Annotated in this window: 202 protein-coding genes, 1 tRNA gene and 2 riboswitches (1 of these 205 only partly in view); of the genes, 85 read left to right on the forward strand and 118 right to left on the reverse strand. The window is 71.9% G+C overall.

Annotated elements, in window-relative coordinates; all coding sequences use genetic code 11:
* Window positions 1–21 precede the first annotated feature (21 nt).
* The 10 genes from BLW14_RS08750 to BLW14_RS08795 form a co-directional block, all read right to left on the reverse strand.
* Window positions 22–2130 (reverse strand): phosphocholine-specific phospholipase C, encoded by a 2109-nt coding sequence (locus BLW14_RS08750; protein ID WP_093705963.1) that lies wholly within the window; start codon window positions 2128–2130, stop codon window positions 22–24.
* A gap of 186 nt (window positions 2131–2316) precedes the next feature.
* Window positions 2317–3825 (reverse strand): Asp-tRNA(Asn)/Glu-tRNA(Gln) amidotransferase subunit GatB, encoded by a 1509-nt coding sequence (gene gatB, locus BLW14_RS08755; RefSeq protein WP_093705965.1) that lies wholly within the window; start codon window positions 3823–3825, stop codon window positions 2317–2319.
* A gap of 15 nt (window positions 3826–3840) precedes the next feature.
* The gene (locus BLW14_RS08760) at window positions 3841–4083 is read right to left on the reverse strand and encodes a hypothetical protein (protein ID WP_073963825.1); all 243 of its coding nucleotides are present in this window, start codon (window positions 4081–4083) and stop codon (window positions 3841–3843) included.
* Entirely contained in the window at window positions 4080–5582 is a 1503-nt protein-coding gene (gatA, locus tag BLW14_RS08765; RefSeq protein ID WP_093705967.1) for an Asp-tRNA(Asn)/Glu-tRNA(Gln) amidotransferase subunit GatA, read from the reverse strand. Before gatA ends, BLW14_RS08760 begins: the two co-directional genes overlap by 4 nt.
* Before the next feature lie 5 nt (window positions 5583–5587).
* The gene (gatC, locus tag BLW14_RS08770; RefSeq protein ID WP_018102521.1) at window positions 5588–5884 is read right to left on the reverse strand and encodes an Asp-tRNA(Asn)/Glu-tRNA(Gln) amidotransferase subunit GatC; all 297 of its coding nucleotides are present in this window, start codon (window positions 5882–5884) and stop codon (window positions 5588–5590) included.
* Window positions 5885–6133: 249 nt separating this feature from the next.
* A complete protein-coding gene (locus BLW14_RS08775) occupies window positions 6134–8311 on the reverse strand; it encodes a putative bifunctional diguanylate cyclase/phosphodiesterase (protein WP_093705969.1) in 2178 nt (725 codons plus the stop codon).
* Window positions 8312–8542: 231 nt separating this feature from the next.
* Entirely contained in the window at window positions 8543–10771 is a 2229-nt protein-coding gene (gene ligA / locus BLW14_RS08780) for an NAD-dependent DNA ligase LigA (protein WP_093705971.1), read from the reverse strand.
* 30 nt (window positions 10772–10801) lie between these two features.
* Complete coding sequence (locus tag BLW14_RS08785) at window positions 10802–11827, reverse strand: methionine synthase (protein WP_093705973.1); 1026 nt, start codon at window positions 11825–11827, stop codon at window positions 10802–10804.
* A gap of 29 nt (window positions 11828–11856) precedes the next feature.
* Window positions 11857–12546 carry an SDR family oxidoreductase gene (locus BLW14_RS08790; protein ID WP_093705975.1) on the reverse strand — a complete coding sequence of 230 codons (690 nt, stop codon included), beginning with the start codon at window positions 12544–12546 and terminating at the stop codon, window positions 11857–11859.
* Between the two features lie 78 nt (window positions 12547–12624).
* Window positions 12625–13164, reverse strand: coding sequence for an LOG family protein (locus BLW14_RS08795; RefSeq protein WP_093705977.1), 540 nt, complete (start codon window positions 13162–13164; stop codon window positions 12625–12627).
* Between the two features lie 77 nt (window positions 13165–13241).
* On the opposite strand from BLW14_RS08795, the gene BLW14_RS08800 reads away from it, so the two are divergent.
* On the forward strand, window positions 13242–13577 hold the full coding sequence (locus BLW14_RS08800) for a DUF427 domain-containing protein (RefSeq protein WP_018521263.1): 336 nt from the start codon (window positions 13242–13244) through the stop codon (window positions 13575–13577).
* Window positions 13578–13643: 66 nt separating this feature from the next.
* Window positions 13644–14444 carry an alpha/beta fold hydrolase gene (locus BLW14_RS08805; protein ID WP_093705979.1) on the forward strand — a complete coding sequence of 267 codons (801 nt, stop codon included), beginning with the start codon at window positions 13644–13646 and terminating at the stop codon, window positions 14442–14444.
* A gap of 103 nt (window positions 14445–14547) precedes the next feature.
* Here BLW14_RS08805 and mnmA read toward each other — a convergent pair whose 3' ends face one another.
* Window positions 14548–15678, reverse strand: a complete 1131-nt coding sequence (gene mnmA / locus BLW14_RS08810) for a tRNA 2-thiouridine(34) synthase MnmA (RefSeq protein WP_093705981.1) — start codon at window positions 15676–15678, stop codon at window positions 14548–14550.
* Window positions 15679–15739: 61 nt separating this feature from the next.
* Here mnmA and BLW14_RS08815 point away from each other — a divergent pair, with 61 nt between their 5' ends.
* The gene (locus BLW14_RS08815) at window positions 15740–16417 is read left to right on the forward strand and encodes an N-acetylmuramoyl-L-alanine amidase (RefSeq protein ID WP_093705983.1); all 678 of its coding nucleotides are present in this window, start codon (window positions 15740–15742) and stop codon (window positions 16415–16417) included.
* On the opposite strand, the gene BLW14_RS08820 is transcribed toward BLW14_RS08815, so the two are convergent.
* The 3 genes from BLW14_RS08820 to BLW14_RS34440 form a co-directional block, all read right to left on the reverse strand.
* Window positions 16410–17579: a cysteine desulfurase family protein gene (locus tag BLW14_RS08820; protein WP_093705985.1), complete on the reverse strand. Its 1170-nt coding sequence runs from the start codon at window positions 17577–17579 to the stop codon at window positions 16410–16412. The two genes, BLW14_RS08815 and BLW14_RS08820, sit on opposite strands and share 8 nt — an antisense overlap.
* A gap of 290 nt (window positions 17580–17869) precedes the next feature.
* Window positions 17870–18232 (reverse strand): DUF4190 domain-containing protein, encoded by a 363-nt coding sequence (locus BLW14_RS08825; protein ID WP_093705987.1) that lies wholly within the window; start codon window positions 18230–18232, stop codon window positions 17870–17872.
* 46 nt (window positions 18233–18278) lie between these two features.
* Window positions 18279–18431 carry a hypothetical protein gene (locus BLW14_RS34440; RefSeq protein WP_018521257.1) on the reverse strand — a complete coding sequence of 51 codons (153 nt, stop codon included), beginning with the start codon at window positions 18429–18431 and terminating at the stop codon, window positions 18279–18281.
* Between the two features lie 119 nt (window positions 18432–18550).
* Between BLW14_RS34440 and BLW14_RS08835 the strand changes: the two genes are divergently transcribed.
* A complete protein-coding gene (locus BLW14_RS08835; protein ID WP_093705989.1) occupies window positions 18551–19186 on the forward strand; it encodes a TetR family transcriptional regulator in 636 nt (211 codons plus the stop codon).
* Window positions 19187–19248: 62 nt separating this feature from the next.
* Here BLW14_RS08835 and BLW14_RS08840 read toward each other — a convergent pair whose 3' ends face one another.
* From BLW14_RS08840 to BLW14_RS08885, 10 genes are all read right to left on the reverse strand, one after another.
* A complete protein-coding gene (locus tag BLW14_RS08840) occupies window positions 19249–20085 on the reverse strand; it encodes a thioesterase family protein (protein WP_093705991.1) in 837 nt (278 codons plus the stop codon).
* 58 nt (window positions 20086–20143) lie between these two features.
* Complete coding sequence (locus tag BLW14_RS08845; RefSeq protein WP_093705993.1) at window positions 20144–20803, reverse strand: trimeric intracellular cation channel family protein; 660 nt, start codon at window positions 20801–20803, stop codon at window positions 20144–20146.
* 18 nt (window positions 20804–20821) lie between these two features.
* Complete coding sequence (locus BLW14_RS08850) at window positions 20822–22036, reverse strand: ABC transporter ATP-binding protein (protein ID WP_093705995.1); 1215 nt, start codon at window positions 22034–22036, stop codon at window positions 20822–20824.
* Window positions 22033–23121 (reverse strand): ABC transporter ATP-binding protein, encoded by a 1089-nt coding sequence (locus tag BLW14_RS08855; protein WP_093705997.1) that lies wholly within the window; start codon window positions 23119–23121, stop codon window positions 22033–22035. Before BLW14_RS08855 ends, BLW14_RS08850 begins: the two co-directional genes overlap by 4 nt.
* The gene (locus BLW14_RS08860; protein WP_093705999.1) at window positions 23118–24107 is read right to left on the reverse strand and encodes an ABC transporter permease; all 990 of its coding nucleotides are present in this window, start codon (window positions 24105–24107) and stop codon (window positions 23118–23120) included. Before BLW14_RS08860 ends, BLW14_RS08855 begins: the two co-directional genes overlap by 4 nt.
* A 90-nt stretch (window positions 24108–24197) precedes the next feature.
* Complete coding sequence (locus BLW14_RS08865; protein ID WP_093706001.1) at window positions 24198–25955, reverse strand: ABC transporter substrate-binding protein; 1758 nt, start codon at window positions 25953–25955, stop codon at window positions 24198–24200.
* 44 nt (window positions 25956–25999) lie between these two features.
* Window positions 26000–26992, reverse strand: a complete 993-nt coding sequence (locus BLW14_RS08870; RefSeq protein ID WP_026242499.1) for an ABC transporter permease — start codon at window positions 26990–26992, stop codon at window positions 26000–26002.
* A gap of 356 nt (window positions 26993–27348) precedes the next feature.
* Window positions 27349–28128, reverse strand: a complete 780-nt coding sequence (locus BLW14_RS08875) for an enhanced serine sensitivity protein SseB C-terminal domain-containing protein (protein WP_093706003.1) — start codon at window positions 28126–28128, stop codon at window positions 27349–27351.
* A gap of 114 nt (window positions 28129–28242) precedes the next feature.
* Window positions 28243–29022: an enhanced serine sensitivity protein SseB gene (locus tag BLW14_RS08880; protein WP_093706004.1), complete on the reverse strand. Its 780-nt coding sequence runs from the start codon at window positions 29020–29022 to the stop codon at window positions 28243–28245.
* 126 nt (window positions 29023–29148) lie between these two features.
* Window positions 29149–29832, reverse strand: a complete 684-nt coding sequence (locus BLW14_RS08885; RefSeq protein ID WP_093706006.1) for an AAA family ATPase — start codon at window positions 29830–29832, stop codon at window positions 29149–29151.
* A gap of 183 nt (window positions 29833–30015) precedes the next feature.
* Window positions 30016–30109, forward strand: a riboswitch (glycine riboswitch).
* Between the two features lie 140 nt (window positions 30110–30249).
* On the opposite strand from BLW14_RS08885, the gene gcvT reads away from it, so the two are divergent.
* The 4 genes from gcvT (at window position 30250) to BLW14_RS08905 (ending at window position 34675) form a co-directional block, all read left to right on the forward strand.
* Window positions 30250–31365 (forward strand): glycine cleavage system aminomethyltransferase GcvT, encoded by a 1116-nt coding sequence (gene gcvT / locus BLW14_RS08890; protein ID WP_093706008.1) that lies wholly within the window; start codon window positions 30250–30252, stop codon window positions 31363–31365.
* A gap of 101 nt (window positions 31366–31466) precedes the next feature.
* The gene (gene gcvH / locus BLW14_RS08895; RefSeq protein WP_093706010.1) at window positions 31467–31844 is read left to right on the forward strand and encodes a glycine cleavage system protein GcvH; all 378 of its coding nucleotides are present in this window, start codon (window positions 31467–31469) and stop codon (window positions 31842–31844) included.
* A gap of 20 nt (window positions 31845–31864) precedes the next feature.
* Window positions 31865–33124, forward strand: a complete 1260-nt coding sequence (gene glyA, locus BLW14_RS08900) for a serine hydroxymethyltransferase (RefSeq protein WP_093706012.1) — start codon at window positions 31865–31867, stop codon at window positions 33122–33124.
* Between the two features lie 168 nt (window positions 33125–33292).
* The gene (locus BLW14_RS08905; RefSeq protein ID WP_093706014.1) at window positions 33293–34675 is read left to right on the forward strand and encodes an L-serine ammonia-lyase; all 1383 of its coding nucleotides are present in this window, start codon (window positions 33293–33295) and stop codon (window positions 34673–34675) included.
* A 57-nt stretch (window positions 34676–34732) separates the two neighbouring features.
* Here the strand turns inward: BLW14_RS08905 and BLW14_RS34445 are convergent, their stop codons facing one another.
* The 5 genes from BLW14_RS34445 to BLW14_RS08925 are packed head-to-tail and all read right to left on the reverse strand — an operon-like array spanning window position 34733 to window position 41072.
* Window positions 34733–34873: a hypothetical protein gene (locus BLW14_RS34445; RefSeq protein ID WP_177153844.1), complete on the reverse strand. Its 141-nt coding sequence runs from the start codon at window positions 34871–34873 to the stop codon at window positions 34733–34735.
* A gap of 8 nt (window positions 34874–34881) precedes the next feature.
* Complete coding sequence (locus BLW14_RS08910; RefSeq protein ID WP_256332718.1) at window positions 34882–35217, reverse strand: hypothetical protein; 336 nt, start codon at window positions 35215–35217, stop codon at window positions 34882–34884.
* A 22-nt stretch (window positions 35218–35239) separates the two neighbouring features.
* Window positions 35240–40003, reverse strand: coding sequence for a putative T7SS-secreted protein (locus tag BLW14_RS35615; RefSeq protein WP_093706018.1), 4764 nt, complete (start codon window positions 40001–40003; stop codon window positions 35240–35242).
* A gap of 2 nt (window positions 40004–40005) precedes the next feature.
* On the reverse strand, window positions 40006–40662 hold the full coding sequence (locus BLW14_RS08920) for a hypothetical protein (RefSeq protein WP_093706020.1): 657 nt from the start codon (window positions 40660–40662) through the stop codon (window positions 40006–40008).
* Window positions 40659–41072 carry an SseB family protein gene (locus tag BLW14_RS08925; RefSeq protein ID WP_177153927.1) on the reverse strand — a complete coding sequence of 138 codons (414 nt, stop codon included), beginning with the start codon at window positions 41070–41072 and terminating at the stop codon, window positions 40659–40661. The genes BLW14_RS08920 and BLW14_RS08925 overlap by 4 nt, the downstream gene beginning before the upstream one ends.
* 262 nt (window positions 41073–41334) lie before the next feature.
* Here BLW14_RS08925 and metG point away from each other — a divergent pair, with 262 nt between their 5' ends.
* The 3 genes from metG to BLW14_RS08940 all read left to right on the forward strand — a co-directional run bounded on the left by metG (window position 41335) and on the right by BLW14_RS08940 (window position 46373).
* Window positions 41335–43041 (forward strand): methionine--tRNA ligase, encoded by a 1707-nt coding sequence (gene metG / locus BLW14_RS08930; RefSeq protein WP_093706024.1) that lies wholly within the window; start codon window positions 41335–41337, stop codon window positions 43039–43041.
* 661 nt (window positions 43042–43702) lie between these two features.
* Window positions 43703–44683: a terpene synthase family protein gene (locus tag BLW14_RS08935; protein ID WP_093710682.1), complete on the forward strand. Its 981-nt coding sequence runs from the start codon at window positions 43703–43705 to the stop codon at window positions 44681–44683.
* Between the two features lie 232 nt (window positions 44684–44915).
* The gene (locus tag BLW14_RS08940) at window positions 44916–46373 is read left to right on the forward strand and encodes a carboxylesterase/lipase family protein (protein ID WP_093706025.1); all 1458 of its coding nucleotides are present in this window, start codon (window positions 44916–44918) and stop codon (window positions 46371–46373) included.
* Between the two features lie 39 nt (window positions 46374–46412).
* Here the strand turns inward: BLW14_RS08940 and BLW14_RS08945 are convergent, their stop codons facing one another.
* The 7 genes from BLW14_RS08945 to BLW14_RS08975 all read right to left on the reverse strand — a co-directional run bounded on the left by BLW14_RS08945 (window position 46413) and on the right by BLW14_RS08975 (window position 53444).
* Entirely contained in the window at window positions 46413–46628 is a 216-nt protein-coding gene (locus tag BLW14_RS08945; protein WP_018521234.1) for an EF-hand domain-containing protein, read from the reverse strand.
* Window positions 46629–46721: 93 nt separating this feature from the next.
* The gene (locus BLW14_RS08950; RefSeq protein ID WP_093706027.1) at window positions 46722–47909 is read right to left on the reverse strand and encodes a YncE family protein; all 1188 of its coding nucleotides are present in this window, start codon (window positions 47907–47909) and stop codon (window positions 46722–46724) included.
* Window positions 47909–48709: a polysaccharide deacetylase family protein gene (locus tag BLW14_RS08955; protein WP_093706029.1), complete on the reverse strand. Its 801-nt coding sequence runs from the start codon at window positions 48707–48709 to the stop codon at window positions 47909–47911. Before BLW14_RS08955 ends, BLW14_RS08950 begins: the two co-directional genes overlap by 1 nt.
* A 400-nt stretch (window positions 48710–49109) precedes the next feature.
* Window positions 49110–49625 carry an ATP-binding protein gene (locus BLW14_RS08960; RefSeq protein ID WP_093706031.1) on the reverse strand — a complete coding sequence of 172 codons (516 nt, stop codon included), beginning with the start codon at window positions 49623–49625 and terminating at the stop codon, window positions 49110–49112.
* A 251-nt stretch (window positions 49626–49876) separates the two neighbouring features.
* Window positions 49877–50644: an enoyl-CoA hydratase/isomerase family protein gene (locus tag BLW14_RS08965; RefSeq protein ID WP_018521230.1), complete on the reverse strand. Its 768-nt coding sequence runs from the start codon at window positions 50642–50644 to the stop codon at window positions 49877–49879.
* A 131-nt stretch (window positions 50645–50775) separates the two neighbouring features.
* Window positions 50776–52023 carry a L,D-transpeptidase gene (locus BLW14_RS08970; protein ID WP_177153928.1) on the reverse strand — a complete coding sequence of 416 codons (1248 nt, stop codon included), beginning with the start codon at window positions 52021–52023 and terminating at the stop codon, window positions 50776–50778.
* A 191-nt stretch (window positions 52024–52214) separates the two neighbouring features.
* Complete coding sequence (locus tag BLW14_RS08975) at window positions 52215–53444, reverse strand: L,D-transpeptidase (protein WP_093706035.1); 1230 nt, start codon at window positions 53442–53444, stop codon at window positions 52215–52217.
* Between the two features lie 153 nt (window positions 53445–53597).
* On the opposite strand from BLW14_RS08975, the gene glgX reads away from it, so the two are divergent.
* The gene (glgX, locus tag BLW14_RS08980; protein ID WP_177153929.1) at window positions 53598–55844 is read left to right on the forward strand and encodes a glycogen debranching protein GlgX; all 2247 of its coding nucleotides are present in this window, start codon (window positions 53598–53600) and stop codon (window positions 55842–55844) included.
* A gap of 9 nt (window positions 55845–55853) precedes the next feature.
* Here glgX and BLW14_RS08985 read toward each other — a convergent pair whose 3' ends face one another.
* The 4 genes from BLW14_RS08985 to BLW14_RS09000 are packed head-to-tail and all read right to left on the reverse strand — an operon-like array spanning window position 55854 to window position 59548.
* Window positions 55854–56504 (reverse strand): response regulator, encoded by a 651-nt coding sequence (locus BLW14_RS08985; protein ID WP_093706039.1) that lies wholly within the window; start codon window positions 56502–56504, stop codon window positions 55854–55856.
* A gap of 31 nt (window positions 56505–56535) precedes the next feature.
* On the reverse strand, window positions 56536–57789 hold the full coding sequence (locus tag BLW14_RS08990) for a sensor histidine kinase (RefSeq protein WP_093706041.1): 1254 nt from the start codon (window positions 57787–57789) through the stop codon (window positions 56536–56538).
* Between the two features lie 33 nt (window positions 57790–57822).
* On the reverse strand, window positions 57823–58617 hold the full coding sequence (locus tag BLW14_RS08995; protein WP_093706042.1) for an ABC transporter permease: 795 nt from the start codon (window positions 58615–58617) through the stop codon (window positions 57823–57825).
* A gap of 1 nt (window position 58618) precedes the next feature.
* Entirely contained in the window at window positions 58619–59548 is a 930-nt protein-coding gene (locus tag BLW14_RS09000) for an ABC transporter ATP-binding protein (RefSeq protein ID WP_093706044.1), read from the reverse strand.
* 177 nt (window positions 59549–59725) lie between these two features.
* Between BLW14_RS09000 and BLW14_RS09005 the strand changes: the two genes are divergently transcribed.
* From BLW14_RS09005 to BLW14_RS09015, 3 genes are all read left to right on the forward strand, one after another.
* Window positions 59726–61600 (forward strand): ABC transporter ATP-binding protein, encoded by a 1875-nt coding sequence (locus BLW14_RS09005; protein ID WP_093706046.1) that lies wholly within the window; start codon window positions 59726–59728, stop codon window positions 61598–61600.
* Window positions 61597–63465 (forward strand): ABC transporter ATP-binding protein, encoded by a 1869-nt coding sequence (locus BLW14_RS09010; protein ID WP_093706048.1) that lies wholly within the window; start codon window positions 61597–61599, stop codon window positions 63463–63465. The genes BLW14_RS09005 and BLW14_RS09010 overlap by 4 nt, the downstream gene beginning before the upstream one ends.
* Before the next feature lie 404 nt (window positions 63466–63869).
* Window positions 63870–65912, forward strand: a complete 2043-nt coding sequence (locus tag BLW14_RS09015; RefSeq protein WP_093706051.1) for a M4 family metallopeptidase — start codon at window positions 63870–63872, stop codon at window positions 65910–65912.
* A gap of 302 nt (window positions 65913–66214) precedes the next feature.
* Here the strand turns inward: BLW14_RS09015 and glgP are convergent, their stop codons facing one another.
* The gene (glgP, locus tag BLW14_RS09020; protein WP_177153930.1) at window positions 66215–68818 is read right to left on the reverse strand and encodes an alpha-glucan family phosphorylase; all 2604 of its coding nucleotides are present in this window, start codon (window positions 68816–68818) and stop codon (window positions 66215–66217) included.
* A 709-nt stretch (window positions 68819–69527) separates the two neighbouring features.
* Here glgP and BLW14_RS09025 point away from each other — a divergent pair.
* The 4 genes from BLW14_RS09025 to glgB all read left to right on the forward strand — a co-directional run bounded on the left by BLW14_RS09025 (window position 69528) and on the right by glgB (window position 77433).
* The gene (locus BLW14_RS09025; RefSeq protein ID WP_093706056.1) at window positions 69528–71561 is read left to right on the forward strand and encodes an alpha-1,4-glucan--maltose-1-phosphate maltosyltransferase; all 2034 of its coding nucleotides are present in this window, start codon (window positions 69528–69530) and stop codon (window positions 71559–71561) included.
* Window positions 71558–73264 carry a maltose alpha-D-glucosyltransferase gene (gene treS, locus BLW14_RS09030; RefSeq protein ID WP_093706058.1) on the forward strand — a complete coding sequence of 569 codons (1707 nt, stop codon included), beginning with the start codon at window positions 71558–71560 and terminating at the stop codon, window positions 73262–73264. Before BLW14_RS09025 ends, treS begins: the two co-directional genes overlap by 4 nt.
* A gap of 228 nt (window positions 73265–73492) precedes the next feature.
* Window positions 73493–74887, forward strand: a complete 1395-nt coding sequence (locus tag BLW14_RS09035; protein WP_093706060.1) for a maltokinase N-terminal cap-like domain-containing protein — start codon at window positions 73493–73495, stop codon at window positions 74885–74887.
* A 68-nt stretch (window positions 74888–74955) separates the two neighbouring features.
* On the forward strand, window positions 74956–77433 hold the full coding sequence (gene glgB, locus BLW14_RS09040; protein ID WP_093706062.1) for a 1,4-alpha-glucan branching enzyme: 2478 nt from the start codon (window positions 74956–74958) through the stop codon (window positions 77431–77433).
* Between the two features lie 84 nt (window positions 77434–77517).
* Here glgB and trxA read toward each other — a convergent pair whose 3' ends face one another.
* Genes trxA through BLW14_RS09055 form a run of 3 tightly spaced genes read right to left on the reverse strand, consistent with a single transcriptional unit; the run spans window position 77518 to window position 79679 of the window.
* Entirely contained in the window at window positions 77518–77850 is a 333-nt protein-coding gene (gene trxA, locus BLW14_RS09045; protein WP_018521213.1) for a thioredoxin, read from the reverse strand.
* Between the two features lie 3 nt (window positions 77851–77853).
* Entirely contained in the window at window positions 77854–78258 is a 405-nt protein-coding gene (locus BLW14_RS09050; protein WP_093706064.1) for a MerR family transcriptional regulator, read from the reverse strand.
* 44 nt (window positions 78259–78302) lie between these two features.
* Window positions 78303–79679 carry a cation:dicarboxylate symporter family transporter gene (locus BLW14_RS09055; RefSeq protein WP_093706066.1) on the reverse strand — a complete coding sequence of 459 codons (1377 nt, stop codon included), beginning with the start codon at window positions 79677–79679 and terminating at the stop codon, window positions 78303–78305.
* A gap of 298 nt (window positions 79680–79977) precedes the next feature.
* Here BLW14_RS09055 and BLW14_RS09060 point away from each other — a divergent pair, with 298 nt between their 5' ends.
* From BLW14_RS09060 to BLW14_RS09070, 3 genes are all read left to right on the forward strand, one after another.
* The gene (locus BLW14_RS09060; protein ID WP_093706068.1) at window positions 79978–81624 is read left to right on the forward strand and encodes a sensor histidine kinase; all 1647 of its coding nucleotides are present in this window, start codon (window positions 79978–79980) and stop codon (window positions 81622–81624) included.
* Window positions 81621–82295 (forward strand): response regulator, encoded by a 675-nt coding sequence (locus BLW14_RS09065; protein WP_093706070.1) that lies wholly within the window; start codon window positions 81621–81623, stop codon window positions 82293–82295. The genes BLW14_RS09060 and BLW14_RS09065 overlap by 4 nt, the downstream gene beginning before the upstream one ends.
* Window positions 82296–82469: 174 nt before the next feature.
* Window positions 82470–83099, forward strand: coding sequence for a helix-turn-helix domain-containing protein (locus BLW14_RS09070; RefSeq protein ID WP_093706072.1), 630 nt, complete (start codon window positions 82470–82472; stop codon window positions 83097–83099).
* Between the two features lie 43 nt (window positions 83100–83142).
* Here BLW14_RS09070 and BLW14_RS09075 read toward each other — a convergent pair whose 3' ends face one another.
* The gene (locus BLW14_RS09075; RefSeq protein ID WP_018521207.1) at window positions 83143–84168 is read right to left on the reverse strand and encodes an ATP-dependent 6-phosphofructokinase; all 1026 of its coding nucleotides are present in this window, start codon (window positions 84166–84168) and stop codon (window positions 83143–83145) included.
* A gap of 262 nt (window positions 84169–84430) precedes the next feature.
* Between BLW14_RS09075 and pta the strand changes: the two genes are divergently transcribed.
* The 3 genes from pta to pyk all read left to right on the forward strand — a co-directional run bounded on the left by pta (window position 84431) and on the right by pyk (window position 89258).
* Window positions 84431–86503 (forward strand): phosphate acetyltransferase, encoded by a 2073-nt coding sequence (gene pta, locus BLW14_RS09080; RefSeq protein WP_093706074.1) that lies wholly within the window; start codon window positions 84431–84433, stop codon window positions 86501–86503.
* Window positions 86504–86508: 5 nt separating this feature from the next.
* Window positions 86509–87753, forward strand: a complete 1245-nt coding sequence (locus tag BLW14_RS09085; RefSeq protein WP_093706076.1) for an acetate kinase — start codon at window positions 86509–86511, stop codon at window positions 87751–87753.
* Window positions 87754–87827: 74 nt separating this feature from the next.
* Window positions 87828–89258: a pyruvate kinase gene (pyk, locus tag BLW14_RS09090; protein WP_093706078.1), complete on the forward strand. Its 1431-nt coding sequence runs from the start codon at window positions 87828–87830 to the stop codon at window positions 89256–89258.
* Between the two features lie 65 nt (window positions 89259–89323).
* Here pyk and BLW14_RS09095 read toward each other — a convergent pair whose 3' ends face one another.
* The 4 genes from BLW14_RS09095 to BLW14_RS09110 form a co-directional block, all read right to left on the reverse strand.
* A complete protein-coding gene (locus tag BLW14_RS09095) occupies window positions 89324–90652 on the reverse strand; it encodes a hypothetical protein (protein ID WP_093706080.1) in 1329 nt (442 codons plus the stop codon).
* Window positions 90642–91220, reverse strand: coding sequence for a DUF6114 domain-containing protein (locus tag BLW14_RS09100; protein ID WP_093706082.1), 579 nt, complete (start codon window positions 91218–91220; stop codon window positions 90642–90644). The genes BLW14_RS09095 and BLW14_RS09100 overlap by 11 nt, the downstream gene beginning before the upstream one ends.
* A 96-nt stretch (window positions 91221–91316) precedes the next feature.
* The gene (locus BLW14_RS09105; protein ID WP_256332719.1) at window positions 91317–91970 is read right to left on the reverse strand and encodes a DUF6230 family protein; all 654 of its coding nucleotides are present in this window, start codon (window positions 91968–91970) and stop codon (window positions 91317–91319) included.
* 628 nt (window positions 91971–92598) lie between these two features.
* Window positions 92599–93567 carry a tetratricopeptide repeat protein gene (locus tag BLW14_RS09110; protein WP_093706086.1) on the reverse strand — a complete coding sequence of 323 codons (969 nt, stop codon included), beginning with the start codon at window positions 93565–93567 and terminating at the stop codon, window positions 92599–92601.
* 318 nt (window positions 93568–93885) lie between these two features.
* On the opposite strand from BLW14_RS09110, the gene BLW14_RS09115 reads away from it, so the two are divergent.
* Window positions 93886–94515: a TetR/AcrR family transcriptional regulator gene (locus BLW14_RS09115; protein WP_093706088.1), complete on the forward strand. Its 630-nt coding sequence runs from the start codon at window positions 93886–93888 to the stop codon at window positions 94513–94515.
* A gap of 25 nt (window positions 94516–94540) precedes the next feature.
* Here BLW14_RS09115 and BLW14_RS09120 read toward each other — a convergent pair whose 3' ends face one another.
* The 4 genes from BLW14_RS09120 to BLW14_RS09135 form a co-directional block, all read right to left on the reverse strand.
* Complete coding sequence (locus tag BLW14_RS09120; protein WP_093706090.1) at window positions 94541–96241, reverse strand: coenzyme B12-dependent isobutyryl-CoA mutase large subunit; 1701 nt, start codon at window positions 96239–96241, stop codon at window positions 94541–94543.
* Between the two features lie 78 nt (window positions 96242–96319).
* Window positions 96320–96655, reverse strand: a complete 336-nt coding sequence (locus BLW14_RS09125; RefSeq protein ID WP_093706092.1) for a DUF3817 domain-containing protein — start codon at window positions 96653–96655, stop codon at window positions 96320–96322.
* 65 nt (window positions 96656–96720) lie between these two features.
* Complete coding sequence (locus tag BLW14_RS09130; protein ID WP_026171455.1) at window positions 96721–97230, reverse strand: MarR family winged helix-turn-helix transcriptional regulator; 510 nt, start codon at window positions 97228–97230, stop codon at window positions 96721–96723.
* Window positions 97231–97240: 10 nt separating this feature from the next.
* Window positions 97241–98641, reverse strand: a complete 1401-nt coding sequence (locus BLW14_RS09135) for an MFS transporter (RefSeq protein ID WP_093706094.1) — start codon at window positions 98639–98641, stop codon at window positions 97241–97243.
* Between the two features lie 72 nt (window positions 98642–98713).
* Here BLW14_RS09135 and BLW14_RS09140 point away from each other — a divergent pair, with 72 nt between their 5' ends.
* Window positions 98714–99697, forward strand: a complete 984-nt coding sequence (locus BLW14_RS09140) for an ArsR/SmtB family transcription factor (RefSeq protein ID WP_093706096.1) — start codon at window positions 98714–98716, stop codon at window positions 99695–99697.
* A 62-nt stretch (window positions 99698–99759) separates the two neighbouring features.
* On the opposite strand, the gene BLW14_RS09145 is transcribed toward BLW14_RS09140, so the two are convergent.
* Together BLW14_RS09145 and BLW14_RS09150 are read right to left on the reverse strand one after the other, a co-directional pair.
* Window positions 99760–100053: an MTH1187 family thiamine-binding protein gene (locus BLW14_RS09145; RefSeq protein ID WP_014048385.1), complete on the reverse strand. Its 294-nt coding sequence runs from the start codon at window positions 100051–100053 to the stop codon at window positions 99760–99762.
* Window positions 100050–100400, reverse strand: coding sequence for a DUF3817 domain-containing protein (locus BLW14_RS09150; protein ID WP_018102592.1), 351 nt, complete (start codon window positions 100398–100400; stop codon window positions 100050–100052). Before BLW14_RS09150 ends, BLW14_RS09145 begins: the two co-directional genes overlap by 4 nt.
* 257 nt (window positions 100401–100657) lie before the next feature.
* Between BLW14_RS09150 and BLW14_RS09155 the strand changes: the two genes are divergently transcribed.
* The 4 genes from BLW14_RS09155 to BLW14_RS09170 all read left to right on the forward strand — a co-directional run bounded on the left by BLW14_RS09155 (window position 100658) and on the right by BLW14_RS09170 (window position 103263).
* The gene (locus BLW14_RS09155) at window positions 100658–101290 is read left to right on the forward strand and encodes an AIM24 family protein (RefSeq protein ID WP_093706098.1); all 633 of its coding nucleotides are present in this window, start codon (window positions 100658–100660) and stop codon (window positions 101288–101290) included.
* Window positions 101290–101940 (forward strand): AIM24 family protein, encoded by a 651-nt coding sequence (locus tag BLW14_RS09160; RefSeq protein ID WP_093706100.1) that lies wholly within the window; start codon window positions 101290–101292, stop codon window positions 101938–101940. The genes BLW14_RS09155 and BLW14_RS09160 overlap by 1 nt, the downstream gene beginning before the upstream one ends.
* On the forward strand, window positions 101937–102686 hold the full coding sequence (locus tag BLW14_RS09165; RefSeq protein WP_093706102.1) for an AIM24 family protein: 750 nt from the start codon (window positions 101937–101939) through the stop codon (window positions 102684–102686). The genes BLW14_RS09160 and BLW14_RS09165 overlap by 4 nt, the downstream gene beginning before the upstream one ends.
* A 106-nt stretch (window positions 102687–102792) precedes the next feature.
* Window positions 102793–103263 (forward strand): MarR family winged helix-turn-helix transcriptional regulator, encoded by a 471-nt coding sequence (locus tag BLW14_RS09170; RefSeq protein WP_018521177.1) that lies wholly within the window; start codon window positions 102793–102795, stop codon window positions 103261–103263.
* 176 nt (window positions 103264–103439) lie between these two features.
* On the opposite strand, the gene meaB is transcribed toward BLW14_RS09170, so the two are convergent.
* Together meaB and BLW14_RS09180 are read right to left on the reverse strand one after the other, a co-directional pair.
* Window positions 103440–104399, reverse strand: a complete 960-nt coding sequence (gene meaB / locus BLW14_RS09175) for a methylmalonyl Co-A mutase-associated GTPase MeaB (RefSeq protein WP_093706104.1) — start codon at window positions 104397–104399, stop codon at window positions 103440–103442.
* Between the two features lie 54 nt (window positions 104400–104453).
* Window positions 104454–105656: an acetyl-CoA C-acetyltransferase gene (locus BLW14_RS09180; protein ID WP_093706106.1), complete on the reverse strand. Its 1203-nt coding sequence runs from the start codon at window positions 105654–105656 to the stop codon at window positions 104454–104456.
* A gap of 134 nt (window positions 105657–105790) precedes the next feature.
* On the opposite strand from BLW14_RS09180, the gene mce reads away from it, so the two are divergent.
* From mce to BLW14_RS09215, 7 genes are all read left to right on the forward strand, one after another.
* Entirely contained in the window at window positions 105791–106219 is a 429-nt protein-coding gene (gene mce, locus BLW14_RS09185; RefSeq protein ID WP_093706107.1) for a methylmalonyl-CoA epimerase, read from the forward strand.
* A gap of 132 nt (window positions 106220–106351) precedes the next feature.
* Window positions 106352–110146, forward strand: coding sequence for a polarized growth protein Scy (gene scy / locus BLW14_RS09190; protein ID WP_093706109.1), 3795 nt, complete (start codon window positions 106352–106354; stop codon window positions 110144–110146).
* A gap of 185 nt (window positions 110147–110331) precedes the next feature.
* Complete coding sequence (locus BLW14_RS09195; protein ID WP_093706111.1) at window positions 110332–111270, forward strand: coiled-coil domain-containing protein; 939 nt, start codon at window positions 110332–110334, stop codon at window positions 111268–111270.
* Window positions 111271–111346: 76 nt separating this feature from the next.
* Window positions 111347–112342, forward strand: coding sequence for an ATP-binding cassette domain-containing protein (locus BLW14_RS09200; RefSeq protein ID WP_093706113.1), 996 nt, complete (start codon window positions 111347–111349; stop codon window positions 112340–112342).
* Between the two features lie 2 nt (window positions 112343–112344).
* Window positions 112345–113124, forward strand: a complete 780-nt coding sequence (locus BLW14_RS09205) for an ABC transporter permease (protein WP_093706115.1) — start codon at window positions 112345–112347, stop codon at window positions 113122–113124.
* A 147-nt stretch (window positions 113125–113271) separates the two neighbouring features.
* Complete coding sequence (locus BLW14_RS09210; protein WP_093706117.1) at window positions 113272–114474, forward strand: ABC transporter ATP-binding protein; 1203 nt, start codon at window positions 113272–113274, stop codon at window positions 114472–114474.
* Window positions 114471–115346, forward strand: coding sequence for an ABC transporter permease (locus BLW14_RS09215; protein ID WP_093706119.1), 876 nt, complete (start codon window positions 114471–114473; stop codon window positions 115344–115346). The genes BLW14_RS09210 and BLW14_RS09215 overlap by 4 nt, the downstream gene beginning before the upstream one ends.
* Window positions 115347–115358: 12 nt before the next feature.
* On the opposite strand, the gene BLW14_RS09220 is transcribed toward BLW14_RS09215, so the two are convergent.
* A complete protein-coding gene (locus BLW14_RS09220; protein WP_093706121.1) occupies window positions 115359–115688 on the reverse strand; it encodes an ATP/GTP-binding protein in 330 nt (109 codons plus the stop codon).
* A gap of 200 nt (window positions 115689–115888) precedes the next feature.
* Between BLW14_RS09220 and BLW14_RS09225 the strand changes: the two genes are divergently transcribed.
* Entirely contained in the window at window positions 115889–116932 is a 1044-nt protein-coding gene (locus BLW14_RS09225; protein ID WP_093706123.1) for an LLM class flavin-dependent oxidoreductase, read from the forward strand.
* Window positions 116933–117034: 102 nt separating this feature from the next.
* On the opposite strand, the gene BLW14_RS09230 is transcribed toward BLW14_RS09225, so the two are convergent.
* Window positions 117035–117427 carry an SCO5389 family protein gene (locus BLW14_RS09230; RefSeq protein ID WP_018102614.1) on the reverse strand — a complete coding sequence of 131 codons (393 nt, stop codon included), beginning with the start codon at window positions 117425–117427 and terminating at the stop codon, window positions 117035–117037.
* A 263-nt stretch (window positions 117428–117690) separates the two neighbouring features.
* Between BLW14_RS09230 and nucS the strand changes: the two genes are divergently transcribed.
* On the forward strand, window positions 117691–118362 hold the full coding sequence (nucS, locus tag BLW14_RS09235; protein WP_093706125.1) for an endonuclease NucS: 672 nt from the start codon (window positions 117691–117693) through the stop codon (window positions 118360–118362).
* Window positions 118363–118532: 170 nt separating this feature from the next.
* Here nucS and BLW14_RS09240 read toward each other — a convergent pair whose 3' ends face one another.
* The 4 genes from BLW14_RS09240 to BLW14_RS09255 form a co-directional block, all read right to left on the reverse strand.
* Window positions 118533–121001, reverse strand: a complete 2469-nt coding sequence (locus BLW14_RS09240) for an ATP-binding protein (RefSeq protein ID WP_093706127.1) — start codon at window positions 120999–121001, stop codon at window positions 118533–118535.
* Between the two features lie 242 nt (window positions 121002–121243).
* Complete coding sequence (locus BLW14_RS09245; protein WP_018102617.1) at window positions 121244–121567, reverse strand: STAS domain-containing protein; 324 nt, start codon at window positions 121565–121567, stop codon at window positions 121244–121246.
* 237 nt (window positions 121568–121804) lie between these two features.
* A complete protein-coding gene (locus BLW14_RS09250; protein ID WP_093710683.1) occupies window positions 121805–122653 on the reverse strand; it encodes a 3-hydroxyacyl-CoA dehydrogenase family protein in 849 nt (282 codons plus the stop codon).
* Window positions 122654–122790: 137 nt separating this feature from the next.
* Window positions 122791–123432 carry a TetR/AcrR family transcriptional regulator gene (locus tag BLW14_RS09255; RefSeq protein ID WP_093706129.1) on the reverse strand — a complete coding sequence of 214 codons (642 nt, stop codon included), beginning with the start codon at window positions 123430–123432 and terminating at the stop codon, window positions 122791–122793.
* 79 nt (window positions 123433–123511) lie between these two features.
* On the opposite strand from BLW14_RS09255, the gene BLW14_RS09260 reads away from it, so the two are divergent.
* The 3 genes from BLW14_RS09260 to BLW14_RS09270 are packed head-to-tail and all read left to right on the forward strand — an operon-like array spanning window position 123512 to window position 125644.
* Window positions 123512–124291 carry an ABC transporter ATP-binding protein gene (locus tag BLW14_RS09260; protein ID WP_093706131.1) on the forward strand — a complete coding sequence of 260 codons (780 nt, stop codon included), beginning with the start codon at window positions 123512–123514 and terminating at the stop codon, window positions 124289–124291.
* 17 nt (window positions 124292–124308) lie between these two features.
* Window positions 124309–125058, forward strand: a complete 750-nt coding sequence (locus BLW14_RS09265) for an ABC transporter permease (RefSeq protein ID WP_093706133.1) — start codon at window positions 124309–124311, stop codon at window positions 125056–125058.
* Window positions 125059–125071: 13 nt separating this feature from the next.
* Window positions 125072–125644, forward strand: coding sequence for a cob(I)yrinic acid a,c-diamide adenosyltransferase (locus tag BLW14_RS09270; protein WP_093706135.1), 573 nt, complete (start codon window positions 125072–125074; stop codon window positions 125642–125644).
* On the opposite strand, the gene BLW14_RS09275 is transcribed toward BLW14_RS09270, so the two are convergent.
* Complete coding sequence (locus BLW14_RS09275) at window positions 125641–126186, reverse strand: hypothetical protein (RefSeq protein ID WP_093706137.1); 546 nt, start codon at window positions 126184–126186, stop codon at window positions 125641–125643. The genes BLW14_RS09270 and BLW14_RS09275 overlap by 4 nt on opposite strands.
* 94 nt (window positions 126187–126280) lie before the next feature.
* Between BLW14_RS09275 and BLW14_RS09280 the strand changes: the two genes are divergently transcribed.
* The 3 genes from BLW14_RS09280 to BLW14_RS09290 all read left to right on the forward strand — a co-directional run bounded on the left by BLW14_RS09280 (window position 126281) and on the right by BLW14_RS09290 (window position 130180).
* On the forward strand, window positions 126281–127468 hold the full coding sequence (locus BLW14_RS09280) for a sensor histidine kinase (protein WP_093706139.1): 1188 nt from the start codon (window positions 126281–126283) through the stop codon (window positions 127466–127468).
* Window positions 127465–128115 carry a response regulator gene (locus BLW14_RS09285; protein ID WP_093706141.1) on the forward strand — a complete coding sequence of 217 codons (651 nt, stop codon included), beginning with the start codon at window positions 127465–127467 and terminating at the stop codon, window positions 128113–128115. Before BLW14_RS09280 ends, BLW14_RS09285 begins: the two co-directional genes overlap by 4 nt.
* Before the next feature lie 295 nt (window positions 128116–128410).
* Window positions 128411–130180, forward strand: a complete 1770-nt coding sequence (locus BLW14_RS09290; protein ID WP_371128058.1) for a glycosyl hydrolase family 18 protein — start codon at window positions 128411–128413, stop codon at window positions 130178–130180.
* Between the two features lie 85 nt (window positions 130181–130265).
* On the opposite strand, the gene BLW14_RS09295 is transcribed toward BLW14_RS09290, so the two are convergent.
* The 24 genes from BLW14_RS09295 to BLW14_RS09410 all read right to left on the reverse strand — a co-directional run bounded on the left by BLW14_RS09295 (window position 130266) and on the right by BLW14_RS09410 (window position 155034).
* Window positions 130266–130712 (reverse strand): DUF2550 domain-containing protein, encoded by a 447-nt coding sequence (locus BLW14_RS09295; RefSeq protein WP_018521151.1) that lies wholly within the window; start codon window positions 130710–130712, stop codon window positions 130266–130268.
* Between the two features lie 141 nt (window positions 130713–130853).
* Window positions 130854–131228, reverse strand: a complete 375-nt coding sequence (locus BLW14_RS09300) for a F0F1 ATP synthase subunit epsilon (protein WP_018521150.1) — start codon at window positions 131226–131228, stop codon at window positions 130854–130856.
* Between the two features lie 109 nt (window positions 131229–131337).
* Window positions 131338–132780, reverse strand: coding sequence for a F0F1 ATP synthase subunit beta (atpD, locus tag BLW14_RS09305; RefSeq protein ID WP_093706145.1), 1443 nt, complete (start codon window positions 132778–132780; stop codon window positions 131338–131340).
* Complete coding sequence (locus BLW14_RS09310; RefSeq protein WP_093706147.1) at window positions 132780–133694, reverse strand: F0F1 ATP synthase subunit gamma; 915 nt, start codon at window positions 133692–133694, stop codon at window positions 132780–132782. The genes atpD and BLW14_RS09310 overlap by 1 nt, the downstream gene beginning before the upstream one ends.
* Window positions 133695–133697: 3 nt before the next feature.
* Window positions 133698–135269, reverse strand: coding sequence for a F0F1 ATP synthase subunit alpha (gene atpA / locus BLW14_RS09315; protein WP_093706149.1), 1572 nt, complete (start codon window positions 135267–135269; stop codon window positions 133698–133700).
* Window positions 135270–135406: 137 nt separating this feature from the next.
* Window positions 135407–136222, reverse strand: coding sequence for a F0F1 ATP synthase subunit delta (locus BLW14_RS09320; protein ID WP_093706151.1), 816 nt, complete (start codon window positions 136220–136222; stop codon window positions 135407–135409).
* The gene (locus BLW14_RS09325; protein WP_018521145.1) at window positions 136219–136764 is read right to left on the reverse strand and encodes a F0F1 ATP synthase subunit B; all 546 of its coding nucleotides are present in this window, start codon (window positions 136762–136764) and stop codon (window positions 136219–136221) included. The genes BLW14_RS09320 and BLW14_RS09325 overlap by 4 nt, the downstream gene beginning before the upstream one ends.
* A gap of 42 nt (window positions 136765–136806) precedes the next feature.
* Window positions 136807–137046 (reverse strand): ATP synthase subunit c family protein, encoded by a 240-nt coding sequence (locus tag BLW14_RS09330; RefSeq protein WP_005311859.1) that lies wholly within the window; start codon window positions 137044–137046, stop codon window positions 136807–136809.
* A gap of 73 nt (window positions 137047–137119) precedes the next feature.
* Window positions 137120–137941: a F0F1 ATP synthase subunit A gene (gene atpB, locus BLW14_RS09335; RefSeq protein ID WP_093706153.1), complete on the reverse strand. Its 822-nt coding sequence runs from the start codon at window positions 137939–137941 to the stop codon at window positions 137120–137122.
* 226 nt (window positions 137942–138167) lie between these two features.
* Window positions 138168–138611, reverse strand: coding sequence for a Cg1360 family ATP-synthase-associated protein (locus tag BLW14_RS09340; RefSeq protein ID WP_093706155.1), 444 nt, complete (start codon window positions 138609–138611; stop codon window positions 138168–138170).
* A 402-nt stretch (window positions 138612–139013) separates the two neighbouring features.
* Window positions 139014–140438: an MraY family glycosyltransferase gene (locus tag BLW14_RS09345; protein WP_093706157.1), complete on the reverse strand. Its 1425-nt coding sequence runs from the start codon at window positions 140436–140438 to the stop codon at window positions 139014–139016.
* A gap of 148 nt (window positions 140439–140586) precedes the next feature.
* The gene (locus tag BLW14_RS09350; RefSeq protein ID WP_093706159.1) at window positions 140587–141228 is read right to left on the reverse strand and encodes an arsenate reductase/protein-tyrosine-phosphatase family protein; all 642 of its coding nucleotides are present in this window, start codon (window positions 141226–141228) and stop codon (window positions 140587–140589) included.
* Window positions 141224–141871 carry an L-threonylcarbamoyladenylate synthase gene (locus tag BLW14_RS09355; RefSeq protein ID WP_018521139.1) on the reverse strand — a complete coding sequence of 216 codons (648 nt, stop codon included), beginning with the start codon at window positions 141869–141871 and terminating at the stop codon, window positions 141224–141226. The genes BLW14_RS09350 and BLW14_RS09355 overlap by 5 nt, the downstream gene beginning before the upstream one ends.
* A 55-nt stretch (window positions 141872–141926) precedes the next feature.
* Window positions 141927–142772: a peptide chain release factor N(5)-glutamine methyltransferase gene (prmC, locus tag BLW14_RS09360; RefSeq protein WP_093706161.1), complete on the reverse strand. Its 846-nt coding sequence runs from the start codon at window positions 142770–142772 to the stop codon at window positions 141927–141929.
* Window positions 142773–142819: 47 nt separating this feature from the next.
* Window positions 142820–143896 carry a peptide chain release factor 1 gene (gene prfA, locus BLW14_RS09365; protein ID WP_093706163.1) on the reverse strand — a complete coding sequence of 359 codons (1077 nt, stop codon included), beginning with the start codon at window positions 143894–143896 and terminating at the stop codon, window positions 142820–142822.
* 153 nt (window positions 143897–144049) lie between these two features.
* Window positions 144050–144274, reverse strand: coding sequence for a 50S ribosomal protein L31 (rpmE, locus tag BLW14_RS09370; protein WP_018102644.1), 225 nt, complete (start codon window positions 144272–144274; stop codon window positions 144050–144052).
* Window positions 144275–144417: 143 nt separating this feature from the next.
* Entirely contained in the window at window positions 144418–145518 is a 1101-nt protein-coding gene (locus BLW14_RS09375) for an LCP family protein (protein WP_093706165.1), read from the reverse strand.
* 352 nt (window positions 145519–145870) lie between these two features.
* A complete protein-coding gene (rho, locus tag BLW14_RS09380) occupies window positions 145871–147916 on the reverse strand; it encodes a transcription termination factor Rho (RefSeq protein WP_093706167.1) in 2046 nt (681 codons plus the stop codon).
* A gap of 404 nt (window positions 147917–148320) precedes the next feature.
* On the reverse strand, window positions 148321–149238 hold the full coding sequence (gene thrB, locus BLW14_RS09385) for a homoserine kinase (protein WP_018521134.1): 918 nt from the start codon (window positions 149236–149238) through the stop codon (window positions 148321–148323).
* A 310-nt stretch (window positions 149239–149548) separates the two neighbouring features.
* On the reverse strand, window positions 149549–150619 hold the full coding sequence (gene thrC, locus BLW14_RS09390) for a threonine synthase (RefSeq protein WP_093706169.1): 1071 nt from the start codon (window positions 150617–150619) through the stop codon (window positions 149549–149551).
* A gap of 6 nt (window positions 150620–150625) precedes the next feature.
* Entirely contained in the window at window positions 150626–151936 is a 1311-nt protein-coding gene (locus BLW14_RS09395; protein WP_177153931.1) for a homoserine dehydrogenase, read from the reverse strand.
* A 125-nt stretch (window positions 151937–152061) separates the two neighbouring features.
* Window positions 152062–153453, reverse strand: coding sequence for a diaminopimelate decarboxylase (gene lysA, locus BLW14_RS09400; RefSeq protein ID WP_093706171.1), 1392 nt, complete (start codon window positions 153451–153453; stop codon window positions 152062–152064).
* 26 nt (window positions 153454–153479) lie between these two features.
* Window positions 153480–154565, reverse strand: a complete 1086-nt coding sequence (gene nrtL / locus BLW14_RS09405; RefSeq protein ID WP_093706173.1) for an ArgS-related anticodon-binding protein NrtL — start codon at window positions 154563–154565, stop codon at window positions 153480–153482.
* A 55-nt stretch (window positions 154566–154620) separates the two neighbouring features.
* A complete protein-coding gene (locus BLW14_RS09410; RefSeq protein WP_093706175.1) occupies window positions 154621–155034 on the reverse strand; it encodes a response regulator in 414 nt (137 codons plus the stop codon).
* 216 nt (window positions 155035–155250) lie between these two features.
* On the opposite strand from BLW14_RS09410, the gene BLW14_RS09415 reads away from it, so the two are divergent.
* Window positions 155251–155322: transfer RNA gene (locus BLW14_RS09415), tRNA-Arg, on the forward strand.
* A 147-nt stretch (window positions 155323–155469) separates the two neighbouring features.
* Here BLW14_RS09415 and BLW14_RS09420 read toward each other — a convergent pair.
* Complete coding sequence (locus tag BLW14_RS09420) at window positions 155470–155787, reverse strand: hypothetical protein (protein ID WP_177153932.1); 318 nt, start codon at window positions 155785–155787, stop codon at window positions 155470–155472.
* A gap of 21 nt (window positions 155788–155808) precedes the next feature.
* Entirely contained in the window at window positions 155809–156102 is a 294-nt protein-coding gene (locus tag BLW14_RS09425; RefSeq protein ID WP_177153933.1) for an AbrB/MazE/SpoVT family DNA-binding domain-containing protein, read from the reverse strand.
* A 73-nt stretch (window positions 156103–156175) separates the two neighbouring features.
* Between BLW14_RS09425 and BLW14_RS09430 the strand changes: the two genes are divergently transcribed.
* Together BLW14_RS09430 and BLW14_RS09435 are read left to right on the forward strand one after the other, a co-directional pair.
* Window positions 156176–156871 (forward strand): Scr1 family TA system antitoxin-like transcriptional regulator, encoded by a 696-nt coding sequence (locus tag BLW14_RS09430; RefSeq protein ID WP_371128117.1) that lies wholly within the window; start codon window positions 156176–156178, stop codon window positions 156869–156871.
* Entirely contained in the window at window positions 156868–157053 is a 186-nt protein-coding gene (locus BLW14_RS09435; protein ID WP_093706177.1) for a DUF397 domain-containing protein, read from the forward strand. Before BLW14_RS09430 ends, BLW14_RS09435 begins: the two co-directional genes overlap by 4 nt.
* A 51-nt stretch (window positions 157054–157104) precedes the next feature.
* Here the strand turns inward: BLW14_RS09435 and glyA (BLW14_RS09440) are convergent, their stop codons facing one another.
* The gene (glyA, locus tag BLW14_RS09440; RefSeq protein WP_093706179.1) at window positions 157105–158388 is read right to left on the reverse strand and encodes a serine hydroxymethyltransferase; all 1284 of its coding nucleotides are present in this window, start codon (window positions 158386–158388) and stop codon (window positions 157105–157107) included.
* Between the two features lie 39 nt (window positions 158389–158427).
* A riboswitch (ZMP/ZTP riboswitch) is annotated at window positions 158428–158554 on the reverse strand.
* 77 nt (window positions 158555–158631) lie between these two features.
* The gene (locus BLW14_RS09445) at window positions 158632–159684 is read right to left on the reverse strand and encodes a non-homologous end joining protein Ku (RefSeq protein ID WP_093706181.1); all 1053 of its coding nucleotides are present in this window, start codon (window positions 159682–159684) and stop codon (window positions 158632–158634) included.
* A gap of 62 nt (window positions 159685–159746) precedes the next feature.
* Here BLW14_RS09445 and ligD point away from each other — a divergent pair, with 62 nt between their 5' ends.
* The 9 genes from ligD (at window position 159747) to BLW14_RS09490 (ending at window position 169816) form a co-directional block, all read left to right on the forward strand.
* Window positions 159747–160640: a non-homologous end-joining DNA ligase gene (ligD, locus tag BLW14_RS09450; RefSeq protein WP_093706183.1), complete on the forward strand. Its 894-nt coding sequence runs from the start codon at window positions 159747–159749 to the stop codon at window positions 160638–160640.
* A gap of 153 nt (window positions 160641–160793) precedes the next feature.
* Window positions 160794–162905, forward strand: a complete 2112-nt coding sequence (locus BLW14_RS09455) for a HEAT repeat domain-containing protein (protein WP_093706185.1) — start codon at window positions 160794–160796, stop codon at window positions 162903–162905.
* Entirely contained in the window at window positions 162902–163228 is a 327-nt protein-coding gene (locus tag BLW14_RS09460) for a zinc ribbon domain-containing protein (RefSeq protein ID WP_093706187.1), read from the forward strand. The genes BLW14_RS09455 and BLW14_RS09460 overlap by 4 nt, the downstream gene beginning before the upstream one ends.
* Window positions 163229–163387: 159 nt before the next feature.
* Entirely contained in the window at window positions 163388–164116 is a 729-nt protein-coding gene (locus BLW14_RS09465) for a hypothetical protein (RefSeq protein ID WP_093706189.1), read from the forward strand.
* On the forward strand, window positions 164113–165408 hold the full coding sequence (locus BLW14_RS09470; protein ID WP_093706191.1) for a sensor histidine kinase: 1296 nt from the start codon (window positions 164113–164115) through the stop codon (window positions 165406–165408). Before BLW14_RS09465 ends, BLW14_RS09470 begins: the two co-directional genes overlap by 4 nt.
* Window positions 165409–165479: 71 nt before the next feature.
* Window positions 165480–166877 carry an FtsW/RodA/SpoVE family cell cycle protein gene (locus BLW14_RS09475; RefSeq protein ID WP_093706193.1) on the forward strand — a complete coding sequence of 466 codons (1398 nt, stop codon included), beginning with the start codon at window positions 165480–165482 and terminating at the stop codon, window positions 166875–166877.
* On the forward strand, window positions 166874–168331 hold the full coding sequence (locus BLW14_RS09480) for a penicillin-binding transpeptidase domain-containing protein (protein WP_093706195.1): 1458 nt from the start codon (window positions 166874–166876) through the stop codon (window positions 168329–168331). The genes BLW14_RS09475 and BLW14_RS09480 overlap by 4 nt, the downstream gene beginning before the upstream one ends.
* A gap of 4 nt (window positions 168332–168335) precedes the next feature.
* A complete protein-coding gene (locus tag BLW14_RS09485) occupies window positions 168336–169433 on the forward strand; it encodes an amidase family protein (RefSeq protein WP_093706197.1) in 1098 nt (365 codons plus the stop codon).
* A gap of 77 nt (window positions 169434–169510) precedes the next feature.
* A complete protein-coding gene (locus BLW14_RS09490) occupies window positions 169511–169816 on the forward strand; it encodes an SCO0607 family lipoprotein (protein WP_093706199.1) in 306 nt (101 codons plus the stop codon).
* A gap of 16 nt (window positions 169817–169832) precedes the next feature.
* Here BLW14_RS09490 and BLW14_RS09495 read toward each other — a convergent pair whose 3' ends face one another.
* Window positions 169833–170687 (reverse strand): hypothetical protein, encoded by an 855-nt coding sequence (locus BLW14_RS09495; RefSeq protein WP_093706201.1) that lies wholly within the window; start codon window positions 170685–170687, stop codon window positions 169833–169835.
* Window positions 170688–170743: 56 nt separating this feature from the next.
* Window positions 170744–171853 carry a ferritin-like domain-containing protein gene (locus tag BLW14_RS09500; protein ID WP_093706203.1) on the reverse strand — a complete coding sequence of 370 codons (1110 nt, stop codon included), beginning with the start codon at window positions 171851–171853 and terminating at the stop codon, window positions 170744–170746.
* A gap of 178 nt (window positions 171854–172031) precedes the next feature.
* Here BLW14_RS09500 and BLW14_RS09505 point away from each other — a divergent pair, with 178 nt between their 5' ends.
* From BLW14_RS09505 to BLW14_RS09525, 5 genes are all read left to right on the forward strand, one after another.
* Entirely contained in the window at window positions 172032–172967 is a 936-nt protein-coding gene (locus BLW14_RS09505) for an AurF N-oxygenase family protein (protein WP_093706205.1), read from the forward strand.
* A 26-nt stretch (window positions 172968–172993) separates the two neighbouring features.
* Window positions 172994–173746, forward strand: a complete 753-nt coding sequence (locus BLW14_RS09510) for a TetR/AcrR family transcriptional regulator (RefSeq protein WP_093706207.1) — start codon at window positions 172994–172996, stop codon at window positions 173744–173746.
* A 43-nt stretch (window positions 173747–173789) separates the two neighbouring features.
* Complete coding sequence (locus BLW14_RS09515) at window positions 173790–174092, forward strand: hypothetical protein (protein WP_093706209.1); 303 nt, start codon at window positions 173790–173792, stop codon at window positions 174090–174092.
* 53 nt (window positions 174093–174145) lie between these two features.
* Entirely contained in the window at window positions 174146–176725 is a 2580-nt protein-coding gene (locus BLW14_RS09520; protein ID WP_093706211.1) for an outer membrane protein assembly factor BamB family protein, read from the forward strand.
* A 249-nt stretch (window positions 176726–176974) separates the two neighbouring features.
* Complete coding sequence (locus BLW14_RS09525; RefSeq protein WP_093706213.1) at window positions 176975–178129, forward strand: C40 family peptidase; 1155 nt, start codon at window positions 176975–176977, stop codon at window positions 178127–178129.
* Between the two features lie 25 nt (window positions 178130–178154).
* On the opposite strand, the gene BLW14_RS09530 is transcribed toward BLW14_RS09525, so the two are convergent.
* From BLW14_RS09530 to BLW14_RS09550, 5 genes are read right to left on the reverse strand one after another with little or no spacing between them, the layout of a single operon-like run.
* Window positions 178155–179396, reverse strand: a complete 1242-nt coding sequence (locus tag BLW14_RS09530; RefSeq protein WP_093706215.1) for a styrene monooxygenase/indole monooxygenase family protein — start codon at window positions 179394–179396, stop codon at window positions 178155–178157.
* A 31-nt stretch (window positions 179397–179427) separates the two neighbouring features.
* Window positions 179428–180075 (reverse strand): GTP-binding protein, encoded by a 648-nt coding sequence (locus tag BLW14_RS09535; protein WP_093706217.1) that lies wholly within the window; start codon window positions 180073–180075, stop codon window positions 179428–179430.
* Window positions 180056–180472 carry a DUF742 domain-containing protein gene (locus BLW14_RS09540; protein ID WP_018521102.1) on the reverse strand — a complete coding sequence of 139 codons (417 nt, stop codon included), beginning with the start codon at window positions 180470–180472 and terminating at the stop codon, window positions 180056–180058. The genes BLW14_RS09535 and BLW14_RS09540 overlap by 20 nt, the downstream gene beginning before the upstream one ends.
* Window positions 180469–180951, reverse strand: a complete 483-nt coding sequence (locus BLW14_RS09545) for a roadblock/LC7 domain-containing protein (RefSeq protein WP_093706219.1) — start codon at window positions 180949–180951, stop codon at window positions 180469–180471. Before BLW14_RS09545 ends, BLW14_RS09540 begins: the two co-directional genes overlap by 4 nt.
* Window positions 180948–183977: a sensor histidine kinase gene (locus BLW14_RS09550; RefSeq protein ID WP_093706221.1), complete on the reverse strand. Its 3030-nt coding sequence runs from the start codon at window positions 183975–183977 to the stop codon at window positions 180948–180950. The genes BLW14_RS09545 and BLW14_RS09550 overlap by 4 nt, the downstream gene beginning before the upstream one ends.
* Window positions 183978–184340: 363 nt before the next feature.
* Between BLW14_RS09550 and BLW14_RS09555 the strand changes: the two genes are divergently transcribed.
* The gene (locus BLW14_RS09555; protein WP_093706223.1) at window positions 184341–185123 is read left to right on the forward strand and encodes a protein phosphatase 2C domain-containing protein; all 783 of its coding nucleotides are present in this window, start codon (window positions 184341–184343) and stop codon (window positions 185121–185123) included.
* A gap of 16 nt (window positions 185124–185139) precedes the next feature.
* On the opposite strand, the gene BLW14_RS09560 is transcribed toward BLW14_RS09555, so the two are convergent.
* On the reverse strand, window positions 185140–185637 hold the full coding sequence (locus BLW14_RS09560; RefSeq protein ID WP_371128059.1) for a MarR family winged helix-turn-helix transcriptional regulator: 498 nt from the start codon (window positions 185635–185637) through the stop codon (window positions 185140–185142).
* 225 nt (window positions 185638–185862) lie between these two features.
* On the opposite strand from BLW14_RS09560, the gene BLW14_RS09565 reads away from it, so the two are divergent.
* Window positions 185863–186705, forward strand: coding sequence for a lysozyme (locus BLW14_RS09565; protein ID WP_093706227.1), 843 nt, complete (start codon window positions 185863–185865; stop codon window positions 186703–186705).
* 275 nt (window positions 186706–186980) lie between these two features.
* On the forward strand, window positions 186981–187661 hold the full coding sequence (locus BLW14_RS09570) for a polysaccharide deacetylase family protein (RefSeq protein ID WP_256332992.1): 681 nt from the start codon (window positions 186981–186983) through the stop codon (window positions 187659–187661).
* Window positions 187662–187913: 252 nt separating this feature from the next.
* On the opposite strand, the gene lon is transcribed toward BLW14_RS09570, so the two are convergent.
* Window positions 187914–190334: an endopeptidase La gene (gene lon / locus BLW14_RS09575; protein ID WP_093706231.1), complete on the reverse strand. Its 2421-nt coding sequence runs from the start codon at window positions 190332–190334 to the stop codon at window positions 187914–187916.
* A 180-nt stretch (window positions 190335–190514) separates the two neighbouring features.
* On the opposite strand from lon, the gene BLW14_RS09580 reads away from it, so the two are divergent.
* The 11 genes from BLW14_RS09580 to BLW14_RS09630 all read left to right on the forward strand — a co-directional run bounded on the left by BLW14_RS09580 (window position 190515) and on the right by BLW14_RS09630 (window position 202789).
* A complete protein-coding gene (locus BLW14_RS09580) occupies window positions 190515–190916 on the forward strand; it encodes a DUF4259 domain-containing protein (protein WP_093706233.1) in 402 nt (133 codons plus the stop codon).
* A 65-nt stretch (window positions 190917–190981) separates the two neighbouring features.
* Window positions 190982–191560 (forward strand): isochorismatase family protein, encoded by a 579-nt coding sequence (locus BLW14_RS09585; protein ID WP_093706235.1) that lies wholly within the window; start codon window positions 190982–190984, stop codon window positions 191558–191560.
* Window positions 191561–191593: 33 nt separating this feature from the next.
* Entirely contained in the window at window positions 191594–192196 is a 603-nt protein-coding gene (locus tag BLW14_RS09590) for an RNA polymerase sigma factor (RefSeq protein WP_093706237.1), read from the forward strand.
* Window positions 192193–193116 (forward strand): hypothetical protein, encoded by a 924-nt coding sequence (locus BLW14_RS09595; RefSeq protein WP_093706239.1) that lies wholly within the window; start codon window positions 192193–192195, stop codon window positions 193114–193116. Before BLW14_RS09590 ends, BLW14_RS09595 begins: the two co-directional genes overlap by 4 nt.
* A gap of 10 nt (window positions 193117–193126) precedes the next feature.
* Complete coding sequence (locus BLW14_RS09600; RefSeq protein WP_093706241.1) at window positions 193127–193909, forward strand: ATP-binding cassette domain-containing protein; 783 nt, start codon at window positions 193127–193129, stop codon at window positions 193907–193909.
* Entirely contained in the window at window positions 193906–195204 is a 1299-nt protein-coding gene (locus tag BLW14_RS09605; protein ID WP_093706242.1) for a hypothetical protein, read from the forward strand. Before BLW14_RS09600 ends, BLW14_RS09605 begins: the two co-directional genes overlap by 4 nt.
* The gene (locus tag BLW14_RS09610; RefSeq protein ID WP_093706244.1) at window positions 195201–195803 is read left to right on the forward strand and encodes a hypothetical protein; all 603 of its coding nucleotides are present in this window, start codon (window positions 195201–195203) and stop codon (window positions 195801–195803) included. The genes BLW14_RS09605 and BLW14_RS09610 overlap by 4 nt, the downstream gene beginning before the upstream one ends.
* Window positions 195804–195959: 156 nt before the next feature.
* A complete protein-coding gene (locus tag BLW14_RS09615) occupies window positions 195960–196652 on the forward strand; it encodes a spermidine synthase family protein (protein ID WP_093706246.1) in 693 nt (230 codons plus the stop codon).
* Between the two features lie 235 nt (window positions 196653–196887).
* Entirely contained in the window at window positions 196888–197625 is a 738-nt protein-coding gene (locus BLW14_RS09620) for a response regulator transcription factor (protein ID WP_018521091.1), read from the forward strand.
* A complete protein-coding gene (locus BLW14_RS09625) occupies window positions 197622–198698 on the forward strand; it encodes a HAMP domain-containing sensor histidine kinase (protein WP_018521090.1) in 1077 nt (358 codons plus the stop codon). The genes BLW14_RS09620 and BLW14_RS09625 overlap by 4 nt, the downstream gene beginning before the upstream one ends.
* Before the next feature lie 257 nt (window positions 198699–198955).
* Window positions 198956–202789, forward strand: a complete 3834-nt coding sequence (locus BLW14_RS09630) for a multifunctional oxoglutarate decarboxylase/oxoglutarate dehydrogenase thiamine pyrophosphate-binding subunit/dihydrolipoyllysine-residue succinyltransferase subunit (protein ID WP_093706248.1) — start codon at window positions 198956–198958, stop codon at window positions 202787–202789.
* A 78-nt stretch (window positions 202790–202867) separates the two neighbouring features.
* On the opposite strand, the gene fxsT is transcribed toward BLW14_RS09630, so the two are convergent.
* The 8 genes from fxsT to BLW14_RS09670 all read right to left on the reverse strand — a co-directional run bounded on the left by fxsT (window position 202868) and on the right by BLW14_RS09670 (window position 216329).
* Window positions 202868–205858, reverse strand: a complete 2991-nt coding sequence (gene fxsT, locus BLW14_RS09635) for an FxSxx-COOH system tetratricopeptide repeat protein (protein ID WP_177153934.1) — start codon at window positions 205856–205858, stop codon at window positions 202868–202870.
* Window positions 205859–205938: 80 nt separating this feature from the next.
* The gene (locus tag BLW14_RS09640; RefSeq protein WP_093706251.1) at window positions 205939–207327 is read right to left on the reverse strand and encodes an aKG-HExxH-type peptide beta-hydroxylase; all 1389 of its coding nucleotides are present in this window, start codon (window positions 207325–207327) and stop codon (window positions 205939–205941) included.
* Window positions 207324–208472: an FxsB family cyclophane-forming radical SAM/SPASM peptide maturase gene (locus BLW14_RS09645; RefSeq protein WP_093710687.1), complete on the reverse strand. Its 1149-nt coding sequence runs from the start codon at window positions 208470–208472 to the stop codon at window positions 207324–207326. Before BLW14_RS09645 ends, BLW14_RS09640 begins: the two co-directional genes overlap by 4 nt.
* A gap of 282 nt (window positions 208473–208754) precedes the next feature.
* Window positions 208755–208943, reverse strand: a complete 189-nt coding sequence (gene fxsA / locus BLW14_RS35620) for an FxSxx-COOH cyclophane-containing RiPP peptide (protein WP_018521085.1) — start codon at window positions 208941–208943, stop codon at window positions 208755–208757.
* Window positions 208944–209095: 152 nt separating this feature from the next.
* Window positions 209096–212563: an SAV_2336 N-terminal domain-related protein gene (locus tag BLW14_RS09655; RefSeq protein ID WP_093706253.1), complete on the reverse strand. Its 3468-nt coding sequence runs from the start codon at window positions 212561–212563 to the stop codon at window positions 209096–209098.
* Window positions 212564–212570: 7 nt separating this feature from the next.
* Window positions 212571–213587: an AAA family ATPase gene (locus tag BLW14_RS09660; RefSeq protein WP_093706255.1), complete on the reverse strand. Its 1017-nt coding sequence runs from the start codon at window positions 213585–213587 to the stop codon at window positions 212571–212573.
* A gap of 130 nt (window positions 213588–213717) precedes the next feature.
* Window positions 213718–215724 (reverse strand): VMAP-C domain-containing protein, encoded by a 2007-nt coding sequence (locus BLW14_RS09665; protein WP_177153935.1) that lies wholly within the window; start codon window positions 215722–215724, stop codon window positions 213718–213720.
* Window positions 215725–215780: 56 nt separating this feature from the next.
* Complete coding sequence (locus BLW14_RS09670; RefSeq protein WP_093706259.1) at window positions 215781–216329, reverse strand: CU044_2847 family protein; 549 nt, start codon at window positions 216327–216329, stop codon at window positions 215781–215783.
* A gap of 124 nt (window positions 216330–216453) precedes the next feature.
* Between BLW14_RS09670 and BLW14_RS09675 the strand changes: the two genes are divergently transcribed.
* Complete coding sequence (locus tag BLW14_RS09675; protein ID WP_003961784.1) at window positions 216454–216636, forward strand: DUF6104 family protein; 183 nt, start codon at window positions 216454–216456, stop codon at window positions 216634–216636.
* A gap of 12 nt (window positions 216637–216648) precedes the next feature.
* Here the strand turns inward: BLW14_RS09675 and BLW14_RS09680 are convergent, their stop codons facing one another.
* The gene (locus BLW14_RS09680; RefSeq protein ID WP_093706261.1) at window positions 216649–217488 is read right to left on the reverse strand and encodes a hypothetical protein; all 840 of its coding nucleotides are present in this window, start codon (window positions 217486–217488) and stop codon (window positions 216649–216651) included.
* Between the two features lie 164 nt (window positions 217489–217652).
* On the opposite strand from BLW14_RS09680, the gene BLW14_RS09685 reads away from it, so the two are divergent.
* Together BLW14_RS09685 and BLW14_RS09690 are read left to right on the forward strand one after the other, a co-directional pair.
* Complete coding sequence (locus BLW14_RS09685; protein ID WP_093706263.1) at window positions 217653–218510, forward strand: DUF4097 family beta strand repeat-containing protein; 858 nt, start codon at window positions 217653–217655, stop codon at window positions 218508–218510.
* Between the two features lies 1 nt (window position 218511).
* Window positions 218512–219513, forward strand: a complete 1002-nt coding sequence (locus tag BLW14_RS09690; RefSeq protein ID WP_093706265.1) for a PadR family transcriptional regulator — start codon at window positions 218512–218514, stop codon at window positions 219511–219513.
* Between the two features lie 81 nt (window positions 219514–219594).
* On the opposite strand, the gene BLW14_RS09695 is transcribed toward BLW14_RS09690, so the two are convergent.
* From BLW14_RS09695 to BLW14_RS09710, 4 genes are all read right to left on the reverse strand, one after another.
* On the reverse strand, window positions 219595–220173 hold the full coding sequence (locus BLW14_RS09695) for a Clp protease N-terminal domain-containing protein (RefSeq protein ID WP_093706267.1): 579 nt from the start codon (window positions 220171–220173) through the stop codon (window positions 219595–219597).
* Window positions 220173–220382, reverse strand: coding sequence for a helix-turn-helix domain-containing protein (locus BLW14_RS09700; protein ID WP_018102716.1), 210 nt, complete (start codon window positions 220380–220382; stop codon window positions 220173–220175). Before BLW14_RS09700 ends, BLW14_RS09695 begins: the two co-directional genes overlap by 1 nt.
* Before the next feature lie 55 nt (window positions 220383–220437).
* A complete protein-coding gene (locus BLW14_RS09705) occupies window positions 220438–221400 on the reverse strand; it encodes a zinc-binding dehydrogenase (protein WP_093706269.1) in 963 nt (320 codons plus the stop codon).
* A 189-nt stretch (window positions 221401–221589) separates the two neighbouring features.
* The gene (locus BLW14_RS09710) at window positions 221590–222801 is read right to left on the reverse strand and encodes an NAD(P)-dependent malic enzyme (protein WP_093706270.1); all 1212 of its coding nucleotides are present in this window, start codon (window positions 222799–222801) and stop codon (window positions 221590–221592) included.
* 525 nt (window positions 222802–223326) lie between these two features.
* Between BLW14_RS09710 and BLW14_RS09715 the strand changes: the two genes are divergently transcribed.
* The 3 genes from BLW14_RS09715 to BLW14_RS09725 are packed head-to-tail and all read left to right on the forward strand — an operon-like array spanning window position 223327 to window position 226035.
* Window positions 223327–224292, forward strand: coding sequence for an ABC transporter substrate-binding protein (locus BLW14_RS09715; RefSeq protein WP_093706272.1), 966 nt, complete (start codon window positions 223327–223329; stop codon window positions 224290–224292).
* A 28-nt stretch (window positions 224293–224320) separates the two neighbouring features.
* Window positions 224321–225277, forward strand: a complete 957-nt coding sequence (locus BLW14_RS09720; RefSeq protein WP_093706274.1) for an amino acid ABC transporter permease — start codon at window positions 224321–224323, stop codon at window positions 225275–225277.
* Window positions 225274–226035: an amino acid ABC transporter ATP-binding protein gene (locus tag BLW14_RS09725; protein WP_093706275.1), complete on the forward strand. Its 762-nt coding sequence runs from the start codon at window positions 225274–225276 to the stop codon at window positions 226033–226035. The genes BLW14_RS09720 and BLW14_RS09725 overlap by 4 nt, the downstream gene beginning before the upstream one ends.
* A gap of 61 nt (window positions 226036–226096) precedes the next feature.
* Here BLW14_RS09725 and BLW14_RS09730 read toward each other — a convergent pair whose 3' ends face one another.
* Together BLW14_RS09730 and BLW14_RS09735 are read right to left on the reverse strand one after the other, a co-directional pair.
* Window positions 226097–226870, reverse strand: a complete 774-nt coding sequence (locus tag BLW14_RS09730) for a hypothetical protein (protein WP_093706277.1) — start codon at window positions 226868–226870, stop codon at window positions 226097–226099.
* A complete protein-coding gene (locus BLW14_RS09735; protein WP_018521072.1) occupies window positions 226867–227355 on the reverse strand; it encodes a SigE family RNA polymerase sigma factor in 489 nt (162 codons plus the stop codon). Before BLW14_RS09735 ends, BLW14_RS09730 begins: the two co-directional genes overlap by 4 nt.
* A 233-nt stretch (window positions 227356–227588) precedes the next feature.
* Between BLW14_RS09735 and BLW14_RS09740 the strand changes: the two genes are divergently transcribed.
* The gene (locus BLW14_RS09740) at window positions 227589–228218 is read left to right on the forward strand and encodes a CGNR zinc finger domain-containing protein (RefSeq protein ID WP_093706278.1); all 630 of its coding nucleotides are present in this window, start codon (window positions 227589–227591) and stop codon (window positions 228216–228218) included.
* On the opposite strand, the gene sodX is transcribed toward BLW14_RS09740, so the two are convergent.
* Window positions 228122–228580: a nickel-type superoxide dismutase maturation protease gene (gene sodX / locus BLW14_RS09745; RefSeq protein ID WP_177153936.1), complete on the reverse strand. Its 459-nt coding sequence runs from the start codon at window positions 228578–228580 to the stop codon at window positions 228122–228124. The two genes, BLW14_RS09740 and sodX, sit on opposite strands and share 97 nt — an antisense overlap.
* Before the next feature lie 181 nt (window positions 228581–228761).
* On the opposite strand from sodX, the gene sodN reads away from it, so the two are divergent.
* Window positions 228762–229157, forward strand: a complete 396-nt coding sequence (gene sodN, locus BLW14_RS09750) for a superoxide dismutase, Ni (RefSeq protein ID WP_073963998.1) — start codon at window positions 228762–228764, stop codon at window positions 229155–229157.
* Window positions 229158–229164: 7 nt separating this feature from the next.
* Here sodN and BLW14_RS09755 read toward each other — a convergent pair whose 3' ends face one another.
* On the reverse strand, window positions 229165–229602 hold the 3' portion of the coding sequence (locus BLW14_RS09755; RefSeq protein ID WP_093706282.1) for a tyrosine-type recombinase/integrase. It continues 717 nt past the right edge of the window; 438 of the gene's 1155 nt are visible here — the last part of the coding sequence; its start codon lies off the right edge, out of view — the gene reads right to left on this strand; it ends in the stop codon at window positions 229165–229167.

Consider the following 229602-nt stretch of genomic DNA (forward strand, 5'->3'; position numbering starts at 1 on the left):
GCCCTGTGACCGGCGGCCCCGTCAGCCGGAGACGCTCGCCCGGCCGTTCTCGATGTGCCCCATCAGCCGCCGCCGGAAGCCGTTCTCGCCCTCGGCCGTGACCGCCAGGTCGTACCAGCCGTGCGCGTCGGCCGCCGAGTGCACGACCGTACGGCTGCGGCCCGGCTTGACGGTGACGTGACGGGTCCAGTTCCGCAGGTCGGCCTCGTCGACGTAGCCGAGCGGCCGCACCAGGAAGGTCAGGGTGCGGCGGCCGTTGTTGCGCAGCGTGAGGTGCAGATCGCGGTCGCGGGCGTCGACGCGGGTGGTGACCTCGGCGCCGCCTTCGGCCGGTCCCTCGAACTCGCGCCGGAAGCCGTTCGGCCCGGTCACCGTGAAGCGGTACGACCCGCCCGTCAGCGGGACGGTCCAGTGCCCGTCGCCCCGGACGTCCTGGTGCTGCGGGGCCGGGAACTCGCCCGCGTACGGGTACAGCGCGAAGTGTGCCGACGCCTTGCCGCTGTTGCCGAGCTCCACCCGCAGACCGCCGCGCGCCCGCCGGACCTGGGCGTCGGGCTGGTAGGGAAGCGGGCGCGCCGGGCGTACACCGGGCTCCTGCTCCGGCAGGTGCTGGACGGCGGGGGGCTTCGGCTGCCAGCGGCCGCTGAGCGGCGGGATCGCCCCGGGCCGCTCCACGGCGGGCTGCCGGCGCTGCCGGGTGAAGTCGAACGCGGAGGTGAGGTCACCGGTGACCCGCCGCCGCCAGTCGCTGATGTTGGGCTCCTCCACGCCCGTCCAGCGCTCCAGGAAGCGGATGACGGAGGTGTGGTCGAAGACCTCGGAGCAGACGTAACCGCCCACGGTCCACGGCGAGACGACGAGCATCGGCACCCGGATGCCGAGGCCGGTCGGGCGGCCCTCCCACTCCTCGTCGGTCACGCCGGGGGGCGCGACGGGCGGCGGGACGTGGTCGAAGAAGCCGTCGTTCTCGTCGTAGTTGATCAGCACGGCGGTGTGCCGCCAGACTTCCGGGTGCTTGCCGAGCGCGTCGAGGATCTTGTAGACGACGGTGGCGCTGTGCACCGGCGAGGAGACGCTCGGGTGCTCGGAGTCGACGGCCGACGGGACCAGGTAGGAGACCTCCGGCAGCTTGCCGGCCGCCACGTCCTTGGCGAACTCCTCGGCCAGCGTCCCGGTCGGCACCCGGCGCAGCGCCCGTTCGAACAGACTGCGCTCCTGCCGGGTTAGGGTGGCCACGCCCTGCTCCAGGAGCCCGAGCAGCCGCGCCCGTTCGGCCTCGGAGGCGTCCCGGACCTGCGCGTAGAAGGACTCCATGTACGTGTGGCCGCCGGTCTTGGCCAGGGCCTTGCGGGCGACGGCCTTGAAGGTGGCGTAGAACTCGATCTGGTTGTCGGTGAAGTTCTCCCACTCGGTATACGTGCGCCAGCTGCGCCCGGCCTTCTCCAGCCGCTCGGCGTAGGTGGACCAGTCGTAGCCGGGATGCGTGCCCTCGTCGTACGCGTCGTTGCCGACGGCCCGCTTCCCGTTCGGCTCGAAGCCGGTCTTCCCGCTCCACAGGTGGTTGCGGTTGGGGCTGGTGGAGCTGTGGATCGAGGAGTGGTACGCGTCGCAGACGGTGAAGGTGTCGGCCAGCTCGTAGTGCAGCGGGATGTCGCGGCGGTCGTAGTACGCCATCGTGGCCGCGGTCTTGGCGCTGATCCAGCCGTTCATCCAGCCGCCGCCCCAGGCCTTCGCGCCGCCGTTCCAGGAGTGGTCGAGGGCGCCGATGTACTGGAGGTCCCTCTTCTGCTCCTCGGCCGCGCCGCGCACCGGGAAGGGCAGCACGGTGGAGCCGGCCGCGCCGGGCTGCTCGAACACCGTCGTACCGGTGGGCAGTTCGACGGCGTTGCGGTCGCCGAAGCCGCGTACGCCGCGCAGGGTGCCGAAGTAGTGATCGAAGGAACGGTTCTCCTGCATCAGGATCACCACGTGCCTGATGTCCCGCAGCCCCCCGCCACCGGGCCCCGCGTGGGCGGGCTGCGCGGCGATGGCGGCCTGGAGCGACGGCGGCAGGAACGATCCCGCCGCGGCGGCGCCGAGCGCGCCGCCGCCCAGCGCGAAGAGCCGTCGCCGTGACATGTCCGTGGTCAAAAGAGCCTCCCCATTCCGGTGGTTACAGCGGGGAAGCTATGCAGGCCGGGTGGCGCGGGGAAGGACTGCGCGCGGACCGGTGGTTAACGTCCAACAGGTCCGCCCAAAAGTCCAAGCATGCCCGAGGGGCGGTGTTCCAGGTCCGGAGACCGGGAACACCGCCCCTCGGGGCCGTACGGGAAGGGCTCAGCCCTCGACGCCGAGCTTCTCCAGGATCAGCTCGCGCACCCGCGCCGCGTCCGCCTGGCCGCGGGTCGCCTTCATGACCGCGCCGACCAGCGCGCCGGCCGCCGCGACCTTGCCGCCGCGGATCTTGTCCGCGATCGCCGCGTTGCCCGCGATGGCCTCGTCCACGGCGGTGGACAGGGCGCCCTCGTCGGAGACGACCTTCAGGCCGCGCTTCTCGACGACGGTGTCCGGGTCGCCCTCGCCGGCGAGCACGCCGTCCAGGACCTGTCGGGCCAGCTTGTCGTTGAGGTCGCCCGCGGCGACGAGCTCGGCGACCCGGGCGACCTGCGCCGGGGTCACGGGCAGCTCGTCGAGGCCGCGGCCGGTCTCGTTGGCGTTGCGGGCCAGCTCGCCCATCCACCACTTGCGGGCCTGGTCCGACGGGGCGCCCGCCTCGGTCGTGGCGACGATCAGGTCGACCGCGCCCGCGTTGAGGATGGACTGCATGTCGTGCTCGGAGACGCCCCACTCCTCCTTGAGCCGGGCGCGGCGCAGCCTCGGCAGCTCCGGGAGGCCGCCCCGCAGCTCCTCGACCCACTCACGGGCCGGGGCGACCGGCACCAGGTCGGGCTCGGGGAAGTAGCGGTAGTCCTCGGCGTTGTCCTTGATGCGGCCGGCCGTGGTGGAGCCGTCCTCCTCGTGGAAGTGCCGGGTCTCCTGGATGATCGTGCCGCCGGAGTTCAGCACCGCGGCGTGGCGCTGGATCTCGAAGCGGGCGGCCCGCTCGACGGAACGCAGCGAGTTCACGTTCTTCGTCTCGGAGCGCGTACCGAACTGCTCGGTGCCGTTCGGGCGCAGCGACAGGTTGACGTCGCAGCGCATCTGGCCCATCTCCATGCGGGCCTCGGAGACGCCGAGCGCCTTGATGAGCTCGCGCAGCTCGGCCACGTACGCCTTGGCGACCTCGGGGGCCCGTGCGCCCGCTCCCTCGATCGGCTTGGTGACGATCTCGATGAGCGGGATGCCCGCGCGATTGTAGTCGAGCAGGGAGTGGGACGCGCCGTGGATACGGCCGGTGGCGCCGCCGACGTGCGTCGACTTGCCGGTGTCCTCCTCCATGTGGGCGCGCTCGATCTGCACCCGGAAGATCTCGCCGTCCTCCAGCTGGACGTCCAGATAGCCGTCGTAGGCGATCGGCTCGTCGTACTGGGAGGTCTGGAAGTTCTTCGGCATGTCCGGATAGAAGTAGTTCTTCCGGGCGAAGCGGCACCACTCGGCGATCTCGCAGTTCAGCGCGAGACCGATCTTGATCGCGGACTCGACGCCGATCGCGTTGACGACCGGCAGCGCGCCGGGCAGACCGAGGCAGACCGGGCAGGTCTGCGAGTTGGCGTCCTGCTTCAGCTCGGTCGAGCACCCGCAGAACATCTTCGTCTTGGTGCCGAGCTCCACGTGGACCTCGAGGCCCATGACGGGGTCGTACGTCGCGAGGGCGTCCTCGTACGACTCCAGGTCGATGACAGTCACGGAAAACTTTCCCTCTCAGCCCAGCAGTACGTCGTCGTCGCCGAGACGCTTCAGTTCGCGATAGAGGATCGCGAGACCGGTGGCGATGGCGGCTGCGGACACGGCGGCGTCGATGAGGCGCAGCGTGTCGTTGTCCGAGCGGGCCAGCTTCGCCTGCTTGGCGACGCTGAGCGCCCCGAAGGCGGTGGTCGCCATCGACACGTAGAGCCCGGTCTTCGACTTCTTGAAGTTCTTGGCCTTCTTGGTCATGGCGCTCATAGCGAAGGTGCCTCCTCGATCAGCGGGTGTCCCCACTTTTCCACGAAAGCGGCCTCGACGGCGGCTCCGACCCTGTAGAGCCGGTCGTCCTTCATGGCGGGGGCGATGATCTGCAGCCCGACCGGAAGGCCGTCCTCGGGCGCCAGGCCGCAGGGCAGCGACATGGCGGCGTTGCCGGCCAGGTTGGTCGGGATGGTGCACAGGTCGGCCAGGTACATCGCCATCGGGTCGTCGGCGCGCTCGCCGATCGGGAAGGCGGTGGTGGGCGTGGTCGGCGAGACGATCACGTCGACCTGCTCGAATGCCCGCTCGAACTCGCGGGTGATCAGCGTGCGGACCTTCTGCGCCGAGCCGTAGTACGCGTCGTAGTAGCCGGAGCTGAGCGCGTACGTGCCGAGGATGATGCGGCGCTTGACCTCGTCGCCGAAGCCGGCCTCGCGGGTGAGCGCGGTGACGTCCTCGGCGGACTTGGTGCCGTCGTCCCCGACGCGCAGGCCGTAGCGCATGGCGTCGAACCGGGCGAGGTTCGAGGAGCACTCGGACGGCGCGATCAGGTAGTACGCCGACAGCGCGAGGTCGAAGGTCGGGCAGTCCAGCTCGACGACCGTGGCGCCGAGCGACTTCAGCAGCTCGACGGACTCGTTGAAGCGCTGGACGACCCCGGCCTGGTAGCCCTCGCCGGAGAACTGCTTGACGACGCCGACGCGCATGCCCTGGACGGAGCCGTTGCGCGCGGCCTCCACGACCGGCGGGACCGGCGCGTCGATCGACGTCGAGTCCATCGGGTCGTGTCCGGCGATCGCCTCGTGCAGCAGCGCCGCGTCCAGGACCGTGCGGGCGCAGGGGCCGCCCTGGTCGAGGGAGGACGAGAAGGCGACCATGCCGTAGCGGGAGACCCCGCCGTAGGTGGGCTTGACGCCGACCGTGCCGGTGACGGCCGCGGGCTGGCGGATGGAGCCGCCGGTGTCCGTGCCGATGGCGAGCGGGGCCTCGAAGGAGGCGAGGGCGGCGGCGGAGCCGCCGCCGGAGCCGCCCGGGATGCGGGTGAGGTCCCAGGGGTTGCCGGTGGGGCCGTAGGCGCTGTTCTCGGTGGAGGACCCCATGGCGAACTCGTCCATGTTGGTCTTGCCGAGGATGACGACGTCGGCGGCCTTCAGCTTCTGCGTGAGGGTCGCGTCGTACGGCGGGATCCAGCCCTCGAGGATCTTCGAGCCGACGGTGGTCGGCATGTCCTTCGTGGTGAAGATGTCCTTGAGCGCGAGCGGGACGCCGGCCAGCGGGCCGAGCTTCTCGCCGGCCGCCCTCTTGGCGTCCACGGCGCGGGCCTGGGCGAGCGCGCCCTCGCGGTCGACGTGCAGGAAGGCGTGCACCTTCTCGTCGACGGCGTCGATCCGGGCCAGGTGGGCCTCGGTGACCTCGACGGCGGTGAGCTCGCCGGAGGCGATCTTCGCGGCGATCTCGGCCGCGGTGAGCTTGATGATGCTGCTGATGTCCGTCATGGCAGTCAGTCCTCCCCCAGGATCTGCGGCACCTTGAAACGCTGCTGCTCCTGGGCCGGGGCGCCGGAGAGCGCCTGCTCGGGGGTGAGAGACGGACGGACGACGTCCGCCCGCATGACGTTCGTCAGCGGCAGCGGGTGGGAGGTCGGCGGTACGTCTTGGTCGGCGACCTCGGAGACGCGGGCGACCGCGCCGATGATGTCGTCGAGCTGACCGGCGAAGTGATCGAGCTCTTCGCCCTTCAGCTCCAGACGCGCCAGCCGGGCGAGGTGGGCGACCTCCTCGCGCGTGATGCCAGGCATGCAGCGATCCTCAGGGGTTGGTGTGTGGTTGGCCGGGGGCCGGCGGCACATTTCCACCGTCCGTCCGGAGGACGGGCCGCGCGGCGTCCGGCGCGTGCGCTCGCAAGGCGCCGGAGCGCCCTCGTGGCGGAGCCACTCGGGCGTTTCGGCAACGCGGCGAGCGTGCGTGCCAGGCGTCGCGCGGCAGGTGGGAATGTGCCGCCGGCCCCCAATCCTATGGGGTCGGCCACGTGCCCGAGGACAGGGTTTCTACGTGGTCGCCGGGCGCGGGCCCGTCGTGCGGCCGGAGGGGCGCTGCTCCAGCTCCGGCACCGGGGCCGCGGTCGTCGTGCCGGAGGCCGCGGCGGCGGCCGCAGCGGCCGCGGCCGCCAGCTCGGCCGGGCGGCGCCAGCCGTGCTCGCCCCGGGCCCGCAGCCAGGCGGTCGTCTCCTGGGGCGGCATCGCGGCGGCCACCAGCCAGCCCTGGACCGCGTCGCACCGCAGGTCCCGCAGCCGCTCCCAGGTCTCGTCGTCCTCGACGCCCTCGGCCACGACCAGCAGCCCGAGCGAGTGGGCCAGGTCGATGGTGCAGCGGACGATCTCCGCGTCCTCGTGGTCGATGGCGAGCCGGGCCACGAAGGACCGGTCGATCTTCAGCTCGCTGACCGGCAGACGGCGCAGATGGACCAGCGAGGAGTACCCGGTGCCGAAGTCGTCGAGGGACATCTTGACGCCGTGCCCGGTCAGCCCGGCGAGCGTGTCCGCCGCCCGCTGCGGGTCCTCCAGGAGCACGTGTTCCGTTATCTCCAGCTGGAGCGCTCCCGCCGGGACGCCGTGCCGGGCGAGCCGGGCCGCGACGCCGCCGGCGAACCCGGGGGTGTGGACGTCGCGCGGCGAGACGTTGACCGCGACGGGGACGAAGAGGCCCTGGGCCCGCCACCGGGCGACCTGGGCGAGCGCCGTCTCAAGGACGTACTCCGTGAGGTGCGGCATCAGGCCGGAGGACTCCGCGATGGCGATGAACTCGTCCGGGGGCACTCTTCCCCGCTCCGGGTGCACCCAGCGCACCAGGGCTTCGAGCCCGGCGACCTGGCCGTCGAAGCGGACCTTGGGCTGGTAGTGCAGCTCCACCTCGCCGGCGTCCAGCGCGCGGCGCAGGTCGCCGAGGAGACCGAGCCGGTCCGGGGTGTTGCTGTCGCGCTTGGACTCGTACACCTCGACGCCGGTGCGGTCGCGCTTGGCCTGGTACATCGCCACGTCGGCCCGGCGCAGCAGTCCCTCCGCGTCCAGCGCGTGGTCCGGGAAGACGGCGACGCCGGCGCTGGCCTCCAGGACCAGGGTCAGCCCGTCGAGGTCCAGCGGGGACGACAGCTCGGCGACCAGGTGGCGGGCGACGCGCTGGGCGCTGGTGGTGGAGTCGGCGGTGGGCAGCAGGACCGCGAACTCGTCGCCGCCGAGCCGGGCCGCCTCCGCGCCGCGGGGCAGGGCGAGCCGCAGCCGCTCGGCGATCTGGAGCAGCAGCCGGTCGCCGGCCAGGTGGCCGAGGGTGTCGTTGACGGCCCGGAAGCGGTCGAGGTCGATGAGGACGAGGCCGACCCGGCTGCCGAGGCTCTCGGCCTCCTCCAGCGCCGTCCAGGTCCGCTCCAGCAGCCACTGGCGGTTGGGCAGTCCGGTCAGCGGGTCCTTGAGCTGTTCCTCGGCGCGGGCGCGGGCGATCCAGAGCGTGGAGTCGAGTGCGATCAGCGGCACCGCGAAGAGCGGCAGCAGGATCGGTCGGGCCATGGCGACGACGCAGATCAGGGGGGCGATACCGAGCAGGGCGACCGCGACGAGGCCCTGGCGCAGCATCGCGGTGCGGGCGACGGTGGGCAGGCCGCCGCCCGGCTGGGCCCGCGAATACCACAGCAGGACCCGGGTGACGAGCAGATAGGTGGCGGCGGCGAGCAGGACCTCCGGGACGGCGTCGATCCCCCAGTCGAGTGGCCGCCACGGTCTCTCGACGGACTGCACCTCGCCGAACGCGGCGAGCACCAGCGCCGCCGCGCCGACCCCGAGGATGTCGACCGCGCCGTGCAGCAGCCCCTGCCACCAGCGGTGCCGGCGGGCGACGCCGACGAGGACGACCACGACGAGGCTGACCAGTCCCGCGGGCACCCAGCCGTAGAGCAGCAGCACGGCGAGGGTGAGGGCGGCGCCGGAGCCGGTGCCGCCCCACCAGCGGTCGCGGCCGAGCGCGACGAGGTGGCCGACGACGATGCCGGTGAGGACCGCGAGCGACCAGCCGGCCCTGCCGTCGGGGAAGAGGGCGTGCCCCTGGCTCAGGGCGCGGTAGAAGCCGGTCGCGAGCTGGACGGTGGCGAGGGCCACGACGACGGCGCCCACTTTGGGCGCGGGTCCTACGAAACCTTGCAGCCGCGCCACCGGTGCGGCGCTCTCGGTCGGTTTCATTCCGTCCCTCTCACAGCCGGCGATGCCGATGTCACCCGATGAATGCGTTCCGTGCCAGGACGCACCCCGGTCCCCGCCCGGTGGCCGGTCCGAGGGCGCATCTGTCCACAGTAGGCCGCGGAGGGCTGCTACGGGCAGCGGTCTACCGGTCTTGCCCGAATGCGAACCGACTATCCGTCAGCATCTGCTATGCGCCGATCGGGTGACGTTCGACGGAGTGTCGGGAACCGTTCACTCTCCGGCGGCGTCCGCCTCCTCGGTCGCCGGCCCGCCGGCCGGGACCGCCGCCTCGCGGGCGGCGTCCGGGCCCTCGTCGAGCAGTACGGCGAAGCCGCTCTCGTCGAGCACGGGGACCTTCAGCTGCACCGCCTTGTCGTACTTGGTGCCGGGGTTGTCGCCGACGACGACGAAGGAGGTCTTCTTGGAAACGGAACCGGTGACCTTCGCGCCCCGGCTCTGCAGGGCCTCTTTCGCGCCATCCCTGGTGTGCCCGGTCAGCGTGCCCGTGACGACTACGGTGAGTCCTTCGAGGGGCCGGGGACCCTCGTCCTCACCGGCTCCCCCGTCGTCCATCCGGACGCCGGCCTCGCGCCACTTGCGCACGATCTCGCGGTGCCAGTCCTCGGCGAACCACTGCTTGACCGAGGCCGCGATGATGGGCCCGACCCCGTCGGCGTCGGCCAGCTCCTGTTCGGTGGCCTCCTCGATGCGGTCGATGGACCGGAACTGGCGGGCCAGCTCGCGGGCCGCGACCGGGCCGACGTGGCGGATGGAGAGCCCGGTGAGGATGCGGGCCAGCGGGGCCTGCTTGGCGGCCTCGATGGCGTCGAGCATCGCCACGGCGTTCTTCTTGGGCTCGCCCTTCTGGTTGGCAAAGACCAGGGCCTTCTTCTCCTCGCCGGTCTTCGGGTCGCGCTTGGGCAGCCCGCTGTCCGGGTCGAGGACGTACGCCCGGATCGGCAGCAGCTCCTCCACGGTCAGCCCGAAGAGGTCGCCCTCGTCGCGCAGCGGCGGCTCGGTGGGCTCCAGCGGTGCGGTCAGCGCGGCGGCGACCACGTAACCGAAGTGGTCGATGTCGAGGCACTTGCGGCCGGCGAGGTAGGAGACGCGCTCGCGCAGCTGGGCGGGGCAGGAGCGGGCGTTGGGGCAGCGGACGTCGACGTCCGCCTCCTTCATGGGCTTCAGCTCCGTGCCGCACTCGGGGCAGTGCGTGGGCATGACGAACGCACGTTCCGTGCCGTCTCGGAGGTCGACGACGGGGCCGAGGATCTCCGGGATCACGTCACCCGCCTTGCGGAGCACCACCGTGTCGCCGATGAGGACGCCCTTGGCCTTGACCACGTTCTGGTTGTGCAGGGTGGCGAACTCGACCTCGGAGCCCGCCACCACGACCGGTTCGACCTGGGCGTACGGGGTGACACGGCCGGTGCGGCCGACGCCGACGCGGATGTTGACCAGCTTGGTGTTGACCTCCTCCGGCGCGTACTTCCAGGCGATGGCCCAGCGCGGGGCGCGGGAGGTGGAGCCCAGCCGGCCCTGGAGCGGGATCTCGTCGAGCTTGACGACGACGCCGTCGATCTCGTGCTCCACGGAGTGCCGGTGCTCGCCGAAGTACGCGATGAACTCCCGTACGCCGGCGAGGGAGTCGACGACCTTGTTGTACTTGGCGGTGGGCAGGCCCCACTCGTGCAGCAGCTCGTAGGCGTGCGACAGGCAGTCGATGTCGAAGCCCTCGCGGGCACCGATGCCGTGGACCACCATGTGCAGCGGCCGGGAGGCGGTGACCTTGGGGTCCTTCTGGCGGAGCGAACCGGCCGCCGCGTTGCGGGGGTTGGCGAAGGGCTTGTCCTCGGCCTCGACCAGCCGGGCGTTCAGCTCCTCGAAGCCCTCCATCGGGAAGAAGACCTCGCCGCGGACCTCGACGAGCGGCGGGACGCGGTCGCCCTTCAGCCGGTGCGGGATGTCGGAGATGGTGCGGACGTTGGGCGTGATGTCCTCGCCGGTACGGCCGTCGCCGCGGGTCGCGGCCCGGGTCAGCACGCCGTTCTCGTATGTGAGGTTGACGGCGAGGCCGTCGATCTTCAGCTCGCACAGGAAGTGGTACCCGGGCGAGCCCACGTCCCGGGCGATGCGCTCGCCCCAGGCGGCCAGCTCCTCGTCGTCGAAGGCGTTGTCCAGGGACAGCATGGGCTCGCGGTGCTCGACCGACGTGAACTCCGTGCGGTACGGCCCGGCGACCTTCTGGGTCGGCGAGTCCGGGGTGCGCAGCGGGGGGTGCGCGTCCTCCAGGGCCTCCAGCTCGCGCATCAGCCGGTCGAACTCGGCGTCGCTGACGACCGGCTGGTCGTTCACGTAATACCGGAAGCGGTGCTCCTCGATCTGCTCCGCGAGGAGCTTGTGCCTCTCCTGCGCGTCCGCCGGCACTGCGGTCTGCCCTGCGGTCTGCTCTTCGCCGGCCATCGTCCCGTCCTCCCGTTACCCAGCGCCCCGTTACTCAGGGTTGTCTGCGAGCGATTTTGCGGCCCGGGCGCAATGGGCCAGCGCGGCCCGTGCGTACGCGGGCGACGCGCCCGCGAGACCGCACGAGGGGGTGACCGTCACGGACTCGGTCAGAGTCCCCGGATTCAGCCCCAGCCTGCGCCACAGCGTCCTGACACCCATGACGCTACCGCCCGGGTCGGACAATCGGCCCGAGGCCGGGTCGGTGCCCGGCACCACTCCGAAGAACATCCTGGTGCCGCCCTCGACGGCTTCCCCGACGGCCTCCTCCTCACGCTCGGTGAGGAGCGACAGATCGAAGGAGATTCCCCCGGCCCCGGCCCTGCGGAGCAGGGCGAAGGGCACCTCGGGGGCGCAGGTGTGCACGAGCGTGGCGGTCTCCCCGGCCGCCCCGAGCACCTCGCGCAGCGTGGCCTCCACGATCTGGCGGTCCACCGCCCGGTGGGTGCGGTAGCCGCTCGCGGTCCTGACCCGGCCGCGCAGCACGGCGGTGAGGGAGGGTTCGTCGAGCTGGAGGACGAGGCGCGCGCCGGGCACCCGGCGCCGGACCTCGGCGAGGTGGCCGCGCAGCCCCTCGGCGAGCGAGTCCGCGAGGTAGCGGCAGGCGCCCGGGTCACCGAGGAAGGCCTCGCCGCCCCGGCGTTCCAGGGCGGCGGCCAGAGTCCAGGGGCCGACGGCCTGGACCTTGAGCGGGCCCTCGTAGCCCTGGGTGAACTCCTCCAGGGCGTCGAGGTCCTCACCGAGCCAGGACCGGGCCCGGCGGGTGTCGCGGCCGGGCCGGTCGCTGATCCGCCAGCCGCTCGGCTCGACGTGCCCGTACAGCTCGGCGAGCAGCCCGATGGTCCGTCCGATCATGTCGGCCCCGGGACCGCGGGCCGGAAGTTCCGCCAGGTACGGCATGCCCCCGCCGTCCCCGAAGGAGCCGGTGACGGTCTTCGCCGCCTCCCGGGCGTCTCCCCCGGGCATCGAGCCGATCCCGGTGGCCGGGCAGTCCCTGAACTCGCTGTTCTCGCTCACGCGGGAAGCCTACGGGCGCACGGGGGTCCTCAGCGGCCGGGGCGGACGGTGAGGTCGTTGACCTCGGCGTCGCGGGGCAGGTCGAGCGCCATCAGGATCGTGGTGGCGACGGACTCGGGGTCGATCCAGCGGGCGGGGTCGTACTCCTTGCCCTCCTGCCGGTGGACCTTCTCCTGCATGGGGCTGGCGGTGCGGCCCGGGTAGACGGAGGTGACACGGACTCCGTTGCCGTGCTCCTCGTGGCGCAGCGAGTCCGCGAGCGCCTTCAGGCCGTGCTTGCTCGCGGCGTACGCGCTCCACTCGGGGCTCGCGGAGAGCCCGGCGCCGGAGTTGACGAAGAGGACGTGGCCCTGGGCGACGCGCAGCTGGGGCAGCGTGAGGCGGGTCAGCTCGGCGGGGGCGACGAGGTTGGCGTTGAGCTGGGTGTGCCATGCCTTCGGCGTCAGTTCGCCGACCGGGCCGAGCTCGACGACGCCCGCGATGTGCAGCAGCGAGTCGAGGCGCTCCGGCACGGTCTGCTGGGCGAGGGCCCAGGAGAGCCGGTCCGGGTTGGACAGGTCGCCGACGAGGGTGCGGGCGCCGGGGTGGAGCGCGGCCAGTTCCCTGGCGCGGCCCGCGTCGCGGGCCAGCAGGACGAGGTCGTCGCCGCGCTCGGCCAGGCGCCGGGCGACCGCTGCGCCGATGCCGGAGCCGGCACCGGTGATGAGGTGAGTGGACATGGCCCCATCGTCGCACCCGCCCCGCGGCCCCCGTACGGCCGTATCGTCGCACCCGCCCCGCGGCCCCCGTACGTCACGTCACTGCAGGCCGGCCCACTCCTCCAGGTAGGCCAGGGCACCGACGCCGTCCTCGGCGAAGAAGACCAGCTCGGTCAGCGGGAGCGGCAGGAACCCCTCGTCCTCCATGCGCCGGAACTGCTCGCGCAGGCCGTCGTAGAAGCCGGCGGTGTTGAGCAGGACGACCGGCTTGGTGTGCTTGCCGTGCTTCTTCAGCTCCAGGATCTCGGTGGCCTCGTCGAGCGTCCCGGTGCCGCCGACCATGATGACGATCGCGTCGGACTTCGCGAGGAGGAGCGCCTTGCGCTCGGCGAGGTCGCGGGCGATCACCATCTCGTCGGCATCGGCCCGCGCCTTGGCGGCGAGGAAGTCCACCGAGACGCCGACCAGCTTTCCGCCCGCCTCCTGGACGCCGTCCGCGACGACCTTCATCAGGCCGCTCTCGGAGCCGCCCCAGACCAGGGTGTGCCCGCCGCGCCCGAGCAGCTCGGCGAATTCGCGGGCGGGCACGGTGTAGCGGTCGTCGAGGTCGGCGGCGGAGAGGAAGACGCAGATGTTCATGGCTGCCACGGTACGACCCGCCCCCGGCGGCCCCTCGGCCGGGGAAGAATCCCGGGCCCGGCGCGGCTGAGAGAGGTATGACTGCCACCCGAGGACACCGCATCACCGTCGAGCCTGGCACGGAGCACGTCCGCGTCGTCCGCGACGGGCTGCTGCTCGCCGAGAGCCGGCGCCCGCTCGTCCTGCGCGAGACCGGCTGCCCGGTCCGCTACTACCTGCCGCCCGAGGACGTCCGAACGGAGCTGCTGACGCCGTCGGACACCCGCACCCACTGCCCGTTCAAGGGGGACGCGTCCTACTGGTCGCTGCCCGGGGCTGCGGATCTGGTCTGGGTGTACGAGGAGCCGAAGGCCGGGGTCGAGGCGATCAAGGACCACTTCTGCTTCTACGACACGGAACTGATCGCGCGCTGATTGATCGTCAGAAACATTTACCGCGGGCGGCGATGAGTTCCTGACGGCCCGGCGGTCCACCCTCGCATGGACACGATTCTCTCCGGCGACGGCACCTCGATCGCATACCGGCGCCGGGGCGAGGGTCCGCCGGTCGTTCTGGTCGGCGGGGCCCTGAGCACGTCGGAGAGCGAGGAGCCGCTCGCCCGCCTGCTCGCCTCCCGCTTCGAGGTCGTCACGTACGACCGGCGCGGCCGGGGCGCCAGCGGGGACGCGGCGCGGTACGCGGTGGCGCGCGAGATCGACGACCTGGCGGCGCTGGCCGCCGTGACGGGCGGCCGGCCCGCCGTCTTCGGCGTCGGGGCGGGCGGCGCGCTGGCCCTGGAGGCACAGGCGGCCGGGCTGCCCGCGGACCGGCTCGCGGTGTACGAGCCGACGTACACCCCGGGGCCGGCCGGACTGCTGTTCAAGGCCGACTGCACGGCCCGGCTGCACCGGCTGCTGTCCGCCGGGGACCGGGGCGGCGCGGTGGAGCTGTTCCTGACCGTCACCGGGGTCCCGGCCTCCACGGTCGCCAGGATGCGGCGGGCGCCGCTGTGGCGGACCCTGGAGTCCGTGGCACACACGCTGGCCTACGACGACGCGCTGCTGGGCGACGGCTCGGTGCCGTCCGAGCGGTTCGCCTCGGTCACGGCCCGGACCCTGGTGGTCTGCGGCGGCTTCAGCTCGGCCACCGCGCGCTCGGCGACCCGGCTGCTCGCCCAGGCGCTGCCCCGGGGCCGCCACCGCACGCTGACGGGCCAGACCCGTGAGCTGGCCCCGCAGGCCATCGCCCCGGTGCTGGCGGAGTTCTTCGGCCGCGACGCGTACGCCCGCCAGGCGTCCTGAGACCGGCGCCGGGCGGACCGGGGGGGGCCGAAAACGCCCCGCGCGGCCACGCCCGTACTGGGGTCGGGCGTGGCCGCGCGGGGCCTCTCCCTGCTTACGGGGCTCAGCCCGCCGCGGCGCGCTCCCGGCGTACCGTCGTCGCGATCGTCGCGGAGCCGACCACGCGGGTGCCGTCGTACAGCACGACCGCCTGGCCGGGGGCGACGCCCCGGACCGGCTCGGTGAACGTGACGTGCAGGGTGTCCCCGGTCAGCTCGGCGGTCACCTCGGTCTCGCCGCCGTGGGCGCGCAGCTGCGCGGTGTACGTGCCCGGGCCGGACGGGGGCGTACCGCACCAGCGGGGCTTGATCGCGGTGAGCGCGGTGACGTCCAGCGCCTCGGCGGGGCCGACGGTGACCGTGTTGTTGACCGGCGAGATGTCGAGCACGTAGCGCGGCTTGCCGTCGGGCGCGGGGTGGCCGATGCGCAGGCCCTTGCGCTGGCCGATGGTGAAGCCGAAGGCGCCCTCGTGGGTGCCGAGCTTCGCACCGGACTCGTCCAGGATGTCGCCCTCCGCCGTGCCGCCGAGGCGGTTCGCGAGGAAGCCCTGGGTGTCGCCGTCGGCGATGAAGCAGATGTCGTGGCTGTCGGGCTTCTTGGCGACTGCGAGGCCCCGGCGCTCCGCCTCGGCGCGGATCTCGTCCTTGGTGGTGAGGGTGTCGCCGAGCGGGAACATCGCGTGGGCGAGCTGGCGCTCGTCCAGCACGCCGAGCACATAGCTCTGGTCCTTGGCCATGTCCGAGGCCCGGTGCAGCTCGCGGTTGCCGTCCGCGCCGGTGACCACGGTGGCGTAGTGGCCGGTGCACACGGCGTCGAAGCCGAGCGCGAGGGCCTTGTCGAGCAGCGCGGCGAACTTGATCTTCTCGTTGCAGCGCAGGCACGGGTTGGGCGTGCGCCCGGCCTCGTACTCGGCGACGAAGTCCTCCACGACGTCCTCGCGGAAGCGTTCCGCCAGGTCCCAGACGTAGAAGGGGATGCCGATGACGTCCGCGGCGCGGCGGGCGTCGCGGGAGTCCTCGATGGTGCAACACCCCCTGGCGCCGGTCCGGAAGGACTGCGGGTTCGCGGAGAGGGCGAGGTGCACACCGGTCACGTCGTGGCCCGCCTCGGCGGCGCGGGCCGCGGCGACGGCGGAGTCGACACCGCCCGACATGGCGGCGAGCACGCGGAGGGGGCGCTGGGAGGTCTCAGTCATAGCTCCACCAGGGTACGTGGGGCCGGGAACCGAAAGCTCGCGGATAAGCGTTGTCCGTCACATGGGGAGCAAGGGGACGGCCGGGGCGGGCACCGGGACCGGGATCAGCCGGCGCTCGGTGCTGATCGGCGGTGCCGTCACGGCCGTGGGCACGGCGGCGCTGGCGCGGAACCGGCTGAAGCGCGCCTGGTGGCGGATGCCGGGCGTGGAGAAGCCGCGCACGCCGGGCGCGGTGGACTACGCGCGTGCGCGGTGGGTGGCGGCCTCCGACGCGAACTGGCGGCGGGCGGACCGCCCCGACGACTACGACATCGACCGGGTGGTCATCCATGTCACCCAGGGCAGCTTCGACAGCGCGGTCCGTGCCTTCCAGGACCCCGGGCACCGGGCGGCGGCCCACTACGTGGTGCGCAAGGACGGACACGTGACGCAGATGATCCGTGAGCTGGACGTCGCGTTCCACGCGGGCAACCGCTCCTACAACGAGCGCAGCGTGGGCATCGAGCACGAGGGCTTCGTGGAGCGCCCGCAGGACTTCACCGCCGCGATGTACGGGGCCTCGGCGAAGCTCACCGCGGCGATATGCGGGCGGTACGGCATCCCGGTGGACCGGGAGCACATCATCGGGCACGTGGAGGTGCCGGGCGCCGACCACACGGACCCGGGCCGCGGCTGGGACTGGGAGCGCTACATGGAGCTGGTCCGGCGCGCGGTCACTTCCGGGAAACGCGCTAGCTGAGCCCCGCCGACCTCGCCCGCTCCACCGCCGGGCCGATCGCGCGGGCCACGTCCTCGACGTCCTGCTTGGTGGAGGTGTGGCCGAGCGAGAAGCGCAGGGTGCCCCGGGCCAGGTCCGGGTCGGTGCCGGTGGCGAGCAGGACGTGGCTGGGCTGGGCGATCCCGGCGGTGCAGGCGGAGCCGGTGGAGCACTCGATGCCCTGGGCGTCCAGCAGCAGCAGGAGCGAGTCGCCCTCGCAGCCGGGGAAGGTGAAGTGCGCGTTGGCAGGCAGCCGTCCGCCGGGGGCCGGGTCGCCGCCGAGCAGGGCGTCGGGGACCTGGGCCAGGACGGCGTCGGCAAGCTGGTCGCGCAGGGCGCCGGTCTCCCGGGCGAAGTCCTCGCGCCGGTCCGCGGCGAACCGCCCGGCGACGGCGAACGAGGCGATGCCCGGCACGTCCAGGGTGCCGGAGCGGACGTGGCGCTCCTGCCCGCCGCCGTGCAGCACGGGCACCGGGGTGTACTCGCGGCCGAGCAGCAGCGCGCCGACACCGGTCGGGCCGCCGATCTTGTGCGCGCTGACGGTCATCGCGGCCAGCCCGGACGCGCCGAAGTCCACGTCGAGCTGCCCGAACGCCTGGACCGCGTCGGCGTGCATCGGGATCTCGAACTCGCGGGCGACCCCGGCCAGTTCGCGTACCGGGAAGACGGTGCCGATCTCGTTGTTGGCCCACATCACGGTGATCAGCGCGACGTCGCCGGGATCGCGCAGGACCGCCTCGCGCAGCGCCTCGGGGTGGACGCGCCCGTAGCGGTCGACGGGGAGGTATTCGACGTTCGCGCCCTCGTGGGCGGCGAGCCAGTCGACGGCGTCGAGGACCGCGTGGTGCTCGACGGGGCTGGCCAGGACCCGGGTGCGGCGGGGGTCGGCGTCGCGGCGGGCCCAGTACAGGCCCTTCACCGCGAGGTTGTCCGCCTCGGTGCCGCCGGAGGTGAAGACCACCTCGCTGGGGCGGGCGCCGAGGGCGTCGGCGAGGGTCTCCCGGGACTCCTCGACGGTTCGGCGGGCCCGGCGCCCGGCGGCGTGGAGTGAGGACGCGTTGCCCGTGACGGCGAGCTGCGCGGTCATCGCCGCGATCGCCTCGGGAAGCATCGGCGTGGTCGCGGCGTGGTCGAGGTAAGCCATGGTGGGCTCGATTCTACGAGCCTTCGGCTCGGGCCTGTCGTCTGGATCAGGCCGGATCAGGGAGCGGGCTCCGGTGCCGTGCATCGCGAGGCGGAGGATCGAGGCAGATGGGGTCTCCCCTGTTCGAGCGCAGCCGAGAACTTGGGGGGAAGGAGCGTTGGTGATTGACGACAACGCCGCGAGGTGCGGTGCCGGAGCCCGCGAGCCCGGCATGATCCAGACGACAGGCCCCTGGGCGTACGCCGGGCGCATGGGGTCCCGGGGTCGGCGCACTGCGCACGGCGGGCCGGTCAGCCGCCGAAGTCCCAGGCGACGACGCCGCTTCCGGTGACGAGGAAGGCGAGGACCACCAGGTCCGCGACGCCCAGCGCGAGGCCGAGCCAGGCGCGGCCGCGCCGGGTGGTGGAGCGGGCCAGGGCGACGAGCGCCATGACGATGGCCGCCGGGCCGAGCAGGATGTTCATCACCAGCAGGCCGACGAGCCCCAGCACGAAGGACGCGACGGCGAGCCCGTCGGCGTCCCGGCGGGTGCGGCGTCCGGCGGGAGCGGACCGCTCGGCCTCGGGCTCGTGCGCCGCCTCGGGCTCATGGGTGGTTTCCGGCTCGTGCGTCGTCCCGGGTTCGGTGCGGTGGGCGTACGCGGTGCGCGTCATGATGCTGACTCCTTCGGGTACGAGGCGGTCGCGGTGGGCTGCGGGTTCAGTGCGAGCGGCGCGTGCGCTCGCGTACGGCGAAGACCAGCAGCCAGCAGCCGATGAGGCCACCGAGGACGAGTGACAGCGGAAGAGGGATCTGGGCCACCGCTCCCAGCACGATCCCCAGCAGGAGCAGGGCGGCGACGAGGACGATCATGTTTCGTTCAGCCTTTCCGTGTGCGGATGGACCCTTGAGAGTACGAGTGTTCACTGACTTACGAGTCTAAACCCGCACGGCCCTTCCCCACCCCAGAGAACAGTTGTTTACTGAATGGCATGAGTCACACCGTCGGCATCCGCCAGAACCAGAAGCTGAGAACGCGCCAGGCTCTGCTGGATGCCGCCCTCGGGCTGCTGGAGGAGCAGAGCCTGAGCAGCCTGGGGCTGCGCGAGGTGACCCGGGCGACCGGCATCACGCCCACTGCCTTCTACCGGCACTTCGAGAGCGTCCCGGCGCTCGGGGTCGCCCTGGTCGAACAGACCCTGGGCAGCCTGCACGGCATGATCGGCGCGATACTCGCCGAGACGGGCGACAGCGAGGTCCGGCTGGACCGCAGCGTGGAACTGATACGGCGTCATGTACGGGAGCAGCCCGCCCACTTCCGCTTCATCGCGCGGGAGCAGCACGGCGGGGTCGGACCCGTCCGCGACGCCATCGCGGCGCAGCTGCGACTGTTCGCCGAGGAGGTGGCGGCGGCTCTCGCGACGGAGCCGGAGTCGGAGGGCTGGGCCGGGGAGGACCTGCTGATGCTGGGCGGGCTCTATGTGGACCACATGGTGATCACCGCGTCGGCCCTGCTGGACGCGGGCCCGGCGGGCGACGGGCAGGTGGCCCGGGTCGCCCGTCGCAGGCTGCGGCTGATCGCACTCGGCGCCCTGCACTGGCTCGACGAGCCGGCACAGGGCACCTGAGGGAGGAAAAAGGGGCGCCCGAGGAAGGGGAAAAAGCGCCCGGGGAAGAGGAAAGGGCTGCGTCAGCCGCGCGGGGCGCGGGCCAGCTGGCGGGACTGGGCGACCAGGCGGTCGGCGCTGTCCCAGACGTCCGCGTCCTCCTCCAGGAAGCCGCCCGCCAGGTTGCGGGTGGTGATGGAGACGCGGAGCGGGCCCGGGGCCGGGCGGCAGCGGATGTGGGTGGTCAGCTCGATGGTCGGCGTCCAGCCCTTGAGCCCCAGCTCGAACGACGTGGGCGGCAACGCGTCCACGGTGAGCAGCAGGGAGAACGGGTCGGGGTCGCGGCCGTCGGCGAGCCCGAACCAGCCGCGCATCTCGCCCTTGCCGGACGGCTGCCCGATGGCCCAGCCGATGGTCGCCGGGTCCAGCTTGATGTCCAGCCGCCCGGTGATGGCGGAGCTGCCGGGGATCGGCGCCGGTCCGTCGCTCGGGCCCAGGCAGTGCTCGCGGGGCGGGATGGCCGGCGGCTTGGCGGAGGTGCGGACGTCGTCGCTCAGCGCGTCCAGTTCGCCGTAGGTGGCGAGGACGCGGATGCGCTCGACCTCGGTGCCGTCCTCGGCGTACTGGAAGAGGGACGCCTGACCGGTGGAGAGGGTGCGGCCGGTGCGGACGGTCTCGGTGCGGATCACCGCGGGGCCGGGCACGGACGCGGTCAGGTAGTGCGCGGAGACGGTGAACGGGTCGCCGTGCGGAAGGGCCTCGCCCAGCGCGCGGCCGAGCATCGCCAGCAGGTAGCCGCCGTTGACCGCGTGGATGATCGTCCAGCCGGCCGAGAGCTCCGCGTCGTAGACGCCCTCTTCGCGCGGGGTGACGGCGGTGTCCCGGTCGAACTCGCTGTCCCCGATGGTTGCCTGTGCCATGGACGCACCGTACACCGATTGTATTACTGAGCGGTAGCTTTTTGCCGTACGGAGTCGGTCACCCCTCGTCCGCCCGCGCCGAGCGCCGGTTGTAGGCGCGCGGGGCACGCCAGTGGAAGCGGAGCGCGAGGATGCGCAGGACGAACGCGGCGATCACGGCCGCGCCGCTGGTCAGGGCGTTCAGCGCGTCGAAGCGGATGCAGAGCACGATCATGGTGGCCCCGACGATGGCGGGCACCGCGTACAGGTCCCGGTCCCAGCGCAGCAGCGAGGGCACCTCGTTGGCCAGGACGTCCCGCAGCACACCGCCGCCGACCGCCGTGGCCAGGCCGAGCGCCGCCGACGAGGTGAGGCCGAGGCCGTAGTCGTACGCCTTGACCGTGCCGGTGACGCAGAAGAGCCCGAGCCCGGCGGCGTCGAAGACGTTGACCCCGACCTGGATGCGCTCCACGTGCGGGTGCAGGAAGAAGACCAGGACGGCGGCGAGCAGCGGGGTCGTGAAGTACCCCAGGTCCGTGAAGGCGGCCGGCGGCACCGCGCCGATGACCAGGTCACGGAAGAGCCCTCCGCCCAGCGCGGTCACCTCGGCGAGCACCGCGATGCCGAAGACATCGAAGTTCTTGCGTACGGCGAGCAGGGCGCCCGAGATCGCGAAGACGAAGATCCCGACGATGTCGAGCGCATGCTGGACGGAGGGCGTGAACAGTTCGTTGAGCACCGGGCAATTGTGCCCGTACTACTCCTTCGTGCTGTCCGGGGCCGCATCCGGGGCGTCGGTGGCCTCTTCGGGCTCCGGGGCCTTGGCGGACTCCGGAACCTCGGCGGGATCGGACGGCTCCGCCTTCGTCACCGTCACCAGCTCGACCGCCTCCCGCGCCCCCGCCAGGACCTGCTCCCCCGGCGCCTGGTCCGGCGCGTTCTCCGGGTGGTGGCAGGCCACCTGGTGACCGGTCTTCAGCTGGAGCAGCGGCGGCTCGGTCGTCCCGCAGATCTCCGTCGCCTTCCAGCACCGGGTGTGGAACCGGCAGCCGGCGGGCGGCGAGATCGGCGACGGGACGTCGCCCTTGAGCAGGATGCGGTCGCTCTTGGCACCGCGCCGACGCGGGTCCGGCACCGGCACCGCGGACATCAGCGCCTTGGTGTACGGGTGCATCGGCGCCTCGTACAGCGACTTGCGGTCTGCGAGCTCGACGATCTTTCCGAGGTACATGACCGCGATCCGGTCCGAGACGTGGCGGATCACCGACAGGTCGTGCGCGATGATCATGTACGTGAGGCCGAGCTCGTCCTGGAGGTCGTCCAGCAGGTTCACCACCTGCGCCTGGATCGACACGTCCAGCGCCGAGACCGGCTCGTCCGCGACAACCAGCTTCGGTTTCAGAGCGAGCGCGCGGGCGATGCCGATGCGCTGGCGCTGGCCGCCGGAGAACTCGTGCGGGTAGCGGTTGTAGTGCTCGGGGTTGAGGCCGACCAGCTCCAGCAGCCGCTGGACCTCCGCCTTCACGCCGCCCTCGGGCTTGACGCCTTGGAGCCGGAAGGGGGTGGAGACGATCCCGCCGACCGTGTGGCGCGGGTTCAGCGAGCCGTACGGGTCCTGGAAGATCATCTGGATGTCGCGGCGCATCGGCCGCAGCCGCCCGGCGGACAGGTGCGTAATGTCGCGGCCCTGGAACTCGACCTTGCCGCCGGTCGGTTCCAGCAGCCGGGTCACCAGCCGGCCCATGGTCGACTTGCCGCAGCCCGACTCGCCCACGACGCCCAGGGTCTCCCCGGGGCGCACGTCGAAGGTGAGCCCGTCCACGGCCTGGACCGCGCCGACCTTGCGCTTGAGCACGCCCTTGGTGATCGGGAAGTGCTTGACCAGGCCGTCGACCTTGAGGAGCGGCTCGGGGCCGGACCCGTCCGACCCGGCCGCGGCGGGCGCGGGAGTCTTCTTGTTCAGCTCAGTCACAGCTTCGGCGCAATCTCTTCGGTCCAGATCCGGTCGCGCTGCTCGGGCGACATGTGGCACGCGGAGAAGTGCCCGTCGCCGACCTGTCGCAGCTCCGGACGCTCGGTGCGGGTGATGTTGTCGGGCGGCACGTCGGCGTACGGGCAGCGCGGGTGGAAGGCGCAGCCCGAGGGGACGTTGATGAGGCTGGGCGGCGAGCCCTTGACCGGGACGAGCCGGTCGGTCTGCTCCCGGTCGATGCGGGGCATCGAGCCGAGCAGGCCCCAGGTGTAGGGGTGCTGGGGCTCGTAGAAGACCTGCTCGGCGCTGCCGCGCTCGACGCAGCGTCCCGCGTACATCACCAGCAGGCTGTCCGCGATCTCGGCGACGACGCCGAGGTCATGGGTGATCATGACGACCGCGGAGCCGAACTCCTTCTGCAGATCGCGGATCAGGTCGAGGATCTGCGCCTGGACGGTGACGTCGAGGGCGGTCGTCGGCTCGTCGGCGATGAGCAGCTGCGGGTTGTTGACCAGGGCCATCGCTATCATCGCACGCTGGCGCATGCCGCCGGAGAACTGGTGCGGGTAGTCCTCGTAGCGGCGGTGCGGCTCGGGGATGCCGACCCGGTCGAGCATCTCGATGGCGCGCTTCTTGGCGGTCTTCTTGTCGACCTTGTTGTGGACCCGGTGGGCCTCCACGATCTGCGCGCCGATCGTGTAGTACGGGTGCAGCGCGGAGAGCGGGTCCTGGAAGATCATGGCCATCTTCTGGCCGCGCAGCCTGCGTACGCGCTCGGCTCCCGAGCCGATGAGCTCCTCGCCGTCAAGCCAGATCTCGCCACCGATCCGGGCCCGCTCCGAGGTGTGCAGGCCCATGATGCCCAGCGAGGTCACGGACTTGCCGGAGCCGGACTCGCCGACGATGCCGAGGGTCTTGCCCGCCTCCAGGTCGAAGCTGACGCCGTCCACGGACTTGACGAGGCCGTCGTCGGTGTCGAAGTGGACGGTGAGGTCGCGTACGGAGAGGAAGGGGCGGTCGTCGCCGGACCGGGGCGCCGGGACGCTGTCCGCCGCCGGGGAAGCCTTGCTGATTGCGTCGCTCATGAGAGCCTCACCCGGGGGTCGATCGCGGCGTACACGAGGTCCACCAGCAGGTTGCAGATGACGATGAAGAAGGCGGCGACCAGGGTCACGCCCATCACCTTGGGCAGGTCGGCGGTGGTCACGCCCTGGATGGCGAAGGCGCCCAGGCCCTGGAAGGAGAAGACGCGTTCGGTGATGACCGCGCCGCCGAGCAGCAGCGCAAAGTCCATGCCGAAGATGGTGACCAGCGGGGTGAGCGCGGAGCGCAGCCCGTGCTTGACGACCACCTTGCGTTCCTGGAGGCCCTTGGCCCGCGCGGTCCTGATGTAGTCCTCGCCCATGGTCTCCAGCATTCCGGCCCTGGTGAGCCGGGCGTAGAGCGCGGAGTACAGCAGCGCGAGGGTGCACCAGGGCAGGACCAGGCTGCCGGCCCAGGCCACCGGGTCCTCGGTGAAGGGGACGTACTCACCGTTCCCGAAGAGCGCCAGAACCACGAGACCGGTGAAGAACATCGGCAGCGAGACACCGGCGAGGGCGACGCCCATGGAGATGCGGTCGAAGAAGGAGCCCCGCTTCAGGGCGGAGATGACGCCGATCGCGACACCGGAGACGACCCAGATGACGGCGGCACCGACGGCCAGCGACAGCGTGACCGGGATGCGGTCGACGAGCTGGGGCCAGATCTCGGTGTGGGTCTTGAACGAGTAGCCGAAGCAGGGGGCGTTGCAGGTGACCGGGTCGGGGCCGAACTGGTACTCGGCGCCGACGACGATGCCCTTGATGAAGTGCCAGTACTGAAGGTAGAGGGGCTGGTCGAGCCCCAGGTTCTTCTTGACCGCGGCGATGACGTCGGGGTCGGGGCTCTTCCCCACGTACTGGGCGGCCATGGAGTCGAGGGTCTGCCCGCCGAGGCGGGGCACCAGGAAGAAGATCGCGAACGTGACTGCGCTGACCACCAGCAGCAGCAACACCGCGGCGAATACGCGTCGGATGATGTACGCAGCCACAGCCGTGCGGCGCCGGGCGAGCGGGCGGGGTTCGCCCGCCGGCCCGGCGCCTTCACCTGCCTTTCAGGGGATGCTTTTGATGAACAGGTGTTACTTGGTGGACGTCATGAGCACGTAGTCGTACATGCCGAGGTACGCGTCGGTGACGGTGACGTTCGCCGCAGAGTCCGGGCGGTAGAGCAGGTTCTTGCGGTAGAAGAGGGGAACGACCGAGGCGTTCTCCATGACCTTCTGGTCGACCTCGCCCCACGTGGCGTTGCGCTCAGCGGTGTCGACGGTGCCGATGCCCTTGACGAGGAGGTTGTTGATCCCCTTGTCGTTCAGCTCCATCAGGTTCGTGCCGCCGGAGGGCTTGATGGCCGAGCCGTTGACGATCTGGTCGAGGAAGCCGAAGCCCGTCGGCCAGTCGGCGCCCCAGGCCATCATCATCATGCCCGCGCCGTTCTTGTGGACCCAGTTCGGGACACCGGCGAAGTCGGTGAAGTACTTGTCCGCGGGGAACTGCTTGATCTCGGCGGTGACGCCGATTGCCTTCAGGCTGTTCTGGAGCTGCGTGGCGGCGGTGACCTCGTCGGGACGGTCGGAACGCGCGGTCAGCGTGGTCTTGAAGCCGTCCGGGTGACCGCACTTGGCCAGGTGCTCCTTGGCCTTGGCCGTGTCGCCCTTGCTGCCCTCGCTCGGGTACAGGTCGAACTTCTTGTAGCCGGCGACGGTCGGCGGGATGACCGTGCTGGCCGGGTCGCCCTTGACCGAGCCGCCGATCGAGTCGACCATGCTCTGCTTGTCGACGGCGTACTGGACGGCCTTGCGGCACTCGACGTTGTCGAACGGCTTCACGTTGACGTTCAGCGCGAGGTACTGCAGGGCGCCGGCGTACGGGTTGTCCGTCTTCGCCTTCTCCGCCGCCTTGCGCAGGACCTTGGGCTGGGTCTTGGACTGAAGGCCCGTGCCCGCGATGTCCGCGGTGGTCTCGTCGTTGAGGAGGTGCTCGTCGACCGTGGTGGGGTTGACGTTGAACTTCAGCTGGATCTTGTCCGGCAGCGCCTTGCGGATCGGGTCCGTTTTGGGGTCCCACTGCGGGTTGCGGACCAGGGTCGCGCCCTTGCTCTCGTCGTACGCCGAGAACTTGTACGGACCGGAGGAGACCATCTTCTGGACGTAGCTGGCGCCCGTGTCGGCCTTCTGCTGGATCGGCGCGGTCTGCGAGAACGCGGCCAGGTAGTCCATGTCCGCGAACGGCTTGTTCAGGTGGAAGACGATCGTGTACTTGTCCGGGGTCTCGATGGACTTGAGGCCCTCGGCGGACTTGTCCTTGTACGGACCCTTGTACTTGTCTCCGCCGTCCAGGTACGCCTTGAAGTACGTCGGGCCGTTGGACAGGGCCTCCGGCGCGAAGTTGGAGCGCTCGATGGCGTACTTCACGTCCTGCGAGGTGATCTCGGAGCCGTCCTCGAACTTCACGCCCTTGCGGAGCGTGTACGTCCAGGTCTTGGCGTCCGCGCTGGCCTTGCCGAGGCCGGTAGCGAGGTCGGGGACGACCTCCAGGCTCTCCTTGCCGGCGGCCGGCTTGAAGGTCACCAGCGAACGGGCGTACAGGCGGGCGAAGTTCTGCACCCAGCCGTAGTACGTGTTGCCGGGGTCGAGGGAGTCCGGGCCACTGGTGTGCTCGTAGGTGACCGTCCCGCCCTTCTTGTCGGAGGCGTTGACGATGCTCGTCAGGCCCGCGTCGGCCTTGGCGTTGCCGGCGCCCTTGCCGCTGCCGCCGTCCGAGTCCTTGCTGCACGCCGTGGCGCTGAGCGACACCGCGATCGCGACGGCGACGAGCGCCGTTGTCTTTCTGTTCTGCATGCTGAGGAAAGCCCCCTCGCTAGTGCTGTGCGGCACTGCCGCGTTTACTTGCCACGAGGGTCGAGTGCGTCACGCAGCCCGTCCCCCAGCAGGTTGAAGGCCAGCACGGTGATGAAGATCGCCATGCCGGGGATGACCATGAACATCGGGTCCACCTCGTAGAGGTCGACCGCCTGCGTGAGCATGCCGCCCCAGGACGCCTGCGGCGGGGCGATGCCGACGCCCAGGAAGGACAGGGCCGCCTCGAAGAGGATGTTCGTGGGGATCAGCAGCGTCGCGTACACGAGGATCGGCGCGACGAGGTTGGGCAGCAGCTCTCGGAAGAGGATGAACGGGCCGCGGGCGCCCAGCGACCGGGCGGCCTCGACGAACTCGCGCTCACGGAGCGACAGGGTCTGCGCCCGGACGATGCGGCCGATGTAGGGCCAGCTGAAGAAGCCGATCACGAAGATCAGGACCGCGATGCGCAGCGTGAGCCCTTCCATCCCGAAGGCGTTGCCCTGGAGGGAGGCGGAGATGGAGATCGCGAAGAGCAGCAGCGGGAAGGCGAGGAAGGTGTCCATCAGCCGGCTGATGAAGCTGTCCACCCAGCCGCCGTAGAACCCAGCGACGACGCCCATGACGACGCCGATGGCGACGGACAGCAGGGTGGAGCCGACGGCGACGACGAGCGAGACCCAGGAGCCTTCGAGGATGCGGGCGAGGATGTCGCGGCCGGTCTGCGGTTCGACACCGAGCGGGTGGTCCCAGCTCATCCCGCCGAAATCGCCCTTGGGCGCCAGCATGATGGGGTCGACCAGGCTCTGGTTGAACGCGTTGGGGTCGAGCCCCAGGAGCGACTGAAGCGGCTTGGACAGCACCGCGGTGAGGATCAGCAGTACGACAACGATGCCACCGGCCATGGCGGCCTTGTCCCGCTTGAAGCGGGTCCAGGCGATGCGGCCGAGCGAACGGCCCTCGATCTCCTTACGACCCGCGCCTTCCAGCACCGCTTCGGGCCGTGTATCCGCCCCGGTGGTCTCGATAGGTGCCGTCATTGCGCTGGAGACCCCTCTCGGCCGGCGGTGGCCGGCCCGTGACCGCCGCGGTAGCGGCTTCTTCGTTACCTGAATCGTGCGATGGTGCGCGGCCCCGAGCGTGCCCCGGTCGGGAGTGGGCAACAAAGGGCATGGGCGCACCTGCTGCGTGGAGTCTTCAGTCAGTTCGCGACCCCCCGCCAGACCTGGCGGGGAATGTTTGCTCAAACGTGATGACGTCAGAATGCTTCCGATATCCGGACAGTCGTGCTCAACAAGCGGACCTCTCGGTCACTTATCAGCAATAACGGATGTTCCGCGCAACAGCATGGAGCGGGTGACGAATAGGTCCAGACCGTACGGCCGCTGACGCGTCCTCAGTACGCGTGCGGGGCGGGGCCGGCCTGGGGGTAGCCGTAACCGGGGGCGGCGTGCGCCTCGCGGTCGTAGAAGGGCCGGGAGTTGGCGCGCAGCCACATCGCGACCGGGTCGTACTCGTCGGACATCGCGACCGTGGAGACCGGCAGCCCCTCGGGGACGGCACCCACGGACTGGCGCATCATGGCCCGCACCGCGTCGACGGACGGCCCGCTCGTGTCGTACAGGTCGAGGCCGACGGCGAGGTACGGGGCGCCGAGCGCGGGCTGGACCCAGGCGCGGCGCAGCGAGCGGATCGCGGGGGTGTGGTGGGCGTTCTGCGCGAGCTGGGCGTAGAACTGCGGGATCTCGACGGCGGGTTCGCTGATGCGCAGCGGCCCGGCGGGCATCCGGTCGAGACCGGTCGCGATGCGGCGCAGGTCCAGCCAGGGGATGCCGACGCCGCCGCCCTGGGCGTGCGGGTTCAGCCAGAGACCCCAGCGGTCGGGGTAGAGGGCTCGGGCGATGTCGATGCCGGCGACCACCTCGTGGTCCCGGCTCCAGCCGCTGGCGGCCAGCTCCTGGGGGGAGGTGACGCACGGGGCGTAGCCGAGGCCGTCGACCTCCATGTTGCCGTACTGGGCGTCGGGGGCGCCGGGGCGGCCGTGCCACAGGAGCATCCGGACCCGGCCGGAGGCCAGGGCCTGGAGCAGCGCCTCGTACGCGTCGTAGCGCCCGGGCGTGACCTGGCGCAGCATGTGCTCGACCTGACCGGCCGCCGCGGTGCCTGACGCACTCACCCTGGGTCCCGCCCCTCGTAGATCCTCTGTTCCGGCCACCGGGCAACGGCCTTCAGCCATCAAACCAGCTTATGCGGCCGTACTGTCACCGGCTTGACGGCACGGCCGGGCCCGTCATGCCGGGAAGGCCCCGGCGCGCGTGTAGAAGGGCCGCACCCGCTCGCGCATCCAGTCGGCGACCGGGTCCTGCGCCACGTCGAGCAGCACGAGGTTGACCGGCCAGGGCACCTGGACGCGGCCCAGCGCCCGCCCCAGGGCGTCCATGGGGGCGCTCTGTCCGGCGCCGTCCCAGGTGGAGAACTCGACGCCGACGAAGAGGACGGGGTCGCCGCCCTCGATGCTGGCGAGGGCCCTGCGGGCGGTGAGGACGACGCCGCTCTCCTCGAACTCGCCGGCGGCGGCGGCCAGGAAGTCGACGGGCTCCTCCTTCCAGTCCGGCTCGTACAGCCGGACGCGGCCCCCGGTGGCCGGGCCGTCGAGCGGGGTGCGCCCGGCCCGGCACAGCTCGGCGACGGCGGGCGGGGGCAGCGGCATGCCGACGGCGCCGCCCGGGTTCACGGCGATGCCGAGCTGCGGGGGCAGGCCGCGGGCGAACTCCCGGGCGGGGGCGACCGTGAAGGACATGTGGGCGCCGACGCAGGTGAGGAACTGGTGCTCGGAGCTGAAGACGGGGACGTACGCGGCGCCCTCGATCTCCAGCGTGGGCAGGTCGAGGTCCGGGGAGTCCGGCGCGCCTCCGCCGGGCAGGGGCACCCAGACGTGACTGCGGCCGAGCACCTCCAGCAGGCGGCCGCCCGCCTCCGGGACGCCCAGCGAGGCGCCCAGCACCTCTTCGAGTTCGTTGGCCGGCCATCCGCCCTGCGGCTGGCTCCCGGCCTGTGCCGGAATGTCCACTGCTTCCCTCTCGCCCCGTTGCCGTGCAGCAAGAGGGTACGGCCTGTTCGCCCGTACGCCACTCCCCGGGGCTGTCCTGAAAGCGCCCCTCCCCGGCTACTGTCCGGTCCTTGGACGGTCCGTCTTTCAGCCCCGGGTCTGTGCGTCCGCGAACGTGATCCGCGCGAGCGAAGCGGCCGCCTCGCGGTCCAGCAGCACCGCCGAGTCGCAGCCGCGCGGCAGCAGACCGGCCTCGGTGTCCTTCAGCAGCCGGCTCACGGCTCTGCGGTGCCGGGCGAAGGCGTACGCGGAGACGCCCCGGCCCCGGTCGCGCTGGCCCGCGCGCGCGGTCTGCGCGGACACGTCGAGCAGGACGAGGTGCAGGCGCCTGCCTCGGCGGCGGGCGTGGCGGGCGAGCCGGGCGCGGACCCAGCTCTGCGTTCCGCAGTCGTGCACCACCACGGGGGCGCCGGAGCGCAGCACCCGGCGCAGCCCCCAGTAGTGGGCGAGGCGGACGAGCGGCCGGTAGAGGAGGTAGGGGAGTAAGCGGGGCAGCCTGCGGGCCCAGCGGTCCCGGGTGTCCTGGGAGTCGACGGCGTACGCCGGGGCGGCGCGGGCGATCAGGGTGGACTTGCCGCTGCCGGGCAGTCCGGAGACCACCACGACGTCCCCGGCGGCGAACCGCAGCGTGCGCGGTCCGCGCCCGGCCCGGCCGCGCAGGTCCCGGACGACGGGCGCGCAGGTGCCCGCCGCCCGGCGGGCCGGTGAACCCGGCTGCGCGGGCAGCGCGCCCTGCGCGGGCCCCGCGGTCGTCGCGTAACGCAACGTCATCGCCTCCCCCTGGCCGTACGGCCGACGCGTGCCGACCGGTACCTACCCCCGAAGTGTAAAGAAAAGGTAATGCGACACAAGCGTCCGACCCGCCGGAATCCAGCGCGGACCGGTGGAGGTCCCGGCGCCCCACTCCCCCGGAATGCGTGCGATGATGACCCCGCCAACTGCATACAGGCCGCTTGAATCCGCGCGGGAGAGTCCCGGTCACCGTGCCGGGCGCCGAAGGAGCAAGATCCTCCCTTGAATCTCTCAGGCCCCGTACCGCGTGGATGAGGCAGATCTGAAAAGCGAGTCGCCCGGCGACTCCACCCAAGGTGCAAGCCGAACCCCCGCGGGGTCTCTCGGCGAACCTCTCAGGTTCCGATGACAGATGGGGAGGATCGTCCTCGTCGTCATGCCCTGGGAGCCCCGCTCATGAGCACCACCCCCCGTCTCACCGCCCTCGATGCCCTGCACCGATCGCTCGGCGCGACCATGACCGACTTCGCGGGCTGGGACATGCCGCTGCGCTACGCCAGCGAGCGCGACGAGCACAACGCCGTACGCACGAAGGCCGGCCTCTTCGACCTCTCGCACATGGGTGAGATCACGGTCACCGGCCCCCAGGCCGTGGACGTGCTGAACCACGCGCTGGTCGGCAACATCGGCACCGTCTCGACGGGCCGGGCCCGCTACACGATGATCTGCGCCGAGGACGGCGGCATCCTGGACGACCTGATCGTGTACCGCCTCCAGGACACGGAGTACATGGTCGTCGCCAACGCCGGCAACGCCCAGCTGGTCCTGGACACGATCACCGAGCGCGCCGCCGGCTTCGACGCCGAGGTCCGCGACGACCGCGACGCGTACGCGCTGCTCGCCGTGCAGGGCCCCGAGTCCCCGGCGATCCTCGCGGCCGTGACCGACGCCGACCTGGACGGCCTGAAGTACTACGCCGGGCTGCCCGGGGTCGTCGCCGGGGTGCCCGCGCTGATCGCCCGTACCGGCTACACCGGCGAGGACGGCTTCGAGCTGTTCGTCGCACCCGGCCACGCCGAGCAGTTGTGGAAGGCGCTCACCGAAGCGGGCGCCGCGCACGGCCTGATCCCGTGCGGCCTCTCCTGCCGCGACACGCTGCGCCTGGAGGCGGGCATGCCGCTGTACGGGCACGAGCTGACCACCTCGCTGACCCCGTTCGACGCCGGGCTCGGCCGGGTCGTGAAGTTCGAGAAGGACGGCGACTTCGTGGGCCGCAAGGCGCTGGAGGCCGCCGCCGAGCGCGCCGAGACCGCCCCGCCCCGCAAGCTCGTCGGCCTGGTCGCCGAGGGCCGCCGGGTGCCGCGCGCCGGATTCCCGGTCGTCGCCGACGGCCAGGTCATCGGCGAGGTCACCTCCGGGGCCCCCTCCCCGACGCTGGGGAAGCCGATCGCCATGGCGTACGTCGACGCGGCGCACGCCGAGCCGGGCACCGCGGGTGTCGGGGTCGACATCCGGGGCACCCACGAGCCGTACGAGGTCGTGGCGCTCCCCTTCTACAAGCGCCGGAAGTAGCACCGTGGGGCGCAGGGCCCCGCGCGACGTGACGCAGTCCCGTCTCACACCGTAAGACCACCGTTCATCAGCACTCCCCCGCGTACAGGAGAATTCAGGTCATGAGCAACCCCCAGCAGCTGCGGTACAGCAAGGAGCACGAGTGGCTGTCGGCCGCCGAGGACGGCGTGTCCACGGTCGGCATCACGGAGCACGCGGCCAACGCGCTCGGTGACGTCGTCTACGCCCAGCTCCCCGCGGTCGGTGACACGGTGACCGCGGGCGAGACCTGCGGCGAGCTGGAGTCGACCAAGTCGGTCAGCGACCTGTACTCGCCGGTCACCGGCGAGGTCACGGCCTCCAACCAGGACGTCGTCGACGATCCGTCGCTGGTGAACTCCGCCCCGTTCGAGGGCGGCTGGCTGTTCAAGGTGCGCGTCGCGGAGGAGCCGAAGGACCTGCTCTCCGCCGACGAGTACTCCGAGTTCTCCGGCAACTAAAGACCCCAAGGGACCACCTGATGTCGCTTCTCAACTCCTCCCTCCACGAGCTGGACCCGGATGTCGCCGCCGCCGTCGACGCCGAGCTCCTGCGTCAGCAGTCCACGCTCGAAATGATCGCCTCGGAGAACTTCGCTCCCGTCGCCGTCATGGAGGCGCAGGGCTCCGTCCTGACCAACAAGTACGCCGAGGGCTACCCCGGCCGCCGCTACTACGGCGGCTGCGAGCACGTCGACGTGGTCGAGCAGATCGCGATCGACCGGATCAAGGCGCTCTTCGGCGCCGAGGCCGCGAACGTCCAGCCGCACTCCGGTGCGCAGGCCAACGCCGCCGCGATGTTCGCGCTGCTGAAGCCCGGCGACACGATCATGGGCCTGAACCTGGCGCACGGCGGTCACCTGACCCACGGCATGAAGATCAACTTCTCCGGCAAGCTCTACAACGTGGTCCCGTACCACGTGGACGACACCGGTGTCGTGGACATGGCCGAGGTTGAGCGCCTGGCCAAGGAGTCCAAGCCGCAGCTGATCGTCGCCGGCTGGTCCGCGTACCCGCGCCAGCTGGACTTCGCCGCCTTCCGCCGCATCGCGGACGAGGTCGGCGCGTACCTGATGGTCGACATGGCGCACTTCGCCGGTCTGGTCGCCGCGGGCCTGCACCCCAACCCGGTGCCGCACGCCCACGTCGTCACCACCACCACGCACAAGACCCTCGGCGGTCCGCGCGGCGGTGTGATCCTCTCCACCCAGGAGCTCGCCAAGAAGATCAACTCGGCGGTCTTCCCGGGTCAGCAGGGCGGCCCGCTGGAGCACGTGATCGCGGCCAAGGCGGTCTCGTTCAAGGTCGCGGCGGGCGAGGAGTTCAAGGAGCGCCAGCAGCGCACCCTGGAAGGCGCCCGTATCCTGGCCGAGCGCCTGGTGCAGCCGGACGTCACCGAGGTCGGCGTCTCCGTCCTCTCCGGCGGCACGGACGTGCACCTGGTCCTGGTGGACCTGCGCAACTCCGAGCTGGACGGCCAGCAGGCCGAGGACCGGCTCCACGAGGTCGGCATCACGGTCAACCGGAACGCCATCCCCAACGACCCGCGCCCGCCGATGGTCACCTCCGGCCTCCGGATCGGCACCCCGGCCCTGGCCACCCGCGGCTTCGGCGCCGAGGACTTCACCGAGGTCGCCGAGATCATCGCCTCGGCCCTCAAGCCGGCCTACGACGCGGACGACCTGAAGGCCCGGGTCGCGAAGCTGGCCGAGAAGTTCCCGCTGTACCCCGGCCTGAAGTAGCCGGACCGGCGCATTTGCGTCTCCGGGAGGGGCACCGCGCACACTGAACAGTGAGCGCGGTGCCCCGCCTCTTGTCCCTTCCGCTTTGTCTCTTGCATTCCGGGCCGTCCCGCCCGTACCGCACCACCCGGCAGACAACGGCGTCTACCAACCCCTTAGGAGTCCCCCGTGGCCATCTCGGTCTTCGACCTGTTCTCGATCGGCATCGGCCCGTCCAGCTCCCATACGGTCGGCCCCATGCGCGCGGCCCGCATGTTCGCGCGCCGCCTGAAGAACGAGGGCCTGCTCGCCCACACCGCCTCCGTCAGGGCCGAGCTGTACGGTTCCCTCGGCGCCACCGGCCACGGCCACGGCACCCCCAAGGCGGTCCTGCTGGGCCTGGAGGGCGAGTCCCCCCGCACGGTAGACGTCGAGAGGGCCGACGAGCGGGTCGAGGAGATCCGCTCCACCGGCCGGATCAACCTCCTCGGGATGCACGAGATCCCCTTCGACGCGGACGAGCAGCTGGTCCTGCACCGCCGCAAGGCGCTCCCGTACCACGCCAACGGCATGACCGTCTTCGCGTACGACGCCGAGGGCGCCCCGCTCCTGGAGAAGACGTACTACTCGGTCGGCGGCGGCTTCGTCGTGGACGAGGACGCCGTGGGCCAGGACCGGATCGTGCTCGACGACACGGTCCTGAAGTACCCCTTCCGCACCGGCGACGAGCTGCTGCGCCTCGCCCGCGAGACCGGTCTGTCGATCTCCTCGCTGATGCTGGAGAACGAGCGCGCCTGGCGCACCGAGGACGAGATCCGCTCCGGTCTCCTCGACATCTGGCGCGCCATGCAGGCGTGCGTCTCGCGCGGCATGTCCCGCGAGGGCATCCTGCCCGGCGGCCTCAAGGTCCACCGCCGCGCCGCCAAGACCGCCCGCCAGCTGCGCGCGGAGGGCGATCCGCAGGCGCACGCCATGGAGTGGATCACCCTCTACGCGATGGCGGTCAACGAGGAGAACGCGGCGGGCGGCCGCGTGGTCACCGCCCCCACCAACGGCGCGGCCGGCATCATCCCGGCCGTCCTGCACTACTGGATGAACTTCGCCGCGGGCGGCTGCACGGAGGCCGAGAAGGAGGACGGCATCGTCCGCTTCCTGCTGGCCGCCGGCGCGATCGGCATGCTGTTCAAGGAGAACGCCTCCATCTCCGGCGCCGAGGTCGGCTGCCAGGGCGAGGTCGGCTCCGCCTGCTCCATGGCCGCCGGCGCCCTCGCCGAGGTCCTGGGCGGCAGCGCCGAGCAGGTGGAGAACGCCGCCGAGATCGGCATGGAGCACAACCTGGGCCTGACCTGCGACCCGGTCGGCGGCCTCGTCCAGATCCCGTGCATCGAGCGCAACGGCATGGCCGCGGTCAAGGCCGTCACCGCGGCGAAGATGGCGCTGCGCGGCGACGGCAGCCACAAGGTCTCCCTCGACAAGGTCATCAAGACCATGAAGGAGACCGGCGCGGACATGTCCGTCAAGTACAAGGAGACGGCGCGCGGCGGGCTCGCGGTGAACATCATCGAGTGCTGACCGGTTGGGCCCTGACCAGCGCGTCCGCTTCTCGCAGCGCTGTCGGGGCCTTTCCGCTCACCCGACGGTTTCCTTGAGCTCGTCGGCGGACGCGTCCCGGCCGGGTCCGAAGCGCAGCAGGCCAACAGCCGCTTCCCGGAGCAGTCGCGGGTCATCAGGACGCTGCCGACCGGGGACCGCACCTTCGCGTCCTGCCATGCGGCTCCTTATTGGAACAACAGACGGTCGCTCACCGAAATTCGAGGCGTCACCTGAATCTCCAGGGTGCCCGCGCACTCGCCCGTGTGGAAGTCGACGGAAATGCCCTTGGCCGAATTCCCCGAGGTGAAGGAGAGACGCGTCGCGCCTTCACGGAAGACGTCCAGCATCGCGACACCCTGATCGTTCACCCAGCGGATCCTCACCGATCTCCCCGCCGCGTCGTAGGAGAAGACGACCGACTGCCCCGCGTCATCGTGCAGGGTGAGAACCCGCGCGCCGCTCTCGTCCACGTCCGGCCATTCGCCGGTGGCCTCGTAGACCTCTTCGTCGTCTGGAGTCAAGAACTCTCGGTACATGTCTTCTTCACTTTCCAACGTACTTCGGCCAGTGACTCAGCTCGCCGTGAATGCTCACATTCGGTCCGCTGCCACGGAAGATGACGGTGGACAGCCTCTGTCCGCCGTCCGGCAGGATCTCCCAGGTGCTCTCGACACCAAGGGCTCCGTGGGGACCGTATAGGACGGATTCGGTCACACCGAACTCTCCGCTGCCGCCGGGCCACTCCTTGCTGAACGTGCGCCCGAACGGCTGCTGGGCGGCATCGCTCAGGTGACCTGTGACGTACTCCCGCATCGCCGGAGTGTCCGGTATTCCGATCCGGTTCAGTTGCAGTTCGTTCTGGAGCGCCCTCGGCGAGTTGTGCGTGTTCGGCTTGATGTCCTTGTTGAACAGGTAATCGAGCTTTCGGGGGTCGACCTCCGCCTTTCCCGGGCTCCCCTCCCCCTTATACGGAGAAAGGCCGAGCGGGTCCGTCCAGGTGTGCGGATTATGGACGTAGACGGACGGGTTGGGCGCGGGATCGAGACCGAGCGGATCCGGAGTGAGGTAGCGGCCGGTTTCGGGGTCGTAGTGGCGGAAGACGTTGTAGTGGAGGCCGGATTCCGGGTCGTAGTACTGGCCGGGGAAGCGGAGGGGGGTGTACGTGGTGCTGGTGCGTGACCAGGCGGTGGTGCCCCAGAGGGTGGCGCGGGCGCGCCAGGCGGTGCGGCCGGTCTCGTCGATGAGTTCGGTGGGGGTGCCGACGAGGTCGGTGGCGATGGCGAAGAAGCGGCGGTCGATCTCCGTCTGGCGGTCGTCGGCCGTGAGGATGCGTTCGGTCTGGGACAGCGGGGCCGGGCCGCGATGGTCCCAGCTGAGGGCGACCGTGTTCGGGGCGTCGGGCTGGTGGGTGGTCTGCTCGCAGAGGGTGAGCCCGTCCCAGGTGAACCGGGTCTCCTCGGCCACGTCCCCGCCGGCGGTCAGGCGTTGCTTGGCGATGCGGCGGCCGAGCGGGTCGTAGCGGTAGCGCCAGCGGGTGCCGTCGGGGGTGGTGACGGAGGTGAGGCGGTTCTCCGTGTCCCAGGTGTAGTGCCAGGCGTCCGGCTTGCGGGAGAGCCGGGTCTTGCGGCGCACAGTGACCCGGCCCAGCGCGTCGTACTCGAAACGGACGTCTCCGGCGCGGGTGAGGGTGGTGCCGGTGTAGGCGCGGGAGCCGGTGGCCTCGGTGCCGGGGTGGGCGGAGGGCCAGGTGGCGGAGGTCTGGTTGCCGGCGTCGTCGTAGGCGTAGCGCTCGGTCCAGTTCTGGGCGTGGACGGCGGTGACGCGGCCCGCCGCGTCGAGGTCGAAGGTGCGGGTGCCGGACTTCCGGTCGGCGACGGATATGAGGTGGCCGTCGGCGCGGTAGGTGTAGGCGCGGCTGTTGACGGCCCGGGTCCCGGCGTCGATGTGCTGGGCGGTGAGGCGTCCGGCCTCGTCCCAGGCGGAGGTCATGGTCAGCGCGTCGTCGTAGGCGCGGGTGAGTTCGCGCCCGGCGTCGTCGTGGGTGAAGCCGATGCGGTGGCCGCCGCTGGTGAGGCTGTGGGCGCGGCCGTCGGGACCGTACGTATAGGAGGTCACGTGGCCAGTGGGCGTGACGCGCCTGGTACGGCGGCCCAGCGCGTCGTACGCGTAGGAGACTGGACGGCCGTCCACCAGTTCCGTCTTGGTCCTGCCCGAGCGGTCGTACTGGTAGCGGATCTCGCTCTCCGGGCCCACGGCTTCGAGCAGGCGCCCCGCCCGGTCGTAGGCGTACGCCGTCACCCGGCCGTCGACGTCCTTGCGGAGGATCTGGCCGAGCGCGTCGCGTTCGAAAGTGATCGTTCCGCCGAGGGCGTCGGTGCGGGCGGTGAGCCTGCCCGCCGCGTCCGTCTCGTATGTGAGGGTGCGGCCGTCGAAGTCGGTCTCGGACGTGATGGTGCCTGCCGCGTCGTACGCGTAACTCCAGCCCATCCCCTGCGGGTTGGTGACGCGGGTGAGGCGGAGCGCGCGGTCGTGCTCGAACTCGTAGCGGGCTCCGTCCGGTCCGGTGCGGGCGGCGAGGAGGTCGAAGTGGGTGTACTCGAAGCGGGAGACGCCGCCCGACGCGTCGGTGTGCGTGAGCGCGTTGCCCTCGCCGTCGTACGTCCACGACTCGGTGGCCCCGTCGGGGGCGGTGCGCCGGGCGAGGTTGCCGTCGGGGTGCCACTCCAGGCGGGTGACACCGCCGGCCGGGTCGGTGATGCGGACGGGGCGGCCGAGGGCGTCCCGCTCGGTGCGGGTGACGGCGCCACCGGGGCCGGTGACCCGCACGGTCAGGCCGGCGGCGTCGCACTCGACGTGGGTGGTGGCGCCGAGGGCGTCGGTGACCGAGGTGAGGCGGCCGGCGGTGTCGTAGGTGCAGCGGGTGGTGGCCCCGGCGGGGTCGGTGACCGCGGTGCGGTTGCCGCGTTCGTCGAACTCCTGGAGCACGCGGTTGCCGTCCGGGCCGATGACCTCCACGGGCAGGCCGGACGGGTCGCGCACGGTGCGCAGTTCGCCGCCGTCGGGGGCGGTGGTGGCGACGAGCCGGTCGTCCTCGTCGTACGCGAAGGCGGTGCGGAGGCCCAGCGGGTCGGTGCGGGAGTGCAGGTTGCCGTGCGGGTCGTGGGTGAACCGGGTGGTGTGTCCGAGCGGGTCGGTGACGGCGAGGCAGAGGCAGCCGGGGCCGAAGAGGTGACGGGTGGTGTGGCCGTCGGCGGTGGTGAGCGTGGTGGTGTGGTGGCCGGTCTCGGGGTCCGGGTCGGTGTAGGCGAGGGTGATCTGTACGTGCCCGGCCTCGCCGCCCTCCGCGACGACCCGGTCCTGGTCGTCGTAGACGTAGTCGTAGCGGCTGTCGTTGGAGTCGATCCAGGCGATGACGCGGCGGCGGTCGTCGTAGACGAAGGTGGTCGTGGCGCCGGACGGCTTGGTGACGGTGGTGAGGTCGCCGTCCTCGTAGCCGTAGCTCATCAGGAGCAGGTCCGCGCCGTCCTCGCCCGCGCCGGTCAGGGACAGTGCGGTGATCCGGCCGTCGGCGGTGGTCAGGCCGAGCCGCCGGCCCGCGGAGTGGACCAGGGCCAGCGGCAGGCCGTCCTCGTCGCGTTCGACGGTGATCCGGTGGCCGTTGCGGTCGGTGAGGTCGGCGAGCCAGGCCACGCCGTCGCCGCCGGCCTCCGCGCCGCGCGGGCCGTCGAAGTCGAGGACCAGGCCGCTGTCGGGGTCGGTGACCGTGTAGTCGCCGTTCGCGTCGCGGGCGAGCAGCGTGCGGGCCCGCCCCGACTCGGGCCGGACGGGCGCGCCGGGCACCGGGTGCGGGTAGCGGATCAGGAGGCCCTCGGCGGTGACGTGGACGACGCCGATGGAGTCGACCTGCAGGCGCTCGTCGACGGTGGAGGTCCAGGAGAGCCCCATGAAGCGGCCGGAGGTCAGGCCGGACTCGGTGCGGCGGGTGAACAGCAACGGCAGGATGCCGGGTATCGCGACGTCGGTCTGCGGCAGGAACATCCGGCCCGAGGCGAGGTCCACCGGGTCGGTGCCATCGGTGACGCGTCGGCCGTCGGGACGGGTGTGGGTGCCCTCCGGGGCGTCGTCCGCCAGCCGCCGCAGCCGGGCGATGTCGGAGACCTCCTCCGCGACACGGGCGCCCTTCACCGCGGCGCCGCCGCCTCCCGTGGCGACGGTCAGCACGAGGTCGGGGATCAGCCGGCCGACGCCCTCGGCCGGGTCCTTCATGAAGTCCTTGACCATCTGGGTGCCGGTGCCGACCGGGTCGTTCGCGGCGACCACCAGCCCGGCGGCCAGGCTGTTGAGCGAGGTCAGGTACTCGGCCGGGTGCGTCAGGTTGTACGGGTCCATCGGGTTGATGCCGCGCACGAAGTTGACGATGCCCGCCGATGCCTTGATGATCCCGCCGTCCAGGTGCATGCCCATGACCTGGGACTCCTCGAACCCGTCCCGTACCTGCTCGGCGTACGAGGGCTTCTTCGGCGCCATGTCGCGGGCGGCCTGCACCGCCGTGCGGGCGGTCTCCGCCGCGGTGTTGCGCTGTTTGCGGGCCTCGGCGAGGAGGTCCTGCGCTTCCTGCATCAGCTTCTTGCCGGGGTCGGTGAACGTGGACGCGGGCTTCGGCGGCAGCGAGGACGGGTCGCGCTTGTCGGACGGCTGGGCGTTGTAGCGGTCGACGGCGCTGTTGTAATCGTCCACCTTCTTGCGGTGGGCGTCCGCGGCGTCCTCGGAGGCCTTCACGCCCTCCTTCCACTTGTCGATCGCGGTCTGCGCCTGGCCCTGCGCCCAGGTGACGGTGTCCGCGAACGAGTCGAGCGCCCCCAGCGCCTTGGTGGCGGCGTCGGCTGCCGCGTACCACTTCGGCGGCTGCGTGCTCACGGCGGTGCGCAGGGCGTCGGCGGTCTTGCCCTTCAGTTCACCGGAGTTCAGCCCCTTGAGCCCGTCCCCGGTGCCGTCGAAGGCCGACTGGAACGCGCGGAGCTTCGCCACCGTGGCGTCGATCTTGCTGGGGCTGCCGTAGATCAGCTTGGTCTTGTCCTCGGTCTGCCCGAGGTCCATCTCGTCGACCTCGGCGCCCAGCCGGTTGGCGACCGAACGGGACTGCTCACGCACCCAGTCCGCGCCGGACTCCCAGCCGACGTCGTCCAGCCGGTCGGCGGTCCAGTTCCCCACGTCCTCGACGCGGTCACCGGCCCACTCGAGACCGTCCTCGACCGCGTCCTCGACCGAGTCCGGCGTGAGGTCGCTGATGATGTCGCCGATACCCACGGTCAGTTGCCCCCCGGCTCACTCTGCTGCTGTGCCTGCCGCGCGCGTTCCTCCGGCGACGGGCCGAGCGTCTCGTCCAGCATGCCGTCGAACTGCTCGTCGGAGATCCCGAGCGCGCTGTTGAACATGTCGGACTGGCGGCCCCCGTACCCCTCGGTGAGGACCGTGCGGCCGGTGTCCTTCCAGGTCTGCTCCATGTCCTGGCCGGCCTTTTCGAACGACTCGGGGCTGTAGTCCGGATTCAGGTAGTCCGGCGTGAAGATGTCGCCCCAGTCCTGTTGCGCGATCTCCTCCTCGGTCGCGTGCGGGTTCCCGCCGAACACGGCGTTGGCGCCCACCTTGAGCGTGCCCGCGAGGTACTGGTCGTTCTGCCACTGCGTACCCGCCGCCAGACCCAGCTGGTTCGCGATCCCGCTGGCGTCCCGCACCAGGGCGCGCACACCCCACTCCCAGCGCTCGCAGAAGTCCTCGAAGTCGACCGAGAGGCCGTGGTGCCCGGTCTCCATCCCGGTCATCGCCAGCTCCGAGAACCCCTTGCCCATGACCGATCCGGTGGCACCGCCGAGGTCCCCCAGCTCGTCGATCGTCGTGTTCAGGCCCTTGGTGAACTTGGCGACCGACGTCTTGTCCAGATGCAGATCCGCGCCGTCGCCGCTCATGCCCGCGCCTCCCGCGCCTCACCGGCGTCGACGGCGGCCGATTCCGGGACGATCCCGGTGACCGGGGGGAAGAACATCGCCCCGTCCTCCGTCGCGACGTCCACCGCGAGACCGGCGGGCTCACCCAGGGCGGGCACGATCTCGTCCACGATCCGCGCGCCCAGCAGCGTCGCGTACTCCAACGGCTGGTCACCCGGGACGTGGTGCCGGACGAACCGGGCCAGTGCCACCTCGTCCGTGAAGCCGTGGATCCACCGCACCCCGCCCATCCGCGCGGACCACAGCCGGCCCCCGGCCATCGGGACCAGGAGGACCGCACGCCGCATCTCGCCGACCAGCGCCCGCGGGTCCCCGCCCCCGCTCCTCCGCTCGGCTATGCGCTCGGCCAGCGCTGCCCCTGATCGCTCCACGGTCCCTCCCCCGTCGGCGGCAACTCACGACACCGTAGACGAGGACGCTCGTCGGGACGTCCGCGGTTCTCGCCGGGCCCTGGCCACCTCCGCGGAAATCCGGTAAGGGCCGCCTCCCCCCATTCGATAGGATGCAGGCGGCCTGCAACAACGGCACCGGCGCGCTCAGCGTCCGACCGGTGCGCGTCGGCAGGAATCCGACCTCGACTCCATTGCCGGGCCGCGTCCGGCCCATCGCAGTAGAAATTGGGAGCATCCGACGATGACTCGACACCTGATCACCAGCGCGCTTCCCTACATCAACGGGATCAAGCACCTGGGGAACCTGGTCGGGTCGATGCTCCCGGCGGACGTGTACACGCGGTACCTGCGGCAGCGCGGCGAGGAGGCGCTGTACATCTGCGCCACCGACGAGCACGGCACCCCGGCGGAGCTGGCCGCGAAGGCGGCCGGGCTCCCGGTGGACGAGTTCTGCGCGCAGCAGCACGACGCGCAGAAGGCGGTGTACGACGGCTTCGGGCTCTCCTTCGACTACTTCGGCCGCAGCTCCTCCGCCGAGAACCGCGAGATCACGCAGCACTTCGCCCGCAAGCTGCACGAGAACGGGTTCATCGAGGAGCGGGCGATCCGCCAGGTGTTCTCGATCGCCGACGACCGCTTCCTGCCGGACCGCTACATCGTCGGTACGTGCCCGCACTGCGGGTACGACAAGGCGCGCGGCGACCAGTGCGAGAACTGCACCCGGGTGCTGGACCCCACCGACCTGATCGAGCCGCGCTCCGCGATCAGCGGCAGCAGCGAGCTGGAGGTCCGGGAGACCAAGCACCTCTTCCTGCTCCAGTCGAAGCTGTCCGGCGAGGTCGAGGCGTGGATCGACGAGACCGGCGGCGAGTGGCCGCACCTGGCCTCCTCGATCGCCCGCAAGTGGCTCACCGAGGGCCTGCACGACCGGTCGATCACCCGTGACCTGGAGTGGGGCGTGCCGGTCCCGGCCGACACCTGGCCGGAGCTGGCGGCCGAGGGCAAGGTCTTCTACGTCTGGTTCGACGCCCCCATCGAGTACCTCGGGGCGACGAAGGAGTGGGCGGACCTGGAGCCGGAGACCCGGGACTGGAAGTCCTGGTGGTACGAGGCGTCCGACGTCCGGTACACGCAGTTCATGGCCAAGGACAACGTCCCGTTCCACACGGTGATGTTCCCCGCGATGGAGATCGGCACCCGCGAGCCGGTCAAGCGTGTGGACCTGGTCAAGGCGTTCAACTGGCTGAACTACTACGGCGGCAAGTTCTCGACGTCGCAGCAGCGCGGCATCTTCTCCGACACGGCCCTGGAGCTGCTGCCGGCGGACTACTGGCGCTACTTCCTGATGGCGCAGGCCCCGGAGTCGGACGACACGTCGTTCACCTGGGAGCTGTTCGCCACCTCGGTGAACAAGGACCTCGCCGACACCCTCGGCAACTTCGTGAACCGGGTGCTCTCCTTCTCCCGCAAGCGGTTCGGCGACGCCGTGCCGGCGGGCAAGGAGGCGGGGGACGCCGAGCGGAAGCTGGGCGAGGAGATCGCGCGGCTGCTCGCGGAGTACGAGGGCCACATGGAGGCGCTCCAGTTCCGCAAGGCGGCCCAGGCGCTGCGCGCGCTGTGGAGCGCGGGCAACTCCTACCTTGAGGAGAAGGCCCCCTGGCTGGAGATCAAGACCGACCAGGAGGGCGCCGCGCTCACGCTGCGCACCGCGATGAACCTGATCCACCTGTACGCGGTCGTCTCGGAGCCGTTCATCCCGTCCTCCGCTCGGGCCATGCGCGAGGCGTTCGCCCTGGCGGACGACACGGCGACGTGGGTGAGCGCCGACGAGGCCCGCGCGCTGGCGTCCGTGCCGGCCGGGACAGCGTTTTCGGTGCCGCCGGTGCTCTTCGCCAAGATCACCGACGAGGACCTGGAGTCCTGGCGCGAGCGCTTCGGCGCCCAGTAGGCCTGTCCAGCAGTACGCCGATCGCCCGGCCGGGAGCTTCCCGGCCGGGCGATCGGCGTTTCCGGGCCCGGCGCCGCGCCGCACCGAATCGGCCATGCGTTCGCATGGGGTACGACATCGCGATGAACCCAGGAGTATGCCAACTGCTCATAAGCGCGCAGGAGTTCTTGCCGATCACACATTTTCGGTCACCTGCTCCTTCCCTCCCCCGCGTACGGGGAGTTCACTGGACGTGACGAGTGGTGACGCGACCGCCGCGCACGTCAGGCGGTCCGATGCCCCGGGCCGTGCTCCGGCTGCCCGGTCCGTGCGGAGGAAAGAGGACAGCGATGACAGCCGCCCCTGCCCCGGCGCGCCTGCGACGGGTTCCGGCCGTGCGGGCCGCGTACGGCCGTCCGGCGCGGGCGGGCGGGTGTCCGGCGGTGACCGCACACCGCACGCGTCCCGGGCCGCCGGCGCGGCGGTCCTCGGCACGGCCGGTCCGCGCCCCCACCGCGCTCCCGCCGTACCGGGGCGGGCGGCCGTCCGCCGACCGGCCGCGCGTCCGCCGCTCGCCACCGCGATTCCCGCCTGCGCGTATCCGTCTCGCGCATCCCCCTGCCCTGTTCTTATCGTCTCGACGAGGTGCACCATGAGCAAGATCGCGCTTCCAGAATTCCACATGCCGTTCGAAAGCACGGGATGCAATCCGGGAGTTGAGCAGACCAAGAAAGCCGCCTGGGAATGGGCCGAGGCCAGTGAACTCGTCCTGTCGCCCGTGGCCGTCAAGAAAATGATCAGGACCCGTCCGGAACTCTGGATCTCGCTGATATTCCCGGAGGCTTCGCAGAAGCATCTGGACCTGTTCTGCCAGTGGCTGTTCTGGGCCTTCCTCGTCGACGACGAGTTCGACGACGGCCCGGCCGGGCGCGACCCGAGACTGTGCGAGAGCGCGATCGGCCGCCTGGTGGACGTGCTCGACGGCGCCCGCGCGCCCGTCGGCCGCATGGAGCACGCGCTCGACGAACTGCTCGCCCGGACCTGCGTGGACCGCCCCGCGCACTGGGTGCGGCAGTTCCGGCGGGACACGGCGGCCTGGCTGTGGACCTACTACGCGGAGGCCGTGGACCGGGCCGCGGGCCATGTCCCGACCACCGCCGACTTCGTGAAGCACCGCCGCGACTCCGTGGCGATGCAGCCCTTCCTGGACCTCCACGAGATCACCGCCGGAATCGACCTGCCGGAATCCGCCCGCAGCCTTCCCGCGTACATCGCCTTACGGAATGCGGTCACCGACCATTCCGGGCTCTGCAACGACATCTGCTCGTTCGAGAAGGAGGCCGTGCTCGGTTATGAGCACAACACCGTGCGGCTGATCCAGCGCGACCGGGGCGGCACACTCCAGGAGGCGGTCGACGAGGCCGGAATTCTGCTCGGCCGTATCGCCGACCGTGTGCAGCGGGCGGAGAAGGAACTCGTCGAGGAGATCGAGGCGGCGGGCATCGAGGGCCCGGCGCGCACCGCGCTGGAGCGCTGCGTCCGGGACTACCGGGGGCTCGTCCGGGGCGACTTCGACTACCACGCGAGGGCCGAGCGCTACACCAGGCCCGAGCTGACGGAGATCGACGAGGACGGCTCGATGTCCGGCAACTTCGCCGCCTGACGGGAGCCGGCGGGGGCGGCGCGGCCGGCGGCCGGGACCGGGCGCGGCCCCACTCCAGCGATTTCCGGACGTTTCTCGCGTCGGCCGCCCCGCCGGTCCCACGGGGCGGCCGACGGCCGGAACCGGCGGTTGCCGGAAGCGGTCCACGGCCGCGTGCCTCCGTCTGGCCGCCCCTCCCGGTCCGTGGTCTGCTGGAGGACACGCCCGACGCACGCGGAAGGGCCGGAACGTCATGACAGCGCCACCCCCGCCCGCCCCACACGCCGAGACGGTGCAAGGCATCGTCCGGGGCACCCACGAGCGGGGGATCGCCGTGTTCCGGGGCATCCCGTACGCGGCCGCCCCGGTGGGCGCCCGGCGGTTCGGGGCGCCCGGGCCGCCGGAGCCCTGGACGGGGGTGCGGGCGGCCACGGCGTTCGGGCCGACCGCGCCCAAGCGGCCGTACGCCCCGCCGTTCGACCGGCTGCTGGCCGACCCCTCGGTGCCCGGCGAGGACTGCCTCAACCTGAACGTGTGGACACCGGCGCCCGACCGCGGCGCACGGCCCGTCCTGGTCTGGATCCACGGCGGCTCGCTGCTGCACGGCTCGTCCACTCTGCCGCTGTACGACGGGACGGCGTTCGCCCGCGACGGGGTGGTGCTCGTGTCGGTCAACTACCGGCTGGGCGTGGAGGGGTTCGGCGTCCTGCCCGACGCACCGGCCAACCGGGGACTGCTCGACCAGCTGGCCGCCCTCACCTGGGTGCGGGACAACATCGCGGCGTTCGGCGGCGATCCGGACCGGGTCACGGTGTGCGGGGAGTCGGCGGGTGCCATCGGCGTCGGGGCGCTGCTGGCCGCGCCACGGGCCCGCGGGCTGTTCCGGCGGGCGGTGCTGCAGAGCGGGGTGCCGGCCGCGCTGCCGGTGGCCGAGGGCCGGCGGACCACCGCGCTCGTCGCCAAGCGGCTCGGGGTGGCGGCGACCGCCCGGGGCCTGGCCGGGGTGGACCCGGCCGCGCTGCTGGCCGCGCAGAGCGAGGTGACGGCCGGCGGCTCCCCGCTGACCGGCGGCCACTCCTTCCAGCTCGTGGTGGACGGCGACCTGCTGCCCCGCGATCCGATGGAGGCCCTGCTCGACGGGGCCTCGTCCGGGGTCGGGCTGCTGATGGGCTCCACCACCGAGGAGTACCGGCTGTGGTTCGTCCCGGCCGGGCTGACCGAACGGTTCTCCCGGGCGAAGCTGCGCCTCGCGCTCCTGAAGTTCCGGGTGCCGCGCGCCACCGCCCGTACATACCGCGCCAACCGGCCCGGGGCCACGCCCGGCGAACTGCTCGGCGCGCTCGCCACCGATCTGCTGCTGCGGGTGCCGCTGAACCGGCTGGCCGACGCCCGCGCCCCGGGCACGACGCATCTGTACGAGTTCGGCTGGCCCTCCCCCGTCGAGGGGCTCGGCGCCTGCCACGGGCTGGAGATCGGCTTCGTCTTCGACACCCTGCGCGGCCCGGACGCCGTCGCGCTCGCGGGGTACGACGCCCCGCAGGAGCTGGCCGACTCGATGCACGCCGCGTGGGTGCGGTTCGCCACGCACGGCGACCCGGGGTGGCCGGGCTGGGACGCCTCGCGGCCGGTGATGAGCTTCGGCCCGGGCGCCGCCGCGCTGGTACGGGCCCCGCGCGACGACGAACTGCGCGGCTGGCCCCCGTACCGGTGAGGGAGGCGCCGGAGGCTTCCGTCCGGCGCCTGCCCCGTGTCAGGCCTTGTTCTGCGCGGCCCAGAACTCGTCGAACGTGAGGAGCCCGTCGCCGTTCGCGTCGTGGGAGTTGATCACGGCCTGCGCGACCGGCTCGGTGACGTAGGGGTCACCCAGCTGAGCCATGACGCTCTTGTACTCGGCGGCCGAGATCAGCCCGTCGCCGTTCAGGTCGTACCGCTCGAACGCCTTGCGCGCCGACTCGATGTCCGCCACTGTCTGCCCCTTCGTATGACTGTCTGACGGGGCTCAGATTAACCGGCGCCCCGAGGGGCTTCGGCGGCGGCCGGTCGGTGTGCGGACCGGTGGTCAGCGGAAGACTCCGGTGTGGCCGAGGGAGTAGCGGCCGGGCTGGGGGTAGACGGCGAGGCCGTGCGGTCCGCTGCCCACGGGGATGCGGGCGAGCTGCTTGCCGGTGGCGGTGTCGATGGCGTACACCTCGGAGTCGTAACGCCCGGCCAGCCAGAGGACCTTGCCGTCGGCGGAGACCCCGCCCATGTCGGGGCTGCCGCCGTTCGGCAGATGCCACTTCTTCGCGAGCTTCCTGTGCGCGAAGTCGAAGACGGAGACCGAGCCCTCGCCCCGGTTGGAGATGTACATCTCCTTCGCGTCGCGGCTGACGTAGAGCCCGTGGCATCCCTTGCCGGTCTTCAGCAGCTTCGGGGTGGTGAACTTCTCGCCGTCCAGCACCCACATCCCGTCGGCCTTCATGTCGGCGATGTAGAACGTGCCGCCGTCCGGGGACAGCTTCACGTCCTGCGGCATGGCGCCCTCGAAGGGCAGCTTCTGCTGGGCGACGACCTTCATCTTCTCGGTGTCGACCTTGAGGAGGTCGCCGGAGAACTCGCAGGAGACGATGAAGTACCGGCCGTCGGCGGAGAAGTCGGCGTGGTTGACGCCCGCGCAGCCGACCGGGACGGCCTTGGCCGTCTTCATGGTGTGCGCGTCCCGGAAGACCAGCTCGCGGTCCATGGAGGCCATCACGACGGCGTACTTGCCGTTGGGCGTGAAGTAGAGGTTGTACGGGTCGGAGACCGCGACCGTCTTCCCGGGTTTCCCGGTCGCCGGGTCGATCGGAGTGAGGCTGTCGCCGAGGTCGTTGTTGACCCAGAGCGTCTTCAGGTCCCAGGACGGCACGACGTGCTGCGGCTGCCGGCCGACCGGGATGGTCTCGATCACCTTGTACGTGGCGGGGTCGATGACCGAGACGGTGTCGGAGTTGGTGTTGGGCACGTAGACGCGGGACGGGAAGTCCTTGACGACCGGCGAGAGCTTGCCGGGCGCGTCGGCCGCGTACACGTTCCGCGGGTCCAGCACCGGCGGCATCCCGGCCAGCCCAGGGGGTTCGGGCGGGGTGACCTGCCGGGCCCGGACGCTCGGGGACGGGGAGGCGGTGGTGGCGGCCGTCTTCTGCGCCGGGGTGCCGCAGCCGCAGAGCACGGCGAGCAGGACCCCGCCGAGGAGGGCGGCGGTGCGTGGGGTCGTGGTGGGAGGCATCAGGTCAGCAGCTCCGTGGTCGTCACCGCGCGCAGTCCGCGGCGGTCGATTTCGGTGAGGAGGAGGGGCAGTGCGGCGACCGTGTCCGCGTAGCCGAAGTGCAGGCTCACCACCGATCCGTTGCGGATCTCCCCGGCCACCTTGCGGGTGACGGCCGCGGCGCCGGGCGAGGTGAAGTCGAGGGAGTCCACGTCGTACGAGAGGACGTGCGGGTAGCCCGCCCGGGCGGCGAGCCGCTGGACGAGCGGGGTGGCGTACTGGGTGCGCGAGGGGCGGAACCAGGTGCCGATGGAGCCCGTGAGCCGGCGCAGCCGCTGGGCGCAGCCGGTGATCTCCGCGTACGCCCGTGTCTCGTCGAGCGCGGAGATGTCGATGTGGTGCTGGGTGTGGTTGCCGAGGTCGTGGCCGCCGTCGAGGATGCGGCGGGCCATCCCGGGGTGTTCGTCGAGCCAGCTGCCGACGGCGAGGACGGTGGCCCGGGCCCCGGCGCGTTCGGCCTCGCCGAGCACGGTCCTGGCGACGGCCGGGTCGCCCTGGCCGTGGAAGGTGAGGGCCACGCGGGCACGGTCGCGGGGGCCGTTGGTGACCTGGACCGGCTGCCCGGGGAAGCGGTGCGGGGCGGGGGCGGGGGCGTGTGCTCCGGCGGCGGTGGCGGCGGGTTTCGCGGCGACCGTGCGGGTGGCGGTGGCGGCGGGCGTACCGGGGTCGCGCTCCTGGCAGCCGGCGGTGAGGGCGACGGCCGCGGCGGCGCCCGCCCGCAGGGCGTGGCGGCGGTGCACCGGGGCGTGGGAGGCGTCCATGGCTGCACAGTAGGGCGATATGACCGGAAAATCCCGGCCGACTCCGCCGACTCCCCCGGCGGGACGCCCGCGCACAGGCCGTCCACATCCTGGACATTCAATGGATCATGCGCGGATACTCATGAATATTCATGGATTTCCAGGCAAGTGACCCAGCACACCTACGTTTCTTCGTTGAAATGTCCGGAGATGGTAAAGAGTGAGGCATTTGAGGCTTTGGCTATGGAGTCGTCCGTCTGCCATAGTCGGTGGCACGACCCCCATTGACCCGGGCCAGGTCGTCATGAGCGGCCGTGAACACACCCCCCATTTCACGGTCCCCCCACAGAAGCCCCCGAAGCGCCGCACCACGGCCGATACGGGGGCTTCTGTCTTGCCCGGCGGGCCCCGCACGAGGGTGTCAGCGGTCGGAGATGCGCATCTCGAACCAGGTGGTCTTGCCGCGGGGTAAGAGGTCCACGCCCCACCGGTCGGAGAGCTTGTCCACGAGGAAGAGGCCCCGGCCGCTGATGTCCATCTCCCGGACCGGCATGAGGCACGGAAGGCCGCGCGAGGGGTCGCGCACCTCGATCCTGATCCAGCCGCGACGGCGGAGCATGCGCAGCCCGAAGACCCGGGCGCCGGTGTGCCGCACGGCGTTCCCCACGAGCTCGGAGACGAGCAGGACGGCGTGTTCGGCGGCCTGCGCGGAGAGCGCCCACTGATGGAGGACGACGCACGAGGTGAGCCGGCGGGCGGTGGCCGCGGACTCGGGGCGGGAGGGCAGCCGGACTTCCTCCTCCGTCGGGTTTCCGAACAACTCCAGCGCTTTGAACGCCTGTTCGTCCTCGACGGCCGGCATTCTCCGTGCCGCTGCCGCGCTGCTGCGCGGTCGCGGCTGCTCCACACCCTCCAGGCCCGCCATGCACACCATCATGGCCGCACGGCGGGCCTTCCGGGGCCGTTCCGGGGGAATCCCCGACCCGTAATCAGCCGTTCCCCCAGGTCGGGTTGGCATATGCCAGAGGCAGAATGCGACTGTGAACACCCCGCCTGACCTGCGACAACGGCGCTCCTGGCCGGGCTCGCCGGCCGGTCGGGGGCGACGCTCCTCAAGGTTGCCTTAAGGTTCCTCTAATCCGCCCGCACGGATGAACGCCCCCGTTGCCGTTCTCAACCGGCGTTCGGTCAGAGGAACTTCGCCTTGCCCGGGCCCTCCTCCACGAAGCTGCGCATTCCGCGCTCCCGGTCCTCCGTGGCGAACAGACCTGCGAACCAGGTGCGCTCGATCGTGAGGCCCGTGTCGATGTCCGTCTCCAGTCCGGCGTCCACCGCCTCCTTGGCGGCGCGCAGGGCCAGCGCCGGCCCCTTCGCCAGCTTGGCCGCCCAGGCGTGCGCCTGCTCGTAGACCTCGGCGGCGGGCACCACGCGGTCCACCAGGCCCATGGTCAGGGCCTCCTCGGCCCGGACGTGGCGGCCGGTGAAGATGAGGTCCTTGGCCTTGGCGGGGCCGACCAGCCGGGCGAGCCGCTGGGTGCCGCCGGCGCCGGGGATGAGGCCGAGCAGGATCTCCGGCTGGCCGAGCTTCGCGTTGTCCCCGGCGATGCGGAAGTCCGCGCAGAGGGCCAGTTCGCAGCCGCCGCCGAGCGCGTAGCCGGTGACGGCCGCGACGACGGGCTTGGGGATGCGGGCGACGGCGGTGAAGGAGTCCTGGAGCGCCTTGGACCGCAGCACCATCGCCGCGTGGTCCATGGCCTGCATCTCCTTGATGTCCGCGCCCGCCGCGAACACCTTCTCGCCGCCGTAGAGCACCACGGCCCTGACGTCGTCGCGCCGGGTCGCCTCCTCCGCGAGTTCTCGCAGCCGGTCCTGGGTCGCGACGTCCAGGGCGTTCATCGGCGGGCGGTCCAGGCGGATGGTGCCGACGCCGTCGCTTACTTCGAGGGAAACGGTCATGGGGTGCAGGTTAACCGGCGCTAACGGGCGGCCGCAGGGGCCGGGGGCGGTGCCGTTGGTCACGGCGGACGCGGGCGGGCCCGGCACCGTGGATCTCGGTGCCGGGCCCGCCGGGGTGTGGGGAGGAGGACTTACTTGGTCCACTCCGACCAGCTCATGTTCCAGCCGTTGAGGCCGTTGTCCGGGCTGATCGTCTTGTCGTGGGAGTTCTTGACGACCACGACGTCGCCGATGAGCGAGTGGTCGAAGAACCAGGCGGCCGGCATGGACGAGTCGCCGCCGCCGCGCTGGTCCTGGAGGCCGACGCAGCCGTGGCTGGTGTTCGTGTTGCCGAAGACCCCGGAGCCGCCCCAGTAGTTGCCGTGGATGAACGTGCCCGAGGTGGACAGGCGCATCGCGTGCGGCACGTCCTTGATGTCGTACTCGCCGCCGAAGCCGACGGTGTCGCCGTTCATACGGGTCACCCGCAGCTTCTCGCTGATGACCATCTGACCGTTGTACGTGGTGGTGGCCGGGGCGCCCGCCGAGATCGGGATGTCCTTGATCTGCTTGCCGTCGCGGACGACCTTCATCCGGTGCGTGTCCGCGTCGACGGTGGAGACCTGGCTGCGGCCGATGGTGAACGAGACGGTCTTGGCCTGCTTGCCGTAGACGCCGGGCCGCCCCTCCACGCCGTCGAGGTCGAGCTTGACGGTCACCTTGGTGCCGGCGGCCCAGTACTCCTCCGGGCGGAAGTCCAGGCGGTCGTTGCCGAACCAGTGGCCCTCGACGGGGACGGCGGGCTCGGCGGTCACCTTGATGGCCTTCTCGACGGCCTCCGGGTCGGTGATGCCCCGGGTGAAGTGGATCGAGACCGGCATGCCGACGCCGACCGTCGAGCCGTCCTCCGGCGTGTACTGGCCGATGAAGGTGTTCTTCGGGACGAGCGTGGTGAAGGTGGTGTCCTTCGCGGACTCACGGCCCTTCGCGTCCTTTGCCACCGCGTGGACCTTGTACTGGGTCGCCGAGGCCAGGTGCTGCTCGGGCACCCAGCTCGCGCCGTCCGACGCGATCTTCCCCTCGACGTCGCCGCCCTTGGGGTCCGAGACCTTGACGACGGTCAGCTTGCCCTGCGCGGCGGTGATCTTCAGCGCCCCACTGGTGGCGACGTCGTCGCTCCCGTCCTTGGGTGCCACGGTCACCACCGCCTGCGAGGCACTGGTGTCCTCCTTGACCCCGCCGGCCTTGCCGTCACCGGCACCGCCCTCGGCGTCTCCCCCGCCGCACGCCGTCACCAGCAGCAACAGCGCACCGGCCGCCAGGGCCGGCAGACCGGTCGCCCTCCGCACGCGCCGCCTGTCGCCCCCGGCCGATGTCCCCGATATCGGCTGCCCGTTCAATGTGGTCTTCTCCCCTCACACGGCCCGGCCCCGCCGAGGCCACGGGAACCCATGGGTTCCCACCCCCGCGCGCTGCACAATGCGCGCTCAGCAAAGAGATAATCACACCGACAGTGGGCAGTTCTTCCCGGGAATGTCACCGTTCCGTCCCAAGTGGCCGCGAGGTGTCCCCCGCGCCACCCGGGCATGACCTATCGGAGCGCCGAACCCGCCCGCCACCGGGCCCAGTCGAGGTTCCAGCCGCCGAGTCCGTTGTCCGGTGCGACCGTCTTGTCCGGGGAGTTGACGACCTCGACGACGTCCCCGACGAGGGTGCGGTCGAAGAACCAGCCGGCCGGGGTCGAACCGCTGCCGCCCTGGACGTCGCGCAGCCCGATGCAGCCGTGGCTGACGTTGGTGGAACCGAAGACCTCCTCGTCGGACCAGTAGTTGCCGTGGAGGAAGGTGCCGGACTTCGTCAGCCGGATGGCGTGCGGCACGTCCTTGATGTCGTACTCGCCGCCGAACCCGACGGTCCGCCCGTCCATCCGCGTCACCTCGTGCATCTCGCTGACCACCATCCTGCCGTTGTACGTGGTGGTCGTCGGGGAGCCCGCCGTGATCGGGAGCGTGGAGAAGAGCCGCCCGTCCCGGCGCACTTCCATCGTGTGCGCCTCCGCGTCCACCCGGGAGATCTGCTCCCGGCCCACCGTGAACCGCACGGTCTTGCGCTGGCTGCCGTACACCCCCGGCGCCCCCTCCACGTCGGCCAGGCCGATGTCCACGGTGACCTCGGTGCCGGGCTCCCAGTAGGCGGCCGGGCGGAAGTCGAGCCGGGTCCTACCGAACCAGTGCCCGGCCACCGCCGCCGGCGGATCGGCGGTAACCCGGATCGCCCGCTCCACCGCCGCGCGCCGGGTGACCGGGCGGTTGAACTCGAAGGACACGATCATGCCGGTGCCCACGGTCGAGCGGTTCTCCGGCTTGAAGTACCCGATGAAGCGGTCCTTGGGGACCGCGGTGGTGAAGGTGGTGTGGCGCGCCGCCCGGTGGCCGCCGCCGTCCACCGCGACCGCGTCCACGCTGTACTTGGCGGCCAGTCCCAGCCGCGCGCCCTTCCTCGGCGCCCACGACCGGCCGTCCTCGGCAATCTCGCCCGGTACCTCCTGTTCCTGCGCGTCCTCGATCCGCCGCACCCGGACGCTCTCAAGCCTTCCGTCGGGGACCTCCACCTCCAGCCGGTCGTCCGCCCGGACGTCCTCGGACCGGTCGGCCGGGGTGATCCGGATCGCCTCCTGCGGCGATCTCGCCTTCCCGCCCATGAACGAACCGGTGCCCGAACAGCCCGTCAGCACGGCCAGCAGCACCAGTACGGCGAGCACTCCCGGCCCGACCGGCACGGTGAACCGGCTCGCCCCTGCCTTCTTCGCTACGTGAGTCACGTCCCCCCCAACGACGGGGGCCGGTCGGGGGAAACGTGAGTGCGGGCCGCCCGGTGGGCAGAACACAGGGGACGACCACACTCGGGGAGCCGCGGCCGGGACGCCGCGCGCCCCTTTCCGGTGCCGGTCCCACGAGCCGCGGGAGGCGAGCAGGTGTCGAGCGCAGCCGAGCAGGAGGCAGTGCCGAGGACGGACGCGGCGACGGCCGGGGCCGTGGTGGAGCGGGTCGCCGCCCCCGCCCCCGGACCACGTCGGCCCGCGGTGTGGCCGGGGGCGCCGATGCCCCTCGGAGCCCGCTTCAGGACCGGCCCCGACGGGGTCGCGGGCACCAATTTCGCCCTGTGGGCGGGCGGGGCGGAGGCCGTCGAACTGTGCCTCTTCGACGAGGACGGCACGGAGACCCGGCTCGCCCTGACCGAGCTCACCCACGAGGTCTGGCACGGCTTCGTGCCCGGGGTCCGGCCGGGCCGGCGGTACGGCTACCGGGTGCACGGCCGGTGGGACCCGTGGACGGGCGCCCGGTGGAACGCGGCGAAGCTCCTCCTCGATCCGTACGCCCGGGCCGTGGACGGCGAATTCACCCTTCCGGCCGAGGTGTACGGCCATGTGAGGGACTGGCCCGACCAGCAGGTGGCCGACACCGTCCGCGACGAACGCGACTCAGCGCCGTACGTCCCGAAGGGGGTCGTCGTCCATGACGACGACGACTGGGCCGACGACCGCAGGCCGAAGACGCCCTGGGCGGACTCCGTCATCTACGAGCTGCACGTGAAGGGCTTCACCAAGCGGCATCCCGGCATCCCCGAGGAACTGCGCGGCACCTACGCCGGGCTCGCGCACCCGGCGGCGATCGGCCATCTGAAGCGTCTCGGGGTGACGGCCGTGGAGCTGCTGCCGGTGCACCAGTTCGCCCACGAGGACCATCTGCTGCGGCGCGGGCTGCGCAACCACTGGGGCTACAACTCGATCGGCTACTTCGCCCCGCACGCCGGCTACTCGGCGAGCGGCACGGCGGGCGAGCAGGTCGGCGAGTTCAAGCGGATGGTCCGGGCCCTGCACGACGCGGGCATCGAGGTCATCCTCGACGTCGTCTACAACCACACCGCGGAGGCGGGCGAGCTGGGCCCGATGCTCTCCCTGCGCGGCATCGACAACCGCGGCTACTACCGCCTCCAGGGCGACGCCCGCCGGTACGCCGACTACACGGGCTGCGGCAACACCCTGCACGTCGTCCAGCCCAACGTGCTGCGCCTCATCACCGACTCGCTGCGGTACTGGGTGACCGAGATGGGCGTCGACGGCTTCCGCTTCGACCTGGCGGCGGCGCTCGCCCGCTCCATGCACGACGTCGACATGCTCTCCCCGTTCCTCGCGGTGATCGCCCAGGACCCTGTGCTGCGCCGGGTCAAGCTCATCGCCGAGCCCTGGGACGTGGGCAACGGCGGCTACCAGGTGGGGGCGTTCCCGCCGCTGTGGACGGAGTGGAACGACCACTACCGGGACGCCGTACGGGACTTCTGGCGCGGCGCGCTGCCCGACGTCCGGGATCTCGGCTACCGGCTGACCGGCTCCAGCGACCTGTACGCCTGGGGCGGGCGCCGCCCGTACGCCTCGGTCAACTTCGTCACCGCGCACGACGGGTTCACCCTGCGCGACCTGGTGAGCTACCAGGACAAGCACAACGAGGCCAACGGCGAGGACAACCGGGACGGCACCTCGGACAACCGGGCGTGGAACTGCGGGGCCGAGGGCGAGACGGACGACGCGGACGTCAACGCGCTGCGCCGCCGGCAGCTGCGCAACCTGCTCACCACGCTGCTCCTGTCGACCGGGGTGCCGATGCTGGTGGCCGGCGACGAGATGGGGCGCACCCAGGGCGGCAACAACAACGCCTACTGCCAGGACAACGAGACCGGCTGGGTGGACTGGTCGCTGCTGGAGCGGCCCGAGTGGCGGGAGCTGACCGCGCTGACCGCCCGGGTGCTCGCGCTGCGCCACCGCCATCCGGTGCTGCGCCGCCGGGCGTTCTTCTCCGGACGGCCGCAGGCCCCGGACGGGCTGCGGGACCTGGCGTGGTTCACCGGTGAGGGCGCGGAGATGACCGAGTCCGACTGGTACGCGCCGGCCGCGACGGTCGGCCTCTACCTCTCCGGCCGGGACATCCCGGGCCGGGACGCGCGCGGCGAGCAGGTGACCGACGACAGCTTCCTGGCCGTCCTGCACGCGGGCCATCTCCCGGCGGAGTTCGTGCTGCCGGGGCCGCCGTGGGCGCAGGCGTACGAACTGGTCCTGGACACCTCGCGCGACGACCAGGCCGAGGCGCCGGGCACGGTCCACCGGGGCGGCGAGCGGCTGACGGTGCCGGAGCGGTCGGTGCTGCTGCTGCGCGTACGGGAGTGAGGGGCCGGTCTAGCCGAGGATGCCGCGGTCGTAGCCCACGGCCACCGCGGCGGCCCGGTCCTTGACGCCCAGCTTGGCGAACAGGTGGGTGAGGTGGGTCTTCACGGTGGCCTCGCTGATGAACAGTTCGGCGGCGATCTCCCGGTTGGAGGTCCCCCGGGCGACCAGCCTCAGCACCTCGCGCTCGCGGGCGGACAGCGTCTCGTTGCCGGCGGCGGCCGGGGCGCGTACCGCCGAGACGAGCCGGGAGGCGACGGCCGGTGAGAGCACGGTCCGGCCCTCGGCGGCGGCCCGGACGGCGGTGAACAGCTCCTCGCGGGGCGCGTCCTTGAGGAGGTAGCCGGTCGCGCCCGCCTCGATCGCGGGCAGGGTGTCGGTGTCGGTGTCGTACGTGGTGAGCACGAGGACCTTGGAGCGGGCGCCGCGCCGGGTCAGCTCGGTGATCGCGGCGACCCCGCCGCCGCCCGGCATCCGGAGGTCCATCAGGACCACGTCGGGGTCGAGCCGGGCGGCCATCTCGACGCCCTCGACCCCGTCGGCCGCCTCGCCGAGCACCCGGAACTCCGGTGCGGCGGCGAACATCCCGCGCAGTCCGTCCCGTACGACGGGGTGGTCGTCGACGACGATCAGCGTGATGACGCGCGCGGGTTCCCGGTCCATGCCGCACACCGTACGGGACGGGTCCGGGGCGTCAGGCGGCGTCCCGGGCGTGCGGCACCATGGGGACGCGGGCGCTGACCGCCGTGCCGAGGCCGGGTCCGGTCTCCACCTCGACGGTGCCCGCGATGCGTTCGGCGCGGGAGCGCATCCCGCCGAGTCCGAAGCCGCCGGCGCCCCGGTACGGGGGCAGCGCGGCCGGGTCGAAGCCGCGGCCGTCGTCGCGGACGTCGAGGGTGATCTCGTCGCCCATGTAGGAGAGCGTGACCCCGGCCCGGGACGCCTCCGCGTGGCGGCCTGCGTTGGCCAGGGCCTCCTCGGCTATCCGGAGCAGGGTGGCGCCGACCTCGTCGTGGAGGGGTTCGACGGTGCCGGTGACGGTGAACTCGGCGCGCACACCGGTGCGGCGGGACCACGTGGTGACCGTCTTCTCGAGCGCGCCGGGGAGGTCGTCGTGTTCCAGTGCGGCGGGCAGCAGGTTGTGCACGGAGCGGCGGGCCTCGCCGAGGCTGTGCCGGGCGAGGCCGGCGGCCCGGACGAGGTGTTCGCGGGCGAGTGCGGGGTCGGTGTCCGCGGTGGAGCCGGCGGCCTGGAGCTGGGCGATGATGCCGGTGAGGCCCTGGGCGATGGTGTCGTGGATCTCGGCGGCGAGCCGGCGCCGCTCGTCGGCCACTCCGGCCTCGCGGGCCTGGACGAGGAGCTGGGCGTGGAGTCCGGCGTTCTCCGCGAGGGCCTGCTCCAGGCGGGCGTTGGCGGACTCCAGGGCGGTGATGGTGGCGGACTTGGCCCGCTCCTGATCGGCCTCCCGGTCGCCGATCTGGGCGAACACCATGGTGAGCGTCGCGTGCACGGCGAGCACGACGCCGAAGACGATCCAGTTCATCAGGGTGGCGGGCGGCAGGGGGCTGCCGCTCTGGGCGCCCGCCATGATGACGGCGACGGCCAGCAGCCCGGGCCGGACGGCGCGCCGCGGGAGCACCCGGCCGGCGTCGAAGTAGCCGAGCACCGCGTAGATCGAGAAGAAGGGGTTGCACCAGGTGAGCCCGAGGGCGAGCAGGGTGCGGGCGGTGAAGTAGAAGGCGCCGGCCCCCGACGCGGTGCGCGACCACCACAGTTCGAGGACGAGCGCCGCCGGGAGGAGCACCGCGGCGGCGCGCTCGTCGGCCGGGGACATGAGGAGGTCCCGGGAGACGGCCGCGACGACGGTGGACAGACCGAGCAGCCCGTACGGCCCGTACCGGAAGAAGCGGCCCCACCACTGCTCGGCCGTCGTCACCTGTGCGCTCATACGGGCAGTCTCCCCCGCACCCCGGCCCCCCTTCTACTGCCACCGGAACGTGCGGTTCGCGGCCCAGCCCGCCACCGCCGCCCACGCGGCGACCGCGCCGAGGTGGCTCCAGCCCGGCCAGTCGCCCCGGGCCGCCTGGTCCAGTGCCTGGGAGGCGGCACCGAACGGGGTGGCCTGGACGACGCGGCGGAGCCCGTCGGGCATGGCCTGCACGGGGACCCAGACGCCCGCGGTGAACATCATCGCGAAGTACACGACCGAGCCGACGGCGGCGGAGATCTTCGTCGTACGGGAGACGGAGCAGATCAGCGCGCCGAGGGCGAGGACGCAGGCGACCGCGAGCAGCAGCGCCAGCAGATAGCCGAACGGCTGCTCGGGCAGCCGCACCCCGTAGGCGGTCCGGCCGACGGTGACGACCAGCAGGGCGGAGACGAGCGCGGCCGCGCCGTGCAGCGCGATCTGCGCGCCGAGCAGGGCGGCGGGCCGGACCGGCGTGGTGGACATGCGGCGCAGGATGCCGCGTTCGCGGTACCCGGTCAGGACGGGCGGCATCGCCTGGAGCCCGGACATGATCAGGGCGAGCAGTACCGCGACGGGCACGTACAGGTCGATGACGCGCCGGCCGCCGAGCCCGTCGTCGTGCTCCCGGAAGGACGGGACGAGGCCGAGGACCACCAGGAGCACGGTCGGGAAGACGACGATCCAGAAGAGACTGCCGGGTTCGCGGAGGAAGAGCCGGGTCTCCGCCTTGAGGACGGCGCGCGTCGCGCCGGGCACGGCGGTGCGGGGCGTGGTCGTGGTGGCGGGGGTCGTGTGCGCTGTGGCCATCTCAGGCTGCCCTTTCGGTGGTTCCGCGCCCGTCGGCGGGGCCGGTGAGGTCGAGGAAGGCGTCGTCGAGGGTGGCCTCGGCGACGCGGAGCCGGTGGGCGGTGACACCGCGTCGGGCGAGCAGCGAGATGACGGCGTTGACGGTCTCGTCGGTGCCGTTGATGACGACCCGGCCGCCCTCGGTCTCGTACGACACCGCGCCGGGCAGGCCCGCGAGTTCGGCGTCGGGCAGCGGCTCGGAGGGCGTGAAGGAGATGACCGTGGAGCCGTCGGCGCCGGCGACGAGGCCGGCCGGGGTGTCGAGCGCGACGACGCGCCCCCGGTCGATGACGGCGATGCGGTCGCAGAGGCGCTGGGCCTCCTCCATGAAGTGGGTGACGAGCACGACGGTGACACCGCCGTCCCGCACGTCCTCGATCAGCTGCCAGGTGTCGCGCCGGGCGCGGGGGTCCAGGCCGGTGGTCAGCTCGTCGAGGATGACGACGCGGGGCCGGCCGACGAGGGCGAGCGCGATGGACAGGCGCTGCTTCTGGCCGCCGGAGAGCCGGTGGAAGCGGGTGTCCAGCTTGGTGTGCAGGCCGAGCCGTTCGGCGAGCGGGCGCCAGTCGGCGGGCTCGGGGTAGAACGCGCTGTACAGGTCGAGCGCCTCCCGTACGGTGATCTTGGGCTGGAGTTCGCTCTCCTGGAGCTGGGTGCCGAGCAGTCGGGTCACCCGCTCGCGGCCGGCGACCGGGTCCAGGCCGGCGACCCGGACGGTGCCGGCGTCGGGGATCCGCAGTCCCGCGACGCACTCGACGGTGGTGGTCTTGCCCGCGCCGTTGGGGCCGAGAATCCCGAAGATCTCCCCCTCTTCGACGGCGAAGGAGACCCCGTCGACCACGGGGCGGCCGGCGTAGGCCTTGCGCACCCCGTTCGCTTCGATGATTGCCATGGCACGAGCATCCGCGCGCCGGGCCGGCGGCGGTATCGGCCATCGCGCTCGGAACGGCATCGGCCGATCGGTTGATGCGGGCCTACGACCCGTGCCGCCGCCCGCCTTCGCCGGAGCGTGCGGGCCGGCGGATAAAACCGTGGGACCGATATCCGGACGCATCGTAGGCTCACCCTGATGCGCCAGGAACATGTAGAGCCCAAGGACCGGTCCGCCGTACGCTCCCTGCTACGGCTGTGGCCGTATGTGAAGCCGGTACGCAACCGGCTCTTCGGCGCGGCACTGGTGGCGATCGTCGCCTCCTGCCTGGGCCTCGTGATCCCGCTGGTCCTGAAGTGGATCGTCGACGGACCGGTCGCGCACCGGGAGCCGGGCGGGGTCTGGCTCGGCGCGCTGTACCTGCTGCTCCTCGGCCTCCTGGAGGCGGTGCTGTTCGGGGTGCGGCGGTGGATGGTGGCGCGCCCGCTGGCCGGGGTCGAGGCGTCGATGCGCGCCGACCTCTACGGGCATCTGCAGCGGCTGCCGGTGGCCTTCCACGACCGGTGGTCGTCGGGGCAGTTGCTGTCGCGCGGGACGACGGACCTGATGCTGGTGCGCATGTTCCTGGTCTTTCCGCTGACCTTCCTGCTGGTCAACGCCACCACGATCCTCGTCGGGTTCGTGGTGCTGCTGGTCCAGGAGTGGACGCTGGGCCTGGTGCTGCTCGCCCCGGTCGTGCCGCTCATGATCATCTGCTCGGCCTTCGAGGCGAAGTACGCGAAGGTCGCGCGCCTGGCGCAGGACCAGGTCGGCGACCTGACCACGGTGGTCGAGGAGAGCGTCCTCGGCATCCGCATCATCAAGGGCTTCGGCCGCCACCGCAGCCAGGCCGACGCCTTCCGGGTCCTGGCCGCGCGGCTGCGCGACACGGAGCTGGGCAAGGCCCGGCTGCTCGCCCGGATCTGGGCGCTCATCACCACGCTGCCCGAACTCGCCATCGGGGCGGCGCTGGTGTGCGGCACCGTCGAGGTCGCGAACGGGGACCTGTCCGCGGGCACCCTGGTCGCGTTCCTCTCGACGGCGCTCGCGCTGCGCTGGCCCGTCGAGTCGATCGGCTTCCTGCTGGCGATGAGCCAGGAGGCGGCGACGGCGACCGAGCGGTTCTTCGAGGTGATGGACGTCGCCGAGGAGGAGGACACCGGGCAGCCGGCCGCGGACGCCGCCCCCGAGGCGGGCGGCATGGTCTTCGAGGGCGTCGAGTTCCGCTACCCCGACGCGGAAGAGGGCTCGGCGCCCGTGCTGGCCGGCATCGACCTGCGCATCCGGCCCGGGGAGACGATGGCCCTGGTCGGCGCGACCGGCTCCGGCAAGACCACGCTGACCTCGCTGGTGCCCCGGCTGTACGAGGCGACCGCCGGGCGGATCACCCTGGACGGCGAGGACATCACCACGATGCCCCGCGCCCGGCTGCGGGAGCTGGTGTCGGTGGCGTTCGAGGAGCCGACGCTCTTCTCTGCGAGCGTCGGCGACAACGTGCGGATGGGCGCCGACGCGGCGGACGAGGAGGAGCTGCTGCGGGCGCTCTCGGTGGCCCAGGCCGACTTCGTCCACGACCTGCCGGACGGCGTCGGCACCGAGGTCGGCGAGCAGGGCCTGAGCCTGTCCGGCGGCCAGCGCCAGCGCCTCGCCCTGGCCCGGGCCGTGGTGGGCCGGCCACGCTTCCTGGTCCTCGACGACCCGCTCTCGGCGCTCGACGTGCACACGGAGGCCCTGGTGGAGGCGGCGCTGCGCCAGGTCCTTGCCCAGACCACGGCGGTGGTGGTCGCGCACCGGCCGTCCACCGTGATGCTCGCGGACAGGGTGGCGCTGCTGTCCGAGGGCCGGATCACGGCGGTCGGCACCCACCAGGAACTCCTGCGCTCCAGCGCGGAGTACGCCTGGCTGATGTCGGGCGCGGGCCGGCCGGACGCCGAGAACGCGGTGGCCGCCCCGCGCGACACCGCACCCGCTCCGCGAACCGACGACGATTCCCTGGGCGCGAAGGCCCCTGCCGAGGAGGGCAGTCCCCGATGACCAGCACCACGACCGGACGGCCGGCGGAACCGGGCGGCGACGAGGACGAGCGGGACGCCCCCGCCGCGAAGGCCGGCGACCCCTTCGACCGCGACGACCTGCCCACCCCGAGCGGCGCGACCGGGCGGCTGCTCGCGTCGCTGCTGCGGCCGATGCGGGGGCGGGTGGCCGTGGCCGCCCTGATCATCCTGTTGCAGCAGGCCGCGGTGCAGGCCGGGCCGCTGCTGGTCGCGTACGCCATCGACAGCGGGGTGCCCGCCTTCCGCGACCACGACTACGGGCCGCTGATCGCCGTGGCGCTGGGCTACGCGCTCTGCTCGGCCGGCGCGGGCGCCCTTCAGTACGCCTTCGTCCGGATGTCCGCGCGGGTCAGCCAGGACGTCCTGATCGACCTGCGCGGCCGGATCTTCCGCCACGCGCAGGCGCTGAGCGTGGACTTCCACGAGCGGTACACCTCGGGGCGGCTGATCTCTCGGTCCACCACGGACCTGGAGTCGCTGCGGGAGCTGCTGGAGGAGGGCCTCCAGGAGCTGATCTACGTCATCCTGTCGTTCGCCTCCATCGCCGTGATCCTGCTCTGGCTCGACCTGGCGACGGGCGCGGCCGCGGTGGCGTCCTTCCTGCCGCTGTATCTGCTGGTACGGCTCTACCGGAAGCGCTCCGCGGTGATCTTCGCCGCCCGTTCGACGGCGATCGCCTCGGTCATCGTGAAGTTCGCGGAGACCATGAACGGCATCCGGCCGGTCCAGGCGTTCCGCCGCGAGCCGGTCAACGACGCCGCGTTCCGGGAGCTGAACGCACGCCACCGCGGCACCAACGGCGACGCGATGCTGGAGAACGCGCGTTACGTCGTCGGCTCACGGCTGGTCGCCAACACGGCGGTGGCCGGAATCGTGCTGTGGGGCGCGTACCGGGTGGCCTCGGGCGACCTCGCGCTCGGGGTGCTGGCCGCGGTGGTGCTCTATCTGCGGCGGCTGTACGACCCGATCGACCGGCTCAGCATGTTCCTCAACTCCTTCGCGTCCGCCGCCGCATCGGTGGGGAAGATCGCCGGCCTGCTGGCGCAGACGCCCACCGTGCCGGAGGCCCTGGAGCCCCGGGAGCTGCCGGCCAGGGCGGGCGGTGAGCCGGGCCGCGAGGTGGTCTTCGAAGGGGTGTCCTTCGCGTACCGGACGGGCGGTGAGGTGCTGCCCCGGTTCGACCTGACCCTTCCTGCGGGGCAGACGGTGGCGGTGGTCGGCTCCACGGGCGCCGGCAAGTCGACACTGGCCAAGCTGCTGGCCCGGTTCTACGACCCGACCGAGGGCCGGGTGCTGCTGGACGGCGTCGACCTGCGGAACCTCGCCACGCCGGAACTGCGGCGTGGGGTGGTGATGGTGACCCAGGAGGCGTTCCTGTTCTCCGGGACGGTCGCGGAGAACATCGCGATCGGCCGCCCGGAGGCGAGCCGCGAGGAGATCGAGCAGGCGGCGAAGGCGATCGGCGCGCACGACTTCATCGCCGGTCTGCCCGACGGCTACGACACCGATGTGCGCAAGCGGGGTGGCCGGATCTCGGCCGGTCAGCGCCAGTTGGTGGCGTTCGCCCGGGCGCTGCTGGCCGACCCGGCGGTGCTGATCCTCGACGAGGCGACCAGTTCGCTGGACATCCCGGGTGAGCGTGCGGTCCAGCAGGCGATGGACACCGTGCTGCACGGCCGCACCGCGGTGGTGATCGCACACCGCCTGTCGACCGTGGAGGTGGCGGACCGGGTGCTCGTGATGGAGCGGGGGCGGATCGTGGAGGACGGCGCCCCGGCCGAACTCATCGGCGGCACGGGCCGGTTCGCCGGACTGCACCGCGCCTGGCGCGAGAGCCTCGCCTGACACCTCTCCCGGCCCTCGGCGCGATCCCGGCGGTCCGTCCCCTTTGTCCGGGGGCGGACCGCCGGGATCGCGCCACACTCATCTGCTGTCTCGACAGGTGGGAACTTTCCGCTTGTTCACATTCGCGTCGCACCCCGCCCATCCGCGCGCAACCCCGACGCGCCCTGCGCTTTCTAGTCGCCCGGGCTCTCCGGGCGCCCCTCGGCACGCCCGCGTGAAGATCCGCGAAACGTCCGCTTAACGAACACGCATCTTCCGGCAACGAACGAATTCCGGCCAAGTTGTTGACGCGGTCCTGACATAGATGGCCGACTCCTGACACTCTTCACCCCGTTCTGCGCACTGCTTGCTCTGCCCGGACGGCTCACCCAGCCGCCGGTACCCCCCTCGCAGAAGGAGTCCGCGTGAGATCCACGCACAGCCGTCGTGCCACCGCGACCGGCGCTCTCATAGCCGCAGCTGCCCTCCTCGCCGTAGGAGTCCAGACCGGGTCGGCCTCGGCCGCACCGGACGCCGGCAACGCAACGACCGCCTCCGCCTCCAAGGCGAACCCCGGCGCCCTCGCCAAGCAGCTCTCGCCCTCGCAGCGGGCCGAGCTGATCCGCGAGGCCACCGCGAGCACGGCGGCCACCGCGAAGGAGCTCGGCCTCGGGTCCCAGGAGAAGCTCGTCGTCAAGGACGTCGTCCAGGACAACGACGGCACCACGCACACCCGTTACGAGCGCACCTTCGACGGCCTCCCGGTCCTCGGCGGCGACCTGGTCGTCCAGGAGTCGAAGGCCGGCGCGACCGAGAGCGTCGTCAAGGCGTCCCGCGCCACCACGTCCCAGCTGAAGGCCGTGGACACCGTCGCGGACATCACCCCGGCGGCGGCCTCCAAGCAGGCGCTCGGCGCGGCGAAGGCGGCCGGCTCGGACAAGGCCGAGGCGGACAAGGCGCCCCGCAAGGTCGTCTGGATGGCCTCGGGCACCCCGCAGCTCGCCTACGAGACCGTGGTCGGCGGCCTCCAGGAGGACGGCACCCCGAACGCGCTGCACGTCATCACCGACGCCTCCACCGGAGCCAAGCTCTACGAGTGGCAGGCCATCGAGAACGGCGTCGGCAACACCGAGTACAGCGGCCAGGTCACCCTGGGAACCTCCGGGTCCTCCGGCTCGTACAACCTCACCGACACCGCGCGCGGCAGCCACAAGACGTACAACCTGAACCACGGCACGTCCGGCAAGGGCACCCTCTTCTCCGGCGCCGACGACGTCTGGGGAGACGGCAACGGCACCAGCCCGGAGACCGCGGCTGCGGACGCCCACTACGGCGCGGCCGAGACCTGGGACTACTACAAGAACGTCCACGGCCGCAACGGCATCAAGGGCGACGGCGTCGGCGCGTACTCCCGCGTCCACTACGGCAACAACTACGTCAACGCCTTCTGGGACGACAGCTGCTTCTGCATGACGTACGGCGACGGCAGCGGCAACGCCCACCCGCTGACCGCGCTGGACGTGGCCGCCCACGAGATGAGCCACGGCGTCACCTCGAACACCGCCGGCCTGGTCTACAGCGGTGAGTCCGGCGGCCTCAACGAGGCGACCAGCGACATCTTCGCCACCGCCGTCGAGTTCTACGCGAACAACGCCACCGACAAGGGTGACTACCTGATCGGTGAGAAGATCGACATCAACGGCGACGGCACTCCGCTGCGCTACCAGGACAAGCCGAGCAAGGACGGGGCTTCCAAGGACGCCTGGTACTCGGGCATCGGCAACATCGACGTGCACTACTCGTCGGGTCCGGCCAACCACTTCTTCTACCTGCTCTCCGAGGGCAGCGGCGCCAAGACGATCAACGGCGTCAGCTACAACTCCCCCACCTCCGACGGCCTGCCGGTGACCGGCATCGGCCGCGCGAAGGCCGAGCAGATCTGGTTCAAGGCGCTCTCCACCAAGTTCACCTCCACCACCAACTACGCGGGCGCCCGGACCGGCACGCTCGCGGCGGCCGGTGAGCTGTACGGCACGACCAGCGCCGAGTACAAGGCCGTCCAGGACGCCTGGGCCGGGATCAACGTCGGTGCGCGCTCCGGCGGCGGCACCGACCCCGGCGGCACGGTCTACGAGAACAACACCGCCGTGTCCATCCCGGACCGCGGCTCGGCCGTGACCAGCTCGATCACCGTCACCGGCCGCTCCGGCAACGCCCCGAGCACCCTCAAGGTGGGCGTGGACATCACCCACACCTACCGCGGTGACCTGGTCATCGACCTCGTCGCGCCGGACGGCAGCACGTACCGCCTGAAGAACTCGTCCTCCAGCGACTCGGCGGACAACGTCCAGACGACCTACACCGTCAACGCCTCGTCCGAGACGGCCAACGGCACCTGGAAGCTGAAGGTCCAGGACGTCTACAGCGGGGACACCGGGAAGATCAACAGCTTCAAGCTGACCTTCTGAACCCCCTGAGCGCCACCCCCCACCGCGCGGGTCGCCGCATGACCCGCTGACACGAAGCAGCCGCCCGGGAGAGACCCTCTCCCGGGCGGCTGCCGTTGTGCGCTCAGTTCGGGTTGTTCGCGCGGGTCAGGGTCTCCCGGGCGACGGACAGGTTGTTGGACCCCGCGGGCCGCTGCCGCTCGGTGGGTTGCCCACCCGGTACTTGGCGTGCAGGGCGGCGGCGAGGCTTCTGTGTTCAGAGGACGAAGGGCCCGGCACCCGGGACGACCGCTCCCGAGTGCCGGGCCCCAGGGGCCGCGCGCTCAGCGCATCAGCACGCCCCCGCCGTCACCCGCGGCGCCCGTCGGCTGGGCGACCAGGCCGAGTTCGGCGCCGCTCCCCAGCAGCCGGTGGGCGGGCAGCACCCGCACGGTGTAGCCGTACGGGCCCGTGCGGTCCAGGGCGAGCGGGCCCTCGTACAGCCAGTGGCCCTCCAGGTCCTGGCCGCCCGCCGGCTTCAGCGGGAAGACCTGCGCCTCGGAGATCGCGTCGGACGAGTCCACCCGCCCGGCCACCGCCTGCACCTCGACGTCGTCCGGCGCCAGCGCGCCCAGCGAGATCCGGACCCGCAGCGCCAGCGTGGAGCCCAGCTCCGCCGACGTACCGGAGGCGGTCGGCGTCACCGCCTCCACATGGTCCACGGCCACCCGCGGCCAGGCGGCCCGGACCTTCGCCTTCCAGCCCGCCAGCTCCCGCGCCTGGGCCGCGTCCATGGAGCGCTGGGCCTGCGCGGCGGGGGCGTACAGCCGCTCCACGTACTCCGTGACCATGCGGTCGGCGAGCACCTTGGGGCCCAGGGTGCCCATGGTGCGCCGGACCATCTCGATCCAGCGGCCGGGCAGCCCCTCGTCGCCGCGCTCGTAGAAGTGCGGGGCGACCCGGTCCTCGATCAGCTCGTACAGCGCGTTGGCCTCGAGGTCGTCGCGCCGGTCCTCGTCCAGCGCGACGCCCTCGGCCGTCGGGATCGCCCAGCCGAAGTCCGGCTCGAACCACTCGTCCCACCAGCCGTCCAGCACGGACAGGTTGAGACAGCCGTTCAGCGCGGCCTTCATCCCGCTCGTCCCGCAGGCCTCCAGCGGGCGCAGCGGGTTGTTCAGCCAGACGTCGCAGCCCGGGTAGAGCTTCTGGGCCATCGCCATGCCGTAGTCGGGCAGGAAGACGATGCGGTGGCGGACCCGGGCGTCGTCGGCGAACCTCACCAGCTCCTGGACCAGCCGCTTCCCGCCGTCGTCGGCCGGGTGCGCCTTGCCCGCGACGACGATCTGGACCGGCCGCTCCGGGTGCAGCAGCAGCCCCCGCAGCCGGTCGCGGTCGCGCAGCATCAGCGTCAGCCGCTTGTACGAGGGCACGCGGCGGGCGAAGCCGATGGTCAGCACGTCGGGGTCGAGCACGCCCTCGATCCAGCCGAGTTCGGCGGGCTGGGCGCCCCGGTGGCGCCAGGAGGCGTGCAACCGCTCGCGCACCTCGCCGACGAGCTGTTCGCGCAGGGTGCGGCGCAGCTCCCAGAGACGGCGGGCGGGGATGTCGGCGACCGCGTCCCAGCGGCCCGGGGCCGAGCCGGACTCGGCGCGCAGCCGGTAGACCTCGGGGGCGACCCAGGTCGGTGCGTGGACGCCGTTGGTGACGGAGGTGATCGGCACCTCCGGGGCGTCGAACCCCGGCCAGAGCCCGGCGAACATCTCGCGACTGACCGCGCCGTGCAGCGTGGAGACGCCGTTGGCGCGCTGGGCGAGCCGCAGCCCCATGACCGCCATGTTGAAGACGCCCGGGTCGCCGCCCTGGTAGGTCTCGGTGCCCAGTTCCAGGACGCGTTCGGCGGGGACGCCGGTCAGTTCGCCGTCCTCGCCGAAGTGGCGGGCGACGAGTTCGCGGTCGAACCGGTCGATTCCGGCCGGGACCGGGGTGTGGGTGGTGAAGACGGTGCCGGCGCGCACGGACTCCACCGCGGAGTCGAAGTCGAGGCCGGTGGTGGCCAGCTCGCGGATGCGCTCCAGGCCGAGGAAGCCGGCGTGGCCCTCGTTGGTGTGGAAGACCTCGGGCGCGGGGTGGCCGGTGAGCCGGCAGTAGGCCCGCACGGCGCGGACCCCGCCGATGCCGAGCAGCATCTCTTGGAGCAGCCGGTGCTCGCTGCCGCCGCCGTACAGCCGGTCGGTGACCTCGCGTTCGCCGGGGAGGTTCTCCTCGACGTCGGAGTCGAGCATGAGCAGCGGGACCCGGCCGACGTGGGCCTGCCAGATCTGGGCGTGCAGGGAGCGGCCGCCGGGCAGGGCCAGGACGACCTGGCTGGGGGTGCCGTCGGCCTCCCTCATCAGGGTCAGCGGCAGCTCGTTGGGGTCGAGGACGGGGTAGTGCTCCTGCTGCCAGCCGTCCCGGGACAGGCTCTGGCGGAAGTAGCCGTGGCGGTAGAGCAGGCCGACGCCGACGAGGGGCACGCCCAGGTCGCTGGCGGCCTTGAGGTGGTCCCCGGCGAGGATGCCGAGCCCGCCGGAGTACTGGGGCAGGGCGGCGGTCACCCCGAATTCGGGCGAGAAGTAGGCGATGGCCGCGGGGAGCGCGCCGCCCCGTTCGCGCTGCTCCTGGTACCAGCGGGGGCCGCGGAGGTACTCCCGGAGGTCGGCGGACGCCTCGGCGAGCCGTTGCAGAAACGCTTCGTCACGGGCGAGTTCCGCGAGCCGCCCGGCGGAGACGGAGCCGAGCAGGCGGACGGGGTCGCACTCCGCCGCGGAGCCGGCCGCCGGGTCGACGGCCCGGAAGAGCTCGCGGGTCTCGGTGTGCCAGGACCAGCGCAGGTTCCGCGCCAGGTCGCTGAGGGGTTGGAGGGAGTCCGGAAGGACGGGACGCACGGTGAATCGACGAATGGCCTTCACGTATTCCACCTTTACAGGGGACGTACGAATCCGAGCGGGACGCACCACCATGTGCGCCGCTCCGTCACCCTCGACGGTAGCGGCGCGACCGGCGCGCGGGACACGGCGCGAACAGGCCGCGCGGAGTGCGACCGGGGCGTTCCGGGCGCCCGTGCGCCGGCGTCCCGTACGCCCCCGCATCCCCCTAGGCGTCACCACACCCAACCGTCACAGGCGTTATGGCCGATTCCTTCCCCTCGTGCGGCCTTGTGGGCGTTCGCGCCACAAGGAAAGCTGCCGGGTGGCGCCGTTTCCCACCCGCGTGCGCCGGCTCCGCGCAATCCCGCGTGCGCGCGGCGGAGCCCGGCGCATTCGGTACGTCCCCCATACGACCGAGCAGATGACATATCACCGGATTGGCCCACCGCGATGTGGGGGAAGGCTTCCCGGGTACCCGGAACGAATGCATTCGGATGAGAGCGATGACCGTTCATCTCCGGCACGCGCGTGATTCATTCCCTGGCCGCCGGTGATCGGTCCCCGATTCGTATACGACCTGTTTGGACTGCCATTCGAGTGAACGCGGACAGGAGCGGCCATGCCCAGACCCCACCAGTCATCCACCGAGCGGCTACAAAGGACGCATCCCCACCCTCGCGGCGCGCGCGTTCAGCCTTCGGCGCCCGCTGCCCACTTTGCCGAGTCCGAGCTCCAGTCCCCAGGTGATTCCATGATCGGTCGCATTCCCGTTCTCGACGTCCATCCGCTCGTCGATTGCGGCAGAAGGCCAGCCAAGGCCGTTGCCGGTGAGACCTTCCAGGTCACCGCGACCGTCTTCCGGGAAGGCCATGACGCGGTGGCGGCCAATGTCGTGCTGCACAGTCCGAGCGGGCACCCGGGCCCCTGGACCCCGATGCGCGAGCTGGCGCCCGGCACCGACCGCTGGGGTGCCGAGGTGACGCCGGACGCCGAGGGCCGCTGGACGTACACCGTCGAGGCGTGGAGCGACCCGGTCGCCACCTGGCGCCACGCGGCGCGGATCAAGGTGCCGGCGGGCATCGACACCGAGCTGATGCTGGCCGAGGGCGCCGAGCTGTACGAGCGGGCCGCCGAGGGTGTGCCCAAGCGCGACGGCCGCGAGGCGGTGCTGGCCGCGGTGGACGCGCTGCGCGACGGGTCCCGGCCGGCCGAGGCGCGGCTGGCCGCGGCCCTCGGGCCCGAGGCCCGGCAGGCGCTCGACCGCCACCCCCTGCGCGAACTGGTCACCGCGTCCCGGCCGCACCCGCTGGTCGTCGAGCGCCGGCGCGCGCTGTACGGCTCCTGGTACGAGCTGTTCCCGCGCTCCGAGGGGGCCAGGTACGAGACGCCGAAGCCGCGCAGGGGCCGGGGCGCCAAGGCCGCCGAGCCGCAGCCGGCCCGGCTGGTGAGCGGCACCTTCCGTACGGCGGCCGAGCGGCTGCCCGCGGTCGCCGCCATGGGCTTCGACGTGGTCTACCTGCCGCCCGTCCACCCCATCGGCACGACCCACCGCAAGGGCCCGAACAACTCGCTGACCCCGGGCCCCGAGGACGTGGGCGTGCCCTGGGCGATCGGTTCGGCCGAGGGCGGGCACGACGCGGTCCACCCGGATCTGGGCACGCTGGAGGACTTCGAGCATTTCGTGGCGACGGCCCGCAATCTGCGGATGGAAGTGGCCCTGGATTTCGCCCTCCAGTGCTCGCCGGACCATCCGTGGGTGCAGAAGCATCCGGAGTGGTTCCACCACCGGTCCGACGGCTCGATCGCCTACGCGGAGAATCCGCCGAAGAAATACCAGGACATCTACCCGATCGCCTTCGACAAGGATCTTGAAGGCATCGTCGCGGAGAGCGTGCGCATCCTGCGGTTCTGGATGGACCGGGGCGTACGGATCTTCCGCGTCGACAATCCGCACACCAAGCCGGTGATCTTCTGGGAGAAGGTGATCGCGGAGATCAACGGCAGCGATCCCGATGTGATCTTCCTGGCCGAGGCATTCACCCGGCCCGCGATGATGCGCACCCTCGCCGCCATCGGGTTCCAGCAGTCGTACACGTATTTCACCTGGCGCAACAGCCGGCAGGAAATCACGGATTACGTGAACGAACTGTCCCGGGACACCGCCGCGTTCATGCGGCCGAATTTCTTCGTGAACACCCCCGACATCCTTCCCGGATACCTTCAGGAGGGCGGCCGGCCCGCCTTCGAGGCACGGGCGGTGCTCGCGGCGACCCTCTCCCCTTCCTGGGGGGTGTACGCGGGGTTCGAGCTGTGCGAGAACACCCCGATCCACCACGGCAGTGAGGAGTACCTCGACTCGGAGAAGTACGAGATCCGGCCCAGGGACTGGGAAGCCGCAGAGCGCGAGGGCCGTTCGCTGGCTCCGCTCATCACCTCGCTCAACCGGATCAGGCGCCGCCACCCGGCCCTGCAGCAGCTGCGTGACGTGCACTTCCACGCCTCGGACAACGACGCGGTGATCGCGTACAGCAAGCGTTCCGGTTCGAACATCCTTCTGGTGGTCGTCAACCTCGACCCGCACCACACCCAGGAGGCGACCGTCTCGTTGGACATGCCGCAACTCGGCCTCGACCGGCACGAGAGCGTGCCGGTGCGCGACGAGCTCACCGGCACTTCCTATCACTGGGGCAGGACGTTCTATGTGCGCCTTGAGCCGGGCGTGACGCCCGCGCACATCGCCGTCCTGCGACCGTCCCCGCCGACCGGAGGGTCACCCACACCATGATCGTCAATGAGCCCGTCCACGACACGTTCGAGGACACCCCGGCCAAGGACCGCGATCCCGACTGGTTCAAGCGTGCCGTGTTCTACGAGGTCCTCGTCCGGTCCTTCCAGGACTCCAACGGCGACGGCATCGGAGACCTGAAGGGGATCACCGCCAAGCTGGACTACCTCCAGTGGCTGGGGGTCGACTGCCTCTGGCTGCCGCCCTTCTTCAAGTCACCGCTGCGCGACGGCGGTTACGACGTGTCGGACTACACGGCCGTGCTGCCGGAGTTCGGCGACCTGGCCGACTTCGTGGAGTTCGTCGACGCCGCCCACCAGCGCGGCATGCGCGTGATCATCGACTTCGTCATGAATCACACGAGCGACCAGCACGAGTGGTTCCAGCAGTCCCGGACCGACCCCGACGGGCCGTACGGCGACTACTACGTCTGGGCCGACGACGACAAGCAGTTCCCGGACGCGCGGATCATCTTCGTCGACACGGAGACGTCCAACTGGACCTTCGACCCGGTGCGCAAGCAGTACTACTGGCACCGGTTCTTCTCGCACCAGCCCGACCTCAACTACGAGAACCCTGCGGTGCAGGAGGAGATCATCTCCGCCCTCCGCTTCTGGCTGGACCTCGGCATCGACGGCTTCCGGGTCGACGCCGTGCCGTACCTCTACCAGCGCGAGGGCACCAACTGCGAGAACCTCCCCGAGACCCACAACTTCCTGAAGCGGGTCCGCAAGGAGATCGACGCCAACTACCCGGACACGGTGCTGCTGGCGGAGGCCAACCAGTGGCCCGAGGACGTCGTCGACTACTTCGGCGACTACCAGTCCGGCGGCGACGAGTGCCACATGGCGTTCCACTTCCCCGTGATGCCGCGCATCTTCATGGCCGTACGGCGCGAGAGCCGCTACCCGGTCTCGGAAATCCTGGCCAAGACGCCGGCGATCCCGCAGAACTGCCAGTGGGGCATCTTCCTGCGCAACCACGACGAGCTGACGCTCGAAATGGTCACGGACGAAGAGCGCGACTACATGTACGCGGAGTACGCCAAGGATCCGCGGATGCGGGCCAACATCGGCATCCGCCGCCGGCTGGCGCCGCTGCTGGACAACGACCGCAACCAGATCGAGCTGTTCACCGCGCTGCTACTGTCGCTGCCGGGCTCCCCGATCCTCTACTACGGGGACGAGATCGGGATGGGCGACAACATCTGGCTGGGCGACCGGGACGCCGTACGCACCCCGATGCAGTGGACGCCCGACCGCAACGCGGGCTTCTCCTCCAGCGATCCGGGGCGGCTCTACCTGCCCACGATCATGGACCCGGTCTACGGCTACCAGGTCACCAACGTCGAGGCGTCGATGGCCTCCCCGTCCTCGCTGCTGCACTGGACGCGGCGCATGATCGAGATCCGCAAGCAGAACCCGGCGTTCGGCCTCGGCACGTACAACGAACTGCCGTCCTCGAACCCGGCCGTGCTCGCCTTCACCCGTGAGCACGGGGACGACCTCGTGCTGTGCGTCCACAACTTCTCGCGGTTCGCGCAGCCGACGGAGCTCGACCTCAGGTCCTTCAACGGACGTCATCCGGTGGAGCTGATCGGCGGGGTGCGCTTCCCCGCCATCGGTCAGTGGCCCTACCTGCTGACTCTCGCGGGACACGGCTTCTACTGGTTCCGGCTGCGCAAGGACGCGCCGCCGAGCTGACACCTCCGGGCCACCGGCGGGGCGGTTACCACCGCCCCGCACGGGGCACCCGCACCCATACCGGGTGGTTCAGGAAGCTTCCTGGATCCTCCTGGCGTTTCTATCCCCTCATGTCGAGTCCGTACGGATCATCCTGACCCGACACGTCCCGCACAGCCGGACAGCCAATGCCGCAATCCGGGACACTCTTCGCATCCTGTGGTGTGCCCGGGGAAAGGACGCGATGCCATGTCGGAGGCTGCATCCGCTCAGGTCACCCTGGCGAACAGCACAGCCCTGATTCCGTCTCTCGGGCCGCTGCTCCACGAATGGCTGCCCCGTCAGCGGTGGTTCGCGGGCAAGGGGCGGCCCATCACCGCCTTCTCGCTCGTCTCGGCCACCGAGATACTGCCGGTGGAAGGCAGCGACGACGCGGCCCCGGGGCTCCTGCACCTGCTGGTGCGGGTCCATCAGCCCACCATGCCCGCCCAGCCGCCCGTCGACTGCTACCAGTTGCTGCTCGGGGTCCGCCCCGTGCTGCCCCAGCACCTCGTCCCCGCCGCCATCGGCCGCGTCCCCGACGGACCGCTGGCGGGGCTCGCGGTCTACGACGGGCTGCACGACGCGCGCCTGGCCGCACTGCTGCTGGAACGGTTGCGCACACCCGGCCGGCTCGGCGCGGTGCGCTTCGACCGGGGCGCGGGGCCGATCCCGGAGGACCTGCCGCCCCGGGTGCTGGACGCCGAGCAGTCCAACTCCTCGCTGGTGTACGGGAACGCGTACATCCTCAAGATCTTCCGGCGGGTCTTCCCGGGCACCAACCCCGACCTGGAACTCCCGCTCGCGCTCTCCCGCGAGGGGTGCGGCCGGGTCCCCGCCCCGGTCGCCTGGTTCGAGGCGATGACACCGGAACGGCTGACGCTCGGGGTTCTCCAGCCGTTCCTGCGCGGCGCCCAGGACGGCTGGCAGCTCGCCCTGCGCGCCCTCGCCACCGGGCACGACTTCCTGGCCGAGGCGAAGGCGCTGGGCCGCGCCACCGCCGAGGTGCACACCGCCCTCGCCGCCGCCCTGCCCACCCCGGTGCTCCGCCGCTCCCAGACCGACGAACTGGCCGCCGCCATGGTGGAGCGGCTGGAGGCCGCGGCCCACGCGGTCCCCGAGCTGGTCCCGTACGTGCCCGGGCTGCGCACCGCGTTCGACGCGGTGGCGGCGCTCGGGCACCGGGGGCGCAGCTGGGCCGCCCAGCGGGTGCACGGCGACCTCCACCTCGGCCAGACCCTGCGCGGCACCGACGGTTTCTGGTCACTGATCGACTTCGAGGGCGAACCGGCCCGGCCTCTCCCGGAGCGCCGCAGCCCGCAGCCTCCGGTGCGCGACGTCGCCGGGATGCTGCGCTCCTTCGACTACGCGGCCCGCTCGCACCGGCCGTGGAAGCCCGAGTGGGCCGCCCGCTGCCGGGACGCCTACTGCGACGGCTACGCCGAGGCGGCGGGCACCGACCCCCGCGCCGAGCCGGAGCTGCTGCGCGCCCACGAGACCGACAAGGCGGTGTACGAGGTGCTGTACGAGGCACGGCACCGGCCCGACTGGCTCCCGGTCCCGATGGCCGCGATCCACCGCCTGGCCTCGGTCTCCGCCGGCTGAGGATGCCCCGCTCCCCCGTACCGCCCCGACCGCCCCACCCCGTCAACACCTCCGAGGAGGCTGTCCCTGTGACCGCCCGCAAGCCGTCCCGCAAGTCTGCCCCCGCCGCGCCCGCCACCGAGCTCCCGCTCACCGAGGAACCGATCGCCGCCACCCTGTCCGCGCCACCGGCCGCCCCCGCCGAGCACGCGGAGGCCGTCGCCGGGCCGGCGGCCGGGTCCGCGGCGGCCCCGGAACCGGCCGCGCCGCCCGCGAAGAAGCGCGCGGCCCGGGCCCCGAGGAAGACCGCCGCGACGGGCGCCGCCGCCCCGGCCAAGCGCGCGAAGAAAGCCGCGGCCCCGCCCAGGCCCCGCAGCGCCGGAAGCCAGGAGCTGCGCCCGGCCACCCCGCTGGACGACGCCGACCGTGGCCGGCTGCTGGCCGGCGAGCACCACGACCCGCACGGCCTGCTGGGCGCGCACCGGGTGGCCGACGGGGTGGCGATCCGGGTGCTGCGCCCGTTCGCCCGGTCGGTCACCGTACTCGCGAAGGGGCTGCGGGCTCCGCTGCACAGCGACGGGGACGGGCTGTTCTCCGGCGTGCTGCCGCTGCCGGAGGTCCCGGAGTACCGGCTGCTGGTGGCGTACGAGGACAACGAGACCGAGACCGACGACCCGTACCGCTTCCTGCCCGCGCTCGGGGAGCTGGACCTGCACCTGATCGGCGAGGGCCGGCACGAGGAGCTGTGGACTGCGCTCGGGTCCCGGCCGATGGAGCATCAGGGCGTCGCCGGGACGCGGTTCACGGTGTGGGCACCGAACGCCCGGGGCGTCCGGGTGTGCGGCGACTTCAACTACTGGGACGGTACGGGCTTCCCGATGCGGTCGCTCGGCTCGTCCGGGATCTGGGAGCTGTTCCTGCCGGGGACCGGGGAGGGCGCGCTGTACAAGTACGACATCTGCCGCCCCGACGGCTCGCACACGACGCGCTCCGACCCGATGGCCCGGCACACGGAGGTGCCGCCGGCCACGGCGTCGGTCGTGACGGCCTCGCACCACGTCTGGCAGGACCAGGAGTGGATGGCGAAGCGCGGGAACGTGCCGGTGCACGAGGCGCCGTTCTCGGTGTACGAGGTGCACCTCGGTTCCTGGCGGCCCGGCCTGACGTACCGTCAGCTTGCCGAGCAGCTGCCCGCGTACGTCAAGGAGCTGGGCTTCACGCATGTGGAGCTGATGCCCGTCTCCGAGCATCCCTTCGGCGGCTCCTGGGGCTACCAGGTCACCGGTTTCTACGCCCCGACCTCCCGGATGGGCTCGCCGGACGACTTCCGCTTCCTGGTGGACGCGCTGCACCGGGACGGAATCGGCGTGATCATGGACTGGGTGCCCGCGCACTTCCCGCGCGACGACTGGGCGCTCGCGGAGTTCGACGGCCGGCCGCTGTACGAGCACTCCGACCCGAGGCGGGCCGCGCACCCGGACTGGGGCACGCTGGAGTTCGACTACGGGCGTACCGAGGTGCGCAACTTCCTGGTCGCGAACGCCACGTACTGGTGCGAGGAGTTCCACATCGACGGGCTGCGGGTGGACGCGGTCGCCTCGATGCTCTACCTCGACTACTCGCGCGAGGACGGCCAGTGGTCGCCCAACGAGTTCGGCGGGCGGGAGAACCTGGACGCGGTCGCCTTCCTCCAGGAGATGAACGCCACCGTCTACCGGCGCAATCCGGGCGTGGTCACCATCGCGGAGGAGTCCACCGCCTGGGAGGGCGTGACCCGGGCCACCGACCACGGCGGTCTGGGCTTCGGGCTGAAGTGGAACATGGGCTGGATGCACGACTCGCTGGTGTACGTCTCCAAGGAGCCGGTGCACCGCAAGTACCACCACAACGAGATGACGTTCTCGATGGTGTACGCGTACAGCGAGAACTACGTGCTGCCGATCTCGCACGACGAGGTGGTGCACGGCAAGCAGGCGCTGGTCTCCAAGATGCCCGGCGACTGGTGGCAGCAGCGCGCCAACCACCGCGCGTACCTGGGCTTCATGTGGGCCCACCCGGGCAAGCAACTGCTCTTCATGGGGCAGGAGTTCGCGCAGGGGGCGGAGTGGTCGGAGGGGCACGGCCCTGACTGGTGGCTGCTGGACCCCGCGTACGAGGCGTCGGGCGACCACCGCGGGGTGCGGGAGCTGGTGGGCGACCTGAACAGGGTGTACGGGGCCACTCCGGCGCTCTGGCAGCGCGACACCCGTCCGGAGGGCTTCGCCTGGGTGGACGGGGGCGCGGCGGAGGACAACGTGTTCGCGTTCCTGCGCCACGACGCGCAGGGCGCGCCGCTGCTGGCGGTCTCCAACTTCTCACCGGTGGTCCGGCACGACTACCGGCTCGGGGTGCCCGAGGGGCCCCGGCTGTGGGCGGAGGTCCTGAACACGGACGCGGCCCGGTACGGCGGCGGCGACGTGCGCAACGAGGAGCCGCTGAAGGCGGAGGCGGTGGCATCACACGGCAGGCCGTCGAGCGTCTCGCTGACGCTGCCGCCGCTGGCGACGGTGTGGTTCAAGCCGGCGTGACGCGGTGACGCGACGAGGGGGCGGGGCGACGCGGTGACGCGACGGAGGGGGCGGGGCCGCGGTGGCCCCGCCCCCTCGGGCGGTTCAGAGCACGTCCTCGAGCTCCTGGAGGAGGCGCCGCTTGGGGCGGGCGCCGACCATGGACTTCACCGGCTCACCGGCCCGGAAGACCATCAGGGTCGGCATCGACAGGACCCCGTACCGGGCGCTGATCCCCGGGTTGTGGTCGACGTCGATCTGGACGACGCGCAGCCGTTCGCGCTCCTCCTCGGCGACGGCGCCCAGGACCGGGGCGAGCTGGCGGCAGGGTCCGCACCAGTCGGCGGTGAACTCGACCAGGACGGGCCGCGTCTCGCCCAGCACCTCGGCGTCGAAGGTCTCGTCGGTGACCTCGTCGACACCCGTTACGTGGATCATCTGTCATCCTCCCAGTTCGCAGCGTGGTTCGGGGCCGCCGGGCAGCTCGGCGGCCGCCTCCAGCTCGGCGCGGGCCAGCTGGGCGCCGACCTCCGAGCGGACCGCCCGCAGCTGCTCGATGAGCTCGTCGAGCTCGCCGAGCTTGCGCCGGTAGACGGCGAGCGAACCGGGGCAGGCGTCCCCGGCGGGGTGCCCCGCGCGCAGGCACTCCACGAAGGGCCGGGTCTCCTCCAGGTCGAACCCGAAGTCCTGGAGGGTCCGGATCTGCTGGATGAGCCGCAGATCGCTCTCGTCGTACGTGCGGTAGCCGTTCACCGCCCGTCGCGCGGGCAGCAGCCCGCGCGACTCGTAGTAGCGCAGCGTCCGCGTCGTCGTCCCGGCCCGTTCGGCCAGCTCCCCGATTCGCATACCGCGACCGTAATCCTTGACGCCGACGTCAAGGCAAGGACGGTTCAGACCTTGGCGGGAGCGGGCTTCTCCAGAGGGCCGCCCTCGCGGGCGTCGGGGACGTACGGCTCGGCCGGACCCTCGTCGGTGATCATCTTCTCGTCGAAGGGCAGCGCGCCGGAGAGCACCTGGTCCACCCGTGCGCGGTCGATCTCCTTGGTCCAGGTTCCGACGAGGACCGTGGCGACCGCGTTGCCCGCGAAGTTCGTCAGGGCGCGGGCCTCGCTCATGAAGCGGTCGATGCCGACGATCAGGCCGACGCCGTCGACGAGCTCGGGGCGGTGCGACTGGAGGCCGCCGGCGAGGGTGGCGAGACCGGCGCCGGTGACGCCCGCCGCGCCCTTGGAGGCGATGACCATGAAGACCAGCAGCGAGATCTGCTCGCCGATGCTCAGCGGGTCGCCGGTGGCGTTGGCGATGAACAGCGAGGCCATCGTCAGGTAGATCGCGGTGCCGTCCAGGTTGAAGGAGTAGCCGGTCGGCACGGTGATGCCGACGACGGGCTTGCTGACGCCCATGTGCTCCATCTTCGCGATGAGCCGGGGCAGCGCCGACTCGGAGGAGGAGGTGGACAGGATCAGCAGGAACTCGCGGCCCAGGTACTTCAGCAGCTTGAAGATGTTGAGCCCCGCGACCAGGCGCAGGATCGCGCCGAGCACCACGAAGACGAAGAGCGCGCAGGTGACGTAGAAGCCGATCATGATGACCGCGAGGGACTTCAGCGCGTCCACGCCGGTCTCGCCGACCACGGCGGCCATCGCGCCGAACGCGCCGACCGGGGCCGCCCACATGATCATGGCGAGGATACGGAAGACGAGGCGCTGGATGTGCCCGATGCCGCGCAGCACCGGCTCGCCCGCCGAGCCCATGGCCTGGAGCGCGAAGCCCGCGAGCAGGGCGATGAGCAGGGTCTGGAGGACCTCGCCCTCGGTGAAGGCCGACACGATGGTGGTCGGGATGATGCCCAGCAGGAAGTCCGTGGTGGACTCGCCGGCGCCGGACGCCTGCTTCTCACCGGCGGCCCGGACGGCCTCGGTGAGGTGGAGGCCGGAGCCCGGCTCCAGGATGTTGCCGACGACGAGGCCGATGGCCAGGGCGACCGTGGACATCACCAGGAAGTAGCCGAGGGCGAGGCCGCCGACGGCGCCGACCTTGGCGGCCTTGCGGACCGAGCCGACGCCCAGGACGATCGTGCAGAAGATGATCGGCGAGATCATCATCTTGATCAGGTTCACGAACCCGGTGCCGATGGGCTTGAGCTCGACGGCGGCGTCGGGGGCGACGAAGCCCACGAGGATGCCGAGGCCCACCGCCACGATCACGGCGAGATACAGGTACTTCGTACGGTCCGGCTTCGTGCGTTCCGGCTCGGCGGCGGTCACAGCCACGGGGGTCTCCTCGGGTCGTCCTCGTCCCACCCCCGTGCCGGGGGTCCCGGCGACTATCCCGCCCGCTGTGACCCCGGTCACCGTTGCGTGCATTTCGTTCACAGGTGGGGCCGACCATCGGGGGGTGGAAGAAGGAGCGGGGCTGGGTGCGTGCAGCTGCAAGGCGGAGGATTGAGGCAACGCGGAGCGTTGTTGATTGACGACAACGCCGCAGATGTGCGTGCCCAGCCCCGCGACGCCGCCCCCCGATGGCCGGCCCCACCTAGGTTTTCGGCCAGGCACACTGGTCGGCATGCGTTTTCCCCGTACCCGACCGCGCAGCCTGGCCGGCCAGCTGTTCGCGTGGCAGGTGGTGCTGGTGGCGGCCGTCGTCGCGGGGTGCGCCTTCTTCGCGTACGTCTCCGGGCGCGGGCAGGCCGAGGAGACGGCGGAGCGGCAGGTGCGGGCGGTGGCCCTCTCGGTGGCCGGATCGCCGTCCGTCCGGGAGGCGATCCGCACGGAGGACCCCTCGGCCGCGCTCCAGCCGTACGCGGAGCGGGTACGCAAGGACACCGGGATCGCCTTCATCACGATCATGAGTCCGGACCGGGTCCGCTGGACGCATCCGGACACCGGCCGGATCGGTGAGACCTTCCTCGGGCACACCGCGCGGGCGCTGCGCGGGGAGACCTTCTCGGAGACGTACACCGGCACGCTCGGGCCGTCGATACGCGTGGTCACCCCCGTCCGCGACGGCGGCCGGATCACCGGCCTGGTCAGCGCGGGCATCACCGTGGACCGGGTCTCCTCGCAGGTGCGCGCGCAGCTGGGCGCCCTGGCCCTGGCGGCCGGCGCGGCGCTGGTGCTCGGCGGCCTCGGCACGTACGTGATCAACGCCCGGCTGCGGCGGCACACGCACGGCATGAACGCGGCCGAGCTGAGCCGGCTGCACGACTACCACGAGGCGACCCTGCACGCGGTGCGCGAGGGACTGCTGATGCTGGACGGGCAGCACCGGATCGCCCTGATCAACGACGCGGGGCGGGAACTGCTCGGCCTGGCCCCGGGCACGGTCGGCCGCCGGGTCGCCGACCTCGACCTGCCGGCCCCGCTGACCGGGGCGCTGCTCGCCTCCGAGGAGCGGGTGGACGAGGTGCACCTGACGGCGGACCGGGTGATCGTCGTCAACACGCGCCCGGTGGTCGGCGGCGAGCGGCGCGGGACCGTGGTGACCCTGCGGGACCACACCGAGCTCCAGGCGCTGTCCGGGGAGCTGGACTCGGAGCGCGGTTTCACCCGGGCCCTGCGCTCCCAGGCGCACGAGGCGGCGAACCGGCTGCACACGGTGGTCTCGCTGATCGAGCTGGGGCGGACGGAGGAGGCGGTGGGCTTCGCCACGGAGGAGCTGGAGCTGGCCCAGGCGCTCACCGACCGGGTGGTGGGCGCGGTCGCCGAACCGGTGCTCGCGGCCCTGCTGCTGGGCAAGGCGGCCCAGGCGAACGAGCGGGGCGTGGAGCTGGTGCTCGCCGAGGACAGCCTCATGGACGACGGCGCCCTGCCGGCGACGCTGCCCGCCCGCGATCTGGTGACCATCCTCGGCAATCTCATCGACAACGCGGTGGACTCGGTGACCGGCGCCCAGGAGGCGGCCGGTGCGGCCCGGCGCGGCCGGGTCACGGTCACCGCGCTCACCGACGGGGACGAGCTGCTGCTGCGGGTCGCGGACAACGGGTCCGGGGTCGACCCGGCGGACGCCACCGAGGTCTTCCGCAGCGGCTGGTCGACGCACGGCGCCGGGCGCGGTCTGGGCCTCGCCCTGGTCCGCCAGGCCGCGCACCGCGGCGGCGGAACGGTGACGCTGGAGCAGGGTCCGGGCGAGGGCGCGGAGTTCACCGTACGACTGCCGCTGGCCCGGGAGGGCGGGGCGCTCGCGGCGGCGCCGAAGGAGGGCGTCTCGTGATCCGGGTCCTGGTCGTCGAGGACGACCCCGTGGCGGCCGACGCCCATCAGCTGTACGTGGGCCGGGTGCCCGGCTTCGCCGTGGCGGCCGTGGCGCACTCGCGCGCCGAGGCGGTGCGGGCGCTGGAGCGCACCCCGGTCGACCTGCTGCTCCTGGACCTCTACCTGCCCGACGGGCACGGGCTCCAGCTGCTGCGCTCGCTGCGGGCGGCCGGGCACCCGGCGGACGTGATCGCGGTGACCTCGGCCCGCGATCTGGCCGTGGTCCGGGAGGGGGTCTCGCTGGGCGTCGTCCAGTACGTGCTGAAGCCGTTCACCTTCGCGACCCTGCGGGACCGGCTGGTGCGGTACGCGGAGTTCCGGGCGGCGGCCGGGGAGGCGAGCGGGCAGGACGAGGTGGACCGGGCGCTGGCCGCGCTGCGCGCCCCGGACCCCGCCCGGCTTCCCAAGGGGCTGAGCGCGCCGACGCTGGAGGCGGTGACCGGGGCGCTGCGGGCGGCCCCGGACGGGGTGACGGCCGCTGCGGCCGGCCAGGAGCTGGGGATCTCCCGCATCACCGCGCGCCGCTATCTGGAACACCTGGTGGGCGTGGGGCTGGCGGTGCGCAGTCCGCAGTACGGGCAGGTGGGGCGGCCCGAGCTGCACTACCGGTGGCGGGCCGGAAAGCACTGAACCGGGGGCGACCGGTCCCATCTTGCGGCTTTTGCACCTAGGACCTTCCTATGAGCCGTATTCTCGGGCGAACACACCGTAGTCAGACAGGCTCCGGCCTCCTACGGTGGGCCCGTGCACCCCACCCCGCCTTTCAACGCTCCCGCCGCGCGAAGACTTCGCGAGGCCCTGGGTATGGCCCCCGGCCATGTCGCCTACGGCCTCGGCGCCCAGTACGGACTACGGATCACCGCCGAGACGGTGGCCGCCTGGGAGCGCGGACTCGCGCTCCCCTCGGATTACGAACTCACCGCGCTCGCGGGGGTGCTGTGGTGCGCCCCGGGCGAGCTGCTCACCGCCGCGCGCAGCCTGCGCGAGCACCGGGTCTCCCGGGAGCTGTCGCCGGACGAGCTGGCCGGCCGGCTCGGGATGGCCACCTCCGCGTATCTGCGGATGGAGGAGTCGGGGCGCTGGCGCGGCAACGAGCGCCAGTCCGCCGCGCTGAGCGAGGCGCTGGGCCTGACGCCCGCGGACTTCGTGACGGCGACCGGGCGGGAGGAGGAGCTGGCGGAGCTGCTGCGCAGCGCGGTGACGACGCGCTGGCAGGCGTACGGCCGGCCGGTGGCCAAGCTGGTGCCGCTGGACCGGCGCCGCATTCAGGAGAGCCTGGAGCGGCTGCACGCCGACTACCAGGCACTGATGGTGTCCACGCTCAGCTGGAGCAGCACCGGCACCGACCGGCCGGGCAACACCGGCGAGGAGGGGCGGGCCTTCCTCGCCCGGATCGTGCCCCGGTTCTGGGAGACGGCGGACCCCTCGGCGTAACGGAAAGGGGGCCCGCTTCCGCGAGCCCCCTGTCGCACACCGGTCAGAAGACCGACTCGGCCTCGTGCATCCGGTCCAGCGGGACCGTCTTGAGCTGGGTGACGGCCTCGGCGAGCGGGACCATCTCGACGTCGTTGCCGCGCAGCGCGGTCATGCGGCCGAAGTCGCCGCGGTGCGCCGCCTCCACCGCGTGCCAGCCGAAGCGGGTGGCGAGGACGCGGTCGTACGCGGTCGGCGTGCCGCCGCGCTGGACGTGGCCGAGGATGACCGGCCGGGCCTCCTTGCCGAGCCGCTTCTCCAGCTCGACGGCCAGCCGGTTGCCGATGCCCTGGAAACGCTCGTGCCCGTACTGGTCGATCTCGCCCTTGGCGTACGGCATGGAGCCCTCGGCCGGGTGCGCGCCCTCGGCGACGCAGATGACGGCGAACTTCTTGCCGCGCGCGAAGCGCTCCTCGACCATCTTGACCAGGTCGTCGACCTCGAACCTGCGCTCCGGCAGGCAGATGCCGTGCGCGCCGCCGGCCATGCCGGACTCCAGGGCGATCCAGCCCGCGTGGCGGCCCATCACCTCGACGACCATCACGCGCTGGTGGGACTCGGCGGTGGTCTTCAGACGGTCTATGGCCTCGGTCGCGACGCCCACGGCGGTGTCGAAGCCGAACGTGCGGTCGGTGGAGGAGATGTCGTTGTCGATGGTCTTGGGCACACCGACGACGGGCATCCCGGCGTCGGACAGCATCCGGGCGGCGGTGAGCGTGCCCTCGCCGCCGATCGGGATCAGCGCGTCCATCCCGTAACGGCGGCTCAGCTCCGCGCAGTTCTCGGCGGCCTCGCGCAGCCGGTCGCGCTCCAGGCGGGCCGAGCCGAGGATGGTGCCGCCGCGGGCGAGGATGCCGCTGACCGCGTTCAGGTCGAGGGGCCGGAAGTGGCCGTCGAGGAGGCCCTTGAAGCCGTCCTCGAAGCCGATGACCTCGTCTCCGTGACCGACGACGGCCCGGTGGACGACCGAACGGATCACGGCGTTGAGGCCGGGGCAGTCGCCGCCTGCGGTGAGAACTCCGATGCGCATCCTGCTGTATCTCCTGCTCGCTGGGCCCGTCCGTCGGCATGCGGGGCGGGGGCTTCATCGCCTCCCCCGTACCGTGAGTCACGACGAGTGTCCCACGCCGGGCGCGCGGCTCGCGCTCCCGGCCGCCGCGGGGCCGCCTGCCCGCGGCTTCGCGGGGCAGGCGTCCGGCGGGCGGCCCCTCCGCCCCCACGGGTATCGTCAAACGGGCGATTACCACTCGAACCGGGCACCATACCGGACCAGAGACGACGGGAGAGCACGCGTGACGCGCAGCGTGTACGTGACCGGGATCGACCGGGGGGACGGCCGTCAGGTCGTCGACCTGGGCGTCATGGAGCTGCTGACCCGCCAGGTGGACCGGGTCGGGGTCTTCCGCCCCCTGGTCCACGACGACCCCGACCGGCTGTTCGAGCTGCTGCGGGCGCGCTACCGGCTCTCCCAGGACCCGCGCACGGTCTACGGGATGGACTACCACGAGGCCTCCGCGATCCAGGCCGAGCAGGGTACCGACGAACTGGTCTCCCGGCTCGTCGAACGCTTCCACCGGGTGGCCGTGGACTACGAGGTGGTCCTCGTCCTCGGCACCGACTTCGCCGCCACCCAGCTCCCCGACGAGCTGGCGCTCAACGCCCGCCTCGCCAACGAGTTCGGCGCCTCGGTGATCGCGGTGGTCGGCGGCAGGGACCAGAACGCGGAGTCGGTGCGCGCCGAGACCCGCAACGCGTACCGGGCCTACTCGGGCCTGGGCTGCGACGTCCTCGCGATGATCGTGAACCGGGTCGCCCCGGCCGACCGGGACGTCGTCGCGGAGCGGCTGACCGCCACCCTGCCGGTGCCCTGCTCGGTGCTGCCGGACGACCCGGCCCTCTCTGCGCCGACGGTCGCCCAGATCACCGCGGCCCTGGACGGCACGGTGCTCCTCGGCGACGACTCGGGGCTCGCCAGGGACGCGCTGGACTTCGTGTTCGGCGGGGCGATGCTGCCGAACCTGCTGAAGGCGCTGACCCCGGGGTGCATGGTGGTGACGCCCGGGGACCGGGCGGACCTGGTGGTCGGCTCCCTCGCCGCGCACAGCGCCGGGACGCCGCCGATCGCCGGGGTTCTGCTGACCCTGGACGAGCGGCCAGGCGAGGAGATACTCACGCTGGCCGCACGGCTCGCACCGGGCACCCCGGTCGTCTCGGTGGCCGGCGGCTCCTTCCCCACCGCCGCGGAGCTGTTCGCCCTGGAGGGCAGGCTCAACGCGGCGACCCCGCGCAAGGCGGAGACCGCGCTCGGCCTCTTCGAGCGCCATGTCGACACCGCCGCGCTCCTCGACCGGGTCTCGGTCGCCCGCAGCGGCCGGGTCACGCCGATGATGTTCGAGCACGAGCTGCTGGAGCAGGCGCGCGCGGACCGGCGCCGGGTGGTGCTGCCGGAGGGCAGCGAGGAGCGGGTGCTGCGCGCGGCCGACGTGCTGATGCGGCGCGACGTCTGCGACCTCACCCTCCTCGGCGACGTCGACGCCATCCGCAAGAAGGCCGCGGACCTGGGCATCGACCTGGCCGACACCCAGCTCATCGACCCGCAGACCTCGGAGCTGCGCCAGTCGTTCGCCGAGCGGTACGCGCAGCTGCGGGCGCACCGCGGGGTGACGGTCGAGCTGGCCCACGACGTCGTCTCGGACGTCAACTACTTCGGCACCCTGATGGTCCAGGAGGGCCTGGCCGACGGCATGGTCTCCGGCGCGGTGCACTCCACGGCGGCGACGATCCGGCCCGCGTTCGAGATCATCAAGACGAAGCCCGACGCCTCCATCGTGTCCTCGGTCTTCTTCATGTGCCTCGCCGACAAGGTGCTGGTGTACGGAGACTGCGCGGTCAACCCGGACCCGGACGCCGAGCAGCTCGCGGACATCGCCGTCCAGTCGGCCGCCACCGCCGCCCGCTTCGGCGTGGACCCGCGCATCGCGATGCTGTCGTACTCGACCGGGACCTCGGGCACCGGCGCCGACGTCGACAAGGTCCGCGAGGCGACGGACCGGGTGCGCGGGAGCCGCCCGGACCTCAGGATCGAGGGCCCCATCCAGTACGACGCCGCGGTCGAGCCGACCGTCGCCGCGACCAAGCTGCCCGGCTCCGAGGTGGCGGGGCAGGCGACGGTCCTGATCTTCCCGGACCTGAACACCGGCAACAACACCTACAAGGCCGTGCAGCGCTCGGCGGGCGCCGTGGCCGTCGGCCCGGTCCTCCAGGGGCTGCGCAAACCCGTCAACGACCTGTCCCGGGGAGCGCTCGTGCAGGACATCGTGAATACCGTGGCCATCACGGCGATCCAGGCACAGGGCGAGGAGTGACCCGCATGACCACCCCGAACACCGAAGAGACCGCGGCCGACGGCAGGCCGAGCCGGGTGCTCGTGCTCAATTCCGGCTCCTCCTCCGTGAAGTACCAGCTGCTCGACATGTGCGACCGCTCCCGGCTGGCGTCCGGGCTCGTCGAGCGGATCGGCGAGGAGACCTCCCGGCTCGTCCACACCCCGCTGAGCGGCGACGGCGGCGAGCCCCGGGAGCGCGAGGGCCGGATCGCCGACCACGACGAGGCGCTGAAGGCCGCGGCCGAGGAGCTGGCGGCCGACGGGCTCGGCCTGGACTCCCCCGAGCTGGCGGCGATCGGGCACCGGGTCGTGCACGGCGGGCTGCGGTTCACCGAGCCGACCGTGATCACCGACGAGGTCCTCAAGGAGATCGAGCGCCTGGTCCCCGTGGCGCCGCTGCACAACCCGGCCAACATCACGGGCATCCGCACCGCGACGGCGCTGCGCCCGGACCTGCCGCAGGTGGCGGTGTTCGACACGGCGTTCCACACGACGATGCCGGAGTACGCGGCGCGGTACGCGATCGACGTGGAGACGGCCGACGCCCACCGCATCCGCCGCTACGGCTTCCACGGCACCTCGCACGCGTACGTCTCCCGCAAGGCCGCCCGGCTGCTGGGCAAGGAGCCGGAGGACGTCAACGTCATCGTGCTGCACCTGGGCAACGGGGCGTCGGCGTCGGCGGTCGCGGGCGGGCGGTGCGTGGAGACGTCGATGGGGCTGACCCCCTTGGAGGGGCTGGTCATGGGTACCCGCTCCGGTGACATCGATCCGGCCGTCACCTTCCACCTGAAGCGGGTGGCGGGGATGTCGGCGGACGAGATCGACGTCCTGCTCAACAAGAAGAGCGGCCTGGTGGGGCTGTGCGGCGACAACGACATGCGGGAGATCCGGCGCCGGATCGACGAGGGCGACGAGCGTGCCGCGCTCGCCTTCGACATCTACATCCACCGGCTGAAGAAGTACATCGGCGCCTATTCGGCGGTGCTCGGCCGGGTGGACGCCGTGGTCTTCACGGCGGGGGTGGGCGAGAACTCCGCCCCGGTACGGGAGGCTGCGATCGCCGGCCTGGAGGAGATGGGCCTCGCGGTGGACGCGGATCTCAACGCCGTACGGTCCGGGGTGCCCCGGCTGATCTCGCCGGACTACGCACGGGTCGCGGTCGCCGTGGTGCCGACGGACGAGGAGCTGGAAATCGCGAATCAGACCTTCGCACTGGTCGACAACTGAGCGGCCCCGCGCCCTTTTGTATCTTCCACCAGCCGGAATATTCCGCAGCGAAACAAACCGATAGGATCCGCCTCATGCGCCGTTCCAAAATCGTCTGCACCCTCGGCCCCGCCGTCGACTCCCATGAGCAGCTCGTCGCTCTGATCGAGGCCGGCATGAGCGTGGCCCGTTTCAACTTCAGTCACGGCTCCCACGCGGAACACCAGGGTCGGTACGACCGGGTCCGCAAGGCCGCCGCCGAGACCGGGCGGGCGGTCGGCGTGCTCGCCGACCTCCAGGGCCCGAAGATCCGCCTGGCGAAGTTCGCCGAGGGCCCGGTCGAGCTGGTCCGCGGGGACGAGTTCGTCATCACCGCCGAGGACGTCCCCGGGGACAAGTCGATCTGCGGTACGACCTACAAGGGCCTGCCCGGTGACGTCGCCAAGGGCGACCCGATCCTGATCAACGACGGCAACGTCGAGCTGAAGGTCGTCTCCGTCGACGGCCCCCGGGTCCACACCATCGTCATCGAGGGCGGGGTGATCTCCGACCACAAGGGGATCAACCTGCCGGGTGCCGCGGTCAACGTCCCGGCCCTGTCCGAGAAGGACGTCGAGGACCTGCGCTTCGCCCTGCGGATGGGCTGCGACCTGGTCGCGCTCTCCTTCGTCCGCGACGCCGACGACATCAAGGACGTCCACAAGGTGATGGACGAGGAGGGCCGCCGGGTCCCCGTCATCGCCAAGGTGGAGAAGCCGCAGGCCGTCGAGCACATGGAGGGCATCGTCATGGCGTTCGACGGTGTGATGGTCGCCCGTGGCGACCTCGCCGTCGAATATCCGCTGGAGAAGGTCCCGATGGTGCAGAAGCGCCTGGTGGAGCTGTGCCGGCGCAACGCCAAGCCGGTGGTCGTGGCGACCCAGATGATGGAGTCGATGATCACCAACTCCCGCCCGACCCGCGCCGAGGCGTCCGACGTCGCCAACGCGATCCTGGACGGCGCGGACGCGGTCATGCTCTCCGCGGAGTCCTCGGTCGGCGCGTACCCGATCGAGACCGTCAAGACCATGTCGAAGATCGTGGTCGCCGCCGAGGAGGAGCTGCTCTCCAAGGGCCTCCAGCCGCTGGTGCCGGGCAAGAAGCCCCGTACGCAGGGTGGTTCGGTGGCCCGCGCGGCCTGCGAGATCGCGGACTTCCTGGGCGGCGAGGCCCTGGTCGCCTTCACCAAGTCCGGTGACACCGCCCGTCGCCTGTCCCGCTACCGCGCGGCGCAGCCGATCCTGGCCTTCACCACGGACGAGTCCACCCGCAACCAGCTGGCGCTCAGCTGGGGCGTCGAGGCCCACGTGGTCCCGCACGTGGACACCACGGACGCGATGGTCGACCTGGTCGACTCGGAGCTGCTGAAGCTCGGCCGCTACAACGAGGGCGACACGATGGTCATCACGGCCGGCTCGCCCCCCGGCGTCCCCGGCACCACCAACATGGTCCGCGTCCACCACGTGGGCGGCCAGGCCAAGGGCTGACGCCCACGGCGACGGCCCGGCACCCCCGTGGGGGTGCCGGGCCGTCGCCGTGCCGGAGGGAGCCGTCAGGCGCCGTCCTTGGTGAAGTAGTTGTGCAGGCCGGGCACGGTCAGCGTGCCGCCGAACTGGCCTGCCTGGGTCACCTTCACCTTCGTGAAGAAGGCGAACGGGACGTTCAGCGGAGGCGGGGTCTCCGGGCTGAAGGTGATCGGGATGAGGCCGAAGAGGTTGCCCTTCAGCTCCTCCGTGTACATCGTCACCGTGCCGTTCCGGATGGTGGAGGTCGAGCCCTTGCTCGCCTGCACATGGCCGGTGGTCCCGGGCATCGGGCCGGTCGTCAGCTGGTGCAGGTCCTTGATGTCGATCGAGGACGCGGTGAACTTCAGCACCTTCTTGGTGGTGCCGTCGCCCTTCTGCACCTCGACGATGCCCTTGTAGTCGAGCCCGTTCAGGGTGAGCAGCGAGCTCTCCAGGATCCACGGGTCGCTGGGCAGCAGCGGGATGCCCTGCTCCGCCTTCGCGTTGGCCAGGGCCTCCGGGTCCGCGGTCGGACACGGGAACGGCTGCTTGGCGCCGTCCGGGATGTCCTCGTCCTTCTTGGCGTCGGTGCCCTTGACGTCCTCGTCGAGCTCCTCGACCGTCTGCCCCGCCTTGCCGGCCGCCTCGCGGATCGCCTCGGTGGTCTTGTCGGCGGTGTCCTTCGCCGCGCCGGTGGCCTTCTCGACGGACTTCGCGGCCGGCTTGTCCTCGGCCTCGTCCTTCGTGTCCGCGGTGGCGGACGGCTTCGGGCTCGCGGTGGTGGGCGTCGGGGACGGGCTCGCCGTCTCCTTGTCCGGGCCGTCGAAGAGGTCCTTGAGCGCGTCGCCGAGGCCCAGCGGGTCGAGCGGGTTCCTCGACTTGGTGGGCGACGGAGTGGCCGCGGGCTCGTCGGCCGGGGCGGCGTCGGTGCTCTCCTTCTTCGCGGTGTCGGTGCTCTTCGCGGTGTCGGAGGCCTCGCTGCCGGTGTCGGCCGCCGAGCCCGTGGCCGTGGGCTCCGGGGCCGCCTTGTCGGTCGTCCCCGGCGTCGGCTTCGCGCTCTCGCTCGTGGACGGCGACGGCGTCTTCGACGCGGAGGGCGTCGGGTCCGCCGACTCGCTCGGCTCGTCGGAGCGGGTCACACAGGGGCCGGGCGCGAAGGGGATGTCCGTCGAGTCGTCGGCCATCGCCAGCCTCGGGGTGAGCCCCATCCCGACGAAGACCGCCGTCGGCATCGCGGCGAGCGCGAACGCCTTCTTGCCCGACGGCATGTGGAGCTTCGTCAGCAGCGACTTCCTGGGGGCGGCGTGGCGGGGCCCTCTGCGTTCCTGGAGCCCGTTCTCGTCCGCGCGGTCGGCCTGCTTGTCGTCACCCCGCACGATGCCTCCCGCCCTCGGTCTCGCCGCTCATGTCGTACGCCTGCTGCTCGGGGATGCCCGCCCCGTGGAGCGCGCCCTCGGGAAGCTGCTCGTCCTTCGCGAACGAGACGGTCTCCGGGGCCTCCGTGGCGGGAACGGCCGCGACGGGCGCGGTCCCCTCCTCCGCCTGCGCCTCGCCCGGGGCCCACGACACGGAGAGCGCGCCGCCGAGCAGGGCGAAGATGAAGCCGATCAGGAAGCCGCCGATGTTGGCGACGGGTATGGAGATGAGGGCCAGCAGAATCGCCGCGACACCGGCGAACACGCGGACGATGCTGTGGAACCACATCGTCAGGCCCAGCGTGACGAGCAGGACGCCGATGATCAGCGAACCGGCCCCGGCCGTGGTGGACATCGCCAGCGTCACGTTGCCGAGGTGCATGTTCGCGTACGGGAAGTACATGATGGGCAAGCCGCCCAGCATGGTGAACAGTCCGGCCCAGAACGGCCGGTCACCCCGCCAGGTGCGGAAGCCTCGCCGGGCGACGGAGAGGTAGTGCTCGTTCTGCCCTTGGGATTCGGGGCTCATGGAAAACAGCTCCCTGGGAACCGGTACTGCTGTGAGAAAGAGAAGGGTGGGCGGCCGGGGACCCGTTGTGCGCCCCCGACCGCCCGGGCGAGTGCCCTAGTAGCACTCGTTGACGCCCTTGGACAGCGAAAGGTGCAGACCCGGCAGCTTGAACGTTCCTGCCGTGGTGGCCCACGCCTTCTGCTGCACGCCCGTCAGCGTGGCGGTCTCGGCCCGCTGGGAGAACCCGTTGGGGTTGACGTACTTGCCGGCGTTGGGCTGGACGCCCGGGTTCTTCAGATCGCCCGTGCGCACACCGATGTCGATGTTGCCGAACTCGGCGTCACCCTTGAGCTCCGAGACATCGAGGTAGAGCCCGGTGGCGTCGACCTTCTTGTCGGTGTCCTTCGGGTCACCGGCGGTCAGCCGCAGCGTCACGCTGCCCAGCCCGAAGGGCAGGTTGGGGGTGACGACCGACTGGCACATCTTGGTGATGGTGGCGTGACTGAACCCCGAGACGGCAACGGCGTGCGCCTTGCCCTCCTTCGTGGGGTCGGCGCCGTCCTCGGTCGCGATGCTGCCGTACTGGACGAAGTTCTCGCCCTTCAGTTCGGCGGCCGTGACCTTGAACTCCTGGCCCGACACGCTGAAGGACGCGGCGAGCGCGCCCTGGGCCAGACCGACGCCGACGGCGGCGGTGGCTATGACGCTCGGCACCATGACGACAGCGAAACGCTTCCATCTCGTGCCACCGCGAACCTGGGAACTCATATTTTTCCTCCTTCTCGGACGTACATCTCCGGTCCGGCATCCTGCCCGACCTGGGATGGGAGAAGTGCTACGTCCTCGGAAAGGAGAGCGCCCGGATACGAAGGCGTGTACCGCGTCCGCATCACCGGCGATCACCCCCGAGCGACAACCACTGGTCACGCGTGTGCGTAACCCGATCGGACAGGCCCTGCCGGCCGGCAGGAACCCCCCTGTCCGGAGCCGGCGCCACTGCCGCCGGCCCGCCCGGTGGGGACCCAATGGAGCCGCCGCTCCCGACTGGCAACCGGGCTGGCGTTATTGGACCGAGCGTGGCCGATCGTGGTCCATTCCCGGCCGGGACACAAGGGGGTTCGTTACTCGCTGGTAACGCCCTCATAACCGGGCCACGACCTGCTGACACCGAGCGGCCACACAGGGTTGCGCCGGGATGGAGGACGAAAAGGAGGAAGCGGGAGCGAAACGGGACAGACCCCGAAGATCGATTTACTGCGAGTAACAGGCCGTGCTTTTATCAAGATTTGGTAAAGCAGGGCCCACTCTTATCGCCTGATCGCGAAAACGGCCGCGGCGCCCGGAGGCCGCCGCGGCCGTGTTGTCAGTTCGGCACAATCGCGCCGGACCAATCGGATCAGAACAGGACGCGCGCCAGCGCGGTGCGCGCGGCACCCACCCTCGGGTCCTCCGGGCCGATCACCTCGAAGAGGTCGAGCAGCCGCAGCCGCACCCGGTCGCGGTCCTCGCCGAACGTACGGCGGACGGTGTCCACGAGCCGGCCGAAGGCGTCCTCCACATGGCCGCCGACGAGGTCGAGGTCGGCCGCCGCCAGCTGCGCGTCCACGTCGGCCGGCTTCTCGGCGGCCTCCTGGCGCACCTTCTGCGGGTCCGTCTCCTGCACCCGGGCCAGCAGTTCCGCCTGGGCGAGGCCGAGCCTGGCCTCCGTGTTGGCCGGGTCGTCGGACAGGACGTTCTTGTACGCCTGCACGGCACCCGGGAAGTCGTTGGCGTCCAGTGCCTGCGCGGCCGCCTCCAGGAGGGAGTCGTAGGGGCCCGGCGGCACCGGGGCCTGGGCCGGCTCGCCCGCCGCCGACGGGTCGACCGCGATACCGGTGAGGCCGAAGCGCTCCTCGCCGACCTGGATCAGCTGGTCCAGGGTCTGGCGGATCTGGGCCTCGGGGGCCGCGCCCTGGAAGAGCGGCAGCGCCTGTCCGGCGACGACGGCGAAGACCGCCGGGATGCCCTGGATGCCGAACTGCTGCATCAGCATCTGGTTGGCGTCGACGTCGACCTTGGCCAGCAGGAAGCGGCCGTTGTACTCGTGGGCCAGGCGCTCCAGGAGCGGGCCCAGCTGCTTGCACGGCTCGCACCACTCGGCCCAGAAGTCGATGACGACGGGCACTTCGGCGGAGCGCTGGAGGACGTCGTTCTCGAAGCCCGCCTCGTCGACGTCGATCACGAGGGAGGACGCGGGTACGGCCGCGGGGCCGCCCTGGCGCGCGGCCTCGGCGCGGGTCTGCTCCGCCTTCGCCTTGGCCTCTCCGGCCGCCTTCACCGCGGCGAGGTCGACGACGCCGCTCATGGACATGTTTCTGGGCTGCATGCGTACATCCTCCCCCCTCGGTGCGCTGTTCCGGAAAGCGATACGTGAACCGCGCCCGTCCGAGCCCCTCGCCGGTGTGCGAGACGGACGGACAGACACGGTTCCGGGGCCCCTGAAAGACCCGGTTCGGCGCCCGGTCCCCACCCGGCGCCTGTGGCTGTCGTTCGTTCGTGGCGCTCACGCCGGCCGGGGCCGACGCCTTACGCTACGACCCGTAGCGTAACTGGCTACGACCCCTCGTGCACAAGAGTGTTCGGTGATCTGTCTCACGGCTTCGGAGGCCGGTCGGATTTACCTACTGGCGGGTATGGTCGCCGCATGCTCAGCCGTAGCCACCCCAAACCCACACGATCGGGACGCCCTCGCAGCGCCCAGGCCGACGAGGCGATCCTGGAGGCGACCAGAGCGTCGCTCGTGGAACTCGGCTGGTCGAAGCTGACGATGGGTGACGTGGCGACGCGGGCCGGGGTCGCCAAGACGACCCTCTACCGGCGCTGGGCGGGCAAGAACGAGCTGGTCGTGGACGCGGTCGCGGTGCTCTTCGACGAGCTGGAGCTGCCGGACCTGGGCAGCCTGGCCGCCGATGTGGAGGCGGTGGTGCTGCAGTTCGCCGCGCTGCTCGACCGGCCGGAGACCCGGACCGCGCTGATGGCGGTGGTCGCGGAGTCGACGCGGGACGAGGCGCTGCGGGCCCGTATCCGCGACTCGATCGTCAACCGGCAGAAGCGGCTCGTGCTCCAGGGGCGGCGGCGGGCGCAGGAGCGCGGCGAGCTGCCCGTCGAGCCGGACGAGGCCACGGCGGACCTGACGGCGGACCTGATCTTCGATGTGATCGCCGGCGCGGTGGTGCACCGGACGCTGGTGAGCGCCGAGCCCGTCGATGCCGACTGGGCCCGGCGCTTCACGCTGCTGCTGCTGGCGGGTCTGGGCGCGGCCGCCGCGGGCTAGCGGCGACCGCGCGGCCGTACGTACGTCAGAAGCCCGCCGGCTCCGTGTAGACGCCCCACTCGTCGCGCAGGACGCCGCAGATCTCGCCGAGGGTCGCCTCCGCGCGGACCGCGTCGAGCATGGGCGCGATCATGTTGGAGCCGTCGCGGGCGGCGGCCAGCATGGCGTCCAGGGCGCCCTTGACCCGGGCGTCGTCGCGGCCCTCCTTGCGGCCGGCGAGGACGCGGACCTGCTCGCGCTCGACCTCGTGGCTGACGCGCAGGATCTCCAGGTCGCCGGTGACCGAGCCGTGCGCGACGTTGACGCCGACGACCCGCTTGTCGCCCTTCTCCAGGGACTGCTGGTAGCGGAAGGCGGACTCCGCGATCTCGCCGGTGAACCAGCCGTCCTCGATGCCGCGCAGGATGCCGGAGGTGATCGGGCCGACCGGGTGCTGCCCGTCGGGGTGGGCGCGGGTGCCGCGCTCCTTGATCTGCTCGAAGATCTTCTCGGCGTCGGCCTCGATGCGGTCGGTGAGCTGCTCCACGTACCAGGAACCGCCCAGCGGGTCGGCCACGTTGGCGACGCCGGTCTCCTCCATCAGCACCTGCTGGGTGCGCAGCGCGATCTCGGCGGCCTGCTCGGAGGGGAGCGCCAGGGTCTCGTCGAGGGCGTTGGTGTGCAGCGAGTTGGTACCGCCGAGGACGGCGGACAGGGCCTCGACGGCGGTGCGTACGACGTTGTTGTACGGCTGCTGCGCGGTGAGCGAGACACCGGCGGTCTGGGTGTGGAAGCGCAGCCACTGGGCCTTGTCGGTCTTCGCGCCGTACGTCTCCTTCATCCAGCGCGCCCAGATCCGGCGGGCGGCGCGGAACTTGGCGATCTCCTCGAAGAAGTCGAGGTGCGCGTCGAAGAAGAAGGACAGGCCGGGCGCGAAGGTGTCGACGTCGAGCCCGCGCGAGAGGCCGAGCTCCACGTAACCGAAGCCGTCGGCGAGGGTGTACGCCAGCTCCTGCGCGGCCGTCGCCCCGGCCTCGCGGATGTGGTAGCCGGAGACGGAGAGCGGCTTGTACGCGGGGATGGAGCTCGCGCAGTGCTCCATCAGGTCGCCGATGAGGCGCAGATGGGGCTCGGGCTGGAAGAGCCACTCCTTCTGCGCGATGTACTCCTTGAAGATGTCCGTCTGGAGCGTGCCGTTGAGGACGGCCGGGTCGACGCCCTGGCGTTCGGCGGCGACCAGGTACATGCAGAAGACCGGGACGGCCGGACCGCTGATCGTCATCGACGTCGTGACGTCGCCGAGCGGGATGTCCTTGAACAGGACCTCCATGTCGGCGGCGGAGTCGATGGCGACGCCGCAGTGGCCGACCTCGCCGAGCGCGCGCGGGTCGTCGGAGTCGCGGCCCATGAGCGTCGGCATGTCGAAGGCCACGCTCAGCCCGCCGCCGCCGGCGGCCAGGATCATCTTGTAGCGCTCGTTGGTCTGCTCGGCGTTGCCGAAGCCGGCGAACTGGCGGATGGTCCAGGTGCGGCCCCGGTAGCCGGTCGGGTGGAGTCCCCGGGTGAAGGGGTACTCGCCGGGCCAGCCGATCCGCTCGAAGCCCTCGTACGCGTCCCCGGGGCGGGGGCCGTACACGGGCTCGACCGGATCGCCGGAGAGCGTGGTGAAGTCCGCGTCACGCTTGCGGGCCTTGTCGTAACGGGCCTGCCAGCGGCGGCGGCCTTCCTCGATCGCGTCAGCGTCCATGCCACCAATTTACTAGGACGTCCTAGTAAATGTCGATGACAAACCGCCCGGCGCTTCGCGCGGGGCGGTTCGGTGAGGTCAGACGCCTGCGGGGGCCGCGGGGGTCGTGTCGGCGACCAGCGGCTCGACCTCGCGGACGACCTTGCGCTCGACGAAGAACGCGGCCGTAGGGATCGTGCCCGAGATGAGCACCCAGGCGAGCTTGCCCATCGGCCACTTCGCCTTGGAGCCCAGGTCGAAGGCGAAGATCAGGTAGATGATGTACAGCACGCCGTGGATCTGGGAGACGACGAGCGTCAGGCCCTCACCCTTGTCGAAGCCGTATTTGAAGATCATGCACACGCAGAGGATCAGCAACATGACGGCGGTGACGTAAGCCATCACCCGGTATCGGGTCAGCACACTGCGTTTCATGGCATCGAGCGTAACCGGACGTCCGGGGCGATCTTGCAGCGGGCCGGGCGCCGGAACCGCGTCTCTCAGATCTCCTCGAAGTCCTGCGCGGCGATGCGCAGCGGCCGCAGCAGCGCGAAGATCTCGGCGCACTCCTCGGCGTCGTACACCCCGAGTCCGAACTCCATCGCGACCAGGTCCCGGGTCGCCGATTCCACGACCTCGCGCCCCTTGTCCGTGATGGAGGCCAGCGTGCCCCGCCCGTCGTTGGGGTTCGGGCGCTTGTCGACCAGGCCGGAGCGCACCAGCCGGTCCACCGTGTTCGTCACGGACGTCGGGTGGACCATCAGCCGCTCACCGATCTTGGACATCGGCAGCTCGCCCGCCTTGGAGAAGGTGAGCAGCACCAGCGCCTCGTACCGCGCGAACGTCAGCCCGTACGGCTTGACGACGGCGTCGACCTCCGCGAGCAGGATCTGCTGCGCGCGCATGATCGAGGTGATCGCCCCCATGGACGGGACCGGGCCCCAGCGCTGCTGCCAGAGCTCGTCGGCGCGGGCGATGGGATCGAAGGGAAGGCTGAGCGGCTTCGGCACGGCCACGACCTTACCCATGGGGAACTTGTCGGTCCTCCCCGTCTCGAACTTCGGTCCGGTCCGGGGCCGTGGGTGCGGTTCTGCGGACCTCCGCGACCAGCGGGAGCAGGCACAGCGTGCCGAGGACACCCGCCCCGGCGACCACCTGGTGGACGGGGAAGAACTCGGCGGCGAGCCCCGTCAGCGCCATCCCGACGCCCTGGAGCGTCATCAGCCCGGCGGTGAGCAGGGTCATGGCCCGGCCGCGCAGCTCCTCGGGGACGGCCGCCACGAACCACTGGTCGAGGCCGATGTTGTACGCGGACGAGACGCCGACGACCACGAGGACGGCGGCGGCTCCCGCGACGCCCGGCGTCAGCGCGTACATCGCGAGGGGCAGCAGCCCGGCGGCGGCGAGCGGCAGCACGATCCGCTCGCGGGTACGCGGGCGCAGCGCGGAGCCCGCGTACAGCTCGGCGGCGATGTGGCCGACGGGCATGGCGCACATCAGCAGCCCGAGCGCGGCCGGGCCCACACCGATCTCGTCGGCGTACGGCGCCGCGACCGCCTCCGGCGCGACGACGAAAAGCGGGGGCAGCCAGAACAGCAGCATCAGGGCGCGGACGCGGCGGTGGCCGAGGACCAGCCGGGCGCCGGACAGCGACTCCCGCAGCAGGGTGGAGCCGCCGCCCCGCCCGGCGCGGGCCGGGCGGTCGCGGGTGCCGAGGCGCAGCAGCGCCGCCGAGCCGAGGAAGGTGAACACGGTGACCGTGATCGCGCCGCGCGGGGAGAGCACCGCGAGCAGCAGCCCGCCGACGCCGAACCCGGCGAGCAGCGCGCTCTGCGAGACGATCCGCAGCAGCGAGCGCCCCAGTACGAACAGCTCGCCCTCGCCCAGGATGTCGGTGAGCGCGGCCATCCGCGTCCCGGTGAAGACCGGCGAGACTGCGGCCACCAGGCAGCGCAGCCCCAGGAGCCCGGCGACCGGCGTGCCCGGAAGGATCATCACGGCGACGCAGGCCGCGCAGATCAGATCGCAGGTGACCAGCACCCGGCGGGCGGGGTAGCGGTCCGCGATGCCGGCGAAGAGGGTGCCGCCGACGAGGTACGGGAGCATGCCGAGCGCGAACGTGAGCGCGCTGAGCAGGGGCGACGAGGTGAGGTCGTAGACGAAGACGGTGAGCGCGAGTTCGCTGACGACGACGCCGAGCAGCGAGAGCAGGTGCGCGGCGAACACCGCCCGGAACTCGCGTACGGCGAATACGGAGCGGTAGCCGCGAGGGGCCCGCTCCCGGGGCGCTGCCGGACCGCTCGGGTCAGGGGGGCCGGGGCGCTCCGGGGGCGGAGCCGGGAGAGGGACCGGTCCGGCGATGGCGGGTTCGGGGGTGTCGCGGGGATGGCCCGCCCGGGGGTCGGTGGTGTCTCTCGGCATGGGCGCAGCCTGCGGGAACGGGGCGGCCGACCGTAGACTTTCGGCCCCAGCCGAATCTTCCCGGGGCCCGCCATGTCCTTCCACCTGCATTTCGACGAGAGCGATCTGCTGCGCTGCCGTTTCGCGCTCTCGCCGCTGTGGGAGACCCAGTCGGCCGTGCGGGTGCTGGCACGGCCGGGGCAGCAGGGCTACCACCTGCCGTGGCTGCGGCGCATCCGGGAGGCGGCGGCCGGGCTGCCGCTGGAGCCGTTGTGGCTGCTGATGCCGGACGGCGGCCACAGTCCGGACTTCTTCAGCCCGCCGCCCGTGGGGCCGCTCGTCTCGTTCGAGGAAGAGATCGCGGCGGTGCGGGCGATCGATCCGGAGCTGGCCCGCCAGGACATCGAGGCGTCGCTCAGGGACCGGCCGGAGGCGTGGTCCTCGGCCGCCGGGCAAGCGCTGCTGGCCGATCCGGCGCGGAGCCTGCGGGAGCTGACGGACCTGCTGGAACGGGCCTGGCGTGCGCTCGTCGAACCGCACTGGCCCAGGCTGCGCGCCCTGCTGGAGGCGGACGTGGCCTACCACTCGCGGCGGTTGGCCGCGGTGGGGTTCGAGCGGCTGCTCGGTGAGCTGAGCCCGCGGCTGAGCTGGTCCGGCTCCACGCTCACCATCAACGACACGAAGACCCGGCACTCCCGCGTGCTCGGCGGGCAGGGGCTGGTCCTGATGCCGTCCGTGTTCGTCTGGCCGGCCACGGTCGGCGGCTTCGAGGACCCCTGGCTGCCGGCCGTCGTCTATCCGGCGCGCGGCATCGGGGGCCTGTGGACGGAGCCGGGCGGCACCACCCCCGACGCCCTGGCGCGGCTGCTCGGCCGGGCGCGGGCCGACGTCCTGTGCGCGCTGGACCAGCCGGCCGGCACGAGCGCGCTCGCCCACCGGCTGAACCTGGCGCCGTCCTCGGTGTCGGAGCACCTGTCGGTGCTGCGGGCGGCGGGACTGCTGACCTCGCGCCGCTACGGACACCAGGTGCTGTACGAGCGGACGCCGCTGGGGATCGCGCTGGCCGTCCCGGAATGACGGGAGCCCCCGCCGGCCGGTCGTTCCGGGGGCGAGGGCTCCGCGTACGTGCGTACGGAGGGTCAGTCCGCGAGGTACCGCTCGACGGTTTCCACCTTGGAGGTGAGTCCGTCGGTGACCCCGGGGCGGATGTCGGCCTTCAAGACCAGGGAGACCCGCCCGGCGCGCGCCTCGACGGCGGCGACCGCGCGCTTCACGACGTCCATGACTTCGTCCCACTCCCCCTCGACGGAGGTGAACATCGCGTCCGTGCGGTTCGGGAGACCGGACTCACGGACGACCCGGACCGCGTCGGCGACGTACTCGCCGACGTCCTCGCCGACCCCGAGCGGGCTGACGGAGAAGGCGACGATCATGCGCTGACCGTGCCTTCGCGGCGGGCCCGGGCGGCGATGACGCTGTCCGCCTCGTAGCGCTTGAGCACCTTGTCCCCGTACAGGCCGCCGAACGGCAGCACGCAGAGCAGGAAGAAGAACGCGACGCGCTTCAGCGGCCACTTGGTCTTCGCCCACACGTCGAGCAGCAGGACCACGTAGATCACGAACAGCACGCCGTGCAGCATGCCGAGCGGCATCATCAGGAAGTCGATGTCGGAGACCCGGCTCAGGACCGAGCCGAAGAGGATCAGCGCGGGGAAGGACAGCGCCTCGGGAATCGAGATGAGGCGCAGCCGGTGCAGGGCGGTGGCGGTCTTGATGTCCACGGGGGCACCTTCGGTGGGAGGGTCGTGACAGCTTGTGAACGCACGCACAAGCGGCCCCCATTGTGACATCGCGGCCCGGCCCGCCCCGCACGGGGTCCGGCGGGGAGCGGTCCGCGCCCGCCCGGTTCCGTACGAAGTACGTCCCGATCGCGTCCGGGTCCCGTACCGGATGCGTATCAGGGGCGGTCCGGGGCGCCCGATCGCGCGGCTGCCCCTGTTCCGGCGGCGGTCGCTGCGGCTATTTTCGCCGGGTGGCAATGTTCCGGCTTGAGGGAAGCAAGACGCTCGCCGTCGATCTGGCAGGCGATGCCGTCAAGGCGAAGAACGGCTCGATGGTCGCGTACGAGGGCCAGATGTCGTTCAAGAAGATGACGGGCGGCGGTGAGGGACTGCGCGGGATGGTGACCCGCAGGCTGACCGGTGAGTCGATGGCGGTGATGCAGGTCACCGGGCAGGGCACCTGCTACTTCGCGGACCGGGCGAGCGAGATCAACCTCGTCACGCTGCACGGCGACAAGCTGTACGTCGAGGCGAGCAACCTGCTCTGCACCGACGCGGGACTGCGGACGGGCACCACGTTCACCGGGCTGCGCGGCGGGGCGACGGGCAACGGCCTGTTCACCACCACCGTGGAGGGGACCGGCCAGGCGGCGATCATGTCGGACGGCACGGCCGTGGTGCTGCGGGTCTCCGCGCAGTACCCGCTGTTCGTCGACCCGGGCGCGTACATCGCCCATCAGGGCGACCTCCAGCAGCACCTGCAGTCCGGGGTCAACTTCCGGACGCTGATCGGCGAGGGCTCCGGCGAGTCGTTCCAGATCCGTTTCGAGGGTGAGGGACTGGTCTACGTGCAGCCCAGCGAGCGGAACACGATCGGGGGGAACGTCTGATGCCCTTCCGCGAGATCAACTCCAAGATGGTCGAGGCGACGGTGGTCCCCGGCCAGAAGATGTTCAGCCAGCGCGGGGCGATGCTCGCCTACCGGGGCGAGGTGGCGTTCACGCCGAACATCCAGGGCGGCCAGGGCGGCATGATGTCGATGATCGGCCGCCGGATGGCGAACGAGGCGACCCCGCTGATGACGGTCGAGGGCAACGGCACGGTGATGTTCGGCCACGGCGGCCACCACATCCACGTGATCAACCTGTCCGGGGACACCCTCTACGTGGAGGCGGACCGCCTGCTCGCCTTCGACGGGACGCTCCAGCAGGGCACGATGTTCATGGGCTCGCAGGGCGGTGTGATGGGCATGGTGCGCGGCCAGGTGACCGGGCAGGGCCTGTTCACCACGACACTCACGGGGCACGGCGCGGTGGCCGTGATGGCGCACGGCGGGGTCATCGAGCTCCCGATCGCGCCCGGCCGAGACGTGCACGTCGACCCCCAGGCGTACGTGGCCCACCACGGCCAGGTGCGCAACAAGCTCTCCACCGCGCTCGGCTGGCGCGAGATGGTGGGACGCGGCTCGGGCGAGGGCTTCCAGCTGGAGCTGAGCGGCAGCGGTGCGGTGTACGTCCAGGCGTCGGAGGAAAAACTGTGAACGGGCCCGTGGTCTTCGACCCGATGACGCTGCCGGCGGACGACAACGTCAACGCGTACACCTTCTGCGTGGAGCTCAAGGGGAGCCAGTGGTTCCTGCAGAAGGGCAAGATGATCGCCTACTACGGGCAGATCAACTTCGACGGCATCGGGCACGGCCGCTTCGAGCGGCTGGTCCGGGCGAGCTTCCACTCACCGCTGCACGCGAGCGACTGGGTGGTGGCCGAGGGCAGCGGCAAGATGCTCCTCGCCGACCGGGCGTTCGACGTGAACTCCTACGACCTGGACGACGGCAACCTGACGATCCGCTCGGGCAACCTGCTCGCCTACCAGCCGTCGCTGGCCCTGAAGCAGTCGATCGTGCCCGGGTTCCTGACGCTGATCGGCACGGGCAAGTTCGTCGCCGCGTCCAACGGCCCGGTGGTCTTCATGGAGCCGCCGCTGCGCGTCGACCCGCAGGCGCTGGTGGGCTGGGCGGACTGCCCCTCCCCCTGCCACCACTACGACCACGGCTACATGACCGGCCTCATGGGCGGGCTGCGCGCGCTCACCGGGATCGGCGGCGCCTCGGGCGAGGAGCACCAGTTCGAGTTCGTCGGCGCCGGTACGGTGCTGCTCCAGTCCTCCGAGGCGTTGATGGGCGAGCTGTCGACGGGGGCGGTGCCGCAGCAGCCGGGGGTGCCGGGCGGAGGTACCCCCCGGGCGCCAGGTCAGCTGGGGGACCTCCAGCGTCGCTTCGGGATGTGAGCGGTAGTCTGCGGAGGGTGACGTCGAACGCCTGCGCCCCCGCGCGTGCCGGGCGTCACACGCTCCTCATTCGTCCGGCTTTCAACTTCTTAGGTAGAATCCATACATGGAGACCGAGACGGCCACCCGCTGGCTGAGCGACGCCGAGCAGTGCGCCTGGCGCACCCATCTGGATGTCGGCAGACTGCTGACACACCAGCTGGAGAAGGACCTCCAGCCATTCGGCCTGACCATGAACGACTACGAGATCCTCGTGAACCTCTCGGAGTCCGAGGACCGCCGGATGCGGATGAGCGACCTCGCGGGCGCCACACTCCAGTCCAAGAGCCGCCTCTCCCACCAGATCACCCGGATGGAGAGCGCCGGCCTGGTCCGCCGCGAGAACTGCGAGTCGGACCGCCGAGGCCTGTACGCGGTCCTCACGGAGGAGGGCGCGGAGACGATGCGGAAGGTGGCACCGCACCATGTCGCGTCCGTCCGCAAGCACTTCATGGACCTGCTGTCGCCGGAGGCGCTGGCGGAGCTGCACGCGGCGTTGACGCCGGTGGCGGAGCACCTGCGGGGGCAGCGGGGGTAGTACGGCGGCGCGCGGCCGGCCTGTTCCCCTGCCCGCCCCTTCCCGAAACCGTGGCGCTCCCCGTACCCCGCGACGGGATCCGGCGGAAGCATTCGCTCGCGCCGTGAGACGACGAGGCCCCCGCAAGCGCGGCCCGCACGCCGCGCCCACAGGGGCCCCTCAAGGACCCGGACCGGTCAGCTCTCGCCCGTCAGCCCCGCCACCAGCTCGTCCGCCGCCGCGTACGGGTCCAGGCTGCCCGCCACGATGCGTTCGGCCAGGGCGTCGAGGCGGCGGTCGCCGTGCAGGCTGCCGATGCGCTCGCGGAGGCGGGTGACCGCGATCGTCTCGACCTCGCGGGCGGCGCGGGCCGCGCGCCGCTCGCCGAGGACCCCGCGCTCCTCCATCCACGCCCGGTGCTTCTCCAGGGCCTCGACCACCTCGTCGACGCCCTCGCCCCGGGCGGCGACCGTCTTCACGATCGGCGGCCGCCAGTCGCCGGGGCCCCGGGACTCCCCGAGGCCCAGCATGTGGTTGAGCTCGCGGGCGGTGGCGTCCGCCCCGTCCCGGTCCGCCTTGTTCACGACGTACACATCGCCGATCTCCAGGATTCCGGCCTTGGCCGCCTGGATGCCGTCGCCCATGCCGGGGGCGAGGAGGACGACCGAGGTGTCGGCCTGCGAGGCGATCTCCACCTCGGACTGGCCGACGCCCACGGTCTCCACCAGGACCACGTCGAAGCCCGACGCGTCCAGCACCCGGATCGCCTGCGGGGCCGCCCAGGCGAGGCCGCCGAGGTGGCCGCGGGTCGCCATGGAGCGGATGTAGACGCCAGGGTCCGACGCGTGGTCCGACATCCGGACCCGGTCACCGAGCAGCGCGCCGCCGGAGAACGGCGAGGAGGGGTCCACGGCGAGCACGGCGACCCGCTTGCCCTGCTTCCGGTACGCGGAGACGAGCGCCGACGTGGACGTGGACTTGCCGACGCCCGGCGAACCGGTCAGGCCGACGACGTAGGCGTTGCCCGCCAGCGACGCCAGGGCCGCCATCACCTCGCGCAGCTGCGGCGAGGCCCCCTCCACCAGGGAGATGAGCCGGGCCACCGCCCGCGGTCCGCCCGCGCGGGCCTGCTCCACCAGGGTGGGGACGTCCACCATCACCGCTCCGTTCCGTTCGCTGCGTGTTCTCTTACCGCGTGTGCCCGTACCGCGTTACTTGCCCGGAACGCGCAGGATCAGCGCGTCGCCCTGGCCGCCGCCGCCGCACAGGGCCGCCGCACCGGTCCCGCCGCCGCGCCGCTTCAGCTCCAGCGCCAGGTGCAGCACCACGCGGGCGCCGGACATGCCGATGGGGTGGCCGAGCGCGATGGCGCCGCCGTTGACGTTGACCTTGTCCGAGGTGACGCCGAGGTCCTTCATGGACTGGACGGCGACGGCCGCGAACGCCTCGTTGATCTCGATGAGGTCGAGGTCCTCGACGCCGATGCCCTCCTTCCTCAGGGCGTGCCGGATGGCGTTGGACGGCTGCGACTGGAGCGAGTTGTCCGGGCCTGCCACGTTGCCGTGGGCGCCGATCTCGGCGATCCAGTCGAGGCCCAGCTCCTCGGCCTTGGCCTTGCTCATGACGACGACCGCGGCGGCGCCGTCGGAGATCTGCGAGGAGGTGCCCGCGGTGATCGTGCCGTCCTTGGCGAAGGCCGGGCGCAGCTTGCCGAGGGACTCGGCGGTGGTCTCGGGGCGGATGCCCTCGTCCTTGGAGAAGAGGACCGGGTCGCCCTTGCGCTGCGGGATCTCGACCGGGGTGATCTCGGCCTCGAACAGGCCGTTCTTCTGGGCGGCGGCGGCGCGCTGGTGGGAGAGGGCGCCGATCTCGTCCTGGGCGGCGCGGTCGAGGCCGAGGCGGGCGTTGTGCTTCTCGGTGGACTCGCCCATCGGGATGTTCTCGTAGGCGTCGGTCAGACCGTCGTACGCCATCGAGTCGAGCATCTCGATCGCGCCGTACTTGTGGCCCTCGCGGGACTTCGGGAGCAGGTGCGGGGCGTTCGTCATGGACTCCTGGCCGCCGGCCACGACGACGTCGAACTCGCCGGCGCGGATGAGCTGGTCGGCCAGGGCGATGGCGTCGAGCCCGGAGAGGCACACCTTGTTGACGGTGAGCGCGGGGACGTTCATCGGGATGCCGGCCTTGACCGCGGCCTGGCGGGCGGGGATCTGGCCCGCGCCGGCCTGGAGCACCTGGCCCATGATCACGTACTCGACCTGGTCGCCGCCGATGCCGGCCCGGTCCAGCGCCGCCTTGATGGCGATGCCTCCGAGGTCCGCGCCGGAGAAGGTCTTCAGGGAGCCGAGGAGCCGGCCCATGGGCGTCCGGGCGCCCGCGACGATCACGGAGGTGGTACCGGTCGTTCCTGACATGAGGCACAGCCCCTTGGGTTAGATGTGAACGAGGGTTTACTTGAATGTACTGAGCGGTACCCGCCCCGTCATCCGCCCGCGAGTGTGATCGCGCGCACGTTGCGTAACCATCCGCGGCGCGCTGCACTGGTCCCATGCTGACGCGAATCGACCACATCGGGATCGCCTGTTTCGACCTCGACAGGACCGTCGAGTTCTACCGCTCGACCTACGGTTTCGAGGTGTTCCACTCCGAGGTCAACGAGGAGCAGGGCGTACGCGAGGCCATGCTCAAGATCAACGATACGTCCGACGGGGGCGCCTCCTACCTCCAGCTCCTGGAGCCCACCCGGGAGGACTCGGCCGTGGGCAAATGGCTGGCCAAGAACGGGGAGGGAGTGCACCACATCGCCTTCGGTACGGCGGACGTCGACGCGGACGCCGCGGACATCCGCGAGAAGGGCGTCAGGGTGCTGTACGACGAGCCCAGGACGGGTTCGATGGGGTCCAGGATCACCTTCCTCCACCCCAAGGACTGCCACGGGGTCCTCACAGAACTGGTCACGGCGAAGACAGAGCACTGACCCCAGCCATACCCGCCCGGTAGAGTGGGCTCTTCCGGGCCGGGGCCGGGTCGGGGGCGCGCCGCGTCCCCAGCCGTTGATCTGTCACCATTCCCCGAACGTTGAGAGCTCGGGGAAGGATGGGACCGCGCAGTGCGGGGCTACGAACGCCAGGAGAGCCACCGGGCTGAAGACGACCATCTCTCGCGGTTCGAGGCCGAGATGGACCGCCTCAGGACCGACCGGGAGAAGGCTGTCCAGCACGCCGAGGACCTCGGTTACCAGGTCGAGGTCTTGCGCGCCAAGCTGCACGAGGCGCGGCGCAGTCTGGCGATGCGCCCCGCGTACGACAGCGCGGACATCGGCTACCAGGCCGAGCAGCTGCTCCGTAACGCCCAGGTCCAGGCCGAGCAGCTGCGCAGCGACGCCGAGCGCGAGCTGCGCGACGCCCGCGCCCAGACGCAGCGCATCCTCCAGGAGCACGCGGAGCACCAGGCCCGGCTCCAGGCCGAGCTGCACAACGAGGCCGTGCAGCGCAGGCAGCGGCTCGACCAGGAACTGGCGGAGCGCCGCCAGACCGTCGAGTCCCACGTCAACGAGAACGTCGCCTGGGCCGAGCAGCTGCGGGCCAGGACCGAGTCGCAGGCCCGCCGCCTCCTGGAGGAGTCCCGCGCCGAGGCCGAGCAGGCGCTGTCCGCCGCCCGGGCCGAGGCCGCCCGGCTCTCCGAGGAGACGCGTCTGCGGATCGGTTCGGAGGCGGAGTCCGCCCGGGCCGAGGCCGAGTCGATCCTGATGCGCGCCCGCAAGGACGCCGAGCGGATGCTCAGCGTCGCGGCGGGCCAGGCGCAGGAGGCCACGAGCCACGCGGAGCAGCTGCGGCTGTCGACGACCGCGGAGACCGAGCAGACCCGGCAGCAGACCACCGAGCTGAACCGGGCCGCCGAGCAGCGCATGCAGGAGGCCGAGACCCGGCTGCGCGAGTCCCGGCTGGAGGCCGAGAAGGTCCTCGCCGAGGCCAAGGAGGCCGCGGTCAAGCGGCTGGCCGGTGCCGAGTCGCAGAACGAGCAGCGCACCCGTACGGCGAAGGCGGAGATCGCCCGGCTGGTCGGCGAGGCGACCAAGGAGGCCGAGACCCTCAAGGGGGAGGCCGAGCAGGCGCTCGCCGACGCCCGCGCCGAGGCCGAGAGGCTGCGCTCCGAGGCGGCCGAGGCCGCGCGCACCGCCGCCGCCGAGGACGCGGCCGCCCAGCTCGCGAAGGCGGCCAGGTCCGCCGAGGAGATCCTGACCAAGGCGTCCGAAGACGCGAAGACGGCCACCCGGGCGGCGGGCGAGGAGGCCGAGCGCATCCGCCGCGAGGCGGAGGCCGAGGCGGACCGGCTGCGCGGCGAGGCGGCCGAGCAGGCCGACCAGCTCAAGGGCGCGGCCAAGGACGACACCAAGGAGTACCGCGCCAAGACGGTCGAGCTCCAGGAGGAGGCGCGCCGGCTGCGCGGCGAGGCCGAGCAGCTGCGGTCCGAGGCGGTCGCCGAGGGCGAGCGCATCCGGGGCGAGGCGCGCCGCGAGGCCGTCCAGCAGATCGAGGAGGGCGCGAAGACCGCCGAGGAGCTGCTCGCGAAGGCCAAGGCCGACGCGGAGGAGCTGCGGGGCGCCGCGACCACCGAGAGCGAGCGCGTCCGGAGCGAGGCCGCCGAGCGGGCCGCCGCCCTGCGCAAGCAGGCCGAGGAGGCGCTCGACCGGGCCCGCGCCGAGGCCGAGCAGCTGCGCACCGAGGCCGAGGAGCAGGCCGAGGCCGCGAGGACCGCGGCCGACGAGGCGGCGTCCGCGCTGCGCGCGGAGACGGAGCTCGCGGTCGCGGCCCGGCAGTCGGAGGCGGCCGACGAGCTGGCCCGGCTGAAGGACGAGGCCGAGACCCGGGTCACCGCCGCCGAGCAGGCGCTCGGTGAGGCGCGTACGGAGGCCGAGCGCGTCCGGCGCGAGGCGAACGAGGAGTCCGAGCGGCTCCGGGCGGAGGCGGCCGAGCGGCTGCGGACGCTCCAGGAGCAGGCCGAGGCGGAGGCCCAGCGGCTGCGCGACGAGGCCGCGGCGGACGCCTCGCAATCCCGTGCGGAGGGCGAGTCCGTCGCCGTACGGCTGCGCACCGAGGCTGCCACCGAGGCGGAGCGGCTGCGGACCGAGGCGCGGGAGAGCGCCGACCGGATGCGGTCGGAGGCAGCCGCCGCAGCGGAGCGGGTGGGAGTGGAGGCCGCCGAGGCGCTGGCCGCCGCCCAGGAGGAGGCCAACCGGCGCCGGCGCGAGGCCGAGGAGACGCTGGACGCCGCCCGCAGCGAGGCGAACCAGGAGCGCGAGCGGGCCCGGGAGCAGAGCGAGGAGCTGCTGGCGTCCGCGCGCAAGCGGGTCGAGGAGGCGCAGGCCGAGGCGCAGCGTCTGACCGGCGAGGCGGAGACCCGGGCGGCCGAGCTGGTCGCGGCGGCGGAGCAGACCGCCCAGCAGGTGCGGGACGCGGTCAGCGGGCTCCAGGAGCAGGCCGAGGCGGAGATCGCCGGGCTGCGCTCCGCCGCGGAGCATGTCGCGGAGCGGACCAGGTCGGAGGCCCAGGAGGAGGCCGACCGGCTGCGGGCCGACGCGCACGCGGAGCGGGAGCGGGCGAGCGAGGACGCCTCCCGGATCCGCCAGGTGGCCAAGGAGGAGACGGACGCCGCGAAGGCGATGGCGGAGCGTACGGTCTCCGACGCGATCGCGGAGTCCGAGCGGCTGCGGGCCGACACCGCCGAGTACAGCCAGCGGATGCGCACGGAGGCGTCGGACGCGCTGGCGTCGGCCGAGCAGGACGCGGCGCGCAGCCGGGCGGAGGCCCGCGAGGACGCCAACCGGATGCGGACCGAGGCGGCCGCCCAGGCGGACCTGCTGGTGGCCGAGGCGACCGCCGAGGCGGAGCGGATGCGCACGGAGGCGGAGCGGCAGGCCGCCAGGACCGGCGACGAGGCGGCGGGCGAGGCGGAGCGGATGCGCGCGGAGGCGGCGGCCACCGTCGGGTCCGCGCAGGAGCACGCGGCGCGTACGCGCGAGGAGTCGGAGCGGCTGCGGGCCGACGCGGAGGCGGCGGCCGAGCAGATGCGGGCCGAGGCGCGCCAGGAGGCGGACCGGCTGCTCGACGAGGCGCGCGAGGCGGCGTCGAAGCGTCGGGCGGACGCGGCCGAGCAGGCGGACCAGCTCGTCAACAAGGCCCAGGAGGAGGCGCTGCGCGCGGCCACGGAGGCCGAGGAGCAGGCCGACACGATGGTCGGCGCGGCGCGCACGGAGGCCCAGCGGATCACCTCCGAGGCGACGATCGAGGGCAACTCGCTGGTGGAGCGGGCCCGGACGGACGCGGACGAGCTGCTGGTCGGCGCGCGCCGGGACGCCACCCAGATCCGGGAGCGGTCCGAGGAGCTGCGAGCCCGGGCGGAGACCGAGGTCCAGGAGCTGCACGACCGGGCGCGGCGGGAGACGGCCGAGCAGGTCAAGACGGTCGGCGAGCGCGTCGACAAGCTGATGAAGGCGGCCACCGAGCAGCGCGAGGAGGCCGCGGCGAAGGCCAAGGAGCTGCTGGCGGACGCCAATTCGGAGGCGAGCAAGGTCCGGATCGCCGCCGTGAAGCGGGCCGAGACGCTGCTGAAGGAGGCCGAGCAGAAGAAGGCCAGCCTGGTGCGCGAGGCCGAGAAGCTGCGGACGGACGCCGAGGCCGAGGCGAAGCGCGTGGTGGAGGAGGGCCGGCGCGAGCTGGAGGTTCTGGTGCGCCGGCGTGCGGACATCAACACGGAGATCTCCCGTGTCCAGGACGTGCTGGAGGCGTTGGAGTCTTTCGAGACCCCGGGGGCGGGCGGTAAGGGCGGCGCCGCACCGGCCGCCAACGTCAAGGCCGGGGCCTCTGCGGGCACTCGATCGAGTGGCAAGCAGTCCGATGGGTAGCCGACCGGCCGTCATCCGTGGTCGCACATGGACCGTCAACCGTCCGGGTGGCAAGGGTTACGGGGGTCAGCCACCCAAAAGGGGTGTCATTCTCCAGATCAAACCGGCATCCGCTCGATGACACGCCGCTCCGGCCCCTAGGATTCCCTCTATCACCTCACCGGTCTCACTTCGACAGGAACCCCATGAGTGACCCTTCCTCCCCCTTCGGCTTCGAACTCGTGCGGCGTGGTTACGACCGCGGTCAGGTGGATGACCGCATTACCAAGCTCGTCGCCGACCGTGATAGTGCTCTCACCCGCATCACATCGCTGGAAAAGCGCATCGAGGAGCTGCACCTCGAAACGCAGAACGCCCAGGCCCAGGTGAACGACGCGGAGCCGTCGTACGCGGGTCTCGGCGCGCGTGTGGAGAAGATCCTCCGCCTGGCCGAGGAGGAGGCGAAGGACCTGCGCGAGGAGGCCCGTCGCGCCGCCGAGCAGCACCGTGAGCTCGCCGAGTCCGCCGCCCAGCAGGTGCGCAACGACGCCGAGACCTTCGCCGCCGAGCGCAAGGCCAAGGCCGAGGACGACGGCGTCCGCATCGTCGACAAGGCCAAGGGTGAGGCCACCGCGCTGCGTGCCGACGCGCAGAAGGACGCGGCCCAGAAGCGCGAGGAGGCCGACGCCCTCTTCGAGGAGACCCGCGCCAAGGCCGCCCAGGCCGCCGCGGACTTCGAGACCAACCTCGCCAAGCGCCGCGACCAGTCGGAGCGCGACCTCGCGTCCCGTCAGGCCAAGGCGGAGAAGCGTCTCGCCGAGATCGAGCACCGCGCCGAGCAGCTCCGTCTGGAGGCCGAGAAGCTCCGCACGGACGCCGAGCGCCGGGCCCGTCAGACGGTGGAGACCGCGCAGCGCCAGTCCGAGGACATCGTGGCCGACGCCAACGCGAAGGCGGACCGCATCCGCAGCGAGTCGGAGCGCGAACTGGCGGCCCTCACCAACCGCCGCGACTCGATCAACGCGCAGCTGACCAACGTCCGCGAGATGCTGGCGACGCTGACCGGTGCCGCGGTGGCCGCCGCCGGCACCCCCGCCGACGAGGAGCCCGCCTCCCGAGGCGTCCCGGCCCAGCAGACCCGCTGATTCCGGTTGTCGTACCCGCGTGCCCGGTTCCGCCTTTGTGGTGGCGCCGGGCACGCGGTCGTTCTAGCGTGAACGCATGATCGAGCTGGATGGCCTCACGAAGCGCTTCGGGAACAAGGTCGCCGTCGACCAGTTGTCGTGCGTGATCAGACCGGGAATGGTGACGGGTTTTCTGGGACCCAACGGGGCGGGCAAGTCCACCACGATGCGGATGATGCTCGATCTCGACAACCCCACCAGCGGGTCCGTGCGCATCGACGGCAAGCACTACCGCGAGCTCTCGGAACCCCTGAAGTACATCGGGGCGCTGCTGGACGCCAAGGCGATGCACGGCGGGCGCAGCGCGTACAACAACCTGCTCTGTCTGGCCCAGAGCAACCGCATCCCCGAGCGCAGGGTGGCGGAGGTCCTGGACACCGTCGGTCTGACGGCGGTGGCGAAGAAGAAGTCCAAGGGCTTCTCGCTCGGCATGGGCCAGCGCCTGGGCATCGCGTCGGCGCTGCTGGGTGATCCCGAGATCCTGATGTTCGACGAGCCGGTCAACGGGCTCGACCCGGAGGGCATCCACTGGATCCGGAACCTGATGAAGACGCTCGCCTCGCAGGGCCGGACGATCTTCGTCTCCTCGCACCTGATGAGCGAGATGGCGCTGACCGCCGACCATCTGATCGTGATCGGTCAGGGCCGGCTCCTCGCGGACACCTCGATGGCCGACTTCATCCACGAGAACTCGCGGAGCTACGTACGGCTGCGCTCCCCGCAGCAGGAGCGGCTGCGCGATGTGCTGCACCAGGAGGGCGTCGTCGCGGTCGAGGCGGCGGGCGGCACGCTGGAGGTGGACGGCGCCACCACCGAGGACCTGGGCGAGCTGGCGGCCCGGCACTCGATCGTGCTGCACGAGCTGAGCGCCCAGCGGGCGTCGCTGGAGGAGGCGTTCATGCAGATGACGGCGGGCTCGGTCGAATACCACGCCCACTCCGAGCCGGCCGGCGGCGCACCGCCGCCACCACCGGAGGGTCCGCAGTGGGGCGGGGCCTGGAACCAGCAGTCCGGCGACGGCAAGGAGGCGTGACGATGGCTTCGGTCCCCGCGGTCCTGACCTCCGAATGGACCAAGATCCGTACGGTCTCCTCCACCACCTGGACGCTGATCTCGGCGTTCCTGGTCACCGTCGCGATCGGCGCGGCCCTGTCCGCGGTGATGAACGCGCAGTTCGACGACCTCTCCGACGCGGAGCGGGCCACCTTCGACCCGACGTTCGTCAGCTTCTCCGGGATGATTCTCGGCCAGTTGGCGATGGTGGTGTTCGGGGTGCTGGTCGTCGGTACGGAGTACAGCTCGGGCATGATCCGCACCTCGCTGGCGGCCGTGCCGCAGCGGGCGACCTTCCTCTTCAGCAAGATGCTGGTGGCCGGGGTGCTGGCCCTGGTGGTCGGCCTGATCACGGGCTTCGTCACGTTCTTCCTGGGCCAGGCACTGCTGGGCGACCACGGCACGGACATCGGCGCGGACAACGTGCTGCGGGCGGTCGTGGGCGGCGGCCTCTACATGGGCCTGATCGCGCTCTTCTCCATGGGGGTGGCGGCGATGCTGCGCAGCTCCATGCTGTCGCTGGGCATCCTGATGCCGTTCTTCTTCCTGGTCTCGCAGATCCTGTCGGCGGTGCCGGGCGCCAAGAAGGTCGCCCAGTACTTCCCGGACCAGGCGGGCTCCAAGATCATGCAGGTGGTGCCGGACGCGATGAACAGCGACCCGGCGCCGTACGGGCCGTGGGCCGGGCTGCTGATCATGGTGGGCTGGGTGGCGGCCGCGGTGATCGGCGGCTTCCTCGTGCTGAAGAAGCGGGACGCCTGACCCGGACACGACCCCGGACCGGGCAGGACTCGCCCCCGTAACGACTTGGCCGGAACCGTCAAGGCGCGGATATCCTCCTAACTCTTACGGGGGCGTACGGCCGGACGGCCTGTGCCCCGACGACAGATAAGTCGATGGGGCTGGAGCATGATCGAGGCAGTCGGCCTGACCAAGCGCTACGGCGCGAAGACGGCCGTGTACAACCTTTCCTTCCAGGTGCGGCCGGGGGCCGTCACCGGATTCCTCGGTCCCAACGGGTCCGGCAAGTCGACGACCATGCGGATGATCCTCGGCCTGGACCGGCCGACGGCCGGCCGGGTGACCATCGGCGGCCACGACTTCCGCAGCCTGCCGAACGCGCCCCGCCAGGTGGGCGCCCTGCTCGACGCCAAGGCCGTGCACGGCGGCCGCAGCGCCCGCAACCACCTGCTCTCGCTCGCCCAGCTGGCCGGCATCCCGGAGGCCCGGGTCGACGAGGTGCTGGGCGTCGTGGGCCTCCAGGACGTGGCCCGCAAGCGTTCCAAGGGCTTCTCGCTGGGCATGGGGCAGCGCCTGGGCATCGCGGCGGCGCTGCTCGGCGACCCGCAGGTGCTGCTCTTCGACGAGCCGGTCAACGGCCTCGACCCGGAGGGCATCCTCTGGGTCCGCAACCTGATGCGGATGCTGGCGTCCGAGGGCCGCACGGTCTTCGTCTCCAGCCACCTCATGAGCGAGATGGCGCTGACCGCCGACCACCTGATCGTCATCGGACGCGGCCAGCTGATGGCCGACATGAGCGTCAAGGACTTCATTTCGGCCAACTCGGCCGACTTCGCCCGGGTCCGCGTCCCGGACGAGACGCCCGAGCAGCGGGAGAAGCTGACCACCACGCTGACCGAGGCGGGCGGCAGGGTCCTGTCCGAGCCGGACGGCGCCCTGCGCGTGACCGGTCTGCCGCTGCCCCGGATCAGCGACCTGGCCCACGAGTCGGACGTGCGGCTGTGGGAGCTGTCGCCGCACCAGGCGTCGCTGGAGGAGGCGTACATGCGGATGACGCAGGGCGCCGTGGACTACCGGTCGACCGCCGACCAGAAGGCCCACCTCCAGCATCCGGAGCCGTACGCGGGCTACGGGCAGCAGCCGGGGTACGCCCCGCCGCCGCAGCAGCCCGTCCCGGACGTGCCGCAGCAGGGCTGGTACGCCCCGCCGCCGCCCGGCGAGAACCCGTACGCGGCAGCGTCCGTCGCCGCGCCCGCCGCCCCCGCGCCCGCCGCCCCCGCGCAGGCGCCCACGCCCCCGGCCGAGGCTCCCGCCCCCGCCGCGGCCCCCGCAGACCTGACCAAGCGCGAGACCAGCGAGGACCCCCGATGACCACGCCGTCCACGCCGCCGGCGCCGCAGGCGCCGTACCAGCAGGCCGCGCCGCAGCAGGCGTACCAGCAGCAGCCCCAGGGCTTCTACACCTCGCCGATCCCGGTCCGGCCCGCGACGCTCGGTGACGCCATCGCCTCCGAATGGACCAAGATCCGGTCCGTGCGCTCGACCATGTGGACGCTCGGCGTCATGACCGCGCTGCTGCTGGTCATCGGGGTGCTCACGGCCGTCGCGGTCTCCGCGTCCGACTCGGACATGAACGGCACCCCGGTGCTGAGCCTCGGCTTCTTCGGGGTGCTGCTGAGCACGATCTGCGTGATCACGCTCGGCGTGATGACCATCGCCTCGGAGTACGGCACCGGCATGATCCGTACGACGCTGACGGCGTGCCCGAGCCGGGGCCGGGTGCTCGGCGCCAAGGCGCTCGTCTTCTTCCTGCTGACCTTCGTGCTCACCACCGTGATGACGTCGCTGGTCGCCCTGGTCCAGTCGTCCATGCTGGACGCGGACTCGCCCACCGGCGGGGAGTGGCTGCGCGCCACGGTCGGTGTCAGCCTCTACGTGGCGACGCTCGGGCTGCTCGCCCTCGCTGTCGGCGCGCTGATCCGGCACTCGGCCGGGGCGATTACGATCATGATCGGCGTGGTACTGCTCCCGCTCGTGCTGGCGCTCTTCATGTTCGCGAGCTCGCTGGAGGGGCTGCGGGACGCGCTGCTGGAGTACTCGGTCCCGAACCAGCTGAGCGTCTTCTACGACAACTCGGTCTCCACGTCCGGCCCGTCCGGCTGGGACCCGCTGTGGATCATGATCGGCGTGACCGCGGTGGCGATGGGCGGCGCCTGCCTGGCGATGAACCAGCGGGACGTCTGAGACCCCGGCCGCTCAGTAGCGAGGCGCGTTCCTGGACCGCTGCACCCGTGTGGTGCGGCGGTCCTTCGCGTTCCAGCAGGCCTTGTGCCAGTGCCTGCGGTCGTCGACCCCGCCGTACTCGGACCAGGCGACCAGGTGCGGTACCCCGGACGGGATCTCCTGGTCGCAACCGGGGCACCGGTAGCGCTTGCCCGCCGCGCTCGCGCCGCTGACCGGGCGTACGGACCACTCCTCGCCCTGCCACTCCTCGCTGCGCCCGCCTCCGCCGTACCGGCCCCCCGCTTCGCTCGCGCTGTCGTTGCGGCTCTCGCCGCCTCGGGGGCGGTTGCGGCGCGGGGACACGTTTCACCTCTTGCGGCGGGGACGGCGGTTCCCGTCCAGCCTAGGGCCATTCGGGCGGGGTACCCGTCGTTCCGGGCCCGAAGGCGCTGCGGGTTACCGGAAAATCGCAACAACTCCGCGCCGGACCGTGCCTTTGGCACGTGTCAGACGTTGTTGCCGGTAAGGGGAGAGTCGCGTCGGCCGCAAGGAGGCAATTGGCGATGCGCGTCGGAACGTTCGTACTGGCGGCCCAGTTTCCGGGCCAGGGACCGGGGGAAGCGCTGCACCGCGCCATCCGGTCCGCCGAGGTCGCGGAGGAGTCCGGGCTCGACTCGGTCTGGCTGGCCGAACATCATTTCGTGCCGTACGGGGTGTGCCCGTCGGCCGTGACACTGGCCGCGCTGCTGCTCGGCCGCACCCGCCGCATCCGCGTGGGCACGGCGGTGAGCGTGCTGCCCACGCAGCACCCGGTGGCGCTCGGCGAGCAGGCCGCGCTGCTCCACCTCACCAGCGGGGGCCGCTTCAGCCTCGGGGTGGGCCGGGGCGGGCCCTGGGTGGACCTGGAGGTGTTCGGCGGCGGCCTGGAGGCGTACGAGAAGGGCTTCCCGGAGTCCCTGGGGCTCCTGCTCGACTGGCTGCGCGAGCCGCGGGTCGCGGGCCGGGGCGAGCGGTACGCCTTCCAGGAGGTGGCGGTCGTCCCCCGGGCCGACGAGCTGCTCGACGAAGAGGGCGCGGGCGGCTGCGGCGGGCCCGAGGTGATCGTCGCGTGCACCTCGCGCAAGACGGTGGAGATCGCCGCCGAGAACGGCCTGCCGATGCTGCTCGGGATGCACTGCGGGGACGAGGAGAAGGCGGAGATGGTGGCGCTCTGGCGGTCCCGCGCGCTGGCGGCCGGCCATCCGCCGGAGCGGGTGCACGGGGCGGGGCACGTATCGGCGGGCGTGGCCCAGATCGCGGACCGCACCGAGGACGCCGTCGAGACGCTGGTGAAGGCGATGCCCGGCTGGCTGCGCCAAGGGCTCGGCGCGCATGTGACCGTCGACGGCCGGCACCGCGTGATGCGGGACCCCGTCGGTTACGCGGAGCTGCTGTGCTCGCTTCATCCGGTGGGCACACCGGAGCTGGCCGCCGACCGGCTCGCGGCCACAGCGGAGCGCACGGGCATCACCCGCTTCGCGCTCCTGGTGGAGGGTTCCGGAGATCTCGTCGCCACGGAGGAGAACGTAGCGCGGCTGGGCACGGAGGTACGGCCACTCCTCGAATGACCCCCGCGCACGGACAGAACGGTGTACGGCGGTGTGCGCGTACGGGAGCCGCCGCCCCGGACCAGTTGCACCTCCCGCGGCCCGGAACGGCGACGGAAGCGTTCAGCAGTCCCGTAGTTCGGGCGACTGGTTGAGCAACTGGCCCCTTACCGAGGTGAACTTGGCCAGTCGGTCGTCGACCGAGGCGTCCAGCGGGAACACCGCGACGCGGTGGCAGTTCTGGAATGCGAGACGCACCCCGAAGTGCCGCTGAAGCGCGCCGCGTATCGCATCACTCGCGAGCGCACGCAGCAGCTGACCACGTGCCTGCTCGTTGGGCGGCGGCGTCTGGTTGTCGGCGAACTCCCCGCCGTCGACCTTCAGCTGAGCCACCAACGAGCTGATCATCTCCCATGCGTAGGGCAGGGAGGTCCGGACGCAGTCGACGAAGTCGGCTTCGTCGACCTCGCCTCGCTCGGCCTGTTCCAACAGAGCCGGTGAGACGTCGAGCGACATGGGTTCTCCTCTCGCGGCCCCGGCGGGCTGCCGGAACCTTACGGGCAGGGAAGGAGGGCGACGACGCAGCGTGCACACGCGGCGACCTCCTGCATCCACGGTAAGGGCGCAGTCCGGGCCGCACCAGGAGATTGGGAACACAACCGGCCAATAACGAAGGGGTTCAAAGAGGGGCAAGACAGAAGGCGTCACGTTTGGACGGGACGGGAGTGACGGATGGGTGAATCGCGCCGGGCCCCGGTCGTCGAGTAGCGTTGCCGACCATGCGTCTCGTCATCGCCCGCTGCTCCGTGGACTACGCGGGCCGGCTCACGGCCCACCTGCCCTCCGCTCCCCGCCTCATCCTGGTGAAGGCGGACGGGAGCGTGTCGATCCACGCCGACGACAGGGCGTACAAACCGCTCAACTGGATGTCGCCGCCGTGCACCCTGAAGGAGGGCAGCGGGGACGCCGAGGGCGTCTGGACCGTGGTGAACAAGGCGGGCGAAAAACTGATCATCACTATGGAGGAAATCCTCCATGACTCGTCCCACGAGCTGGGCGTCGATCCAGGGCTGATCAAGGACGGTGTGGAAGCGCACCTCCAGGAGCTGCTCGCGGACCGCATCGAGATCCTGGGCGAGGGCTACACGCTGATCCGCCGCGAGTACTTCACGGCCATCGGCCCGGTCGACATCCTCTGCCGCGACGCGGACGGGCAGACGGTCGCCGTCGAGCTGAAGCGCCGCGGCGACATCGACGGCGTCGAGCAGCTGACCCGCTACCTGGAACTCCTCAACCGCGACCCGCACCTGGCCCCGGTGAAGGGCATCTTCGCCGCCCAGGAGATCAAGCCGCAGGCTAGGGTCCTCGCCACGGACCGCGGAATCGGCTGCGTGGTCCTGGACTACGACGCGATGCGAGGCATCGAGGACGACAAGCTCCGCCTGTTCTGACTCCCGCCGGGTCCGGGCGGCCCTTTCAAGCCCGTCCGGCGCTTGAGGACGGAACCCCAGGGCCGGGGACCCGGCACCTTCCGGACGGGCCGCGCCACCCCAGCCCGTCCGGCGCTTGAGGACGGAACCCCCGCACCGGGGACCCGGCACCTTCGGGACAGGCCGCGCCGTCAGGCCCCGTCGCCCGAGGGCGACCCCTCGCTCACCGAGTCGGACGTGTCCGGCACCGTCGGCGGATCCGACGTCTCCGAATCCGTCGGATCCGGCGTGTCCTCGCTCCCGGTCGGCGACGGACTGCCCGACTCCGTCTCGCTCGGCGTCGACTTGGTCGACGTAGGCTTCGGCTTCGTCTTCGTCGGCGTCGGCTTCGACGGCGTCACCGACGACTCGGTCGCCCCGGGCGACGACGGCGTGTCCGGGGACGACGGCCCGTCCGAGGAGGAGGACGGCGTGGCCGAGGACGACACCCCCGGCGAGGCCGACCCGCTCACCGACGGTCCCGGCGACGCGGACCCCGACCCCGACCCGGACGGCGAAGCAGTCGTCGGGTCGCCCGCCGTCACCTCCTCGTCGTACACCCCGTCGTCATCCGGCACCTCCTGCTCGGTCGACGTACCCGCGCCCCCCTGCGGGTCGCTGTTCGACGTCAGCCCGAGTGTGACCACCGTGCCGAGGACCCCTGCCAGCAGCACCCCGGCCCCGGCTGCCACGAGGTTGCGCCGCGCCCCGCCGATGAGGGCCAGCGGGCCACCCCGCCGCACCCCCTTCCCCACCGCCGACGGCGGCAACGGGACCGAAGCCACCACCGCCGTGTCGTCGTCGAACGTGCGCTGTGCCGACACCGGCGCGACGCCCGGCACCCCCAGCGGCGGCGACGCCGTGAACGCGGCGGCCGTACCGCCGTCGCCCGCCACCGGACCGCCGCCGGCCCGGTCCTCGACCAGCGCGAGGGCCCGCCGCCCGGCCACCGCACCGCTCTTGTCGGCGAGCGCGCCGCGCATGCTGATGGCGGTCTCCAGCTCGGTCCTGGCCCGGTCGGGGTGACCGGTGCAGAGCGCGAGGACACCCAACTCGTGGTGGAAGTACGCCTCTTCCGCGACCTCCCCGGCGAGCCGCCCGGCCTCCTGGCCGATCCGCAGGGCCCGCTCCCAGGCCCCCCAGTGCAGCCCGGCCGCGAAGGCGGGGGCCGCGCTGCGGGCGAGGAGCACGGCGGCGCTGGTCCGGCCGGGCCCGTCCCCCGGCACCAGCCGGCTCATGGCAGCGATGATCGCGTCGGCCTCGGCGGCGGCGCGTGCGGGGGTGACCGAGGGGTGCCCGGTCCACCAGGCGTAGTGCTGGGCGGCCGTACGGGCCCGGTCGGCGGTGTCGTCGTCGTAGCCGGCAGCGGCCAGCTGGGCCAGGACCCCGGCGGCCAGCCGGTAGCGGGGGCCGGCGGGCGAGAGCAGCCCGCAGCCGGCCAGTTCGCCGAGCGCGGCGTCGGCGTGGGTCTCCCCGACGAGCGCCGGCAGGTGCGCCTGGTGCGGCACCTCGCCGCCGAGCGCCACCGCGAAGCGCAGCGTGTCGCGGGCGGCGCCGCTCAGCCGGGAGGCGAGCAGGGCCGCGGGCGCGGCGCCCTCGCCGAGGCTGGGCAGCGGCACCTCGGCGTTCTCGGCGCCTTCGGGCACGGGCGCCGCGTCGGCGGGCCGGTTCTCCAGGTACCCGTACTCGTCGTACGCGGTGGGGTCGGTGCGCAGCTGGTCGCGCTGGCGCAGCAGCGCGCCGGCCTGGACGAACCGCAGGGGCAGGCCCTCGGACTCGAACCAGAGGTCCCCGGCCCAGTTGGCCTCCTCCTCCGTGAGCGGCCGTTCGACGACGCGTGCGAGGAGGTCGAGGGAGGTGGCACGGTCGAGGCCGGTGAGGAAGACCTCTTCGAGGGGGGAGTCGGCGCCGGGCGCGGCGACGTCGGGCGTCGCGGCGAGCAGGAAGGCGCACTCGGGGGTCGCGTCGAGCAGTTCGCCGAGGGCGGCGCCGCCGAACTCCAGGTCGTCCAGGACGACGACGGCGCCGGTGGTCCGCAGCGTGTCCAGGAGGAGGGCCCGGTCCGGGCGGTGGAGGGGCGCGTCGTGGACTGCGTCGAAGAGCGCGTGCAGCAGGTCGGACGCGGTGCGCTTGTGGCCGTTGAGGCGTACGACTCCGTCGGGCGCGAACTCCGCGCAGTCGGCGGCGACGGCGTCGAGCAGGGCGGTACGGCCGGAACCCGCCGGTCCGGAGAGCCGGACGGAGCGGCCGCCGGCGAGCAGCCTGGTCAGCCGTTCGCGCTCGTCGTCGCGCCGGAGCAGGGGCAGTTCGGGGACGGGCGGTCCCGGCGGCACGGGGGGCGCCGCGGCGCGGGCGCGGTCGGCGCGGTCGGCGGGGCTGCGGCGGACGGGGGCCGGGGGCTGCTCGCCGGGCGGGCAGGGTTCGACCTCGCTGCCGTCTATCGGGTTGACGGTGAGCATCAGGTCACCGGCGACGAGGGTGACCACGCGGGCCTGTTGCGGTGTTTGCTGACCGAAATCCGGAGTCAGCGGGTCCCGGGAGGGCCGGCGCCGGCCGGCTTCCTCGGCGAAACCCTTGCTGTCGTGGCCGAACTCTTCCGGCCCCCGGTGTATCGGGTCCATCGCCAAAGCTCCCAAGACGCGTCGAGCACGGGTGCCCCGCCCGGCCTCGTACGTCCGGATGCCGCTCACGGTCCGGTGTCCGCCGGGTGGGTCCGTCAATCGGCAGACGGCCGAACCCTAAACCTTCGCACAGTATCTACGAACACCCGGGGTGGCGTGCCGCCCCGCAGATCACGGTCTCGTGAGGATTGTGTGCCCTGAGCCGTACGGTCACTCGGGCGGCCCGCCGGGCCACTGCGCGTTCAGACGCGCGGCAGGGACTCCGCGGCGATGCCGCCCTCGATGGCGAGGATGCGATGCAGCCGGGTGGCCACCAGGAGGCGTTGCATCTGCGGAGGCACCCCGCGCAGCACGAGGCGCCGCCCGGCGCGTCCGGCCCTGCGGTGCGCGCCCATGATGACGCCGAGTCCGGTGGCGTCCCACGAATCCAGCTCGGTGAGGTCGAGGACCAGATCGCCGACGCCGTCATCGAGGGCCGAGTGCAGGACCGTACGGGCGTCCGCCGCGCTTCGGACGTCGAGGCGGCCCCCGACGACCAGCTCGGCGTGGTCGCCCCTGATGTGCATATGCGCTCCCCTGGAATGCTCCGTGGCCCGGTCCGTCTGTCCGAAACTGTCTCTGCCCCAACTGACTGCGGCAGCGACAGGGTAGTTGCCGTCTGTAAGCGAACCGATACCCAATTCACTCCGAGGAGTGATGCGGGATGGCTGCGGACCCGGGTGGATCCACTGGCTCCGGACGGTCTTCCCCGAACGGCGCCCGGCCTGCTTGACAGCGCAACAGCCGGACCGGACCGAAAATGATCAGTAGGTGTAGAAGCCCTGCCCGCTCTTGCGCCCGATGTCACCTGCATCGACCATCCGGCGCATCAGCTCCGGGGCGGCGAACTTCTCGTCCTGCGACTCGGTGTAGATGTTGCTCGTGGCGTGCAGCAGGATGTCGACGCCGGTCAGGTCGGCGGTGGCCAGCGGGCCCATCGCGTGGCCGAAACCGAGCTTGCAGGCGACATCGATGTCCTCGGCCGTGGCGACGCCCGACTCGTACAGCTTGGCGGCCTCGACGACGAGCGCCGAGATCAGCCGGGTGGTGACGAAGCCGGCCACGTCACGGTTGACGACGATGCAGGTCTTGCCGACGGACTCGGCGAACTCCCGCGCGGAGGCGAGGGTTTCGTCGCTGGTCTTGTAGCCGCGTACGAGCTCGCAGAGCTGCATCATCGGGACCGGCGAGAAGAAGTGGACGCCGACGACACGCTCCGGGCGCTCCGTCACGGCCGCGATCTTGGTGATCGGGATGGCGGAGGTGTTGGAGGCGAGCACGGCATCGTCCCGGACGATCTTGTCGAGCGACCGGAAGATCTCGTGCTTCACCTCCAGCTTCTCGAAGACGGCCTCGACGACGACGTCCGCGTCGGCGACGGCGTCCAGGTCGGTGGTCGTGGTGATACGGCCGAGGGCGGCCTCGGCGTCGCCGGCGTCGAGCTTGCCCTTGGAGACGAACTTGTCGTAGGAGGCCTTGATGCCGTCGCGGCCGCGGGCCAGGGCCTCGTCGGTGACGTCGCGCAGCACCACGTCCCAGCCCGCCTGGGCGGAGACCTGCGCGATGCCGGACCCCATGAGTCCGGCTCCGATGACGGCGAGCTTCCTGGCCACGTTGGCACCCCTCTGTATGTGTCGGTGGTTCTGGTCCATGCCATGCCCTCCGGCGGAGGTTAGTACCCGGGGCGCGCGCTGGGGCTGCGAAGAGATGCGCGTCACGTCTCAAATGACGGACATCACACCGGGACGCCTCATTCGGCGGCGCGCCGGGCGTAGTTGAGTACCTTTTCGCCCAGCAGGTCCTCGATGTCGTCGAGCAGCGCGAGGGCGTCCCGGGAGACCTCGGCGGGCTTGCGGCCGGACACCATCTCGCGGCCGATGTGAGCCATGAGCGTGCTGTGGACCCAGGAGAGCTGACCGGCCACCAGGACCGGCACCCGGTCGCCGGGCCCGGCGCCGCTCACCTCCAGGAGGGTGGCCTCCAGGTGCTGGGCGGCCTCCTGCTGGATGTGCCAGAGGCGGGCCTTGAGGCTGTCGGCGCCCTCGATGACCCGCATGAAGCGGTCGTACCCCTCCATCAGGCCGACGGTGGGCGAGACGCTCTCGACCTGGATGCGCAGCTCGCGCAGGACGGCGTCGGCGGCGGACTCGCCCTTGTCGCGTCCCCTCACGTACCGCGAGAGGCGTTCGACGACTCCCTGGCCGCGGTCGAGGAACAGGTCCTCCTTGGCCGGGAAGTAGTTGTAGACGGTGTTGACCGAGACGTCGGCGGCATGGGCGATCTCGGCGATCGTGACCGCGTCGAAGCCGCGCTCCAGGAAGAGGCCGGTGGCCACGTCCGAGAGGTGCTGCCTGGTCTGCCGCTTCTTGCGCTCCCTGAGTCCCTCAGCCATGGCCCCATCGTAGAACGCCTGGAGTCTCTGAATGTTTGGAGTCATTGCATTTTTTCAGTGACTCTGTTTTCTTAGGGGCATGACCGTCATCAGCACGTCCGGGCTCGCCCGGACCTTCATGAGCAGGACCGGCCCGGTCGAGGCCGTCCGTTCCCTCGACATGACCGTCGCGGCCGGCGAGATCGTCGGCCTGCTCGGACCCAACGGCGCGGGCAAGACGACCACCCTGCGCATGCTCACCACGCTGCTCTCCCCCACCGGCGGCGCGGCCACCGTCGCCGGCCACGACCTGGCCACCGACCCGGCGGGCGTACGCGAGCGGTGCGGTTACGTCGCCCAGTCGGGCGGAGTCGACCCGCACACCACCGTGCGGGAGGAACTGGTCACCCAGGGCCGGATGTACCGGCTCGGCAGGGCGGGGGCGGTTGCCCGGGCCACCGAACTCGCCGCGGAACTCGGCCTGTCGGACCTGCTCGACCGCCGCACCGCCACGCTCTCCGGCGGCCAGCGACGGCGGCTCGACATCGCCATGGGGCTCACCCACCGCCCCGCCGTCCTCTTCCTGGACGAGCCCACCACCGGTCTGGACCCGGGCAGCCGCGCCGACCTCTGGGACCTGGTCCGCCGGCTCCGCGACACCGACGGCACCACCGTCGTGCTCACCACGCACTACCTGGACGAGGCGGACGCCCTCGCCGACCGGCTCGTCGTCGTCGACGGCGGCCTGGTGGCCGCGGAGGGCACCCCGGCCCAGCTGAAGACCCGGTACGCGGGCTCGCCGCACGCCTCGCTCCAGGACGCCTTCCTCGCCCTCACCGGGCGCGCCCCCGCCGCCGACGCCGCGCCCCTCGCGGTCTGACACCCCTCGGGACACCCATGCTGCTGCACGACACCGCGCTGGTCTTCGGGCGCTACGCCCGCCAGACCCTGCGCTCCAGGTTCCAGATCCTCTTCGGCATCCTGATGCCCCTGCTCTACCTGCTCTTCTTCGGACCGCTGCTCACCGGTCTGCCGCTCGGCGGGGGCGTCGACTCCTGGCAGGTCCTGGTGCCCGGACTGCTGCTCCAGCTCGGCCTGTTCGGCGCCTCGTTCGCCGGGTTCGGCCTCATCATCGACAAGTCGACCGGGGTGGTCGAGCGGATGCGCGTGACCCCGGTGAGCCGGGCGGCACTGCTGCTGGGCCGGGTGCTGCGGGACGCGCTGCTGTTCGTGTTCCAGGCGGTGCTGCTGGTGCTCGTCGCCGTAGTGATGGGACTGCGCGCACCGCTGCCCGGGGTGCTGATCGGCTTCCTGTTCGTCGGCCTGCTGACGGTGTCGCTGGCCTCGCTCTCGTACGCGCTCGCGATGCGGGTCTCGACACCGCAGGAGTTCGGCCCCGTCATCAACTCGCTCACGGTGCCGGCCATGCTGCTGTCCGGCCTGATGCTGCCGATGACGCTCGGCCCGAAGTGGCTCGACGTGCTCTCGCACTTCACGCCGTTCCGCTACCTGGTGGACGCGGTCCGGGACGCGTACGCGGGCACGTACGCCACCGCGCACATGCTGTACGGGGCGCTGGTCGCCCTGGGCTTCGCGGCGCTGGCCGTGACGGTGGGCACACGTGTCTTCCGGAAGGCCGGGGCGTAACTAGGCTGGCCGCATGGTCAATCTGACGCGCATCTACACCCGTACCGGCGACAAGGGCACCACCGCCCTCGGCGACATGAGCCGCACCGCCAAGACCGATCTGCGGATCTCCGCGTACGCCGACACCAACGAGGCCAACGCGGTCATCGGCACCGCGATCGCCCTCGGCCAGCTGGACGAGGACGTCGTGAAGGTCCTCGTCCGCGTGCAGAACGACCTGTTCGACGTGGGCGCGGACCTGTCCACGCCGGTCGTCGAGGACCCGAAGTACCCGCCGCTGCGCGTCGAGCAGTCGTACGTCGACAAGCTGGAGGGCGACTGCGACCACTACCTGGAGCAGGTGGAGAAGCTCCGCAGCTTCATCCTTCCGGGCGGTACGCCGGGCGCCGCGCTGCTGCACCAGGCGTGCACGGTGGTCCGGCGCGCCGAGCGGTCCACCTGGGCGGCGATGGAGGTGCACGGCGAGGTGATGAACCCGCTGACGGCGACCTACCTCAACCGCCTCTCGGACCTGCTGTTCATCCTGGCCCGGGTGGCCAACAAGGAGGTCGGCGACGTGCTGTGGGTGCCGGGCGGCGAGCGCTAGGAGCTCGGGCCGGGCGCCCGTTTCGGGAACACCGTGTAGCTCGCGGCGATCACCAGGTTGATCCCGACGACCAGGAGCATCGTGCGCTGCCAGGACCGCAGCGAGCTCACGTCCCCGTCACCGCCCACGTACCAGACGGCCGCCTGGAGCAGCGCCAGCGCGGTCGCCGCCGCGACGGTCCAGCGGGCGGCGACCTTCCACTCGTGCACCGCCCGCGCCTTGCCGTACTTCGGCGGCTTCACCGGGGGCGGGCCGCCGGCGAACCGGTGCGCGACGCGGGCGTCGGCCCACTTGATGGTGGAGTGCCCGAGGCCGACCGTGAAGCCGATGTAGACCGCGGCGAGCCCGTGCTTCCAGTCGGGTTCCGCGCCGTTCTTCAGGTCCACGGCGGTCACCGCGAGCAGGACCAGCTCCAGCACCGGTTCGCACAGCAGCACGGCGGCGCCCAGGCGCGGCCTGCGCGCCCCGTAGCGCAGGGCCAGGCCGGCGGCCAGCAGCACCCAGAAGGCGATCTCGCAGGCGACGATCAGAGTGACGATCACGGGTCCGCTCCTTTTCGCTCCCTTCCAGCCTGGCCGCCGTCCCGGCCCCGGTCATCGGCCCCGATGACGACACCCGACTGCATACTTCGATGTAGTGCCGACTCTCCGCCCGCCCCGCCCCCACCGCGACGACGTGCTCATCGCGGTCTCCGGGCTGCTCGGCGGACTGGTGCTGTGGCTGCTCGACCTCTACATGCGGACCGGTGACGTTCTCGGGGACACCCGCCTGCCGCTCATCCCGCTCGTCGTGATGTCGGCGGCGGAGCTGCTGCGCAGGACCTCGCCGCGCACCGCCCTGGCCGTCGGCAGCGTCGCGCTCGTCGCGGACCAGTGCACCCACGGCAACCTGGCCACCGTGGCGATGTACACCGACGTCATGTACGCGGCCGTGCTGTACGGAACCCCGGCGGCCGCCCGCCGCATCCCGGTCGTCACCTTCCTGATCTCCCTCGTCGTCACCATCGGCTCCCTCGCCTGGACCCGCAGCCCCGAGGCCCTGCTCGTCGGCATCGTCACGGCCCTCGTCGTCTTCGTGCCGGCCCTCACCGGGGTCAGCGTGCGCAACCACCGCGACGCCGCCGAGACGGCCCGGCTGCGCGCCGACCAGACCGCCCTGCTCGCCGAGATGGACCGCACCCAGGCGGTGACCGCCGAGCGGGCCCGGATGGCGCGCGAGCTGCACGACCTGGTCGCCAACCACCTGTCCGCGATCGCCATCCACTCCACCGCGGCGCTCTCCATCGACGACCCGCAGACCTCGCGCGACGCGCTGGGGGTGATCCGCGAGAACAGCGTCGACGGTCTGGCCGAAATGCGCCGTCTGATCGGGCTGCTGCGCACCGGGGCCGCCGACCCCGAGCCCAGCAGCTCGCCCACGCTCGGCTCACTCGACGCGCTGGTGGCGCAGCAGCGCGCGAACGCCTCGGCCGACGGGCTGACCTTCGCCCTGGACGACACCAGGGACGGACGGGAGCCGTTGCCGGCGCCGGTCGAGCTGGCCGCTTACCGCATCGTGCAGGAGTCCCTGACCAACGCGCTCAAGCACGCGGCGCCGGGCCCGGTCACGGTGCGGCTCGGGCAGGCGGGGCGGCGGCTGACGGTGGAAGTGAGCAGCGTGCTCGGTGACCGGCCGGTGCCGCGGGCCCCGGGGTCGGGGGCCGGTCTGGTGGGGATGCGGGAACGGGTGGCGCTGCTCGGCGGGGAGTTCGGGGCGGGGCCGGTGGACGGGATCTGGCGGGTGCGGGCGGAGCTGCCCGTGGACGAGGGAGCGGTGGGTTCATGACGATCCGGGTGCTGGTCGCGGAGGATCAGACGGCGGTACGGGCGGGACTGGTGCTCATCCTCGGCAGTGCGCCGGACATCGAGGTCGTCGGGGAGGCCGGAGACGGCGAGGAGGCGGTGCGGCTGGCCCGGGAGCTGCGGCCGGACCTGGTGCTGATGGACGTACAGATGCCGCGCATGGACGGGGTTTCGGCCACCCGGCAGGTGGCGGAGGAGGGACTGGCGGACGTGCTGGTGCTGACGACGTTCGACCTGGACGCATACGTGTTCGGCGCGCTGCGGGCGGGGGCGTCGGGCTTCCTGCTGAAGGACACCGAGGCGGCCGGGCTGCTCGACGCGGTGCGTACGGTGGCGCGCGGCGAAGGGCTGATCGCGCCGGCCGTGACGCGCCGGCTGATCGCGGAGTTCGCGGGGGCCTCCCCCGTACGCCCCGCACGGGCGCCGGACGCGTCGGTGCTGGAGACGCTGACGCGGCGGGAACGGGAGGTGCTGGGGTGTCTGGGCGAGGGGCTGTCGAACGCGGAGATCGCGGTGCGGCTCTCCATGGCGGAGGCGACGGCGAAGACCCACGTCAGCCGGTTGCTGGGGAAGCTCGAGCTGCGCAGCCGGGTCCAGGCGGCCGTGCTGGCACAGGAGTTGGGCGTCTGAAGGTTTATTCCGGCGGCCCACGATCTTTGGTCTGGACCTCTTGACGATTGGTCCAGACCTTCCTAATCTCACCGAACACACTGCGGTGAGCCTGCCATGACAAAAGCGGGCTCAGGGCGGCGCAGGGTTGCAGTTCACGGACCACCCCGTATGTCCGGACCTCACCCGAGGAGCACCGTTGAGCACTGAGACCCCCCGCCGGACCCGATTCAGACTCGGGTCCGGTCAAGCCACCAGAAGCAGAGCCGTCGCGGGCCTCACCGCACTGCTCCTTCCTCTCGCCGCCATGGTAGGCATGGCCTCCCCCGCCGAGGCGGCGACCTCCGCCACGGCCACGTACCTCAAGAAGTCCGACTGGGGCACCGGCTTCGAGGGCCAGTGGACGGTGAAGAACACCGGCACCACCTCCCTCAGCTCGTGGACCATCGAGTGGGACTTCCCCAGCGGCACCGGCGTCGGCTCCGCCTGGGACGCCACCGTCACCCACACGGGCAACCACTGGACCGCCAAGAACGTAGGCTGGAACGGCACCATCGCCCCCGGAGCCAGCGTCTCCTTCGGCTTCAACGGCACCGGCTCCGGCAGCGGCGCCGCCACCAACTGCACGCTGAACGGCGCCTCCTGCGACGGCGGCCCCACCGTCCCCGGTGACAATCCCCCCTCGGCACCGGGCACACCGACCGCGAGCAACATCACCGACAACTCGGCGAAGCTCAGCTGGGCCGCGGCCACGGACGACAAGGGCATCAAGAACTACGACGTCCTGCGGGACGGCGCGGTCGTCGCCACGGTCACCGGCACCACGTACACCAACACCGGCCTGAGCGCCGGCACCGACTACTCGTACACCGTGCAGGCCCGTGACACCGCCGGCCAGACCGGCCCGGTCAGCGGCGCGGTCAAGGTCCACACCACCGGCACCGGTGGCGGCGACGGCGGCAACCAGACCGGCGACAAGGTCAACCTCGGTTACTTCACCGACTGGGGCGTCTACGGCCGGAACTACCACGTCAAGAACCTGGACACCTCCGGTTCCGCCGCGAAGATCACGCACATCAACTACGCCTTCGGCAACGTCCAGGGCGGCAAGTGCACCATCGGCGACTCGTACGCCGACTACGACATGGCGTACACCGCCGACAAGTCCGTGGACGGCGTCGCCGACACCTGGGACCAGCCGCTGCGCGGCAGCTTCAACCAGCTGCGCAAGCTCAAGGCGAAGTACCCGCACATCAAGGTCCTGTGGTCCTTCGGCGGCTGGACCTGGTCCGGCGGCTTCGGCCAGGCGGCCCAGAACCCGGCCGCATTCGCCGAGTCCTGCTACAACCTGGTCGAGGACCCGCGGTGGGCCGATGTCTTCGACGGCATCGACATCGACTGGGAGTACCCCAACGCCTGCGGCCTGACCTGTGACACCAGCGGCCCGGACGCACTGAAGAAGATCACCTCGGCGCTGCGCACCAAGTTCGGCAGCAACAACCTGGTCACCGCCGCCATCACGGCCGACGGCTCCGCCGGCGGCAAGATCGACCTGGCCGACTACGCGGGCGCCGCGCAGTCGCTCAACTGGTACAACGTGATGACGTACGACTTCTTCGGCGCCTGGGACGCGAAGGGCCCGACCGCCCCGCACTCCCCCCTCACCTCCTACAGCGGCATCCCGCAGGCCGGCTTCAACTCCGCCGACGCGATCGCCAAGCTGAAGGCACAGGGCGTCCCGGCCTCCAAGCTGCTGCTCGGCATCGGCTTCTACGGCCGCGGCTGGACCGGCGTCACGCAGGACGCACCCGGCGGCACCGCCACCGGCGCGGCCCCCGGCACGTACGAGGCCGGCATCGAGGACTACAAGGTCCTCAAGAACACCTGCCCCACCACCGGCACCATCGCCGGCACCGCGTACGCGCACTGCGGCACCAACTGGTGGAGCTACGACACCCCCGCCACCATCGGTTCCAAGATGACCTGGGCCAAGAACCAGGGCCTGGGAGGCGCGTTCTTCTGGGAGTTCAGCGGGGACACCAGCAACGGTGAACTCGTGAGCGCGATGAACAACGGCCTCAAGTAACACCCGAGGCTCAACCCCCCGAAAAACGCCGGGGAGACAGGTCCGCCCCCTGTCTCCCCGGTCTTTCGTGTGTGCGGCACGCCGCTCAGGCGACGTTGACCCTCTGGCCGGGCGGCGCCGCCTCCAGCCAGGCGAGGAAACCGGTCAGCGCGTCCTCGCTCATCGCCAGCTCCAGGCGGGTCTCCCGGTGGAGACAGCCGAGCACGATGGCGTCGGAGAGCAGCGCCAGCTCCTCCTCGCCCTCCGGCATGCGACGGGCCACGACCTCGATCGCGGACCGCTCGAGGACTCGGCGCGGACGCGGCGAGTAGCTGAAGACGCGGAACCAGTTCACCTTGTCGCCGCTGTACCGGGCGACGCCGTACACCCAGCCCTTGCCGGACAGGTCGGGTTCCTCGGGTACGTTCCACCGCAGGCTGCAGTCGAAGGTCCCGCCCGAGCGCTGAATCAGCCGCCGGCGCAGACCGAAGACGAAAAGTCCCACTGCCACCAGTGCGACGACCAGCCCGCCCACCCACAGCGCGAGGAACATCTCCACCGACCTCCTCGCGTCGTCGAGTTAACGGATACCGCCCGGAACTTCACCTGCATCTGCATCGCCTCAGCCGCGACACGGTCCGGAGGGGTCTCCGGCACGGGCCGCGGCTGAGGGTAAATCCATGTCGTGAGGTGGCTAGTGTGCCGCCACCGCACGCAGTCGCACTTCGGCGCGCCGCTCGGAAGCGGCGTCCGTGTCCGACTTCGCACGCTCCAGCGCGCGCTCGGCACGCTGGACGTCGATCTCGTCGGCAAGCTCGGCGATCTCGGCGAGAAGCGAGAGCTTGTCGTCCGCGAACGAGATGAAACCGCCGTGCACCGCGGCGACGACGGTGCCGCCGTCGCTCGTACGGATCGTCACCGGGCCCGATTCCAGCACACCCAGAAGCGGCTGGTGACCGGGCATGACGCCGATGTCGCCGGACGTGGTGCGCGCGACGACCAGGGTGGCCTCGCCGGACCAGACACTGCGGTCCGCGGCGACCAGCTCGACGTGCAGCTCAGCAGCCAAGGGTGGCTCCTCGGGTCACCACCCGGCGGTCGTGCCGGGTGTTGGGTCAATTCTACGGGGCGTGGTGAGGGGGACGGGACGCACCCGCCCCCCTCTGTGAGCCGGGGGCTCAGGAGACGCCGAGCTCCTTGGCGTTGGCCTTCAGGTCCTCGATGCCACCGCACATGAAGAACGCCTGCTCGGGGAAGTGGTCGTACTCACCGTCGCAGATGGCGTTGAACGCGGCGATCGACTCGTCGAGCGGAACGTCCGAACCGTCCACGCCGGTGAACTGCTTGGCGACGTGGGTGTTCTGCGACAGGAAGCGCTCGACGCGACGGGCACGGTGGACGACGAGCTTGTCCTCCTCGCCCAGCTCGTCGATACCGAGGATCGCGATGATGTCCTGGAGGTCCTTGTACTTCTGGAGGATCCCCTTGACACGCATGGCGGCCGCGTAGTGGTCCGCCGCGATGTACCGCGGGTCGAGGATGCGGGACGTCGAGTCCAGCGGGTCCACGGCCGGGTAGATGCCCTTCTCGGAGATCGGACGGGAGAGAACCGTCGTCGCGTCGAGGTGGGCGAAGGTGGTCGCCGGCGCCGGGTCGGTCAGGTCGTCCGCGGGGACGTAGATCGCCTGCATCGAGGTGATCGAGTGACCGCGGGTCGACGTGATGCGCTCCTGGAGCAGACCCATCTCGTCGGCCAGGTTCGGCTGGTAACCCACCGCGGACGGCATACGGCCGAGCAGGGTGGACACCTCGGAACCGGCCTGGGTGTACCGGAAGATGTTGTCGATGAAGAAGAGCACGTCCTGCTTCTGCACATCGCGGAAGTACTCCGCCATGGTCAGACCGGCCAGGGCGACGCGGAGACGGGTCCCCGGCGGCTCGTCCATCTGGCCGAAGACGAGCGCCGTCTTGTCGATGACGCCGGAGTCGGCCATCTCCTCGATGAGGTCGTTGCCCTCACGGGTACGCTCACCGACGCCCGCGAACACCGACACACCGTCGTGGTTGTTGGCGACGCGGTAGATCATCTCCTGGATCAGCACGGTCTTGCCGACACCGGCACCACCGAACAGACCGATCTTTCCACCCTTGACGTACGGGGTGAGGAGGTCGATGACCTTGACGCCGGTCTCGAACATCTCGGTCTTGGACTCGAGCTGGTCGAAGTTGGGCGCCTTGCGGTGGATCGGCCAGCGCTCGGTGACCTCGGCCTCGGCCTCGGGCTTGTTGAGGATCTGGCCGAGGGTGTTGAACACCTTGCCCTTGGTGATGTCACCGACGGGGACGGTGATGCCCGTGCCCGTGTCGGTCACCGGGGCCTGGCGGACCAGACCGTCGGTGGGCTGCATCGAGATCGCGCGGATCACGCCGTCACCGAGGTGCTGGGCGACCTCGAGCGTCAACGTCTTGAGCTTGCCGTCCTCGGCCGGGTCGGCCACCTCGACGGTCAGCGCGTTGTAGATCTCCGGCATCGCGTCGACGGGGAACTCCACGTCGACGACCGGGCCGATGACCCGGGCGACGCGGCCCGTGGCAACGGCCGTCTCAACTGTGGTCGTCATTACTTGTCACTCCCCGCGGTCGCGTCGGCCAGCGCACTGGCACCACCGACGATCTCGCTGATTTCCTGGGTGATTTCGGCCTGGCGGGCCGCGTTGGCAAGCCGGGAGAGCGTCTTGATGAGCTCACCGGCGTTGTCGGTGGCCGACTTCATCGCGCGGCGGCGGGCAGCGTGCTCGGAAGCAGCGGCCTGAAGCAGCGCGTTGTAGATACGGCTCTCGACGTACCGCGGAAGCAGGGCGTCGAGGACGTCCTCCGCCGACGGCTCGAAGTCGAAGAGCGGCAGGATCTCGCCCTTGCCGTCCTCCTGCTCCGTGGCACCGAGACTGAGCGGCAGCATCCGGTCGTCGACCGGGTTCTGCGTCATCATCGACACGAACTCCGTGAAGACGATGTGCAGCTCGTCGACGCCGCCCTCGGCGGTCTCCTTGGAGACCGCCTCGATCAGCGGTGCAGCCGCCCGCTTGGCATCCGCGTACGTCGGGCTGTCGGTGAAGCCGGTCCACGAGTCCGAGATCTTCCGCTCGCGGAACCCGTAGTAGGCGACACCCTTGCGGCCGATCACGTACGTGTCGACCTCCTTGCCCTCACCGCGGAGCCGCTCGGTCAGCTTCTCCGCGGCCTTGATGGCGTTGGAGGAGTAACCGCCGGCCAGACCGCGGTCGCTCGTGATGAGCAGGATCGCGGCCCGGGCCGGGGACTCGGCCTCGGTGGTCAGCGGGTGCTTGGTGGTGGAGCCGCCCGCCACCGCGGTCACCGCACGGGTGAGCTCGGTCGCGTACGGCGTCGACGCCGCCACCTGGCGCTGCGCCTTGACGATGCGCGAGGCGGCGATCATCTCCATCGCCTTGGTGATCTTCTTCGTGGCGGTGACGGAGCGGATGCGGCGCTTGTAAACGCGAAGCTGAGCGCCCATCGATCAGCCCTCGCCCAGGAGCTTGCCGTCCGAGGTCTCGAACTGCTGCTTGAAGGCGGCGACGGCGTCGGCGATCGCCTGCAGCGTGTCGTCGGACATCTTGGCGCCCTCGCGGATGCTGGTGAGGAGGTCCTTGCGCTCGCGACGCAGGTACTCCAGCAGCTCCGACTCGAAGCGGCGGATGTCCTCGACCGGGACGTCGTCCATCTTGCCGTTGGTGCCGGCCCAGACGGAGACGACCTGCTCCTCGACCGGGAACGGGGCGTACTGCGGCTGCTTCAGCAGCTCGACCATGCGCTTACCGCGCTCCAGCGAGGCCTTCGAGGCCGCGTCCAGGTCGGAACCGAAGGCGGCGAACGCCTCCAGCTCGCGGTACTGGGCGAGGTCCACGCGGAGCCGACCGGACACCTGGCGCATCGCCTTGTGCTGGGCGGAGCCACCGACGCGGGAGACCGAGATACCGACGTTCAGGGCCGGACGCTGGCCGGCGTTGAACAGGTCGGACTCCAGGAAGCACTGGCCGTCGGTGATGGAGATGACGTTGGTCGGGATGAACGCCGACACGTCGTTCGCCTTGGTCTCGACGATCGGGAGGCCCGTCATCGAACCGGCACCCATGTCGTCGGAGAGCTTGGCGCAGCGCTCCAGCAGACGCGAGTGGAGGTAGAAGACGTCGCCCGGGTAGGCCTCGCGGCCCGGCGGACGGCGCAGCAGCAGGGACACGGCGCGGTAGGCGTCGGCCTGCTTCGAGAGGTCGTCGAAGATGATCAGGACGTGCTTGCCCTGGTACATCCAGTGCTGGCCGATGGCCGAGCCGGTGTACGGCGCCAGGTACTTGAAGCCGGCCGGGTCGGACGCCGGGGCGGCGACGATGGTCGTGTACTCGAGCGCGCCGGCCTCTTCGAGGGCACCGCGCACGGAGGCGATGGTGGAGCCCTTCTGACCGATGGCGACGTAGATGCAGCGCACCTGCTTGTTCACGTCGCCCGAGCGCCAGTTGTCGCGCTGGTTGATGATCGTGTCGACGGCCAGAGCGGTCTTACCCGTCTGACGGTCGCCGATGATCAGCTGACGCTGGCCGCGGCCGATCGGCACCATCGCGTCGACGGCCTTGTAGCCGGTCTGCATCGGCTCGTGCACCGACTTGCGGACCATGACGCCAGGGGCCTGCAGCTCGAGGGCGCGGCGGCCGTCGGTCGCGATCTCGCCGAGACCGTCGATCGGGTTGCCGAGCGGGTCGACGACGCGGCCGAGGTAACCCTCGCCGACGCCGACGGAGAGCACCTCACCGGTGCGCTGCACCGGCTGGCCCTCCTCGATGCCGCTGAACTCGCCGAGGACGATCGCACCGATCTCGCGCTCCTCGAGGTTGAGGGCGAGACCGAGGGTGCCGTCCTCGAACTTCAGCAGCTCGTTCGCCATGGCGGAGGGCAGGCCCTCCACCTTCGCGATGCCGTCGCCGGCAACGCTGACCGTACCGACCTCCTCGCGCGAGGCCGCGTCCGGCTTGTACGACTGGACAAAGTTCTCCAGCGCGTCCCGGATCTCCTCCGGCCGGATCGTGAGCTCCGCCATCTGGGTTCCCTGCTCTCCTTGTTGGGCCCGAAGTTTCTTAAGGGGGTCTGGGGGCCGACCCCCAGGAATCTTCTGCAGTTTCTGCACGGCCCAACCGGGCCGCTGGTCTTGCTCTGTTCTGTTGCGCTGCGCTTGTGTCAGCCGGCCATGCGACGGGTCGCCTCGTCGAGGCGTTCCGCGACGGTGCCGTTGATGACCTCGTCGCCGACCCGCACCGCGATCCCGCCGAGGACCTCGGGGTCCACGTCCAGGTTCAGGTGCATCTGCCGGCCGTAGATCTTCGCCAGGGCCGCGCCCAGGCGCTGCTTCTGCCGGTCGCTGAGCGGCACCGCCGAGGTGACGATCGCGACCGTGCGCTCCCGACGCTCCGCGGCGAGCTTGGAGAGGGAGTCGAGTCCCGCTTCCAGGCTACGTCCACGCGGCTGGGTGACAAGCCGCACGATGACGCGCTCGGTGGTCGGCCGCGCCTTGCCGCCGAGCAGGCTGCGGAGCAGCTCGCCCTTGGCGGCCGGAGTCGCGGTCCGGCTGGTGAGCGCGGCGCGCAGAGCGGTGTCCGAGGCGACGATGCGGCCGAACCGGAAGAGTTCGTCCTCGACGTCGTCCAGGTCGCCGTTGCGCTGCGCGGCGGTGAGGTCGGCGGTGTTCGCCAGTTCCTCGACCGAGTCGACCAGGTCACGCGACTGCGACCAGCGCGAGCGGACCATGCCGGAGACCAGGTCGACGGCTTCGCCGCCCACCTGGCCGCCGAGCAGGCGGCCTGCCAGCTCGGCCCTGGCCTCGCCCGGCTGCGCCGGGTCGGTCAGGACCCGGCGCAGCGACACCTCGCGGTGCAGCAGCGCCGTGACGCCGGCCAGATCCTCGGCGAGCTTCGTCGCGTCGACCGACGTGGAGTCGGTCAGCGCGTCGAGACGCTCGCGTGCGGCAGCCAGTGCCTCGCGGCTCGCGCTGTTCATCGGACGGCCTCGGCCTTCGCCTCGAGCTCGTCGAGGAAGCGGTCGACGGTGCCGCTCTGCCGGGCGTGGTCCTCCAGGGACTCGCCGACGAGCTTGCCGGCCAGGTCGGTGGCGAGCTTGCCCACGTCCTGGCGCAGCGCGGCGGCGGCCGCCTTGCGGTCGGCCTCGATCTGGGCGTGGCCGGCGGCGACGATCTCGTCGCGCTGGCGCTGGCCCTCGGCGCGCATCTCCTGCAGGATCACGGCGCCCTGCTCCTGCGCCTCCTGGCGCATACGAGCGGCCTCGTGGCGGGCCTCGGCGAGCTGAGCCTTGTACTGCTCAAGCACGCTCTGGGCCTCGGTCTGGGCCGCATCGGCCTTTTCGATACCGCCTTCGATGGCCTCGCGACGCTCTTCCAGAACCTTGTTGATGTTCGGGAGGAGCTTCTTGGCGAGGAAGCCGAAAACGATGAGGAAGGCGATGAGGCCAATGACGAGCTCAGGGATCGGCGGAATGAGCGGGTTTTCCGCTTCCTCGGCCGCGAGCTGAACCAGGGGGTTCACGTCAGTGCCTTTCGTCTAGTGGGCTGGTCTGCGATCCGTGGATCAGGAGCCGTAGACGAACGGCATGACCAGACCGATGAGGGCGAGCGCCTCACAGAAGGCGAAGCCGAGGATCTGGTTGGCGCGGATGAGACCGGCGGCCTCGGGCTGGCGGGCGAGGGCCTGGGTGCCGTTACCGAAGATGATGCCGACGCCGACGCCGGGGCCGATGGCCGCGAGGCCGTAACCGATGGAGCCGAGAGCCTTCAGGTCGCCGGTGACAGCGGCAAGGGTCTGGGACATGCCAGTTCTTCCTTCTCTTTCAAGAACCGGTGGGGGTTGGCCACCGGACGACTGCGGAATGTGGGAGCGGGACTCAGTGGTGCTCTGCGAGCGCGCCCTGGATGTAGGTGCAGGTCAGCAGGACGAAGACGTACGCCTGCAGGGCCTGCACGAAGAGCTCGAAGGCGGTCATCACGATCGTCATCAGGAACGAGACGCCTGCGTAGGCAAAGCCGATGCCGTTCAGCAGGTACCAGCTGGCGAGCGTGAACAGCAGCAGCAGCGTGTGGCCGGCGAACATGTTCGCGAACAGTCGCACCGCGTGGGTGAAGGGCCGCACCAGCAGGTTCGAGAACAGCTCGATCGCGGCGGCCAGGTACGCGACGGCGCCGAGCGACTTGTCGTAGCCCGTGAAGTTCTTGAACGCCCCGACGAAACCGTGGCGCTTGAACGTCAGGCTGACCCAGACGATGTAGACGATCGCCGCGAGCACCGCGGGGTACGCGATGATCGCCGTCACCGGGAACTGGGCGACCGGGATGATCGACCAGAGGTTCATCATCCAGACGAAGAAGAACAGCGAGACGACGAGCGGAACGTACTTCTCGCCCTCGCGCTTGCCGATCGTCTCGTGGACGATGCCGCGGCGGATGAAGTCGTATCCCGTCTCGGCGACCATCTGCAGCTTGCCCGGGACGACCTTCGGCTTACGGAAGGCGGCCCAGAAGAAACCGACGATGACGATCGAGCCGAGCAGGGCCAGCAGCATCGGCTTGTTGAAGTACAGGTTGCTGTCCGCGTCGCCCCAGAGGGGCTCGAACAGGAACGAGTGCAGGCCGGGTGCCGGGAAACCACAACCGTCGAAGATGTGGCAATCGGTCTCGAAGGCGAGCACCTGTGTCGGGTCAGCACTCACCGCGGGCTCCTTCAGCGTGGCGCATAGGTACGGCAACCTCGTTGTGTCGGCGCGGCGCGCAGCCGCGGTTCGGCACTGGACTGGTGTTTCGGATGTGTGAGCGGCAGTCAGGCATGTGAGCCTCGCGATCGAGCAGGCGTCAGCTCACATGCACGCGCCCGCAGTGCCGCAGTTGGAACCGGACGATAGCAGGGTCCTGAACCCCCCTTTATCCCGCCCCTACCCTTCACGATCTGGGCCCCGAGTTCTTGGGCTTCTCGCTCTTGTCGGACTCCGACTCGGGCTCCACGTAAAGGATCTTGGCCTTCATGTGCGCACGCGCCTGCGCCCCGATCCACACGAGGGTCGTCACGACCAGTGTGAGGGCGAAGGCCTTGGGGTTGAACACCGTGGTGTTCTTGAATGCCGCGACGAAGATGAAGAGCAGGAGCAGCTGAGCCGTGTAGAGCATCAGCCCCATGGCCTGGAACAGGTGGGGCAGTGACTTCGCGGTCCGTTGCAGGACCACGAGGCCGATCCCCATGAAGACGATGACCACGACCGTCGCGACGACGGCACCCAGGGCCCCCTTGCCGCCTGCGACACCCGCGCTGACCGCGGCGGCGATGGCGCCGGCGGCAGCGGTGGGCACGGCGGCGTGAAGGAGAGTCCGGACGTCGCTGGACGGCATGGGGCAGCTCCGCTTTGCAGGGGGGTGGGCGATGTGTCGTCAGGGACGAGCGTAGGGCCGGATCGAGTCGATGCCTTTCGGTCCAATGGACCGCGTTACTCAGGCCCTTCGGCTCAACCACCGGGTTCGTGAACGGTATCACAAACTATTTGATGAGGTCTTTACCAAGAAAGTGTGCTCGCTGTCACACCTGAGTGTGAACCTGCGCGCGTGAGCGTCCGGGGCGGAGGATTGTCCTGTAATGGGGACTTATTTCCGTGCGGAATCGCGGTGCGCGGCAACCCTGTTCGAAGCCGAGCCCGGTCGTCAACATCGCGCAGCCTGGTGCGCCCCCACGAGCTACGTGAGACATACGGCACCCCCGGGCCGACACCAAGTGCCTTGCCCGCAAGCTCCGTCGGCTCAGCGGTGCGTGGAGCCGGCCTTGCGCCGGTCCGCGAAGCGGGAGCGGGAGCCGATCGCGGTCGCGCCGTTGACGCCCGAGACTCCTGCGGCGGGCGGGGCCTGTGAGGCGGGCTCGCGGCCCTCCTGCCCTCCCGGGGTCTCCAAGGTCACCGGCAGTCCCTCGACGGCCTCAGCCGGCTCCTCACGGCCTTCCGCGGCCTCGTCCGACGCCGCGGCTGCCCCCGGCCCCTCGCCGCGACGCCGTCTGCGGCGGTAGCGCGGCGGGACGAAGCGTTCCGCCCAGCGCGGGGCGCGCGGGGTGAAGCGGGGCATCAGCAGCAGGATCAGGCCCAGCGCGCTCAGGCCCACGATCACCAGGACGATCCACATCGACGTCGAGTGCACCGAGTACCCCACCGCGCCGAAGGCGATCAGCGCCGACCAGAAGTACATGATCAGCACCGACCGGCTGTGCGAGTGGCCGATGTTGAGCAGCCGGTGGTGCAGGTGGCCGCGGTCCGCCGCGAACGGCGACTGGCCGTTCCAGGTGCGCCGCACGATCGCCAGCACCAGGTCCGCCGCCGGGATGGCGATGATGGTCAGCGGCAGCAGCAGCGGGATGAACACCGGGAGCATCGCGTGGGTCGCCTGGCGCTCACTGCCCTCGAAGAGCCTCATGTTGTCCGGGTCGACCTGCCCGGTCACCGAGATCGCGCCCGCCGCGAGCACGAGCCCGATCAGCATCGAGCCCGAGTCGCCCATGAAGATCCGCGCGGGATGCATGTTGTGCGGCAGGAAGCCGAGGCACATGCCCATCAGGATCGCCGCGAAGAGCGTCGCCGGGGCGGCGGCCTCGATGGTGTGCCCGTACCAGAGCCGGTAGGTGTACAGGAAGAACGCGGCGGCGGCGATGAGCACCATGCCGGCCGCGAGCCCGTCCAGGCCGTCCACGAAGTTGACCGCGTTGATCGTGATGACGACCAGTGCCACGGTGAGCAGCGTGCCCTGCCACGGAGTGAGGGCCACGGTGCCGACGCCCGGGATCGGCAGCCACAGGATCGTCAGGCCCTGGAGGACCATGACGGCGGCGGCGAGCATCTGCCCGCCGAGCTTGATCAGCGCGTCGATTTCGAACTTGTCGTCCAGGACGCCGATCAGCCAGATCAGCGCCGCCCCGGAGAGCAGCGCGCGCGGTTCGCTGGACAGCTCGAAGACGCCGTCCAGGTTGGCCAGGTGGTTGGCGACGATCAGCCCCGCGCACAGCCCCCCGAACATGGCGATACCGCCGAGCCTCGGGGTCGGTTCGCGGTGGACGTCGCGCGCGCGGATCGCGGGCATCGCCCCGACCGCGATGGCGAACTTGCGCACCGGACCGGTGAGCAAGTAGGTCACAGCGGCCGTGACACAGAGTGTCAGCAGGTAATCACGCACGGGCTGCCCCACAGATATCGCCGGCCATCTCAGCCCACACCTTAACTAGACAGGTCCCATGGTTGAGGACACGGAGCCGTCCGCGATGGTTGCACGGACCGCTGTCCCCGTGGCCACGGGGTCGTCGGACCCCGCCCGTTCCCGGACGGTGAGCGAAACGTCAGCGGGACGCCGAAACCCCGGTGAGCGCCGTGACGACCGGGTCGAGGGCCTGGCTGATCTCGTCGCCGACGGAGCGGAAGAACGTGATCGGGGCGCCGTACGGGTCGTAGACCTCGTCGGCCTCCGCGGTCGGCGCGAGCAGCCAGCCGCGCAGTGCGGCGGCGGCCCGGACCAGGGCGCGGGCGCGCTCGACGACGCCCTCCTCGCCGGCGTCGGGCAGGGTCGCCGGGTCTATGGCCCGCACGAGCCGGGTGAACTCCTTGAGCGTGAAGGTCCGCAGTCCGGCGGAGTGGCCCATGGAGATGACCTGGGCGCGGTGGTCGCGGGTGGCGGTGAGCACGAGATCGGCGCGGATCACGTGCTCGTCCAGCAGCTCACGGCCGGTGAACCCCGTGGCGTCGGCGCCGAAGTCGGCGAGCACCACCTCGGCGTTGGCCTCCATCGGGGCGCCCTCGTGACCCCAGGTGCCGGCGCTCTCCACGATCAGCCCGCCCTGGAGCGGGTCGCCGAGCCGGTGCACCAGGGCATGCCGCGTCAGCCGCTCGGTGATCGGCGAGCGGCAGACGTTGCCGGTGCTGACGTGGAGGATGCGGAAAGTGTCGGGCAGCCCCGCTATGCCACGCCCCTCGGGGCGGTCAATTGGCCACCTCGAGGTCGGGTACCACCTTGCGCAGTTCCTCGGCCGAGAGCGCCCCGGCGCGGAGCAGGACGGGCACCTTGCCGGTGACGTCGACGATCGAGGACGGCACGATGCCGGGGGTCGGGCCGCCGTCGAGGTAGACGGAGACCGAGTCGCCGAGCATCTCCTGGGCGGCGTCGCAGTTCTCCGGCGAGGGGTGGCCGGTCAGGTTCGCCGAGGACAGGGCCATCGGGCCGGTCTCGGTGAGCAGTTCGATGGCGACCGGGTGCAACGGCATCCGGATGGCGACGGTGCCCCGGGTGTCCCCGAGGTCCCACTGGAGCGACGGCTGGTGCTTGGCGACGAGCGTGAGGCCCCCCGGCCAGAAGGCGTCGACCAGCTCCCAGGCCATCTCGGAGAAGTCCGTGACCAGGCCGTGCAGCGTGTTGGGCGACGGGATGACCACCGGGGTGGGCATGTTGCGGCCGCGGCCCTTGGCGTCGAGGAGGTCGCGGACGGCCTCGGAGCTGAAGGCGTCCGCGCCGATCCCGTACACCGTGTCGGTGGGCAGCACGACGAGTTCGCCGCGGCGGACGGCCGACGCGGCCTCACGCAGACCCGTCGCACGGTCGGTCGCGTCGTTGCAGTCGTATCGCCGTGCCATCAGCCGGCCTCCTCAAGCATGTACGGGTAGGGCTGGTACGGGTGGACGGCCCCGGTCACGGCATCGCCTTGCGGGCCGTGGCGAAGCGGGGGCGCCGGTTGAGGTCCGGGTGGTCGGCCGCGTCGGCCCAGCCCCGCTCCTCGGTGAAGATCCAGGGCACCTGGCCGCCCTGTGTGTCGGCGTGCTCGATGACGACGAGGCCGCCGGGGCGGAGCAGGCGGTGCGCGGTGCGCTCGATGCCGCGGATGGTGTCGAGGCCGTCCTCACCGGAGAACAGCGCCATCTCGGGGTCGTGGTCGCGCGCCTCGGGCGCCACGTACTCCCACTCGGTGAGCGGGATGTACGGGGGGTTGGAGATGACCAGGTCGACCTGGCCGTCCAGCTCGGGCAGGGCGCTGAGCGCGTCGCCGCGGTGCACGGTGACGCGGGAGTTCTCGGCGTTCTTCCGGGTCCACTTCAGGGCGTCCTCGGAGAGCTCCACGGCGTGCACGCGGGAGCGCGGGACCTCCTGGGCCATGGCGAGGGCGATGGCGCCGGAGCCGGTGCACAGGTCGACGATCAGAGGCTCGACGACGTCCATCGCGCGGACGGCGTCTATGGCCCAGCCGACGACCGACTCGGTCTCGGGGCGGGGCACGAAGACGCCGGGTCCGACCTGGAGCTCCAGGTACCGGAAGAAGGCGCGTCCGGTGATGTGCTGGAGGGGTTCGCGGGCCTCGCGGCGGGCGATCGTCTCCCAGTAGCGGGCGTCGAAGTCGGCGTCCGGCACGTTGTGCAGCTCGCCCCGCTTGACGCCGTGCACGAACGCGGCGAGTTCCTCGGCATCGAATCTCGGTGAGGGAACACCGGCGTCGGCCAGCCGCTGGGTGGCCTGGGCCACCTCGGCGAGCAGCAGGTTCATCGCGGTTCTCCGTACGGGTTCAGAGCGGGGCGGGGCGGGCGGCGGGCTCAGGCTGCGGCGAGCTTGGCCGCGGAGTCGGCGTCGACGCACGCCTGGATCACCGCGTCGAGGTCGCCGTCGAGCACCTGGTCCAAGTTGTACGCCTTGAAGCCCACGCGGTGGTCCGAGATCCGGTTTTCCGGGAAGTTGTACGTCCGGATCTTCTCGGACCGGTCGACCGTACGCACCTGGCTGCGACGTACGTCCGAAGCCTCCTGCTCGGCGGCCTCCTGGGCGGCGGCGAGCAGCCGGGAGCGCAGGATGCGCATGGCCTGCTCCTTGTTCTGGAGCTGGCTCTTCTCGTTCTGGCAGGAGGCGACGACGCCCGTCGGCAGGTGGGTGATGCGCACGGCGGAGTCGGTCGTGTTGACGGACTGGCCGCCGGGGCCCGAGGAGCGGTACACGTCGATGCGCAGATCGTTGGCGTGGATCTCGACGTCGACCTCCTCGGCCTCGGGCGTCACGAGGACGCCGGCGGCGGAGGTGTGGATGCGGCCCTGGGACTCGGTGGAGGGCACGCGCTGCACGCGGTGCACGCCGCCCTCGTACTTCATCCGGGCCCAGACGCCCTGGCCGGGCTCGGTGGCGCCGTTGCCGCCCTTGGTCTTCACGGCGACCTGGACGTCCTTGTAGCCGCCGAGCTCGGACTCGGTGGAGTCGATGATCTCGGTCTTCCAGCCGACGCGCTCGGCGTAGCGCAGGTACATGCGCAGCAGGTCGCCGGCGAACAGCGCGGACTCGTCGCCGCCCGCCCCGGCCTTGATCTCCAGGAGCACGTCCTTGTCGTCGCTGGGGTCGCGCGGGACGAGCAGGAGGCGCAGCTTCTCGGTGAGTTCCTCGCGCTGCTGCTCCAGGTCCTTGACCTCGGCGGCGAAGTCGGGGTCGTCGGCGGCGAACTCGCGGGCGGTCTCGATGTCGTCGCCGGACTGCTTCCAGGAGCGGTACGTCGCGACGATCGGGGTCAGCTCCGCGTAGCGCTTGTTGAGCTTGCGCGCGTTGCCCTGGTCGGCGTGGACCGCGGGGTCGGCGAGCTGCTTCTCGAGATCGGCGTGCTCGCCGATCAGTTCCTCGACCGCCTCGAACATCTCGGGCTCCTGGTTCCTTCGCTCGTCGTGCCTGCCGGCCGGGTGGGTTGCCTGCCGGGGCCGGGGTACGGAGACCCCGTGCCCGGACCGGAAAAAAACGCCGGTCGCGGCGCCCCCGGGAAGAGGGCGCCGCGGACCGGCGCGGACGGCTCGCTACTTGCCGGCGGCCTTGGCGCCCTTGCCGAAGCGGGCCTCGAAGCGGGCCACACGGCCACCGGTGTCGAGGATCTTCTGCTTGCCCGTGTAGAACGGGTGGCACTCGGAGCAGACCTCGGCACGGATGGTGCCGCTGTCCAGCGTGGAGCGGGTGGTGAACGACGCGCCACAGGTGCAGCTGACCTGCGTCTCGACGTACTGGGGGTGGATGTCGCGCTTCAAGGGTGTCTCCTAGGTTCGGGAGGGCACCGGGTCGTACGCGCGGATTGCGCGTCCGTGAACCGGGGCCGACGTACCAGTCTGCCAGGACCGGCCGTATCTCCCAAAACGAGGATGGACGGCCGGGTATTCCGGGACCGTGCGGGTCACTTCACGATCTTGCTCGCGTCGCCCTTGTCGCCGGCCGACTGCTTCGTCGCGGAGGCGGGGATCGCCCTGTCGGCGTTGAGCGCGTTCCAGACCTGCTTGTCGGCCTTCTCCAGCGGGATGACGCGGTTGGGGTCCGCGGGGTCGTATTGGACGGGCAGGGTCACCATGTTCACGTCGTCCGAGCCGAGTCCCTTGAGTCCCTTGGCGAAGCTCGCGAGCTCGGTGACGGAGCCCAGCTCGGAGTCGGTGGTGATGGCCTTGGTGGCGGTGTCCGCGACGCCGTAGAGCTTGCTGCCGTTGAACACGCCCACGCTCTTGACCTGCTGCATCAGCGCCTTGATGAACGCCTGCTGGAGCTGGATGCGGCCGAGGTCGCTGCCGTCGCCGACGCTGTGGCGGGTGCGGACCAGGCCGAGGGACTGCTCGCCGTCCAGGGTGTGCGTGCCGGGCTGGAGGTCGAGGTGGCTGTCGGGGTCGTCGATCGCCTTGGTGGTGGTGATCTCGACGCCGCCGAGCTTGTCGATCAGCTTCTTGAAGCCGGTGAAATCGACCTCGACGTAGTGGTCCATGCGGATGCCGGACATCGACTCGACGGTCTTCACCGCGCAGGCCGGTCCGCCGACCTCGTACGCCGTGTTGAACATGGCGCGCTGCTGCCCGGCCGCGGGCTTCCCGCTGACGTCGCCGGTGCAGTCGGGGCGGGTGACGAGGGTGTCGCGCGGGATGGAGACCACGCTCGCGGTCTTGTGGCCCTTGTCGACGTGGACGACCATCGCGGTGTCCGAGCGGGCCGCGCCCTCGTCGGCGCCGTACTCGCCGTTCGCGCCGGAGCGGGAGTCGGAACCGAGGACGAGGATGTCCTCCGAGCCGTTGTCGACGTTCTCGGGGCGGTCCTTGCCGAGCGCGGAGTTGATGTCGACGGCCTTGAGGTTGCCGTTGAGGTGCACGTACGCGTATCCGAGCCCCGCGCCGCCGACGACGACGGCACCGGCCAGGCTCCAGACGGCTATGCGCGTGGCCCTGCGGCGGCGGGACGGCTTCCTCCGGCGCTTGCCGGTGCCCCGTATTCGGCTGCTGCTCCCGCTTCGGTCGCTCATGCTCTCCTCGTTCCCTCGCTGCTTTCGGCTACCCCCTGCATCGGCGAGCGGGTCTGTGTGCCGCTTTGTCGCGCTTGTTCGTCACTCCTGGGTACGACGCGACGGCGACGAAAAGGGTTGCACAGGCGGCTGTGGCCTCCGGATGAGCGCGCGGCGCCGCGTGCGGGCCCGCGGACGGCTCGTGTTCCGGCGTTCACCTGCGGTTTCGTGGCTCATGCAACGGTCGTACGAGGACCTCGCGCGCGGGCGCCCGTGTGGCGAAGGTCTCGGGACGGCAACGGGCGTACGGCACAGGGCCGCCCCCGCACCGGAGTGCGGGGGCGGCCCTGTGTGCTGCCGGGTGGGGCTACGACTAGTCGTTGTTGCCCGGGGACGGCGTGGTCTTCTGGATCTGGAGCAGGAACTCCGCGTTGGACTGGGTCTTCTTCATCCGGTCCAGCAGGAGCTCGATGGCCTGCTGCTGGTCGAGCGCGTGGAGCACCCGGCGCAGCTTCCAGACGATCCCCAACTCCTCGCCGCCCAGCAGGATTTCCTCCTTGCGGGTGGAGGACGCGTCGACGTCCACCGCCGGGAAGATCCGCTTGTCGGAGAGCTTGCGGTCGAGCTTGAGCTCCATGTTGCCGGTGCCCTTGAACTCCTCGAAGATCACCTCGTCCATGCGCGAGCCGGTCTCGACGAGCGCGGTGGCCAGGATGGTCAGCGAGCCGCCGTCCTCGATGTTGCGCGCGGCACCGAAGAAGCGCTTCGGCGGGTAGAGCGCGGTCGAGTCGACACCACCGGACAGAATGCGGCCGGAGGCCGGGGCGGCGAGGTTGTACGCGCGTCCCAGGCGGGTGATCGAGTCCAGCAGGACGACCACGTCGTGACCCAGCTCGACGAGGCGCTTGGCGCGCTCGATGGCCAGCTCGGCGACGGTGGTGTGGTCCTCGGCGGGGCGGTCGAAGGTCGAGGAGATGACCTCGCCCTTCACCGACCGCTGCATGTCGGTGACCTCTTCCGGACGCTCGTCGACGAGGACGACCATCAGGTGGCACTCGGGGCTGTTGACCGTGATCGCGTTGGCGATGGCCTGGAGGATCATGGTCTTACCGGTCTTCGGCGGGGCCACGATCAGACCGCGCTGGCCCTTGCCGATGGGGGCGACCAGGTCGATGATCCGCGTCGTCAGGACGTTGGAGTCGGTCTCCAGGCGGAGCCGGTCCTGCGGGTAGAGCGGGGTCAGCTTTTGGAACTCGGGGCGGCCGCGGCCGGATTCGGGCGCCATGCCGTTGACCGAGTCGAGCCGGACCAGCGCGTTGAACTTCTCGCGGCGCTCGCCGTCCTTGGGCTGGCGCACGGCACCGGTGACGTGGTCACCCTTGCGCAGGCCGTTCTTGCGGACCTGGGCGAGCGAGACGTACACGTCGTTCGGGCCCGGCAGGTAGCCGGAGGTCCGGATGAACGCGTAGTTGTCGAGGATGTCCAGGATGCCCGCGACGGGGATCAGGACGTCGTCGTCGCTGACGGGCGGGGCGTCGCTCGCGAAGTCGTCGCGTCCGCGACGGCCCCGGCGGTCGCGGTAGCGCCCACGACGGCCGCGCCGGCCGCCCTCGTCGTCGAAGCCGTCGTCCTGCGGGCCGTTGTTGCCGCCCTGGTTCTGGCCGCCGCCGCCCTGACCCTGACCCTGGCGCCGGCCGCCCTGCTGGTCGTCGCCCTTGCCGCGCTGGCGGTCGCGCTGGCGGTCACGGCGCTGCTCGCCGCGGTCGCCCCGGTCACCGCGCTGGCCGCGGTCCTGGCGGTCGCCGCGACGCCCCTCGGCGTTGTCGGCACCGGCCTCGGCCTTGGCGTCGGAGCGGTCCTCGGCGGGCGCCTCGTGCTTCTGGTCCTGCTTCGGCTCGTCCTGGGCGCGGTCCTTGGTCTGCGCCTTGGCGTCCGGCTTGCTCTCCGGGCTGCCCGCCTGGGCGGTGGCACGGCGGCGACGACGCTCGCCCGCGGGCTGGTCGTCGCTGGCCGGCTGGCCCGGGATGTCGATCTGCTGCTGGGCCGCGGCCTTGTCGGCGGGCTCGGCGGCGGTCTCGTCGGCCGTGCCGGTGCGCGCCTTGGAGGTGGCGCGGCGCTTCGGCTTGGTCTCGGCGCCTTCGGCGGGGGCCGCGGCGGCCTTGGCCTTGGGGGCGGAGGAGCCGCCGCCGGCCTGGGCCTCCTTGATGACCTCGATCAGCTGGCTCTTGCGCATCCGCGCGGTGCCCTTGATACCGAGGCCGGACGCGACCTGCTGCAGCTCGGCCAGGACCATGCCCTCGAGGCCGGTGCCGGAGCGGCGGCGCCGTGCGGTGGTGCCAGTGGCAGCACCTTCGGCGGGCGCGGCGCTGTCGACGCTCTTGTCGGCAGTCACGCCCATCAGATCGGTGGTGTCGCTCACGAAGGGTCCTTCCCTGGAGCGGACGTCGGCCTTCTGGCTCGGCGACCGGTTGTGCTGTCCGGCTGCGGTCCTCGGTTGGTGCGGCCCGTGCCGGGGCGGTGGTCCGCCGGATGGAACGGCGGAGAGATGGGGTGTGCTGGGGCCCGGCGCGAGCATCCCCCTGCTCGGCCCACTCCTGGACGAGCGAGGGGTGTCGTGCCGGTTCCGGAGCGTGCTCGCAACTGCTCAGGCAGGCTGCTCAGGCAGTTGGGGAGGCTCCCGGAAGAAATGGTGGTCCCGAACGGGACACGAAGCAACGCGCCTCATGGACGTCGATTGCAGACTTGAGGTTAACACTACCGGCTCCAACAAACATTCCCCCTCTCACTCACCGGCAATCACTTCTCGGCCAGCAGCCTCGCGTGCTACGGGGCCAGCGGCAGGACGCTCGCGCCCTGGGCGTCGAGAGCGAGCCGATTGGCGGCCCATCCCTCGCCCGCCAGTGCGGCGACCTTGTCGGCAGCGCCGTCCTCGGCCAGCGCCAGCACCGTCGGTCCGGCGCCGGAGATGACCGCGGGGACGCCCTCGGCGCGCAGCCGGCCGACGAGTTCGACGCTCTCCGCCATGGCGGGCGCGCGGTAGTCCTGGTGCAGCCGGTCCTCGGTGGCCGTGAGCAGCAGCTCGGGGCGCCTGGTCAGGGCCTCGACGAGGAGGGCGGCACGGCCGGCGTTGAAGGCGGCGTCGACGTGCGGGACGGTGCGCGGCAGCAGGCCGCGGGCGGTCTCGGTGAGCACCGGCTTGCCGGGGACGAAAACCACCGGAACGATGGAATCAGCGGGATCCATCCGGATCGCGCGGGCGGACGCGCCGTCCATCCAGGCGAGCGTGAATCCGCCGAGCAGGCAGGCCGCGACGTTGTCGGGGTGGCCTTCGATCTCGGTGGCGAGTTCCAGCAGGGCCGCGTCGTCGAGGCGGGCGTCACCGCCGGTCGTCACGGCGCGGGCGGCGACGATCCCGGCGCAGATGGCGGCGGAGGAGGAGCCGAGGCCGCGTCCGTGCGGGATGCGGTTGGCGCAGACGATCTCCAGGCCGCGGGGCTGTCCGCCGAGCAGGTCGAAGGCGGTGCGCAGGGAGCGTACGAGCAGGTGCTTCTCGTCGCGGGGCAGGGTGTCCGCGCCCTCGCCGGCGATGTCGATGTGCAGTCCGGAGTCGGCGACGCGGACGACGACGTCGTCGTACAGGCCGAGCGACAGGCCGAGGGCGTCGAAACCGGGGCCGAGGTTGGCGCTGGTCGCGGGGACGCGCACCCGGACGGCGGCGGCTCGGAAGGCGGGACCGGCCATCGCTGTGACGACTCTCCTTGTGAAGGCGGCGGGGATTCGGGGCGCTGCGACCGCGGGGATGGTGTTCGGGGGGAGCGGCAACGGCCCGGCACCCCGGCAGATGCGGCGGGGCGGGTTGGGTACAGCTTATCGAAGGAAGGTTCTGTGGCGACATAGGGCGCACAGGAGGCGCACGATGCGTGTCGCACGGCCGCGATGCGCTCTCCGTACCGGAAAGGGCCGGTCGGGGGCGCTTTCTGACGAGGTGTCGTGCCGGTGGCGCCCCGGGGCCGTCGTGGACGGACCGGCCCCGGGGCTTCGTCGTACGGCGTTACGCCAGGCCCAGCTTCTCGGCGGCGGCGGCCGCGTCGACCGGAACGGTGACGGGCTGCGGGGCGCCCGCGACGGCCCAGTCGGGGTCCTTGAGGCCGTTGCCGGTCACCGTGCAGACGATGCGCTGGCCGGGGTCGACCTTGCCCTCCTCGGCGGCCTTGAGCAGACCGGCGACGGACGCGGCCGACGCGGGCTCCACGAAGACGCCCTCCTGGGAGGCCAACAGGCGGTAAGCGGACAGGATCTGACGGTCCGTGACCTCGTCGATGAAGCCGCCGGACTCGTCGCGCGCGGCGAGCGCGAAGTTCCAGGAGGCCGGGTTGCCGATCCGGATCGCGGTGGCGATGGTCGACGGGTCCTTGACGACCTCGCCGCGCACGATGGGCGCGGAGCCGGACGCCTGGAAGCCCCACATGCGCGGCTTGTGCGTCGACATGCCGTCACCGGCGTACTCGGTGTAGCCCTTCCAGTACGCGGTGATGTTGCCCGCGTTGCCGACCGGGAGGACGTGGATGTCCGGGGCGTCGCCGAGCGCGTCGACGATCTCGAACGCGGCGGTCTTCTGGCCCTCGATACGGACCGGGTTGACCGAATTGACCAGCGCGACCGGGTAGTTGTCCGAGAGCGAGCGGGCCAGCGTCAGGCAGTCGTCGAAGTTGCCGTCCACCTGGAGGATCTTGGCGCCGTGCACGAGCGCCTGGCCCATCTTGCCGAGCGCGATCTTGCCCTGCGGCACGAGGACCGCGCAGACCATGCCGGCCCGTACCGCGTAGGCGGCGGCGGAGGCGGAGGTGTTGCCGGTGGAGGCGCAGATGACGGCCTGCGCGCCCTCCTCCTTGGCCCGGGTGATGGCCATGGTCATGCCGCGGTCCTTGAAGGACCCGGTGGGGTTGGCGCCCTCGACCTTGAGGTGCACCTCGCAGCCCGTGCGCTCGGAGAGGACCTGAGCGGGGACGAGCGGCGTACCGCCCTCACGGAGCGTGACGACCGGCGTCGTGCTCGTGACCGGGAGACGGTCCCGGTACTCCTCGATGATGCCGCGCCACTGGTGGGTGCCCTTGGTGGTCATGGGTCCTTACTCCCCTTCAACACGCATGATGCTGGCGACACCGCGCACGGTGTCGAGCTTGCGCAGCGCCTCGACGGTCCCGGAGAGGGCGGCGTCGGGCGCGCGGTGGGTGACGACGACGAGCGATGCCTCGCCGTCGGTTTCCTGACTGTCCGGCCGGCTCTGCTGGCGGACCGTATCGATGGATACGCCCTGGTCGGCGAAGACCGTCGCGACCTGGGCGAGCACGCCCGGCTTGTCGGCCACGTCGAGGCTGATGTGGTACCGCGTGACGACGTCGCCCATGGGGCTCACCGGCAGACGCGTGTACGCGGACTCGCCGGGCCCGGGGGCCTCGTTGAGCTTGTTGCGGCAGACGGCCACCAGGTCACCGAGGACCGCGGACGCGGTGGGGGCGCCGCCCGCGCCGGGGCCGTAGAACATCAGCTGCCCGGCGGCCTCCGCCTCGACGAACACCGCGTTGTACGCCTCGCGGACGGAGGCGAGCGGGTGGCTCAGCGGGATCATCGCGGGGTGCACGCGGGCCGTGACGGAGCGGCCGTCGGCGGCGCGCTCGCAGATGGCGAGGAGCTTGACGGTGCAGCCCATGCGGCGGGCGGACGCGATGTCGGCGGCGGTGACCTCGGTGATGCCCTCGCGGTGCACGTCGCCGATCCGCACCCGGGTGTGGAAGGCGATGCCGGCGAGGATCGCGGCCTTGGCGGCGGCGTCGAAGCCCTCCACGTCGGCGGTGGGGTCGGCCTCCGCGTAGCCGAGGGCGGTGGCCTCGTCGAGCGCCTCGGAGTAGCCGGCGCCGCTGGTGTCCATCTTGTCGAGGATGAAGTTGGTGGTGCCGTTGACGATGCCGAGCACCCGGTTCACCTTGTCGCCCGCGAGGGACTCGCGCAGCGGCCGTACGAGCGGGATGGCACCGGCCACGGCGGCCTCGTAGTAGAGGTCCCGGCCGTGCTGCTCGGCGGCGGCGTGCAGGGCGGCGCCGTCCTCGGCGAGCAGGGCCTTGTTGGCGGAGACGACGCTCGCGCCGTGCTCGAAGGCGGTCCTGATCAGCGTGCGGGCGGGCTCGATGCCCCCGATGACCTCGATGACGACGTCGATGTCGCCCCGTTTGACGAGGGCGGTCGCGTCCGTGGTGATCAGCGCGGGGTCGATGCCCTCGCGCACCTTGGAGGGGCGGCGGACGGCGACACCGGCGAGCTCCACCGGTGCGCCGATGCGCGCCGTGAGGTCGTCGGCGTGCGTCGTCATGATGCGCGCCACCTCTGAGCCGACCACTCCACAGCCCAGCAGCGCCACCTTCAGCGGACGCGTACGCATCATCCGACCTCGTTTCCTTTACACCTGTTGTACGGACCAGTCTCACTCACCGGACGGGTGTTCCTGCCACCCGTCCGGATCCTGAGATGTTTACTGGGACAGCGTGGTACGCCCCCGGAAATACGGCTTCAGCCGACGTCGAGACGCAGGAGATCTTCCTCCGTCTCGCGCCGGACGATGACCCGCGCCTCGCCGTCCCGCACGGCGACGACCGGCGGGCGCAGGGCGTGGTTGTAGTTGCTCGCCATGGAGCGGCAGTACGCGCCGGTGGCGGGCACGGCGATCAGGTCGCCGGGGGCCAGGTCGGCCGGCAGATAGGCGTCCTTGACCACGATGTCGCCGCTCTCGCAGTGCTTGCCGACGACCCGGACGAGCATCGGTTCGGCGTCCGAGGTGCGCGAGGCGAGCGAGACGCTGTACTCGGCGTCGTACAGCGCGGTGCGGATGTTGTCCGACATGCCGCCGTCGACGCTCACGTACGTGCGCAGCCCCTCCAGCGGCTTGATGGTGCCGACCTCGTACAGCGTGAAGGCGGTCGGGCCGACGATGGCGCGGCCGGGCTCCACGGAGATACGGGGGGTGGCGAGCCCGGCGGCCTCGCACTCGCGGGTCACGATGTCACCGAGCGACTTGGCGATCTCGTGCGGCTCGCGCGGGTCGTCGTCGGAGGTGTACGCGATGCCGAGGCCGCCGCCGAGGTCGATCTCGGGCAGCTCGACGCCGTGCTCGTCGCGCACCTCGGCGAGCAGCCGCACGACTCGGCGGGCGGAGACCTCGAAGCCGGCCATGTCGAAGATCTGCGAGCCGATGTGGGAGTGGATGCCGACGACTTCGAGGCCGTCGAGCGTGAGTGCCCGGCGCACGGCCTCGGCGGCCTGTCCCCCGGCCAGCGCGATGCCGAACTTCTGGTCCTCGTGGGCGGTCGCGATGAACTCGTGGGTGTGCGCCTCGACGCCGACGGTGACCCGGATCTGGACGCGCTGGCGCCTGCCGAGGCTCTGCGCGACGTGCGCGACGCGGACGATCTCCTGGAAGGAGTCGAGGACGATGCGCCCGACGCCCGCCGCGACGGCCCGCTCGATCTCCTCGACGGTCTTGTTGTTGCCGTGGAAGGCGATGCGCTCGGCGGGCATCCCGGCGTCGAGCGCGGTGGCCAGCTCGCCGCCCGAGCAGACGTCGAGGTTGAGCCCCTCCTCCTTGAGCCAGCGCACGACCGCCCGGGAGAGGAACGCCTTGCCGGCGTAGAAGACGTCGGCCCCGGGCCCGAAGGCGTCGGACCAGGCGCGGCAGCGGTCCCGGAAGTCGGCCTCGTCGAGGAAGTAGGCGGGGGTGCCGAACTCCTCGGCCAGGCGGGAGACCGGGATTCCGCCGACGGTCACGGCGCCGTGCTCGTCGCGGGTGACGGTGCGGGACCACACCTTCTCGTCGAGGACGTTGAGGTCGTCGGCGGGGGCGAGGTAGTGGCCCTCGGACATGACGTCGGCGTGACGGGGTCCGGCGGGGTGTGCGGATCGGCTCATCGTGTGGCTCTGCTCTCTCGGGGTGCTCAGAGGTGTTCGGGCGCGCTGACGCCGAGCAGGGACAGGCCGCCGGCCAGCACAGCCCCGGCGGCTTCGGCGACGGCCGTCCGGGAGCGGTGGGCGGCCGAGGGTTTCTCGTCCCCGACGGGCAGCGGGGGGGCGGCGTCGTGGAAGTCGAAGAAGGCGTCGGCGACCGCGTCGAGGTGCCGGGCGAGCCGGTCGGGGGCGCGGTGGCGGGCGGCTGCGGCGCGTACGGCGGGGTGCGCGTCGAGCAGCGCGAGCAGGTCGGCCGCCCCGGTCGCGTCGATGTCTTCGCCGAGCCCCGCGACGGCGACCCCGAGCCGGTCCGCGCCCCGGATCACGGCACGGGCGCGGGCGTACGCGTAACGGACCCGGAAGAGGGCGTTGGCCTCGGTCTGCGCGATCAGCTCGGGCCCGAGGGGGGCACGGTCGTGCCCGGCGGGCCGGAGAAGGCCCCAGCGGGCACCGTCGGGGCCGAGGCGGGTGAGCAGGGCGGCGGCGGTGTCGCCGGCGGGGACGGGGCGGATGGGGGTGGGTTGCTCTCCGGGCGTCTGCGGCGCTCCGTACGCCTCGGCGCTCACCCCGAGCCGCGCCCAGTCCTGATCCGGCTCCCCCGCGCAGCTGACGCGTACGACGGCACCCTGGGCGGTCAGCAGCCGGCGGACCGCGTCGGCGGTGACGGCGGCCCGGACCTCACGGGCATGGGTGAGCAGCAGGCGGTGACCGGCGAGGGCGTCCCCGCATCCGTACCGCTCCCCTTCCTCCCGCACCCGGTGCACGAGGTCGCGGTGGGCGGCGGCGCCGGCCGACGCGTCGAGCGTGAAGTTGAGGAAACCGGGGCCGGTGATCTCGACACCGGCGACTCCGGGGGCGCCGGCGAGCCGGTCGCGCAGGATCTCGGCGACCTCGCGGGCCCCGAGGCCGGCGGGTCCGGCGAGCTGGAGCGCGACGGCGCTGGCGTAGTCGCCGCGGCCGCCGGGCCGGGTCCTCTCCACCCGGACGCGCGCGGGCACGGGCGCGCGCAGGGCGTCCTCGCGGACCGCGCGGCGCACGGCGTGCAGCACGGTCGTGGAGAGGTCGACGGGGGTCACGGGACCAGCGTATGGGAGGGAGGGGGGCCCTTCGCGAACCGGTTTCGCCATGCGGTCAGCCGGCGGCGCTCTCCGCCCGCCCGGCGCCCGGTCCGCCGTCGAGCGCGGCCGGCCGGCCGCGCTCCATCAGCCGCCGCACGAGCCGCACCAGCTCGCTCGGCTCGAAGGGCTTGGCGAGGAACGCGTCGACCCCGGCGGCGACGCCGCTGTCCACCTCGTACGGTGTGCAGGCACTGACGATCGCGAGGGGCAGGTGCCCGGTGCGCGGGTCGGAACGCAGCCGGCTCGCGGTCTGGAGGCCGTCCAGCCGGGGCATGACGACGTCGAGGGTGATCACATCGGGGCGCACCCGGTGCACGAGATCCAGACACTCGGCACCATCGCCCGCGGTCACGACCTCGAAGCCCTCAAGCTCGAGGTTGACCCTGATCAACTGCCGGATGACCTTGTTGTCGTCGACAACAAGCACGCGGCCGCACGCCCCTGACACCCTTCGAGAGTAGGGGGGCCGGAGGGGCTGCGTCCGGGTTTTGCCCACTTCCGCCCCCGGGCGGGGGCCGTCAGGGGTGGCCGGATGTGTGTGCGAGGGGTCTTCCGCCGTCGCCCGATGACGCGGAATACCTGTTCACGGGCACCCTGCGGAAGCTGGTAGTGTTTCACCCGTCGCAGAGCAACGCAGCGACACGCCCCCGTAGCTCAGGGGATAGAGCATCGGCCTCCGGAGCCGGGTGCGCAGGTTCGAATCCTGCCGGGGGCACTTCGCGAGAAGTGCCGAAAAGACCCCGCCGTCAGTGGAAACACTGAGGTCGGGGTCTTCGCGTATGTACGGGCACCCGCCGGAGCCGTGAGGCCGTCGGCGTGAAGCACCGAGGGCCGCACCTCACTGTGTGCGGCCCTCCGCCCCTCAGGCAGGGCCAGGATCGAAGATCTCGTGCCCACCGACCCGGCGCCAGACGATATGCGGCTCACCCGCGTGGACTTCGTCCGCGTACTGCCAGGTGGCACGCCCGTCGGGCGCCCATGTCATTTCCATGACGGGACGCGCACCGGCGGGGAGCGGCACTCCCTGAACCGGCTTGACCCGGAGGCCGGGCCGAAACCGCCCGGTGGCCGCGTCCGGCACGAACTTCTTCCGAACGCAGTCCTGGAACCGTGCCCGCTCCTCGGGGAGGAGCTTCTTGAAATCACGGTCGAAGCGAGCGGTCGTCTCGAAAGTCGACAATGGGCCTCCCAGGGGGCGGGGTCAGTTCTCCTCGGCGAGGTGCGCGAACATCTCGTCCACGCCCTCATGCCGGGTGGTGCGCCCGGAAGCGATGTCCTCGCTCGCCTCACGCTCACCCGCCTGCCACCGCTCCGTCCAGAACCAGGCCTGGTCCGTGCGGATCTTCCGTAGTCCGTGCACCTCGACGACCCCGTCGTCGTTGATGGCGAACTCAAGCTCGTCACCCGGGGAGACTCCCAGCGCCTCGCGGACCCCTGCGGGCAGCGTCAGCTGCCCCTTGTCGCGCACGCCGGCATGGAACGTGGTCGCAGCCATGAGTGACCTCCCTCTCCGCATCCCGTGTCTGCCTCGTGTAGGCAGAGTACCCGAGCCCGGGGGAAAGTGCGAGATTCGCACTTTCTCAATTTCCTACTCTCCCGCTTCCTGCTCCCCTCATGCAGCCCGGCTGGTTCCGCCCACGGATCCCCGATCAGAAGGGCGGGTCCAGCTCAGCCACGACCGCCTTGCCGACGGGGACGCGGGCCTGAGCCGCGAGGAGTCCGGCTTACTCGTCGGGTACTCCAAGCACACGATCGCCTCCATCGAGCACGGCCGCCGGATGCCGGACCGAGGCTTCGTGCAGAGCGCGGAGCCGGTGCCCGGCAACACGGGGGCGCTCCGGAAGGCAGCGCCGCATCTCTCGCGGCAGGCGGGGCTGGCTAGTTGGTTCGTGCAGTGGGCGCGCCTTGAGGCGACGGCGGTCAGCCCCTACGCGTACGAATGCCGGCGGCACACGGGCGGGGACGAGGTGACGCGTGAACTCCTCGACCGCTTGATCGAGTTGATCGAGAGCAACTGGAACGTGGAGTTTCAGATCATGCCCCCACGACGGGTGACACATGCGGGGCTGGATGGGCCCATGCGCCTGGCTGAGACTCCGGAGCACCGCTGGTTCGCGTACTCGGAAGGACAGCAGAACGGCCGCCTGATCTCCGACCCCAAAGAGATCAGCGTGCTCCAACAGCGGTATGCGGAACCGCGCTCGCACGCTCCGACGTCCGAGGACTCGCTGAGCCTGCTGAAGCGAATGCGAGGAGCGCCATGAGCACGTCCAGCCTGACCTGGTTCAGGAGTAGTTACAGCGGCTCTCAGGGTGCCGACTGCGTCGAGGTCGCCGCCTGCCCCACCGCCGTCCACGTCCGGGACTCCAAGGACCAGCACAGCCCCGAGCTCGCCCTCTCGCCCACCGCCTGGGGCGAGTTCGTCGCGTACGCCACCCGGGGCTGACGCCCGACGACTGAGCCCCGCACCGGACAACTCCGGCGCGGGGCTCAGTCGTCACCCCACCGGCAGCCCCGGTGCCGGATACGCGTCCATCAGGTCCTTCACCTCGGCCCGCACCGCGGCGATGGCGGACTCGTCGCCCGCGTGGGCGGCCGTGATCGCGCGGGCGATCCAGGCCGCGACCGTGGGCATCTCCGACGCCGGGATGCCCCGGGACGTGAGCGCGGGGGTGCCGATGCGGATGCCGGAGGCGTCGAAGGGCTTGCGGGGGTCGTAGGGGACGGTGTTGTAGTTGACGACGATGCCGGCGCGGTCGAGGGCCTTGGCGGCGGTCTTGCCGGGGATGTCCTTGTTGGTGAGGTCCACCAGGAGCAGGTGGTTGTCCGTGCCGCCGGAGACCAGGTCGAAGCCGCGGGACGCCAACTCGTCGCCCAGTGCGCGGGCGTTGGCGACGACGGTGTGGGCGTAGGAGCAGAAGGCGGGTGTCGCGGCCTCGTTCAGGGCGACGCCGATCGCGGCCGTGGTCTGGTTGTGCGGGCCGCCCTGGAGGCCGGGGAAGACGGCGCGGTCCAGGGCACGGGCGTGTTCGGCGCGGCTCAGGAGCATCGCGCCGCGCGGACCGCGCAGGGTCTTGTGCGTCGTGGTGGAGACGACGTCCGCGTGCGGGGCGGGCGAGGGGTGAGCGCCGCCCGCGACGAGGCCGGCGATGTGGGCGATGTCGGCGACCAGGACCGCGCCCACCTCGCGGGCGATCTCCGCGAAGCCCGCGAAGTCGATCTCGCGGGGCACGGCGGTGCCGCCGCAGAAGATGAGCTTCGGCCGCTCGGCGAGGGCCAGGTCGCGGACCTCGTCCAGGTCGACGCGGCCGGTGTCGCGGCGCACGCCGTACTGGACGCCGTTGAACCAGGTGCCGGTGGCGGAGACGCCCCAGCCGTGGGTGAGGTGGCCGCCCATCGGCAGGGACATGCCGAGCACGGTGTCGCCGGGCTTGAGGAAGGCCAGGTAGACGGCGAGGTTGGCGGGTGAGCCGGAGTACGGCTGTACGTTGGCGTGCTCCATGCCGAAAAGAGCCTTTGCCCGCTCGGCGGTCAGCCGCTCGACCTGGTCGATGACCTGCTGGCCCTCGTAGTAGCGCTTGCCGGGGTAGCCCTCGGAGTACTTGTTCTGGAGCACCGTGCCGGACGCTTCGAGCACGGCTGCGGAGACGTAGTTCTCGCTGGGGATCAGGCGCAGGGTGTCCGCCTGGAGCTGCTCCTCGGCGGCCACGAGGGCGGCGAGTTCGGGATCAGCTGCCGTCAGGGCGGGGTGGCGGGGGTGTGCGGGTACGGACGCGGTCACGGGGTTCCTCCCGGGTCGGTCGCATGGCTGCGGCGTGGACCCGGATGCCCAGGCGGACGGCTCTCCGGCATGACGCCCCCGGGCACACCCGGGGTCTGCCGCTCCCTCGTGGTCGATTCCACTGAGCACCCCCGTGAGGGAGTGCGCGCCAGTCGCGGCCTTCCGCACCTTACCGGGCGCCCTTACGGGGTGCGCAAGGGCGATAAGGGCGATGCAGGCGCACGGGGGAGGCCCCCGCCCCCGTCAGGCGGAAGCGCGCTTGCGGGACGCCGTGCTCTTGGACCCGCTCTGCTTCTTGGCCGTCGTCTTCTTCGCGGCCGTCTTCTTCGCGGTGCTCTTGGAGGCGGTCTTCTTCGCCGCCTGCTTGCCCGTACCGCTCGACGTCGACTTCTTGCCGCCCGTGGACTTCGGGGAGGAGGCGGACTTCTTGGCGGCGCCGGATGCCTTCTTCTCGGTGCCGGACGCCTTGCGGTCGGCGAGGTGCGTGACGTCCGCCACGGACTCCTCCCCCTCCTCGCCGCGAGCCTCCTTCGCGGCCTTGACGCTGCTCTCAAGGGCTGCGAGCAGATCGATGACCTGCCCGCCCCCCTTGCCGCCCTTCTCGGCCGGTTCCGGCGCCTCGCCCGACGCCTTGGCGGCGATCAGCTCCTCGACCGCCTCGCGGTAGTCGTCGTGCAGCGAGTCCATGTCGACCTCGCCGAGGGTGTCCATCAGGGCGTCCGCGAGGTCCAGCTCCGCGTCGCGCACCGTCACGTCGGACTCCGGGGCGACGCCCTCGGGGGCCCGGATCTCGTCCGGCCAGAGCAGGCCGTGCATGGCGATCACGTCGTCGACGACCCGGAGCATGCCCAGGCGTTCGCGCCCGCGCAGCGCGTACTTGGCGAGGGCCACCTTGCGGCTCCGCTTCAGGGCCTCGCGCAGCAGGGTGTACGGCTTCGCAGCCGGGACGCCGTTGGCGGAGAGGTAGTACGCCGCGTCCATCTGGAGCGGGTCGATCGCGTCGGCCGGGACGAAGGCGACGATCTCGATGGTCTTCGCGGTGGGCAGCGGCAGGTGACTCAGGTCCTCGTCGGTGATCGGGATCATCGTGCCGTCGGCATCCTCGTACGCCTTGCCGATCTCGGCGGACGCCACCTCCTCCCCGTCCAGCTCGCACACCTTGCGGTAGCGGATGCGCCCGCCGTCCTCGACATGGACCTGCCGGAACGAGATCGAGTGGTTCTCGGTGGCGTTGACCAGCTTGATCGGGATGCTGACCAGCCCGAAGGAGATGGCGCCGTTCCAGATGGACCTCACCGGTTCACCCCTTGGATCCGTATCTGCGAGGAAACGTACGTTTCGCGTGTGATTCTTATCGTATGACGCCGATCACCGAGGTGGAGGGGCGACGGCTGTCCCTGAGCAACCTGGACAAGGTGCTGTATCCGGCCACCGGCACCACCAAGGGCGAGGTGCTGCACTACTACGCGGCCACGGCTTCCGGGGTGCTGCTGGCGCATCTGCGGGACCGGCCGGTGTCGTTCCTGCGCTATCCGGACGGGCCGGAGGGGCAGCTGTTCTTCACGAAGAACCCGCCGCCCGGTACTCCGTCCTGGGTACGCAGGGCCCCGGTGCCGCACCGCGAGAGCGAGCCGTCCGAGCAGGTGGTCGTGGACGATCTGGCCTCCCTGATGTGGGCCGCCAACCTGGTGGTGGAGTTCCACACCCCGCAGTGGCGGGCCGGGACGCCGGCGGTGGCCGACCGGCTGGTGTTCGACCTGGACCCCGGGGCGCCCGCCACGGTCGTGGAGTGCTGCCGGGTGGCACTGTGGCTGCGGGAGCGGCTGGCCGAGGACGGCCTGACAGCGTACGGGAAGACCTCGGGCTCCAAGGGCCTGCACCTGCTGGTCCCGATCACCCCCACGGACTCGGCGGCGGTGTCGGCGTACGCGAAGGGGCTGGCCGTCCGGGGGGAGAAGGAGCTGCCGGAACTGGTGGTGCACCGGATGCGGCGGGCGCTGCGGCCCGGCAAGGTGTTCGTCGACTTCAGCCAGAACGCCGCCGCGAAGACCACCGCCACGCCCTACACCCTGCGCGCCCGCGCCGAGCCGTCCGTGTCCGCGCCGGTCACCTGGGCGGAGATCGAGGGCTGCCGCTCCCCCGGTGACCTGGCCCTCCTGGCGGGCGACATGGCGGGACGGCTGGACCGGTACGGCGACCTGCTCGCCCCGCTGTGCGACCCGGAAGAGGGCCGCCCGCTTCCGGCCGCATAGCCGTACGCACCCCGCTCGTACCGCCATACCGCACGCGCCCGACTCTTGTCATGTTCCGGGGCAAAAGCGTGCGTGGGGTGGCCGGATGGTCCCGGCCGTGGTGCACACTCTGCGCAGACACTGCTTGCGTGACGTCTGCGGGGAGGCGATGGCGTGTTCGCGGGGATCGACGAGGTCGACTGGGCCTCGATGGAGCACGCCTACGGACCGGCGGACGATGTGCCGGCCCTGCTGCGCGGGCTGGCGTCCGCCGATCCGGCGGAGCGCGAACGGGCCCTGGACGGGATGTACGGGGCGGTGCACCACCAGGGCGACGTCTATCCGTGCACGCTCGCCTGCATCCCGTTCCTCTTCGAGCTGGTCACCGATCCCGCGGTCGTGGACCGGGGCGACCTGGTCGAGTTACTGACCAGCATCGGCGGCATCGACCTCGGCGAGGACGACGAGGAGGAGCTGGACGAGGAGGAGGCGGAGGGCGCGGCCAACTACGCGATGGCGGCGGCGGCCGTCACCGCGAACGCCGGGGTCTTCCTCACGCTGCTGGCCGACGAGGACCCGGGTGTACGGCTGAGCGCCCCGCTTGCCCTGGCCGCCCTGCACGACGACCCGGCCGGGGTGCTGACCCTGCTGCGGGCCCGGCTGGCGGCGGAGCCGGACGAGGAGGTGCGGTTCGCCCTGGTGGAGGCGGCCGGACGGCTCGCGCTGCGCCACGGAACCCTGGCCGCCCCGGTGGCCGACTGGCTGAGCCGGCTGGCCGCCGAGGCCAATCCGCCGGGGCTGCGGCTGGCGGCTCTCGCCCAGCTGGCGCGCTGCGCACCGCGCTCGCTGCCGGACGACGTGGTGGCCTTGGTGACGGGCCTGCTGCGGAAGCTGCGTACGTCCCCCGGGCCCGGCGGCCCCCGGACCCGCGCCGCCGAGGCGCCGGGGGCGGGCGCCGAGGCGGCCCCGGTCACGCTGCTGGGGCAGGTGCGGGCGCTGTCCGCCGAGGAGACGGCGGGACGGGCCGCGCCCTGGACGGCCGATCTGCTGCGCACGCTGCACGCCGGGCTCGACGACCGCGTCGCCGAGCGGGCGGCCCTGCTGGCCGAGCAGCTGCGCAGCCCCGACCCCTGGCAGCGCGTGGACGCCGTCCGCCTGAGCGAAGGGCTCATAGGCGGCTGGCGGGGTTCCTACGCGGAGCTGGTCCGGGTGGTGGGCGAGCAGCTCGCCGCGCCCGAACCGAGGCTCGCCGAGGCCGCCTCGCACCTGCTGGAGGGGCTGTTCGGGCTGGCCGCCCCGGCGGCGGACGCGCTGGCGGAGCGGGTCGCGGCGGACCCGGGGGCGTGGGTGCGGACCTGGCCGGACGGGCGGACCCAGCTGGGCAGCGCGGTGAAGGCCCTGGCCCGGCTGGGCGACCCGCGCGCCCTGCCGGCCCTGACGGCAGCCCTCGGCCGCCCCCTGGTGCCGTACGACGTGGGGCCCGGACTGGCCCGCCTGGGCGAGGCGGCCCGGCCGCTGACCGGTGCGCTGCGGCGCCGGCTGGGCGAGGAGGTGCTCGACGAGCGGGCGTACGACCGGGTGGTCCCGCTGCTGGTCGCGCTGACCGCGCTACGGGCGGGCGAGGCCGCCCCGGAGGTGCTGCGGGTGCTGCGCGACGCCCCGGAGCCCCGGGGCGAGTGGGTGCGTGCGGTGGCACTGCGGGCGCTCGCCTCCTTCGGGCCGGCCGCCCGCTGCGCCGTGCCGGAGCTGCGGGCCATGGTGCTGCGCGGCGGTACGGCGGAGGCGGCCGAGGCGGCCGGGGCCCTGTGGGCGGTGGAGGGGGACGCCGGGGCGGTGCTGCCCGCGCTGATCGAGGGGCTGGGAGCCGCGGACGTGGACGCGCGGCGCGCGGCGGCGGAGGCGGTGGGCCGGCTGGGCGGGCGGGCGGCGGTGGCCGCGCCCCGGCTGCGGGCCCTGCTGCGCCACGAGTCACTGTGGCTGCGGGTGGACGCGGCGATCGCTCTGTGGGAGGTTTCCGGTCGTGCCGAGGAGTCCGTCCCGGTGCTGCTGGCGGCCTGGGCGCAGAACCCTCACGTCCGGGTCCGGGTGGCGGAATGCCTGGCGCGCATGAGGCCCGCCGGTGCAGGGTCGGACGCGGCACGCGTGCTGCTCACCGAGCTGACCTCCGTACGCCGTCACAACGCGCCGGACGGGGACCGCGGCAGCCACCACACGTACACCGACGAAAAGCTGCTCGCGCTCTGCCGCCGGGCGCTCCTGGGGAACACGGGGAAGGAACCCACATGATCATTTTCGGCACGCGAGGTTATCTGTACCAGCTGGCGGTCCTGACGCTGGTCTGCGGCTGGTGCGGGAACCCGGCGGCGCACACGCTGCGCAAGCGGGTCACGAAGTTCACGCTGTTCTTCGTGCCGCTGTTCCCGTTCTCGACGAAGTACGCCACGCAGTGCACGTTCTGCGGCGGCGAGCAGCGGATACCCAAGGAGCAGGCCGACCAGCTGCTGGCGCAGCACGTGGCCTCGCAGGACGGCAACCCGTTCGGACAGGCCCCGCAGCAGGGGTACGCGTCGGGGGCGCCGGGCCAGGGGCAGAACCCGTACCAGCAGTGACCGGCGCGTCCACGCCGACCGCACGTCAGCACGAAAGCCGACTGCACATCAGCACTAAATACGCATAAGGGACTTCCTTCCGAAATAGGGTCAGCAGGACGGTGCCGCGCGGGGACGCGCCACCGCCCATCGGCCCGTCCGTCCGGAACGGAGGAAGTCATGCGTCAGCGGCTGCCCGCCCTGGTGATCCTGGGCGCATCACTGCTGGCCGGCTGCGGCACCGGCGGGGAACTGCGGAGCGCGGGCCGGACCCCGGCCGCGATCGGCCCGGTGCGCCTGTGGCCGACGCTGCCGCCGGCGTCCGCCGCGCCCTACGACTACGGCGAGGGCGAGACCGCGCGCATCCCCGGCATCCGGGTCACCGGCGGCGACGTGCGCCGGCTGGACCCGGTGGCGGTGGTGCGCGCGGGCCTGAAGGTGCCGCCCGAGCGGTCCGACGTGGCCGACGAGCTGCCCGCGAAGACCGTCGACGCGATCAACGCCTGCCGCAGAGCGCCCGGCTCCTGCCCGGTGCTGCCGCCGTACTTCCGGGATCTCACGGGCGACGGCAGGGACGAGATGGTCCTCGCCGTCCGCATGCCGGGACGCCAGCTCTCCGTACGCGTCTACATGCCGGAGTCCGGCGGACTGACCCGCATCATGTCCACCTCGGACGCGGTCATCAGCGTCCAGCTCGCCGGCCGCGACCTCATCATGCGGGCGCCGTCGGCGATCACGGGGTACGAGTACCGCACGGCGTGGTCCTGGGACGACCGGCAGCGCGCGATGCTGCCGACGCAGGACGAGATCCTGCGCACCCGGGACGCCGGGCGGCGCACGCCGGTCCCGCGCCCCTCCGCACCGCGCACACCCCGGCCCACGGCCTCCGTCTCCGCGGAGCGCCGGTGAGCCGGCGGGCGGTCGCGGCGAGGCGGCGGCGCCGGCCGCGGCTGCCCGCCTGGACGGCGACGCTGACGTGGAAGGCCGCGGTGTTCATCACCGTGATGTGCTGCGTGCTCGCCGCGCTCCTCGGCGTCCTGGTGCACACCGCCGTCACCCGCCAGACGGTCGGTCACGCCCGCGAGAAGTCCCTCGCCCGGCTGACCGGGGTGTCGCGCGCCTACGAGGCGGGCGAGGCGCTGCCACCGCGTTCCGGGGTGGACCCGCCGGGGCTGCCGGGGGCACTGCGGGTGCTGGCGGCGGGCGGGCGGCGCGGCACGATGGTCGGCAGGTTCCTCGGGCGGCCGGTGATGTGGGCGGCCGCCCCGGCGGACAACGGGCGGGCGCTGGCCGCCTGGACCGACTACGGCCAGAGCGCCCGCACCATCAACGGCCTGGACGGGGCGATCATCGGCTCCTCGCTGCTGGCGATCGGCGCCACGCTGCTGGTCGGCGCCTTCGCCGTCACCCGGGTCACCCGGCGGCTCCACCAGACCGCCCGGGTGGCCCGGCGGATCGGGGCGGGCGACCTGGACGCCCGCGTCGACGACCCGCGCACGGCGGACCCGGCGCGCCGGCAGGACGAGGTCGCCGTCGTCGCGGGGGCGCTCGACACCATGGCTTCGGCGCTCCAGCGCAAGCTCCAGGCCGAACAGCGGTTCACCGCCGATGTGGCGCACGAGCTGCGGACCCCGCTGACGGGCCTGTCGGCCGCCGCCGAACTGCTGCCGCCGGGCCGCCCGTCCGAGCTGGTGCAGGACCGGGCCCGCGCCCTGCGCGCGCTGACCGAGGACCTGCTGGAGATCTCGCGCCTGGACACCGGTACCGAACACGTCGACCTGGACGTCCACGAACTGGCCCCGCTCGCCGCCCGCGTGGCGCGGGGCACCGGCACCGTGGTCGAGGTCACCGGGGAGCCGGTGCGCGTCGAGACGGACAAGCGGCGCCTCGAACGCGTCCTGGGCAACCTGATCAGCAACGCCCACCGGCACGGCAGGCCGCCCGTGGTGCTCACCGTCGACGGGCCGGTGGTGACCGTACGGGACCACGGCGACGGCTTCCCCGAGTACCTGAGGGCGGGCGGCCCGCAGCGCTTCCGCACCGAGGCCGGCGGCAAGGGGCACGGCCTCGGGCTGACCATCGCGGCCGGCCAGGCCGAGGCGATGGGCGCGGCCCTGACCTTCGGGAACGCGCCGGACGGCGGCGCGGTCGCCCGGCTGACGCTGCCTCACTACGTATCCCTGGACGGCGAAGCGCCATGAGCCGCCCGTACGCGCCGCCCCCGCACGTCACATAACCGACATAACGTCCGCGTCTTGCTACGTTGCGGGGCATGACCGCATCGACGGCGGACGCACCCCCGCCCGAGCTGCGCCTGCCCCGGCGGCGCGGCGTGGAACTCTCGCTCCTCATCGGGGCCGTCCTGATCTCCGTCTACGGCTACGCCGCGGTCGGACTGGCCCACGACGGGGCGGTCCCGCCCGATGTCGCGGGGTACGGCGGCGGTCTCGGGCTGCTCGCGCTGCTCGCCCATCTCGCGGTCCGGCTGCGCGCCCCGTACGCCGATCCGCTGCTGCTGCCCATCGCCGTCCTGCTCAACGGGCTCGGCCTGGTGCTGATCTACCGGCTCGACCTGGAGACCCCGGGCGAGCGGGCGGCGACGACCCAGCTGATCTGGTCCACGATCGGCGTCGCGTTCTTCATCGCCGTGGTGGCGTTCCTGCGCGACCACCGGGTGCTCCAGCGCTACGCGTACCTCTCGGTCGCCGCCGCGCTCGTCCTGATGATCGTGCCGATCTTCTTCCCGGCGGTGAACGGGGCGAAGATCTGGATCAGGATCGGCGGTTTCTCCTTCCAGCCCGGGGAGTTCGCCAAGATCCTGCTCGCGGTGTTCTTCGCCGCCTACCTCGCGGCGAACAGCAACGCCCTCGCGTACACCGGCCGCAAGATCTGGAGGTTCCAGCTGCCCACCGGGCGGGTACTCGGCCCGATCGTCGCGATCTGGCTGATCAGCGTCGGCGTCCTGGTCCTGGAACGCGACCTGGGCACCTCGCTGCTGTTCTTCGGCCTCTTCGTGATCCTGCTGTACGTGGCCACCGGGCGGCGCGGCTGGATCGCGGTGGGGCTGCTGCTCGCGGCGGTCGGCGCGTTCGTCGTCGGCTCGTTCGAACCGCATGTGCACAGCCGGGTGCAGGACTGGCTCGATCCGTTCGCCTCGATCGACGCCGGACGGGGGCCCGGACAGCTCGCCCAGTCGCTGTTCGCCTTCGCCGCCGGCGGGATGCTCGGTACGGGGCTCGGGCTCGGCCACTCCGTCCTGATCGGCTTCGCCGCCAAGTCGGACTTCATCCTGGCGACGGCGGGCGAGGAGCTGGGGTACACCGGTCTGACCGCGGTCTTCCTGCTGTACGCGCTGCTGGTGGCGCGCGGCTACCGGGCCGGGCTGGCCCTGCGCGACGCGTTCGGGCGGCTCCTCGCGATCGGCCTGGCCTCGATCCTGGCGCTCCAGGTCTTCGTGATCGCGGGCGGGGTGACGGGGCTGATCCCGCTGACCGGGATGGCGATGCCGTTCCTGGCGCAGGGCGGTTCTTCCGTGGTCACCAACTGGATCATCGTGGCGCTGCTGATCCGGGTCAGCGATCTCGCCCGCAGACCGGCGCCGGACGACGTGGAGACGGGGGTCGTGGCAGCGGTCCCGGCGGAGCGGCCCGGCGCGGAGGGCGAGCGGTGATCCGGTACATCCGGCACGCCGCCGCGTTCTGCCTGCTGCTGCTCGTGGCGCTGCTGGCCAACGCCGCCCGGGTCCAGGTCTTCGAGGCCGACGAGCTGGACGACAACCCGGCCAACCGGCGTACCACCATCGCCCGCTACGACGAGCCGCGCGGCAACATCCTGGTCGACGGCCGGCCCGTCACCGGCTCGAAGGACACCGGAGAGCAGCTCGCGTACGAACGGACCTACCGGTACGGGCCGCTGTACGCGCCGGTGACCGGCTACGCCTCGCAGACGTACGGCACCACGCTCATCGAGAACGCCGAGGACGACATCCTCTCCGGCACCGACCCGCTGCTCGCCCCGCTCCCGCTGTGGGGCGAGGTCAGCCGGACCCGTCAGCCCGGCGGCGACGTCGTCACCACGGTCCGGGACGCGATGCAGCGCGCCGCGTACGAGGGGCTGGGCAACCGGCGGGGCGCGGTCGCGGCCGTCGAACCGGCCACCGGGCGCGTCCTGGCGCTGGTCTCCACCCCCTCGTACGACCCCGAGCGGCTGTCCGGGACCGGCTCGTCCGTCACCGGTGCCTGGCGGGAGCTGAACGCGGCGGACAGCCGGCCCATGCTGAACCGGGCGATCCGGCAGACCTATCCGCCCGGCTCCACGTTCAAGATCGTGACGGCGGCGGCCGCGCTGGACGCGGAGGTCGTCACCGATCCGGACGCGGAGACCGACACCCCGTCCCCGTACGTCCTGCCGGGCACCTCGACCGTGCTGCCCAACGAGTCGCGCGGCTGCGAGAAGGCGTCGCTGGCGGACGCGATCCGGGTGTCCTGCAACACGGTGATGGCGCACCTGGGGGTGGAGGTCGGGCTCGACGGGATGGTGGAGGCTGCCGAGCGGTTCGGCTTCAACGACACCGGTCTGAAGGTCCCGTCCGGGGTGGCGAAGAGCAACTTCGACACGGACATGAGCGACGACCAGCTCGCGCAGTCCTCGATCGGCCAGTTCGACACCACGGCGACCCCGCTCCAGATGGCGATGGTCGCGGCGGCCGTCGCCAACGGCGGGGAGCTGATGTACCCGCACCTGGTGGAGCGGACGACCAAGCACGACGGCGCCACCGTGCACACCACGGGTTCGAAGTCGTACCACCGGGCCATGAACCCGCTGACGGCGACGCGGCTGCGGCAGATGATGATCGACGTCGTCCAGGACGGTACGGGCACCAACGCGGCGATCGACGGGGCGACGGTCGGCGGCAAGACCGGCACGGCCCAGCACGGCGTCGACAACTCCGACCTGCCGTACGCCTGGTTCATCTCCTGGGCGCAGGCGGACGGAGCGGCCCGCCCGGCGGTCGCGGTCGCCGTGGTCGTCGAGGACGCCGAGGCCGACCGCGCCGACATCAGCGGCGGCGGCAGCGCGGCCCCGATCGCCCGGGCCGTGATGGAAGCGGCCCTGGAAGACTGAGCCCATGGCCGATTCCGGGGAACTGCGCGAGGTGCTGGCCTCCATCGACCGCGAGGACCCCGGGCTCCGCGCCTTCCTCGACGTGTGGCACGAGGACGCGCTCGCCCGGCTCCCGGCCGCGTCCCGGCTGCCGCTGGCCGGGCTCCCCTTTGCGGTGAAGGGCCGCACCGGCATCCGCTCGTACGCGGCCCGGCGGCTGGTCGCGGCCGGCGGTGTCCCGGTCGGCTCGACCTCCGTGCCCGGTCCGGGGACGTACTGGAAGACATGGGGCCTCGGGCGGCACGGCCGTACGGTCAACCCCTGGCGCCCGGACCGGACTCCGGGCGGTTCGTCGGCGGGCTCGGCGGCGGCGGTCGCGGCGGGCCTGGTGCCGCTGGCGACGGGCAGCGACGGGGCGGGGTCGGTGCGCGTCCCGGCCGGCTGGTGCGGGGTGTTCGGGCTGAAGACGACGAACGGGCTGCTGCCCTCGCCGGACCGGACGGGCCTCGCGTCCGCCGGGGTGCTGGCGGCCTCGGCGGCGGAGGCGGAGACGTATCTGCGCTGCGTGCTGGACGACTACGCCCCGGCCCCGGCGCTGCTGCCGCTGTCCGCCGCCTACAGCCCGGACCTGGGGTTCGCGGAGACCGAGCCGGAGGTGGCGGCCGTGGTCGGGGAGGCGGTGCGGCGGCTGGTGGCGGCCGGGGTGGTGCGGCTCGCCGGGGGCGGCTGCGAGCTGCTGGACCCGGCGTCGGCCTGGTTCGCGGTGCGCGGCGGGGACGTACGGCCGTCGGAGGCGGAGGTGCGCGAGGAGAACGACCGCCGCCTGGACGCCTTCTTCGCCCGTACACCCCTGCTCCTGACCCCCGTCACGCCCAACCGTCCGCACGGGCACGAGGGCCCGGGCGAGGCCTACTCCACGGCGCTGACCTGGGCGTTCAACCTGAGCGGGCATCCGGCGGCAAGCGTGCCGGCCGGCTTCACGGCGGACGGCTGCCCGGCCGGCCTCCAGCTGGTGGCCGGCCGGGGGCGGGACGCCGAACTCCTGTGCGCGGCGCGGGCGGTGGAGCGTGTCCTGTCGCGCGGAGGCGGACCGTTCGCACAAGTACGCCTACCTCGCAGGTGAGTACGTGTACTCAGGGCGGCGCGGCCTCCGGGAGGGCAGCCTGGACTCCGACAGCCACCCCCCTGAAGGAGTGCCAGATGCGTACAGCCGGCCGTTCCCGTCGTCTGCGGACCACCGCCGCCCTCACCGTCGGCGGCGCGGTCCTCGCGCTGCTCACGTCCGCCTGCTCGACGGCGGACGCGGTCTGCGCCGGCGGCGAGTACCCGGTGCTGTACATCGGCAGCACCGGCAGCGCGTGCGTGAAGGACGGCCAGGAGCCGCCCAAGGGATACGCCCGCTACCCCGAGGGCAAGGTCCCGAAGCACGTCGACGACAAGTGGTGGACGTACTGGAACGAGCACAGCCTCGACAAGGACGGGAAGATCATCGAGGTCTCGCAGTAACGGCCGCCCGGAGCGGTCAGCCCGCCGTGCCGGCGCCGATCGGCTCGCGCATCTCCTTGCGGACCTGCGCGGCCTGTCGCGCCGCCTCGGCGAGGTCGACCTCGGCCGGGTCCTGGAGCGCGGTCTCGGCGGTGACGACGGCGACGAGGGCACCCGTGTTGTCGTCGCTCCAGGCGCACATCGGCAGCGTGCTGCCGCCTATCCCGTTCTCCTTCGACCGCACGACCTCGCAGGCGACGGTGATCCCGTAGCCGGCGGGCGTGAACTCCCGGGCCGGTACGGCCACGGTCACCCCGTCGGCCTCGGCGGCCCCCTCCAAGATCTTGTCGCGGGCGAACTTCGGCGACTTGATGCGGCCCCACATGCCGGACACGATGACCGTGCCGCCGCTCTTCGACGTGTACTGCGCAACCACCGCCTTCGCGTCGCGGATGGACGGGTCGTACGTCTCTTCGACCTCCTTGCCGTCCGTCGCCGAGGTGTCCGCCTGGAGGGTGTACTCGTCGTTCAGCAACGTCTTCCGCACGGTCAGCCTGTACTCCGCCGGCGGGAACGCCTTCGTCCCCGGCAGCTTGCCGTCGTCCGCCGCGCCCACCAGCCGCGAGACCCCGAAGGCGATCCCGCCCGCCACCACGAGCGCCCCGACGACGACCCCCACGATCAGGCCCGTCCGGGTCCGGCGCGGCGGCGGGAACCCCGGTCCGCCGGGCACCGTGCCCCAGGGCTGGGGCACGGGCGGCTGCGGGTACCCGTAGGGCTGCTGCTGTCCCGGTCCCGGCTGCTGGGCGTACGGATTCGGCTGGTGCTGCGGCGGCCCGCAGGGGCCCTGGGGCGCACCGTACGGACCCTGCGGGGGCGGGGGCGTGGTCATGGCGCCCAAGTTACGGCATGGGCGCGAACACGCTTTCTACCGCCGGTGCGGGCCCGTCAGGCGTCCGTACCGCCCTGGGCTATCGCCTCTGCCACCTCCGCCACGCGCTCCTGCTCCTCCGCCGCGAAGCGGTCCTTGTCCAGTTGCTCGGCTATCTCCTCGTCCTGGGCCATGAGCAGATCCAGGTTGGAGTCGCCGAGTTCGAGGACGCCCATGTCGACGTACGCCTTCTGCAGCCGTTCGCCCCACAGGCCGATGTCCTTGACGCACGGGACGATCCGGCTGAACAGCAGCTTGCGGAAGAGCTGGAGGAATTCGGAGTGCTCCGAGAGGTCCTTCGCCTGCTGCTTGCCGATGCCGAAGTTCTCCAGGACCTCGACCCCGCTGAGACGGTCGCGCATCAGGTAGCAGCCCTCGATGACGAACTCCTCGCGCTCGCGCCGTTCCGCGTCGCTGAGCTGCTTGTAGTAGTCGCGCAGCGCCATCCGCCCGAAGGCGACGTGGCGGGCCTCGTCCTGCATCACGTACGCCAGGATCTGCTTGGGCAGCGGCCGGGTCGTGGTGTCGCGGATCATGCCGAACGCGGCGAGCGCCAGGCCCTCGATGAGGACCTGCATGCCGAGGTAGGGCATGTCCCAGCGGGAGTCGCGCAGGGTGTCGCCGAGCAGGCCCTGGAGGCTGTCGTTGACCGGGTAGAGCATCTGCACCTTCTCGTGCAGGAACCGGCCGTAGATCTCGGCGTGCCGGGCCTCGTCCATGGCCTGGGTGGCGGAGTAGAACTTGGCGTCCATGTCGGGGACGGACTCCACGATGCGGGCGGCGCAGATCATCGCGCCCTGCTCGCCGTGCAGGAACTGGCTGAACTGCCAGGCGGTGTAGTGCTTGCGCAGCTCGCCCCGGTCCTTCTCGGTCATCTTCGCCCAGTGCGGGGTGCCGTACAGCGTGAGCGCCTCGTCGGGGGTGCCGAGCGGGTCGGACGGGTCGACCTCCAGGCTCCAGTCGATGCGCTTGTTGCCGTCCCACTGCTTGTCCTTGCCCTTCTGGTACAGGGCGAGAAGGCGCTCACGGCCGTCGTCGTAGTCCCAGCTGAAGCGGGCGGCGCCCGACGCGGGCACCGTCCACAGCGGTTCGTCGGGGGCGGTGGTGTAGAGGTCGTGGGTCGACACGGACGGCTCCTTCGCCTCGCGAATGCCGGGAAGTCGGCGGGCTCCCCGCTCAGTTGGCAGGTTCACACGCTGGTAGACGCCCGGTCAACAAGTCCGGCACAAGGGATTGACGGCCTTGCTGACAAGCAGTCTCATAAAGGGTGACCGCCGGTAACCCATGTGTGAGGTGCCTCCAGCCATGACGACCGTCTCCGAAAACGACCTTCAGACGCTCCGCGACGCCCTCGGCCCGCTCCGCGGCCGCGAACAGATCGCGGAACGGCTGCTGGAGGCCTCGGCCAAGCACTCCTTCGACCCGGACAAGGAGCTCGACTGGGACACCCTGCCCGAGGACGGCAAGTGGTTCTGGCCGCCGGAGCTGATCTCCCTCTACGACACCCCGCTGTGGAAGCGCATGTCGCACGACCAGCGGCTCGAACTCGCCCGGCACGAGGCGGCCTCGCTCGCCTCGCTCGGCATCTGGTTCGAGATCATCCTCATGCAGCTGCTCGTACGGCACATCTACGACAAGCCCGCGACCAGCAGCCATGTCCGCTACGCGCTCACCGAGATCGCCGACGAGTGCCGGCACTCGATGATGTTCGGCCGCATGATCACCTGGGGCGACGGGCCCACGTACGCCGTGCCGCGCAGGTACCACAACATGGCGCGCGTCCTCAAAAGCGTGTCCACGACGCCCGGTTCGTTCGCCGGGACGCTGCTCGGCGAGGAGATCCTCGACTGGATGCAGCGGCTGACCTTCCCCGACGAGCGCGTCCAGCCCCTGGTGCGCGGCGTGACCCGCATCCACGTCATCGAGGAGGCCCGTCACGTCCGCTACGCCCGCGAGGAACTGCGCCGCCAGATGGTCACCGCGCCCCGCTGGGAACGCGAACTGGCCCGCGTCAGCTGCGGACAGGCCGCCCGCGTCTTCTCCGTCTGCTTCGTCAACCCGCAGGTGTACGAGAACGTCGGGCTGAACCGCCACGAGGCCGTCGCCCAGGTGAAGGCCAGCGGACACCGCGCCGAGGTCATGCAGACGGGCGCCAGGCGGCTGACCGACTTCTTCGAGGACATCGGCGTCCTGAACGGCGTCGGACGCAGGCTGTGGAAGAGCTCGGGCCTCCTGGCCTAGCGGTGGCAGCCCTTAGTCTGGGCGGTATGACCCCTGCCGCAGCCGCGCCGCCCAGCCGTGCGTACCGAAGGCTCAGCGTCGAGGAGCGGCGCGCCCAGCTGCTGGCAGCGGCGCTCACGCTCTTCGCCCACCGGGCCCCCGACGAGGTCTCGCTCGACGAGGTCGCGACGGTGGCCGGGGTGTCGCGCCCGCTGGTCTACCGCTACTTCCCCGGCGGGCGCCAGCAGTTGTACGAGGCGGCGCTGCGGTCCGCCGCCGAGCAGCTGAAGCTGTGCTTCGCCGAGCCCGCCGAGGGTCCGCCGACCGAGCGCGTCACGCGCGTCCTCGACCGCTACCTGGCCTTCGTCGACGAGCACGACGCCGGCTTCAGCGCCCTGCTCCGGGGCGGCAGCGTCGCCGAGACGTCCCGGACGAGCACCATCGTCGACGAGGTTCGGCGCGCGGCGGCCGAGCAGATCCTGTTCCACCTCGGCCAGGACGAGCACAGCGAACCCGCGCCCCGCATGAGCATGATGGTCCGCACCTGGATCGCGGCGGTCGAGGCGGCCTCGCTGATCTGGCTCGACGAGGGCAAGCGGCCGGACGCGGCCGAGCTGCGCGACTGGCTGGTCGACCAGTTCATCGGCCTGCTGGCCATCACCTCGGCCTCGGACCCGCAGACCGCCGCCGCCGTGGCCGCGCTGCTCCCGCTGGAGGCCGTGGAGGGCCCGGCCGGCCGGCTGGCGGACCGGCTGGCCCCGCTGGTGCGCGTCGCCGCGCATCTGCTGCCGGCCGACTGACCGGTTGCGCGGGGCCGACCGCGCGATCGGTCAGACTGGCCCGGTGAGAAGTGAGAACACCGCCTTCGTCGGCGGCCCGCTGGACGGCCGGGTGCTGCCCGTCCTCACCGGCGCGACCGGCCACCCGCCCAAGTGGTACGAGGTCCCGGTACCGGACGCCGCCGGCGGACCGCCCACCGTGTACGCGTACCGCAGGGCCCCGGCCGGGTACTCCAAGCGGCTGCACCTGCAACGGGGTTGGGTCTACGAGTACGCCCCCGAAGGACGCGAGCGGCACCGGCCGCGGTGGCCGTGGTCCAAGCCGGGGGCCGGTGGCGGGCGGAGCCCCGAGGAACCGCCCCACTAGGATCGGTCGTCCGGTCCAGGGAAGGCCGGACCGGTTACGAGGGGGGATGCGCCATGGAGGCGCCGCGTCAGGACGATCCAGGCCGTTTCGGGCCGTACACCGTGCTGGCGCGCCTGCGCGAGACGGCCTCCTCGGTGCAGTACCTCGCACGCGGTGAGGCCGGGACCGACCTCGTCGTCGTCACCGCGGCCCGCCCCGCGCTCGCCGCGCTGCCCGCCTTCCGGCGCCGCTTCGAGGCCGAGACGCGCATCGCGGACCGGCTGGCCGGCGGCTGGGTCGCGGAGCTGCTGGAGACCCCCGCCGAGGGCTCCGGCGAGGACGAGGGACCGTGGACCGCGTCGCCGTACGTGCCCGCGCTGACCCTGGCCGAGGCCATCGAGGCCTCGGGGCCGCTGCCCGAGCGTGCCGTGCGGATACTGGGCGCCGGCCTCGCCGAGACGCTGTCCCGGGTGCACGCCACCGGGGACGTCCTCCAGGGCCTCTCCCCCCGCACCGTGCTGCTCGCCGAGGACGGCCCCCGGCTCACCGCGTTCGGCCCGCTGGGCGCGGCGGCCGAGGCGGAGGCGGGCGAGGGCGGCCGGCTCTCCGTGCGGCTCGGCTATCTGACGCCGGAACAGCTCGCGGGCGAGGCGGCGGGTCCCTCGTCCGACCTCTTCGTGCTCGGCCTGCTGCTCGCGTACGCGGCGACCGGAAGCACCCCGCTGGCGGCCGGCGACCCGGCCGGTGCCGCCGAGCGCATCGCCGCGGGCGACCCCGAACTCGACGACGTCCCGGACTCGTTGCGCGACCTGGTCGCCCGGTGCCTGGCGAAGGATCCGGCGGACCGCCCCACGGCGGGGACGGTCGCCGCCGAACTGGCCCTGGAGGGTGCGGCGGCCCTCGCGGCCGGCGGCTGGCTCCCCGACCGGCTCGCGGCGGACGTGACCGCGCAGGGTGTCGCGGCGCACCGGCTGGCGGCGGAACCCCGGCCGGGCGAGGCCGCGCCCGACGTCCGGGACGCCGTACCGCCCGTGCCCGCGTGGCAGGAGCCGGCCGGGGCGTCCGAGCCGGTCCTCGACACCCGTACGACGCAGCTCAAGGCCCTCGGGCACCAGCCCGCGCAGCCCGCCCAGCCCGCGCAGCCCGCCGCCCCGTGGCCGAACACGGAGACGTACCAGCCGCAGCAGCCGTACGCCCCGCAGCCCCAGCTCCAGGCGCAGGCCCAGCCTCAGCCTTCGCAGGCGCAGTTCCCGCAGGCGCCGCAGCCGCTGCCCGTGCCCCCGGCGCCGGTCCCGGCCACCGCGCCGGCCCCCGGGCCCCGGCGGGGCGGTCTCGACCGGCGGGCGCTGCTGTTCGGCGGCGCCGCGGGCCTGGCCGGCCTGCTGATCGGCGGGGGTGCGGTCTACGCGACCGGGTCCGGCGACGACGCGAAGGCGGCCCCCGAGGACCCGAAGCCCGCGCCCAGCAAGGCCGGGCCCACCCTGGCCGGGACGGCCCCGCAGCCGCGCTGGATCTACACCCACCCGGAGGGCGAGCCCGCACCGCTGACCGCCGCGCTCTGGAAGGACCGGCTGCTGGTGCTGACCGACGAGAAGCGGGCGAGCGCGGTGGACCTGCGCACCGGGCGCCGGGCCTGGGCGAGCGAGGACGGCGCCGGGGGCCGGGCCGCGCTGCCCGTCGACGACGAGCACTGCTTCGTGGCGGGCCGGGACACCTTCTTCTGGATCTCCGTGAAGGACGGCAAGGTCGCCCACCGGCTGGCCTGCGCCGACGGTTTCGAGGACGCGCCGGGGCTCAAGCTCGGCACCCTGGTCGGCGCGGACGCGACGAGCATCTGGTTCACCGCCGCGCACACGGTGACCGTCAAGGCCCCCAAGCCCAAGAAGGGCAAGAAGCGCGGCAAGGACAAGAAGGTCGTCAAGTCGTACCTGTTCGCGTACGACGTCGCGCAGCGCAAGGAGCTGTGGCGGACCGGGCTGCCCACCGGCCGCGGCGACGTCGCGCCCGCGTACCGGATGGTCGCGGTCCGCCCGGACTCCGTGGTCGTGCAGCAGCGCCCGTCGTCCCTCACACCCGCGCAGGTGAAGGCCGCCAAGAAGAAGTCGCGGTTCAGCAGCTACGACCGGAAGACCGGCAAGCTCCAGTGGACCAAGGCGTTCGGCGGCGTCGGGCTCGACGCGGCGGCCGTGGGCGACGAGGACGGCACGCTGTACGCGGCGGAAGGCACCGGTCTGCGCGCCTTCGGGACGGCTGACGGCAAGGCGAAGTGGGCACTGAAGGGCGGACGCGGCTCGGTCTACGGGCCCTCGGTCCCGGCGGAGGGCGTGCTGCACACCACCAACGTCAACCAGGAGGTCGGCGCCGTCGACCCGGCGAGCGGGAAGCCGCGGTGGCAGCGGTCCACGGAGGCGGCGCCCGACTCGGCGGCCCCGCAGATCGCCGTCAGCGGCTCCGGCGACACCCTGCTCGCGGCCGGAGCCGGCCAGGTCACCGCATTCGCGGCGGCCGACGGCAAGCGCCTGTGGAAGTTCCAGGACATCGGCAACCAGGACCCCGCGGGTGAGACCGTCACCGCCGGCTACCAGGTACTGGCGTACGACAGGACGGCGGTCGTCCGGCGCGGGCGCACGGTCTACGCGTTCCCGGTCGCCTGAGCGGTGGGCCGGCCGGTCGCCCGGCCGGCGGCCCGAGCGGTCGCCCGGCCTGTGGGCCGACCGGCGGCCTGACCCCACCCGCACCCACCCGGCGTACGGGCCGCCGCCTTCCGGGCGAATCCGGAGGCGGTGGCCCGTCGCCACGCCCGCGGGTTCTTGCATCACCCCCCGCCACGGGTGAGCGTATGGACGAATTGCGCTCACTCATGGGGTAGTCGCACGATTCACCCCGATTTCGGAGGTGATGACATGTCGTCGGGCACCCTGGTGCGTTCCTTCGGTACGGCGGCCCTGGCCGCCGTCGTCGTGGTCTCCCCGGCCACCGCGGTCGCGGCCCCCTCGCCCGCGCCCGCCGTCCCCGGCGCCCCGGCCGGCGGTGTCGCCGGGCTGCTGAGCGAGCTGCAACGGCTCTACCAGCAGGCCGAAGAGGCCACCGAGGCCTACAACGGCACGGCGGCCGAGCTGAAGAAGCGGGCCGCACGGGCGAAGAAGCTGGACGCCGCCCTCGTCACCGCCCGCCGTTCGCTGGCCGACAGCCGCGACGCCGCCGGGCAGCTGGCCCGCGAGCAGTACCAGGGCCGGTCCGAACTCTCCGCGTATCTGCGGCTGCTGCTGATGCGCGACCCCGAGGCCGCCCTGACCCAGGGCCAGGTCATCCAGCGGCTGGCCGCCGGGCGGGCGGCGAGCGTGCGGCGGCTCGGCACGGCCGAGAAGCGGGCCGACGAGCTGGCGAAGGAGTCCCGCAAGGTGCTGGCCGAGCAGCGGACGCTCGCCGCGCGCAAGAAGAAGGACCGCGACACCGTGCGGACCCGGCTGAAACAGGTGGAGGCGAAGATCGCCACGCTCTCGGCGGACCAGCTCGACGAGGTCTCCGGCCTGGCCCGGAAGAACACGGACAAGGCTCAGGACGCCCTGGTCGCCTCCGGGGCGCTCTCCTCGTCCCGGCCGCCGACCGCCCAGGGCGGCCAGGCCGTCGGGTACGCGGTCCGGCAGATCGGCAAGCCGTACGTGTGGGGCGCCGAGGGCCCCGGTTCCTTCGACTGCTCCGGGCTGACCTCGCAGGCCTGGGCGAGCGCCGGCCGCGTCATCCCGCGCACCTCGCAGGAGCAGTGGCGGCAGCTGACCCGGGTCCCGATGAACGCGCTGCGCCCCGGCGACCTGGTGGTCTACTTCCCGAAGGCGACCCATGTGGCGCTGTACATCGGCAACGGCCTGGTGGTGCAGGCGCCCCGCCCCGGCACCAGCGTGAAGGTGTCGCCCGTGGCGTCCAACCCGGTGCTCGGCGCGGTCCGGCCCGACCCGGACGGCTCGCCGCTGGCCTCGTACGAGGGCCCCGAACTCCCCGACGGAGCGACGGACGGCTCCGACGAGGGGTACGGGGCCTCGTCGGCCCCGGCCTCGTGACGGCCGGGACCGGAGGGGCGCGGGGTCAGGCGGCCGGGCCCGCCACCGAGGCGAGGTAGGCGTTCGTCTTCTCCGGCTCGAAGAAGAAGTTCTCGAAGTCCGCCGGGTCGTTGAAGCCGTTGGCGAACCGGTCCGCGACGGGCTGGAGCTGCCCGGCGGCGCCGATCAGGTTCAGCACGTGCTCCGGCGGGACGCCGAGCATCGCGTTGGTCCACTTGGTGACGTGCTGGGCGGTGTCCCAGTAGCGGTCGAAGGTGGCCTGCATCCACGCCTCGTCGAACGCGCGGTCGCCGTGCTCGACGATCGCGTTCAGGTAGGCGTCGGCACACTTGGACGCCGAGTTCGAGCCCTGGCCGGTGATCGGGTCGTTGGCGACGACCACGTCCGCGACGCCGAGCACCAGACCGCCGCCGGGCAGCCGGCCGACCGGCTTGCGGACGGTGGGGGCATACCGGCCCGCGAGGGTGCCGTTGGCGTCGGTCAGCTCGACCTTGGTGGCGCGGGCGTACTCCCAGGGCGTGAACCGCTCCATCAGCTCCAGCGTCTTCGCCAGGTGCTCGGAGGGGTCCTTGATGCCCTGGAACGCGTCGAGCGGCCCGCCGGGGACGCCCTCCCAGAACAGGATGTCGGCGCGGCCGGAGGTGGTCAGGGTCGGCATCACGAAGAGCTCGCCGACGCCCGGGACCAGGTTGCAGCGGACCGCGTCGAACTCCGGGTGCTCCGGGCGCGGGCCCATGCCGTGCACGTACGCGACGGCCAGCGCGCGCTGCGGGGCGTCGTACGGTGAACGAGCCGCGTCCCGGCCGAACATCGAGACCAGCTCGCCCTTGCCGGCCGCGACCATCACCAGGTCGTAGGTGCGGGAGAAGTAGTCCAGGTCGGAGACGGCCGCGCCGTGGATGACGAGCTGCCCGCCGCGCTGGGCGAAGGTCTCCATCCAGCCGGCCATCTTGACGCGCTGGTCGACGGACTGCGCGTACCCGTCGAGCTTGCCGACCCAGTCGACGGCGCGCGAGGAGTCGGGGGCGGCGACCGAGACGCCGAGGCCCTCGATGCGCGGGGCCTGCGACTCCCAGAAGTTGAGCTGGAGGTCCCGCTCGTGCTGGAGCGCGGTGTGGAACATGCACTGCGTGGACATGACCCGGCCGGAGCGGATCTCGTCGGCGGTGCGGTTGGACATCAGGGTGACTTCGTACCCCTTGGACTGCAGTCCGAGGGCGAGCTGGAGCCCGGACTGACCGGCTCCGACTATCAGTATCTTCCGCATCGCGGTTCTCCGTTGTGTGGTGCTGAGGGGGCTACGCGGGGGTGGCGTCGAGGGCGTGGCCGACGAGGGCCAGCAGGGACTCGACGACCGTGATCCTGTTGCGCGCGTCCATGATCACTATCGGCACGTGCGCGGGTACGGTCAGGGCCTCCCGGACGTCCTCGGCCTCGAAGCCCGGCGTTCCCTCGAAGTGGTTGACGGCCACGATGTACGGCAGCCCGCAGCTCTCGAAGTAGTCGAGGGCGGGGAAGCAGTCGGCGAGGCGGCGGGTGTCGGCCATGACGACGGCACCGATCGCACCGCGCACCAGGTCGTCCCACATGAACCAGAACCGCTGCTGGCCCGGCGTGCCGAACACGTACAGCACGAGGTCGTCGTCGAGCGTCAGCCGGCCGAAGTCCATGGCGACCGTCGTGGTGGCCTTGTCCGGGGTGGCGCTGAGGTCGTCGGTGTCCTCGCTGGCCCGGGTCATCATGGCCTCGGTCTGGAGCGGGGTGATCTCGGAGACCGCGCTGACGAACGTCGTCTTGCCGACGCCGAAGCCGCCCGCGACCACGATCTTCGTGGCGATCGGGGCCCGGGTGCGGTCCAGCTGCCAGGGCTGGAGCTTCTCCTCGGGCTGGTCCTCCGGGCCGGGCTGCCGCGGTGCGAACAGCGACTCAGAGACGGCGGAGTCCATCGAGCACCCTTTCGAGCAGTGCGCGGTCGGGCTGGCCGGTGCCGTGCCCCGTCCCGTACACGCGGATCTTTCCCTGGTCGGCCAAGTCGCTGAGCAGCACCCTGACCACGCCGAGCGGCATCTTCAGCAGCGCGGAGATCTCCGCGACCGTGCGCATCCGCCGGCAGATCTCGACGATGGCCCTCAGCTCCGGCATCACCCGGGAGGCCAGGTTGCCGTTGGTGAGTTCGCGGCGCTCCTCGGGGGCCTCGAGCGCGGCGACGAACGTCTCGACGAGCAGGACGTGCCCGAAGCGGGTGCGGCCGCCGGTCAGCGAGTACGGGCGGACCCGTGCGGGCCGTTTGCCGGCCCCTCGTACGGGGAGCTTGCGGGCGGGTCCGGCAGCGGCGTGGCTCACTGGGTGCTCTCCATCGATTTGCGCAGTTCACTGCGGAGTTCGGGGGTGAGTACGTGTCCGGCACGGCCGACGAACAGCGCCATGTGGTACGCGATGACGCCCATGTCGCAGTCGGGGGCGGCGTGCACGCCGAGCAGCGATCCGTCGCTGATCGACATGACGAAGACGCTGCCCTCCTCCATGGCGACCATGGTCTGCTTGACGCCGCCGCCCTCCATGAGCTTCGCGGCGCCGACGGTGAGGCTGCCGATGCCGGAGACGATGGTCGCCAGGTCGGCGCTGGAGCCGCGCGGTCCGCTCCGCGGGGCCTCCGACTCGGCGGCGGCGTGGTGGCCGGGGTCCGAGGACAGCAGCATCAGGCCGTCGGACGAGACGACGGTGACCGAGTGGACCCCTGGCACCTCCTCCACCAGATTGCTCAGCAGCCAGTGCAGGTTCCGGGCCTCGGTGCTCAGCCCGAATGTGCTGGGCGCAGTCAACTGCGTGCCTCCTCGACTGTGTCCCCCGTCTCTCCGGTCCGGCCGTCGGTACGGCCTGCCGGCTCGGCGTGCTCGGTACGTGTGGTGCTCGCGGTGCCCGCGTCATCGGCCAGCTCGGCCTCGACGTCGCGGCGGCCGTCCTTGGCGCCCTGGTGGAAGCCGCCGAGCCGGCGCCGCAGGGCCTCCTTGTCGACGCTCCCCCGCCGTTCGGCGGCGGGCGCCCCGGCGGGCCGGACGACCTTGGGCGTCCGCTTGGGCAGCCCCTTGCCGGTGACGGCCTCGGCCTCGGGCCTGCGGGGGGCGGGGACGGTCTCGGGGCGCTCGGCGGTGGCCGGGGCGGCCGCCGCGGGGAGCTGCGGGGCCGGGTCCGCGTGCGGGGCCTGGTCGGCGGCGCGCTCATGGCGGTCGGGGCCGATGGCGTACGGGCCGGCGACGGTGGCGTCCTCCGTCCGCGGCGGCCTGGGGAGGCGGACCTGAAGGGTGCGCTCGGGGTCGTGGGGCGTGTCCGTGTCCGGCTGGGGGGTGGCCTCGGGGTCCGGGGCGGGCCCGGGGTGCGGGGCGGTGGCCTCGGGGTCCGGGGCAGGCCCGGGGTCCGGGGCGGTGGCCTCAGGGGCCTCGGGGGGCACGGGGGCCTCGGGGGCCGCATCAGCCTCCGGGGCCTCCGGGGCCACTGGCGCCTCGGTGACCTCAGGGGTCACCGGCGCCTCAGGGGTCACCGGCGCCTCAGGGGTCACCGGCGCCTCAGGGGTCACCGGCGCCTCCGGCGCCACGGGCGGCTTCGCCGCCCCCGCGAGGGCTCGCTCCGCCGCCGCGATCATCGGGTCGTCGGAGGTGGAAGCGGCGCGGCCCGGCAGGGTGTTGGAGTTGGCCTCGGCGACCGAGCCCGGCAGGTTGAGCGTGGGCGCGTCGCCGGGGGCGGTGACCGGCGGGGGCGTCGCGGCCGGGAGGGCCTTGGGCAGCAGGGCCTCCGGGAGCACGACGACCGCGGTCACCCCGCTCCCCTTCTGGTCGCGCAGCTCCACCCGTACGCCGTGCCGGGCGGCGAGCAGCGAGGTGACCTGGAGGCCGAGTCCGGCCCCGTCCGCGTTCTGCTCGCCGGCCTCGAAGAGCGTCGGGTCGGCGAGGCGGGTGTTCAGCTCGCCCATCCGTACGGAGGACATGCCGATGCCCTCGTCCTCCACGGAGAGCATCACCTCGCCGCTCTCCAGGAGCCAGCCGGAGAGCTGGACGTGGGAGTCGGGCGGGGAGAACGAGGTGGCGTTCTCCAGGAGTTCCGCGACCAGGTGGCTGAGGTCGTCGGCGGCGAACCCGGCGACCTGGGCGTGCGGCGGGAGCGACTGGATGGTGACCCGCTCGTACCGCTCGATCTCGCTGACGGCGGCGCGCAGGACGTCGACCAGCGGGATCGGGCCCGGGTGGCCGTGGCCGTGGTCCGCACCGGCGAGGACCAGCATGTTCTCGCTGTGGCGGCGCATGACCGTGGCCATGTGGTCCAGCTTGAAGAGCGTGCCGAGCCGTTCCGGGTCCTGCTCGCGCTCCTCCAGCGACTCGATGACGCCGAGCTGCCGCTCGACGAGGCCGAGGGTGCGCAGCGAGAGGTTGACGAAGGTGTGGTGGACGGTGTTCTTCAGCTTCTCCAGCTGGGCCGTCAGGTCGGCCGCGCGCACCTGGAGTTCGGCGCGCTGGACCGTGAGCGCCTCGCGGCCGGCGATCAGCTCGGCGCGCTCGGTCTCCAGCTTCTCGAAGCGCCCGTTGAACTCGGTGAGCAGTCCGTGCAGCCGGCCGTGCAGGGCGTTGATGGAGCGGACGACCTGGGCGAACTCGTCGTTGCGGCCGGTGTAGCGGACCGGTTCGGCGGTGGCGGGTTCGGCGGCGAGCCGGGCCGCGCCGATCCGCAGCACGGCGAGCGGCTGGGTCAGGGTGCGGGCGACGGCGGTGGAGACGGCGACGGCCACGAGCAGGCAGCCGCCGAGGAGCGCGATGCGCAGTTCGAGCGCGGTGACGTCGTCGTCGCGGAGCTGTTCGAGGCGCTGGACCTGGGTGGTGCCGAGCGCGGCCTCCACGGAGCGCATCCGGTCGACGCGTGCGGAGAGGGCCGCCGAGACCTTCTTGTCGCTGACCTTCAGGTCGTCGTCGGACAGCTCGGGGCGGTCGGTCAGCTCGGCGAGGTACTTCTCGGCGCTGTTGACCTCGGGTCCGGTGACGGTGGAGGACAGCTTGTCGCGGGCGGTGGCGCCGGCTGCCTGGTCGAAGTCGGCGAGGGCGGAGAGTTCACCGACCCGGGCCTGCTGGGCTGCGGCGCTCAGCGCGTCGCGGGTGCGGTCCTCCTTGGTCTCGCCCTCGTCCTGGGGCTGGAGCGGGAGGCCGGTGAACGGGTCGATCCGAGGGGTCTCCGGCTCCGGCCGGGGCACGGCGAGCGCGGCGAGCAGCAGCCCGCGGGCGGCGGATGCCTGTTCGGTGGCCCGGCCGAGCGCCTGCGGGGTGCGGGTCGCGTCGGCGGCGCGCGGCGGGGTGGAGCGGGCGAGTTCGTCGGCGAGGCCGTGGAGCTTGGCGATGACCTCGGAGTACGCCTGGTGGGCCTCCAGCGCCGTGCCCTTGCCGCTGACCGCGTCCCGGCGCAGCGAGGGGATGGTGGACAGGTCGCGCAGCAGGTCGGCCGGGGCCGCCTCGCGGATCTCGTCCACCTGCTGGTCGACGCGGGCGCCCCGGTTGCCCGGCTCGCCCTTGCGGCCGCCGGCGATGTACGTGGTGACCTCGTCGCGCTCGTCGGCGAGGGAGTGGGCCAGGGTGATCGCCTGCTGGTTGAGCTCGGCGAGGGTGACCAGGTGCTGGGAGTCGGTGAGGTCGGACGAGGCGGCGAGCACGGCCGGTGTCCCCGCCGCTATGACGGTGATCCCGACGACGGCGACGCCCGCGATCAGCCGGTTGCGGACGCGTACGGTGCGACCGCCCTCGGCCGGGGCCGTCGGCGCCGCTCCGGAACCGCTGTTGCTGCCGCCCTTGCTCCGAGGCCGCTTCTTCTGCACCGGTGCTCGCAATCTTGACTCGTCCGCCCTTGAAGCAGAGGTGACGCACGGTCACATGAACGAGCGTCCCGCCCCCTGGTACGGCCCCGACCATTCCAGTGCTTTTCAGGAGGGGGCGCGCATCAACCGCTCCGCCACACGAACGAGTGAACATCACTCCCGAGTTGGCGAACAAGTCTCCCCAGCGGGCTCCGGCGCCATGCGCGGACACCGGCTGGAACTTCCGGGCGGGCTTTGGCAGGATGCCCGCCCGCACCCCGGCGCGGAGTGATTCCTTCCGCCCCCGCCGACCTTCTGACCTGCTGGTACGCACCAATCCCGGTACCGTGCAGGCACGGTGAAGGCATCGTGCAGACTGGCCGCATGCGTATCGAACTCGCGACCGCCGCCGGTGCTCCCGATCGCCCGAACGAGGACTGGACGGCCACCGTCCTCCCTGCGTCCGGTCGGGGCGGAGGGCTGGTGCTGCTCGACGGCGTCACCCCGCCTCGGGGCGACGCCGGTTGTGTGCACTCGGTTCCGTGGTTCACCGCGCGGCTGGGCGGGGCGCTGGTCGAACTGTCCGGTTCGCGACGGGATCTGACCTTGCGGGAGATCCTCGCGGAGTCCATCCGGCGCACCGCGGACGCCCACCGCCCCACGTGTGACCTTTCTCACGTACGTACCCCACAGGCGACCGTCGTCGTGGTGCGTTGGGACGAGGCCGGGATCGAGTACCTGGTGCTGTCCGATTCGGTGCTGCTGCTGGAGTCGCCGGACGGGGAGGTCCGCGCGGTCCTGGACGACCGGCTCGACCGGCTGCCGCGGGAGCTGCTGGTGTCGGAGGCGGTGGCGGACGCCCGGGCGCGCAACAAGGAGGGCGGCTTCTTCACGGCCGCCGCCGACCCGGCCGTGGCGGAGCGGGCGGTCACGGGGCGGGCGCCGCGCGCCGGTGTGCGGGCGCTGGCGGCGATGACGGACGGGGCGAGCCGCTGGACGGAGATGTTCGGCGAGGGCGACTGGTCGGCGTGCCTCGGGGTGCTGGACAAGGAGGGCCCGCAGGGGCTGATCGACCGGGTCCGCGCCCTGGAGGCCGCGGACACGGAGCGTGAGCACGTGCGCGGCAAGACCCACGACGACGCGACGGCGGTCTACGCCCGGCTGTGAGGCGTCCGGCGCCCTCTCAGTCCTCGGCGCGGGCGTTCAGCTGATGCAGCAGCCGGGCCAGTTCGGCCACCTCGGCGCGGTCCCAGTCGGCGAGCTTGCGGACGTAGCGGTCACGGCGGGCGTCGCGGACGCTGCGGAATCGGGCGAGGCCCTCTTCAGTGAGGTGGACGAGGAAGGCGCGCCCGTCGGCGGGATCGGGCTCCCGGGCCACCAGTCCGAGGCCTTCGAGGGCGCGGAGTTGACGGCTCATGGTGGCCTTGCCGACCCCGAAGTACGCGGCGAGATCGGTGGCCCGCTGCCGCCCCGCGGATTCCAGGCGTACGAAGAGGCCGTAGGCGGCCGCCTCCAGTTCGGGGTGCACCTCGCGGGCCATCTCCCCGGAATTGGCCCGCGCGCGCCGCAGGAAGACGGCCAACTCCAGCTCCAGGGCGAGGAATTCGTGGTCCACACCACTTCCTCCGTCGGCGCCGGGTTCACGTCCGCTTTCGCTCCCCTGCACGTCAGCACCCCTCATGAGCTTTCCCGCCGCTGAAAGTTTCTTCCGCCGCCGCTCATCGCCGCAGCTCGGCCAGTATTTCGCAGGAGTAGACCAACGGCACAGCCCAGGCCCTCTTCCGCCGCACGGGTCTACGTGCGTAGCGTCATGCATGGCATGTTCACACCATGACATGCCGCCGGGGTCGCCGTGCGGCGCCCCCCGGGTCAGCAGATCCCCCCACTGAGGCCTCGGAGGCACGCAATGCCCGTGCACAGATCCGGCTCCAAGACCACCCGCCGCTCGCGCTTCGCGGCGGCCGGCACTCTGCTCGCAGCTCTCTCCCTCCTCATCGCCCTGCCCGGCGCGTCGAACGCGGCCGGCGGCGACCCCACCGCACCCGCCCGCGGCACCGCCACCATGGGCATGGGCGTCATCGCCCACGACGGCAAGGGCGGTCTGCCGGTCGAGGGCCGCGCGGCCCAGACCGAGGGCGTCGACGTCAGCAGCCACCAGGGCAACGTCGCCTGGTCGACGCTGTGGAACAGCGGCGTCAAGTGGGCCTACACCAAGGCCACCGAGGGCACCTACTACACCAACCCCTATTTCGCCCAGCAGTACAACGGCTCGTACAACGTCGGGATGATCCGCGGCTCGTACCACTTCGCCACGCCCGACACCACGAGCGGCGCGGTGCAGGCCAACTACTTCGTGGACCACGGGGGCGGCTGGTCCAGGGACGGCAAGACCCTGCCGGGCGTGCTCGACATCGAGTGGAACCCGTACGGCGCGCAGTGCTACGGCAAGACCGCGGCCCAGATGGTCGCGTGGATCCGTGACTTCGTGAACACGTACAAGGCGCGCACCGGGCGGGACGCGGTCATCTACACCGCGACCAGCTGGTGGAAGGACTGCACCGGCAACAACGGCGGCTTCGCGGCCACCAACCCGCTGTGGGTGGCCCGCTACAACACCACGGTCGGCGAGCTCCCGGCCGGCTGGGGCTTCTACACGATCTGGCAGTACACGTCGTCCGGCCCGACGGTGGGTGACCACAACCACTTCAACGGTGCCCTCGACCGCGTACAGGCACTCGCCAACGGATAACGGCGGCGGCCCCTTCGCCCCGCGGAGCCCGGTGACGCACACCGTCGCCGGGCTTCGCAGTGTTCGCACACGGCTTGACCAGGCGTTTCGCGTCACCAACCCCACTATGAACTCGATGTATACCCCACAGGTATAGTCATCGCTCCAGGTCGCACACCAGTGCGTCCGTTCACACGAGGGAGTGGCGCGCCGTGCCCAGTAAGAGGAAGTCGATCGGTACGGGGTTGGCCGTCGCCCTTGTGACAGCGCTCACGCTGACGCTGAGCGGTTGCTCGATGGACACCACCGCACCCGGTTCGGCCCGTGCCGACGCCGCGTCGGACGCCAAGGGGTCGTTCGGGCCGGTGGACTGCCGGAAGGCCAAGTGCATAGCGCTGACCTTCGACGCGGGCCCGGGCGAGGACACGCCCCATCTGCTGGACATCCTCAAGGAGAAGAAGGTCCACGCGACGTTCTTCCTGCTCGGCAAGAACCACGTGAAGAAGCACCCCGACACCGTCCGCCGGCTCGCGGCCGAGGGGCACGAGATCGCCAACCACACCTGGTCGCACGAGATCCTCACGGACAAGAAGCCGGCCGAGATACGCGCCGAGCTGGAGAAGACGCAGGACGCGATAGCGGCGATCACCGGCAAGAAGCCGCGGCTGATGCGCCCGCCGCAGGGCCGCACCGACGACACCGTCTCCGGGATCAGCAAGGACCTCGGGCTCTCCCAGATCCTGTGGAGCGCGACCGCCAAGGACTACTCGACGACCGACTCCGCGCTGATCAAGAAGCGGATCCTGGAACAGGCGAGCAAGGACGGCATCATCCTGCTGCACGACATCTACAAGGGCACGGTGCCCGCGGTGCCCGGCATCATCGACGCGCTGAAGAAGGAGGGCTACACCTTCGTGACGGTCCCCCAGCTGATGGCGCCCGCCGAGCCGGTCCCGGGCACGGTCTACCGCCCGTAGGACCTGCCCGTACGCGGAACGGCCCGCCTCCCCGCGAGGGGGAGGCGGGCCGCCCGTACCGGCCGTGTCCGTGGCGCCGCGTCCGTCACGCCGTGGCGCCAGGGCCTTTCCTTTGGATCAGGGCGGATCAGGGAGCGGGCTCCGGTGCCGTGCATCGCAAGGCGGAGGATTGAATCAACGCGGAGCGTTGGTGATTGACGACAACGCCGCGAGGTGCGGTGCCGGAGCCCGCCCTGATCCAAAGGACAGGCCCTACGCCGCGGCCGGAATCCTGCGCTCCGCCGCGGCCGAGGCCGGGGCGAGGGCGATCTCCAGGACCTGGCGGACGTCGGTGACCGGGTGGACCTCCAGGGTCTCCAGCACCTCGGCCGGGACGTCGTCCAGGTCGGCCTCGTTCCGCTTGGGGATCACCACGGTGGTGATGCCCGCGCGGTGGGCGGCCAGCAGCTTCTGCTTCAGCCCGCCGATCGGCAGCACCCGCCCGGTCAGCGAGACCTCACCGGTCATCGCCACGTCCGTGCGGACCAGCCGCCCGGAGAGCAGCGAGGCCAGCGCGGTCGTCATCGTGATGCCGGCGCTCGGGCCGTCCTTGGGGACCGCGCCCGCCGGGAAGTGGATGTGCGCCCCGCGGTCCTTGAGGTCCGCGACCGGCAGCTCCAGCTCCGCGCCGTGCGACCGGAGGAAGCTCAGCGCGATCTGCGCCGACTCCTTCATGACGTCGCCGAGCTGGCCGGTGAGGGTCAGTCCGGACGCCCCGGTCTCCGGGTCGGCCAGCGACGCCTCCACGAAGAGGACGTCCCCGCCTGCCCCGGTCACCGCGAGCCCGGTGGCCACGCCCGGCACCGCGGTCCGGCGCTCGGCCGGGTCCTGGGCGGACTCGGGCACGTGGTGCGGGCGGCCGATCAGACCGCGCAGGTCGTCCGCGCCCACCGTGAACGGCAGCTCGCGGTCGCCCAGTTCGTGCTGGGCCGCGACCTTGCGCAGCAGCCGGGCGACGGCCCGCTCCAGGTTCCGGACCCCGGCCTCCCGGGTGTACTCGCCGGCCAGCTTGCGCAGCGCCGGCTCGTCGAGCGCGACCTCGTCCTTCTCCAGACCCGCCCGCTCCAGCTGGCGCGGGAGCAGGTGGTCGCGGGCGATGACGACCTTCTCGTCCTCGGTGTAGCCGTCGAGCCTGACCAGCTCCATGCGGTCGAGCAGCGCCTCCGGGATCGCCTCCAGGACGTTGGCGGTGGCCAGGAAGACGACGTCGCTGAGGTCGAGCTCGACCTCCAGGTAGTGGTCGCGGAAGGTGTGGTTCTGCGCGGGGTCGAGCACTTCGAGGAGGGCGGCGGCCGGGTCGCCCCGGAAGTCGGAGCCGACCTTGTCGATCTCGTCGAGCAGGACGACCGGGTTCATCGAACCGGCCTCCTTGATGGCGCGGACGATGCGTCCGGGCAGCGCCCCGACGTACGTACGCCGGTGGCCGCGGATCTCCGCCTCGTCCCGGACACCGCCGAGCGCGACGCGGACGAACTTGCGGCCCATGGCGTGCGCGACGGACTCGCCGAGCGAGGTCTTGCCGACGCCCGGCGGACCCACCAGGGCCAGCACCGCGCCGCCGCGCCGTCCGCCGACGACGCCGAGCCCGCGGTCGGCCCGGCGCTTGCGCACCGCCAGGTACTCGGTGATGCGCTCCTTCACGTCCTGGAGGCCGGCGTGCTCGGCGTCCAGGATCTCCTGGGCGCCCTTGATGTCGTAGGCGTCCTCGGTCCGCTCGGTCCAGGGCAGTTCGAGGACGGTGTCGAGCCAGGTCCTGATCCAGGAGCCCTCGGGGCTCTGGTCGGAGGAGCGCTCCAGCTTGTCGACCTCCTTGAGCGCGGCCTCGCGCACGTGCTCGGGCAGGTCGGCGGCCTCGACGCGGGCCCGGTAGTCGTCGGACTCGTCCTCCGGGTCGCCGTTGAGCTCGGACAGCTCCTTGCGTACGGCGTCGAGCTGGCGCCGCAGCAGGAACTCGCGCTGCTGCTTGTCGACGCCCTCCTGGACGTCCTTGGCGATGGACTCGGCGACGTCCTGCTCGGCGAGGTGTTCGCCGAGCCACTGGATGGCGAGCTTCAGCCGGGCGACCGGGTCGGTCGTCTCCAGCAGCCGCACCTTCTGGGCGGTGGTGAGGAAGGGGGAGTAACCGGAGTTGTCGGCGAGCGCGGAGACGCCCTCGATCTGCTGGACCCGGTCCACGACCTGCCAGGCGCCACGCTTCTTCAGCCAGCTGGTGGCCAGGGCCTTGTACTCCTTGACCAGATCGGCGACGGACCCGGGCAGAGGGTCGGGGACGGAGGCGTCCACCCGGACCCCTTCCACCCAGAGCGCGGCGCCCGGCCCGCTGGTGCCCGCCCCGATACGGACCCGGTCGCGGCCCCGGATGAGGGCGCCCGGATCGCCGTCGGAGAGCCGTCCGACCTGCTCCACGGTCCCGAGGACCCCGATCCCGGTGTACGTCCCGTCGATGCGCGGGACGAGCAGCACCTCGGGCTTGCCCCCGCCCTCCCGGGCGGCGGCCTGCGCGGCCTCGACGGCGGCACGCACCTCGGTGTCGGACAGGTCGAGCGGCACCACCATTCCCGGCAGCACGACCTCGTCGTCGAGCGGCAGCACGGGCAGGGTGAGCGGTGTGACGGCAGTGGACTCAGTAGCCATGATCTCCCCTTCGGCAGTCAAGTTGAGCTATATCGGCTCAATGCTTGTGAGCCCCGCAATGTTCCCCAGACGTTGTTCGCTCTGAGCGATCAGGCGTTCCCGGTGGAGCGGGCGCCCCGGAAGGCGTTGTCAGTGATGCCTGTCACGATGCGTGGAGATCGATTCACCAGGGAGACGCATATGGGTACGTGGGACGTGGGCCCGTTCGACAACGACACCGCCGCCGACTGGTGCGGAGGGCTGGACGACGCCGCGCCGGAGGCGCGCGAGGGGATGGTCCGTGCCGCGCTGGCCGAGACGGCCGGCACCACCGACTACCTGGACTCGGACGTGGCGAACGAGGCGATAGCCGCGGCCGCCCTGGTAGCGGCGCAGTGCCCCGGGGGCGCCCCCGTCGACTCCGCGTACGGCCCGGACGAGCCCCTTCCGGACCTGACCGGCCTGCGCGAACTCGCGCTCCGGGCGCTGGACCGGGTCCTGACGGAGCCGTCCGAGCCTCTGGAGCTCTGGGAGGAGGGGGACGACGGACCTTGGCATACGGGCGTCAACCGCCTGCGCGAGACCCTTATGCCCCGGCCCTGAGCGAGTCCTTGCAGCGCACCCGATATTCCGTGGAGCCCGGGCGCCGCGCCGGACAGGATGGCCCCATGACCGAGACCCCCCTCCCCGTGCATGCCCTGATCGTCGTGGACGTGCAGAAGGACGGGGTGACCGGCGCGGGGGCCGTCCCCGGGGCCGACGTGCTGCTGGACCGTACGGCGGGGCTGCTGGCGCGGGCCCGGCGGGCGGGCGCGGCCGTCGTACACCTCCAGAACGACGGCGACCCCGGGTCGGGCGACGAGCCGTTCACGCCGGGCTGGGCACTGCATCTGCCGGTCGTGGACGGCCCCGCGGAGTCCGTGATCCGCAAGACCTGGGACGACGGCTTCAAGGACACGTCCCTGGACGCCGTGCTGGCGGAGGCGGGCGTGGAGTCGCTGGCCGTCTGCGGCGTCATGTCGGAGATGTGCGTCCAGGCGACGGCCCGCACCGCCCTGGAGCTGGGCTACCGGGTCGTCCTCCCGCACGACGCCCACGCCACGCACGACGTCCCGGCCGCGCCCGGGATCAGCGAAGCGGTGCCCGCCGCCGTCGTCTCCCGGGTCGCCGCCTGGGCGATCAGCGCGGACGCGGACGTCACCACGCCCGCCTCGGCCGTACGGTTCACGGCGCCGCCGGGCGCGTGAACCGGTCGGCGGTCGACCGCCGATAGAAGAGGTGTGAGCGACTTGCGCCCCTCGGGGGACGACCGGAGCGACGAGGCGCTGCTGCGTGCCGTCGCACAGGGGGACACGGCCGCCCTCGCCGCGTTCTACGACCGGCATTCCGGCTGGCTGCTGGCCCGGCTGAACCGCCGGTGTCCGGACGCGGAGACCGTACGGGAGGTCCTTCAGGACACCTTCCTGACGGTCTGGCGGTCCGCCGCCGCGCACCGGGGCAGCGAGGCCGGAGGCTGGCTCTGGGTGATCGCCGCCCGTCGGCTGGTCGACGCGCGGCGGACCCGGGCCCGGACGGAACGCGTGGCGGCGGCCGAGCAGACGGGCGGTGTCCAGTGGGCGGCCCCCGTGCCGTCCGCCGAGGACCGGGTCCTGGCCGGCCTGGAGTACGGGGACGTGGGCACCGCGCTCGACCGGATCTCGCCCGAGCTCAGGGAGGTCCTGCGGGCGACGGTCGTGGACGGCCTGACGACCCGGGAGGCCGCCCGGCTGCTCGGCATACCCGAAGGCACGGTCAAGACCCGGGCACTGCGGGCCCGCCGCGAACTCCGCGCCGCGCTGGACCGCCTGGTCGTGGAGAACGGTCCCCTGGGAGGCACGGCATGACGATCTGGCACGTGGCGGACGATCAGGTCCTGCGGTACGCGGAGGGCACGGCCCTGGAGACGGACGCCTGGTCCCTGGAGAAGCACGTCGAGTCCTGTACGAGCTGCGCGGAGCGGGTGTCGGCGGCGGTACGCGGTCGGGGGGCCGCGGCACCGCTGCTGGACGAGGTCCGGGCGGCCGTGCTGGCGGCGGCGGTTCCGGTGTCCGGCGGCGCAGAGGCGGGACGTCCGGTGACCGGTCCCGGCGCGTGGCACGGCCGTGCGCCTGCGTGGCGCCGCTTGCCCGGACGCCACCGCTTCGGCCGGGTGTTGTGGGCGGCCGGGCCCGCCTTGCGGGGGCCGTGGACCGGGGCCCTGGCGCTGGTGGTGTGCACGGCCGTCGCGCTCGCGTACGGCGGTGGGCTCGGTGGTTCCGTGCGGGCCTTGCTGCTACTCGTCGCGCCCGTGCTGCCGCTCGCCGGGGTCGGGGTCTCGTACGGGCGCTCCGCCGACCCCCTGCACGAGATCATCGCCACCTCCCCCGGCGGCGGGCTGCGGCTGCTGCTGACCAGGACGGCCGCAGTGCTCGGGGTGACCGTCCCGGTGCTCGCCCTGGTCTGGGCGGTGCTGCCCGCCTCGGCCGGCGGCCCGGGGCCCCTGGCCTGGCTGCTGCCCGGGCTCGCCCTGACACTCGCGGCCCTGGGAATCGGCTCGTACCTCGGCTGCCGCACCGCGGCCCTCGTCGTCGCGGCGGGCTGGGCGGCCGCCGTCACCGTACCGGCGCTCGACACGTCCCCGTCCACGCTGCTCGACGGAACGCCGACGGCGCTCCGCTACTTCGCGGGGTTCCCCGCACAGGGTGCCTGGGCGGTGGCGGCCGTACTCGGCGCGGCGCTGCTCGTCCTGCGCCGCCGATCCTTCGACCACCTGGAGACGTCATGAGCGTGATCGCGTGAACAGCACCGTCAAGGTGTCGGGGCTGACCGTGCGGCACCGCCGGAGGACCGCGCTGGACTCCGTCGATCTCGACTTCGGGCCCGGTGTGCACGGGCTCCTGGGCCCCAACGGGGCGGGCAAGACCTCGCTGATCCGGGTCCTGTCCACGGCCGCCGCGCCGGACGCCGGGCGGATCGAGCTGCTGGGCTCCGACGTGGGCGCGGCGTCCGACCACCGTGCCCGGGCGGAGGTCCGGCGCAGGCTGGGCTATCTGCCGCAGGAGTTCGGCCACTACGCCGGGTTCACCGTCCGCGAGTTCGTCGCCTATGTGGCGTGGCTCAAGGAGATGGATTCCACGCGGGCGGCCGCTGCCGTGGAGCGTGCGGTGGACCGCGTGGGCCTCGCCGACCGGATCGACTCCCGGATGAAGACGCTGTCCGGCGGCATGGTCCGGCGCGTCGGCATCGCCCAGGCGATCGTCAACGAGCCGGAGCTGCTGCTCCTGGACGAGCCGACCGCCGGGCTCGACCCGGAACAGCGGGTCGAGTTCCGGGCCCTGATGCGGGACCTCGGCGAGCACGCCACGGTGATCCTCTCCACGCACCTCGTCGAGGACGTCGTCACGGCCTGCGAGGGCGTGACGCTGATCGAGGCGGGCCGCGTCGCGTACCGGGGCACGACGCGCGAGCTGGCGGCCCTCGGCAAGGACGGCGGCCAGGACGAGCGCGCCGGCAGCCCGATCGAGCGCGGCTACACGACGGCCCTGCGCTCCCACCGGGCGACGGCGGGCGCCCGATGACCGTCACCGAAGCCCCCGTGCGGCGGAAGGCCCCGGGCCCCGCGCTGCGAACCGAGGTGCGGCGCGGCGTCGGCCCGTGGACCGGGCTGTGCACGGCGCTCACGCTCGGCGTGACCATGGCCGCGAAGGCAGACCAATGGCAGGGCGACTGGATCGAGACCCAGAGCCTCCTGCACACCGGCGCCACCCTGCTCGCCTGCCCGCTGGCGGCCGCGGCGGCCTGCTGGCAGGGGGCCCGCGACCACCGGCGCTCGACCGATGAGCTGTGGCGCTCGACGCCGCGTGCGCGGTGGCAGCGGATGGCCGTGGCCGCGCTGCCGCTCGCGCTGTGGGCGGTCGCCGGGTACGTGGTCGCGCTGGCCGGTTCATCGGCGGCCACCTGGCCGTACGCGGGCGGTGGCGGCCCGCTCCTCTCGCTCGTCGTCGTGGACGCTGCCGCGCTGGCGGCCATGGCACTGCTCGGGTTCGCCGTCGGCGTGCTGTGCCGGTGGCGGCTGGCCGCGCCCGTGCTCGCCGTGTTGATGTACCTGCTGCTCGGGGTGCCGAACTACTCGGAAACCTCGACGCAGTACCTCGACCCGGCCGTGCAGTACGTGCTGTGGGACCGGCTGCCCGTGTGGTGGTTCGCCCCCGCCATGGCGGCCTGGACCGGCGGACTCGCGGTCGCCGCGCTCACCGCCGTCGCGGCCCGGCGCCGGCTCGCCGCCCTCGTGCCGCTCGCCGTGGCGGCCGCCGTCGCCCCGCTGATCGTGTCCACGGGCGACGGCATGTTCCGGGACGACCCGGCGGCCCACCGCATCGCCTGCACGGAGGGAAGCCCGCAGATCTGCCTGAGCGGGCATCAGGAGCACCTGTTGCCCCAGGTCACAGAGGCGCTGTCGGGGCTGACCGGGCGGTTGGAGGGGCTCCCCGGCGCACCGAAGCGTTACGTCGACCGGCCTCCCGCGCAGCACGCCGACGAGGCGAGGATGCCCACCCCGAATGTCGGCTGGTACCTCCTGCGCGGGCGGCTCCAGCACAAGGAGGACTTCGCCTGGCAGGTGGCCAGGCAGCTGCTCGACCGGGACTGCCCTGTTCACGAGGCGGGATCCAGGAGCTGGAACCGCGTGACGGGGACCGACATCGCGGTCGCCGGGTGGCTGATCGGTTCCCACACGGCGCAGATGACCTATGTTCCGGATTCCCCGGAGCTCCGCCGCCTCGAAGCCATGCCCGACGCCGGGCGCCGTGCCTGGCTGGGCCGCTACATGAGCGCCCGCAACAGCTGCGACGCCTCGAAGGTGCCGGTCCTGTGAGCCTCCCCGTCCTCTATCTCCGCTCCCGCGCCCTCCCCCGTACCGCCGCGGCCCTGGCCTGCACGGCCCTGCTCGCCGCCTGGGCGGCGCACTGGCTCCAGGCACAGCCCCACCTCACCCACGGGGCCCGCGTCCCCGTCCTGGCGCTGGCCCCGCTGCTCGCATCGTCGGCCATCGGGACGAGCCTGTACGCGGCCGCCGACGAGCTCGACCGGACGGCGGTCCGGCGCTGGTGGCCCCGCAGGCTGGCGCACCTGCTCGCGCTCACCGTCCCGGCCGCCGCCGCCCTCGCGCTGGCCGTTCCGGGGCATCCCGAGGCGTTCGGGGCGCCCGGCATGGTCCGCAACGTGCTCGGTGCGACCGGGGTCGCGGCCGCGTCGGCCGCCCTGATCGGGGCCCGGCTCAGCTGGCTGCCGATGACCGTCTACGGCGGCGCGGTCTATCTCGCCGCGCCCCGGACCCCGGGCGGAGCCGCCTCCGTGTGGGCCTGGCCGATGCAGCCGGGGCCGCAGGTATGGGCGTGGGCCGTGGCGTCGGCGGCGTTCGCGGCGGGGGCGGTGCTGTACGCCGTGCGCGGGGCGCGCCGCGAGCGGGACTGACGCCTCGTCGCCGGGCCGGAGGCGCCGGCCCCCGCACCCCGCCCCCGTTCGAACTCGCCGGCCCCCGCCCGCCCCCGTTCGAACTCGCTGGCCCCCGCCCGCCCCCGCGCGACAGGATGGCGGGGTCACCGACCACGGCCACCGGAGATCAGTGCCATGTCCCACACGTTCGGCCCCGACGCCGACGCCCCCGTCACCCTGGACCGCCGCGAGGGACCGTACGGGGAGGTCGTCCTGCGCAGGCGCGGGGAGGACTTCGAGATCATCGCCAACGGGTGCTTCCTGATGGACACCTCGGACGGGCGGTCCGAGCGGCTGCTGATCGACGCGGCGCTGGAGGCGCTGCCGGCCGGCCGTAGCGGGCCCGCCGTGCTGATCGGGGGACTGGGTGTCGGGTTCTCGCTCGCCCGGGCCGCCGCCGAGCCGCGCTGGGGGCGGATCGCGGTCGCCGAGCGGGAGCGGGCGATCGTGGACTGGCACCTGGACGGACCGCTGGCCGGGATCTCCGGACCGGCGCTCGCCGATCCCCGTACGGAGATCCTGACGACCGATCTCGTCGCGTATCTGCGCACGACTACGGACCGTTACGACGCACTGTGTCTGGACATCGACAACGGGCCGGACTGGACCGTCACCGAGGACAACAACAGCCTCTACTCCCCCGCCGGTCTGGCCGACTGCCGGGCGCGGCTCAACCGGGGCGGGGTCCTCGCCGTGTGGTCCGCACAACCGTCCGACGCATTCGACCAAGCCCTACGGAATGCCGGGTTCCAGGGGGTAAGGGCGGAAGAAGTGGGCGTTGCCCGAGGTGTTCCCGACGTGGTCCATCTCGCAATTCGATCGGACTGACATTCCCCCGCCGGGTATCGCGGCGCCCCGGGCGCCCGGGGCGCAAGCCCCATAAGCGCGACACTCCGCCGCCCGCGTACGACTTCCGGGGCCGCACGGCCTTGCACCCTGCGTAGCCGGGAACCCTCCGCTGCATCTACGCTGCTGACCGATAGCGGGATCACCCACGAAATTCACGAGCGAAAACCGTACGTCCGGGGGAATGGCCTCCGTGAGAACGGGCAGGGGCGGGGCGATGGAACAGACACACACCACCCAGACCGGCGTCGCGGCCACCCCGGGCGCGCAGCGCCGGGTGCTGGTGGTCGAGGACGACGCCACGATCGTCGATGCCATTTCCGCCCGGCTGCGGGCGGAGGGTTTCCTGGTGCAGACCGCTCTCGACGGCCCGGCGGCCGTGGACGCGGCGGAAGCCTGGCAGCCGGACCTCATGGTCCTCGACATCATGCTTCCGGGCTTCGACGGCCTGGAGGTCTGCCGCCGCGTACAGGCCCAGCGGCCGGTGCCGGTGCTGATGCTGACCGCGCGGGACGACGAGACGGACATGCTCGTCGGGCTCGGCGTCGGTGCCGACGACTACATGACCAAGCCGTTCTCGATGCGTGAGCTGGCCGCCCGGGTGCACGTGCTGCTGCGCCGGGTGGAGCGGGCCGCGCTGGCCGCCGTGACGCCGCGCAGCGGCATACTCCGCCTCGGCGAGCTGGAGATCGACCACGCGCAGCGCCGGGTCCGGGTCCGCGCGGACGACGTGCACCTGACCCCGACCGAGTTCGACCTGCTGGTCTGCCTGGCGAACACCCCGCGCGCGGTGCTCTCCCGGGAGCAGCTGCTCGCGGAGGTCTGGGACTGGGCGGACGCCTCGGGCACCCGGACCGTGGACAGTCACATCAAGGCGCTGCGCCGGAAGATCGGCGCGGAGCGCATCCGTACCGTGCACGGAGTCGGCTACGCCCTGGAGACCCCCGCGCCATGACCTCGCCCGGACCGGGGCTGCGGCCGTTCTCGATCAAGGCCAAGCTGGGCACCCTGGTCGTGGTGTCGGTCTTCATCACGACCGGGCTGATCATGGTGGCCTTCCGTACGCGGACCGAGCTGCGGTTCATCACCGTGTTCTCGGTCATCGCGACCCTGCTCATCACCCAGTTCGTGGCGCACGGCCTGACCGCGCCGCTGGACGAGATGCGCGCGGTGGCCCGGTCGATCTCGCACGGGGACTACACCCGGCGGGTCAACGGGGCGGACCGGCGCGACGAACTGGGCGACCTGGCGCAGACCATCAACCTGATGGCGGACGACCTGGCTGCGGTGGACCGGCACCGCAAGGAGCTGGTGGCGAATGTCTCGCACGAACTGCGGACTCCCATCGCGGCGCTGCGAGCCGTTCTGGAGAACGTCGTGGACGGGGTGTCGTCGGCCGACCCCGAGACGATGCGGACCGCGCTGAAGCAGACGGAGCGCCTGGGCCGGCTGGTGGAGACGCTGCTCGACCTGTCCCGGCTGGACAACGGCGTGGTGACGCTGAAGGCCAACCGCTTCGAGGTGTGGCCGTATCTGTCGGGGGTGCTGAAGGAGGCGAACCTCGCCGCCGCGCACCGCCGGCTCTCCTCCGGGTCCGGCAACCACTCGCGTACGGACGTCCATCTGCACCTGGACGTGTCGCCGCCGGAGCTGACCGCGCACGCGGACGCGGAGCGGCTGCACCAGGTGGTGGCCAATCTCATCGACAACGCCGTCAAGCACAGCCCGCCGCACGGCCGGGTGACGGTGCTGGCGCGGCGCGGCCCGCAGCCGGAGTCCCTGCACCTGGAGGTCGTGGACGAGGGCCCGGGCATCCCGGAGTCCGAGCGGCACCGCGTCTTCGAGCGCTTCAACCGGGGCGACGTGGCCTCTCCGCACGGTCCGGGCAGCGACGGCGGGACGGGTCTCGGCCTGGCGATCGCGCGCTGGGCGGTGGATCTGCACGGCGGCCGGATCGGCGTGGCCGAATCTGCTCGCGGCTGCCGCATACGCGTCACTCTTCCGGGGATTCCTCAACCGCGAGGTTGACATAGGGTTCGAACCGGAAGGGCACGTTCTGCGTGTTCTTCTCAAGGGGTACGGTCCAGGGGGCCGCTGTGGCGGCCTCGCGTACCCGGAGCGAAGCGGAACCATGCTTGTTTCCCGCCATTTCCAGCGCCGAAACCCGGCTTTCGATGTGACTTGCACGACGAAGACCTCCCCGGCCTGCAAGGAACGGCCGCGGAGGCGTAGCCTTGATTCCCGCTGTCCATCACCTTGCGAAGCGGAAGAGGGCGGTCACCGCCGTGTCGTCTCAGTCCCCCAGTAACTCGAGCATCTCGACCGATCAGGCCGGCCCGGGCACCAACCCGGCCGCGGCATTCGGCGCCAATGAGTGGCTCGTCGACGAGATCTACCAGCAGTACCTCCAGGACCCGAATTCGGTCGATCGCGCCTGGTGGGACTTCTTCGCCGACTACAAGCCGGGCAAGACCGGCACGGCGGACAAGCCCGTTCCCGGCGCCGCAGCCGCGGGGGCTGCAGCGCCCGCGGCCCCGGCCGCCCCCACCGGCAACACCGCTCCGGCCTCGCCGGCGCAGCCCGCCGCCCAGGCCCCGGCGGCACCCGCCGCTCCGGCCCAGGCCGCTCCGGCCGCGCCCGCCGCCGCCCCGAAGGCTCCGGCCCAGGCCGCTCCGGCTCCGGCCGCGAAGGCCCCCGCCGCCAAGGCCCCGGCCGCGAAGGCCAAGGCCGCCGCGGACACCGAGGCCCCGGCCGGTCCCGAGTACGTGACGCTGCGCGGCCCGTCCGCCGCGGTCGCGAAGAACATGAACGCCTCGCTGGAGCTGCCCACGGCCACGTCCGTGCGCGCCGTCCCGGTGAAGCTGCTCTTCGACAACCGCATCGTCATCAACAACCACCTCAAGCGCGCCCGCGGCGGGAAGATCTCCTTCACGCACCTCATCGGGTACGCGATGGTGCAGGCGCTCAAGGCCATGCCGGCCATGAACTACTCCTTCGCGGAGAAGGACGGCAAGCCGACCCTGGTCAAGCCGGAGCACGTCAACCTCGGCCTCGCCATCGACCTGGTGAAGCCGAACGGCGACCGCCAGCTGGTCGTCGCGGCCATCAAGAAGGCCGAGACGCTCAACTTCTTCGAGTTCTGGCAGGCGTACGAGGACATCGTCCGGCGCGCCCGCAACGGCAAGCTCGGCATGGACGACTTCACCGGCGTCACCGCCTCGCTGACCAACCCCGGCGGCATCGGCACCGTTCACTCGGTGCCCCGCCTGATGCCCGGACAGGGCCTCATCATGGGCGTCGGCGCGATGGACTACCCTGCGGAGTTCCAGGGCACCTCGCAGGACACCCTGAACAAGCTGGGCATCTCCAAGGTCATGACCCTGACCTCGACGTACGACCACCGGGTGATCCAGGGCGCCGCCTCCGGCGAGTTCCTGCGCATCCTCTCCCAGCTGCTGCTCGGCGAGAACGAGTTCTACGACGAGATCTTCAAGGCGCTGCGCATCCCCTACGAGCCGGTCCGCTGGCTCAAGGACATCGACGCCTCGCACGACGACGACGTCACCAAGGCCGCGCGGGTCTTCGAGCTGATCCACTCCTACCGGGTCCGGGGCCACGTCATGGCCGACACCGACCCGCTGGAGTACCACCAGCGCAAGCACCCCGACCTCGACATCACCGAGCACGGCCTCACCCTGTGGGACCTGGAGCGGGACTTCGCGGTCGGCGGGTTCGCGGGCAAGTCGATGATGAAGCTCCGCGACATCCTCGGCGTGCTGCGTGAGTCGTACTGCCGCACCACCGGCATCGAGTTCATGCACATCCAGGACCCGAAGCAGCGCAAGTGGCTCCAGGACCGGGTGGAGCGCCCGCGCCCCAAGCCGGAGCGCGAGGAGCAGCTGCGCATCCTGCGCCGCCTCAACGCCGCCGAGGCGTTCGAGACGTTCCTGCAGACCAAGTACGTCGGCCAGAAGCGGTTCTCGCTGGAGGGCGGCGAGTCCGTCATCCCGCTGCTCGACGCGGTCATCGACTCCGCCGCCGAGGCCCGCCTCGACGAGGTCGTCATCGGCATGGCCCACCGCGGCCGCCTGAACGTCCTCGCGAACATCGTGGGCAAGTCGTACGCCCAGATCTTCCGCGAGTTCGAGGGCAACCTCGACCCGCGCTCGATGCACGGCTCCGGCGACGTGAAGTACCACCTGGGCGCCGAGGGCACCTTCACCGGCCTGGACGGCGAGCAGATCAAGGTCTCGCTGGCCGCCAACCCCTCGCACCTGGAGGCGGTCGACCCGGTTCTGGAGGGCATCGCCCGCGCCAAGCAGGACATCATCAACAAGGGCGGCACGGACTTCACCGTCCTGCCCATCGCGCTCCACGGCGACGCGGCCTTCGCGGGCCAGGGCGTCGTCGCCGAGACGCTCAACATGTCGCAGCTGCGCGGCTACCGCACCGGCGGCACCGTGCACGTGGTGATCAACAACCAGGTCGGCTTCACCGCCGCCCCGGAGTCCTCGCGCTCCTCCATGTACGCCACCGACGTGGCGCGCATGATCGAGGCGCCGATCATCCACGTCAACGGCGACGACCCCGAGGCCGTCGTCCGGGTGGCGCGGCTCGCCTTCGAGTTCCGCCAGGCGTTCAACAAGGACGTCGTCATCGACCTCATCTGCTACCGCCGCCGCGGTCACAACGAGGGCGACAACCCGGAGTTCACCAACCCGCAGATGTACACCCTGATCGACAAGAAGCGCTCGGTGCGCAAGCTCTACACCGAGTCCCTCATCGGTCGCGGCGACATCACCCTGGAAGAGGCGGAGCAGGCGCTCCAGGACTTCCAGGGCCAGCTGGAGAAGGTCTTCGCCGAGGTCCGCGAGGCCACCTCGCAGCCGGCGCAGCCGCACGTCTCCGACCCGCAGGCCCACTTCCCGGTCGCCGTGAACACCGCGGTCTCCGCCGAGGTCGTCAAGCGGATCGCCGAGTCCCAGGTCAACATCCCCGAGTCGATCACCGTGCACCCGCGCCTGATGCCGCAGATGCAGCGCCGTGCCGCCTCGGTGGAGAACGGCACGATCGACTGGGGCATGGGCGAGACCCTGGCCATCGGTTCGCTGCTGATGGAGGGCACCCCGGTCCGGCTCGCCGGCCAGGACAGCCGCCGCGGCACCTTCGGCCAGCGCCACGCGGTGCTCGTCGACCAGGTCACGGGCGAGGACTACACCCCGCTCCTCTACCTGACGGACGACCAGGCCCGTTACAACGTCTACGACTCGCTCCTCAGCGAGTACGCGGCGATGGGCTTCGAGTACGGCTACTCGCTGGCCCGTCCGGAGTCGCTGGTCATCTGGGAGGCCCAGTTCGGTGACTTCGTCAACGGCGCGCAGACCGTCGTCGACGAGTTCATCTCCTCGGCCGAGCAGAAGTGGGGCCAGACCTCCGGCGTCACGCTGCTCCTGCCGCACGGATACGAGGGCCAGGGCCCGGACCACTCGTCCGCCCGCCCGGAGCGCTTCCTCCAGATGTGCGCGCAGGACAACATGACGGTCGCGATGCCGACCCTGCCGTCGAACTACTTCCACCTCCTGCGGTGGCAGGTGCACAACCCGCACCACAAGCCGCTGATCGTCTTCACCCCGAAGTCGATGCTCCGCCTGAAGGCGGCCGCCTCCAAGGTGGAGGAGTTCACGACCGGCGGCTTCCGTCCGGTCATCGGCGACGACTCGGTCGACCCGAGCGCCGTCCGCAAGGTCGTCTTCTGCGCCGGCAAGGTCTACTACGACCTCGAAGCCGAGCGCCAGAAGCGCGGCGTCACGGACACCGCGATCATCCGTCTGGAGCGCCTGTACCCGCTGCCGGGTGCCGAGATCCAGGCCGAGATCGCCAAGTACCCGAACGCGGCGAAGTACCTGTGGGCCCAGGAGGAGCCGGCCAACCAGGGCGCCTGGCCGTTCATCGCCCTCAACCTGATCGACCACCTGGACCTGGCCGTCGGCGCGGACGTCCCGCACGGCGAGCGCCTGCGCCGGATCTCCCGCCCGCACGGCTCGTCCCCGGCGGTCGGCTCGGCCAAGCGCCACCAGGCGGAGCAGACCCAGCTGGTCGAGGAGGTCTTCGAGGCCTGACCGGCGACCCGGCACGAACCAGGGGCCCGTCCCGCGAGATGAATCGCGGGGCGGGCCCCTTGGTGTCTTCCGGCCGGCTCAGATGGTCAGCGGCTCGAAGTCCCAGTAGGGACGGTTGCGGGAGCGGGCCGAGACGGTGTGGACGTGCTGGGCACCCAGGGTGGTCGCCAAGTCCTCCAGGGCCTCGTTCTCGATCTTCTCGGCCTTCTGCCGGTCACGGAGACCGCGCAGGTCGGCGGCGTGGGCGATACGGGCGGACAGCGTCAGCGGGTGGGTCCGGCCCAGGACCTCCATGGCGCGGGTGATGACGGAGTCCGTCAGCGCCGCCGCCCCCTCGGGGTCGCCCACGAGGTTCCGCAACGCCGAGGCGTTGATGGCGCAGCCCAGCGTCCACGGGTGGTTCTCGCCGACGGCCTGCTCCATGCCGGCCAGCGCCTCCTCCAGGAGCACGTGGGCGTGGTCCCTCTCCCCCACGTTGCGCAGGATCAACGCGTGGTTGGACCGGGTGCCCACCACGTACGGGTGTTCCTCACCGAGCATGTCCGCGTACCCGTTCACGACCTTCTCGCTTATGGCCCGGGCCTGGTCGATGTTGCCGTGTTCGCGGGCGAAGCAGCTCTGTCCTGCGGCGAACATCATCGTCAGCGGGTCGTTCTCGCCCAGGACGCGTTCGCAGCGTTCGAGGACGCGGGTGAACAGGGCGGCGGCCTTGGCGCGTTCACCGTTGCGGTAGTGGCAGAGCGCGAGGTTGTGCTCGGCGCGCAGGGTCTGCGGGTTGTCGGTCCCCAGGACGCGCCGGTGCACCTGGACGCTCTGGTTCTGCAGGGAGAGCGCCTCGTTGTAGCGGCCCAGGAGCCGCAGATCGGTGGAGTAGTGGATCTCGGAGTAGAGGGTCCAGGCGTGCCGTTGCCGCAGGAGCTGACGGCGGGCGTCCAGCGTCCGGCCGTTCAGTTCCAGGGCCTCTGTGTACCTGCCCAGCAGCCGGAGCGTCATGGCCAGGTTGTTCTGCGCGTTGAGCGTGCGGGAATCCTGGTCGCCCAGGAGTTCCCGGTAACCGGCCAAAACCCAGCCGGAGATGTCCAGCGCCTCGTCGTACCGGGCGAGACCACGCAGGTCGGCGGCCAGTCCGGATGCGGCGCGCAGGTGTTCCAGGTCGTGGATGCCGCGTTCGGCGCGCAGGTGGTCCACGGCGGCGCGTTCGATGGCCTCGGTCGCGGCGTAGTCACCGACGGCCCTGAGCAGGTTGGCGTAGTGGTAGCTGAGGTCCCAGATCCGGGAGTGGTTCTCACCGAACATCTCCCGCCAGGCGACCATGGCGCGTTCACCCAGTTTGATACCCGCCCGGTACTCCCCAGACAGGTACATGTAGCGCAGACAGTTGAGAACCAGGGTCTGCACGGCCGGGTCGGTGCTCTTGAGTACGTCGGCCCACTTCAGGTGCGGGGTGATCTCGGCGTACGCGGGCCACAGACGGGTGTCGGTGGGGCGGCCGGGGTCCGCCGCGGCGAGAGCGCGCCTGACCACATCGATGAACTCCTGCCGGTTCTCCTCCGACATGTCGTGGCCCACGATCTGGTGGACCATGCGGTGCATGTAGAGGGACTCCCCGGAGGATGCCGCTTCGATGCCCGATTCATGGGATTCCAGCCGCACCACGGAGTACTGGCGGAGCTGGTTGATCGCCTTGTTCCACAGCAGGGGGTCGCTCATCAGCCCGGAGACCTGTTCCGGCAGGTCCCCTGGCGGCATCTCCTTCAGCAGCCGTACGGGGATGGAGCCGGGTGCGAAGAAGCTGCACAGGCGCAGCAGGTCGACGGACTCGGGGACGGTGTCCCTGAGCTTGTTCAGCAGTATCGACCAGGCGGTCTGGAAGGCGAGCGGGAAGTCGGCGGAGACCTTGACGACGTCCTGGTCGATGCCGCCTTCGAGGAGTTCGATGTACTCCTCCACCGACAGGTCCGAGTCGTTGAGCCACCCGGCGGTCTGGTCGAGGAGCAGCGGCAGGTCTTCGAGCGCCTCGGCGAGCTGGTCGGCCTCCGCCGGGGTCAGGCGGGGGGCGCGGCGGCGGATGAAGGCCACGGACTCGTCGCGCCGGTAGACGGGCACCTCGACGAGGTTGCTGTTGTGCTCGCTCCACTCCGGGTTGCGGGAGGTGATCAGGACGTGTCCCGGGCCGGTGGGCACCAGGTCCCAGATCTGGTCGGGCTCGTCGGCACCGTCGAGGATGAGCAGCCAGTGGGCGTGCGGGTCGCCGCGGCGCAGCGAGTCGCGTACGGCGCGGAGCCGTTCGCCGTATTCGGCGCCGGTGGACAGGCCCAGTTCGGGGGCGAGTTCGGCGAGCTTCTGCCGGTAGATCGCGCGGCGGTCGGCGGGCACCCACCAGACCACGTCGTACTCGGAGCCGAAGCGGTAGACGTATTCGGCGGCCAGTTGCGTCTTGCCGACGCCCGACATGCCGTGCAGGGTCACGACTCCGGCGCCGGGGCCCGACTCCTGGAGGGCCCGGTAGGCGTCGGTGAGCAGTTGCTCGCGGCCGGTGAAGCGGATGTTGCGGCGCGGCACCCCGCCCCACACCTGCGGGGTGTCGGCGGGGAAGCGCGGGCCCGGTGCGCTGTCGGCGTCGGGAAGGGGGTCGGTGGGCAGGCCGAGCCGGGCCAGGAGACGCCGCTCCGCCTCCGCCGCACCGACGTTGGTGAGGTCGGCCGCGCCGAAGGCGGAGGTGGCACCGGGCAGCGCCGACGTGGTGACGCAGACTGCCGCGAACCGGTCGGGGTCAGGGGCCACTTCGGAACGCAGCGCCCTGTTCCATTCATCGTGGCTGCGGGGGCCGAGCTGGAAGTACCAGTCGCTGAGCACCACCAGGACGCGTCCGCGCGCCAGCGTCAGATCCCGCAGCGACTCCTCCAGCGGGATCGAGACCGGCGGGTCCCATCGCTGCTGGACGACGGTGACGCCACGCCGCTCCAGGCGGTCCGCGATCCACGCCGCCCAGGCGCGGTTGAACCCGGCGAAACTGATCGTGACGGTGTTCGCCCCGGTCACTCCAACTGGCTTACGCGTTCCGGGCATTCAACCGTCTCCCTGCCTCGATACGAGCCTTGTCAACATACACCGGAGCCTTGGTCGCTCCAGCGGAAATCGCGGGCCGCTCACTTCCGTCGCGAGCCGTTCCTCTGCTGCCATATCACCTTGGCGGTACTCACGTACGCCTGTGCGCGCGCGAGGTGCCCGGGGGGAGGCGGAGAATCGTCCAGACGGTGGTAGACCGTGATCATCTCGTTGACCAGGGTCCGGCCCGCGGGGGTGAGCGCCGCCGATCCGGCCAGGACGGGCAGCGCGGCGCCGACCTGTTCGCGGCACCGGGCGTGCTCGGCCCAGGCGAGGTCGCGGTGGGTGACCCGTTGCGCGTGCAGGGCGAACCGCTGCCAGTAGTCGGCGAGCGCCAGGTGCGAGTAGGCGCCCTGGAGGAGGCCGTCGAAGGGGCGGGGGTCGGGGCGCCAGGGGGCGAAGTACCGCTCGGCCCCGTCCTCCCGGTGCAGGGGGCACAGGACGCTGAGAGCGGCCAGCTTGGTGTGCTGGAGTTCATGGACGAGCGTCGCCGCGAAGTAGGCGGAGGTGGCCGGCTTACTGCTCAGCACGGCTCCGAACGCCTCACGCCTGGTTCCGCTGCAGTGTGCCGCGCTGTCTCCTTCGGGTCCGGTCCCGGTCGGGTGCCCCAGCGGAACGACGCAGCGCAGCAGTACGGCCGCTTCCGTGAGGCGGTGTTCGCCGCCGACCCGGAGCAGGGGCTCCACGCCCGACCAGGAGGCCGCCCACTCCTTGCGCTCGTGGTCACCGACGTGCGTGGCCCCGCCGAATCCGTGGTGCGGCTGCCCGCCGTCGTCCATGCCGTACGGGTCGACGTCGTCCAGCGACACGGGCCCGTTGCCGGGGACCACCTCGGGCAGCACGAGTACGGGGAGCCAGCGGGGGTCGGTGGAGGTCATCGTCCGGTCCGGCTGGCACCTGACCATCAGCTCCGGGCCCTCCTGCGGGCGCACCTTCAGCACATCGTTGCCGTAGACCAGTTCGGCCCGGCCCTCACCGACCTGGACGGCCCCCAGCGTCGGCAGGCAGATCAGCCCACCCCTGGGGGCGAGCCGGGTACGGAACCCCACCCCCGCCCGCACCGCCCCCGCCGCCGCCAGCGCGGTCAGGTGCGCCAGGTCCGCGCGGAGGTCCGGGCCGGCGGGGGCGCCGGAGGTGAGGCCGCCCAGCAGGCGCCCGGCCCAGGGGCCCGCCAGGGGGTGGAACAGGACGGTGCGTACCGCGGCCCGGTCCGCGAGTTCGGCGGTTTCGAGGAGGGCCCAGTCCTCGCGGAGCCGGTCCAGCAGCCCGGGTGGGCAGACCGTGGCGGGTGCGGCCTCCGCCGAGTCGAGCACGGCGCGCAGGAGGACGAGGCGGCGGGTGTCCTGGTCGCGGGCGAGCAGCCCGAGAGACGCGGCGTCGCCCTCGGTGCGGCCGAGCTGGCGCAGGACGTGGTCGGGGACGGGGCTCATGGGGGGCCTCCAGCGGTTGCGTCGGCGAGCCGCTCCGCGATGTGGCGGATCAGGCGTTCGAGGTCGGCGCAGTAGACGGAGGGGTTGCGGAAGCCGTTGTCTGCGCGATAGCGGTGTGCGTAGTGGCCGCCACCGCAAACGGTCAGCAGCGGGCAGGCGCGGCAGGTGGCGGCGAGCGCGTCGGCCCCCGCCTGGCGGGCGGCCACGCCGGGGTGGCGCAGCGCGTCGTCGAAGGTGTGGTGGAAGACGTCGAGGCCGGTGGCGGCGGCGCCGTCGTACGCGGACTTGAGCGAGTCGACCTGTTCGATGGCCCCGTCCGTCTCGACGACCACCGCGTTGAGCGGGTCGAGGCCGAGGGACTCGGTTGCGGCGGGCAGTCCGAGGAGCAGCGCGACGCACTCCTCGAAGAGCCGGACGTGGGTCTCCCGCCGGGGTGCCCGCCACCAGCGGTCGAAGACGGTGCACAGCCAGTCGCCGTACGGGGTGGGGCGGCCCGGTCCGGCGGCTTTGGGCAGACCCGGCGGCGGGCTGGACCAGTTGCCGTGGGGCAGCAGGAGGTCCAGGGCCGGAGGGCGCAGGGCGAGCAGCGATTCGTACATCTCGACGGGGTCGGTGCGCGGGTCGACGACGGTGAGAATGCCCGCGTACGCCTCCGGGTGGTGGTCGGCCAGGAGGCGGGCGCCGCGCGAGGCGGCGGGCCAGGAGGGGCGGCCCGCGTGGTCGGTGCGCAGGGTGTTGTGGGCGGCGAGGCCGCCGTCGAGGCTGATGCCGACGCGGATGCCGTGCCGGGCGAGGGTGGTGACGGCGGGACCGGTGAGCAGGGTGGCGTTGGTCTGCACGGTGGTGCGGACGGCGCAGCCGGCCGGGACGCGCTCGCGCACCGCGTCGGCGAGGGCCGCCAGCCGGCCGGGGCCGGCGAGCAGGGGTTCGCCGCCGTGCAGGACCAGGGCGACGCTGCCGAGCCCGTGGCTGGCTGCGTGCTCCGCGATGCGGGCGGCGGTGCGGTCGAGGACGGCGGGCGAGGCTGCGGATGGGCGGTCGCGCCAGGTGCGGTCGGGGCCCTCGTACAGGTAGCAGTAACGGCAGGCCAGGTTGCAGCGGCCGTGCACCTTGACGATGAACTGGCCGAAGGGGACCGCGTCCACCGGGACGCCGTCCGGCAGGGACGGCACCGGCGCGGTGGAACGGTGCGTGCCGGAGTCCGGCCGCGGCGCTGCCTCCGCGGACCGCTCGGTTCGCCTTCCCCGCGGCGTCGACCCTCCAACCACCCAAGCACCCCCGTGCTGTATGCCGGCCCGGAGTCGCCCCCGCCGGCCCGGGGTGAGTGTTCCCGGCGTGGAACGGAGCCAGGCGGTTCCCCGGCCACGATGTCCTGATCAGGCGCACCCCCGGCCTGAAGCATGCGGTGGGAGCCGCCGGGCGTCATGTCAGAAGGCGCTGGTGAAGCCCCAGTACATTTCGCGCGGCTGCTCCGCCCGCCCCCGCAGATCCGCCACCACCTCAGCCAGCACCGGGTGGTCCATCGTCCGCAGGGTCGCCAGGTCCAGGCCCAGCAGGTCCGGCAGTTCGCCCGGGCCCGTCGCGCCCGCCCCGTCGTTCCGTGTCGACTCGCTCATCACGCCTCCCCGTACCGCAGCACCGGGCCGTCCGGTGACCCGCTCGTCGTCGAGCGCGCCCCGCCGGTCCCGCCTCTCTGGCCTGCCCTGTTCGACTCCTGTCGGCCGTGCGCGCCGGGGCGCGGATCCGCTCGTCGTCGAGCGTGTCGCACTCATCGCTCCAGCTCCGCCAGGCGTTCGGCGGTCGCTTCGCCCGCCGCGCCGCCGTCGTCCGGCAGTTTGCGCCACTCCTGACGGGCCGCCCGGTACGCGTCCCGCGCGGCCCGGGGGCGGCCCGCCCTCTCGTACGTCATACCCCGCCAGTGGTTGGCTGTAGCAGCCAACTCCACGGCTTCCCGGAGATGTTGCGGAGTCTCCAGCTCCGCTTGCGCGTCCCCGGCGGATTCGGCGGCCGAGCGGAAGGCCTCCGCCGCCTCGTCGCGGCGGGCCGGGCGGCCGAGGACGCCGGCGGCCTGGAGAAGGGCCCGGCCCAGCTCCAGCCAGCAGCGGGCGGCGGTGAGCGGGTCGGTGGCCTCCTCGGCGGCGAGCTTGAAGAGGTACTCGGCCTCCCGCAGGTCGACCCGGTCCGCCGTGGCGCGGTGGCGCAGCATCAGGGCCCGGCCCAGCATCAGCAGGCGCTCCGACTGGTGGGCGCCGCCGGCCGGCGTCTCGGAGCGGCAGTCGCGCAGCACGCGGACCGCGGCGCCGATGTACTCGCGGCCGTCCGGGAGTTCGGCGCGGCGCAGCAGCGTCGCGCCCCATTCGGCGAGCAGGTCGGTGTGGGCCCGGGAGTCGCGGGGGATGCCCCGGGCGGCGCGGGCGAACCACTCGGTGGCGGCGACGAGTTCGGCGGGGTCGCCGGTCTGCTCGTAGCGGGCGGCCCGGACCCGTCCGGCCCGGGTCTGGAGCTGGGCGCGCTGGCGCTGGTCGCGTACGGTCTCCAGCGCCTGGGCGGTGAGGGTGGCGGCCTCCTCCGGCTCGGCGCCCGAGACGAGCAGGGCGTCGACGAGGTCCAGGACGACGCGGACCTCGCTGCCCATGGTCTGCCGGCCGCCCTGGGCGAACGCGGTGCGCAGGGAGCGGGCCGACTGGCGGGCGTACTCGCGGGACTGTTCGCCGTCCTGGGTGGCGCGGGCGAGCTTCAGCAGGGTGCGGCCGTGCTGGAGGGGCAGGACGGCCGGGCGGTTCTCCTGGTCGGGCCAGGCGTCGGTGAAGGCCTCCAGCATCCCGCAGGCGCTCTGCAGCAGCGCGGTGTCGCCGTCGAGCCGCCACTGCGCCTCCAGGGCGCGCACCCGTTCCAGGGTGAGCCGCAGCGCCTCGCCGGGTTCCAGGCCGGGGCTAGCGCAGGCGGCGGTGTACTCGCGGTCGGCGCGCCGCAGCAGCTCCAGCGCGCCGCGCCGGTCGCCGCGCCTGCGCCGCTCGTCGGCCGCCGCGTGCAGGACCTTGGCGAGCACCGCGCGTTCGCGTACGGCGCCGGGCCGGGCGGCGGCCCGTTCGGCGGCGCGTTCGGCCTCGTCGAGCAGGTCGGCACCGCCCTGCACCTCCCACAGCCGCAGCACGCAGCGCGCGTACTCCGCCCAGAGTTCGGCGTCCTCGGCGGCGTCCCCGCCGTGGTCGGCGGCGCCCCTGAGGAGCTGCACGGCGTCGATCAGGCGCTGCACCATCTTGTCGGCCTCGAAGTGCCGTACGAGTTCACGGGCGCGGCGCACGGCAAGGCCGCCGGCCCGGGAGTCGGGGGCGGTTCTGGGTTCGGGGGTCACGAATCTGGGGGGTACGGGCATGAATCGCTCCAGTACGCGTGCTGCGACTTCGGCAAAGGCGTGGGGGACGCGCGGACCACCACGTCTCTCGTTCCCCCCGTTCCCCTCGTTCTCCTCACTGTCGTCGGCGTCCTCCGCGTCCACGTCGCTGCCCGGACCAGAAATCGGCCAGGGGGTGCCCCGTGCGGCGCCGCCGGTGGTGCCGTCGCCGAGCTGGGCGTAGGCGAGGGCCGGGAAGTTGGGCCCGCCCTTGCCGAACCGCTGCTCTATGTATTGCGAACAGTGCTTGAGTACGAGCAGAGCCTCGTCACGGCCCAGCGGCCCGAGCAGGGCCTCCTGGACGTCGGGCTCGAACGCGTACCACTGTCCGCGTCCGGTGCCGCCCTCCTGCCGCCTGAGGAGGCCGCTCAGCAGGACTTCGGCGAGTTCGGAAGGTCCCGACTGGGGCAGCATCGTGCGCTGTACGAGTTGCATGACGGGCAGGTAGAGGGGTGCCGCCGCCAGGTAGACGGCGAGCTGTCCGGCGGCCGGGGAGGCCGTCGAGCGGAACCGGCTGACCAGTTGCAGCGAGGACAGGGTGCCGCCCCCGCGGCGGGCGGCCGCCGCCGGCTGATCGGCCCTGACCCAGCCGACCGCGCCCGGGACGGACGCCGCGCCGGTGCCGGAGAGCAGCCTCGCCCAGGCGGCGAGGGCGTCCGCGACCGGCGGCAGGACGGGCACGGCGAGGGCTCCGGGATGGGCGGGGCCCGTTCCGGCGTCGCCGGTGACCTTCAGCAGGGTGGCCCCGGCGGGCCCCTCGCCCCGGGTCAGCGAGCCGAAGGTGACCGGCAGCCGGGTCCGGTTCCACATGCGCTGCGGCAGCGGCTGGAGCACGGCGACCGGGGCGAGCCGGGCGAGCTGGTGCAGCAGCCGGTGGGCGTGTCCGCTGCGCCAGAGCGGGCCGGCGCAGTCGCTGACGACGACGGTGACCCGGCGCCCGGTGGGGTCGCTGAGCCGGTCCGCCGAGTGCAGCGGGGCGGCGGCGGGGTCCGGGCTGCGGCTGACGGTGCAGCCGCCGTCGGGTCCGGGGTGCAGGTAGCGCATCTGCACGTCCCGGAAGGCGCCGAGCTGGGCGAATATCTGCTGGAGCTCCTCGAACATCCGGTCCCAGACCAGCATCGAGGAGGAGGCGTCCATCACGCACTGCACGACGGCGTCGCCCCGCCTCACGCCCCGGAACACCGGCATGATCACGCCGCCCGCGCGGGCGCTGCGTTCGGCGGTCGCGGTCTCGTCCAGGACGCGGCGCAGCGGGGCGGAGACCGGGCGGTAGCGCTGCAACGGGCGCAGGGCGCGGCTCAGTTCGAGGGGTGCGGGCAGGACGGGGGCGGCCGGGACGCCGAGGGGCAGCACGGCGGCGCCGGAGTCGGTGCCCGGCCGGGCGGTGTCGGGGTCCCGGGCGGATGTCCCGTCGCCGGTGCGGGTGCGGCCGGGGACCGGGTGCAGGGAGATCCGCTCGCCGTCGCCTGTCCGGCCGGCCTCCTCGCGCCGGGTGTCCGGGTCCGGCGTGCGCACGTCCCCGGGCGCCCGCGTCTCCGTACGGGCGGACTCGGCGCGCTCGTCGGAGGTCCGGGTGCCGGCGCGGCCCTCGGGGTCCGTGTCCGTGCCCTCGTCGGAGGCGTCGGCGGCGCGGGTCCAGCGGGCCAGCCAGAGCGCGTCGCAGAGCTGCTCGACGTCGGGGTCGAGCCCGGCGCCGCGCAGCCGCGCGACGAGCTCGGGCAGTAACCCGGTGCCGTACGACTCCGAGGCGCCGGGCGTCCCGTCGGGCCCAGGGGTCACGGAGGCACCGGGCGCACCACCGGGCCCGTCGCCCCCGCCGCTGCCGTCCGCCGCACCGGACATCAGATCCTCACCTCGGCCGGTCGAGTCGCTGGATGAGCAGGTCGGCCAGCCGGTCGCGGCCGGCCGGTGACGCGGCGTGCGTCAGGTAGATCGCGTTCAGCAGCTGGTCCGTGGCGAGGAGTTCGGTGCGGGAGCGTTCCAGGAAGTGGGCGATGAGGTCGTCGCTGGCGCGGGCGGCCTCTTCGCCCAGGTGGGCCTTGACGAAGGAGGCGAGCCGCTTGTGGTCGGGGCGGCCCAGCTCCAGGTGGATGCAGCGGCGCATCAGCGGGGCCGGGAAGTCCCGTTCGCCGTTGCTCGTGAGCACGACGAAGGGGAAGGCGCGGCACTGCACCCGGCCGCCCTTGATGCGGACCTTGTTGCCGTCGTGGTCGAGGACGTCCGCCTCGCCGTCGGGCAGGCGGTCGGCGATCCGCTCCAGCTCGGGGATGGCGAACTCGCCCTCCTCCAACACGTTGAGCAGGTCGTTCGGAAGGTCGATGTCGCTCTTGTCCAGCTCGTCGATGAGCAGGACGCGCGGCCGGTCCGAGGGCAGCAGCGCGGTGCCGAGCGGCCCGAGCCGGATGTAACTGCCCACGCTCTGGGCGGCGTCGGCCCCGGGTGCGCCGCCGGCCGCCGCGTGCGAGGCGATCTGGACGTCCTGGAGCCGGGCGATGGCGTCGTAGTGGTAGAGGCCGTCGAGCAGCGTGGTGCGGCTGACCACGGGCCAGCGCAGCACCTTGCCGAGCTCCAGCTCCCGGGCCACGGAGTGGGCCAGGGTGCTCTTGCCTGCGCCCGGGTCGCCGGTGACGAGCAGCGGGCGCCTCAGGTACAGCGCAGCGTTGATCATCTCCAGTTCCTCGGCGCCGGGCCGGTGCTCCTCGGCCACGCGGCCGGGGATGCCGAGCCTGCGGTCGCCGCCGTCCGGCGCGCCGGGCCCGCGGTCTCCGCCGAAGTCGCGCCAGGGCGGCGGGGGCGGCAGCTGCGGCACCTCGTCGTGCGGTTCGCCGATGCCCCGGTAGATGAGCCACTCGCTCGGTTCACTCATAGCGTGTTCCTCGTTGTCACTCGTCCGCCACCGGCGGTCCCCGCCGAACGTGCCTTACCGTAGCGATCCAGCCCAACACCCGTAAGGGGAAGGCGAGTTAGCGTGCGTATGAGATGCGGTTCGCGGTGGCTCACGGCGCCTCCAGGAAGTCGGAGCCCGGCAGCGGACGGTGCGGATCGTCGTAGTAGAGGGCGGTGCCGGCGGACCAGTACATCTCCGTGCGCCCCGCGCTCACCCCTCGTCTCAGTTCGTGGATCCTCCACGGCAGCCGGTCGTGGGTGCGGGTGTCCGACACCGCCTCGGCCACGCGCCGGTGGAACTCCTTGCAGACCGTGTCAGCCTCCGTCGCCCGCCGCTGGAGCAGGGCCACGCCGAAGCCGCTGTCGAGCAGCCGCACCACCCCGGCCGTCACGTCGGGGTCCGGCCGGCTTCCGTAGCGGCACAGGACGGGCACGGTTCCGTGGGCCAGGGTGCTCAGCCGCGCCGACTCCGGTACTCGTACCCGTAATTCGTCCTCGCAGTCGACGACTTCGGCCGTGATGCCGGTGGTGAGCCCGGCGTCCCAGCGGGCCGGCCGCTGCCCGTCCGCGCCCTGGTTCGGGCTGCGCAGGACCACCGGGCGTACGGCTCCGATCCGCTGCCCGGACTGCGGCAGCACCCAGTCGTCGACGGGGAGACCGAACAACGGGGGCGCGACGACGACCTGGAGCATGGCCGGGCTGCCGGGCTCGTCGCAGCGGCGGAACGCCTCGGTGAGCGCGGCGGCCAGCCGGTCCGGGACGGTGCCGAGCGGGGCGCCGCCGCCGTCCTCGTCGACCGGCTCCGCCTCACCGGCCCGGCGGTCCACGGCGACCCGCCAGTCGTACTGGTCGGGGGCCCAGTACTGGACGTCCACATGGAGCACGACGCAGTCGCGGTCGCCGTACAGGACGGGTTCGCTCGCCGGGGCGCGGGCGGCCCGCTGGCGGTTCTGCTCCAGGCGCAGCCGGATCTCGGCCCACTCCACGCCGAGCCGGCTGCGCAGGTCCCTGGGCAGATGGGCGTCCGCGATGCCCCTGACCCAGCCCCACAGCGCCTTGGCGTTCCGCACGGAGAGCTGGCCCCAGGGCCGGTCGGCCGCGAGGACGCCCATGCAGTAGCGCACGATCAGTTCGAACTGCGCCTCGCGGTCGCGGGCCCGGGCGTCGTACAGGGTGCCGAGTCCGTCGCGCCAGGCGCGCGGTGCGGGGCGGTGGTCGCGGGCGTACACCCCGGGCAGCCGGTCCAGCAGCGTCAGCAGGGAACGGGTGCTCGCCGGGGGCGGTAACTCGGCGAGCCGGCCGAGCAGTTCGGCGCGGAGCCTGGGGCCGAGGATGCCGCCGGGCGGGGCGGGCAGCTCGCTCTGCGCGTCGGTCCAGGTCCGCTCGGTGCCGGCGGAGCTGGTGTGCTGGTCGGCGTGGTAGCGGTCGTGGGCGTGGAAGACGGCCTGGTAGGGATCGTCGGTCTCGGTCTCGACGGGGCCGGCCGGCACCTCCAGGGTGCGCAGCCGCTCGATGCCGACGGCGGTCCCGCCCTGGTGGCCGTCGAGCCGCGACTTGATGACGCCGACGACCTCGCCGCGGACCAGGTCGACCAGCGGGCCGCCGGACATGCCGAGCTCCACCCAGTCCCCGTCGAGCCGCACCACCTGCTCGGCGTCGCCCGACGCCCCGTAGGAGCCCTTGACGGCGCAGACCCCGCTGCGGTTCTGGAGTCCGCCGCCCTGGCCCGGCGCCCAGCCCACGCAGCGCACCTCGCGGCTGCGGAGCATCGCCTCGGACCGCTCGGTGACGTACACGCAGGGGTGCTCGACGGGCCGCTGGAGCTGGATGAGCGCGAGGTCGGGGGCCGGCCAGCCGCCGGGTCCGGGCGGCCGGGTGCCGGGCAGGGCGGCGACGACCTTGCCGGGCACCTCGGTCAGCTCGGTGCTGTAGCGGTCCGCCTTGAACCACACGCCCACCACGCCGTCCTCCCCCCGCATCGCCACGTGCGCGCACGTGAGGACCCAGCTGGGTGCGACGAAGAAGCCGCTGCCCAGGAAGTCCCCTCCCGGCCCGTCCTGGGCATACCCGGGCGGTGGGCGATGGATGCGTACGGTCGCGTCCTGCACGAGGTCCATGAGGGCAGCCTGGGCGGGTTCGAGCACCCCCTCTGCGCCCCCTCTGTCCTCGGAGGTCATGCCCCGCCGCCGGCGGTGTCGCCCGCTCCGCCCGGGTGTGCCGGTGCGCCGGGGGGTGCCCCGGCGGGCGGGAAGCCGGGAGGTGCGCCCGCGCCCGGTGGCGGGGCGGGCGGTGGTGCGGGGGGCGCGAACGGGGCGGGCGTCTGCGCCGGTACGGGGGCGGGCGGCGGCGCGTCGATCGGCGGCCCGCCGCCGTTCCAGGTCAGCGTCACCGTGATGGCGCCCTTGGCCTCCCCGTCCGCGAGCAGCCCGACGATCTTGCCGGACTTGGCGGTCAGCTCGATGCCGAACTCCACGCTCACCTCGTCCGGCCGCACCGCGCGCAGCGGCACGGCCAGGGAGCGCGCCACCCCGGTCACCACGGAGTGCAGGCTCTCGACCCGGGCCTGGACCTGGTCCGCGATGTCCCCGAAGCCGGTGTCCGTGTAGCTCGGACCGCCGCCGGGCGCGGGACCGGCCAGCTCCTCGGCCCCGGAGATCCGGGCCCAGACCGGCGTGCCGTCCGGCAGCTCAATGCGCGTAATACGGGACCCACTGTCGCTCATGACAACCCCCCGTTCGCCAACTACCCGCAGATTAACGGCCGTAGTCGGCGGATGAGGGGTAGATCGACGAGGAGGGGGCAGCCGGACGGGCAAAGCGTGCCGGGGGCCGCTCTAGACTTGAGCCATGTACTTCACCGACCGCGGTATCGAGGAGCTGGAGAAGCGGCGAGGCGAGGAAGAGGTCACGTTCGAGTGGCTCGCCGAGCAGCTGCGTACGTTCGTCGATCTGAACCCCGACTTCGAGGTGCCGGTCGAGCGCCTCGCGACCTGGCTGGCCCGTCTGGACGACGAGGACGAGGACGAGTAGTCCTTCCGCCGGTCAGTCCGTTTCCTCCCCGCCTCGTACCCGGTCGTACGCGAGGCCCAGCGCGCCGTGCGCCATCAGGAGCACCCCGGCGAAGGCCCAGCCGCCGCTGCGCCGGGCCGCTCCCCACAGGGCGAGCGGCAGTCCGGCCGCGAGCTGGGCGCCCGCGAGGGCCCGCGCCCGCGGGCCGCGCACCCAGGGGCCGAGCCGGCTGCTCTCCACCGCGCCCAGGTCGACCTTGACCGCGTCGCGCCACCCGGTCCACTCGACGCGCTCGGCGCCGTCCCACGCCCCGGCGCCCGGCGGTTCGTCCGGGTCGGCCCCGAGTCCGGCCGGGAGCGCGAGGCCGGTGCGGGTGAGTACGGCGAGCAGCCCGCGCAGCCGGGCCCGGGCGTCGGTGTCCGGGTCGGGGCGGGTGAGCGCTTCGAGCGACTGCACGTCCAGTACGGGGTCGAGCCCGAGCCGCTCGGCGAACGTACGCATCGCCTCGTCCTCCCCGGCCGGGGTGCCGTCCGCGAGCCAGACGTAGCCCACCGGGCGGCGGAATCCCGAGGCGAGGGTGTACCCGGCCCGGTCGCCGTCCCACCACAGCGCGAGCACGGGCCAGGTGGAGCCGACCGCGAGCGCGGTGGCCCAGCCGCCGAGCACCCGGTCGACGGGCTCGGCCCGCTCCCCCTCCCCCGACCGCGCGCGGCGGCCGCCCTGCCAGGGCTCCCCCTCGGGTACGAGAACGCTCCACCCCTGCCCGGCGGGCGCCAGCAGCAGCGGTTCGCGCAGCAGGTGCGCGACCGGGCGCACGGCGTCCGGCACGGTCCGGCACAGCAGCAGGGCACCCACGGGTGAGGTCGCGTCCATGGGTGACACCGTAGGACACCTTGCCCAGTTCTGTGCCGTTTTGCGCGCTTCGATCCCTCGCGAGGCCCCGTGACCCTGTCTTGACTTCACCGATCCGCGATATATCGTGTTCTTCAAGAGACGCGATATGTTGCGTCGTCCGCGCTATCCGGGAGGTCAGATCCATGCCTGTCTCGACATGGTCCGTCGCCGAGCCTCGGAAGCTGACCTTCGACGAGCCGGTGACCGCGCTGAAGGTGCGCGTCGTCAACGGCACGGTCAACGTGGTCGGCACCGACGAACCGACCGCACGCCTGGAGGTATCCGCGATCGAAGGGCCGCCGCTCCTCGTGACGCAGGAGGACGGCGTCCTGACCGTGGCGTACGAGGACCTTGCCTGGCAGAACCTGCTGAAGTGGTTCGACCGCAAGGAATGGCGCCGCCACGCGGTCGTCTCGCTCGCGGTCCCGGCCGGCGCGACCGTGGAGGTCGGCGCGGTCGGCGCCGGGGCCTTCGTCTCCGGGATCCGGGGGCGTACGGAGGTACGCGGCGTCAACGGCGACACCACGCTCGTCAACCTCTCCGGGCCGGTCGGCGCGGAGACCGTCTCCGGCGGGGTGGAGGCCCAGTCCGTCACCGGCGACCTTCGTTTCAAGTCGGTCTCCGGCGATCTGACGGTCGTCGAGGGGGCGGGCGCCTCCGTGAAGGCCGAGTCCGTCAGCGGCGGCATGGTGCTCGACGTGGACGCGGCCGGGAAGCCCACCGACATCCGGCTGGCCACGGTCTCCGGCGAGATCGCCATCCGGCTGCCGCACCCCGCCGACGCGCGGGTGGAGGCGAACACCGCGAGCGGTTCCGTCTCCAACGGCTTCGAGGACCTGCGGGTCAGCGGCCAGTGGGGCGCGAAGAAGATCACCGGCACGCTGGGCGCCGGCACCGGCACCCTGAAGGCGACGACCGTCTCCGGGTCGATCGCGCTCCTGCGCCGCCCGCCGGCCGAGGACGAACCGTACGACGCCGAGCCGACCGGAAAGGTGCTCTGACATGCCCCCCGTATTCGCCCACGGCCGCCTGCGGCTGTACCTCCTGAAGCTGCTCGACGAGGCGCCCCGGCACGGCTACGAGGTGATCCGGCTGCTGGAAGAGCGCTTCCAGGGCCTGTACGCCCCCTCGGCCGGCACGGTCTACCCCCGGCTGGCCAAGCTGGAGGCCGAGGGCCTGGTCACCCACGCCACCGAGGGCGGCCGCAAGGTCTACTCGATCACCGAGGCGGGCCGCGCCGAACTGGCCGACCGCACCGGGGAGCTCGCCGACCTGGAGCTGGAGATCAGGGAGTCCGTCTCCGAGCTGGCCGCCGAGATGCGCGACGACGTACGCGGGGCGGCGGGCAAGCTGCGCAGCGAGATGCGCGCGGCGGCCGACGAGTCGCGCCACGCGCCCGGCGGGCCCGGGGGGCCCGGCACCGGCGCCAAGGAGTCCCCGTTCGGCGGTTTCGGCGACCTGGGTGACTTCGGGGACCTGCGCGACAAGGAGGCGTGGCGCTCCGCGAAGGAGGAGCTGCGCAAGGCCCGCCAGGAGTGGAAGGAGCAGGCCCGCCGCGCGAAGGACGAGTCCCGGCGCGCCCGCCAGGACGCCCAGCAGGCCCGCCGCCAGGCCAAGGAGGCCCAGGACCGGGCACGCGAGCAGATGCAGAACGCCGCACGCCAGGTCCAGGAGCACTTCGCCCGGGGCGACTGGCCGGCCGGGGTCCGCGAGGGCCTGGCCGAGATCACCGGCCAGCTCGGCGGCTTCGCCCGTACGGGGAGCTGGGCGCCGTACGTCAAGCCGGACGCGGCGGGCACCGACCCGGAGTGGGGCAAGGACGCGGGCGGCACCGGCGACCCGGCACGCGACCTGGACCGCCTGCTCGACCGCTTCCGCGACGAGATCCGCGACGCGGCGAGGGACCACGGAGTGACGGAGACCCAGCTCACGGAGGCCCGCCTGCACCTGGCGACGGCCGCGGCGCACGTGGCCGGGGTGCTGCGGGGGGACGGGGAGAAGTAGGTACGGGTACGAGGGGGCGGCGCGACCTTACGGGGGCCGGCGCGACCGGCAGGGGTTGCCGGCGCGACCGCCCCCGTACGGTCAGCCCGCCTTGCGGTGGCCGTCCGCGCCTTCGGCCCCGTCGCCGTACAGCGCGCGCTCGGCCGACGCGTACGTCACGCCGTGGTCCGCGAGGACGTCCGCGACCGGGCCCGGCGTCACGGTGAGGGCCAGCAGGAGGTGCTCGCCGCCGATGAACCGGTCACCGCGCCCGAGCGCGACGCGCAGCGACTTCTCCAGAACCTTCTTCGCCTCCCGGGTGAAGGACGGGCGGCCCGCTCGCCGCCGGCCCCGGCGGTCGCCCCGCAGGGCCCCTTCGCCGTGTGCCTCCTCGATGCGCGAGACGATGGCGCCGAGGTCGATCCCGATGTCCGCGAGCGCCTCGGCGTCAGCCTTGGACATGCCGCCGTGCCTGCGGGCCTCGGCGAGCGCGGCCGCCACCGAGTCCTCGCGGTCCGCCAGGCCCAGCGCGGTGATCGCGAAGGAGGCCCGGCCGGTGTCCTGGTCCAGCAGGGCGAGCAGCAGATGTTCCCCGGTGACCGTGTCGGCCCCGGTCCGTGCGGCGTGCTCCACGGCTCCGGCCACCGTGGCCCGGGCGTCCTTGGTGAATCGCTCGAACATCAATGCCTCCCGTACTTCTTGTGCACGGCCTGCCGGCTGACACCCAGTTCGGCCGCGATCTCCTGCCACGACCAGCCCTTGGCGCGGGCGCTCCTTACTTGTACGGCTTCCAGCTGCTCCAGCAGCCGCCGCAGCGCGGCGACCGACCGCAGCCCCACCCGGGGGTCGCGGTCGCCCGCCCGCTCGGCGAGATCCGTTGCTTCGGTCATGTTGTCAACTTACGTTGACACCGCGGCCATGTCAATCATTATTGACACCCGGACCTCAGACAGTCAGCACGATCTTCCCGAACTGGTCGCCCGCGGCGAGGCGTTCGAAGCCCTCCCGGGCACGGTCCAGCGGCAGCACCTCGTCGATGACGGGGCACACGCCGGTGGTGGCGCAGAAGGCGAGGAGGTCCTCCAGCTCGTCCTTGGAGCCCATGGTCGAGCCGACGACCTTCAGCTCCAGGAAGAAGATCCGGGTCAGCTCGGCGTGCGAGGGCCGGTCGCCGCTGGTGGCGCCGGAGATGACCAGGGTGCCGCCGGGGCGCAGCGACTTGACGGAGTGCGACCAGGTGGCGGCGCCGACCGTCTCGATGACGGCGTCCACCCGGTGGGGCAGCCGGGCGCCGGCCTCGAACGCGTCGACGGCGCCGAGTTCGACGGCCCGCTTGCGCTTGGCCTCGTCGCGGCTGGTGGCGTACACCCGCAGCCCGGCGGCCCGCCCGAGCACGATCGCGGCGGTCGCGACCCCTCCGCCGGCGCCCTGGACGAGCACCGAGTCGCCCGGGCGTACCCCGGCGTTGGTGAAGAGCATGCGGTACGCGGTCAGCCAGGCGGTCGGCAGGCAGGCGGCCTGCTCGAAGCTCAGCTCCCGGGGCTTGGGCAGCACGTTGTACGTGGGGACGGTGACCTGTTCGGCGAACGTGCCCTGGTAGCGCTCGGTGAGGATCGAGCGGGGCTCGTCCGGGCCGACCCCGTGGCCGGTCTGGCCGATGACGGAGTGGAGGACGACCTCGTTGCCGTCCTGGTCGACACCGGCGGCGTCACAGCCGAGGATCATCGGCAGCTTGTCCTCCGCGAGGCCGACGCCGCGCAGGGACCAGAGGTCGTGGTGGTTGAGGGAGGCGGCCCGGACGTTCACGGTGGTCCACCCGGGGCGGGCCTGCGGGGCTGGACGGTCGCCCAGTTCGAGGCCGTTGAGGGGGTGGGCGGGGTCGATGCTGGATGCGTAGGCGGCGAACATGCCGCCGACGATAGGCGTCACCGTACCGACACGTAACCGCCTGCGACTGTGACGCGCACCGCTGGTTTCGGGGCTCCGCCCCGGACCCCGCGCCTCAGACGCCGGCGAGGCTGAAAGTGGCCGCGGCCAAAATCAAGCCCCTCCGGCGATTGAGGAGCGGGGGTACGGGGGCAGCGCCCCCGCAACACCTCAGCGGCGGGCCACACCCTCCGCCCGCGCCGCCGCGGCCACCGCGGCCGTGACCGCCGGAGCGACCCGCTCGTCGAACGGCGACGGAATCACGTAGTCCGCGGCCAGCTCGTCGCCGACGACGTCGGCCAGCGCGTTGGCCGCCGCGATCTTCATGCCCTCCGTGATCCGGGACGCCCGGACCTGGAGCGCGCCCGCGAAGATCCCCGGGAACGCCAGCACGTTGTTGATCTGGTTCGGGTAGTCCGAGCGCCCCGTCGCCACGACGGACGCGTACTTGTGCGCGATGTCCGGGTGGACCTCGGGGTTCGGGTTGGCCATCGCGAAAACGAACGCACCCGGCGCCATCGACGCCACGGCCGCCTCCGGGACCGTCCCGCCGGAGACGCCGATGAAGACGTCCGCGCCGGCGAGCGCGACCTCCAGGGGGCCCGAGATGCCCGCCCGGTTGGTGAGCTCCGCCAGCTCCCGCTTGACGTCGGTCAGGTCCTCGCGGTCCCGGCTGACGATGCCCTTGCGGTCGGCGACGGCCACGTCACCGAGCCCCGCCTCCAGCAGGAACTTGGCGATGGCGACCCCAGCCGCACCGGCACCGGAGATGACGGCGCGCAGGTCGCCCAGGCTGCGCCCGGACAGCTTCGCCGCGTTGCGCAGGGCGGCCAGCGTGACGACGGCCGTGCCGTGCTGGTCGTCGTGGAAGACCGGAATGTCCAGCCGCTCCTGGAGCTTGCGCTCGATCTCGAAGCAGCGCGGCGCCGAGATGTCCTCCAGGTTCACCCCGCCGAAGGAGGGGGCGAGCCGGACGACGGTCTCGACGATCTCGTCCGCGTCGGTGGTCGCGAGCGCGATCGGCACCGCGTCCACGCCGCCGAACTGCTTGAAGAGGATCGCCTTGCCCTCCATCACGGGGAGGGACGCCTCGGGACCGATGTCGCCGAGGCCGAGCACCGCCGTGCCGTCCGTCACGACGGCGACGACCTGCGACTTCCAGGTGTAGTCGTGGACCAACTCGGGCTGCTCCGCGATGGCGGAGCAGACCTTCGCCACGCCCGGTGTGTACGCGAGGGACAGGTCGTCCTTGTCCCGGATCGGGACGGTGGCCTGCACGGCCATCTTCCCGCCCCGGTGGAGGGCGAAGGCCGGATCGAACGGCTCGTCGGTGGTGCTGTCGGTGGTGCTGTCGCTGCGAGGATTGACGATCTCCGCTGCCATGGTGTTGACCCCTTAAGTCTTCATCGTTTGAGGGTGGCCACTCCTGGTTGAGGAGGGGTGGGCGGACCCGCGTACGCGCCCTGCGCCCGGCGGTTGGCCCGCCCCGGCAGGGGGAGATACGTACGCGCGGGCGCGCCGCACACGCGCCCTGAGCCCCGGATGAGGGGTGTAAAGGTCTTTCTTACCGGACGGACCAGGTCAGGGACGAGTTCATATCGGCTCCGTGACATGACTCATAGTGGGCTGCCATTTCAACAGGTCAGCCTTGTGCCGCGCCTGAGTCCACGGCGTGAGACGCGCCGCAGATCCTCCGGTGACGAGAAGGAAACCCCATAAAAGGTCCGGCCGTGGTGTACCGGCCTCAAGAGGTTCGGGGATCGCCCGTTACCCGATTTTGACATGCCGGGCCCCCTGTTCGGGCTAATCCGCATGGCAACATGCCGTAATCACACAAGGCGGCGACACCCGATGCCGTGTTTCATTACCGCCCTGGCAACCACCCTGACCTGCCGGAGGAACCCGATCATGACCGCACGCTCCACCCGTCGTACGGCCGCGAAGACCCGCATCGCCGCGGTCGGCGCCATCGCGGTCGCCGGCACCATGCTGCTGACCGCCTGTGGCGACCAGACGAAGAACAACGACGCCGGCGGGTCGGAGACCGCCAAGACCGGCACCGGCACCTCGTCGCCCGCGGACCTGCTCCCCGCGGACATCAAGTCCAAGGGCGTCATCAAGGTCGGCTCCGACATCGCGTACCCGCCGGTCGAGTTCAAGGACAAGTCCGGCGAGACCGTGGGTATCGACCCCGACCTCGCCGCCGCGCTCGGCAAGGAGCTGGGCGTCGAGTTCCAGTTCGAGAACGGCACGTTCGACACCCTGATCACGGGCCTGCGCTCCAAGCGCTACGACATCGCCATGTCGGCGATGACGGACAGCAAGGAGCGCCAGGAGGGCATCGACCCGGAGACGAAGAAGAAGGTCGGCGAGGGCGTCGACTTCGTCGACTACTTCACCGCCGGTGTCTCGATCTACACCAAGAAGGGTGACGACCAGGGCATCAAGACCTGGTCCGACCTCTGCGGCAAGAAGATCGCCGTCCAGCGCAACACCGTCTCGCACGACCTGGCCAAGGACGAGTCCAAGAAGTGCGCCGGCGGCAAGAAGATCGCGATCGAGGCGTTCGACACCGACCTGGAGGCCCAGACCCGTATCCGCTCGGGCGGAGCCGACGCCGGCTCCTCCGACTTCCCGGTCGCCGCGTACGCGGTGAAGACCTCGGGCGGCGGCAAGGACTTCCAGATCGTCGGCGACCAGGTCGAGGCGGCCCCGTACGGCATCGCCGTCGCCAAGGGCAACGACCAGCTCACCAAGGCCCTCAAGGCGGCCGTGGACGCCATCATCAAGAACGGCGAGTACGAGAAGGTCATCGCCAAGTGGGGCGTCGAGGCCGGCGCGGTCACCGAGGCCAAGGTGAACGGCGGGTCCTGACCGGATCCGGCGCTGAAAGGCATCAGCCGTGACTGACATCAAGAAGACGGGACCGGTCGACGAGCCGCCCGCATCCCCCGCCACCGAGGCGCCGACCGCACCGGAGGCCATCCGGGCCATCCCCGTCCGGCACTACGGCCGGTACGTCTCGGCGCTCATCGCCATCGCCCTGCTCGCCTCGGTCATCTACGCCTTCAGCCAGGGCAGGATCAACTGGGGCGCGATTCCGGACTACTTCTTCGACGACCGCATCATCGACGGGGTCGGCCAGACACTGCTGCTGACCGTCCTGTCGATGCTGATCGGCGTGGTCGGCGGCGTCCTGCTCGCCGTCATGCGCCTGTCGAGGAACCCGGTGACCTCGTCGATCGCGTGGTTCTACATCTGGTTCTTCCGGGGCACCCCGGTCCTGGTCCAGCTGTTCGTGTGGTTCAACCTGGGTCTGGTCTTCGAGTACATCAACCTCGGGCCGATCTACAAGGACTACTGGTCGAGCTTCATGACGCCGCTGCTGACGGCGCTGCTCGGCCTCGGCCTCAACGAGGCCGCGTACATGGCGGAGATCTGCCGCGCCGGTCTGCTCTCGGTCGACGAGGGCCAGACGGAGGCGTCGCACGCCCTGGGCATGAGCCACTCGAAGACCCTCCGGCGCGTCGTGATCCCGCAGGCCATGCGGGTGATCGTGCCGCCCACGGGCAACGAGGTCATCAACATGCTCAAGACGACCTCTCTGGTGGCGGCCGTGCAGTTCTACGAACTCTTCAAGAACGCCCAGGACATCGGGCAGAGTTCCGGGTCGCCGGTGGAGATGTACTTCCTCGCCGCCGCCTGGTACCTGATCATGACCTCGGTGCTCAGCGTGGGGCAGTACTACCTGGAGCGGTACTACGCGCGTGGATCCAGCCGGAGCCTGCCGCCGACCCCGTTCCAGAAGGTCAGGGCCTCGGTGCTGTCCATCGGCCGCCCGAAGGGAGGCATCGCATGACCGCGATGGTGAAGGCCGAGGGCGTCCACAAGTCCTTCGGCGCCGCGCACATCCTCAAGGGCATCGACCTGGAGGTCGCCCCGCGCGAGGTCTTCTGTCTGATCGGCCCGTCCGGTTCCGGCAAGTCGACGTTCCTGCGGTGCATCAACCACTTGGAGCAGATCAGCGCCGGACGGCTGTACGTGGACGGCGAGCTGGTGGGCTACCGCCAGAAGGGCGACAAGCTCTACGAGCTCAAGGACAGCGAAGTCGCCCTGAAGCGCCGGGACATCGGCATGGTCTTCCAGCGCTTCAACCTGTTCCCGCACATGACGGCGCTGGAGAACGTCATGGAGGCGCCCGTCCAGGTCAAGCGCGAGGCCAAGGCGGTCGCCCGGGCCCGCGCCGAGCGGCTGCTCGACCGGGTCGGCCTCGGCGACAAGGCGAAGAACTACCCCTCGCAGCTCTCCGGCGGACAGCAGCAGCGGGTGGCCATCGCCCGGGCGCTGGCCATGGAGCCGAAGCTGATGCTCTTCGACGAGCCCACCTCGGCGCTCGACCCGGAGCTGGTCGGTGACGTCCTCGACGTCATGCGGGGCCTCGCCGAGGACGGCATGACGATGGTCGTCGTCACCCACGAGATGGGCTTCGCCCGCGAGGTCGGCGACGCGCTGGTCTTCATGGACGACGGTGTGGTGGTCGAATCCGGCCACCCGCGCGACGTCCTGGGCAATCCGCAGCACGACCGGACGAAGTCGTTCCTGTCCAAGGTGCTCTAGGCGTGGGGAAAGGGGCGGTACGGGCCACGTCGGCCCGTACCGCCCCTTTCCCTTGCCCGGGTCACTTCTTCGGCAGCAGCTCCGGGCGCAGCATCAGCTCGCGCAGCTCGGCGCGGGTGAGCGGCGGGGTCTTCAGGAGCGGTCCCGGCGCGTCGTCGGACTCGAAGCCGGTGCTGTCGCGTACGGCGAGCACGCTTCCGTCAGCGAGGGTGAGCCGGGCGACCAGCTCCGGGCCCCACTGCGGGGTGCCCTCGCCGTAGTCCATGTCGTCGCTCCAGATGGTGAGCACCCGGCCGCCGGACAGTTCCTCGCGGACGCAGTCGTCGGGGGCCGGCGCGCCATTCGCCGGGTGGCACAGGTCCTCGACGGGCGCGCCGCCCAGCTTCTTCCGCACGGCCTCCGCGTCCCTGACGTCGACGGTCAGGTAGCCGACGCCGCCGCCCCGGCGGACCGAGTACTGCCCGTCCAGCGGTCCGGTCCGGGAGGGGTCGTCCGGCGGCGGCGAGACATGCTTGATGATCTCGGCGAACGACACCTCGTCGAGCCTTTCGACGTCGGTCGGCAGCAGCTCGATCAGCAGCACGTCCCGGGGCGTGCCGCCGGGCTCCTCGGCCAGGGACCCCACGGACGAGGTCTGCGGGGCCGCCGGCGACGAGGAGAGCTGGGGCACGACGAACGCCCCCGCCGCCACCGCGCACACCGCCGCCGCCGAGACCGCGGTCCGGCGCCGCCAGCGGACCCGTGCCGCCTTCGCGTAGACCGCCTCCGTGCTGACGACCGGCTGTCCGGCGTCCTGGGCGGCCTTCCCCAGCAGCTCGCGCACGTCGTCGTTCATACCAGTACCTCCGCCATCTCGGCGCGCAGCGCCGCCAACCCCCGAGCCGTGTGGCTCTTGACCGTGTTCTCCCGCATCCCGAGCGTCTCGGCGGTGGCCTCGACGCTCAGGTCCTCCCAGTAGCGCAGCACCAGCACGGCCCGCTGCCTGGGCGTGAGCCGGGCGAGCGCCGCCCGTACCGCCAGGCCGGTGTCCGTGTCGGCCGCCTCGACGGCCCGCTCGGGCAGCTCCCCGTACGCCTGCTCGCGGCGCCAGAACCGCCGACGGGCCGCGATGAAGGTGTTGACCAGGGTCTTTCGCGCGTACGCCTCGATGTTGTCGAGCCGCCCGTGCCGCCGCCCGCCGAGCACCACCTTGACCAGAGTCGTCTGGACCAGGTCCTCGGCCTCGTGCCGGTCGCCGCAGAGCAGGAACGCGCTGCGGAACAGGGCGGTCCGCCTGCTCTCGACGAAGGCGTGCAGCGCGGCGTGGTCATCGCTCCGCATCCTCGGTGTCCTTCCCCCGGCCCGCGGGCGCGGACCGTCTCACCCTTCCAGTGCGGTGGGCCCGGCGGCGGGTTGCGGCTCGTACGGAAAGAATTCGGGAGGCGTTCGGGAGGCGTTCGGGAGGCGCGGCGACCGTCCCGGCACCCCCACCCCCGTTCGTAATACCCTGTACGCTAAACGACCCATTACGCCGCACCGCACCACCCCCTGGACCGACGTCGTAAGGACAACTCGTGGAACTGGCCTATTACTCGGACTACGCCGTGCGTCTGGTCAACACCGAGGAACCGGCCCGCAGCAAGGACGTCCTGACCTCGGTCGAGGCGGTCCGCGACCTGTTCGGCGTCAACGGCCAGGCGGCCCGGCGCGCGACCGACGCGGACGTCACCCGGTTCCGGTCGGTACGGGCCCGGCTGCGCGCGGTCTTCGAGGCGGCCGACGACGGGGACGAGCGGCTGGCGGTCGACCTGCTCAACTCGCTGCTGCTGGAGTTCCCGGTCAGCCCGCAGATCTCCGGCCACGACGTCCGCGACGCCGACGGCAAGCCGGACTGGCACATGCACCTCGCGGACCACCCGTCCAACGCCACGGCGGGCTACGCCGCGATCGCCGCCATGGGGCTGGCCTTCCACCTCACCTCGTACGGGGTGGACCGGCTCGGGCTGTGCGAGGCCGCGCCGTGCCGCAACGCCTACCTCGACACCTCGACCAACCGCTCCCGCCGCTACTGCTCGGACCGCTGCGCGACCCGGGCCAACGTGGCCGCCTACCGGGCCCGCAAGCGCCTGGAGACCGAGCGGGCCGCCGACACCGGCCGCAGCGCGGAGAACGCCCAGGCCAGCACCGCGCGTACCGAGCGCTGATCCTTCGTCAGCGGCCGGTACCGCGCCCGCACCCTGGCCAGCACCAGCTCCTCGGGCACCGTCCCGTAGTCCGTGCTGTCCCCGCCCGCGAAGCTGTTGTCCCCCAGCACCCACCAGCCCCCGGCCCGCCGCTCCACGGCCCGCTTCACCACCAGCAGGTCCTGCTGGAACGGGTGGCGCAGAATCACCACGTCCCCGGGACGCACCGGCGCCCCGTACTGCACGAGCAGCCAGTCCCCGTGGTAGAGCGTGGGCACCATCGACGGGCCCGTCACCTCCACCACCTGGAAGGGCACCCGCGCCGACAGCCCCCGTACGGGCTGCTCATCGGCCGGCTCCGACACCTCCGACACCTCCCTCATCTCCTCCGGCACCTCCCCGGTCCGTCCAGTACACCGCCCCTCACAGGGTTTCGTACATTCGGCCACTGGACCCACACTCATCCCGGACTTTTGGCCTAAGCCCCCGGGGGCACTCGCTGAAAGAGGCTTCTCACGGAGTAATGTCCCACCTGAGAAGACGATCACGAGGAAGGACAGCTCAATGCTTTCCCGCCTGTTTGCCCCCAAGGTGAAGGTCAGCGCCCACTGCGACCTGCCCTGCGGCGTGTACGACCCGGCCCAGGCCCGCATCGAGGCGGAGTCCGTCAAGGCCGTCCAGGAGAAGTACCAGGCCAACGAGGACGCGGACTTCCGCACGCGCGCGGTCCTGATCAAGGAGCAGCGCGCCGAGCTGGCGAAGCACCACGTCTCGGTCCTGTGGAGCGACTACTTCAAGCCCCCGCACTTCGAGAAGTACCCGGAGCTGCACCAGCTGGTCAACGACACCCTGAAGGCCCTCTCGGCCGCCAAGGGCTCGAACGACCCTGCCACCGGCCAGAAGGCGCTGGACCTGATCGCGGAGATCGACAAGATCTTCTGGGAGACCAAGAAGGCTTGATCTCCGGTTAGGCCGTCTGACCTGCGGTTTCGCTGGTCGGACTCCCTACCGGTCCGCACCCGGTCCGCAGGCCGCCGAGAACGGCGTCCATCACGGACCGGGTGCGGTCTTCCTCTCCAGGCCACAGGTGCGCGTAGATCCGCAGCGTGATGACGGCGGACGCGTGGCCGAGGACCATCTGCACCTGCTTGACGCTCGCGCCGCCCGCGATGAGCGCGGAGGCGTAGAAGTGCCGCAAGTCGTGGGTCACCATGTGCGGCAGCTCGACGGGCTTGCGGCCCTCGTTCTTGGCCGCCTCGCTCTCCTCCGCCTGGAGCGCCCTACGGGCGCAGTTCCACTCGGTCTTCCAGCGGCGGTAGTTGAGCGGCTCCCCCTCCTCCATCGTGAACAGCCACTCCGGGGAGGGGCGCGCGGCGAGGTGTCCGAGGAGCGCGTCGGTGACGAC

The organism is Streptomyces sp. 2131.1, from assembly GCF_900105515.1.
GTDB classification, from domain to species: domain Bacteria; phylum Actinomycetota; class Actinomycetes; order Streptomycetales; family Streptomycetaceae; genus Streptomyces; species Streptomyces drozdowiczii.

Coding starts and splice junctions, on each gene's coding strand:
- BLW14_RS08760 (WP_073963825.1), bottom strand. CDS start 4,083: ATGAGCGCCATGACCAAGAAGGCCAAGAACTTCAAGAAGTCGAAGACC.
- gatA (WP_093705967.1), bottom strand. CDS start 5,582: ATGACGGACATCAGCAGCATCATCAAGCTCACCGCGGCCGAGATCGCC.
- gatC (WP_018102521.1), bottom strand. CDS start 5,884: ATGCCTGGCATCACGCGCGAGGAGGTCGCCCACCTCGCCCGGCTGGCG.
- BLW14_RS08775 (WP_093705969.1), bottom strand. CDS start 8,311: ATGAAACCGACCGAGAGCGCCGCACCGGTGGCGCGGCTGCAAGGTTTC.
- ligA (WP_093705971.1), bottom strand. CDS start 10,771: ATGGCCGGCGAAGAGCAGACCGCAGGGCAGACCGCAGTGCCGGCGGAC.
- BLW14_RS08790 (WP_093705975.1), bottom strand. CDS start 12,546: ATGTCCACTCACCTCATCACCGGTGCCGGCTCCGGCATCGGCGCAGCG.
- BLW14_RS08795 (WP_093705977.1), bottom strand. CDS start 13,164: ATGAACATCTGCGTCTTCCTCTCCGCCGCCGACCTCGACGACCGCTAC.
- BLW14_RS08800 (WP_018521263.1), top strand. CDS start 13,242: ATGACTGCCACCCGAGGACACCGCATCACCGTCGAGCCTGGCACGGAG.
- BLW14_RS08805 (WP_093705979.1), top strand. CDS start 13,644: ATGGACACGATTCTCTCCGGCGACGGCACCTCGATCGCATACCGGCGC.
- mnmA (WP_093705981.1), bottom strand. CDS start 15,678: ATGACTGAGACCTCCCAGCGCCCCCTCCGCGTGCTCGCCGCCATGTCG.
- BLW14_RS08815 (WP_093705983.1), top strand. CDS start 15,740: ATGGGGAGCAAGGGGACGGCCGGGGCGGGCACCGGGACCGGGATCAGC.
- BLW14_RS08820 (WP_093705985.1), bottom strand. CDS start 17,579: ATGGCTTACCTCGACCACGCCGCGACCACGCCGATGCTTCCCGAGGCG.
- BLW14_RS08825 (WP_093705987.1), bottom strand. CDS start 18,232: ATGACGCGCACCGCGTACGCCCACCGCACCGAACCCGGGACGACGCAC.
- BLW14_RS34440 (WP_018521257.1), bottom strand. CDS start 18,431: ATGATCGTCCTCGTCGCCGCCCTGCTCCTGCTGGGGATCGTGCTGGGA.
- BLW14_RS08835 (WP_093705989.1), top strand. CDS start 18,551: ATGAGTCACACCGTCGGCATCCGCCAGAACCAGAAGCTGAGAACGCGC.
- BLW14_RS08840 (WP_093705991.1), bottom strand. CDS start 20,085: ATGGCACAGGCAACCATCGGGGACAGCGAGTTCGACCGGGACACCGCC.
- BLW14_RS08855 (WP_093705997.1), bottom strand. CDS start 23,121: ATGAGCGACGCAATCAGCAAGGCTTCCCCGGCGGCGGACAGCGTCCCG.
- BLW14_RS08865 (WP_093706001.1), bottom strand. CDS start 25,955: ATGCAGAACAGAAAGACAACGGCGCTCGTCGCCGTCGCGATCGCGGTG.
- BLW14_RS08870 (WP_026242499.1), bottom strand. CDS start 26,992: ATGACGGCACCTATCGAGACCACCGGGGCGGATACACGGCCCGAAGCG.
- BLW14_RS08885 (WP_093706006.1), bottom strand. CDS start 29,832: ATGACGTTGCGTTACGCGACGACCGCGGGGCCCGCGCAGGGCGCGCTG.
- gcvT (WP_093706008.1), top strand. CDS start 30,250: ATGAGCACCACCCCCCGTCTCACCGCCCTCGATGCCCTGCACCGATCG.
- gcvH (WP_093706010.1), top strand. CDS start 31,467: ATGAGCAACCCCCAGCAGCTGCGGTACAGCAAGGAGCACGAGTGGCTG.
- glyA (WP_093706012.1), top strand. CDS start 31,865: ATGTCGCTTCTCAACTCCTCCCTCCACGAGCTGGACCCGGATGTCGCC.
- BLW14_RS34445 (WP_177153844.1), bottom strand. CDS start 34,873: ATGGCAGGACGCGAAGGTGCGGTCCCCGGTCGGCAGCGTCCTGATGAC.
- BLW14_RS08920 (WP_093706020.1), bottom strand. CDS start 40,662: ATGAGCGGCGACGGCGCGGATCTGCATCTGGACAAGACGTCGGTCGCC.
- metG (WP_093706024.1), top strand. CDS start 41,335: ATGACTCGACACCTGATCACCAGCGCGCTTCCCTACATCAACGGGATC.
- BLW14_RS08935 (WP_093710682.1), top strand. CDS start 43,703: ATGCCGTTCGAAAGCACGGGATGCAATCCGGGAGTTGAGCAGACCAAG.
- BLW14_RS08940 (WP_093706025.1), top strand. CDS start 44,916: ATGACAGCGCCACCCCCGCCCGCCCCACACGCCGAGACGGTGCAAGGC.
- BLW14_RS08950 (WP_093706027.1), bottom strand. CDS start 47,909: ATGCCTCCCACCACGACCCCACGCACCGCCGCCCTCCTCGGCGGGGTC.
- BLW14_RS08955 (WP_093706029.1), bottom strand. CDS start 48,709: ATGGACGCCTCCCACGCCCCGGTGCACCGCCGCCACGCCCTGCGGGCG.
- BLW14_RS08960 (WP_093706031.1), bottom strand. CDS start 49,625: ATGATGGTGTGCATGGCGGGCCTGGAGGGTGTGGAGCAGCCGCGACCG.
- BLW14_RS08965 (WP_018521230.1), bottom strand. CDS start 50,644: ATGACCGTTTCCCTCGAAGTAAGCGACGGCGTCGGCACCATCCGCCTG.
- BLW14_RS08985 (WP_093706039.1), bottom strand. CDS start 56,504: ATGGACCGGGAACCCGCGCGCGTCATCACGCTGATCGTCGTCGACGAC.
- BLW14_RS08990 (WP_093706041.1), bottom strand. CDS start 57,789: ATGAGCGCACAGGTGACGACGGCCGAGCAGTGGTGGGGCCGCTTCTTC.
- BLW14_RS08995 (WP_093706042.1), bottom strand. CDS start 58,617: ATGGCCACAGCGCACACGACCCCCGCCACCACGACCACGCCCCGCACC.
- BLW14_RS09000 (WP_093706044.1), bottom strand. CDS start 59,548: ATGGCAATCATCGAAGCGAACGGGGTGCGCAAGGCCTACGCCGGCCGC.
- BLW14_RS09005 (WP_093706046.1), top strand. CDS start 59,726: ATGCGCCAGGAACATGTAGAGCCCAAGGACCGGTCCGCCGTACGCTCC.
- BLW14_RS09010 (WP_093706048.1), top strand. CDS start 61,597: ATGACCAGCACCACGACCGGACGGCCGGCGGAACCGGGCGGCGACGAG.
- BLW14_RS09025 (WP_093706056.1), top strand. CDS start 69,528: ATGATCGGTCGCATTCCCGTTCTCGACGTCCATCCGCTCGTCGATTGC.
- treS (WP_093706058.1), top strand. CDS start 71,558: ATGATCGTCAATGAGCCCGTCCACGACACGTTCGAGGACACCCCGGCC.
- BLW14_RS09035 (WP_093706060.1), top strand. CDS start 73,493: ATGTCGGAGGCTGCATCCGCTCAGGTCACCCTGGCGAACAGCACAGCC.
- trxA (WP_018521213.1), bottom strand. CDS start 77,850: ATGATCCACGTAACGGGTGTCGACGAGGTCACCGACGAGACCTTCGAC.
- BLW14_RS09050 (WP_093706064.1), bottom strand. CDS start 78,258: ATGCGAATCGGGGAGCTGGCCGAACGGGCCGGGACGACGACGCGGACG.
- BLW14_RS09060 (WP_093706068.1), top strand. CDS start 79,978: ATGCGTTTTCCCCGTACCCGACCGCGCAGCCTGGCCGGCCAGCTGTTC.
- BLW14_RS09070 (WP_093706072.1), top strand. CDS start 82,470: ATGGCCCCCGGCCATGTCGCCTACGGCCTCGGCGCCCAGTACGGACTA.
- BLW14_RS09075 (WP_018521207.1), bottom strand. CDS start 84,168: ATGCGCATCGGAGTTCTCACCGCAGGCGGCGACTGCCCCGGCCTCAAC.
- BLW14_RS09085 (WP_093706076.1), top strand. CDS start 86,509: ATGACCACCCCGAACACCGAAGAGACCGCGGCCGACGGCAGGCCGAGC.
- pyk (WP_093706078.1), top strand. CDS start 87,828: ATGCGCCGTTCCAAAATCGTCTGCACCCTCGGCCCCGCCGTCGACTCC.
- BLW14_RS09100 (WP_093706082.1), bottom strand. CDS start 91,220: ATGAGCCCCGAATCCCAAGGGCAGAACGAGCACTACCTCTCCGTCGCC.
- BLW14_RS09105 (WP_256332719.1), bottom strand. CDS start 91,970: ATGAGTTCCCAGGTTCGCGGTGGCACGAGATGGAAGCGTTTCGCTGTC.
- BLW14_RS09110 (WP_093706086.1), bottom strand. CDS start 93,567: ATGCAGCCCAGAAACATGTCCATGAGCGGCGTCGTCGACCTCGCCGCG.
- BLW14_RS09115 (WP_093706088.1), top strand. CDS start 93,886: ATGCTCAGCCGTAGCCACCCCAAACCCACACGATCGGGACGCCCTCGC.
- BLW14_RS09120 (WP_093706090.1), bottom strand. CDS start 96,241: ATGGACGCTGACGCGATCGAGGAAGGCCGCCGCCGCTGGCAGGCCCGT.
- BLW14_RS09125 (WP_093706092.1), bottom strand. CDS start 96,655: ATGAAACGCAGTGTGCTGACCCGATACCGGGTGATGGCTTACGTCACC.
- BLW14_RS09135 (WP_093706094.1), bottom strand. CDS start 98,641: ATGCCGAGAGACACCACCGACCCCCGGGCGGGCCATCCCCGCGACACC.
- BLW14_RS09140 (WP_093706096.1), top strand. CDS start 98,714: ATGTCCTTCCACCTGCATTTCGACGAGAGCGATCTGCTGCGCTGCCGT.
- BLW14_RS09145 (WP_014048385.1), bottom strand. CDS start 100,053: ATGATCGTCGCCTTCTCCGTCAGCCCGCTCGGGGTCGGCGAGGACGTC.
- BLW14_RS09155 (WP_093706098.1), top strand. CDS start 100,658: ATGTTCCGGCTTGAGGGAAGCAAGACGCTCGCCGTCGATCTGGCAGGC.
- BLW14_RS09160 (WP_093706100.1), top strand. CDS start 101,290: ATGCCCTTCCGCGAGATCAACTCCAAGATGGTCGAGGCGACGGTGGTC.
- BLW14_RS09170 (WP_018521177.1), top strand. CDS start 102,793: ATGGAGACCGAGACGGCCACCCGCTGGCTGAGCGACGCCGAGCAGTGC.
- meaB (WP_093706104.1), bottom strand. CDS start 104,399: ATGGTGGACGTCCCCACCCTGGTGGAGCAGGCCCGCGCGGGCGGACCG.
- BLW14_RS09180 (WP_093706106.1), bottom strand. CDS start 105,656: ATGTCAGGAACGACCGGTACCACCTCCGTGATCGTCGCGGGCGCCCGG.
- mce (WP_093706107.1), top strand. CDS start 105,791: ATGCTGACGCGAATCGACCACATCGGGATCGCCTGTTTCGACCTCGAC.
- BLW14_RS09195 (WP_093706111.1), top strand. CDS start 110,332: ATGAGTGACCCTTCCTCCCCCTTCGGCTTCGAACTCGTGCGGCGTGGT.
- BLW14_RS09200 (WP_093706113.1), top strand. CDS start 111,347: ATGATCGAGCTGGATGGCCTCACGAAGCGCTTCGGGAACAAGGTCGCC.
- BLW14_RS09205 (WP_093706115.1), top strand. CDS start 112,345: ATGGCTTCGGTCCCCGCGGTCCTGACCTCCGAATGGACCAAGATCCGT.
- BLW14_RS09210 (WP_093706117.1), top strand. CDS start 113,272: ATGATCGAGGCAGTCGGCCTGACCAAGCGCTACGGCGCGAAGACGGCC.
- BLW14_RS09215 (WP_093706119.1), top strand. CDS start 114,471: ATGACCACGCCGTCCACGCCGCCGGCGCCGCAGGCGCCGTACCAGCAG.
- BLW14_RS09225 (WP_093706123.1), top strand. CDS start 115,889: ATGCGCGTCGGAACGTTCGTACTGGCGGCCCAGTTTCCGGGCCAGGGA.
- BLW14_RS09230 (WP_018102614.1), bottom strand. CDS start 117,427: ATGTCGCTCGACGTCTCACCGGCTCTGTTGGAACAGGCCGAGCGAGGC.
- nucS (WP_093706125.1), top strand. CDS start 117,691: ATGCGTCTCGTCATCGCCCGCTGCTCCGTGGACTACGCGGGCCGGCTC.
- BLW14_RS09240 (WP_093706127.1), bottom strand. CDS start 121,001: ATGGACCCGATACACCGGGGGCCGGAAGAGTTCGGCCACGACAGCAAG.
- BLW14_RS09245 (WP_018102617.1), bottom strand. CDS start 121,567: ATGCACATCAGGGGCGACCACGCCGAGCTGGTCGTCGGGGGCCGCCTC.
- BLW14_RS09255 (WP_093706129.1), bottom strand. CDS start 123,432: ATGGCTGAGGGACTCAGGGAGCGCAAGAAGCGGCAGACCAGGCAGCAC.
- BLW14_RS09260 (WP_093706131.1), top strand. CDS start 123,512: ATGACCGTCATCAGCACGTCCGGGCTCGCCCGGACCTTCATGAGCAGG.
- BLW14_RS09265 (WP_093706133.1), top strand. CDS start 124,309: ATGCTGCTGCACGACACCGCGCTGGTCTTCGGGCGCTACGCCCGCCAG.
- BLW14_RS09270 (WP_093706135.1), top strand. CDS start 125,072: ATGGTCAATCTGACGCGCATCTACACCCGTACCGGCGACAAGGGCACC.
- BLW14_RS09285 (WP_093706141.1), top strand. CDS start 127,465: ATGACGATCCGGGTGCTGGTCGCGGAGGATCAGACGGCGGTACGGGCG.
- BLW14_RS09290 (WP_371128058.1), top strand. CDS start 128,411: ATGGCCTCCCCCGCCGAGGCGGCGACCTCCGCCACGGCCACGTACCTC.
- BLW14_RS09295 (WP_018521151.1), bottom strand. CDS start 130,712: ATGTTCCTCGCGCTGTGGGTGGGCGGGCTGGTCGTCGCACTGGTGGCA.
- atpD (WP_093706145.1), bottom strand. CDS start 132,780: ATGACGACCACAGTTGAGACGGCCGTTGCCACGGGCCGCGTCGCCCGG.
- BLW14_RS09310 (WP_093706147.1), bottom strand. CDS start 133,694: ATGGGCGCTCAGCTTCGCGTTTACAAGCGCCGCATCCGCTCCGTCACC.
- atpA (WP_093706149.1), bottom strand. CDS start 135,269: ATGGCGGAGCTCACGATCCGGCCGGAGGAGATCCGGGACGCGCTGGAG.
- BLW14_RS09320 (WP_093706151.1), bottom strand. CDS start 136,222: ATGAACAGCGCGAGCCGCGAGGCACTGGCTGCCGCACGCGAGCGTCTC.
- BLW14_RS09330 (WP_005311859.1), bottom strand. CDS start 137,046: ATGTCCCAGACCCTTGCCGCTGTCACCGGCGACCTGAAGGCTCTCGGC.
- BLW14_RS09340 (WP_093706155.1), bottom strand. CDS start 138,611: ATGCCGTCCAGCGACGTCCGGACTCTCCTTCACGCCGCCGTGCCCACC.
- BLW14_RS09355 (WP_018521139.1), bottom strand. CDS start 141,871: ATGGCACGGCGATACGACTGCAACGACGCGACCGACCGTGCGACGGGT.
- prmC (WP_093706161.1), bottom strand. CDS start 142,772: ATGAACCTGCTGCTCGCCGAGGTGGCCCAGGCCACCCAGCGGCTGGCC.
- prfA (WP_093706163.1), bottom strand. CDS start 143,896: ATGTTCGAGGCGGTCGAGGAACTGATCGGCGAGCACGCCGATCTCGAG.
- BLW14_RS09375 (WP_093706165.1), bottom strand. CDS start 145,518: ATGAGCGACCGAAGCGGGAGCAGCAGCCGAATACGGGGCACCGGCAAG.
- thrB (WP_018521134.1), bottom strand. CDS start 149,238: ATGGCCGGTCCCGCCTTCCGAGCCGCCGCCGTCCGGGTGCGCGTCCCC.
- thrC (WP_093706169.1), bottom strand. CDS start 150,619: ATGACCACCAAGGGCACCCACCAGTGGCGCGGCATCATCGAGGAGTAC.
- BLW14_RS09395 (WP_177153931.1), bottom strand. CDS start 151,936: ATGATGCGTACGCGTCCGCTGAAGGTGGCGCTGCTGGGCTGTGGAGTG.
- lysA (WP_093706171.1), bottom strand. CDS start 153,453: ATGAGCCGATCCGCACACCCCGCCGGACCCCGTCACGCCGACGTCATG.
- BLW14_RS09425 (WP_177153933.1), bottom strand. CDS start 156,102: ATGGCTGCGACCACGTTCCATGCCGGCGTGCGCGACAAGGGGCAGCTG.
- BLW14_RS09435 (WP_093706177.1), top strand. CDS start 156,868: ATGAGCACGTCCAGCCTGACCTGGTTCAGGAGTAGTTACAGCGGCTCT.
- ligD (WP_093706183.1), top strand. CDS start 159,747: ATGACGCCGATCACCGAGGTGGAGGGGCGACGGCTGTCCCTGAGCAAC.
- BLW14_RS09460 (WP_093706187.1), top strand. CDS start 162,902: ATGATCATTTTCGGCACGCGAGGTTATCTGTACCAGCTGGCGGTCCTG.
- BLW14_RS09465 (WP_093706189.1), top strand. CDS start 163,388: ATGCGTCAGCGGCTGCCCGCCCTGGTGATCCTGGGCGCATCACTGCTG.
- BLW14_RS09475 (WP_093706193.1), top strand. CDS start 165,480: ATGACCGCATCGACGGCGGACGCACCCCCGCCCGAGCTGCGCCTGCCC.
- BLW14_RS09485 (WP_093706197.1), top strand. CDS start 168,336: ATGGCCGATTCCGGGGAACTGCGCGAGGTGCTGGCCTCCATCGACCGC.
- BLW14_RS09490 (WP_093706199.1), top strand. CDS start 169,511: ATGCGTACAGCCGGCCGTTCCCGTCGTCTGCGGACCACCGCCGCCCTC.
- BLW14_RS09495 (WP_093706201.1), bottom strand. CDS start 170,687: ATGACCACGCCCCCGCCCCCGCAGGGTCCGTACGGTGCGCCCCAGGGC.
- BLW14_RS09505 (WP_093706205.1), top strand. CDS start 172,032: ATGACGACCGTCTCCGAAAACGACCTTCAGACGCTCCGCGACGCCCTC.
- BLW14_RS09510 (WP_093706207.1), top strand. CDS start 172,994: ATGACCCCTGCCGCAGCCGCGCCGCCCAGCCGTGCGTACCGAAGGCTC.
- BLW14_RS09520 (WP_093706211.1), top strand. CDS start 174,146: ATGGAGGCGCCGCGTCAGGACGATCCAGGCCGTTTCGGGCCGTACACC.
- BLW14_RS09525 (WP_093706213.1), top strand. CDS start 176,975: ATGTCGTCGGGCACCCTGGTGCGTTCCTTCGGTACGGCGGCCCTGGCC.
- BLW14_RS09530 (WP_093706215.1), bottom strand. CDS start 179,396: ATGCGGAAGATACTGATAGTCGGAGCCGGTCAGTCCGGGCTCCAGCTC.
- BLW14_RS09535 (WP_093706217.1), bottom strand. CDS start 180,075: ATGGACTCCGCCGTCTCTGAGTCGCTGTTCGCACCGCGGCAGCCCGGC.
- BLW14_RS09555 (WP_093706223.1), top strand. CDS start 184,341: ATGCGTATCGAACTCGCGACCGCCGCCGGTGCTCCCGATCGCCCGAAC.
- BLW14_RS09560 (WP_371128059.1), bottom strand. CDS start 185,637: ATGAGGGGTGCTGACGTGCAGGGGAGCGAAAGCGGACGTGAACCCGGC.
- BLW14_RS09565 (WP_093706227.1), top strand. CDS start 185,863: ATGCCCGTGCACAGATCCGGCTCCAAGACCACCCGCCGCTCGCGCTTC.
- BLW14_RS09570 (WP_256332992.1), top strand. CDS start 186,981: ATGGACACCACCGCACCCGGTTCGGCCCGTGCCGACGCCGCGTCGGAC.
- lon (WP_093706231.1), bottom strand. CDS start 190,334: ATGGCTACTGAGTCCACTGCCGTCACACCGCTCACCCTGCCCGTGCTG.
- BLW14_RS09580 (WP_093706233.1), top strand. CDS start 190,515: ATGGGTACGTGGGACGTGGGCCCGTTCGACAACGACACCGCCGCCGAC.
- BLW14_RS09585 (WP_093706235.1), top strand. CDS start 190,982: ATGACCGAGACCCCCCTCCCCGTGCATGCCCTGATCGTCGTGGACGTG.
- BLW14_RS09595 (WP_093706239.1), top strand. CDS start 192,193: ATGACGATCTGGCACGTGGCGGACGATCAGGTCCTGCGGTACGCGGAG.
- BLW14_RS09605 (WP_093706242.1), top strand. CDS start 193,906: ATGACCGTCACCGAAGCCCCCGTGCGGCGGAAGGCCCCGGGCCCCGCG.
- BLW14_RS09615 (WP_093706246.1), top strand. CDS start 195,960: ATGTCCCACACGTTCGGCCCCGACGCCGACGCCCCCGTCACCCTGGAC.
- BLW14_RS09620 (WP_018521091.1), top strand. CDS start 196,888: ATGGAACAGACACACACCACCCAGACCGGCGTCGCGGCCACCCCGGGC.
- BLW14_RS09625 (WP_018521090.1), top strand. CDS start 197,622: ATGACCTCGCCCGGACCGGGGCTGCGGCCGTTCTCGATCAAGGCCAAG.
- fxsT (WP_177153934.1), bottom strand. CDS start 205,858: ATGCCCGGAACGCGTAAGCCAGTTGGAGTGACCGGGGCGAACACCGTC.
- BLW14_RS09640 (WP_093706251.1), bottom strand. CDS start 207,327: ATGAGCCCCGTCCCCGACCACGTCCTGCGCCAGCTCGGCCGCACCGAG.
- fxsA (WP_018521085.1), bottom strand. CDS start 208,943: ATGAGCGAGTCGACACGGAACGACGGGGCGGGCGCGACGGGCCCGGGC.
- BLW14_RS09655 (WP_093706253.1), bottom strand. CDS start 212,563: ATGTCCGGTGCGGCGGACGGCAGCGGCGGGGGCGACGGGCCCGGTGGT.
- BLW14_RS09660 (WP_093706255.1), bottom strand. CDS start 213,587: ATGAGTGAACCGAGCGAGTGGCTCATCTACCGGGGCATCGGCGAACCG.
- BLW14_RS09665 (WP_177153935.1), bottom strand. CDS start 215,724: ATGGACCTCGTGCAGGACGCGACCGTACGCATCCATCGCCCACCGCCC.
- BLW14_RS09670 (WP_093706259.1), bottom strand. CDS start 216,329: ATGAGCGACAGTGGGTCCCGTATTACGCGCATTGAGCTGCCGGACGGC.
- BLW14_RS09675 (WP_003961784.1), top strand. CDS start 216,454: ATGTACTTCACCGACCGCGGTATCGAGGAGCTGGAGAAGCGGCGAGGC.
- BLW14_RS09680 (WP_093706261.1), bottom strand. CDS start 217,488: ATGGACGCGACCTCACCCGTGGGTGCCCTGCTGCTGTGCCGGACCGTG.
- BLW14_RS09685 (WP_093706263.1), top strand. CDS start 217,653: ATGCCTGTCTCGACATGGTCCGTCGCCGAGCCTCGGAAGCTGACCTTC.
- BLW14_RS09690 (WP_093706265.1), top strand. CDS start 218,512: ATGCCCCCCGTATTCGCCCACGGCCGCCTGCGGCTGTACCTCCTGAAG.
- BLW14_RS09695 (WP_093706267.1), bottom strand. CDS start 220,173: ATGTTCGAGCGATTCACCAAGGACGCCCGGGCCACGGTGGCCGGAGCC.
- BLW14_RS09700 (WP_018102716.1), bottom strand. CDS start 220,382: ATGACCGAAGCAACGGATCTCGCCGAGCGGGCGGGCGACCGCGACCCC.
- BLW14_RS09705 (WP_093706269.1), bottom strand. CDS start 221,400: ATGTTCGCCGCCTACGCATCCAGCATCGACCCCGCCCACCCCCTCAAC.
- BLW14_RS09710 (WP_093706270.1), bottom strand. CDS start 222,801: ATGGCAGCGGAGATCGTCAATCCTCGCAGCGACAGCACCACCGACAGC.
- BLW14_RS09715 (WP_093706272.1), top strand. CDS start 223,327: ATGACCGCACGCTCCACCCGTCGTACGGCCGCGAAGACCCGCATCGCC.
- BLW14_RS09725 (WP_093706275.1), top strand. CDS start 225,274: ATGACCGCGATGGTGAAGGCCGAGGGCGTCCACAAGTCCTTCGGCGCC.
- BLW14_RS09730 (WP_093706277.1), bottom strand. CDS start 226,870: ATGAACGACGACGTGCGCGAGCTGCTGGGGAAGGCCGCCCAGGACGCC.
- BLW14_RS09735 (WP_018521072.1), bottom strand. CDS start 227,355: ATGCGGAGCGATGACCACGCCGCGCTGCACGCCTTCGTCGAGAGCAGG.
- sodX (WP_177153936.1), bottom strand. CDS start 228,580: ATGAGGGAGGTGTCGGAGGTGTCGGAGCCGGCCGATGAGCAGCCCGTA.
- sodN (WP_073963998.1), top strand. CDS start 228,762: ATGCTTTCCCGCCTGTTTGCCCCCAAGGTGAAGGTCAGCGCCCACTGC.